Below are 222,834 nucleotides of genomic sequence, written 5' to 3'. Positions count from 1 at the left end.
TGGAAGGTTTCCTGCGCAAGACCGGCCTCGCCAAGGACCAACTGACCGAGCGCGATGGCGTGTGGTTCGCGGTGACCGAAAAGCCCGGCCGCGCCACCGAGGACGTGCTCGCCGCCGCGATCCCGGCGATCATCCGCGCGTTCCCCTGGCCCAAGAGCCAGCGCTGGGGCGCCGCCTCGATCGCCACCGATGCCTTGCGCTGGGTGCGCCCGCTGTCGGGCATCGTCGCGATCCTCGGCGAAGACCTTGTCGAATGCGAAGTCGGCGGCATCCGCTCGGGCTACGCCACGGCGGGGCATCGCTTCCACCACCACGGCGAGATCACCATCGGCGGCGCGCACGACTATGCCGACAAGCTGCGCGCGTGCCACGTGATCGTCGATCATGCCGAGCGCGAAGGCATGGTGCGCGAACAGGCCAAGGCCGCCGCCGCCGCCGCCGGCCTCGTGCTGGTCGAGGACGAAGGCCTCGTCATCGAAAACGCCGGCCTCACCGAATGGCCCGTGCCGCTATTGGGCCGCTTCGACGAAGCCTTCCTCGACGTGCCGCCCGAAGTCATCCAGCTGACCGCGCGCGTCAACCAGAAGTACTTTATCTGCGTAGAAAGTTCCTCCCCGAGCAAGCTCGGAGAGGATCGCAAGCTCGCCAACGCCTTCGTCTGCACCGCCAACATCGCCGCCACCGATGGCGGCGCGGCCATCGTCGACGGCAACCGCAAGGTCCTCGCCGCGCGCCTGTCCGACGCACGCTTCTTCTGGGAACAGGACAAGAAGAAGCCGCTCGTCCAGCACGCCGAAAAGCTGGGGCGGATCACCTTCCACGAGAAGCTGGGCACGGTCGCACAGCGGCAGGACCGGTTCGTCGCGCTGGTCGACGCCTTCCAGGGCCAGCTCGCCGATGCCGTCCCCGCTGCGAAGCAGGCGGCGGCCATTCTCAAGGCGGACCTCGTCACGGAGATGGTGGGCGAGTTTCCCGAACTCCAGGGCCTGATGGGCGGCTACTATGCCCAGGCCGAGAACCTGCCCGACGCCGTCGTCGCCTCGGTGCGCGATCATTACAAGCCCGTCGGCCAGGCCGATGCCCTGCCTGACGAAGACGCTGCGGTGCTCGCCGCGCTCGTCGACAAGATCGACGCACTCGTCGGTTTCTTCGGGGCCGATCTAAAGCCGACCGGTTCGAAGGACCCGTTCGCGCTTCGTCGTGCGGCGCTCGGCGTGATCCGGTTGGTTACCGAGAAGGGGCTGCGCCTCTCGCTGGGCCAACTCTTCGACGCCGCGGCGCAGCTATATCGCCAGCAGGGCGTCGAGATGGAAAGTCCGTCCGCCGACCTCCTCGCCTTCTTCGCCGACCGCCTCAAGGTCCAGCAGCGCGAAGCCGGCATCCGTCACGACCTGATCGACGCCGTGTTCGCTCTGGGCGGCGAGGACGATCTCGTCCGCCTGCTCGCCCGCGTCCATGCCCTCCAGGCCTTCGTCGGCACCGAGGACGGCGCCAACCTGCTCGCGGGCTACAAGCGCGCCGCCAACATCCTCAAGAAGGAAGAGGCGAACGACCAGACCGCCGGGGCCCACGGCGAAGGCGTCGTGCCGCCCACCGGCGAGGAAGACCCGCTCGTGCTGGTCGACGATCCTGCGTATCGGGACATCGCGGCGCAATTCGCGCATCCCGAACGCACCTTGTCCTACCAGCCAGAGCCGGCCGAGGCCGCGCTGATCGCCGCGCTCGATGCCGCCGAACCGCAGGCTGAGCAGGCCGTCGCCGCCGAGGACTTCACCGCCGCCATGGCCGCGCTCGCTTCGCTGCGCGCGCCGATCGATGCGTTCTTTGATCAGGTGACGGTCAACGATGCGGATGCAAACAAGCGCGCCTCGCGCCTCGGGATCCTGTCCCGTTTCCGTGCTGCAGTGCACAAAGTTGCAGACTTCGCACGGATAGAGGGCTAATCGGGAACCAGGCCGGGCGCGGAGCGTCCGGCCGCAGAGCACATCGGGCTCGGCAGTTTGGGAGCATCGGACCACCCATGAGTGCATACGTATTCCATTTCGGCGGCGGCGCAGTTTCCAGCGATCCGCGGTCGAAGGACAAGACCATCGTGGGTGGCAAGGGCGCAAACCTTGCGGAAATGGCCAGCATCGGCCTGCCGGTCCCGCCGGGGCTGACGATCAGCACCGAGGTCTGCGCGCTCTACAATGAAAACGGCAAGACCTTCGATGCCGACCTGCGCGCCGCGGTCGCCGCTGGCGTCCAGCACATCGAATCGGTTACCGGCCGCAGCTTCGGCGATGCCGCCAATCCGCTGCTCGTCTCGGTCCGCTCGGGCGCGCGCGTCTCGATGCCGGGCATGATGGACACCGTGCTCAACCTCGGCCTCAACGACGCGACGGTCGAAGGCCTTGCGGCCGGTTCGGGCGACGCGCGCTTTGCCTGGGACAGCTACCGCCGCTTCATCCAGATGTATTCGGACGTGGTGCTCGGGCTCGACCACCACCGCTTCGAAGACGCGCTCGAAATCGCCAAGGAAGACAACGGCTTCTTCAACGATGTCGAGATGCAGGCCGAACACTGGCAGGCGCTGGTGGGCGAATACAAGGCGATCGTCGCCGAAGAGCTGGGCCGCCCGTTCCCGCAGGATGTCGAAGAACAGCTGTGGGGCGCCATCGCCGCCGTGTTCGAAAGCTGGGAGAGCGACCGCGCCAAGGTCTACCGCAAGCTCAACGACATTCCGCAGAGCTGGGGCACCGCCGTCAACGTCCAGGCGATGGTGTTCGGCAACATGGGCGATACCAGCGCCACCGGCGTTGCCTTCACCCGCGATCCGGCGACCGGCGAGAAGGCCTATTACGGCGAATGGCTGGTCAACGCGCAGGGCGAGGACGTCGTCGCCGGCATCCGCACCCCGCAGTACCTGACGCTGCGCGCGCGCGAAGCGGCGGGGGCCAAGCCGCTGTCGATGGAAGAGGCGATGCCCGCCGCCTATTCCGAGCTCGCCCATGTCTTCGAGCTGCTCGAAAAGCACTACAAGGACATGCAGGACATCGAGTTCACCGTTGAGCAGGGCAAGCTGTTCATGCTCCAGACCCGCTCGGGCAAGCGCACCGCCAAGGCCGCGCTCAAGATGGCGGTCGACATGGTGGGCGAAGGGCTGATCGACGAAGCCACCGCGATCCGCCGGATCGACCCGATGGCATTGGACCAGCTGCTCCACCCCACGCTCGATCCCAAGGCCGTGCGCGACGTGCTGACCAAGGGCCTGCCGGCATCGCCCGGCGCGGCTTCGGGCGCGGTGGTGTTCGATGCCGATACCGCGCAGACGCTCGCCGAACGCGGCGATGCGGTGATCCTCGTCCGCGTCGAGACGAGCCCGGAAGACATCCACGGCATGCACGCCGCCAAGGGCATCCTCACCGCGCGCGGCGGCATGACCAGCCACGCGGCGGTGGTGGCGCGCGGCATGGGGCGGCCTTGCGTCTCGGGCGCGTCGGCGCTGTCGATCGACATGAAGACCCGCACCGCGCGCATCGGCAACCGCGAGATTGCCGAAGGCGACGTCATCACGCTCGATGGCTCGAACGGCGATGTCATGGCGGGCAAGGTGCCGACGGTGGAGCCCGAACTGGTCGGCGATTTCGGCACGCTGATGGCCTGGGCCGACCGGCACCGCCGGATGAAGGTGCGCACCAATGCCGAAACCCCGCGCGATTGCCAGGTCGCGCGCCAGTTCGGCGCCGAAGGCATCGGCCTGTGCCGCACCGAGCACATGTTCTTCGAAGCCGGCCGCATTTCCGCCGTGCGCCAGATGATCCTCGCCGAGGACGAGGGCGGCCGCCGCGCCGCGCTCGCCAAGCTGCTGCCCGAACAGCGCAGCGACTTCCAGGCGATCTTCGAGGTCATGGCGGGCCTTCCCGTCACCATCCGCCTGCTCGATCCGCCGCTGCACGAATTCCTGCCCCACGCCGATGCCGAGTTCGAGGAACTGGCCGAAGCGACGGGACTTGGCGTCGACCACCTCAAGCGTCGCGCGGGCGAACTGCACGAATTCAACCCCATGCTCGGCCATCGCGGCTGTCGTCTGGGCATCACGTTCCCCGAAATCTACGAGATGCAGGCGCGCGCGATCTTCGAAGCGGCCTGCGACGTTGCTTCGGCCAGCGGCGATGCGCCGATCCCCGAAGTGATGATCCCGCTCGTCGCCACCAGGCGCGAACTGGAAATCCTGCGCGCGCTCGTCGATCGCGTGGCGGGCGAGGTCTTTGCCGAAAAGGGTCGCACGCTCGACTACATGGTCGGCACGATGATCGAACTGCCGCGCGCCGCGCTGATGGCGGGCGAGATCGCCGAGGAAGCCAAGTTCTTCAGCTTCGGCACCAACGACCTTACGCAGACCACGCTCGGCGTAAGCCGCGACGATGCCGCGCGCTTCCTCAACCCTTACGTCGACCAGGGCATCTACCCGCGCGATCCGTTCGTCAGCCTCGACATCGAAGGCGTCGGCCAGCTGGTCGAACTGGCAGCCGAGCGCGGCCGCAAGACCCGCCCCGGCCTCAAGCTCGGCATCTGCGGCGAACACGGCGGCGATCCCGCCTCGATCGCGTTCTGCGAAAAGACCGGGCTCGATTACGTCTCGGCCAGCCCCTACCGCGTGCCCATCGCCCGGCTCGCGGCGGCGCAGGCAGCGCTTGGTTAAGGTCCTGTTCCGTCGCAATTTTGCTTTGCGACGGAACCTTTTCGTGTTCTGCTCCTTCCTTCGCGCAAGCGGAGCAAGGTCAGGGACTTGGAAGCGGTAGGGCAGTTCGATCGATCCTTGCGCATCGCCGATGCGATGACGACGCTCGATTGGCCTGCCTCGCCGCTCGGGCCGCGCGAGCTCTGGTCGCCGGCGCTCGCCACCACCGTCGAACTGCTGCTGCGCTCCGAGGCGGAGATCGTCCTGTTCTGGGGGCCCGAGTTCGTCGCGCTCTACAACGACGCCTATGCCCCGACGATCGGCGACAAGCACCCCCGCGCGCTCGGCCGTCCGGCCCGGGAAAACTGGGCCGAACTGTGGGACGACCTCCACCCGCTGCTCGCCGGCGTGCGCGAGACCGGCCGCACCTTCTCGGCCAAGGACCGCCGCTTCTACATCGAACGGCATGGCTACGGCGAGACCGTCTACTTCGACGTGTCCTATTCCGCCGTGCCCGAAATCGACGGCTCGGTCGGCGGGGTGCTGTGCGTCGTGTCGGAGACCACCGCGCGCGTGCTCGCCGCGCGCAGCGTCGCCGAAAGCGAGCGGCGCTTCCGCGCGCTGGTCAGCGCCACCACCGACATCGTCTACCGGATGAGCGCGGACTGGTCGGAAATGACCCAACTCGACGGCAAGGACATCCTGTCGGACGTGATCAGCCCGGCGGCCAGCTGGTCGCCGCGCTTCATCCCGTCCGAGGACCGCGCGCGGGTCGAAGCCGAAGTCGCCCGCGCGCTGGACACCCGCACGCCGTTCGAATGCGAGCACCGCGTCTATCTCAAGGGCGGCGAGCTGGGCTGGGTCCATTCGCGCGCGGTGCCGATCCTCGACGAGGACGGCGCGGTGACCGAATGGTTCGGCGCGGCGAGCGAGATTACCGAGCAGCGCCGCCAGCAGGAACGGTTGCAGGTCATGGTGCACGAGCTCGACCACCGGGTGAAGAACACGCTGGCGATGGTCCAGGCGATCGCGCTGCAGACCTTTCGCGAGCCGCTCGACCTCGCCGTCGCGCAGACGGTGTTCGCGCAGCGGCTCAAGGCGATTGCCGACGCCAATGCGCTGCTCACCGGCGAGAAGGGCGCGGGCGCTGCGCTGCGCCCCGCGATCGAGCAGGCGCTGCGGCCCCATTGTCCCGACCCGGCGCGGCTGCGGCTCGACGGGCCCGATGTCGCGATCACCCCCAAGACCGCGCTCGCGATCTCGCTCGCGCTGCACGAGCTTGCCACCAATGCGGTCAAGTACGGCGCCTGGTCGGGCGGGCAGGGCGTGGTCGAGCTGCACTGGCATACCGCACAAGGCGAAGGCGACATGTTCGACCTGATGCTCGACTGGATCGAGCTGGGCGGCCCGCGCGTCGCGCCGCCCACCCGCCGCGGCTTCGGCTCGAAGCTGATCGAGCGCGGCCTTGCCAGCGAGCTCGACGGCGCGGTGCGGCTGCGCTTCGAGCCGGGCGGGGTGCATTGCTCGATCCGCGCGCGCCTGCCCGCGGACGAGGTGGCGCGGCGGTGACCGCGCCCGGCCCGGTCGCCGCGCTGCGGGTGCTGGTGGTCGAGGACGACATGCTCGTCGCCTTCATGCTCGAGGACTACCTCGAACAGCTCCGCTGCACCCTCGCCGGGATCGAGATGCGGCTCGAGCCGGCGCTTGCCGCGGCGCAGGCCGGCGGCTTCGACTTCGCGCTGCTCGACATCAACCTCAACGGCGCGATGTCGTGGCCGGTGGCCGACGTGCTGGTCGCCGCCGGCATCCCCTTCGCCTTCGCCACCGGCTACCGCGCGACGGTGCTGCCCGAGCGCTTCGCCGGCCTCTCGGTGCTGGCCAAGCCGTTCGGCATCGACGAGCTGGCGGCGGTGCTCGGCGCGACGGGGCCGCTCTAGGCCGTGAACTCATAAACGGCGCCTTCGAGGCGTCAAAATGGCGAACAGCGCGGGCCAAGGCGCCCGCCGGGAGGGCTGGTTGCCCTTCCAAGGGCGGCTTGGTTCGCGATGGAAGCCATTTTGACGTCCCTTCGGGATTTGACCAGAAGGGCCATCTGCCGCGTCGGGAAGGCTTGAAATATCGACATATTCCTGCGCCTTCCCTCCTTGCACCTGGCCCTTCTGCCTCAAACCTCGAAGGCGCCGTTCATGAGTTCACGGCCTAGAACTTCGGCGCGCGCAGCGGCCGAGCCCAGCCGCTCAGGGTCAGGATCTCGAACGTCTCGACCAGCCGGCCGTCGACCGCGCGCGCGGCGAAGGCGGCGCGGGCGCGGTCGGCGGCGGCGCGCGACAGCGGCGCGCGGGCCTGGAGCACCGAGCAGAGCCCTTGCGCGCGCAGGTCGCCCACCAGCCTGTCGAGCGCGCGATAGCCGACGCGCAGCGTGCGGCTGTCGATCACCGGGTCGGCAAACCCCGCGCGCTGCAGCAATTGCCCGCCCGCGCGCACGTCGACCTGCGGGTGGAGCCGCGCCGCCGGGCGCTCGCGCTCGGCCTCGAGCAGGATCGCGCGCAAGGCGGGAAGGCTGCCCGCGCCGGGGAAGCTGATCGTCGCGAGGCCGCCCTCGCGCAGCGCGCGGCGCACATGGACCAGCGCGCCGGGCAGGTCGTTGACCGTGTCGAGCGTGCCGAGGCTGGCGATCAGGTCGAAGCCTTCGGCAAAGGGCAGGGGCTGTTCCTCGTCGATCGCGGCCGCGCTCGCCCACGGCGCGGGGTCGGCCTCGATCACCTCGCAGCCTTGCGCGCGCAAGCCTTGCGCGATCGCTCCGGTGAGGTCGCCAATGACCAGCGCGCGGGCCGGCGCGTGGCGCAGGAAGGCGAGCCGCTCGAGCACGTCCTCGGCCATGTCCTCGGCAAGGAAGCGGGGCGCGTCGGCGCGTTGCTGGAGCGCGTGCATCCGCGCGCGCACCGCCCGGCGGCGCGCGGGCGAGAAGATCGTCGGCGGCGCCGGCGGGGCAGGGGGGGACGCGGTGGAGGAGGGGGGCGAGCCGGAAGCCATCGCGCGCTGCCTGCCCGCTCGCGGCTTTCTTGCCAAGTGCAAAGCGGCGGCCGATGCTGCCCCGATGGCCAGACTCGCCACGCTCGAACCGGTGCTCGACATCCTGTTCCCGCCGCGCTGCCCGCTATGCGGCGCGGCGCTGGCGCAGCAGGGCGGCCTGTGCAGCGCGTGCTGGAGCGAGCTGGTCCATCCCACCGAGCCGTGCTGCAGCCGGTGCCAGCGGCCGCTCGCCGCAACGATCGCGGACAGCGCCGCGCAGGACGGGGCCGAGGACGGGGGCGAGGACGGGGGCGGGCCGGTCTGCGCGCCGTGCCTTGCCCGGCCGCCGCTCCACGACGGGATCTGCGCGGCGACGCTCTACACCGCGCCATCGCGCAAGCTGGTGCTGGCGTTCAAGCACGGCCGGCGGGTCGCGCTCGGGCGGCTGCTGGCGCGGATGATGGCGGCGCGCATCCCGCCGCTTGCGGGCGAATGGCTGGTCGTGCCGGTGCCGCTGCATCGCTGGCGGCTGTGGCAGCGCGGCTACAACCAGTCCGCGGTGCTCGCCGAGCACATCGCGCGGGCGCTGGGCCAGCCGCTGGTGGTCGACGCCTTGCAGCGCACCGTGCGCACGCCCTCGCTCGGCGGGCTCGATCGCGCCGCGCGCGCACAGGTCCTTGCCGGCGCGATCCGGGCGCACCCGGCGCGCGTGGCGCGGCTGGCGGGCGCGCGCGTGCTGCTGGTCGACGACGTGCTGACCAGCGGCGCAACCAGCGATGCCTGCATCCGCGCGCTGCGCCGGGCGGGGGTGGCGCAGGTGCGGATCGTCTGCTTTGCCCGCGTGCTCGAGCTGGGCATCGACGATCCGCGCGTCATGGTGCGGTGACTCGGGGCCAAGGAACCTTGCCCGGGAACAGCGCGGGGGCCTCGACCTGCTACGGCGAGGAGGGGGAGAGGCGCCAAGCGCGCCGCAACGAGAAACGCCCGGAACCGAAGTCCCGGGCGTCCTCGTGACGAAATCCTGGCGTCGCTTTCGCGCCGGGACGGTCCCCCCGAACCATCCGTCGCCATATCCCTCATTCGTCCGATGCCGGCCGCCCGGTGTCACCGCGGGATCGGCTGGAGCATCGGCCCCTCGTTCTTTCCCTGAACATTGGCGCCATCGCGCCGCCTTAGGGCGGTTCAGTCGCGGTTCCCTCAAACCGCAGGCTCTCCATCGACGATCCCGTGCGGGTGTGAAAGGCCGTTGTGAACGCGACATGGATTTTCGAGACCATCTGTGGTTATCCTGCAACAAACCATTACATGCGTGACGTAACTTTCCGAAAGGCTGTCCCATTTCCGCGACCCCTGCCGAACACTCTGCCGATACCGACCTGCGCGAACAGGGCGCGGTGTTCCTGCCGAAGTTCGATGCTGCCGGACTCGTCACCGCGGTGGCGGTCGACCATGCCAGCGGCGCGCTGTTGATGCTGGCGCACATGGATGCGCAAGCGATCGCGAAAACGCGCGAGACCGGCTTTGCCCACTTCCACTCGCGCTCGCGCGGGCGGCTGTGGATGAAGGGGGAGAGCAGCGGCCACGTGCTCAAGGTGATCGAGATCCGCGTCGATTGCGACCAGGACGCGCTCGAGCTGCGGGTCGAGCCGGCGGGCCCGGCCTGCCACACGCTCGCGCCCTCTTGCTTCTACCGCCGCATCGAAGCCGACGGCAGCCTCGCCCGGATCGCGGACGCCTGACGGCATTGACGCTTACGTAAAGGTTAGCTAGGTTGCGGCCATGTCGTCGCAGCCGCTCACCCAGTCCGTCCCCCAAAGCGCCGATCACACCGGCCACCTTGACCAGCCCGATGCGCTGGCGCGCGAGAACTTCACCATTTCCGATCTCTCCGCCGAGTTCGGGGTGACCGCGCGCGCGCTGCGCTTCTACGAGGACGAGGGGCTGATCTCGCCCACCCGCGTCGGGCTGTCGCGGATCTATTCCAAGCGCGACCGGGCGCGGCTCGCCTGGATCATGCGCGCGAAGAACGTCGGCTTCAGCCTGTCCGAAATCCGCGACATGATCGACCTCTACGACCTCGACGACGGCCGCGCAGAACAGCGCCGCGTGACCATCGCCAAGTGCCGCGAACGGATCGACATGCTGCAGAAGCAGCAGGCGGACATTGCCGCCACCATCGATGAACTCACCAGCTTCGTCGATCTGGTCGTCGCGCGCGAGCGCGCGGCCGGTCGCGACGTCGACTGACGAACCCCTTTTCAACAGCACAAAGGCACGCCCTCATGCCCGTTTACAAGGCGCCCACGCGCGATACCCGTTTCGTGCTCAACGAACTCGTCCGCCTCGAAGCCTATGCGAACCTGCCCGGCTTCGAAGGCGCCACCCGCGACATGACCGACGCGGTGATCGAGGAAGCCGGCCGCTTCACCTCCGAAGTGCTCGCGCCGCTCAACCAGGTCGGCGATCGCGAAGGCTGCACGCGCCATGCCGACGGCACCGTGACGACGCCCACCGGCTTCAAGCAGGCCTACGCGCAGTTCCGCGAAGCGGGCTGGGGCACGCTGACCGCGCCGCAGGAATTCGGCGGGCAGGGCCTGCCGCACGCGCTGGGCTTCGCCTTCGAAGAATACATGGGCGAGGCGAACCAGGCCTTCGCGATGTACCCTGGCCTGTCGGCCGGCGCGATCTCGGCGATCCTCGCCAAGGGGTCGGACGAACAGAAGGCCAAGTACCTGCCGCGCATGATCTCGGGCGAATGGACGGGCACGATGAACCTGACCGAGCCGCAGTGCGGCACCGACCTCGGCCTGATCCGCACCCGCGCCGAGCCGCAGGCCGATGGCTCCTATGCCGTCACCGGCACCAAGATCTTCATCTCGGCGGGCGACCACGATCTTGCCGACAACATCATCCACCTCGTGCTCGCCAAGACGCCGGGCGCGCCGGATTCGACCAAGGGCATCTCGCTGTTCATCGTGCCCAAGGTGCTGGTGAACGAGGACGGCTCGCTGGGCGAGCGCAACGCCGTGTCGGTCGGCTCGATCGAGCACAAGATGGGCATCCACGGCAACGCCACCTGCGTGATGAACTACGATGGCGCCAAGGGCTGGCTCGTGGGCGAGGAGAACAAGGGCCTCGCCGCGATGTTCATCATGATGAACGCGGCGCGCCTCGGCGTCGGCATCCAGGGCCTCGCCCAGGCCGAAGTCGCCTACCAGAACGCGGTCGCCTATGCCGGCGATCGCCGCCAGGGCCGCGCGCTGACCGGGCCCAAGGACCCCGCCGCCAAGGCCGATCCGCTGTTCGTCCACCCCGACGTGCGGCGGATGCTGATGGACGCCAAGACCTTCATCGAAGGCATGCGCGCGCTGTGCCTGTGGGGCGGCCTGCTGGTCGACCTTTCGCACAAGGCGGCGACCGAGGCCGAACGGCAGGAAGCCGACGACCTGATCGGCCTGCTCACCCCGGTGATCAAGGGCTACGGCACCGACATGGGCTACAAGGTCGCCACCGACATGCAGCAGGTCTGGGGCGGCCACGGCTACATCGTCGAAAACGGCATGGACCAGTTCGTGCGCGATGCCCGCATCGCGATGATCTACGAAGGCGCCAACGGCGTTCAGGCGATGGACCTTGCCGGGCGCAAGTTGGCGCTCAACGGCGGCCGCGCGATCCAGGCGTTCTTCAAGCTCGTCGACGACGAATGCGCGGAAAGCAGCGACAACGAGGCGGTCAAGCTGGTTGCCGAACGCCTTGCCAAGGTGAATGGCGAGCTGAAGGCATCGACCATGTGGTTCATGTCCAACGCGATGGCCAACCCCGACAACCTTGGTGCCGGAGCCTATGCCTACATGACGCTGCTGGGCATTGCCGCCACCGGCCTGATGTGGCTGCGCATGGCCAAGATCGCCGCGCGCGCCGACGGGGGCGAGGAGCCTTCGTTCTATGCCGCCAAGCTCGTCTGCGCAAAGCACTGGGCGCTGCGCTCGGCCCCGCACGCGGGCGCGCTGCGCCGCGAGATCGAGGCCGGGGCGGACACCATCATGGCGCTGCCGCCCGAAGCTTTCGTGGCCTGAGCGAATAGTCGTCCTTGACCAACTCTCTCCCGGCGGCTTAACCACGCGGTTAAGAAACGCCGGGAGAGAGTGATGACCAAGCGCAGCCCCAGGGAGCTGATCGAGCTTTACTGGACCGAGGTCTGGAACAACCGCAAGGTCGAGATGATCGCCGAGCTGTGCGCCGATCCGATCATCCGCCACGATCCCGGCAGCGTCACCGCGCTCAGCCTCGAAGACCAGATGGCGCGCGTGCGCCAGCAGTCCGAGCGCGCCGAGCCTTACTTCACCCACGAAGTGCTCTGCGCCGACGATACTTACGTCACGTCGGTGTGGAACATGCACACGCGCAAGGGCGAGCGGATCGACTTGTGCGGGATCGAGGTGTTCAAGGCGGTCGACGGCAAGTTCACCGACTGCTGGAATTCAAGCTACACCCCCGGCCGCTGGGGCGTCGAGGGCGACAGCTCGGTGCCGCAGGACCTGCCCGAACCGGCGCTGATCGCCACCGTCGACCAGATCACGCCGAACTGGATCCAGGCCATGCTGCAGCACGCGGGCGTTGCTTCGCCGCGTGTCAGCCTGCTCGCCAACAAGGCGATCGGCCATGGCAACATGTCGCAGACCATCCGCACCCAGATCACCTACAACGCCAACGCCGCCGACGCGGTGGGCGCGGTGGTATGCAAGATCACCTCGGCCATCCCGCAGGCGATCGAGATGGCGGGCGCGGCGCAAGTCTATGCCCGCGAATGCGCGGTCTACGAATTCCTTGGCGAAAACCCGCCGCTCGCCACTCCGCGCGCCTTCTGGCGCAAGGTCAGCGACGATGGGCGGGCGATCAACCTCGTGATGGAAGACTTGTCCGAACGGACCCGCGCGGGCGACCAGATTGCCGGCTGCTCGGTGGCCGAGGCCCATGCCGTGGCGGCCGAACTGTCGAAGCTCCACGCCGCGAGCTGGGGCGATCCGCGTCTCGAGGGTGCAACCTGGCTGCAGGATCGCGCGGGCGGGGCTGCCGAATCGGCGCAGGGCTATGCCGCCGCCGCCGCCGAATTCCGCAACCGCTTCACCGGCCGCCTTGCTCCCTCCGTGCTCGACGCGATCGACGGCTTCGTGCCCCGCATGGAGGCCGCGATCCGCACCGCGGCGCAAGGCGAAACCCTGGTTCACGGCGAACCGCGCGTCGACAACGTGATGTTCGAAGATACCGCGGACGGCCCGCGCGCCTGGCTGATCGACTGGCAATTCGCCACCAAGGCCAGCCCGATGCTCGATCTCGCCTACTTCCTTGCGGGATCGCTCTCCCCCGATGATCGCCGGCTTTGCGAAAACGCGCTGATCGAAGCGAGCGTGGCGACCGTTGGCAAGGTCGCGCCGGAATGGACGCTGGAACGCGCCCGCGCCGACTATGCCGCCGCGCTGCCCATCGCGCTGCAGTTCACGGTCGGCGCGATCATGGCCATGCCTTCCACCGAGCACAACGATCGCCTGCTGATGACGCTGGCGGAGCGCAACGTCGCCGCGCTGAAGGACTGGGGGCTGGTCTAACCCAGCACTTCATCGAGCAGCGACATCAGCGCCGCCCACGATTGGCGGTCGGCGCTGGCGTCGTAGCCGATCGCCGGCACCCCGCGCGCATCGCTGCCGGGATCGGTGAAACCGTGGCGGACGCCCGCATAGCTGTGGAAGTGCCACTTCGCCCCGACCGCGTCCATTTCCTCCCAGAAGGCAAGGACATGGTCGCGCGGGGCGAGCGGGTCGGCATCGCCGTGGCAGACGAGGATGCGCGGGCCGATCGCCTTGTCGGCCTTGCGGTCGGTGGTGAGGAGCCCGTGGAAGCTCGCCACCGCCACCAGATCCTGCCCGTCGCGCGCCGCTTCGAGCACCGCTTGGCCGCCCATGCAGTAGCCGATCGCGGCGAGCGGCAGGCCCGCCGCCGCCGGGTGCGCGCGCAGCGCAGCGATGCCGGCGGCAATCCGCGCGCGGTAGGCGCCAACGTCGGCCCGCAGCGCCGTCGATAGCGCCTGCGACGCGGGAAAGTCCGCCGGGGTCTCGCCGTAGAAGTCCGCGATCAGCGCGACGTAGCCGGCATCGGCCAGCATCTGCGCGCGCCGGTCCATCGGCGCGTTGCGGTTCATGATCGTGGGGAAGATCACGATGCCCGCGCGCGCCGCGCCCTGGGGCAGCGCGAGCCACCCGGTGAGCGCGACGTCGCCGTCGAGGTAGTCGACCTGCTGGAGCGCCATGCGGCTTACTCCGGCAGGAAGTCGGGCACCGACAGGTAGCGCTCGCCGGTGTCGTAGTTGAAGCCGAGCACGCGGCTGCCGGCGGGCAGTTCCTTCAGCTTCTGCGAAATCGCGGCGAGCGTCGCCCCCGAGCTGATGCCGACGAGCATCCCTTCGACCGAGGCCGAGCGGCGCGCCCATTCCTTGGCGTCGGCCGGATCGACCTGGATCGCCCCGTCGATCGACTGGGTGTGCAGGTTGCCGGGGATGAAGCCGGCGCCGATGCCCTGGATCGGGTGCGGCGCGGGCTGCCCGCCCGAGATCACCGGCGACAGCGTCGGCTCGACCGCCCAGGCCTTGAGGTCGGGCCAGACACCCTTGAGCACTTCGGCGCAACCGGTCAGGTGCCCGCCGGTGCCGACGCCGGTGATCAGCGCGTCGATCGGGGTGTCGGCGAAGTCCTTGAGGATTTCCTGCGCGGTGGTGCGGACGTGTACGGCGATGTTGGCGCCGTTTTCGAACTGCTGCGGCATCCATGCGCCCGGCGTCGTCTCGACGATCTCCTGTGCGCGGGCGATCGCGCCCTTCATGCCCTTTTCGCGCGGGGTCAGGTCGAAGCTCGCGCCATAGGCGAGCATCAGCCGGCGCCGCTCGAGCGACATCGATTCGGGCATGACCAGGACCAGCTTGTAGCCCTTGACCGCCGCGACCATGGCAAGGCCGATGCCGGTGTTGCCGCTGGTCGGCTCGACGATGGTGCCGCCGGGCTTGAGGCTGCCGTCGGCCTCGGCGGCCTCGATCATCGCAAGCGCGATCCGGTCCTTGATCGAGCCACCGGGATTGGTGCGCTCGCTCTTCACCCATACCTCGTGGTCGGGAAACAGGCGGGACAGGCGCACGTGCGGGGTGTTGCCGATGGTGGCGAGAACGGATTCCGCTTTCATGTCGCTATGCTCCCAAGGTGTTGAGCTGGAACTTCAGGTATACTTGGCGGCGAAGGTCCGGGCCCGGCGCAGTTCCGGGAACCAGATGGCCCAGGCCACGGTAACGACTATCGCACCCACGCCGCCGAATACAACCGCCCCGGTTGCGCCGAGCAGCGCGGCGGCCACGCCCGACTGCATTTCGCCCAGCTCGTTCGAGGCCGAGATGGCGAGGCCCGAGATCGACGAGACCCGCCCGCGCACCGCATCGGGGGTGTGGAGCTGGACCAGCGTGTTGCGGATGAACACCGAGACCATGTCGCTGGCGCCGATCAGCGCAAGGAACACCAGCGACAGCGCGAAGTTGCGCGACAGCGCGAAGGCCACCGTCGCTGCGCCGAACGCGATCACCGCAAGCAGCATCTTGGCGCCGACCTCGCGTTCGATCGGCCGCCTTGCCAGCACCGCGGCGACCAGCGCCGCGCCGAGCCCGGGCATCGCGCGCATGAAGCCGAGACCATAGGAGCCGACCGCATGGCCGTCGATCGTCAGGATGTCGCGCGCGAACACCGGCAGCAGCGCGGTCGCCCCGCCGAGCAGCACCGCGAACAGGTCGAGCGTGATGCACCCCAGCAGGAACCGCTCGTTCCACACGAACGAAAGTCCTTCGCGGATCTGGGTGATCGGGTGGATGTTGCGGGTGTCGGTCCTGGGCGGAAGCGGGCGGATGCCGAAGATGCGCACCGCGCCGAACCCGAGCAGCAGCGTCGAGACGGCGTAGGGAAGGGGCGCACTTGCCGCGAACAGCAGCCCCGCCACCGCCGGGCCGCCGAGCGAGCCGATCTGCCAGGCCATCGCGTTGATCGCGACGGCGCGCGGCAGCAGCGCCGGCGGCACGACATTGGGCGCGATCGACGACAGCGCCGGCCCCATGAACACCCGCGCCACGCCGTGCAGCGCGCCCAGCGTGAACAGCAACGGCAGCGTCAGCGCCTGGCCCAGCGTCGCCAGCGTCAGCGCCAGCGCGACGAGCATGTCGAGCAGCATCGAGCAGGTCACCACCAGCCGCCGGTCGAAGCGGTCGGCGACGACACCGGCAACCGGGGTCAGCAGGAACAGCGGCAGGAACTGGACGAGCCCGAGCAGGCCCAGCTGGAACGAGGCCTCGCCGATGCCCATGCCATAGCGCCCGCGCGCCACGTCGTAGAGCTGGTAGCCGAGAATCACGACCATGCCGGTGGTGGCAAAGGCCGAGGCGAGCCGCGCGGTCCAGAACCGGCGATAATCCGGGATCTGCAGCGGCGAGGTTGGCTGGGGCCGGTCGGAGTCGGGCAGGATGGGAGCGTCTGTCACCCTGCCCAAGTGGCAGCGCGCGGCGGCGTTGCCAAGCAACGAAAACTTGAGCGCGAGCAGGCGTGCCGGTTGGCGCGTCGCGCTTTGGACGCCCGCGCGCGCAAAACCATCCAGCGGCGAACCCGGACCTTTGCGCCTTGGGGAAACCATACGGACCTGCGCGACCGGCGCGGGCGCCATTGCCTGGCGCTGCGCGAAGGAGGGCGGTGAACGCTCTGGCGAGTGGCCGGCGGGGCGTTGCTTCCCGCACGGCTCGGCCTTCATCGGACGGGGGGCTCGTATCCCTTGCGACGGCTCGCGTGCCGCATCGGGTCCGTAGCGAGTCCCTAAGGATAAGTTCCGGGATAAGCAGGGCCGCACGAGGGGGCCAGGCCGGACCGGAACCGGACTTCATGGGAGCGCTGCCACGCGGCTGGACCGCCGCACCACATCCGCCCGTCCGTTGCACTGGCTGGGTGTGCCCTGAGGGACTTGGGGCTTTACGCCCTCGCTCGCCGTTTCCGTTTGAAGGGAACCGGCTTCCCGCAGCGCCGACCCGCGCCGGTCGCGTTGGGGCTTTGCCGCATGGGCGCAACCCCGAAGGAGCGAAGAGCAAGCCGGCCATGCCGCTCCCGGTCCGTGGGGTGGCGTATAACCTATATGGTTAGTCATGTCAAGATGGGTTGGGGAGGGTTGAGAGAGAAGAGTTGAGGGAGAAGAGAAGGGGCGAGGGGCAGGGCCCCTCGCGCTCCCGGGACGTCTTCCGGCTTTGGCCTTGCGGATGCGGCGCGGGGTGCGGGGGGCTTCGGGGGTTGTGCTGAAGGAAGGGCGGCCCTTCGACAGGCTCAGGGCTGCGGAGCGCGGACCTCTTTCCCGTCCATCCTGAGCTTGTCGAAGGATCGTTCTTTTCTTCTAGGGCTGGCGCGGGGCCGATACCCCTCCACCACCCTGCGGGTGGTCCCCCTCCCCTTGCAGGGGAGGATGGGGCGGCAGGCCTCTCTGCGTGAACTCTGCGAGCTCTGCGAGAACCTCTTTCCCACGCGACCCCTTTCACCTCCGACTCTTGTCCTTATTCCCCCATCCCGGCGAAGGTCTGCGACAGGTGCCAGGGGGCGAGTTCTTCGGCGAGCGCGTGGGCGCGGGGGTCGTCGACATCCATCCACCAGGCGTCGTCGATGTCCATCATCGCGGCGCGGCCACGGTCGGCAAGGACCTGCATGCCGTCGGACAGCGAGCCCGGCTTGCCCGCGGCGATGGCCTGGCGGATCGCCTCGGCGAGCTCGGGCGTGGCGAGGAAGGCGCCGCAATCGACCGCATCGTAGGGCGTGATGGTCTTGCCGATGGCGAGGATGCGTCCCTGCTCGTCCATGCGCACCCAGGTCGCGTCGTCGGGATCGACCAGCGGATTGTCGAGCCGGCGGTCGATCGCCAGCGTGACCCCGCGGTCGGGCGCGCCTTCGGCGAGCAGGCGGGCGAGGATGTCGGCCTCGAACATGTGGTCGGCCATCATCAGCAGGTAGTCGCCCTCGCAGCGCGTGGCCCCGGCCATGACCGAATGGCCGTTGGGCGTCGACCAGTCGGCAAGGCGCACCGGCACGATCTCCACGCCGAGGCGCACCGCCATTTCGGCGAGCGCCATTTCGACCAGTTCGGCGCGGTGGCCGGTGACGACGACGACGCGGGTGACGCCGGCGATCATTGCCTGGCGGATGCCGATCTCGATCAGCGGCACCCCGCAGACCGGAGTCAGCGGCTTGGAAGCGGAGATGTCGGCAAGGCGGCTGCCATAGCCGGCGGCAATGATCAGGGCGTCCATCGAAGCCTGTCCCTCAACGCGAAGCGGCGCCGGTCGGGAAACCGGCGCCGCCTGCGGGTTATGGTGTCGGGCGCGCCTTATTCGGCGGCCAGCGCGGTCTCGGCGATGTATTCCTCGACCATCTGCGCGGCGGTGTCGTCGTTGAACTGCTGCGGCGGGTGCTTGCAGAAGTAGGCCGACGGGCCGATCAGCGCGCCGCCCTCGCCGCGCTCGAGCGCGACCTTGCAGCAGCGGATCGCGTCCATCACGCAGGCCGCCGAATTCGGGCTGTCCTCGACCGAGAGGCGCAGTTCGAGGTTCATCGGCACGTTGCCCCACTGCGACCCTTCGAGGCGCAGGAAGCACAGCTTGTTGTCCTTCTGCCAGGGCACGTAGTCCGACGGGCCGACGTGGATGTTCTCGTCTTCCAGGCGCTGGGCGAGCATCGCCTGCACCGCCTCGGTCTTCGATTCCTTCTTGCTGCCCAGACGCTGGCGGTCGAGCATGTTCATGAAGTCGGTGTTGCCGCCGGTGTTGAGCTGGTAGGTCTTCTCGACCTGCACGCCGCGCGCGCCGAACAGGCTGGAGAGCACGCGGTGGACGATCGTCGCGCCGACCTGCGCCTTGATGTCGTCGCCGACGATCGGCACGCGCTTGGCGCGGAAGCGGGCTTCCCATTCCGGGGTCGAGGCGATGAACACCGGCATGCAGTTGACCACCGCGACGCCCGCTTCGAGCGCGCATTCCATGTAGAATTCGGTGGCGGTCTGAGAGCCGACCGGCAGGAAGTTCAGGAGCACTTCGGCGCCCGATTCCCTGAGCGCGGCGACGATGCCTTCCTGCGTGGCTTCGGGCTCGTCGGCGACGATGAAGCCGCGCTCGCCCATCCCGGTCATGTGGTCGGCGACGCCGTCGAGGATCTTGCCCATGATGACCTTGCCGCCGGTCGCGGGAACGTCGGCATGGAACACCGCGGTGCAGTTGGGTGCGGCGAAGATCGCTTCGGATATGTCCTTGCCGACCTTGCGCGCATCGACATCGACGCCGAGCACGAACTCGACGTCGCCGGCGCCGTAGCCGCCGATGCGATCGTGGATCAGGCCGTTGGTGGAGTTGTTGTTGCGATAGAAGTAGACGCCTTGGACGAGCGAGCTGGCGCAGTTGCCGACCCCGATCACCGCGACCTTAATTGGCTTCATGAACTCTTGTCCCTTCACGCAGGCGTCGCACCCCGCTGGGCCGCGCGCTGTCACTAAATTGCCTCAATCCGGAAATTGCAGGGGGATTGCAAGCAGATTTCAGGCTCGTCACGGTTCTGGCCGCTTCGCGCGCCGTCGGGCGTCGGCGCCAGCCATGCTGCAGACGCGAGAATAACCCGCAAAGGTGCAGGCCCGATCGCGGCCAAGCGGCGGAAATCGGCGACAGGCCCTGGCTCGCGCAGTGCGGCGGGCGGGGGTGCGGTGCGGAACGACAAGGACCGCCGGGCACCGCGCGGCGCGGCCCTGCCGGTGTCGACCGACCGTCAAGAATGCCCGCTGCGCCCGGTGCTCCGCCCCGTGCCGGTTCCGCCGGCGCGGCGAGGGCGGCGGCCGCGCCCTTGCGAAGCGGCGCGATGCGGCTATGCGCGCCCTTTGCAAAGCATCGCCGTGCGCCGATAAGGCCCTGCGCGGGCGATGGCGAGGACGGACCGGGACACGATGGACAGCGCAGGCGGGATCGGAGCGGCGAGCGGCGGAACCGGGCGGCCCACGGCGATCGAGCGGCCGCGGCGCCCGCGCGAGATGCAGGATGCGCTCAACCACTTTCTCTACCACCCGCTCGCCTGGCAGCTGGCGAAGCGGCTCGCCCGAACGCCGATCACCCCGAACATGGTGAGCGTGCTCGGCGGGCTCTGCGTGGTCGCCGCCGGCCTGTGCTACTGGGGGCAGAGCCGCCTGGGACCCTGGCCGGTCGGCGCGGTGCTGGGCATGGCGCTGCACATGACCTGGCACGTGGTCGATGGCGCCGACGGCGACCTTGCCCGGATCACCGGCAAGACGAGCCCGCTGGGCGAGCTGGTCGACGGGATCTGCGACTATGCCAGCCATATCGTGCTTTACGTGCTGCTGGCCTTCGTGCTGACCCGCGCGATCGGTCCGGGCTGGGCCTGGTTCTGGACGCTGGCGGCAGGCGCCAGCCACATCGTCCAGTCCAATTTCGTCGAGGTCCAGCGGCGGTTCTACCAGTACTGGACCTATGGCGTGCCTTGGCTCAACAACGCGACGAAGGACGACGGCGCGCTGTTCAAGGACAAGCGCGGGGTTTCGTGGATCCTGCGCGGTTTCGTGCTCGGCTACCTGCGGCTCGCCTCGGGGATGAGCCCGTGGGCGCTGCAGGTCGACGCGGCGGTGACCGCGGCGATGAAGGACGATGCAGGAACCGGGCCTGCCCGCCTCGCGCGGATCAGGGCCGAAGTGCAGAAGGAGCAACGCCCGCTGCTGCTGCTGCTCAAGTTCCTGGGGCCCAACCCGCGCGCGATCGTGCTCGGGCTGGCGATGATCGCCGGCAGCCCTCTGTACTACTTCCTCTACCAGACGATCGTGCTCAACCTGCTGCTGATGGTCGCGGTGCGGTTGCACAATGCCGCCGCGCGGCGCGTCGCGCTGCGGATCGGCGCCGCCTGAGCCGGGATCAGCGGCGGCGCATGGGTTCGGGCCCGTCGCGGGCGACCCCGGTCAGGCCGATCACCAGCACGCCGAGCGCCAGCGCCTCGACCAGCGCCCAGGCGAGCCAGGCCGAGTGGTTGTAGAGGAACACCCCGATCGCCGGGGTGACGATGTAGGCCGAGCCGTTGACCGCTGCGACGATGCCGGCCGATTGCCCTTGTTCGGCGCGGGTCACGGCAAGGCTGGCGCCCGAAGTGAAGCCGGGGCGGAACAGGCCGAAGCCCAGCGAGCAGATGGCAAAGCCGGTGGCGATGGTGTGCAGGTCGCGGCCCAGCGCCATCGGCACCACGCCCGCGCAGCACAGGCCCATGCCCCACAGCGTCGAGGTGCGGGGGCCCAGCGCCAGCGTCGGGATCAGGCCCCACTGCGCGAGCAGGGTGGCGACGGCGCCGCACATCAGCACGAGGCCGATCGAGCCCGCCGCGACGTCGGGCTGGTGGCGCAGGCCGAGCCGGTCGAGCAGCAGGAAGCCGATCAGGCCGAGCAGGATCGACTGCGCCTGACCGCCGAGCGTGCCGATCAGCAGCCAGGCGCGGATGCGCGGATCGCTCCAGCGCAGGCGGGTGGCATCGGTGTGCTGCGGCTCGGCCTCGGGGAGCGAATCGGGCGAGCCGTCGGGATCGTCGTCGACGCGGCGCGGGTTGGACGAGGGACTGAACGGCTCCTCCATGATCTCGCCGCGGCCCGCGTAGGACGGCGCATCGTCTGGCAGGCGCAGCCGCAGCAGCACGAGCACCGCGACCGCGAACAGCGCGAACAGCGCGAAGGGACCGACGAGGCCGAGGCCGGGAAGGATCAGCAGCGGCGCCACCGCCGGGCCGAGCACGGTGCCGAGGCCGAAGCTCGAGGACACGAGGCTGAGCGCCTTGGTCCGCTCCTCGCGGCTGGTGCGGCTCGCGACATAGGCCTGGACCGCGGGCGGCGCGGCCGAGCCGAAGCTGCCGTAGAGCGAGCGGGCGAGCGCGAACAGCAGGATCGTCGCGAGCCCGGAGAAGGCGCCGTGCAGCCCGAAATAGAGCACCGTGCCGCACAGCGCGAAGGACAGGGCGAAGGCGCCCATGCCCAGGCTCATCATCGCTTTGCGCCCGCGGCGGTCCGAGCGCCGCGCCCAGACCGGCGCGAGCACCATCCACAGCAGCGCCGACCACGAATAGGCAAGGCTGACCCAGACGTCGGCGATGCCGAGGTGTGCGCCGATCGAGGGCATGACCGACTGCATCGCGGTATTGCCGGCAGCGGTCGTGAGCATCACCGCGAAGAGCAGCGCCATGCGCCCCGTGGGCAACTGCTGGTGCGCGCCCGCCGGAAGATCGCGCGCCGCGTCGTGCGCAGGTCCGGCTGCCGGTGGAATTTCGCGCACGGCTCGATCTCTCCCGCTCGGGGCGCGCGGACCTTCGGGTCCGTCACGCCCGGTTCATTGCTTCTTCGTTAGGAGTCCCGCGCCGCGCTTGCAATGCGATGACAAATTTGCGACGCGCTCGTGTCTCGTCGAATTGAAGGGTGTTCCGCCACGATGACTTCCACGCAAGCTGCGCGTCCCCCCCTGTTGCACCGGGCGAAGCGCAAGGCGGAACAGATGCTCGGTCCCGCGGGCATCTTCTTCAAGGGCTTCATCAGGCATCCGGTGATGGTCGGCGCGATCGTGCCGTCGTCGCGACGCACGATCGAGCGCGTGCTCTCGCGCGTCGACTGGGACGAATGCCGCCTTTTCGTCGAATACGGCCCCGGCGTCGGCACGTTCTGCCGCCCGGTGCTGGAAAAGCTGCGCCGCGACGGCCGGCTGATCGTGATCGACACCAATCCCGACTTCATCGCCTACCTGTCCAGGACGATCGGCGACAGCCGCTTCGTCGCGGTCCACGGCTCGGCGGCGGACGTCGAGGAGATCGTCCGCGCGCACGGCTTCGAGCATGCCGACTACGTGCTTTCGGGCCTGCCCTTCTCGACCCTGCCCGAAGGCGTCGGCCCCGCGATCATGGCCGCGACGCACCGCGTGCTGCGCCCGGGCGGGGCGTTCCTCGTCTACCAGTACACCGCCCGCGCCCGTGCGCTGATGGGCAACTACTTCCGCCATATCGACAAGGGCTTCGAGCCGGTGAACGTGCCCCCTTGCGTGATCAGCTGGGGCTGGAAGGAGTAATCCTTCAGTCGAAGATCGGCGCGGGCGCCCGGTCGCGCCCGCCGAGCTGTTCGTGGATCGCGGCGAGGATCGCGACGAAATAGGTGTAGGCGGCCGAGGTCAGCAGGCCCGAGATCGCCTCGGCGATGACCCGCTGCGGCTCACCCCCGCTGACCAGCACCAGCACCACCCCGACGACCATCATGACGAGGCCGTAGACCACCAGGAAAAGCAGCCCGGCGAGGCCGACGAAGCCGAGCATGCGGCCGCTGTTGCCGCGCGTGAGGCGCAGGCTTTCGCGGATCGCGGCGAGCGGCGAGCGGCGGCCGCCGGTGGCGATGACCGGGCCGATCAGCATCGTGCGCATCACCGGCCAGAGCAGCGCGGCCATCGTCATCGCCACCGCCAGCGTCGCCGGGAGGATGGCGCCGAGCAGCCCGACGAGGAGCAGCACGAGCGGCGTCAGCGCCAGCGCAACGAGCAGCTGCGCCGCGAAATAGGACGGCAGCGCGCCGATGCTGCGGCGGATCGCTTCGCCGATCGTCGGGCGGCCGGGATCGAGCATGGCGACCAGCATCGTCAGCATCCCCGCCATCGGGATCAGCGAGAGCAGCACCAGCAGCGGCAGCGACGAAGCGTAGTAGGACTGCATCGCGTCCATCATCTGCGCCTGGGTCATGCCGCTCTGCACCTGCGGCGCGGGCACGAAGATCGCCGAGGCGAGGCCGGGCAGGAAGAAGAACACGCCGGCGATGGGAGCCAGCACCTCGCGGTTGGCCGCCACCATGCGCGTGGCGCTGGACCATGCGGCGCTGCTGTCGAGGGTGGTCACGGGTCGTCTGGATCCTTCGCTTCGATCCGTCCCTAGCAGGCTCGATCGCGCTGCGCACCCCCTTGCACTTTGTCGTGCGAGGCACCATCGCAGCCGGCATGGACATGTTGCGGGACATCGAGATCCGGCGCGAAGCGCGCGCCGTGCCCTATCGCGAGGCGCTCGATGCGATGACGCAGCGCAATGCCGCGATCGCCGAGGGCCGCGCGGAGGAGCTGATCTGGCTGCTCGAGCATCCGCCGGTCTATACGGCGGGCACGAGCGCCGCGGCCGCCGAGCTGCTCGACCCGCGCTTCGAGGTGGTCGAGGCCGGGCGGGGCGGGCGCTATACCTACCATGGCCCCGGCCAGCGTGTCGGCTATGTCCTGATCGACCTGCGCAAGCGCGCGCGCGACGTGCGCGGCTTCGTCCATGCGCTCGAGGGCTGGGTGATCGACACGCTCGGCGACTTCGGCGTCGAGAGCTGGCGCGCCGAGGGCCGGATCGGCATCTGGACGAAGGGGCGCGACGGGCGCGAGGCCAAGATCGGCGCGATCGGCGTGCGCATCCGCCGCTGGGTGACGATGCACGGCTTTTCGGTCAACCTTTCGCCCGACCTTGCGCACTTCGGCGGCATCGTTCCCTGCGGGATCGAGGAATTCGGCGTGACCAGCCTCGCCGACCTCGGCCTGTCGGTTGCGCCCGAGGCATTCGATGCGGCATTGCTGGCGCGCGCCGGGGCCTTCCTCGACAAGCTCGACGTCGCCTGCCCGCCGCCATGATCACAGGAAACCGCGCGATGCCCATTGCCAAGACCACCCGCCTGGTTGTCCTCGCCCCGCTGGCGGCGCTCGCGCTTGCCGGCTGCGGAAAGCAGGACGCGGACAAGGGTGCGCCCGCGGCGGGCGGCGAGGTGCTGCCGGGCACGGTCAGCGATGCGATGATCGACCTCGACACATCGACCGCGCAACCGCCGCTCCAGCCGGTCGCGCCGAGCGGCGCGGCAAGGGCTGCGCGCGCGCCCGACGATGCGGCCAGCGGCGCGGCCGAAGACCAGCCCGCGGCCGAAGCCGGGGTGGGGGTCGGGGAAAAGGCCGCCGCGCCGGCCGCTGCGGCGCCAACTGCGCCGGCAGCGCCCACGCCCTGACGCGGTTCAGGCGATCCCGAGCAGCGCCTTCGCCTGCTTGAGGTGGGGCTGGTCGATCATCCGGCCATCGAGCTGCAGGGTTCCGGCATCGGGCGCGGCGGCGAAGGCCGCGACGATCGCCTGCGCTTCGGCGAGCTCGGCCTCGCTCGGCGCGAAGGCGGCGTTGATCACCGGCACTTGCGCGGGATGGATCGCCAGCATGCCGGCGAACCCGTCGCCCTTGGCCGCGAGCGCGGCGCGGCGCAGGCCGTCCTCGTCGCGGAAATCGGCATGGAGGGTGTCGATCGCCCAGACGCCCGCGGCATGGGCGACGAGCAGCGTCTGCGCGCGGACGTAACGGAAGGCGTCGGTCCACAGCCCGTTCTCGTCGCGCTTGCGCGCGGCGCCGAGTTCGGCGCCGAGGTCCTCGGCGCCCCAGGTGAGGCCCGCCAGCCGCGGCATCGGCGCCTCGGCATAGGCGGCGATGGTCAAGGCGGCGCGCGGGGTCTCGCTGACCAGCGGCAGGATCCTGGTTTGGCCGTTGGGGATGCCGTGGCGCTGTTCGAGTTCGTAGATCTCGGCGGCGATCATCCGCACCTGGTCGGGGCCCTGCGCCTTGGGCACCATGATCCCTTCGGGCGCGCCTGGCATCACCGCGGCGAGATCGTCGCGCCACAGCCCTGTGTCGACCGCATTGATGCGCACCCAGTGGACCTGCTTGCGCAAGGTGACCTGGCGCTTGTGCGCTTCGAGCCATTCTCCCGTGACGCGGCGCGCCTCGGCCTTGGCCGAAGGCGCGACCGCGTCTTCAAGATCGACGATCAGCGCGTGCGCACCGGTTTCCGGACCCTTGGCCAGCTTCTTCTCGCTGTCGCCCGGCACGAACAGCCAGGACCGTGGAATGCGCACGTGCAAATCTCCCTGCCGGACCGATCAGGCGACCGCGCCGGCGGCTTCCTGTTCGAGCGTCGGGTAGTCGGTATAGCCTTCCTCGCTCGGATAGTACCATGTCTTGGGCGCGCCCCGGTTGGGAGCGAGCGGCGCGCCCTTGCGGATGCGCGTGGCGAGGTCGGGATTGGACAGGTAGAGCCGGCCCCAGCTGACCGCATCGCAACGGCCTGAGGCGACGTCCTGCGCGGCGTCTTCGGCGGTGTAGTCGCTGTTGAGGACCAGCGGACCCTTGTAGATCGCGCGGATGACGGCGTCCTGCTTGGGCACGGTGGTCGAACCGTAGGTGCCGTCGGGCCCCGGCTGACGCAGTTCGAGGAACGCGGCGCCCGCGTCCTGCACCACTTGCGCCGCGTGCGCGAACAGCGTCGCCGGATCGGGATCGTCGGCGCCCTGGCTGTCGCCGTTGGGCGAGAGGCGCACCGAGACGTGCGGCGCATCCCAGGCCGAGACGATGCCCTCGAGCACTTCGCGCAGCAGCCGCACGCGGTTTTCGGCGGAGCCGCCGTAGTCGTCATCGCGCAGGTTGGTGCTCGAGCGCAGGAACTGGTCGATCAGGTAGCCATTGGCGGCGTGGAGCTGCACCCCGTCGAAACCGGCTTCGCGCGCGTTGCGGGTGGCGAGCGCATAGTCCTCGACGATCCGCGGCATTTCGTCGATGCGCAGCGGGCGCGCGGTCTCGTAGGGGAAGCGCCCGGCGGGGGTGTGCGCCTTGCCTTCCTCGAGCCGGGTGGCCGAGGCCGAGACCGGGGGTTCGCCGCCGAGGAACCAGGGGTGGACGATGCGGCCCATGTGCCAGAGCTGGCAGACGATGCGCCCGCCGGCCTTGTGCACCGCCTCGGTGATCGGCTTCCAGCCTTCGACCTGCGCCTTGCTCCAGATTCCCGGCGCGCGCGCGGTGCCGAGCCCTTCCTGGCTGATCCCGGTGGCCTCGCTGATGATCAGCCCGGCATCGGCGCGCTGCGCGTAATAGGTCGCCATGATCGCGCTGGGTACGAAGTCGTCCTGCGCGCGGGTGCGGGTGCAGGGGGCCATGAGAACGCGGTTGGGCGCGGCGATGGCGCCGAGCTGGATCGGCTGGAACAGGGAATCGTGCATGGACAAGACCTTTGCAGGATGAAATGACGGTTGCAGGACACGAGACTTCCCGTTTCCTTTTGCAACCTGTCTAGCGGGAACACCGTCCCCCATGTCAACCCTCAGCACGCGCCAGAGCGCCGCGACGGCGTCCCCCGACCAACCCACCGCCCGCCATTTTGCGGCGCTGCTCGCCGGCAACGTCGCGCTGGCGCTGGGCCCGTGGTCGGTGCGCCTTGCCGATACGGGGCCGGTCGCGTCGGGCTTCTGGCGGCTTGCCCTGGCGCTGCCGCTGCTTGCATTGCTGGCGAACCGCAACCGCCAGCCGCTCTCGGGCATGGGCCGCGGCGCGTGGGCTGCGGTGGCCGCCGCCGGCGTGCTGTTCGCCGCCGACCTCGCCAGCTGGCACATCGGCATTGCGCGGACGCGGCTCGGCAACGCCTCGCTGTTCGGCAATTCGGGCAGCCTGATCCTGATGGCCTGGGGGGTGATCGCCGCGCGCCGGGCGCCGCGCGGAATGGAAGTGCTGGCGATCCTGGCGGCGCTGGCGGGCTCGGCGATCCTGCTCGGCCGCTCGCTCGAGATCGACCACGCGACGCTGGTCGGCGACCTCTTCTGCATTCTCGCCGGCCTGTTCTACACCTTCTACATCCTGCTGCTGCAACGCGGGCGCGCCCGCTTCGGCAGCTGGGCGCTGCTGTTCCATTCGAGCCTGACCGGAGCGCCGGTGCTGCTCGCCATCGCGCTGGCGCTGGGCGAGACGATCCTGCCGCACAACTGGTGGCCGCTGATCGCGCTGACGCTGGGCAGCCAGGTCGTCGGGCAGGGGCTGCTGGTCTATGCCCTGCGCCATTTCCCGCCGCTGGTGATCGGGCTGACGCTGCTGACCCAGCCGGCGGTTTCGGTGCTCGCCGGCTGGTTCGCGTTCGGCGAGACGCTGGGCGCGCTCGACGGCTTCGGGATGGTGCTGGTGGCGGCCGCGCTGTTCCTCGCGCGGCTGGGCGAGGCGCCGCCGAAAGCGGACTAGCCCGCCTGGGGTGCGGCTGGTAGCAGGTGCAACCAGTCTGGTTGCCGGAGAGCCATGCCGATGAAGTCTGCCGTTTCCGCCGCCGCGCTCGTCGCGCTTGCCGTTCCTGCCCTGGTCGCTCCTGCCCTGCCCGTTCCCGCACTGGCGCAGACCCACCCGACCCATGCAGCGATGGCGCAAAGCGCGGATGACGCCGCGTTCCGCGCGCTCGCCGACCGCACCATCGAGACGCTGGTCCGGCTCGAGCCGGTGACCGCGACCGCGCTGGGCGACCATCGCTACGACGATCGCCTGTCCGACATCAGCGCGCAGGGCCGGGCGGCTGCGACCGCGCAATGGCGCACGCTGCTCGCCGCGGCGCGGGCAAGCGACCCGGCGAAGTTGTCGCGCGACAACCAGCTCGACCGGCTGCTGCTGATCAACGATCTCGAATACCGGCTGTGGCGGCTGGAAACGCTGCAGAGCTGGGCGTGGAATGCGCAAGGTTACAACGAGGAGGCGGCCAATGCGCTCTACACGCTCGCCGCGCGCGATTTCGCGCCATGGCCGCAGCGGCTCGCCTCGGCCGCCGCGCGGATGGAGGCGCTGCCCGCCTATCTCGCCGAGAGCCGCCGCCAGCTCCAGCTCGCGCGCGTGCCCAAGGTCTATGCGGAAACGGTCTCGAAGCAGAACGCCGGCATCGTCGAGGTCGCCGAGACGATGCTCGCTCCCCATGCCGGCGAGCTCGACCCGGTTGCCCGCGCGCGCTTCGACAGGGCGCTCGCCGGGGTGAAGGCGGCGGTGGCCGAGCAGCAGACCTGGCTCGACACCGTACTGGTGCCGCAGGCCAACGGCGACTTCCGGCTGGGCGCCGCGCTCTACGACCGGCAGATGGCGTTCGAGCTGCAGTCGACGATGACCCGGCCCGAGCTCAAGGCCAAGGCCGAGAAGGCCAAGGCCGACATCCGCGCCGAGATGTATGCGCTGGCGCGGCAGGTGCTCAAGGACCGGACGCTGCCGGCCGCGCCGACGGCCGAGCAGCAGCAGGCGGCGATCGAGGCCGCGCTGCAGCTGAGCTATGCCCAGCGCCCGCCGCGCGACGGGCTCGAGCAGGCGAGCCGCGACGCGCTGGCGCAGGCCACCGCGTTCGTGAAGGAGAAGGGCTTCGTCGGGATGCCCGACGGGCCGGTGAGGATCGTGACGATGCCCAAGTTCCGCCAGGGCAACGCGGTCGCCTACGACGATGCGCCGGGGCCGCTCGAGCGCGACGGCGCCAACTTCTTCGCGGTCTCGCCGATCCCCGACGACTGGACCGACGCGCAGGCGACCTCGTTCCTGTCGGAATACAACCGCTACATGATCCACGAGCTGGCGATCCACGAGGCGATGCCGGGACACTACCTGCAGCTCGATCACGCGATCAAGGATCCGTCGGTGCTGCGTGCCGTGCTCGGCTCCGGCCCGTTCGTCGAGGGTTGGGCGGTCTATGCCGAAGGGCTGATGAAGGAGCAGGGCTACCTGGGCGGCGACCCGTTGTTCCAGCTGACCGTGCTCAAGATGCGGCTGCGCTCGGTGACCAACACGCTGCTCGACATCGGCATCCACACCGAGGGCATGACCCGCGACCAGGCCATGGACCTGATGATGAAGGGCGCCTTCCAGCAGGAGCGCGAGGCGGCAGGCAAGTGGGTGCGCGCCAACCTCTCGTCGGTCCAGCTGCTCAGCTACTTCACCGGCTACGAGGAGCACCGCGCGCTGCGCGAGGAGGCGATGGCCCGCTTCGGCGACAAGTTCGACCTGCGCGCCTACAACGACGCCGTGCTGGGCCACGGCATGCCGCCAGTGAAGTACGTGCGCCAGCTGATGTTCGGCCTGCCGATCGAGTAGGCCGGAGTCATATTTCGTTAATATGAATTTTCTGTAGGCATCCGGAAACACACGGTTATACCTGTCCTCTGGTTACAGTTGAAATGAGTCTCCGGTCGCTTCCGGGCATTTTCGACCCCGCGGCGCCGGCGGCCCAGCTGCTGGCCTGTCCTGCGCCGCACCTGGCGCGGGGGTAGACCCATATCCGGGGGACCGTGATGCCAACCAATACCCAGAAGGCCGCCGCCCTGCTGTCGGCCCATCCCGAAGCCGATCCGTTCGAGCTGCTCGGCAATCCCGTCGAGCTCGGGCTCGCCAGTCTTACCGTCTCGACTCCGAGCGGCTTCAACCTCGACGACTATGTCGGCTTCAGCTGGAGCGGAAAGCCGGTCATCGATCTCGACGGCGTGAAGGCGCATATCGATTCGGGCACCACGCTCAAGGCGCCCAATGGCGTCATCACCTATTCGTTCACCGACCTGTCGCACCTCACCGGGGTCTACAACAACCCCAACTTCGGCTTTACCGCAGGCTACGGCTTCTCGCCGTTCAGCGCCCAGCAGCGCACCGAAGCGCGCGCCTCGATCCAGCTGTGGGACGACCTTATCCCGCAGAAGTTCGTCGAGAAAAACGGCATCGGCGCCGACATCCAGTTCGCCAACTCCTACGATCCGGCCCAGGCCTATGCCTATTATCCGGGCAAGCAGGGCTACAAGTTCCAGTCCGACGTGTTCGTCGCCGATCCCGCGGTGAACTGGACCAACGCGTGGTTCGGCTTCGGCGGCTATGGCAAGACCACGCTGGTGCACGAGCTTGGCCATACGCTCGGCCTGTCGCACCCGGGCAACTACAACTACGACCCGAACCTGCCGCTGACCTACGCCAACTACGCGGAATATGCGCAGGACAGCACCCAGTACACGATCATGTCCTACTGGGATGCTGCCGAAACCGGTGCCAACATCATCGACTGGTCGACGGTGTTCTACGGCTATGCCCAGACGCCGCTGCTGCACGACATCCTGACGATCCAGTCGAAGTACGGCGCGGACACCACGACTCGTGCCGGCAACACCACCTACGGCTTCAACAGCAACGCCGGCAACGTGGTCTACGACTTCTCGAAGAACGCCTATCCCTACCTGTCGATCTACGACGCCGGCGGCATCGACACGCTCGACCTGTCGGGCTTCACCGCCTCGCAGCAGATCGACCTGCATGCCGGCTCGTTCAGCTCGGTCGGGCAGGCGGCGGCCGACGTCGCCACGGTCAACGCCAACCGCGCCGCGCTCAACGCGCTGGCCGGGGGAACCGTGGCCAATCCGGCGTCCCAGGCCGGAATCGACAACGTCGCCAACAGGTTCATGACCGCCAACGCCGACAACATCTTCTACGACACCGGCGTGTCGGGCGTGCGCGCCACCGAATACATGAACCTGTCGATCGCCTATGGCACGACGATCGAGAACGCGATCGGCGGCTCGGCGCGCGACGTGATCTGGGGCAACCAGGTCGCCAACGTGCTCAAGGGGCTGGGCGGCGACGACGTGCTCAACGGCTTCGAAGGCAAGGACACGCTCTATGGCGGGGCCGGCGCCGACCTGTTCCAGTTCCACGTCGTGGAGAAGGGGGACACCATCGCCGATTTCGTCTCGGGCACCGACCGGATCGACCTGCGCCACCTCGGCAGCACCGTCGACGGCGCGGGCGCGGACCTCACCTGGATCGGCAGCGCGGGCTTCAGCGGCGCGGCGGGCGAGCTGCGCTTTGCCGGCGGGCACCTGATGGCCGATCTCAATGGCGACAAGGTGGCCGACTTCGACGTCACCGTCAGCAGCACCGTGCTGCAGAGCGACGTCCTGTTCCTCTGACCCCGCGCTGACAAAGGAAAGGGGCGACCTCTCGCGAGGCCGCCCCTTTTTTCGTGCGTTGCGCTGGCGTCAGGCGCCGAACGGCCGCGCACCCAGATCGCCGAGGCCGACCGTACCGCTTGCCATGTCGAGCATGCGGTCGAGGCTCTTCTTGGCGGCAAGGCGCAGGTCCTCGTCCATCTCGATGCGGGGCTGCAGGTCGCGCAGCGCGAGATACAGCTTCTCCAGCGTGTTGAGCGCCATGTAGGGGCAGATGTTGCAGTTGCAGTTGCCGTCCGCCCCCGGCGCACCGATGAAGGTTTTCTCCGGCATCGCCAGCTCCATCTGGTGGATGATGTGCGGCTCGGTGGCGACGATCAGCGTATCGCCGGGCATGGTCTTGGCAAATTGCAGGATGCCGCTGGTCGAGCCGACGTAATCGGCGTGGTCGACGATGTGCGGCGGGCATTCGGGGTGCGCGGCGATCGGCGCATCGGGGTGCTGCGCCTTGAGCTTGAGCAGCTCGGTCTCCGAAAAGGCTTCGTGCACGATGCACACGCCCGGCCAGAGCAGCATGTCGCGCCCGAACTTGCGGTTGAGATAGCCGCCAAGGTGCCGGTCAGGCCCGAAGATGATCTTCTGGCTTTCCGGGATCTGGGCGAGGATCGTTTCGGCGCTCGACGAGGTGACGATGACGTCGCTGAGCGCCTTCACCTCGGTCGAGCAGTTGATGTAAGTGAGCGCGATGTGGTCGGGATGCGCCTCGCGGAAGGCCTTGAACTTGTCGGGCGGGCACGAGTCCTCGAGGCTGCACCCGGCGTCGAGGTCGGGCAGCACCACGATCTTCTCGGGGCTCAGGATCTTGGCGGTGTCGGCCATGAACTTGACGCCGCAAAACGCGATGACGTCGGCGTCGGTCGCCGCCGCCTTGCGCGAAAGCTCGAGCGAATCGCCGACGAAATCGGCGAGGTCCTGGATTTCCGGGCGCTGGTAGTAGTGCGCTAGGATGACCGCGTTGCGCTCCTTGCGGAGGCGGTCGATCTCGGCCCGCAGGTCGAGGCCCGAAAGATTGGTCGGCTGCGCGGTCATCGAAGGTTCCCCGCCGGGACGGGCAAGACGGAAGGGGCCGCCCCGGGCTGGGAGGGACTTAGGGAGCCGATCAGGCTGCGGCAATAGCCTGCACGTGCGCGACGAACGGCGGGAAGGCGGCGAGGGCGAGAATTGCCGCCTGTTCCGCCACCACCACCGCCGGACCGACGAGCGTCGCCGGATGGACCCGGCTGATCGTGCGCAGGTCGTGGCGCAGCGGGAAGGCAAAGACCGCGATCTGGCAGGCGCGCTCGACCCACGGCCCCGCCGCGCCCAGCAGCGGCAGCGGCACCAGCCGGCCGAACGCCGGCTCGAGCACGAGGATCACCGAGGCGAGCATCAGCCGCCGGTGCCAGGGCGCATGCCTGCGCAGCGCCACGGCGGCGGCGAACACGCCGACGAAACCCGCGATATCGGCAAAGGTCAGCGCGACGAAATAGGGCTGCGTGAAGAACGGCGGGACTCGGCCCAGTTCGACGGCGCGATAGGCGGCATTGACCCCGGCCACGGCGATCGCCGCCACGAGCAGGCACGAGGCCCAGCCGAGCGCGCGGTGGAGCTCCATCGAGCGGGCCTTGTTCGTCTGCGCCCGCCCCAGCCGGGTCTGCACGATGAACAGCCCCATCCAGCCGAGCATCAGCAACCCGTGGGCGTGGACCCACCACGGCGCGGTCGCCGGATTGCTGAGCCCGCGCAGCGCGAACTGGCCGAAGGCGAAGATCACGAAGATCGCGAGGCCCGTCGCCATGCGGACGTGGAAGTCGCGGTCCCGCGCGGAGAAGCTATTGATATCGGGCGGTATTGATGCGGCAGTCGCCATTGGTGTTCTCCCTGCAGTCCCGCCGCGCGATTACGCTGGCGGGATGCCGGTTCCAATGACGCCCGTCACATCGGAGTCGGCTCTCCGTCGAATGCTACCACGACTTTGACATCGCCATAGCCCGCAACCTGCAGCGGGATCGCGAGATTCTGGCGGATCGCATCCTTTGCCGCCCCGCGTGCGAGGTTCATCAGCACCGGATTGGCGGCCTGCTCGACCGCCAGCCGTTCGGCGAGGCGGGTGTTGTCGCGGGTCAGCTTGTCCTGCGCCTCGCGCCCGATCCACACGCCTTCGCGCAGGTACTGCGCGCGGGCCTCGTCGAGGTTGGGGCGACTGACCGCGAGCGGCGGAAGGCGCACCGCCAGTGTCTTGGTCTCGCTATTCCAGCGCATCCGCTCGCGCCCGATGCCGGAAAGATCGAGCGTATAGTCGACCCGGGCCGGGATCACCGCGACCTGCTTTGCCTTGACCAGCCCGAACAGGCGGGCATCGTCGCTCGATACCACCGGCGCCAGCTGCGCGCTGAACACGGTGAGGGTGTTCTGCTTTTCGAAGGCAACGAGGCTGGTCGCGAGCGGATCGCCGATATCGGCCGGACGCCATAGCTTCCACGCAAGAAACGCGGCGATCGCAAGGGCGCCGACGAACAGCAGCCAGGGCAGCGCCGAGGCGCGCGCCGGGGCCGGTGCGGCGGCCGGGGCTGCGGGACGGGAAGGGGTCAGGTCAGGCTCCATGTCTCCCCCGCAACCGCGACGCGGCCCTGTCGTTCCATGTCGACCAGATGCGCCAGCACCGAGCGGCCGGCAGCGCCGGTCAGGCGCGGATCGAGCCCCTTGTACATCGCGGCGACCATCGCCGGAATCTCGTGCGGGCCTTCGCCCAGGAGGTTCAGGATCTGGCGTTCTCGCTGGCGGCGGTGGCCCATCATGCCCCGCACGAACTGGCGCGGATTGTCGATCTGCGGGCCGTGCGCGGGGTAATAGACCTTGTCCTCGCGCTCCTGCAGTTTCTGCAGCGAGGCCATGTAGGCGCCCATGTCGCCATCGGGCGGCGAGACCACGCTGGTCGACCAGCCCATCACGTGGTCGCCGGTGAACAATGCCCCCGATTCCACGATCGAATAGCAAAGATGGTTGCTGGTATGCCCCGGCGTCGCCACCGCCTCGATCGTCCAGCCATCCCCGCTCAGCCGCTCGCCGTCCGCCAGTGCGCGGTCGGGGCGGTAGGTCGGGTCGAACGCCGCGTCGGCGCGGGGGCCGTCGTCGGCGAGGACGAGCGGAGCGCAACCGATGATCGGCGCGCCGGTGGCCGCCTTCAGCGGCAGCGCCGCCGGGCTGTGGTCGCGGTGGGTGTGGGTGCAGACGATCGCGACGATCGTCGCATCGCCCACGGCCTCGAGAATCGCTTCGACATGGCCTTCGCCATTGGTGTCGGCATGACCCGCCACGCCCGTTCCGTGCGGGCCGGGGTCGATCACCGCCACCTCTGCGCCCCGCCCGACCAGATAGGTCTGCGTCCCGGTAAAGGTGTAGGGCGAAGGATTGGGCGCGAGCACGCGCCGCACCAGCGGTTCGAGCTCGACCGCGCGTCCCGTGTTCCACGTGGAACTGTCTTCGAGCGAAAATTCGGTGCTGGCCATGGCAAGGGTATGGGGATGCGCGGGCCGGTAAGCAATATTGCATGGGCGGCGATTGCAGCGCAGGATGGCGCACATGGAGCCGCCCTTCCTCTACGACCTTGCCGTGATCGGAGGCGGGGTGAACGGCGCGGCCATCGCGCGCGACGCGGCGGGGCGCGGTCTTTCGGTCCTCTTGCTCGAGCGCGGCGACCTTGCGCAGGGCACCTCCTCGGCTTCGACCAAGCTGATCCACGGCGGCTTGCGTTATCTCGAGCATGGCGAATTCTCGCTGGTGCGCGAGGCGCTGCGCGAGCGCGAGGTGCTGTGGCGCATCGCGCCGCACGTTGTCTGGCCGATGCGCTTCGTCCTGCCGTTGGTGAAGGAGGGGCGCCCTGCCTGGATGCTGCGCGCGGGGCTTTGGCTCTACGATCACATCGGGGGGCGCGAAGCGCTGCCACCTGCCGCGCGCATCGACCTGGCCGGCGAGATGGGCCTGCGCGAGAAGATCCGCGCAGGGTTCGAATATTCCGACTGCTGGGTCGACGATGCCCGCCTCGTCGTCCTGCTCGCGCGCGATGCCGCCGATCGGGGCGCCGAAGTGGTCACGCGCTGCGAGGTCACCCGGCTTGCGCGCGAAGGCAGCGTCTGGCGCATCGACACCGCCGGCTGCAACGGTGGCGAGCCGTTCCGCGCGGCGATGGTGGTCAATGCCGCCGGGCCGCAGGTCGGCCAGGTCATGGATCGCGCGCAGGAAACCCGCTCGAAGCTGCTGCGCCGGGTGCGCGGTTCGCACATCGTCGTGCCGCGGCTACACGACGATCCGCGCGCACTGTTCCTGCAACTGCCCGATGGCCGGATCTGTTTCGCGATCCCCTACGAACACCGCTACACCCTGATCGGCACGACCGATTCCGAGGAGGGCGCCGATGCGGATCCGCCGCGCGCCAGCGAGGCCGAGATCGCCTACTTGTGCGACGCTGCCGCGCGCTATTTCCGGCGCGCGCCGACGCCGGCCGACGTGATCTGGTCTTTCGCGGGCGTGCGCCTGCTCGCCGACGACGGCAGCGGGCGCCCCGAAGCGGCGACGCGCGGCTACCAGTTCGAGCTGGACCGCGGCGCCGATGCGCACTCGGCGCCGCTGCTGACGGTGCTGGGAGGCAAGATCACCACGCACCGCACGCTGGCCGAGGCGGCGCTCGAACGGCTGGGAATCGATGCGAATGCCGGCTGGACCGCGCGCGCGCCGCTCCCCGGGGGCGATTTCGAACCCGACGGCCGCGACGAGGCGGACAACCTGCTGCCTCTCGAGCAGGAAGTCGCAGCGATCGCGCGCGGCCTGCCGCCGGGGACGGTGCACCGGCTGGCGCGGGCCTATGGCACCGACGCACTGCGCTTCGCGCGCGCCGACATGGGGCGCGACCTCGGCCATGGCCTGACCGAGGCCGAGCTCGACCACCTCGTCACACGCGAATGGGCGATGACGGCTCAGGACGTGCTCTGGCGCCGCTCGAAGCTGGGGCTGCGATTCGACGCGGCGCAAGTCGAAGCGCTCGAGCGGCGCATGACCTCGCCCGGCTGATGCCCTTTCCCGAAAGACGGGCCTTGCCAAGTCTTCATCCAGCCCCGAAAGCCCCCATCTGACGGGGGCCAGCGGAACACCAACCGGACGGGTCCAAATGCAGGTGCTGTCGATGCTCTATCTCTGGCTCAAGGCCGGCCATGTCATCTTCGTGATCTTCTGGATGGCGGGCCTGTTCATGCTGCCGCGCTACTTCGTCTACCATCAGGAAGACGCGATGACGGACGGCCGCCTTTCCGGGCCGATGCACGCGACCTGGTCGGATCGCGAGCGCAAGCTGCTCAAGATCATCATGTGGCCGGCCTTGACCGTGGTCTGGGTGCTCGGCCTTGCGCTCGCAGTGACGATCGGGGCGCTGCAACAGCCGTGGTTCCATGCCAAGCTGGCGCTGGTGCTGGTGTTGACGGCCTACCATATGTGGCTGGCGGGGTACGCGAAGTCGCTCTGGCAAGGGCAGGCCCGGCTCACCGGGCGGCGGCTGCGCCTGCTCAACGAGATTCCCGGGGTCACCGCTGCCTTGATCGTGATTCTGGTAATCCTCAAGCCGTTCTGAGCGGCGCTAGCCGCGCAGCCAGTGCAGCCCGTCGCGCATCGTCCTGCGGACGAGCAGGCGCGGGCCGGCGCGAAGATGCTTCCAATATGTCGCCCAGGCGTTGGCCGGGACCGGGCGCGGCTCCGGCCTGGGGAAAGGAGCCGCGCGGGCGGGCAGGTGGATGCTCATCGGGGCCTCTCTCTCCGGGCAGCTTGCTGACACTGCGCCGACGTCGTCGGGCGTCGGGCGCGCGACCGGTCAACGCCCATGCCGAACGCCCGGTTCCGCCGCCGCTGCCGATTGACCTGCCGACCGGGCATCCCTATGACGGAGGCGCTTTCCGGCAGTGGCGCTTTTCATTCGCGCCCTCCCACAGGTCCGCTTTCTCCAAGCCCCATGACCTTGCCGGTTCGGCCCATCCTTGTTTCGGAAACGATGAAATGCACCTGAAAGAACTGAAGAAGAAGACTCCGGCCGAACTGGTCGAGATGGCCGAGGAACTCGGCGTCGAAGGCGCCAGCACGCTGCGTCGCCAGGACCTGATGTTCGCCATCCTCAAGGAAGTGGCCGAAGACGGGGAGGAAATTCTCGGCATCGGCACGATCGAGGTCCTGCCCGACGGCTTCGGCTTCCTGCGCAGCCCCGAGGCGAACTACCTTGCAGGCCCCGACGACATCTATGTCTCGCCCAACCAGGTCCGCAAATGGGGCCTGCGCACCGGCGACACCGTCGAAGGCGAAGTCCGGGCGCCCAAGGACGGTGAGCGCTATTTTGCGATCACCCGGCTGATCAAGGTCAACTTCGACGAGCCAGAAGCGGTCCGCCACCGGGTCAACTTCGACAACCTCACGCCGCTCTATCCCAACGAGCGGCTCAAGCTCGATACGCTCGACCCGACGGTCAAGGACAAGTCGGCCCGCGTGATCGACCTCGTCTCGCCGCAGGGCAAAGGCCAGCGCGCGCTGATCGTCGCCCCGCCGCGCACCGGCAAGACCGTGCTGCTGCAGAACATGGCCAAGGCGATCACCGACAACCACCCCGAGGTCTTCCTGATCGTCCTCCTCGTCGACGAACGTCCCGAGGAAGTCACGGACATGCAGCGCAGCGTTAAGGGCGAGGTGATCTCCTCGACCTTCGACGAGCCCGCGACGCGCCACGTGCAGGTGGCCGAAATGGTCATCGAGAAGGCCAAGCGCCTCGTCGAGCACAAACGCGACGTGGTCATCCTGCTCGATTCGATCACCCGCCTCGGCCGCGCCTACAACACCGTCGTGCCCTCGTCGGGCAAGGTGCTGACCGGCGGTGTCGACGCCAACGCCCTGCAGCGCCCCAAGCGCTTCTTCGGCGCGGCGCGCAACATCGAGGAAGGCGGTTCGCTTTCGATCATCGCGACCGCGCTGATCGATACCGGCAGCCGCATGGACGAAGTGATCTTCGAAGAGTTCAAGGGCACCGGCAACAGCGAAATCGTGCTCGATCGCAAGGTGGCCGACAAGCGCATCTTCCCCGCGCTCGACGTGGGCAAGAGCGGCACCCGCAAGGAAGAACTGCTGGTCGAGAAGAACAACCTCACCAAGATGTGGGTTCTGCGGCGAATCCTGATGCAGATGGGCACGGTCGACGCGATGGAATTCCTTCTCGACAAGATGAAGGACTCCAAGACCAACGAAGATTTCTTCGCTACGATGAACCAGTAAAAGAGAAGGGGGCCGATTGGCCCCCTTTTTTGTTTGGGGCTGGCACCGTCACATCTTCTGGAGCTGGGCGCCCATCTGTTCCCAGACCTTGTTGATCGCCTTGAGCGGGCGGACCATCACCTTGAAGTCGGCGATCCGCCCTTCGAGATCGAAGCGGATCATGTCGATGCCGTTGATCTTGATCCCGTCGAGCTCGTTGACGAATTCCAGCACCACGTTCTCGCCGTCGACGATTTCGCGCACGTAGGCGAAGCTGTCGTTGCCAAGCACCTCGCCGGCGGCGAGCAGGTACTTCATCACGATGTCGCGCCCGACCTGCGGGGTGTGGACCACCGGCGAGTGGAATACCGCGTCGGGATGAATCAGCTCTTCGAGCAGGGCAGGATCGCCGCTCTGCATGTAGCGGTGCCAAGCACCGAGGCCCAGTTGCATCGTCTTCGTCTCCCGATCGTCGGCATTGCGCCACCTTTGCCGCGAACCGTGGCAGCGGCATTGATCGCGCGCAACCATTGATCATCGGCGTTGATCGTCAGCCGTGGCAGGCTATGCCCAGGAACGTGACTTCCGACGACCCCATCGACGAGGGCCTCGCAGCCCTGCGCAATCGCGATTTCGCGCGCGCCGCGACGCTCCTGGCCGAGGGGGCGCAGGCCGATCCCGAGCGGACGCCCTGGGCCGCGCTGGCCCAGGCCGAACTCGCGCTCGGCCGTCTCGATGCGGCCGAACAGGCGCTCGACCGACAGCTTGCCCGGCAGGCCCGCGACGTGGGCGCGCTGCTGGTCAAGGGCCAGCTGCGCGACCGCTTCGGCGATGCGCGCGGCGCGGTGAGCTTTTTTCGCACTGCATTGGCGCAGGCCGGGCTGTCCGGCGTGCCTCGCGGGCTCGAGCCGCTGGCGGCGCAGGCCGAAGCCTATGTCGCGGCGAGCAACAAGGCGTTTGCCGAGCACCTGCTGGCGCAAGTTGGTCCGGTCTCGCCGGTGGTCGGCGAAGCGATTGGCCTGCTCACCGGCGAGCGCCAGCTCTATCTCCAGCAGCCGAGCCTGTTCTACTACCCCGGGCTCGCGCAGAAGCGCTTTTTCGATCCCGTCGAGTTCGCCTGGCTGGAGCCGATGCTCGACCTGCTGCCCGAGATGGAGCGCGAACTCACTGCGGTGCTCGAGGTCGAGCAGGCCGATACGTTCGCGCCCTATGTCACCGCCCCGCCCAATCGGCCGGCGCCCAACAATCCGCTGCTGGGCAAGGCGGACTGGGGCGCCTACTATTTCTGGAAGGACGGAGCGCCGGTCGCGTCGGCCGCGCAAGCCTGCCCGGCCACGATGGCCGCGCTCGCGCACGCGCCGATGCCGCGGATCCCTGGCCGTGCGCCGATGGCGCTGTGGTCGCGGCTGAAGCCCGGGACGCACATCGCGCCGCACCACGGCATGTTGAACACGCGGCTGATCTGCCACATCCCGATTCGGCCGGCGCCCGGCTGCAGCCTGCGCGTCGGCAGCGACGTCCGCCAGTGGGAGCGCGGCGTGCCATTGATCTTCGACGATTCGATCGAGCACGAGGCGCGCAACGACGGTCCGGAGGAGCGGGTCGTGCTGCTGTTCGAGATCTGGCGCCCGGAAATTCCGCCGGAAGATCGTGACGCCATCGCCACGATCTTCCGCGCCATCGACGGCTACGACGCCGGCGCCATCTGAAGGCTGCGGGTCTTCCCGATCAGCGCAGGTGCTCGGCGAAGAACGTGCGCGTCCGCTCGTCGGCGAGTGCGGCGCCGGCTTCGTCGCGACGGTTGCCGATCTCGGCGGCGAAGCCGTGGTCCAGCCCTTCGTAGTCGTGCAGCGTCACCTTGGGGTGCTGGCCCAGGCCGTCGTGGATCGCCTTCTGCGCCTCCGGCCCGACGAAATGGTCGGCGGTAGGAATGTGCAGCATCAGCGGATTGGCGATGGCATGTGCTTCGCCGAGCATCTGGTCGATCATTACGCCGTAATACCCCACCGCGGCGTCGATGTCGGTGCGCGTTGCCGCCATGTAGGCAAGCCGGCCGCCGAGGCAGAAGCCGACGAGGCCGACTTTGTCGACGGCCTGGCTATGGCGCAGCCAGCGGATCGCGGCTTCGATGTCCTTTACCCCGTCGTCGGCATCGTATTGCTGGAAGTAGCCGAAGGCCTCCTGCATCTGCTCGGGTACGTCGGGGTTGAGTTCGACGCCCGGAGCGAAGCGCCAGAAGATATCGGGCGCCAGTGCAACGTAACCGAGTTCGGCCCAGGCCTCGCACTTGCGCCGGATGCCCTCGTTGACGCCGAAGATTTCGGGGACGACGATGATCGCGGCCTCGCTCTGCCCTTCGGGCCGAGCGACGTAGACGGGAATTTCGCCGTCGCCGTGGAATTCGGGAATGTTCGTGGTCTCGCCCATGGTATTCATCCTGACTGCGTGATGCGTTGGTCGATGCCCAGCTTGGCCGCGCCGGTGGACTTTGCCAAGCGCAAGTGACAATCTTGCAAATGCCTGAAAGGCCGGAAGGAACGCGCGCGATGAAGGTGTCGTCATGAAAGTGAATGTCGAGATCGACTGCTCTCCCGAAGAGGCGCGCCGTTTCCTCGGCCTGCCCGACGTATCCAAGGCCAACGACGTCTATGTCGACGCGATCGCCAACGCGATGAAGGGGGTGACCTCGATGGACCAGCTTTCCGGCATGGCCAGGCAGATCGCACCGATGGGCGAACTCGGCATGAACCTGTTCAAGCAATTCGTCGAGCAGGGCGCGGGCGCGGCGATGGCGGGCTTCAAGGCGGGCACGCCGAAGAAGGATTGAGCCGATGCGCCGGCGCCCGTAGGACCGCGAGCGACATGGCCATCGACACCATTTTCGCACTGTCTTCGGGCGCGCCGCCCGCTGCGATCGCGGTTATCCGCATCAGCGGGCCCGAGGCCGGCGCCGCCCTTCGCGCGCTTGCCGGGCGCCTTCCGCCACCACGGCGCGCCAGCTTCGCCTCGCTGGTCGATCCGGCGAGCGGCGATCTGCTAGATCGCACGCTGGTGCTCTGGCTTCCCGGACCGGCAACAGCGACCGGCGAAGACAGCGTCGAGCTCCATCTGCATGGCGGGCGCGCCGTGGTCGCGGCGGTCGAGGCGGCGCTGCAGCGGTTGCCGGGATTGCGCCGCGCAGGCCCGGGGGAGTTCACCCGCCGCGCCTTCGCCAATGGACGGATCGACCTGGCGGAAGCCGAGGGCCTCGCCGACCTGCTGACGGCCGAGACCGAGTTGCAGCGGCGCGCGGCGCAGGCGATGGCGTCGGGTGCCTTGTCGCGCGTGGTCGAAACCTGGAGATTGCGCCTGCTGGGCCTTTCGGCGCAGCTCGAGGCGGCGCTTGACTTCAGCGACGAGGACGACGTCGGCGACACCGGCGGTCCCCCCGGGTTCGGCGACGGGTGCGCGGCGCTCGCGGGTGAAATTAAGGGCTGGCTTGCCCGCCCGCGGGCAGAGCCCTTGCGCGAGGGATTCCGGGTGGTGCTGGCGGGGCCGCCCAATGCCGGCAAGTCGACCCTGTTCAACGCGCTGGTGGAGGCCGAAGCGGCAATCACCGCACCCGAGGCCGGCACCACCCGTGACGTGCTGACCCGCAGCGTGGCGCTCGACGGTGTGCCGTTCACGTTTGCCGACACCGCAGGCTTGCGCGACGAGGGCGCCGGGGCGGTCGAGCGCATCGGCATTGCGCGGGCCTTGGCCGAGGCATCCCGCGCGGACCTGGTGCTCTGGCTAGGACCGGAGGGCGAGGGGCCGCGTGATGCGCCGCTGTGGGAAATAGAAGCGCAGGCGGATCGCGCCGACCCTGCTTGTCGCAAGGTGGCGCCGGTCTGCAGGGTCTCGGCTGTCACCGGCGAGGGCCTTGCAGACCTACGGGCGGCGCTGGTCGAGCATGCCCGCGCCGCGCTCCCCAAAGCCGGTGACGCGGCGCTCAACGCCCGCCAGCACCACCTGCTATCGGAGGTCGCGGCGTCACTGGCGCTTGCACCCGATCATCACGACCTTCTGCTCGGGGCGGAGGAACTGCGGTCGGCGCGCGGGGCGCTGGACCGCCTCGTCGGCCGGACCGGTGTGGAGGACATGCTCGACGCACTGTTCGGGCGGTTCTGCATCGGCAAGTGACCGACAGACGGATTGCGGCGTGTTCCACGTGGAACACGCCTTCGATCACGGGCGAGGCTTGACCAGGTCAGAGCTTTCATTGGGTCTCGCCATGTACTTCACCCCCGCCTCGGCTTCGGGCGGGAGCGTCCGTGACGGGATCGGCGCAATGGCTGCGGCAGGCGCGGCGCCGGGAGCGGTCACGCGCCAGATCACGCCCCCGGTGTCATCGCTGACGAGCAGTGCGCCGTCCTTGGCGAATGCGACCCAAGTCGGTCGCCCATGGGCGTTGCCGTCGCGCGTCAGGAAGCCTGTGAGCACCGGCACCGGCTGCGATGGCAGGACATTGCCGCGATCGTCGAAGCGGACGAAGACGACATCGTATCCCGACAGCGGCTTGCGGTTCCACGAGCCGTGGCGCGCGACGAAGGCGCCGCTCGCGAACTGCGCGCCCATGCGATTGCCGCCACGCGCGAACACGAGGCCCAGCGGCGCGGTGTGGGCACCGAGGCCGTAATCGGGCTTGCGCACGTATTCGAGCATATACTCGGGCATCGGCTCCTTCACCCGCCAGTCGATGTTCTTCTTCCAGTAGGCCCAGGGCCAGCCAAAGCTCGCACCCAGCGGCACGCTGGCGAGGTAATCCGGAACGAGGTCGGAGCCGAGCATGTCGCGCTCGTTGACAACGGCCCACAGCTCCCCGGTGCGCGGGTTGAAGTCGACGCCGTTGGGATTGCGCATGCCCGACGCGAATTCGCGTTCACTCTTCTTGGCGAAGTCGTACTCGTGGATCGCCGCGCGACCGCGCTCCGCCTCGATGCCGTTGTCCGCAATGTTGGTGGAGGACCCCACCGTGGCATAGAGCCTCTGGCCGTCGGGGCTGAGCGCGAGGTTGCGCGCCCAGTGCATTCCTGCTGCGGGAAGATCCATGAGCTTTTCGGGCTTGCCGGTAAGTGCCGTCTGCCCGGGCGCGAACGGCCACGAGACCACCGCGTTATGGTTGGCGATGTAGAGTCGGCCCTCGCGCACGACCATGCCGAACGGCGAATCGATGGCCGGGTTGGTAATCACGAATTTCTGATCGGCCTTGCCGTCGGCGTTGGTGTCGCGCAGCAGAACGAGCTTGTTGGGGGAGGGGTCGCCCGCGCCGACCGTCTTCATCAAGTATTTCATCACGATCCCGGTAATTCCTCCAGGACCGTTGGACGGCGGTGCATTGGTTTCTGCGACCAGCACGTCGCCATTGTCCAGCACCAGCATCGTGCGCGGATGATCGAGGCCATCGGCAAAGCGGGTGACGACGAGACCCTTGCCTGCCTGTGGCGTTTCGTTGGCACCCCAGCCGACTGGCTTGGCAAGCCCGAGAGTCGGGAAGGTTTGCGGATCCGGCTCGGCGAGCTTCGGGCGTGGCCCGGTCGTGTCGGCCAGCGTATACTGTGCGGGCGAACCGCGCAGCACCCAGACGACGACGAGGCCGAGCGCGACGAGGACGGCAAGAATGCCGATGATGATTTTGCGGGAGCGTGTCATGAGGCAAGCCTACGACTGCTTGCCGGGCATTTCCAGATGGATGTCCGGTTCCTGCTGATGCACGATCGGGAGGAGGTCGCCATCGCGTATGTTCCACGTGGAACACCGGCGACCTTTGACGACTCCGCGTGGTTGGCGTATCCGCGCTCGATGCATCGGTTCGACATCATCGTGGTCGGCGGCGGACACGCCGGCGTCGAAGCGGCCGCCGTCGCGGCCCGGATGGGCGCGACAACGGCCCTGGTCAGCTTCGATCCTGCCACCATCGGTGCAATGAGCTGCAATCCTGCGATCGGTGGACTGGGCAAAGGGCACCTGGTGCGCGAGGTCGACGCATTCGACGGGTTGATCGCGCGCGCGGCGGATGCCGCTGCCATCCACTACCGGATGCTCAACCGCAGCAAGGGCAGCGCGGTGCAGGGGCCGCGGGTCCAGGCCGACCGAAAGCTGTTTCGTGCAGCCATCCAGCGAATGATCACGGTACAGCCGGGGCTCGTCATCGTTCCCGGTGAAGCGGCGTCGCTGCGCTTTGAAGGTGGCCAGGTCTCGGGCATCGAGTTGGCTGATGGCACGCCGCTTGCGGCCGCCGCCGTCGTGCTGTGCACCGGAACCTTCCTCGGCGGGCGCCTGTTCCGCGGGGAGGAGCGCATGGTGGGCGGCCGGATCGGCGAGAACGCAGCTCACCGTCTTGCGGACCAGCTACGCAGTGCAGGGCTGCCGATGGCCCGGCTCAAGACCGGAACGCCGCCGCGCCTCGATGGACGCACGATCGATTGGTCGCGCCTGCCCGAGCAGCCGAGCGATATCGAGCCGTGGACGATGTCGCCGTTGACGCCAGCGCGGAGCGTCCCGCAGGTGTTCTGCGCGATCGCGCGGACCAACGAACGGACTCACGACATTATCCGCGCGGGGCTCGACCGATCGCCACTGTTCACCGGCGCGATCGGTGCGCAGGGGCCACGCTATTGCCCCTCGATCGAGGATAAGATCCACCGCTTCGGCGACCGCGACGGGCACCAGGTCTTCCTCGAACCCGAGGGGCTGAATGACGCCACGGTCTATCCGAACGGCGTTTCGACCTCGTTGCCGAGCGATGTCCAGCTGGCGATGATGCGCAGTATCGAGGGGCTCGAGCAGGTCGAGATCACCGTGCCGGGCTATGCCGTCGAGTACGACCACATCGACCCGCGTGCGCTCGACCGCGGCTTGCAGGTCAAGGCGCTGCCCGGCCTCTATTGCGCGGGACAGATCAACGGCACGACCGGCTATGAGGAGGCTGCCGCGCAAGGGCTGGTCGCCGGGATCAGCGCGGCGTCGGCCGTGCTCGGGAAGCAGCCGCCGCAATTGGACCGAGCGAACGCCTACATGGCGGTGATGATCGACGACCTGACCCTCCATGGCGTCAGCGAGCCCTATCGCATGCTGACTGCGCGGGCCGAGTATCGCCTTCGCTTGCGCGCCAACAATGCCTGCGCGCGGCTGACGCCTCTGGCGAGCGAGGCGGGCTGCATCGGGGCGGAACGGCGCGAATGGTGGGAACGCCGCGAGGTAGCGCGCGCCCGGCTGGAGCGCGCGCTCGCACAGACAGCAACGCCGGCGGAACTGGCGCGGGAGGGTCTGTCGGTCCGTGCCGACGGCGCGCGTCGATCGCTCGCGGAATGGCTTCGTTTTCCCGAAGTCACGCTCGATCGCCTCGGTTCCTGGCTCGGTAACTGCGCGTCCGATCCGGGGCTTGTCGAAGAGGTCGAGGAAGATGCGGCCTATGCGCCCTACCTGGCGCGCCAGGAGGCCGAGTTGCGCGATCTGCGGGCAAGCGATGCGGTGCCGCTGGGCGAGGGGTTCCCCTATGATGCAGTGCCGGGTTTGTCGCGCGAGATGGTCGAGCGGCTGGAGCGTGCCCAGCCAGACACCTTGGCAACGGCGGGCCGGTTGCCCGGCATCACCCCTGCAGCGCTCGCCAGCCTGCTCGTCCACGCGCGTCGGCGGCAGGCCGCATGACGGCGATCCGGAGCGAGGCGCAGGCCAAGGCGTGGTTGGCCGATGCGCTTGCTGTCGAACCGTTCGTGATGGAGCGGCTCGAGCGACTGGCGGCGCTGTTGCTTGCCGAGAACGAGCGACAGAACCTGGTGGCCCGCGGCACATTGCCCCATGTCTGGCAGCGGCACATTGTCGATAGTGCGCAGCTGCTGGCGTGTGTTCCACGTGGAACATTGCCAGAGGGCCCCTGGCTCGACCTTGGGACCGGCGCCGGCTTTCCGGGCCTCGTTGTCGCAGCGCTCGAGCCGCACCGTGCGGTCACCCTGGTAGATTCGCGCCGGTTGCGGACCGACTGGCTGACGCGTGCGGCCGCGGCGCTCGGCCTCAACAATGTGTCGGTGGTGCTGTCGCGTGTCGAAGACCTGCCGGACGGGGCTTATGCGGTCATTTCCGCGCGGGCCTTTGCCCCGCTCGACAAGCTGCTGCGTCTGTCCGCCCGCTTTTCCACACCGGATACGCTTTGGCTGTTGCCCAAGGGCGCCAAGGCCGCGCATGAAGTGAGCGAACTTCCGCACACGTGGAATCATCTGTTCCACGTGGAACAATCGCTCACCGATGCTGAAGCCGGCATCATTGTCGGACGGCTCCGCGGGCATGCTTCATCCTCTCCCGTCACGCGCCAGATGCGTGACGTTTGAGCTTTTCGAAGGCGCGATGCGATGATCACGATTGCCGTTGCCAATCAGAAAGGCGGAGTGGGCAAGACCACCACCGCCATCAACATCGCCACTGCGCTCGCCGCCACCGGCTGGAAGGTGCTGATGATCGACCTCGATCCGCAGGGCAATGCCTCGACCGGAATCGGGGTGGCGGCGTCGGAGCGGGAGCGTTCTTCGTACGATCTGCTGATCGACCAGGCGAACCTTGTCGATTGTGCTGTGCCGACGCGGATCCCGGGGCTCGACGTCGTTCCGGCAACGGTCGACCTGTCGGGCGCGGAAGTCGAACTGGTCAGCGTCGACGATCGCACCGGAAGGCTTCGCTCGGCGCTGGCGCGCGACGCCGGACACGATATCTGCCTGATCGATTGCCCGCCCTCGCTCGGCCTGCTTACGCTCAATGCGCTGACTGCGGCGGATGCGCTGTTGGTGCCGCTGCAGTGCGAATTCTTCGCGCTCGAAGGTCTGAGCCAGCTGCTCCAGACGGTGGAGCGGGTGCAGGAGCGGTTCAACCCCGATCTCGGCATCCTCGGGATCGTGCTGACCATGTACGACCGGCGCAACCGCCTGACCGATCAGGTGGCCGAAGACGTCCGTTCGTGCCTGCACGATCTGGTGTTCGAAGCGGTGATACCGCGCAACGTCCGGCTTTCCGAGGCGCCGAGCCACGGCCTGCCGGCCTTGATCTACGACCATGCCTGCGCGGGATCGCAGGCTTATATGAAGCTGGCGCGCGAGCTGATCGGTCGCCTGCCCGAACGGAGGAAGGCTGCATGAGCGGCGAGGAGAGCAGCGTGAAGCCGGCAGCCCCGAAGCGCGCTGCGCTGGGACGGGGCCTCGGCGCACTGCTCGGTGAAACCCGGCGCGAAGAAGCACTCGTCCGGCCTTCGGGCACCGCGCCGGGTGCAGGCGGCACCGCCGCCGCGCCGACGACTGGGGTCGCTCTCCTGCCGGTCGCGCAGATCGAGCCGCATCCCGATCAACCGCGTCGGCACTTCGACGAGGAAGCGCTCGAGGACCTCGCGCGGTCGATAGCGGCGCGCGGGGTGATCCAGCCGGTGATCGTCCGGCCGCTCGGCGCCAATCGTTACCAGCTGGTGGCCGGCGAACGCCGCTGGCGCGCTTCGCAGCGGGCGCGGGTGCACGAGATACCGGCGATCGTTCGCCAACTCGACGAGCGCGATGTCACTGCGCTGGCCTTGATCGAAAACCTCCAGCGCGAGGATCTCAACCCCGTCGAGGAAGCGCGGGCTTACCAGCGGCTGTCCGAAAACGAAGGGCTGACGCAGCAGGAGATCGCGACGTTCGTCGACAAGTCGCGCAGTCATGTGGCGAACCTGATGCGGCTGCTGGCGCTCCCCGACGAAGTCCTGGAGCTCGTCGAGCGGGATCAGTTGTCGATGGGCCACGCCAAGGCGCTTGCCGCGCTGCCCGATCCCCTGCCGCTTGCGCGTGAGGTTGTCGCCAAGGGCCTGTCGGTTCGCGATGCCGAAAGGCTTGCCAAGCGCGCCGGACGTCCCGAAGCGTCGCCCCGCAAGGCGCGCGCCACGCGCGATCCTTCGTTCTCGGCGGACATCGCTGCCGTCGAGCAGCACCTGCAGGAAATTTTGGGGCTCAAGGTCAGCATCCAGGCCGATGCCGATCCGAGTTCGGGGGCGGTGACGGTGCGCTACAAGACGCTCGACCAGCTCGATCTCGTCTGCCAGCGCCTGTCGGGCGGGGCCATCTGACCGGGCCTGCTTCCCGAAAAGGCACTTAATCGCGTGATTAAATTGCGTTGACCGGGCTCCGGCTGCGGCGTAATCCGGCTATCAGACCAGATAACCGGAGAGCCCGTCCATGTCGCTCGACCTGATTCCGCGTACCGCCTACAACGAGGACCACGAAGCGTTCCGCCAGACCGTGCGCCGCTTCATGGAAACAGAAATCGCGCCCAATGCCGCCAAATGGGCCGAAGACGGCCTCGTTCCGAAGTCAGTCTGGCCCAAGGCCGGCGAGCTCGGGCTGCTGTGCCCGACGGTGCCCGAAGCTTACGGCGGACTCGGCCTCGACTTCGGCTACAACGCGATCATCGACGAGGAGGGCGCGTACAACGGAGGCGCCTCGACTGGCTTTTCGCTGCAATCGGACATCGTCGCCAACTACCTGGTGTCCTACGGATCGGAAGAGCAGAAGCAGAAGTGGCTGCCGAAGATGGTGTCGGGGGAGGTCGTGACCGCCATCGCCATGACTGAGCCGGGCACCGGTTCCGACCTGCAGGGCATGCGCACGACCGCCCGCAAGGATGGCAACCACTACGTCATCAACGGATCGAAGACCTACATCACCAACGGTCAGAACGCCGACCTCATCCTGGTGTGCTGCAAGACCGACACCGAGATCGAGCCCAAGTGGAAGGGCGTGTCGATCGTCCTCGTCGAGTCCGATCGCGAGGGCTTCGAACGCGGGCGCAACCTCGACAAGATCGGCCAAGACGAAGCCGATACCTCCGAGCTGTTCTTCAACGACGTGCGCGTGCCGATCACCAACTGCCTCGGTGAAGAAGGCAAGGGTTTCATCTACCTGATGAGCGAGCTGCCGCAGGAACGCCTGTCGATCGCGGTAAGCGCACAGGCGGCAGCGCAGAAGGCGTTCGACGATACCGTCGCCTTCACCCGCGACCGCAAGGCGTTCGGCAAGCCGATCCTGGACTTCCAGAACACCCGCTTCACGCTCGCCGACCTGAAGGCAAAGCTGCAGGTCGGCTGGGCGCATCTCGACTGGGCGCTGTCGCGCCACCTCAAGCGCGAACTGACCCCCGAGGAAGGCGCCGCGGCCAAGCTGTGGCACACCGAATTGCAGTGGGAGGTCATGGACAAGTGTCTCCAGCTCCACGGCGGTGCCGGCTACATGAACGAATATGCGATCGCCCGCAGCTGGCGCGCCGCGCGCGTCACCCGCATTTTCGGCGGCACCAATGAAATCATGAAGGAGCTGATCGGTCGCAAGCTCTGACCCGATGCAGGATCAGGTAGGAAGGGCTCCCCGGCGTGGGAGCCCTTTTTCGTTGGGGCCTGCGGAATATGCGTGCGCGAGGTCAGTCGTGGTCGACGGCATCCGCCGGGGCCGGCCCGGCGTCGACATAACCCTCCGGCACCGGATCGCTCGCGTCGATGACGATCTCCGACACCGTCACGACCTCGCAGCACGGTGCAGGGCCGGCGCGCGTGCCTGTCGGCACGGTCACCAGCTGGTAGCCGGCGACGCGGTATCCGGGTGGGACGGGGTAGCTCTGGGGAAAGGGATGCAGCGCTGTGCCGGGAAAGGCGGAGCAGTCCTCGCGAATTGCGCGAGAATCCCGGCGCGACGCGGTGGCGCCGCACTGTTCCATCCAGCGCTGCAGACGGGCTTCATCCGGTCGCGCGACCTCGACCTGCCGGGGCGTGGCAGGTGCGGACAGCGCGCCGAGTTCGGTCGCCGAAACCGGGTACGACAAGCCGGCAGCGGCGGCGGCCACGGCCAATCCGATCTGCTTCAAACGCGTTGCGCGTGCCACTACTCTTGCCCCGGTTTGCCGGCTGACGCCAACGGTTCTCTTACGGAAAACCGCCGGTTCGCGCCAGTGACGCCAGCCGGAGTTGTACCTATTTCATGCCTCGGCCGGGTCGCCACGTCGGATCGTCAGATGCGGTCCGCCAGCAGCGCTGCAAGCTGCTCGATGCCGCGTGCATCGTCTTGGTCGAATCGCGCCGGCAGCGGGCTGTCGAGGTCGATGACGCCAATCACCGCGCCTTCGCGGACGATGGGGACGACGAGTTCAGACCGGCTGGCGGCGTCGCAGGCTATGTGCCCGGGGAAGGCGTGGACGTCTTCGACCAGCTGGGTCTGGCCCGTGGCCGCAGCCGTTCCGCAAACGCCCTTGCCAAGCGGGATGCGAATGCAGGCCGGCCTGCCGATGAACGGTCCGAGAACGAGTTCGCCTTCGACCATCCTATAGAAGCCGGACCAGTTGAGGTCGGGGAGGAATTCGGCGAGCAGGGCCGCCACGTTGGCCATGTTGGCGACGCCGTCGCTCTCGCCCCCGGTCAACGCCCCGGCGGCGGCGAGCAGCTCGGCGTAGAGGTCCTGCCTGGATTGGCCCGCAACGGGTTTGAAATCGTACATTGTCATGCTCTCCGGCGATGGCGCCCCCGCAAGGTTGCGCGACCGCGTCGCTTCAGATGGACCGGCCGGATCGACCGGCAAGTTCGGTGACATAGTGCCAGGCGATCCGGCCCGAGCGGCCGCCGCGCCGCTTCGACCATTCGAGCGCGTCGCCCTCGCTCCAGGCTAGGCCATGCCGTTCTGCGTATCCTGCCACGATCGCGAGATAATCGTCCTGCGAACAGGTATGGAAGCCGAGGCTCAGGCCGAAACGGTCGGCCAGCGCCAGCCGGTCGTCGACGGCGTCGCGCGGGTTGATCGGGTCGTCCTGCTCGCCTGCCTGCCGCTCGACGATGGCGCGGCGGTTGGAGGTTACCGCAAGGCGCACGTTCGCCGGCCGGGCCTCTACGCCGCCTTCGAGCCACGATCGCAGCTTGCGCGAATCCGCGGCATCGGCCGAATCGAAGCCGAGATCGTCGAGGAACACGAGGAACCGGCGCGGGATCGGACCAAGCGTAGCGAACAACCTAGAAAGGCCGTGATCGGGGACCGCCTGGACGAGCGCCAGCGATCCCGGGAGCGCCTGTTGCGCCGACACGACCGCGGCGCGGAGCAAAGCCGACTTGCCCATCCCGCGTGCCCCCCACAGCAGCATGTCGTGCGCCGCGCTTCCCCCTGCAAGGCGGCGTACGTTCTCGACCACCGCCGATTTCTGGCGGTCGATCCCGCGCATCAGGTCGAGCGGGGGCGCTTCGAGCGATGCCACCGCGCGCGCGGCGGCCCCGTCCCAGACATAGGCGGGGTGGGCAAGCCAGTCGGCCGTTGCCGGGTTCGCGGGCGCAAGCCGCTCGAGCGCGTCGGCGATGCGCGCGAGCAGGGCGTTCGCTTCGTTCATCAGCCGACCAGCGCCGCCGAGTCCAGCTCGTAGAGCAGTTCCTCGCCCGCCATCGCGGCAGCGCCGAGGCCGCGTGCCTCGGGTGCGATGGTGCGATTGAAGAACTTGGTCACCGCTGTCTTGGCCGGGTCGGCGCTCGCGCGCGCCTGACGGGCGAGCTGCCATCCCGCCACCGCCACCGCGCACATCGTCAGGAACGGCACGGAGCCGCCGAGCTTGTCGTCGAGCGAGGCGCTGGTGGACATCCATTGACCGATCGCGGCGGCATCGCGCGCCAGCGCGGCGACCTCGGGCACGTCTTCCATTTCGCCGGCGATGTCGGCCAGCAGGGCCTGCAGCACGCCGCCGTTGTCGAAGCCGAGCTTGCGCGTGACGAGGTCCGCGGCCTGGATGCCGTTGGTGCCTTCGTAGATCGGCGCGATGCGTGCATCGCGGTAATGCTGGGCCGCGCCGGTCTCCTCAACGAAGCCCATTCCGCCGTGCACCTGGATGCCGAGGCTGGCGACCTCGCAGCCGACATCGGTGCCCCACGCCTTGAGCAGGGGCACCAGCAGTTCGGCGCGCTTGCCGGCTGCCTCGTCGCCAAGCGCGCCGCGGTCCACCTGGCCCGCGGTGTAATAAAGCAGCGCGCGCGCGCCTTCGGTGAGGGCGCGCATGCGCAGGATCATGCGGCGCACGTCCGGGTGTTCGATGATCGGGACCGGGGTCTTGTCGACGCTGCTCGCCCGCGCGGACTGCACGCGATCGCGCGCATAGGCAGCGGCCTGCTGCAACGCCCGCTCGGCGATCTGCACGCCCTGGCTGCCGACGTTGATGCGCGCGGAGTTCATCATCGTGAACATCGCGGCAAGGCCGCCGTTTTCTCGCCCCACCATCTCGCCGATGCATTCCCCGTTGTCGCCATAGGACATGACGCAGGTGGGCGAGACATTGATGCCGAGCTTGTGCTCGATCGAAACGCAGCGGACGTCGTTGGGCTGGCCCAGCGAACCATCGGTCTCGACATGCACCTTGGGCACGATGAACAGCGAGATGCCGCGCGAGCCTGCGGGCGCGCCAGGCGTGCGCGCGAGCACGAGGTGGATGATGTTCTCGGCAGCGTCGTGTTCGCCGAAGGTGATGTAGATCTTGGTGCCGGCGATGCGGTACTTGCCCGCATGGGGGCCTTCGGTAATCGGCGTGGCGGTCGTGCGCAGCGCGCCCACGTCGGAACCGGCCTGCGGTTCGGTCAGGTTCATCGTGCCCGACCATTCGCCCGACACCAGCTTGGGCAGGTAGAGCGCCCGCTGGGCCTCGTTGCCGTGGTGGTGCAGGGCTTCGATCGCCCCGACCGTCAGCATCGGCAGCAGCGTGAAGCCCATGTTGGCGGCGCCGAGCGTTTCGAGCACGCATGTCGCGAGGGTGAAGGGGAGCCCCTGGCCACCGAATTCGGTTGGGCCGGCAATTGCGTTCCAGCCCTGCTCGACGAAGGCCCGGTATGCCGCGCGATAGCCTTCGGGCAGCGTCACCGCGCCGTCCGCCCAGCGAGCACCGACGGTATCACCGATTCGATTGAGCGGCGCCCATTCGCCGGCGGCAAAGGCGCCGATGCCTTCGACGATGGCTTCGACGGTATCGGCGCTGGCCGCGCCGTAGCGTTCGTGAGCGGCGAGCTGGTCGATCCCGGCACAGACCTTGATCGCGAGGAGCTGGTCGGCGGTGGGCGGGGTGAAATCCATGCTTGTTTTCCTTGGCAGCGCTGCTGGCGCGCTATAGCGCCAAGCCATGGATGCGACAAAGCCTCCCGTTCGGGTCCGAGCCGATCAAAGCGGCATCTCGGCCGCCGCCGCGATCATCGCGCAAGGTGGTACGGTCGCGGTCCCGACGGAAACGGTCTACGGCCTTGCCGCGCGCGCCGACAGTGCCGAAGCCGTCGCCGGGATCTACCGCGCCAAGGGACGACCGGACTTCAACCCGCTGATCGTCCATGTGCCCGACGTCGAAGCTGCCGAGCGTCTGGCGCGGTTCGACGATCGCGCGCATGCGTTGGCGGCGGCCTTCTGGCCGGGCGCACTGACGATCGTGGCGCCGCGTCGCCCGGAAGCTCCGCTGGCGGCCGCGGTCAGCGCGGGACTTCCGACAGTGGCGCTGCGGTGCCCGGCCCATCCCGCGATGCAGGCGCTGCTGCGGGCTTGCGGCCTCCCGTTGGCAGCCCCCTCCGCCAATCGTAGCGGTGGCGTCAGCCCGACGACGGCCGAGCATGTGATGCGTTCACTGGGCGCCCGGGTCGACCTGATCCTCGACGCCGGCGCTACGCAACAGGGGCTGGAATCGACCATTGTCGGCCTAAGGGCGGACGGAACATGGGCCCTGCTGCGACCGGGGCCGATCACTCTTGCAGCGATCGCCGGCGTACTCGGCGAAGGCGCAGGCAGGCTGACCAGCGATGCCCGGGGGATCGAGGCTCCCGGACAGCTCGAGAGCCACTACGCGCCAGGCAAGCCGGTGAGGCTTGAAGCAACGGACGCAGCGCCCGACGAATTCCATATCGGTTTCGGAGCGATCGTCGGCGATCTCACGCTGTCGTCCGGGGGCGATCTCGCCGAAGCGGCATCGCGGCTCTACGCCTGCCTACACGCGGCGGCGGAAGCGCCCCAGGCCCGCATCGCGGTCGCGCCGGTACCGCAGACGGGCATCGGCACGGCAATCAACGACCGGCTTCGTCGGGCCGCGGCTTAGCCCCTATCGCTCCTCGTAGGGAACGCTGGCGCGCATCGCGTCCATCCGGTCGTAGAGCAGGCGCGCCGCGTCGCATGCATCTGCATCACCACGCGTGCAATCGCGGCGGGCGCGATCGTAGTCGCGCGACAACCGGCCGTATTGCTCTTCGCGCCGGCGAATTTCGCGGCCCCGCTTCTCGTCGCGCTCCGACTGGCTGACGGTGAGCTTGTCGTAGACGTCGGCGGTGGTGTCCACCGCCCGTGCGCCTGCCCGCACCGGTGCGGTGGCAAGGTCGAAGGCGCTCTTGGCGACACATCCAGACAGGCCGGTGGCCAGGAAGCCCGACAAGAGCAAGGGCGCCAGTTTCGACGCGGCAGCGAGCGACGGACGGGCACGTCCCGGTTGGCGCATGGCAATCTCCCCAAGGGTCAGCGTTCCATGCATTCCCGACCTTGGCAACCCTCGCTCTCCACCGCGATGGCGAACCTGTCAGGGCTCGCAGACCAGGCGGCCGGAACCCATTGCCGAAACCTTGCAGGTCGCACGACCCTTAACGCGCACCTCGCCCGAGCCCATGATGTTCGCCTTGACCTCGCCATCGGACGCGAAGCGGGCATTGCCCGAACCCGCCACGTCGATCTTGGCCGACCGGGCGACGAGTCCCTCGAGATCGGCGCTGCCGCTGCCGGCGATGGTCATGGCGAGATTGCCGGCAGAGCCGGCGCCGCGCAGCTTGCCCGATCCGACGACGTCGACCTTGAGCTCCTTGGCGTCAATGCCATTGGCATCGATCGTTCCCGAACCGGCGATGGTGAGCTTGGCGGTGTCTGCTGCGATCCCGTCGATGGCGATCCTCCCCGATCCGGCGAGCACCAGGTCGCGTGCAGTCGGGACGGTGACGCGGACGGTGGCGATGCTGTCTTCGCGGTCGTCACTCTTCCAGCTGTCGCGCGCGATGCCGAGTTTGCCATCCTTGAGCGTGAAGCGCAGCTTGTCCTTGACCTGGGGGGCGCCCTCCACGGTGATGGCCAGCCGTTCGCCTCGCGTGATCTGGACCTGGTCGGGGCCGAGCAACGTGATTTCCTCGGGCGCCGTGCCCGACAGGTCCAGTTCGGAGAGCGGCACGCCGCGCGCGCCGTCGATCGTGACGCTGGCCGCATCGCAGCCCGAGAGTGCGGCGGCGAAGCCGACGACGGCGACGCCGACGAGTGTCCTGGCGAAGGTCCTGAACATGGCGAAATCTCCCTCTGGTGTGTTGCCGGTGTAACGCACCACCGGCATTTGCGCCATGTCGTTCGGCGTTCAGCTTCTGCCGTCGGTGGAAACGAAAAGGGCCGCCGGTTACGAACCGGCGGCCCCCTTGCGTCGCAGGCGAGGCGGCTCAGACCGCTTCGTAATACTTCGGAGCATGCTCGTTGAGGATCGCGAGGATCTTCTTGAGCGCCGCCGGTTCGTCGGTCTTTTCCATCGCCGCCAGTTCGCGCGCAAGGCGCGAGGACGCCGCTTCGAAGATCTGGCGTTCGGAATAGGATTGCTCCGGCTGGTCATCGGCGCGGAACAGGTCGCGGGTCACTTCGGCAATCGACACGAGGTCGCCCGAATTGATCTTGGCTTCGTACTCCTGGGCGCGGCGCGACCACATCGTGCGCTTGACCTTGGGCTTGCCCTTGAGCGTATCGAGCGCCTCGCGCAGGGTCTTGTCCGAAGACAGCTTGCGCATGCCGATGGCTTCGACCTTGTTCACCGGAACGCGCAGGGTCATGCGCTCCTTTTCGAAGCGGAGCACGTAGAGCTCCAGCTTCATGCCCGCGATCTCTTCTTGCTGCAGTTCGACCACCCGGCCGACACCATGCTTCGGATAGACGACGTAATCCCCAACATCGAAGGCAAGAGCCTTGGCTGCCATTGCTTATCCTTTCGACGCAGGCAGGGTACAGAACGGCCTCGGATGGAAGAACCATCCTTCCTGCACAAGGTCCGGGCCCTTAGGGGAGAGGTCCGGCAAACGACCGTCTGCGATTCGGTCGGCGATCCCTTTGCGATGCGTTTGCCGCTTGTCCTGCCTTCTCGTGTTGAAAAGGCGCCGGAACAGAGACAAGTCTGCCCGGCGCGTGCAACCTATATAGCAGCACTGTAATAAAATTGCCAGACCCGGACGCGTTAAATCGCGGTCATCCTGGGGCAAAAGCCAAGGCAACCGGCGGGATAACAGCTCTGTGGCTCGCGACGGACGGGATACCCTGTGGTCGGACCCGGCGCTTCGACCGGAGGAGCGAATCGTCGGGCGATCCGCTCGAACCGGCGGCGAAGGGTCAGTCTCCCTCGCCGGGCTCGGGCGAGAAGTACTTGTCGAACTTGCCTTCTTCACCCTTGTGTTCGTCGGCGTCGGCGGGCGCGTCCTTCTTGGCGGTGATGTTGGGCCACTCGGCCGAGTACTTGGCGTTGAGCTCGAGCCACTGCTCGAGACCCGACTCGGTGTCGGGCAGGATCGCCTCGGCCGGGCATTCGGGTTCGCACACGCCGCAGTCGATGCATTCGCTGGGGTTGATCACCAGCATGTTCTCGCCCTCGTAGAAGCAGTCGACGGGGCAGACTTCGACACAATCCATGAACTTGCAGCGGATGCAGGCGTCGGTGACGACATAAGTCATGGCGGTGGTGTTCCCTCAGGCGTTGATCGTTTGCCGTCGTGCTAGAAGCGTTTGGCGGCAGGCGTCAAGCATCCGTTGGGACGCTTGCGGCGATCGCCGGTTCGATCTGGCGATAGCAGGCCTGCGCCTCGGGCGCGGGACCGCGCCTGGTGGGGATCGCGACGACCTCGATGACCCGCACGCCGCGCAGGGTCGGCAGCACCAGTACGTCCCCGGGGCGAACGGTTGCGCTTGGTCGCTCGATCCGTCGGCCGTTGAGCCGGATATGCCCTTCGAGCGCCCAGTCGTGGGCATGGCTACGGGTTGCGGCGAGCCGCAGGAACCAGAGAAGCTTGTCGATGCGCATCAGCGGATGAGCTCCGCAAGAACGGCGAACGCGCCGTTCGCGGGTGGCGGTGCGACGGGCGGATCGGTCGCTGGCCGGGTGCTCGGCGGTCGCCAGTTCCACAACGGCGGCGTCGGCGGCCCAAAAGCTCCATCCGCCAGTGGGCGGCCCGTCGCCACGCGAAACCCTGCAACGCGCAGGAGGTTGGCATAGCTGGCCGTCGAGAGGCCCATCGACCGGGCAAGCGCCGGGTCGAGATAATAACGCCGCGCTCGTGCCCCGACCCGCGCGCGGTGCGCGACCTGGATGAGCTTTTCCGCCATGTCGACGCGAAGCGACTGGGCGCCTACGCGGCGATAACCGAGCGGCGGCTGGCGCCCTTCGACCACCGGCGGCATGGGGTTGGCGAGCGGTGGGTGGTCGATGCCGCGCAGTCGGGCGAGCGTGGTCCAGATCGCGAGCGCTGCCGGCTTCAATGCCGCGGGAACGAACAGGTCGACCGAGCCGACCCGCACCCCCAGCCGGCGCAGGCTTTCGCGTTGCGCAGCATCGAGTCGCTCGAGCTTCGCCTCGGCGCGCGGGAGAACACCGCCTGCTTCGACCAGCTGGAGCAGGAGTGCGCGCAGGGCCGGACCGGATTCGGCTGCGGCGCCTGCGCTTTCGAGCTTGCGCAGCGGCACCAGTGCGCGAGCGAGGTGCCGCGACAGCCATGCTGCGAGCGACTTCTCGAGCGCATCGCGCGCTTCGGGTGCAAGCGATGCAAGAGCGGGCTCCAGCGCGAGACGGGGGGCGAGCATTGTCTTGCCCCGAACCAGCCGGGCGACGGCCTCGCCCTGCCAGACGATCCGGTCGCCTTCGATCCGGATCGGTCGCGATGCATTCTCTTCGTGACCAGCGTCGCGCGCATCGCGCCCGAGCGCCTCGACCCGCTGGCGCAGCAAGCCGGGCAGGTGTCGTTCGGCGGCGGCGAGCAGGAGCTTGCGGTCCGATGCGCGCGCGAGCGGATCGACGATGAAGCGAAACCCTTCGAGGTGGCCGATCGGTTCGTCATCCACCAGCACGGCGCCGGCCTCGGACAGCCGCACCGGCAAAAGCCCGGCGTCGGCGCCGACCTTGCGCATGAGCACGGTGGTCCGCCGATTGACGAACCGTTCGGTCAGCCGTCCATGGAGCGCATCGGAAAGGCGCGTCTCGACCGCGCGGGCGCGAGCGGCCATTTCGTCGCGCGCCAACACCCAATCGGGGCGCTGGGCGATGTACGACCACGAGCGAATCGCGGCGATGCGGCCCTGCAGCGTGTCGATGTCGCCTGCCGGATTGTCGAGCTGGGCAATGGCCTGGGCGACGTAGTCCGCGCCGAGGTAGCCGTGGCGCAGGTCCTGCCACAGCCGGGCGACGAAGCGGGCGTGGGTCTCCGCGCCCTGCTGGCGGAAATCGGGCAGCGAACAGGCCTGCCAGAAGCGGTAGACGGAGCTGCGGCCACGCACGCTGGCGGCAATCTCGTCGTCTTCGGCGAGACGCTTGAGCACGGCGAGGTCGATGGCCTGCGGCGGGGTTGCGAGCTCGGGGCGGAACGGCGGAGCTTCGAGGTCTTCGATCAGGAGCTTGAGCGAATCGAACCGGGGTTCGGCCTCGCGCCAGAACAGCCGGGTGAGGGGCGGGAAGCGATGCTCCTCGATCGCATAGACCTCTTCCGGCGCGAATTCGGGGTCGTGGCTGCCCATCCCCGCCAACGCACCGAAGGTGCCGTCCTTGTGGTGGCGTCCTGCCCGTCCGGCGATCTGCGCCATTTCTGCCGTGGTCAGCCGGCGGTGGCGGTGACCATCGTACTTGGACAGTCCGGCAAAGGCGACATGCGCGACGTCGAGGTTGAGGCCCATGCCGATCGCGTCGGTGGCGACGAGGTAATCGACTTCGCCCGCCTGGTACATCGCCACCTGGGCGTTGCGGGTCTGCGGAGAAAGCGCGCCCATCACCACGGCGGCCCCGCCGCGGAAGCGGCGCAGCATTTCCGCCATCGCATAGACCTGTTCGGCGCTGAAGGCGACGATCGCGCTGCGCGGCGGGATGCGGGAAAGCTTCTTGGGCTCGGTGTGGGTCAGCGTCGAAAAGCGGGGTCTGGTGATGATCTCCGCCTCGGGCACCAGCGCTTTGACCATCGGCTCGAGCGTGGCCGAGCCGAGCAGCATCGTCTCTTCGCGGCCGCGGGTATTGAGGAGGCGGTCGGTGAAGACGTGGCCGCGCTCAGGGTCTGCCGAAAGCTGGGCCTCGTCGAGCGCGACGAAGGCGAGGTCGGGCCGGCTGGGCATCGCTTCCACGGTGCACAGGTGCCAGCGCGCGCCCTTGGGTTCTATCCGCTCCTCGCCGGTGATCAGCGCAACGTTCTGTGCACCCTTGATCGCGCAGACGCGGTCGTAGACTTCGCGGGCGAGAAGACGCAGCGGAAAGCCGATGGCGCCGGAGGAATGGGCGCAAAGTCGCTCGATGGCGAGATGCGTCTTGCCGGTATTGGTGGGCCCAAGGACGGCCTTGACCGTCTTGCGGTCGCCTCGCGCATGCGGATGCTGGGGGCCGGCCATGGAGGAAATGTGGCGAGCGCGCAGCGCGCACGCAAGAACGTGCCGGAATTTTATCCCCGGCGCCTTTCGATGCCATTCCGCCAGACGGCGGCCGTGGCGTCAGCCGTCGTAGTCGGCGCCCAGCGAGGTGTTGCGCACCGGCGCGGCAGCGGTGATCCGCAGCGCTTCGGCCGACTGCGACAGCGAGCCGATCTCGTCGACCTCGTCGTCGTCCTCGGGAAGGACGCGCTGCAGCGACTGGATCAGGTTTTCCTTCAGCACAGCGGGGCGCACGGTTTCGTCGGCGATTTCGCGTAGCGCCACCACCGGGTTCTTGTCACGGTCGCGATCGACGGTGAGCTCCGCGCCGCCCGAAATCGCGCGGGCGCGCTCGGCCGCGAGCAGGACCAGATCGAAACGGTTGGGAACCTTGTCGACGCAATCTTCGACGGTAACGCGCGCCATCGGGGGCACTCCGATCATAACCAGGAAGGATGGAAAGCGCAGCAGGTAGAGCGATGGGGCCGCAAAGTCAAGGAAACGGCGGTTTGCGGTCGGCTTTCCGTTACTCGTCGTTGCCGTAGGCGGCGCGCAGGTCGTCGGACGCGAGGTCGCTGAAGCGCGTGATCCGCGATTCGAAGCGCAGGCGGACCTTGCCGGTCGAGCCATGGCGCTGCTTCGCCACGATCAGCTCGGCAAGCCCATAGACCCGCTCCATCTCGGCCTGCCAGGCGGCATGTGCTTCCTGCACCTTGGGATCGTCGTTGCCCTGCGGGACCTTCGGCTCCTTCGCTGCGACATAGTAGTCCTCGCGGAAGACGAACCAGACCATGTCGGCGTCCTGTTCGATCGAGCCCGATTCGCGCAGGTCCGAGAGCATCGGGCGCTTGTCGTCGCGTTGCTCGACCGCGCGGCTCAGCTGCGAGAGCGCGATCACCGGGACCGAAAGCTCCTTTGCAAGGGTCTTGAGCCCGCGGGAGATTTCCGAAATTTCGTTGACGCGGTTGTCGCTCCGGCCAGATCCCTGCAGCAGTTGCAGGTAGTCGACGATGATCAGGCCGATGTCGTGCCGTCGCTTCAGGCGCCGCGCGCGGGCGCGCAAGCTGCCGATCGTGAGCGCGGGCGTATCGTCGATGTAGAGCGGCAACTCCGCCAGGCGCTGGCTCGCGAATGAGAGCTGCTGGAATTCGTCGCGGCTGATCCGGCCCATGCGCAGGGCTTCGGAGCTGATTCCCGATTGCTCCGCGAGGATGCGCGTGGCGAGCTGGTCCGCGCTCATTTCGAGGCTGAAGAAGGCGACCGCGGCGCCAACCGAGTCCTTGAGGGCGATGCCGTCTGCCAGGTCGCGACGCAGCCTGTCGGCGGCGTTGAAGGCGATGTTGGTGACCAGCGAGGTCTTGCCCATGCCGGGACGGCCGGCGAGGATGATGAGGTCGGAATCGTGCAGGCCGCCGATCTTCTCGTTGACCGAGGTGAGGCCGGTCGTCTTGCCCGAGATATGACCGCCCGAAAGCAGCGCTTTCTCGATCATTTCGAGCGAGACGCGCGTCGCCTGGCCGAACGATTGCGCTTCGCTGCCGGTCTGCGCGCCTTCGGCAACCTTGTAGAGCGAGGCTTCGGCGAGTTCGATCTGCTGGAGCGGCGCGACCGATTCGCTGGTGTCCATCGCCTGCTCGACGAGCGTGCGACCGACAGTGATCAGCTCGCGCAGCAGCGCAAGGTCGTAGATCTGTTCGGCCAGCTCGCGGGGGTTGAGCAGGCCCTGGCCATCGGCGGTGAGCCGGGCGAGATAGGCGGTGCCGCCGAGTTCCCTGAGTCCCTCGTCGCTTTCGAAGTAGGGTTTCAGCGTGACAGGAGTGACCACTGCCTTGCGGTCGATCAGCGCCTGGATGCGCTCGAACACGCGGCCGTGCACCGCGGCGTGGAAGTGCTCTGCCTTGAGCGGGCTGGTCAGTTCCTCGAGGATACGGTTGTCGATCAGCACCGCGCCGAGGAAGGCAGCCTCGGCTTCGACGTTGGAGGGAAGGGCGCGCGTCTGGTCGGGTTCGCGCATGAGGATTGCTTCGCTGGCTGCCATCGCTCCTTTGTGCCCGAGCGGCACGGGTAAGCGCAAGGCGCGCAGCCTGTGGATAGCGGGGAGGGCTTGCGGGCGGCGGTTGCGTCTGCGAAACACACTGCCCCATGGCGGACCCGCGCATTTCGCATATCGAACTCGATGAGGCGACGATCATCTGGCGCAATGCCGATATCGAGCAGGAGCGGCGGATCGCGATCTTCGACCTGATCGAGGAAAATACCTTCAAGCCGCTGCGCCCGTTCGAGGCCGGACATACCGGCCCCTACCGTCTGCGGCTTTCGGTCGAAGACGGCAGGCTGGCGCTCGCGGTTTCGGACGAGGATGCGACCCTTCTCGAGACGATCATCCTCGGCCTCGGCCGGTTTCGGCGGCCGATCAAGGACTACTTCGCGATCTGCGATTCCTACTACCAGGCGATCCGCCGCGCGACCGCCCAGGAAATCGAGACGATCGACATGGCGCGCAGGGGAGTCCACAACGGCGCCGCCGAATTGTTGCTCGAACGCTTCGAAGGCAAGATCGAAACCGACTTCGCCACCGCGCGCCGGCTCTTTACCCTGATCTGCGTGCTGCATATCAGGGGCTGAAACAGACCGGATTCGGGGCGCATCTTCACGTCATGACGACCAAGCGAACCAAGGTGCAAAAGCGCCTGCTCCTTGCATTGCTGGTGATCGCGCTCGCCTGTGCCGGCGCGCTCTGGTGGCAGGCGCGCATCTGGCGACCCGACCGCGCGCGGTTCCCGGTCCAGGGCCTGTGGCTCGACGAGCACGACGGGCCGGCGGAGTGGCGCACGATCAAGGGTGACGGCGCAGACTTCGTTTACCTGACCGCGAGCGAGGGCCGCGACCGGCGCGATCCCATGTTCGGCGAGGGCATCGACGCGGTTCGATCCGCGGGAATGCAGGCCGGCGCGGTTCACGTCTATGACCTGTGCGCGCCCGCCGATGCGCAGGCCGCGAACTTCGTGACCACGGTCCCGCGCGAGAAGGATCTCCTGCCGCCGGCGGTCGCGCTCGATATCGATTCGCGCTCGTGCCCCGAGCCGCCGGGTGAAGCGGCCCTCCAGAGCGAGCTGACCACCTTCCTCAACCAGGTTGAGAAGCACGTGGGCAAGGCGGCAATCCTGATGCCGACGCGCGCGATCGAGGCGCGTTACCATCTCGCGGCGCTGCTGGACCGTAACCTGTGGCTGGTGCAGGACTATCTCGCCCCGGGCTATGCGGGACGGCCTTTCGTCATGTGGACCGCTTCGCGCCGCGCCCGCGTCGCGGGGCTCGATGCACCGGTGCGATGGGTGGTCGCTGCGCCATGACAATATCCGGCACATCGCGCGATGCATTGATCGCTGCCGCCCGCACGGCGATGGACAGCGCCTATGCACCCTATTCCGGGTTCCACGTCGGCGCGGCGCTGCTGTTCGAGGACGGCGCGATCATAACGGGCGCCAACGTCGAGAATGCGAGCTATGGCCTTTCGCTCTGCGCTGAAACGGTTGCCTGCGCGATCGCGGCGCATGCCGGGCGCCGCGGCGGCCTTGTCGCCGTGGCGGTTCTCGGTGGCCCTGCAGGCCGGATCGATTCCGCGATTACGCCGTGCGGCCGGTGCCGCCAGGTGCTTCACGAAATCGCCGCTCTCGGCGGGACCGACCCGGTCGTCCTGTGCATCGGTCCCAAGGAAGTGTTGGAAACACGACTTTCGGTGCTATTGCCCGATGCGTTCGGCCCAACGCAACTGGGCTGACGAGATCAGTTCCGGGGGCAGGGTTGGCCATTCTTTCCGACAAGTGGATCCGCGACAAGGCGATCGGCGAAGGCATGATCGAGCCATTCGTCGAGCGCCAGCAACGCGACGGCTGCATCAGCTACGGACTATCGTCCTATGGCTACGATGCCCGCGTTGCCGACGAATTCAAGATCTTCACCAATGTCGATTCGGCGGTGGTCGATCCCAAGGACTTCGCTTCGAATTCGTTCGTCGATCGCAAGACCGACGTCTGCGTCATCCCGCCCAATTCCTTCGCGCTGGCGCGGACGGTCGAATACTTCCGCGTGCCGCGCGACGTGCTCGTCATCTGCCTCGGCAAGAGCACCTATGCCCGGTGTGGTATCATCGTGAACGTCACCCCGCTCGAGCCGGGCTGGGAAGGGCACGTAACCCTCGAATTTTCGAATACCACGCCCTTGCCCGCAAAGATCTACGCCAACGAGGGTGCCTGTCAGTTCCTGTTCCTGCAGGGCAACGAGCCCTGCGAGGTCAGCTACGCCGACCGCGCGGGCAAGTACATGGGCCAGCGCGGCGTGACACTGCCCCGGCTCTGACGCCAGGGAGCGTCAGGCCGCCTGACGTTCGCGCTCCTCGGTCAGGATCTCCCAGCCGCACAGGAACAGTGCGGCGACGATCGGTCCGGCAACCACGCCGCTGATGCCCATCAGAGCAATGCCACCCAGGGTCGAGAGCAGGACCAGCCAGTCGGGAATTCCCGTATCGCGACCGACCAGCAGCGGGCGCAGCAGGTTGTCGACCATGCCGACCACGGCAACGCCCGAGAAGATCACCACCATCGCCTGCCAGACCTGGCCGGTCGCTAGCTGATAGATCGCCACGGGAATCCATACGATCGCCGGGCCGATTGCCGGCAGCAGCGCGGCGAAGGCCATGATCAGTCCCCAGAGCATTGCGGCGGGCACACCGACGAGCGCGAAGGTCGCTGCTCCGAGCGCGCCCTGCGCCATCGCGACGAGCACCGAGCCCTTCACCGTCGCGCGCGTCACGGTGACGAAGCGGTCCGCCAGCCGCTCCGCGACTTCGCGTTCGAGCGGGGCCGCGCGGACCAGCGCCCGACCGATGTCGGTTCCGTCGCGCAGGATGAAGTAGGTCACATAAAGTCCGACGCTGAACACCAGCAGGAACTGAGCGGCGTTGCGCCCGAACGACAGCGCTTCGTTGGCGAGGACGCTGACACTGCCGCCGAGCGCCGCCGACACCTGCCGGCGCATCCGCTCGAAGCTGCCAAGACCCTGCCGATCGGCGAGGTCCTGCAACCGCCGCGGCAGCGCATCGTGAATCTGGTCGAAATAGCGAGCGAAGTCGATCTGCCCATCGCGAACCGAAGCGTAAACTCCCGCCGCCTGGTCGAGGATCATGCTGCCAATCAGCAACAGCGGCAGGATGACGGCGACGGTGATCACCAGAAGCGTGACCGCTGCACCAAGACTGCGACGTCCGCCGAGCGTTCCGGTCACGCGCTGGAACAGCGGCTGGAACATGATCCCGGCAACGGCCGCCCAGAACATGGCGCCAAGGAAATCGCCAACGACGGCAATGAATCCGGCTGTCACCAGCCCGACGAAAGCGACCAGGCCGCCTGCTTCAAGTCTCGTGCGTTCGATCATGAATTCGATGCCCCCACGTTGCCGGGCTTCACCCAGTCCATCAGGTCCGGTTACATAAAGTCTGTGGCGCGTGTCGCCGCCGCGCTCAACCGGCAAAGCAGCGTTTTGCTCCCGGCGGAGGTTGCGAGGGTTGTGCTCAGCATTAATCGCTCGATTGACTAAGCAGGGGTGGGTCGCGATACCTCCGGCAACGAGACGGGGCAGGACCCGCCGCATGGAGGATCCCAGATGGCCCATCTGTTCGACGAGTGGCGGAGCCGCTCGCCCCACTACGACGATACTCACGAGGCCGTCTGCGACAGCGTCCGCGCCTTCGTCTCGCGTGAGATCATGCCAAACGTCGATGCCTGGGAGCGCGCCGGAGAGTTGCCCCGCGAGCTTCATCGCAAGGCGGCCCGAGCAGGCATCCTGGGCTTCGGCTATCCCGAGGAGTTCGGCGGTACGGCGCAGGGCTGCACGATCTTCCATTCCTTCGTGCAGAGCGAGGAGCTGTGCCGCCCCGGCGCGGGCGGGATCGTCGCTTCGCTGATGACTCACGGGATCGGCCTGCCGCCGATTCTCGCGGGGGGCAGCGATGCGATGAAGCAGGCAATCGCGCCGGCCGTGCTGGCGGGTGAGAAGATCATTGCGCTCGGCATCACGGAGCCTTCGGGCGGGTCGGATGTCGCCAACCTGCGCACGCGCGCCGAGCGCAAGGGTGCCCATTATGTCGTCAACGGCCAGAAAACCTACATCACTTCGGGGATGCGCGCGGATTGGATCACGCTGGCCGTGCGCACCGGCGGCCCCGGCATCGGCGGCGTGTCGCTGCTGCTGGTCGACATGGCGAGCCCCGGCGTGTCGCGCACGGCGCTCGAAAAGATGGGCTGGCATTCATCAGACACCGCGACGATCCATTTCGACGACGTCGAAGTTCCCGCTGAGAACCTGATCGGGCCGGAGAACGCCGGGTTCGGTGCAATCATGCGCAGTTTCAACGGCGAGCGCATCGGCATGGCGCAGCAGGCCGCGGCGAACGCGCGGCTGTGCTTCGAGGACGCGCTTGACTGGGCGCGCGAGCGGCAGACGTTCGGCAAGCCGCTCGTCGCCAACCAGGTGATCCGCCACAAGCTGGCCGACATGCTGCGCCGCATCCAGGCGACGCAGGCGTGGATCGACCATTGCGCGTGGACGCTGATGAACGACAAGGCCGCCCCGGGCGAATTCGCATTGCTGAAGGTGCAGGCGACCCAGACCATGGAATTCTGCGCGCGCGAGGCGTGCCAGATCCTCGGTGGCGCCAGCTTCATTCGCGGCAGTCGCGTCGAGCGGATCTATCGCGAGGTCCGCGTGATGGCGATCGGCGGCGGGTCCGAGGAGATCATGTTCGATCTCGCCAGCCGCCAGTACGGGTTCTGACTTCAACGGGAAGGGAGTGACTTCCAATGCCGACCGACCGCGCCGCGCGCCCCTATGACATCGTCATCTACGGGGCGACCGGTTACACCGGGCGCCTCGTCGCCGAATACCTCAACAGCCACTACGGCCAGAGCGGACCGAAGTGGGCAATGGCGGGTCGAAGCGCCGCCAAGCTTGCGGAGATCCGCGACCTGATCGGTGCCCCCGCCGACACGCCACTGATCGTTGCGGACATCGCCGATCCGGCAAGCGTCAGGGCGATGGCCGAATCGACCCGGTCGATCGTCACCACCGTCGGGCCATACCAGCTTTATGGCGAGCCGGTGGTTGCCGCCTGCGTCGAAGCCGGGACCGACTATGCAGACTTGTGCGGCGAGCCGGTGTGGATGCGCCAGATGATCGACAAGTACGATGCCGCGGCCAAGGCCAGCGGCGCACGCATCTGCTTTTCGTGCGGGTTCGACTCGATCCCGTTCGATCTTGGCGTGCTGATGCTGCAAAAGGAAGCGGTCGCCCGCTTCGGCAAGCCCGCGCCGAGAGTGAAGGGCCGCGTGCGCGATACCAAGGGCGGCGTTTCGGGCGGCACTGCAGCGAGCCTCAAGGCGACGCTGGCGGCGATCGCGAAGGAGCCGGCGCTGGGCCAGATCATGGCGAGCCCGTTCGGCCTGACACCGGGCTTCGAGGGCCCGCCCCAGCCGCCCGCCGACAAGCCGCTCTACGACGAGAGCCTGGGATCGTGGCAGGCACCGTTCGTGATGGCGGTGATCAACGTCAAGAACGTCCACCGCACCAACCAGCTGCTCGGTTTCCCGTTCGGCGAGGACTTCGTCTACGACGAGATGATCCTGACGGGCCCCGGGGAGCAGGGCGAACAGATCGCCAACTACGTCGCCTCGACGCCGATGATCGGCACTCCCAACGACCCGCTGCCGGGCGAAGGGCCGAGCAAGGACGTGCGCGACAACGGCAGCTACGATCTGCTGTTCGTCGGCGAGATGCCCGACGGTCAGGCCATCCACTACGGGGTCAAGGGCCGCTACGATCCGGGCTATGGCTCGACCAGCCGGATGCTGACCGAAACCGGGCTGGGGCTGGTCGAATCGGATGTGGCGGGCGGGGTCGGCACGCCGGGCGCGTTCCTGGGCGAAGCGCTGGTCAAGCGCCTGCGCGAACATGCCGAGATCACCTTCGAGGTGGAGAACTGATCCTCAGGCAGCAGGCGGGTGGAGGCGAAAATCCTCCACCGGCACGCCGCCGATGATATGCTCCTGCAGGATGCGTTCGAGGACCTGCGGCGAGCAGGAATGGTACCAGACCTCGTCGGGGTAGACGACCGCGATCGGCCCGGCGAGGCACACGCGCAGGCAGCCGACCTTGTTGCGCAGCACGCCTTGCGCCCCGCCGAGCTTGAGCTCGCCCAGACGCTTCTTGAGATAGGCCCAGCTTTCCTCGCCCTTCTCGCGCGGGGCACACTTGTCCTTTTCCGGCCCGGCGCAAAGCAGGATGTGGCGCTGCATGGCAAAGCCGCCCAGCTTGGCGAGCGCTTCCTCGGCAGCGCGGACTTCGGCGGCTGACGTCATTTCAGCAGCCAGGGCTGGAGCAGCGCGCGGAAAGCGTCGGGGATCGGCACAGCCTTGTGCCCGTCGGTACTGACCACCACCGTGCGGCAGGTCGCGACCGGGCGGCCTTCCTGCACCAGCAGCTGCTGCATCTGCCAGCTAGACCGGCCGACGTCGCAGGCGGCGACATGGCAGGTCATGCTTTGCGGGAAGTGCGCCTGGTCGAGGTATTCGATGGCGACGCTCGCCACCATCGGGCGGAAGGTTTCGGTCCGCACCATGCCCGCGCCGACGTTGAAGCGCACGCGCCCGTCCTCGAACACCGCCGCCATGGCCACGTTGTTGATGTGGTCGTTGGGGTCGAGGTCGGCGAAGCGCGTGGTCACCTCGTGCGCAAAAGGATAGCGCGCCGGATCGAGCAGCGCGGGGTCGGGCTTGGCCATGGATTCTCCCTTTTCGCGGAGGGGCCTAGCCCTCCTTCCCGCCCTTCCTCAACCACCGATCGAGCCAGCGGAACACGGTCTGGTGCCATTGCAGCGAATTCTTCGGCTTGAGCACCCAGTGGTTCTCGTCGGGGAAGACGAGCAGTTCGCCCGGCACCTTCATCGTCTGCAGCGCCGTGAATGCAGCGAGCCCCTGCGTATAGGGGATGCGGAAGTCCTTCTCGCTGGTGATCACCAGCATCGGCGTCTTCCACTGGGCGACATGGTTGACCGGGTTCGCCTTCTCGTAGGCTGCGGGGTCCTGCATGTATGTCTTCTGGCCGTGTTCCCATTCGTCGAACCACAGCTCCTCGGTCTCGAAGGCCATGGCGCGGGCGTCGAACACGCCGTCGTGCTGGACGATGCAGCGGAACTTGTCGGGCCAGTTCCCCTCGATCCAGTTCATCATGTAGCCGCCATAGGATGCGCCCATCGCGCAGGCGTTGGCGTCATCGACCTGAGGATCGAGCGCCGCCGCGGCGGCAAAGCCCTTCTGCAGGTCCTCGAGCGGCTTGCCGCCCCAGTCGTTGCTGATCGCATCGGTGAAGGCCTGGCCGTAGCCGGTCGATCCGTGGAAATCGACCGAGACCACGGCATAGCCCTGCGACGCGACGACGCGCGGGTTCCAGCGGTTCGACCAGGCGTCGTTGAACGAGCCCTGCGGTCCGCCGTGGACATAGAGGATGCCGGGGAGCTTGCCTGCAGCCCAGGCGGGCTTGGTGATTTGGCCCCAGACGGTATCGCCGTTCGCGCCCTTGAAGCTGAAGCGGCGGGCGGTGACAGGCGCGCGGTCGGCGAGGGCCGAGGTGGCGAGATCGGTCAGCGCCACGGCCTTTCCGCCGGGCTTGCCCACAAAGATCTCGGCCGGCGCCTCGATCGAATCGCGGGAGAAGACGAAGCGTCCGTCCTTGAGCGGGGTTACGTTGGCGATGTGGCCCTCGCGGCCCCTGACCGGTGAGAGCGCCAGGCGCGTAACCCTGCCGGTGGCGACATCGATGCGGAAGGCGGGGGTGTCGAGCACGTCCTCGGCCGAGGCGAGCAGCGCCTTGCCGTCGGCGGTCCATTGCAGAGCGCCCGCCGAGCGATCCCAGCTCTGGGTCAGCGCGCGGGTCTGGCCGGTCTCGAGGTCCATCAGCTGGACGACGAGACGATCGGCTTCAAACGTCGGTCGCGCCATCGCGACATAGGCGAGCCAGCGCCCGTCGGGCGAGACTGCGGGGCCAGCGTCGGTCGCCTTGTTCGCGGCGGTGAGGTTGCGCGGCGGTGCGCCGTCGACCGGCGCCCACCACAAGTCGAGATTGGTCGAGCGCGGCTCGTCGCGATCGGCCCGGCGCGCGGCGTAGATCACCGCCTTGCTGTCCGCACTCCACGTCACGTCGCCGCCATCGCCGAACGGCTTGTTGGGCGCATCGCCGACGAGGCCGCCTTTGGCCGCATTGCCATCGAGCGCGTGGCCGGTGGCCGGGTCGACACGGCCATCCGCACCCACCGCGAAGGCGAAGATGCGACTGTAGTTGCCCGGCGTCTCCCAGGAATCCCAATGGCGCACGAAGCCGACCCCGTCCTTGTAGAGGCGGCCCGTTCCGGGACCGGGCAGGGTGGTGTTCCCGTCGCCGTCACACCCGCCGAACGTCGCGCAGCTGCGGGCGATGTCGCCCCAGACGGCGATGCGCTTGCCATCGGGGGAAAGCTTGAAGCCGTTGACGTCGGCTTTGAAAGCGGTGACCGCTGCGAGCGCGGGGGCTGGCGATGCCGGGCTTGCGATCTTCCAGACTTGCGAGCTCGCCCCTTCACCGTCCTGCTTGCGGTCTGACAGTAGGTAGAGGCAGCCGTCGGGCGCAAAGGCGGGGTCGCTGGCCGAGCCGCCGACCGCGATCTGCCGCGCGGGAGTCTTGCCATCGAGCGCGCGGATCCAGAGCTGGGTGGTGCGCACATAGCTCGACGGGTCGGTGACGGTCACGGTGTAGGCAACGAGCTTGCCATCGGGCGAGACCGCGACGCCGCCAAGACGATTGAGCGATACGAGATCCTGCGCCGAGAAGGGCGTGGGTGCAGGAGCGGCCGAGACGGAGGCAGGGACGGCAAGGGCGAGGGCAGCGGCAAGCGTGGGCGCGGCGCTGAAAAGCAAACTGGTTTTCATCGCAACCGGATAAGCGGTTGGGCGCCGGAATTCCAGCCTGCAGGACAACCGGCAAGCAGGGGAACTGTCAGCCCTTCTTGCCGACGATCCGGGCGATCTCGCTCGCCACCATCTTTTCCACCATCGGCGGCAGGTTCTTGTCGAGCCATTCGGCCAGCATCGGGCGCAGCATTTCGCGCACGAGGCTTTCGAGCGAGGTTTCGCCCGAGCGCACGATCTGCGGCTGGGCTCCGGGTTCGGACAGCATGGCGAGCGCCGCGAGCGAATCGCGCATCGAAGCGGCGGTGGTTTCGGGCAGCAACGGCGATTCGTCCCGATCGGCCGATACCGGCAGATCGTGATCTTCGGCCAGGACCTGCGCTGCAATCTCGGTAAGGTCGAGCACTTCATGGACGCGGTTGGGCAGCGCATCGGCGGCGCCGGCGCGGGATGCGCGGGACTGCGCTGCTTCCACGCGATTGTCGCGAGCGATCACCTTCTTGATCGATTCGAGGATTTCCTCGACCGACGGTTCTCCAGCCTGGCGCATTATCCTGATCCCGTGCCCCATAAACAGCGCCTGCCCGAATCCCCCCTCAGGGAGCAGGTTGCGCCGGAATTGTCGCATCCTGCGCCGGAGAGTCAACGGTACGGGTTGCTACGGGCTTGGGCGCCGGGTCGCTGGCCCAGTCCCAGATCTTGCCCTTCACCCGGTCGTAGTTCACCTGGGGATCGTAAAGCACCGCACTTTCGGGCCCGGCGTCGAGCGCAAGGTCCTTGGCCTGTGCCTTGCCCATCGCCGCCAGCAGGTTGAAGCCGGCGACATAGGCATTGCGGCGCGCGGCGACGAGCTGGACCTGTGCCCTCAGCAGTTCCTGCTCGGCATCGAGGATGTTGAGGATGGTGCGATTGCCCACGGTGTTCTCTGCCCGAACACCCTCGAGGCTCAGCGCCGCGGCCTCGACCGCGGTCTGGTTCATCGCGATGATGTCGTTGGCCGCCTTCCAAGAGGTGAAGGCGGAGCGGACCGTGGCGATGACCTCGCGCTCGGTCGAAATCTCCTGCTCCATGGTCGCGCCTTCCACCGCCTGCGCCTGGCGTTCGCGCGCTGCGGGCAGCCCGCCCTGGAACAGCGGAATGGACGCCTGGACCCCGGCTTGCGCCGTCGTCTGTCCCTGCGTCGCACCGGCGCTGCCGACACTTCCGAGAGTTCCAAGGTAATTGGTGTAGTTGCCCCCGGTGAAGACCGAAACCCGCGGCAGCCGTCCTGCGCCGGCAACCTTCACGTCATAACCAGCAGCCTTGCTGCGCTGGCGCGCGGCCAGCAGATCGGGGTTGTTGGCGAGCGCGATGTCCACCGCGTCATCGGGCGACGCCGGCAGGCCGGCGAGCGGCGGCGGTGGCTGGAGGTCGACCGGCGCCTTGCCCACCACCTGCACGTAGCGCTCGCGGCTGGCGACAAGATTTGCTTCGGCGGTGCGCAGGTCCCCGCGTGCCAGGGCGAGGCGCGAATTCGACTGGGCAACGTCGGTACGGGTCACGTCGCCGATCTCGTAGCGGTCGGTCGTCGCCTTGAGGTTGACCTCGAGGACCTGCACGTTGCTACGGTTGAGCCCGACGATCGCCTGGTCGCGGATCACGTCCATGTACGCCGCCACGGTCTGGGCGAACACGCCGCTTTCGACACCCTGGAGATCGGCCTGGCCGGCGAGCACGCGCGTCTTGGCGGCCCGGACCGAGTTCTTGATCGCCCCGCCGGCGAAGACCGGCACGGAAAGCGACAGGTCGTTCGACGTCTGGCGGCTCGGTGCAAGGAAGCTGTTCGAGGTCTGCTTGACGAACTCGGTGTAGCTGGCCGTCGCCGCGAGCGAAGGCAGGCCGGAAGCACGCGCGATCGGCACGCTCTCGTCGGTAGCCCGCTGGTTGGCGCGCGCGGCCTGGAGACTGGGATTCGTCTGATAGGCAGCGACCAGCGCGCCGCGCAGATCGTCGGCGAACGCCGGGGCAGTCAAGGCAGAAACCGACGCTACCAGCAAGCCGACCCGCAGAGTGCGGGCGTTCATGGGTTTCAGAAGCTCCACTTGGCAGGCTCGGCATATTCAGGGAGCAGCGCGAAATCGGCTTCGGCAAGGCTGGTGAGCACGATCTCTCCGCCCACCTTGCGGCCGAGGGCGAGCCGGGTAACGCCGCGTTCGAGCAGGCCGGTGACGATTCGGCCGTCATCGACGAGCGCGGCGCCGAACGCCGACGGAAGCGCCTCGATCGCACCGTCGACGAGGATCAGCGAGTAATGGGGCTCGGCGAAATCGGTGCTTCCGGCAGCGGCAGTGACTACGGACGCGCCCATCGCCCGGACCAGCGCGGCGAGGTAATCGCCCGGCTTGCCGACAACGAGCACACGGTCGCGTGCCTGAACTTGAGCCGCGGTCAGCATCTGGCCGTGGCTTAGCGCCGGGGCAAGTACTGCGCCGTCGGCGAGCGGAACCGCGCGGTCGACATAGGCCACGGCGGCGCGCGCCGGGGGCACGAAATCTTCGCGTGCCACGCTGTCGAAGGCGGCAAGCACGGCCGGATCGTTGACGCCGCTGACGCGCAACTGGCTGTCGATCATCGCACGCCTGGCCTGCGCCATCGCGCCCGAGGCGTTGCGTTCTTCCACCAGGGTCATGAAACCATCCCTCACTGCCGCCGGTCGGCGCTGCCACGCGGGTGGCCATGCGGTGCAACCGGTTCAATCCTTGTTGCATAGGCCTCTAGATTAACACGCATGCCGCGCCAAGCGCTTTGCATGTCGCCGGTCGGCGCGTAAGGGGCCTCCATCGAAGGGCAACGAGGGAGTCTCCCGCGATGGGCGAGATGGTGACGATCCGCGAAGCGGACCTGATCGAAAGCGTGGCCGACGCGCTGCAGTACATCAGCTATTTCCACCCGATGGACTATATCCGGGCGCTGGGCGAAGCCTACAAGGCCGAGCAGGGACCCGCCGCGAAGGACGCCATCGCGCAAATCCTGACCAACAGCCGGATGTGCGCAGAAGGTCATCGCCCGATCTGCCAGGATACCGGCATCGTCAACGTGTTCATCGAATGGGGCCAGGACTGCCGGCTCGAGTCCGACCTGTCGCTGCAGGATGTGGTCGATGAAGGCGTGCGCCGCGCCTACAACCACCCCGACAACAAGCTGCGCGCATCGGTGCTCGCGGACCCTGCCTTCACGCGCCGCAACACCCGCGACAACACGCCGTGCGTGCTGCATGTCGAGATGGTCCGGGGCAACAAGGTTACGGTCGATGTCGCGGCCAAGGGCGGCGGCAGCGAGAACAAGTCCAAGTTCAAGATGATGAACCCGTCCGAGAACATCGTCGACTGGGTGATCGAGATGCTGCCGCAGATGGGGGCTGGCTGGTGTCCGCCGGGCATGCTCGGCATCGGCATCGGCGGCACGGCGGAGCACTGCGTGCTGCTTGCCAAGAAGGCGCTGATGGAGCCGATCGACATGGCCCAGCTGAAGCAGCGCGGACCGCAGACGGACATCGAGCGCATGCGCATCGAGATTTTCGACAAGGTCAACGCGCTCGGCATCGGCGCGCAGGGGCTTGGCGGCCTCTCGACCATTCTCGACGTCAAGATCATGGACGCGCCGTGCCATGCTGCGGGCAAGCCCGTGGCGATGATCCCCAATTGCGCCGCCACCCGCCATGCGCACTTCACGCTCGACGGCTCGGGCCCTGCCTATCTCGAACGGCCCAAGTTCGACGAGTGGCCGCAAGTGCACTGGGCGCCCGATTCTGCGGCAAAGCGCGTCGACCTCGACACGCTGACCCAGGAAGAGGTGCAGAGCTGGAAGGCGGGGGATCGCCTGCTGCTCAACGGCAAGATGCTGACCGGCCGTGACGCCGCGCACAAGCGCATCAAGGACATGCTCGCCAAGGGCGAGGAACTGCCGGTCGATTTCCGGGGCCGCGTGATCTACTACGTCGGCCCGGTCGACCCGGTGCGCGACGAAGTGGTCGGCCCTGCCGGCCCCACGACCGCCACGCGCATGGACAGCTTCTCGGACCAGATGCTCGACCTCGGCCTTCTCGCCAGCGTGGGCAAGGCCGAACGCGGTCCTGCCGCGACGCAGTCGATCGCCAACCACAAGTCGGCCTACCTGATGGCCGTGGGCGGCGCGGCCTACCTCGTCGCGCGGGCGATCAAGGAAGCCAAGGTGGTGGGCTTCGAGGACCTCGGCATGGAGGCGATCTACGAGTTCACCGTGGCCGACATGCCGGTGACCGTGGCCGTCGACAGCGACGGCCAGAACGTACACCAGCTTGCCCCGCTGGTGTGGAAGAAGAAGATAGCCGAAGAGCACTTGCTCGACGCCTGATTTCGGGAAGACCGGCGTCCGATTGCGGGCGCCGGTCCCATCAACGACCGATGCCGTCCGACCAGCCGCGCTGGCGCTGGTCCCCCGCGGCGGTGTACAAGGTCTGCAAATGGCCTCGGTTCCACTGCAAGACCTCGACGACCTCCCGCCTTCCAGCACGCGTCCGCACGTGCCCGCGCGCCAGGTCGTGATGTCCGCCATCGCGCTCTGGCTCTGCTACTTCGTGCTGATCACCGTGCGCGGTCTCGTTGTCGAGCTCGGCGAGTTCCAGGAGTTGCTCTGGCGTCGCGGGCTGGTCACGCTGGCCGGCATCGCGGTGACCCTGCTGGTCTGGCCGCTCCTGCGGCGCTTCGACGGGCGCAGCATCAGTGTGCGGGTTGCAGCATCCCTCGTGCTGATGTTGCCCGCCGCACTGGCGCTTGCGGTCATCAATCAGAAGGCGTTCGCTCCGGTCGAGCAGCGCATCACCGAACGCATGACCTCCCACCAGGGTGCCGCGCCGCCGCAGGGGGCGCCTGCGCAGCCAGGTAGGCAGGCAGGGCAGGCGGGGGCGCCTGCAACCGAAACTACGCCCAATCCTCCGGCCGACGTCCAGATCCGGCACGATCTCTCGGGCAACGTCCTGATCGACGTGCCCGAGCCGATGCCGGTGAAGCCGCGCGTCACGCCGCCCTCGCCGCCTGCGCCTCCCGCACCGCCTGCGCCCCCCGCACCGCCCGCGCTTCCGGCGTTTCCAAAGGACTTCCCGATCACGGTGCGTGATCGTCCCGACGGTAGCTCCGAAATGGTGACCCCCGGCGGGGTGGTCATCCGGCACAATGCCGATGGCACCGCGACGCTGCGAACCGGGACTACGACCGTCCGGCTCAAGGGCGAGGAGGCCGATGACATCGCCCGCCAGATCGAGGACGCGCGACGCCAGGCGCTCGATATGCAGCGGATCGTAGCCCTGGATGCGAGGCGGCAGGCGCTGGAAGCCGGACGCGAGGCTCGTGAGGAGGCGCGACAGGCGTTGGAGGACGGGGGCGACTTCGATGTCGATGACGCGCCCGAAGACGGCGGCGGATCGGAAGGAGAAGCACCGCGGCGCGTTTCGGGCGCAGCCCGACCGTCGGCACAGGTCAAGGAGCCTCGATCGGAGCGCCATCGCGAAGCTCCGCATGGTCTAGCGAAACCTCGCGCAGCGGCCAAATCCGTGGACAAGAGCTCCGGCGCCACGGCTGCGCCTTCCGCGGTTCCTGCCGCTTCCCCTGTTGCACCCGTCGCAACTACCGCGATCGCGAATCCGGCAGCCGCGCCAGCGCAGCAACTGGCCGCAGCGGCGATCCGCAAGTCGGTGGAGAACGAGGGGTTGTGGCGTCAGCTTACCGATGTCGCCTTGGGGCGGTATTTTCTGCTGATAGCCTGGGCTGCGCTCTATCTCGCACTTGGCAACGGCGAGATGGCGCGTGCGGCGGAGCGCCGCGAGGGAGAGTATCGCCGCGCAGCGAAGGCGGCAGAGCTGCGTTCGCTGCGCTATCAGGTCAATCCGCATTTCCTCTTCAACACGCTCAACTCGCTTTCTGCGCTGGTGATGGTCGGTCGTACCGAGCAGGCCGAGAAGATGATCCAGACGATCTCGAGCTTCTATCGCCACAGCCTCGCCAGCGATCCTACATCGGACGTGCCCCTGAGCGACGAGATCGCGCTGCAGCGCCACTACCTCGAGATCGAATCGGTGCGCTTCCCCGAGCGCTTGCGCACCGAGTTCGATGTACCCGACACGCTGCTTACAGCATGCGTCCCGGGAATGATCCTGCAGCCACTCGTCGAGAATTCGATCAAGTATGCGGTCTCGGCCAGTACGCGTCCGGTAGTCGTGCGCATTTCCGCGCGCGAAGCCGAGGGATTGCTGGTGCTGACTGTCGCCGACGACGGACCGGGGAAGGTCGGTCATTCCGGCAGTACCGGCATCGGCCTCGCCAACGTCCGCCAGCGGCTCGCCGCGCGGTTCGGAAAACGCGCCAGCGTCGAAAGCGGGGCGCTGCCCGCCGGGGGCTATGCGACCGTGCTGACGCTTCCCGTCGTGCGGGCCGATTGCTGATGATTCCTGGAGAGAGGGGACCTTCGCCTTGCGCACTTTGATCGTTGATGACGAACCGCTTGCGGTCGAACGGATGCAAATCCTGGCATCGCGCATCACGACCGTGCAGGTGGTCGGTACGGCGAGTGACGGCGCACAGGCCTTGCGCCTGATCGACGCCTTGAGGCCCGATCTCGTGCTTCTCGACATGACGATGCCCGAAGTCGACGGCCTGTCGGTCGCAAGGAGTGTTGCCGGCGGACAGCACAAGCCGGCGGTAGTTTTCGTCACTGCGCACGATCATTTTGCCGTCGAGGCATTCGATCTCGACGCGGTGGACTACGTGCTCAAACCGGTAGCGCAGGAGCGGCTTGAGCGAGCGATTGAGCGCGCACAGGAGCGCCTCGCGGCGCGGCGCGCCGGCAGTGCCGCTGTACCGGCAACGAAGGATCCCTGGATCGAGGAGTTCTGGGTTCCCCACCGGAGCGAGCTGGTGCGGATCGCGGCACTCGATCTCGACCGGATCGATGCAGAACGCGACTACGTTCGCCTCCACGTCGGTGATCGATCGTATCTGTTGCTGCACACTATCCAGGGGCTCGAGGATCGGCTCGATCCAGAGCGCTTCATCCGCCTGCACCGTTCGACGATCGTCCGGCGGGACCGCATTGCCGGGCTCCGCCACGACGGGCTCGGAGTCTGGTCCGCCGAACTGGTCGACGGAACGATGCTGCGCATCGGACGCACCTATCTTGCACGGGCGAAGGCGATGGCCGGGCGCTGAACCGGGGCAGGCGGATCGATTTCCTGCACGTCCATGGGAGCATTCGACGGTGATTGACCGTGCCGCCCCGGGAAGGAATAAGGTGCAGCCGACCGTGCGCAAGGAACGAAGATGCGATTGCAGTTGCTGTTGATATCGTCCGCGATCTTCGCCGCCGCCACGCCGGCGTCCGCGGCGCCGCGCGACGAGCAGAAGGTGGACGAGCTCCCGTCGGTCTTCGAAGCGGTCCTCGGCTGTCGTTTGATCACTGCGGAAGCCGAACGCCTTGCCTGTTTCGATCGGTCCGTGGCCGCCATGGCCAACGCCCGCGAGCAGAAGGATCTGGTCGTCGCGGACCGCGCGACGCTGCGGGAGACAAAGAAGGGCCTGTTCGGCTTTACGCTGCCGAAGCTGCGCCTGTTCGGCGACACCGAGGGGGAGGACGTCGCGCAGATCGAATCGACCATCGCCGGGGTGCGGACGGGCAAGGACGGTTTCGCCGTCTTCACCTTGCCGGACGGCGCGCGCTGGAAGCAGACCGATGGCGGACAAAGCTGGGCCCGCACCGGCGACAAGATCGTGATCAAGCGTGCCGCGCTTGGCAGCTACATGGCGAGGATCGGCAATCGGGCCGCAATCAGGGTTCTGCGGCTCGCCAATTGAGCGCATGCATCGGCAGATGGCGGCGGGCGGTCAGTTGCCCTGCGACATCGCCTTTCCCTGCATCGCCTCGAAGGTGTCGCGCGCGTTCTGGTTGCCCGTCTGATCGGCGCTCGTCCACATCGCATTGGTGCGGCAGCTGTAGCGCTTGCGGGCGAGTGAGCCCGTTTCCTCTGATTTCACGCAACGAATGTAGTTGGGATCGTCACGCGAAAGGGTGGCGTTATGGGCCCGGACCTGCGCCTGGGTCATCGTCCTCGGATCGATCGCATCGCCGTCGGCCATGGCGGGAGCACTGGCTGCCAAGCTGGCCGAGGCGGCCAGCGCGAAGAAATGGATGTTTGCCATCGGTCCGTACTCTCGATCGGGATTGCTGAACAAGGCTATGCGGTATTCGCTCCTTGCACAACACCTGCCGAACGAAGGCTTGATCTACTTCAGGGCGGTTTCGCTGGCAGCGAGGTAGCACGCGACCGCTTCGCGCTCGCGCTCGCTCAAGTGCGGGTTCCACACGTCGAGAATGAGCACGGCACGGCGGCGGTTGCTTCGGTTCCAAGCTTCGTGTTCGATGGTGTCGTCGAAGGCGAAGGCCTTGCCTTCTTCCCATTCGCGCGTTTCGTTTCCGACCCTGAAGCCGCAGTTGCCCGGCACTTCCAGGGCCAGGTGGACGATCGCGCGGGTATTGGTCACGCCGGTATGGGGCGGGATGTGGCTGTTGGCTGCCAACATCGAGAAGAAGACGTTGGGGGCGCGGCCGGGAACGCGCATCAGCGGCAGCCGCTCGAGCAGCGCCGCCGTCTCAGGGCAACGGGCCAACACCGGTTCGTTTGGTCGACCGAACTCCCATAGGAAGCACACCGACCAATCGAGAGATCCGTCGAGGCCCGACCACTTGTTGTCGGGAGTGCCGGCCTCCATGCGCACGTAGGGACGCAACTCCTCCCCCGGGGCGGCAAGCAGGTCGCGCATTTCCCGGGCGATCGTAGCAGTGCTTCCCTCGAGTTCGGTCAACCACGGAAAGTGCGCGCGATCGAAATACTCGTCGGCGGGCAGGAATGGGTAGTGCAGTCCCGCACATTCGTTGTGGTAGATCCGGCGCTGGCCGAGAGCGGTCTCTACGAACGCCGAAATCCGCCGGTGATCGCGCGCTTCGCTGGTCCGGGCGATCGCCAGTGCGCCTTCGCTGGCTGCGGCAAGCCGTGCCCGCAGCGCCGCGCAATAGCGCTCGCCCTCCGCCAGTTCGGCCGCCAATGCCGGCGATACCCGAGGGAACTCGCTGGCCAGCTGGCGAACGCCCTGCCAGCACTGCAAGGCTGCCTGCTCTTCTCCGAGCCGCTGGTGAAGCTGTGCCATCCTCAGTTGTGCAATGAAATCGAGCCGGTTGATCGCGAGCGCGGACTCGAGCGCGCGGCGTTCGCCTTCATGTTCGCCGGCCAGGCGATAGGCATGGGCGAGGTTGATCCACAGCGGGCCCGCTCCCGGGTCGGCGCTCGTCGCCTGCTCGAAGGCAGCGATGGCCGTTGCGCAGTCGCTTGCCTGCAGTGCTGCGATACCCCGTGCGTTTGCCGCTTCTGCGCGTGCGAGCGCGCCGTTCGAAAAAATTTCCGACCCCATGGAACCAAGCGTAATGCGATGCGTTGTTGGTAACAAGCCGGTCTGCGTCTACCAGGCATCAAGGGTTGTGGCGTCGTGAGAGAATCGTGGGAGCTGTCTTGAACGACGCGGAATGGCTGGCGCACCGTCACGTCGAACCATCCGACGCGATACGCTTTGTTGCGGTTCCGCGTGCCGATCATGAGGGGGCGCCGTTCCTCGTGGACGAGGCATTGCAGCAAACCCCGCGCGATCATCGCGACGTGTCGATCGCCACGTGCTTGCGGGAGACCGATCGAGCGCCGTTCGGGATGATCTTTCACTCGGCCTTCTGTGGATCGACTTTGCTGACGCGCGCACTGTCGTTGCCGGGGCTGGCGATGGGCCTGTCCGAACCCGTGCTGCTCAACGACGTCGTCGGGTTCCGCCAGCGCGGCGCAAGCGGTGCGGCCGTCGCGCGCCTTGCCGACGTAGCGCTGCGCTTGCTGGCCCGGCGGTTCGCCCCCGACGAGCCGGCCATCGTCAAGCCATCGAACGTGGTCAACCCGCTGGCCGAGTTGTTTCTCTCTCTGCACCCGCAAGCGCAGGCGCTTTTCCTCTACGCACCACTGGAGACGTTCCTTGTCTCGGTGGCGCGCAAGGGGCTGGCCTGCCGTCTCTGGGCCCGCGAACTGGCTGCGCGCTTTGCGCCCGAAGGGATGTTTGCACCGCTGGGGATCTCGTTCGAGGACCTTTTCGCGCAGGTCGACCTTCAGGTCGCCGCCGCCGGCTGGCTGGCCCAGCACCGCCTCTTCCAGCGGCTTGCCGACAAGCTGGGTCCGCACCGGTTGAAGTTGGTGGACGCCGATCAATTGATCGCGCACCCCGCGACGACATTGCCCGGGATCGTGGCGCACCTCGGGCTCCGCAACGACGACGCCTTGCTCGCCGACGTCATTGCGAGTCCGGCGCTTGCCCGCCATTCGAAGTCTGGTGAGGCCTTCACCGCACAGGATCGCAGCAACGCCTATCGCGAGGCACGCGCAGCCTATGCCAGCGAGATCGACGGCGTTCTGGACTGGTCACGCAAGGTGGCGGACAACGCGGGGATCCTGCTTGATCCCACTTGATCGCGGCTGGTCTAGCGGTCGTAGCCCAGTCGCTCCACCCAAGGTGCAAGGATCGGCTCGACCGTTGCGAGGAACGCGGCATGCCGCTCCCACTGGCGCGTACCGTCGAACAGGCCCCGGCGAACCTGACGCGCGCTGGCGGTGGCGACGCCGCGCGTTTTTGCGGTACGGTCGAACCGGCGCAGGTTCTCGCTCCACGGCTGGCCGATGAATGCGCAGATGGCGCGGGTCTGGGCATCGAAATCCTGCACCAGGCAATGGTAGGGTACTTCGAGCAATTTGAGCGGCAGCCGCTCGCGCGCACGTTCGATCAGCGTCATCAAGGCGGCGTAATGGCGCGCCGTCCCTTCGAGCGTGGTAAAGTCCATCGCCGCGTTGGTGAGGGCGAAGTTGGTGCGAAAGCAGCTCCAGACCACGTCGCGCGGATCACGTCGTACCAGCAAAATGTGTGCATCGGGGAAAAGCCGGGCAATCAGCGGGAGCCGGATGCTTTTGAGCGGGTCCATGTCGACGAAGCATCGCCCCGCGACGGCCAGCCCGGCAGAAGCGACGTGACGCCAGTAGGATTCGCGGAAGGGCATGAGGCCAGACTCGTCGAGTGCATCGAGACCCGCGAGGCCGCCTTCGACGAGAAAGGCTTGGTCCGCCTCACGGAGCGTCGGACGTTCCTCGAGGGCGAGAGTGTCTGTCAGCGAGGCAAGAATGTTCTCGAGCAGGGTGTTGCCGCTGCGGGGATAGCCGAGCACGAATACGTGGGTTTGTGCTGCTCCCCGGGCAGTGTGGGGCTGCGGTGATGGCCCGGGTCGCATCTGCGCGATCTGGTCGGAGATGCTCTCGATGAAGGCGCGGTGGCTTGTGCGACCTGCGAACAGCGGCGCATGGACCGCGGCGAAATCCGCATTGGCCTGCGCGTAGGCGGCTTCCGCCCCGACCGGATCGTCGCAACGATCGCGGGCGTCGCCGACCAGCGACAACAGGTGGGCACGTTCGGCCGAGGCGCCGGGCAAAGCGGCAGCGGCATTTTCGGCAATGGCACGCGCTCGAGCCGCGTCGCCGGTCTCCAGCTCGATCGCGGCAAGTGCAGCACTGGCCATCGGATCGTGGGGGTCCTGCGCCAGTGCGGCCTGTGCATGGATTCGGACTGCCGGCTCGTCCCCATCGCGCGCGGCAAGCGAGGCGAGTCCGGCGTGAGCGGCGCCGTGGTCGGGCACCAGCGCGACAACCTCGCGATAGCAGCGGGCGGCTTCCTCCATCGCGCCACCGGAGGCCATGACGCGGGCGCGTTCGAGCCATGCTTCGGGGTAACTGGGCGCCGCCGCGATTGCCACGTCGCAATGAAGCGCCGCGTCGCGCAACCGCCCGGCATCACGCAGCAGGCCGGCGAGGCCGATCAACGCCTCGGGGTCGCGCGGCGCAATCTCCAGCGCCTGCCTGAACCATTGCGCAGCACCGCCGGCATCGCCCCGCAGCGCGTGAAACCAGCCGAGCGTATTGCAGTGGACTGCGCTTAGATCACCGGTCGCCAGTACCTTTCGGGCCTCGGCCGCAGCCTCTTCGAGTGTCACGGTCATCCGCCGACCATGGCGCGCAGTCGCACGGCGCGTCAATCGGGCGCTGCCGGGCAAAGAAAAGGGGCGGACATTGCTGCCCGCCCCCGTTCTTGTGGCTCTGCGCCGAAGTTCGATCAGAACTTCATGCGGGCGCTCACCGCGAAGCGACGGCCCAGCGCGTCGTAGGTCGACGGGTAGGTGTTGCCGCTGTTGTAGGTGGTCGAACCGATGGTGTTGCCGACCACCGGGGGCTTCTTGTTGAACAGGTTCTGCACCGCGACGGTGAAGGTCAGCCGGTCCATGTTGAAGCGGGTGGTCAGGTCGAAGATGTCATAGGCGTTGATCTTGCCGAAGTTGACCGTCTTGCCGCTGAGGGCGCCGCTGCCGTCGGGGATCGTGCCTTCGAACGCCGGACCGGTAGCCAGCACGTCTGCAGGCTCCTGGCGGACGCCCGAGATGTGGCGCCACAGGAACGACACGTCCGCACGGCCGATGCCGAAGGTGTTACGCACCGACCACTGGTACTTCGGCTGGATCGACCCGGTGAACGAGCAGTTCACCGAATAGTAGCCGACGCATTCGCGATAGAGGCTGGTCGGGGTGGCCTTGTACTTCGAGTGAGCGGTGTAGTTGCCGTTCGCCGTCAGGTTCCACTTCACCGCACCGAAATCGTACGAGTAGCTGAGGATGACGTCGATACCCGAGGTCGACAGGCGACCGAGGTTGCTGAGCGGGGCGAAGAGGCCCGCGGTGGTTGCCGGATCGCCGTCGAGACCGCCGGTAACGGGGTTGCGGCGGATCACGGTGCAGGCCGGATCGGTGGCGCTCGAAGCCGAAACGTTGTTGAAGCAAGCATCAACAAGGTCGCCCGGCAAGGGAGCGCCGATCACGTCGGTGACCGAGATGTTGTAGTAGTCGACCGAGAGGGCGAAGCCACGGATCGCCGCCGGCTGGATGACGGCGCCGATGGTCCAGGTGTTCGCCTTTTCAGGCTGCAGGTTGAGGTTGCCGCCCGAGGTGACGTTGGCCTGGGCCGCGGTCGGATTCTCGATCGAGCCGATCACGCCGGCCGGAGCGCCCTGCGCAAGGCAGACCGCGCGCAGGTTGGCGTTCGAGACCGGAGCCGATCCGGCGCAGGGGTCGGTGGCGAGGTTGGTGAGGCCCGTGGTCAGCGGCGTGAACAGTTCGCCGATGTTGGGCGCACGCACGGCGTGGGCGTAGTTGCCGCGGATCTTCAGGTCCGCGATCGGTTCCCAGCTGCCGCCAGCCTTGTAGGTCCAGGTGTCGGTCGAGCCGCCGCCACGAACCTTGTACTTCGAGTAGCGCGCACCGCCTTCAACGGTCAGGCTCTTGAAGAAGGGCTTGTCGGTGACCAGCGGGGCGATCAATTCGCCGTACGCTTCCCACACGTCGTAGGCGCCGTCGATGTCCGGAGCCGCGCCACCGGCGCCGCCCAGTTCGCCCGGGGTCTTCGACAGCAGGTCCGACGCCTGCTTGGCGGTGTACTTGCGATATTCGGTGCCGAGCGCGAAACCGACCGGTTCCGAAGCCGAGGGCACGCTCCAGCCGAAATCACCCGACAGCAGGCCGCGGGCCTGCAGCAGCGAGGTGCGAACGGTGGTGGTGCTGTTCTGGCTGATGTACGAAGCAGCGGCCTTGCTGATACCGCCGGCGGTGAACACGTCAGCCGGGACGCAACCGTCGGTGCTGTCTTCGCAGACCGGGTTCGCAGCGGTGCCGTTGACCAGCAGGGCGTTGCGGATGCGCGACTGCAGCGTGTAGTTCTGGATCGTCTGGACCTTGTCCGATTCACCGTACGAACCGCTCACGTCCCAGTCGACCGTCGAGGTCAGCGCGCCGCGGAAGCCGAGGCGGTAGTCGAAGACCTGGCTGGTGTAGTCGCTGATGCGCGGGCCGACTTCGACCGCGCGGCGGTTGAGGTTCACCGTCACCGTGCGGTAGTTCGGATCGCTCGAATCCGTTGCCGTGGCGGCAGCGGCGCATTCGGCCTGGCTGAAGCGCGGGGTGTATGCGATCTGGCCCGAGACGGCGTTGCCATCGGCGTCGACGCCGTTGACCACCGGAGCGACGTTGAACGCGCAGAACTGGTTGCGCAGCGCGGCCGGCAGGAACGGGTTGTTGAGGTTGACCGTGACGCTGCCACCGAACGAACCCGAAGGCGCGATGATCGTCTTGATCGTGTTCTTCACGAACATGCCGCGGGTGTAGACTTCAACCGCGTCGGACAGCTGGTAGTTGGCCTGTGCGAAGATGTTGAAGCGACGGAACGGCGTCTGGAAGATGTTGTACGGGTTGAAGTTGAACCGCGCGTAGGTGCCGACGGCCTGCCCAAGGTCGTTGAGCTGGCGCGAACCGCCGTTGGCGGCGCCGCCTTCGACTTCGGCCAGGATCGGCGTGCCGTCTGCCAGCGTGCCGGTCTGGGTGAGCGCGGGTGTGGTGTTGATCAGGCCGGTGCCGGAGATCAGTGGGCGCGTGCCGGTGAAGCGCGACGGGATCGAGGTGCCCGAACCGCCAGCCGTGCCCGAGAAGCTGTCGAGCTGGTAGTACGAGAAGTCGCGGTCGCCCTGGTAGATCGGGTTCGAGTTCTGGTAGCCCAGGCTCAGCACCGCGTTGCCGCGGCCGTCGTCGAAGTTGACGCCGGTGGTGATGTCGGCGCGGAAGTAGTTGCCGTCACCCTTCTGCGTGATCTGGTCCGACACCGAGATGTCGACGCCCGAGAAGTCCTTCTTGGTGACAAAGTTGACCACGCCGGTGATCGCGTCCGCACCATAGGTGGTCACGGCGGCGCCGGTCAGCGCGTCGACGCGGTTGATCAGCGCGAGCGGGATGTTGTTGAGGTCGACGCGGCCCGAAAGGTCGGCCGGCACGATGCGCTGGCCGTCGATCAGGACGATGTTGCGGTTCGAGCCGAGGCCGCGAAGGTCGACGTAAGAGGAACCGCCGTTGCCGTTGTTGACCGCCGAGCCGATGTTGGCGACGATGCCGGGAACTTCACGCAGAACTTCTTCCGCGGTGTTCGACTGCTTCAGCTCGATCTGGTCCGACGTGGTGACGTTGACCGGGGTCGCCTGAACGAGGTTGGGGTTGCGGATCAGCGAACCGGTGACGACGATTTGCTGCTGCGGCTCTGCGTCATCGGACGCCTGCGGCGGCGTAGCCGCTTCCTGCGCGAACGCCGTCTGCGCCACCATGGCGAGGCAGAGCGCTGCAGGCGCGACACCAGCCTTCAGTTTCGAGAAATTCTTCATGATCGTTCCAGCCCCTATGAGGATGGCCGCCGGATCGACGGCCATTGTCTAGGCCCGAAAGCATGATGTCGTGCCCACGCACGTGAGCCCCTCGATCCTGCCCCCGGATCGCGAACTGGTGGCAGAGCGGCGTACCTTTAGTAAAGATTCACGAAGGACGGTGTGCGCTATTCCGTACCGATTGTAACCATAATGCCACACCGGGCGCGTTGCCGCGCGCGAAGCGTACGATAAAGATGCTGCATCTTTGCGACCGGGTGGCAAATTTGCGTGCGGCAGCAGCAAATTATTCGCCCCTTGCGTGGCGCGGCCGAATTCCCGCCGATGGGGCGTCGGGGGCGCAGCTCAGCGCTCCAGCATGCGTTTGGTCGCGATCGCAGCAGTTGCGTAGGCTTCCTGGCGCTCGGCGCTCCAATAGCGGAGCATATCGAGCGGGATCGCCGCTCCGCTGATTGCGCAAAGAACATGGTCGCCTGCCGAAAGCTGGCGGAAGGTGCCGGGCAGGTAATGGAGCCGTGCGAGACGGCCGGCAGGAGGCATCAACATGGCGCCTCCTTACCGACGCGTCGGCATCAAAGCAATTTGGGTTGCACTCCGCCCTCGAGTGGCTTCGGCCTCGTCGGGCGGAGCGGCGGGGCTGCGCCGGTCGCAACGTCGAGCGCACCATCGGCGAACTTGAGCGTCAGCGCAGAGCGAGCAGCCGCGCTCGCTCGATCCTTGATCACCATGCCGTCACGATCGGTGACAAGCACGTAGCCACGTTGCAGCGGCGCTTCCGGATCGAGCGAGCGGCGCAGCCGGTCGAGCGCCTCGACCTTGCCGCGGGCGTGGTCGATCCGGTGCAGGACGAGTTGCGCGCGCAGTCGGTGTCCGGCCAGCCGCTCACGTTCGCGATCGAGGCGGGTCGACAGCAGGGCGGGTCGTAGCGCCCCTGCCGAGCGGGCGAGCGCGCCGCCGGCGATCTCAGTCCGATGCAGCAGCGCGCGGCGCAGCCGATCGGCAAGGTCGTCGAGCCGCTGCGCCTGGGCGTCCAGCAGTCCCAACGGCTCGGGCAAGCGGTCGCCGCGCGCCGCGAGGCGTTCGCGGGCAAGCGACAGCAGGCGGACCACCGCGCGTTGCTTGCGCGCGTGAAGGTCGCTGATCGCGGCCGAAAGCTCGCCCCGCACGGGCACTGCGATTTCGGCCGCGGCGGTCGGCGTCGGCGCGCGGCGGTCGGCGGCAAAGTCGGCGAGCGTGGTGTCGGTCTCGTGCCCGACCGCACTGATCACCGGGATCGAGCATTCGGCGATCGCACGAACCACCGCTTCCTCGTTGAAGCCCCAGAGATCCTCGATCGATCCGCCGCCCCGTGCGACGATCACGAGGTCGGGACGCGGGACCGCGCCGCCCGGCGCCAACTCGCTGAACCCGCGCACCGCCGCCGCAACCTGCTCTGCCGAGCCTTGTCCCTGGACCAGCACCGGCCAGACGACGACGCGGCTGGGGAAGCGATCGCGCAGGCGGTGCAGGATGTCGCGGATGACTGCGCCCGTAGGGGACGTAACCACCCCGATCACCTGCGGCAGGAACGGCAGCGCGCGCTTTCGCTCTGCAGCGAACAGGCCTTCGGCCTCGAGTCTGGCCTTCGTCTTCGCCAGGAGCGCGAGGAGGGCGCCTTCACCCGCAATCTCGAGGCGGTCGATGATGATCTGGTAGTTCGACCGGCCCGGGTACGTCGTCAGCTTGCCGGTTGCGATCACTTCGATGCCGTCCTCGGCGCGAAACGACAAGCGTTGCGCACCGGTGCGCCACATCACCCCGTCAAGGCGTGCATTCTCGTCCTTGAGGCAAAGGTAGAGGTGGCCCGATGCGGCGCGCTTCACCCCTGACAACTCGCCGCGAACGCGAACGAAGCCGAAGCGATCCTCGACCGTGCGCTTGAGCAGCGCGGAAATCTCCGAAATCGACAGGGCGGGGGCGTTGTCGCGATCGCGTTCGCTCGCTAGGAGCCCGCCTGCCGCAAGGTCATCGTCGGGCGAGGAAGGAAAAGCCATGAATATCCTGCTGATCGGGTCGGGTGGGCGCGAACATGCCCTTGCCTGGAAACTGGCCCAATCGCCGCTACTCGACAAGCTCTATGCGGCGCCGGGCAACCCCGGCGTGGCCGAGCACGCGGAGTTGGTCGCATTGGACCTTGCCGACCATGCGGGCGTCGTCACCTTCTGTGAGGCGCACCGTATCGGCCTTGTCGTCATCGGACCCGAAGCACCGCTCGTCGACGGCCTCGCCGATTCATTGCGGGCGGGCGGATTTTCCGTCTTCGGGCCCGGTCGCCTCGCGGCGCAGCTCGAGGGGTCGAAGGGGTTCACCAAGGATCTCTGCGCTAGGGCCGACATTCCCACCGCAGGATATGTGCGCGCGAAGACCGCCGCCGAAGCCCACGCGGCGCTCGACCGGTTTGGTGCTCCGGTCGTGATCAAGGCGGACGGCCTGGCGGCGGGCAAGGGCGTGGTCGTCGCGATGACGCTGCCCGAAGCGCAAGCGGCGGTCGACGAAATGTTCGACGGTGCGTTCGGCGCTGCCGGTGCTGAAGTGGTGGTCGAGGAGTTCCTGTCGGGCGAGGAAGCGAGCTTCTTTGCCTTGACCGACGGAGCGACAATCGTTCCGCTGGCCTCGGCGCAGGATCACAAGCGCGTGGGCGACGGCGATACCGGCCCCAACACGGGCGGGATGGGCGCCTACAGCCCGGCGCGCGTGCTGACGCCGGAACTCGAAGCCCAGACCATTTCCCGGATCATCGCGCCTACGGTGAAGGCGATGGCCGATGACGGCATGCCGTTTTCAGGCGTGCTCTACGCCGGATTGATGCTGACCGACGAGGGGCCCAAGCTGATCGAATACAATGCGCGCTTCGGCGATCCGGAGTGCCAGGTCCTGATGATGCGTCTCGAGAGCGACCTCGTGGAGCTGCTGCAGGCTTGCGCCGACAGCAAGCTCTCCTCGATCGAGCCGCCGCGGTTTTCCGCAGAACCGGCGCTGACGGTGGTGCTGGCTGCGAAGGGGTATCCCGAGGCGCCGGCCAAGGGCGGTCGGATCGACGGCATCCGCGCAGCAGAAGCGGCGGGCGCCAAGGTATTCCACGCTGGAACCACGCTGGGAATGCATGGCGCGCTGACTGCAAGCGGCGGCCGGGTGCTCAACGTCACCGCACGCGGTCAAAGCGTCGGCGCTGCGCGCGACGCTGCTTATGCCGCGGTCGACGCAATCGTGTTCCCTGACGGGTTCTGCCGTCGCGACATCGGCTGGCGCGAGGTCGAGCGGGAGGGCTGACGGTCGAGGGCGGCCGAGGCCGCCGGCGTAGACCTCAGACCATCATGTTTACGCTGCCGGCGGTAATGTCGGTCGGCTGACGGGGCACCGTGACGCTCGGGTCGTAGCGGCTCGGCGGATCCTGCGTGGTGATGCACGTTGCCTTCTGCACCGTGGGCGACACGGGAGTCGCCTCGTAGCTGGTGCGGCTGGCCGGGGTGCCGGCAAGAACCGGCGAGATGGGGGAAACGCCTGCGCTCATGGTCTGTCTCTGCAATACGCGCACCTTCGCGCGCGGACGTCAGAACGGCGGCATCGGCTTGCGTTTAACCCCCACGCGCAAAAAAATTCAGGCGGTCACCGATGCGGTCAGCGTGGCGAGATCGGCTTCGGGGCGCGCGCCATAGTGCGAGATGACCTCGGCCGCACAGATCGCGCCCAACCGCAGGCAGTCCGCGAGCGGCAGATTGCGCACGTGGCCGAACAGGAAGCCGGCAGCGAACTGGTCGCCGGCACCGGTCGTGTCGACCACGCGGTCGACCGGCTCGGCAGGTACGTGCGCTTCCTCGCCACGCGCAACCGCATGCGCGCCCTTTTCGCTACGCGTCACGACAAGCGTCGGTACTTTCGCGCCGAGCGCTGCGATACCTTCATGGAAGTCGTCGAAGCCCGTCAGTGCGGCGAGCTCGTGCTCGTTTGCAAACAGGATGTCGATCTCGCCGTCCTCGATGAGCTTGCGGAAATCGTCGCCGTGCCGGGCGATGACAAACGAGTCCGACAGCGTGAACGCCACCTGTCGCCCTGCTGCCCGCGCCGCTGCGATCGCCTTTCGCATCGCCCGGCGCGGTTCCTCCGGGTCCCACAGATATCCTTCGAGATAGAGCACACTGGCCGAGGCGATGGCGGTTTCGTCGAGCGCCTCGGCGGGCAGGAACTGCGATGCCCCGAGGAAAGTGTTCATCGTGCGCTGCCCGTCCGGGGTGACGAAGATCAGGCACTGGGCGGTGGGCGGTTCGGCCGGGCGTGCCGGCGTATCGAATGCGATCCCGCCGGCGCGGATGTCGTGGGCAAAGACGCGGCCGAACTGGTCGTCCGCAACCTGACCGATGAACGCGCAGCGCGCACCGAGCGCGGCGAGCCCGGCGAGGGTGTTGGCGGCCGACCCCCCGGAGATCTCGCGCGCCGGACCCATCGCCGCATAAAGTTCACCCGCCCGGCGAGCGTCGACGAGGGACATGCCGCCCTTTGCCAATCCCAACGATTCGATCTGCGCGTCGTCGGCGGGCGCCATCACATCGACGATGGCATTGCCGATCGCGATGACGTCGATAGATGCGGCGGTCATGTATTCTCCATCCTTGGGAACCGGGCGCGGAGGGGGTAGCGGTCAAGCCCGGGCGCCGCAAGCGGGCTACTGTCTAGCGCGCGCTGCGTTGACAGGAGCCTGTCGGGCGCTTCATGCGGCTCGTATGTTCTGTCGAGCCCTCAGCATCGTTGCCTTCTGCACCCTTGTCGCAGGGTGCGGGGGCGGTTCAACGGGGGTCGCGACCAGCGCAACGGGCAAGTCGACGACCATCGCCAGCACCGGCCGGACGCCGACCCGCCCTGTCCTCAAGGTGCCGGCACGGCCGACAGCGACGGTCCTCAATCTGCCGGGCCTCGAAGGCGTCGTCGGCGCCGATGCCGACCAGCTCGTTCGTCAGTTCGGCACGCCCCGACTGGACGTTCGCGAGGAAGATGCACGCAAGTTGCAGTGGTCAGGCAGCGCCTGCATCCTCGACGCGTTCCTCTATCCTGTCGCGCCGGGAGCAAGGGCGACAGCGACCTACGTGGAAGCGCGGCGCGGCGATGGCCGCGACGTCGATCGGGCAGCCTGCGTCGCGGCGCTACGCCGGCACTGATCGCTCACCCAAGCGACCACCATTTGCGCTTCCGGCGATCGGGAAGTCCGTCGCCGTCAAGATCGGGTGTTGTTACGTAGGTCGTCTCGCTCGCGGCGACCGGCTGGCCTTGGGCGAGCGCCGACGCGTGACCCTCTGCGCGTGCCGCGCGAAGTTCCGCCTCGCGGGCGCGCTGCTCGGCCTCGCGCGTGGCGATTTCGCCGCGGCGCGCGATCTGCATGGAATCATAGCTCCAGCGCATCTGGCTGTGTGCGAACAGGCAGAGGAAGCCGCCCGCGATCGACAGGTTCTTGAGCGCCATGCTTGCCTGGATCGGATCAGCGAGGTTGCGATGGAACAGCAGTGTGGCGAGCAAGCAGAAGCCGGCGAACAGGATCGCAAAGAGGCGGGTCATGAAGCCGAGTGCGATCGCGAGCCCGCCGATCAGCTCGAACAATGCCACCGGCACGGCGAGTCCGGCCGGCAGGCCGGCGGCGGTGATCATCGCATTGGTACCGTCGAGATCGAACAGCTTGCCGGCGCCGGATACGACAAACAGGATGGCCAGCAGGATACGGCCAGCGAATGCAGCGATACTGTTCATGGCGGTCTTCTCCCGCAGGCCCGGCGCGGGAGGCGCAGAGCCCTCTTTCGCCCGGTTCAATCGCCCGGCGCGGCGCAGGTTCCTCGCGACACGTTCGCGGCCAGCGGTGGCAAAAGCGTCCAAGGCGCAAAAGCAGGGGTGCCCGCGCACGCCGCGTCCGCCAGCGAGTAGCGGTCCAGGACAGTCACGAATGCCTCTAGCGCCTCGGCGAGGATGCTCGAGAGACGGCAATCGCAGCGCAATGTTCTACGTCCGCATTCTGCGAACTTCATGCCTCGCACGAGCAAGCGAACGACCGCGCCGATTTGGATTTCGGGCGCATCGCGGGCAAGCACCACGCCGCCGTTGCGGCCGCATTAGTGATTCAGATTTCGGGCCCGCCCCATTCGATACCGTCGTCGAGAGGATCGTCGATGGTTTCGTCGTGTCCAGTTCCGCTGGAAAGGAAGACGAGGCCCATCAGCGCTGCCATCAGCATCATCGTGAGGCCGATCCCAAGGAACGTCGCGATGTAGAGGTGGATCGAGACAAGTCCGAACTGGTTCCACAAGTAGACCCAGACCCCGAATATGGTTGCGAGCGTTGCCGCAGCCATCCCCCGCAGGAGACTGCGGTATCGACTCCAGGCGTGCGCCGCATTGCGCGGATCGTCGAGCGGCGAGGGGCGGGGGGCGGGTGATCTGGGCATCGGGGGGGAACATGGGCCTTTGCAAGGGGATGGGCAATGCTTTGACACCGCCGGTAATCTTGGCATCATCGTGGCGGCCCGAGGTGCGAAAAGCATCCAGGCGAACAACGAAAGCAGGAGGATGCCATGACGATTGCCAGGCTCATAGCCGGTCGTTCGGGCGACGTATGGAGCACCCGCGCGGATGAGACTGTCGCTGCAGCCATTGCCTTGCTCGCCGAGAAGCGAATCGGCGCGCTGCCGGTCGCGGACGAAGGCGTTCCGGTCGCCGGGATCTTTTCCGAACGCGACGTGATCCATTGCCTCAAGGCGCACGGGGCGCGAGCGCTCGAAATGAAAGTCCGCGACGTGATGACCGCCCCGGTGATCAGCGTGGCCCCGTCCGACAGCGTGCTCCACGCGCTTGGCCTGATGACCCGGCGGCGCATCCGCCACCTGCCGGTCATCGAAGGCGGAGCGATGGTGGCGTTCATTTCTATCGGTGACCTGGTCAAGCACAGGCTTGATGCGATCGAGGCCGAAGCACACGCCATGCGGAGCTATATCCAGTCGGCCTGAACGGCCCTTGCGGGCTGCCGTGCGGGAACTCTGCACCGCTACCGCTTGAGCAACGGCCTCTGCGCGCCTATCTCGCTCTCATGAGCGAACCCGTCGTGACCCTCGCGCCGAGCGCCGCAGCGCGCGTTGCCGCCATTGCCGCAAAGCAGGCGAAGCCCGCCATACTCCGCCTTTCGGTCGAAGGCGGCGGGTGTTCTGGTTTCCAGTACCGCTTCGCTCTCGCCGACGCGCCGGAAGCCGACGATGCGATCTCCGAGACCAATGGCGTGAGGCTCGTGGTCGACGCGACGAGCCTCGATCTCGTCAGCGGTGCGACCGTCGAATACATTGAATCGCTGGGCGGCGCCGCGTTCCGTGTGACCAATCCGCAAGCTGCTTCGGGTTGCGGCTGCGGCGCGAGTTTCAGCGTGTGACGATCAAGGTCGCAAGCTTCAACATCAACGGCATCAAGGCGCGCCTGCCGCGGCTCTTGGAATGGCTCGAGGAGACCCGGCCGGCGGTCGCCTGCCTCCAGGAGATCAAGACGCAGGACGAGGGCTTTCCTGCCGCCGAGTTCGAGAAGATCGGCTACCGTGCGATCTGGCATGGACAGAAGGGCTTCAACGGGGTGGCGATCCTCGCCGATGGCGAGGCGCCGCGCGAAGCCCACCGCGGTTTGCCCGGCGACCCGGAGGACGAACACGCCCGCTATCTCGAGGCGGACGTGTTCGGCTTGCGCGTCGTATGCATCTACCTGCCGAACGGAAATCCGCAGCCCGGCCCCAAGTTCGACTACAAGTTGCGCTGGATGGAGCGCCTGCGCATCCGGATGCGCGAGCTCCTCGCCGAGGAATTGCCGGTCGTGGTGATCGGCGACTACAACGTGATCCCCGAGGACAAGGACACGTTTTCAGTGCGGGCGATGGCGGGCGATGCACTGATGCAGCCCGAATCGCGCGATGCCTACCGCCGCTTGCTCAACGACGGCTGGACTGACGCGATAGATCTGCACAACCCGCAAGGAGGCGTGTGGACGTTCTGGGACTACCAGGCCGGCGCCTGGCAGCGCGATCACGGTTTTCGCATCGATCACGCGCTGCTGTCGCCTGCGCTTGCCGACCGGCTCGAAGCGGCCGGTGTCGACAAGGCCTATCGCGGCCGCGAGAAGGCCAGCGATCACGCGCCTATCTGGGTCGCCCTGCGCAGCTGACGTAACCTTGTAGGCAGCGAATACGAATATCTCCGCATTCTGTGCGGCCGTTCACAGCGGCGTCAGCTTGCGCACGGCAATGCCACCCCGTTTCCAACTCGTGGACAACTTCTCATGCGACTGTTCGCCAAGGATTTCTACCGCTCTCTCCTGCTCGGATTCGCCATTGGCTCGCTCGGGATGGGCGTGTCGATTGCTGCCCGCGTCCATGTCGCCGAGGCGGCAGAGGTTTCTGTCGCGGTTGCAGCCGGGCAGGGCCGATGAGCGCGCCGCTGCGTGCGCTGACGGCAGCGGCGGCGGTGCTCGTGGCCGCGACTGCCTGCCAGCAGCCCGCGCTTGCCGAGCAGGCCTATCGCGCGCCGGAAGCGGCTGTCCGCGCGGTCGAGCCCGCGGGCCGGCGCACCGCGGTGTTCGCCGGGGGTTGCTTCTGGGGCATGGAGGCGGTTTTCAGCCACCTCAATGGCGTCACCAGCGTGGTTTCGGGGTATGCGGGCGGCAGCCGCGCTCAGGCGGATTACGAAACGGTGAGCAGCGGGACGACACGCCACGCCGAGGCAATCCGGGTGACCTACGATCCCACGGTCATCCGCTACGACCAGTTGCTCCAGGTTTTCTTCGGTGTCGCCAGCGACCCGACCCAGCTCAACCGGCAGGAACCCGACGTCGGCACGCAGTATCGCAATGCGCTGTTCCCGCTCGATCGCGAACAGGCACGTGTCGCTGCAGGCTACATTGCGCAGCTGCGCCGGCTCGATCCGTGGAAGCGCCCGATCGTGACTCGGGTGGAGCCCGGCCAGGCTTTCTTCCCTGCCGAATCCTATCATCAGGACTTTGCCTTGAAGAACCCGGACCACGGCTACATCCGGCGCTGGGATGCGCCCAAGGTGGCCGCGCTCCAGCGGACATTCCCGCAGTTCTGGAAGAGCAGCTTCACCCCCGGGTGACCATCAAATTGCGATTCCCTGTGCCAAGGCCTATCTTAGACCGATGGGCGGCCATCAACACCATCACCACCACGCCGGCGAAACGCTCGTCGAGGCCGCGCGCGACGTCCTCGTGACCGCGGGCGAGCAATGGACCGACATGCGCGCCGACGTGTTCGAAGCGCTGGCGGCGCAGGACAAGCCGGCCTCGGCCTACGACATCGCCGAAAGCGTCGGAATTCGCCGCGGCAAGCGCGTTGCGGCCAACAGCGTCTATCGCATCCTCGACCTCTTCGTCCGGACCAACCTCGCCCGGCGCGTCGAAAGCGCCAACGCTTATCTCGCCAACACCCACCCAGGCTGCCGCCACGATTGCATCTTCCTGATCTGCGACGCCTGCGGGCAGGCGACGCACCTCGACGACGACCGCCTCACCGGCCAGCTTCGCGACGCGGCGCGTGGCGCAGGCTTTGCGGACGTACGCCCGGTGGTAGAATTGCGTGGCGTCTGCAGCCACTGCGCCTGACCCGGTATCTCAGAGGCGCTTGCCCATGCGCTTGAGCGGAACCGGCGTCCCCCCGCGCGCATCCTCGATCTCCTCGAGCACTTCATAACCCGCCATTGCATAGAGCGGCACCCCGGAAAGGGTGCCCATCAGCTCGCAGCGGGCGAACCCTTCGGCCTTCGCCGCGGCCTCGCAATGAGCCAGCAGCGCCCGTCCGACGCCCATGCGGGCAAATGCGGGAAGGGTGTACATCGCCCTGATCCGCGCGGCCTCGCAGGCTGGATCGAGCAGCCGCGGCTCCCGCAACCCGGCGCTGTGATCGCCGCCGTACAGCGTTGCACGACGGCTCCACCCTCCGCAGCCCACGATCGCGTCTGCGATTTCGGCGACGAAATAGGTCCCATCCTCGATCAGCTGTCGGTCGAGACCCATCACCGCCCGGCTCGATTGGACCTGCTCGGGCGTGAGGAAGCCGCGCTGCAGTTCGCCGATGGCTGCATCCATCACGCCGCGAAGCGTGTCGAGGTCGTCGCTTTTGGCAAGGCGAATGGCGATCTGTGGCATCGTCGTTGCCATGACGTGCCCCGGCCCGCATGTGCAAACGCTTTGTTGTGGTTGGACGCGGCGTAACAAGGGTGTAAGGAAACGCGATGTCCGCAACTCCGGCCACGCCGCTCCTCGACACCGTCGATACGCCCGACGATCTGCGCAAGCTCCAGCCCTCGCAATTGCGGCAGTTGGCCGACGAACTGCGTGCCGAAATGATCAGCGCGGTGGGGCAGACCGGCGGGCACCTCGGCTCGGGCCTAGGCGTGGTCGAGTTGACTGTGGCGATCCATTACGTGTTCAATACCCCCGACGACCGTCTCGTCTGGGACGTCGGGCACCAGGCGTACCCGCACAAGATCCTGACCGGCCGGCGCAGCCGCATCCGCACCTTGCGCCAAGGCGGCGGGCTTTCGGGCTTCACCAAGCGCAGCGAAAGCGAATACGACCCGTTCGGGACCGCGCATTCGTCGACCTCGATCTCGGCGGCGCTCGGCTTCGCGGTCGCCAACAAGCTTGCCAACAAGCCGGGCAAGGGCATCGCCGTCATCGGTGACGGCGCGATGAGCGCGGGCATGGCCTACGAGGCGATGAACAACGCCGAAGCCGCGGGCAACCGGCTGATCGTGATCCTCAACGACAACGACATGTCGATCGCCCCGCCGGTGGGCGGCCTCTCGGCCTATCTGGCGCGGCTTGTGTCGTCGGGCCCGTTCCTCGGCCTGCGCGACACGCTGCGCAAGCTTTCGCGCCGCTTGCCCGAGCCACTGCACAAGGCGGCGCGGAAGACCGACGAGTTCGCGCGTGGGCTGGCGATGGGCGGCACCCTGTTCGAAGAACTGGGCTTCTACTACGTCGGCCCGATCGACGGGCACAACCTCGACCAATTGATCCCCGTGCTCGAGAACGTGCGCGACGCCGCCGAGGGGCCGTGCCTGATCCATGTCGTGACGCAGAAGGGCAAGGGCTATGCGCCCGCCGAGAACGCCGCAGACAAATATCACGGCGTCCAGAAGTTCAACGTGATCACCGGTGAGCAGGCCAAGAGCGCGAGTGGGCCGCCGAGCTATACCAGCGTCTTTGCCGGGGCGCTGGTGGCGGAGGCCGAGCGCGATACCACGATCTGCGCGATCACCGCGGCGATGCCTTCCGGCACCGGGCTCGACAAGTTTGCCGCCGCTTATCCCGATCGCAGCTTCGACGTCGGGATTGCGGAACAGCATGCGGTTACCTTCGCCGCGGGCTTGGCGGCGCAGGGCATGCGCCCGTTCTGTGCGATCTATTCGACGTTCCTTCAGCGCGCCTACGATCAGGTGGTCCACGACGTGGCGATCCAGAACCTGCCGGTGCGCTTCGCCATCGACCGCGCCGGACTGGTCGGCGCCGATGGCGCGACGCACGCCGGCTCGTTCGACGTGACCTATCTGGCGACCCTGCCCAACATGGTGGTCATGGCTGCCGCCGACGAGGCGGAGCTTGTTCATATGACCCACACCGCGGCGCTCTACGACGCGGGCCCTATCGCATTCCGCTACCCGCGCGGCAACGGGGTCGGTGTCGAGCTGCCGGCCGTGCCGCAACAGCTTCCGATCGGCAAGGGTCGGGTGGTGCGCGAGGGGAGCAAGGTCGCCCTGCTCTCGCTCGGCACGCGCCTGGCAGAGGCGCTCAAGGCAGCAGACCAGCTGGAGGCCAGGGGCCTGTCGACAACGGTTGCAGACCTGCGCTTTGCGAAGCCGCTCGACAGTGAGCTGATCCGCCGCCTGATGGGCACGCACGAGGTGATCGTCACCATCGAGGAAGGCGCGATCGGTGGGCTCGGAGCCCATGTGCTGACGCTCGCCAGCGACGAGGGCCTGACCGACGCCGGCCTGAAGATCCGCACGATGCGGCTGCCCGACTTGTTCCAGGACCAGGACAGTCCGGAGAAGCAGTATGACGAGGCCGGCCTGAACGCAGCGCAGATCGTCGATACCGTGCTCAAGGCGCTGCGGCACAACAGCGCCGGGGTCAGCGAAGCGCGCGCCTGATCAGAGGATGTGGGCCGGCAGCAAGCCCCATAGGCCCGCAGGCACTTGCGCGAGCGGCACGTGCAACCAGGTGATCGCGAGCCAGGGAAGAACCGCCGCACCGAGCCAGACGCCGAGCGCGCTCGCATGGGCGAGGTTGGGCCAGAACGAAGTGCGCTTCATCCACGAGCGCCACTCGGTGCCGTAAAGTGCCTTCTTCTTGCGATCCTGGAGATGCGAGCCGTAGAGCGCGAGCAGGATCAAACCGCCCATCAGCACCAGCACGCGAGGTGAGGGCGAAACCAGGATGTGCGATGCGGCCCAGAGCGCGAACCCCATCATCATCGGGTGGCGCGTGATCTTGAAGACGCCACGCGGCATCTGCGCCGAAAGGCCATGAACCTTCGCGCCCGGCAAGGCCGGGTTGCCGGCGAGCGAGGCCATGAACAGCGCCAGCGCGATCAGGGTAAGTACGCTGGAGATAATCCAGGGCATGCTCGCCATGCCGTCCCAGAGCAGCGGATCGCGGGGCGCGCGGCCGAAGGCGACGATCGTCCATGCAAAAGTGGAGAGCGCGACGAGCGAGTAGGCTGCGGGAAAAGCCTTGTTGCCGATCGCCTTGACCAATGGAGCGCGCAGCGGGTGGGACAAGAGGTAATGGGTGCCAAGAAAACTCGCCATTGCGGCGATCAACCATCCCATCGTCCCATCTCCCGCTCAATTCTGACGCGCCTGTCGCGCAATAATCAGCCGATCACTGGTAAGCTTTAGGCAGCGGGCCTTCCTGCGGATGCCGGTAGCGGTCACGCAACCGCGTTTGATGATTTACCATGTTCTGTTTGACGCCGTCGATATAGATTGCAACCGGTCCGGAAGTGACTTCGAGCGGATCGCCATCCCAGATCACGACGTCGCCGGCGAGGCCCGGCTTCAAGCTACCGAACCTGCCGCCCTCGCCAATGATCTCGGCCGGCACCGACGTGATCGAGGCCAGCGCCTGGCCCCAGGTCAGCCCGGTTGCGCCCGGGATTTGCGCAACCGCCACGAGGTTGCCAGCGTATTGCGGGGCATAGCGGGGCTGGTCGTTGTCGTAGAAGCCGCCAAGCGCCACCTTGACACCCGCCTGCGCCATTCGTCCGACGTTGGATTGTGTCGCGGCGAGCGTCTCGAAGCGGCCGGGCAGATCGGTGATCGCACTGGCCAGCACGGGAACGCGCGCCGCCGCGATGCGGGATGCGACACGCCACCCTTCGGCGGCGCCGACGATGACCAGCTTCAGTGCAGGAAACTCGTCCTTCAGCCGTAGCACCTGGAGGATGTCGGCGGCCCGTTCGACGTGGACGTAGAGCGGCTGTCTTCCGTTGACGACAGGGATCAGGGCTGCGGCATCGAAGCGCGTCAGCAATCCGTCGTCGGCGCGACCTTGTGTCGTCTGCGCCATGCGCGGATCGAGCGGAATGTCGTCGCCCGTCGAAGCAGGCACGCCTTTGGCCCCGCCGATCTTGGAGATCCCGGATCGGCGGTCGAAGTCCGCCGCTTCGCGCAGGGCGTTGCGCAGCACTGCCTGCGCTGCGACGCGGCTGCCCCCGGCGAGGGCGGCACCGCGCTCGCCCAACTCGACGAACTGAAATGCGCGCGGACGACTGACCGGATCGATATCTGCCGCGAGATCGATGATTGCGCCTTGGCCGGCGAAGATCGCATTGGCCGCGACCGGCGCGACGGCGGCGCGGGTCACGCCACCCGCGCGGCTCACTCCGATCGGGGTCGCATCGGGATCGATCGCGGCGGAAACGTCGAGGGCCGCGTTGAAGCCCGCCTTCTCGGCATAATCGTCGTTGCTCTCGTCGACAGCGCCGACGTCCACCAGCCCGAGGTCGGTCACTGCGCTGACGATGCCGGGGGTAACCCACTTGCCGGTCCCATCGATCACCTCGACGCCGGCGGGAACGGCGATGCCGGCCCCTGCGGCGACGACTTTGCCGCCGCGCACGACCACGGTGCCACCATGGATCGGAGCACTGCCATCGCCGATCGCGATTGTGGCATTGGTGATGGCGAAGCCTTCGGCGCCCTGCGGTGACGATTGCGCGAGCGCTGGCAGCGAAACCGATGCGGCAAGCAGTGCGAGACCGTCACGGACGAGGGTGCGCGCCATCATTTCACGTCTCCTTCGCCGGGCTGGCCAAGTTCGAAGTCGGATACCGGTCGGCGATTGCGGTCCATCGCGTCGTAGAGTAGTGCCCCGTCGATCCAGACCTTTTCGGGCCGCGAATAGACCGACAGCGGATTGCCGTTCCACAGGACGACGTCACCCATCTTGCCCGGGGCGAGGCTGCCCGTCCTGCCATCGATGCCGAGCGCGCGGGCCGGGTTGAGCGTGAACCACGAGATGACCTGTTCATCGGGGATTGAGATGCCGATGCGCCTGCCGTCGCCTTGGGCCTTTGCAGCTTCCTGGTTGAGGCGCTGGATCCCGTTCTCGTCGTCCGAGTGGATGATCACGCAGGCGCCATGATCAGCGAGAAGCGGCGCGTTCTCGGGAATGCCATCGTAGGCCTCCATCTTGAAGCCCCACCAGTCGGCCCAGATTGCCGAGCAGATGTCGTTTTCCTTGAGCAGGTCGGCGATCTTGTAGGCTTCGACAGCGTGGTGGAATGCGCTCACCTTGTAGCCGAATTCCTTCGCCATATCGATCACTTGCGCCATCTCGTCGGCGCGGTAGCAATGGTTCTGGACGAGGATCTTGCCGGCGAGCACGTCGGCCAGCGTCTCCATCGCGAGATCGCGGGAATCGAGTTTTCCGGCATCGCGCTTCTTCTTGTACTCGGCGGCCTTGATCCAGGTCTGGCGGTCGACCGCGAAGTTGCCCATGCGGGTGGACGGCATCTGGTTGCGGTCGCCGTAGACGCGCTTGGGGTTTTCGCCGCAGGCCATCTTGAGGCCGTAAGGCGCATCGGGGAACTTCATCCCCTGAACCGTGCGGCTGGGCACATTCTTGAGGACGACCGAACGACCGCCCATCAGATTGGCCGAGCCCGGCAGGATCTGCAGCGAGGTCACACCGCCATTGGCGAGCGCGCGGGTGAAACCGGGATCTTGCGGCCAGACCGAATGCTCCGCCCAGACTTCGGGAGTGGTCGGACTGGTCGCCTCGTTGCCGTCCGAATGGGCCTGCACGCCGGGGCTGGGGTAAACTCCAAGGTGGCTGTGGATGTCGATGACGCCCGGGGTCACGAACTTGCCCGCGCCATCGATGCGAGCATATCGCTGCGGTACCGATAGGTCGGCCCCCCCGATCGCCTCGACCTTTCCGCCCGACAGGAGCACCGTGCCGTTGTCGATGCGGCCGCCTGCTCCATCGTAAACAGTTGCGCCCACGATCGCCACGGCCTCGCCGGGATAGGGCTTGTAGGTCGAAGGGTAGGGTTTGTCCTTGAGCTGGAAGCTCTGGTCGTCCTGCTTGGGCTTGGCAAAGCCGGCGCCAGACGAGGCGGCGAGAGCAAGCCCGGCAAGCGCGTGGCCGGCGAGCCGTCCGAGATGTCTTAGCTTCACTGTCCGGGCTCCCTTACTTTACGCCGTGCATAAGCTTGCGCAGCGGCGCCGCCAGAAGCAGCAGGACGACGCCGATGGCGACGGCAGCCCAGCCGATCGTCGAAAACACTGCAGTGTAGGTGTCGAGGCTGACCTTGAGGTTTGTCACCTGGCCGCCGACAGTCTCGACGCTTGCCACCTGCGCGACGATCCCGGCGACGTATTGCGCGACCGAGATCGACAGGAACCACACGCCCATCATCATGCCCACGATGCGGGCGAGGCTGAGCTTGGTGATCATCGACAGGCCCACCGGCGAAATGCACAGTTCGGCGATCGAGTGGATCAGGTAGAGCCCGGCGAGCCACCAGATCGAGACCTTGAAGTCGGGTCCGGCGAACTGCGCGCCCCAGACAAGGAACAGGAAACCCGCGCCGACGCCGGCCAGCGCCACGCCGAATTTCACCGGGATGGTCGGCTCGATGCCGCGCTTGCCCATCGTTGCCCACAGCACCGACATGACCGGCGCGAGCATGACGATGAAGATCGCGTTGAAGAACTGGGTCTGCCCGGCCGAAATGGAAAACAGGCCGAAGATCGACAGGTCGGTGTTGCGGTCGGCGAACAGCGTCAGCGACGAGCCGGCCTGTTCGAACAGGGTCCAGAAGACGGTGTTGAAGACGATCAGCACCATCGCTGCGACCATCATCTGGAATTCGACCTTGCTGCCTTCCCTCCAGGCGTAGAACAGGATCGCCGGGACACCGAGAATGAAGGTGCCGAACAAGAGCTTGCCCATCAGCGGCAACGCCATGATGTAGCCGGCGAAGCCTGCGCCCTCGGCGGCCGGGGCGGCGCTCATCAGGTTCTGGAACAGGAACAGCACGACCGGGACGGCAATGGCGGCGCCGAGGTAGATCAGCAGGCTGCGGTCCTTGCCCTGGTCGGCCGGAGGCTCTCCGTACCCGGCAAGGCGACCGCCATCGAACTGGATGAGGCTCCACGAAAACACCATCCCGATTGCTGCGAGGCCGAAGCCTGCCCACCAGCCGACCGTGTCTGCCAGCAACGGGCAGAGCAGCTGCGAGAACAGCGATCCCAGGTTGATGCCCATGTAGAAGATGGTGAACCCGGCATCCTTGCGCGTATCGCCCTTCGGGTAGAGCTCGCCGACCATCGTCGAGATGTTTGGCTTGAAGAAGCCGTTGCCGACCGTGATCAGCGACAGTCCTACGAGCAGCAGCAGTGTGAGCAGCGCCGAGCGCTCGCCGGCGGACTCGAAGCTGCCCTTCGGCACCGATCGCGCGACGCTGCCATCGGGGGCGAGAAGCGACACGGTGCCGTCCTCGTTACCCTTGATGAGCAGCTTTTGCGGGCCATCGACAACATAGCGTCGTTCCTGCCCGGTGGCGGTCGGGCGGTCGATGGTGTTCTCCTCGACGACCTCGTAGCGTTGCCCGTCGATCACCGCGTGCGGCTTTGCCGTCTCGCCTCCGAAGCAAAGGATGAAATAGCCCGCGGCCATCATCAGCGCGCCGAATTTCACCGATCGCTTCGAACCGAGGTAGCGATCGGCCAGCAGCCCACCAACGAGGGGAGTGAGGTAGACCAGGGCGGTGAACCCGCCGTAGAGCCCGGTCGTGGTGCTGTCGCTGAACAGGAAATGCTTGGTCAGGTACAGCGTCAGCAGCGCCCGCATGCCGTAGTAGCCGAACCGTTCCCACATCTCGGTCGTGAACAGGCGCGCGAGTTGCCGCGGGTGGCCGAACCAGCTGCTGTCGGTCGTCTCGCCCGCAGCGGGCTGGTCGCTGGAAGAAATCATGTCTGGAAGCGCTCCCCGTCCTTCTGTGGCCGCCCGTTCGCTGCCGCGGATCCTGTCTGGACGCGCGAGACTAGCGGGATTGCCGCTTTTTGGAAGAATCTAATTGCATTCGCAACGAGGTGCGACGGTTTGCTGCATCATCGCGGGCCGCTGCTGCACCGATCTTTCGCGCATGAAGAGTTTTTGAAATTTTATTTCAATTTATTTGCGTTTTCGGGTGTGTTGGTCTAGCAAGTCACCGATGTCCGACACCGCCTTGCCCGTGCACTTGCGCCTGCGCGCGATGATTGCTGACGGCATCGTCGATGGGACCTATCGCGAAGGCACGATGCTTCCTTCGGTGCGCAGCCTTGCGCAGCGCGAGAAGGCCAATCCGCTGACCGTGGCCAAGGCGTATCAGTACTTCCAGGACGAAGGCCTCGTGACGGTCCAGCGCGGTATCGGGCTGTTTGTCGCGGACGGCGCCGCCGAAAGGCTTCGCGCGACGATGCGCCGGCGCTTTATCGAGGACGAATGGCCGCGAATCGCACGGCGACTTAACCTGTTGGGGCTGCGCGTCGAAGACCTGTCCATGACGGTCCATCGAAACTGATGCCACGAATTCGGTAAATCTTCTGCCGATGCGTACCGTTTTGAACATTCTCTATGCCATAAGTTAAGTTGTGCCAGCGCAAGTGATCTGGCAATCTTTTGCTAGGCCTGCCCGGACGGGGGTCGGGGGCATGCGCTCATACTTGGATCGTGGCGCCAAGCGCGTCATCGGAGGGACATAGGCGGATGATCAGGTCCGAATTGCTGCAGGCGCTTGCCAAAGACAGCCCGGGCATGCGCGCAGAGGAAATCGAACGGGTCGTCGATGTCTTCTTCGACGAGATCGCCAAGCGCCTGGCCGAAGGAGGCCGGGTCGAACTGCGCGGTTTCGGTGCTTTCTCGACCCGCGAACGCGAAGCGCGCAAAGGGCGCAACCCGCGCACCGGCGAGACGGTCGAGGTCCCGGGCAAAAGGGTCCCTTACTTCAAGCCTGGCAAGGAAATGCGCCAGCGGCTGAACGCCGAATAACCGCATCGGTCCGCAACGGGCCGCGGATCAAGAAGCCTTGCCCGCGAACCGCCGCTGTGCAATCGCCGGCGCGCAGCGCTGCCTTGCGGACGTGGCGGAATGGTAGACGCCGGGGACTTAAAATCCCTTGAGCTTTGCTCGTGCGGGTTCGAGTCCCGCCGTCCGTACCAGCGCCGCCCCATTCCAGATCCTGAGGCTCGCGGCTAGGCGCGCGGCGCGATGCGCCGGTAGCTCAGCGCTTCGGCAACGTGGGGGCGTCCGGTCTGGTCTGCCCCAGCCATGTCGGCGATCGTCCGCGCCACGCGCAGGATGCGGGTATAGCTGCGCGCGGAGAGCCGCATAACCTCGGCTGCCTGTGCCAGGAGCTTGCGCCCGCCATCGTCGGGCGTTGCGAAGCGATCGAGCAAGTCTCCGTCGAGCTCGGCATTGTTGCGCCGGCCAGTCCCTTCGAGCCGCTCCGTTTGAACCCGCCGTACGGCTGCGACGCGCGCCGCGACTTCCGCCGACCCCTCGGACGGGGGCGGCAACGAGAGATCGGCGGCCGATACCGGATCAACCTCGACGTGCAGGTCGATTCGGTCGAGCAGCGGCCCGGACACCTTCGACTGGTAGTCTGCCGCACAGCGCGGGGCCCTGCTGCATCCCAGCGCCGGGTCGCCGAGATGACCGCAGCGGCAGGGATTCATCGCGGCGACGAGCTGGACGCGGGCCGGGAAGGTGACGTGCGCATTCGCGCGAGCAACGGTAATCTCGCCGCTCTCGAGCGGTTGGCGCAGCGAATCCAGGACAGCGCGCTGGAACTCCGGCAGCTCGTCGAGAAACAGCACGCCGAGGTGGGCCAGGCTGACTTCGCCGGGCCTCACTCGAAGCCCGCCTCCGGTGAGCGCCGCCATCGAAGCCGAATGGTGCGGACTGCGGAACGGCCGGGCGCGGCTGATCCTGCCGTCCTCGAGCAAGCCCGCAACCGATGCGACCATCGAGGTCTCGAGGGCTTCGGCCGGCGTGAGATCGGGGAGAATTCCAGGAAGGCACGAAGCGAGCAGCGACTTGCCGGCGCCGGGCGGTCCCACCATCAGCAGGTTGTGCCCTCCGGCCGCAGCGATCTCGAGTGCGCGACGCGCAACCTCCTGGCCCTTCACCTGGCGCAGATCGGCCAGCCTGGCGGGCGGTTCCGCTTCGCCCGGCACCGGGTCCGGCAGCCGCTGCTGGCCCCTGAGATGATTGAGAAGGCCGAGCAAGTGCGGCGCGGCGACGACATCGATCCCGCTCGCCCAACTCGCCTCGGACCCTTGCTCGGCCGGGCAGATCAAGCCCTTGTCCTGGCTGCCGGCATGCAGCGCTGCCAGCAGCACGCCTGGACTGGAGATGACCCGGCCGTCGAGCGCCAGCTCGCCCACCGCTACATAGTCTCCGATCGTCTCGCGATCGACCACGCCCATCGCCGCGAGCAGCGCCAACGCGATCGGCAGGTCGTAGTGCGACCCCTCCTTGGGCAGGTCCGCAGGCGACAGGTTCACCGTAATCCGCTTCGGCGGCAGCGAAAGGCCGAGCGCGGCGAGCGCGGCATGGACGCGCTCACGGCTTTCGCCGACGGCCTTGTCCGGAAGCCCGACCAGGCGGAAGGCGGCCAGGCCCGGGGCGATCTGGCATTGCACCTCGACCGCGCGCGCCTCGAGACCGAGATAGGCAACCGTCGATACCAGAGCAACCATCGCGGCCTTCCGTAATTCGTGCCGAGCAGGGCCGAGGCAAATCCCTGAGTGTTCATACGGAGAGGGCGCGCGGTGTGAAGCGGATGCCGCCAAAACGGTGGCGTTCGCAGGGTTAACCGCGCGCAAAGACCGTGCGGTAAGCCCGAATAAACTATGTTTTTTCGATATTTAAAAGGCGCTCGGGGCGCGTTGTGCGGTCATGCCCAAGCCGCTCCGCACACTCGCGATCGCGCTCTGCCTGCACGCGGCGGTCGCTCCTGCATTGGCGCGCGACATTTCCACCCGAACCTGGATCGACGGTCATGGCGTGCGCTGGACCGAGACGGTCGAGGCCTGGAGCGACGAACAGCCGGGCATCGGCGCAGGTATCGACGAGGACGATCCGGGCGCGACGCGCGATTGGCCTGCTGCGGAGGCGGGGGATGGCGGCGACCGTCTGGTCGCCTCGAGCCCCGCTGCGGCAGGGCGCAACGATGCCGTGCAGCCCGGAACCCGCTTCCTCGCGAAGTTTGGCCCGTTCGTGGTGCTCGACCCTGCGCGGGCGCTGCTCGCGCGCGAAACCGATACGGATGCACCGCGCCAGTTCGCGAGGATGCTCGCCGCATACCCGCGCATCCGCGTGCTCGAACTGCGCGACTGTCCCGGAACGGTCGACGACAACGCCAACCTCGTGCTCGGCCGCATGATCCATCAGCGCGGTCTCGAAACGGTCGTGCCGCCCGGCGGATCGGTCCGCTCGGGCGCGGTCGACCTCTTTCTGGCGGGCGTGCAGCGCACCGCTGCGGCAGATTCCGAGTTCGCGGTCCATGCCTGGCTCGACGACGACGGCATGCGCCCCGGCAGCTTTGCGCCGAGCTCGCCGGTCAATCGCAAGTACGTCGTGTTCTACCACGAGGCTGGAGGAATGCCGCTTGCCACCGCGAGCGCATTCTACGCCCTGACCAACTCGGTCCCGAACGAGCAGGCGCTGTGGCTGACGCCGCGAGACCTCGCCCGCTACGCCCGGATCGCGGTGCGCTGATCCCCCGGCGCTCGGGGCAACCTCAATGCGCGGCGCCCCACGACGGTCCCGTGCCGATCTCGACGCCGAGCGGCACGGTCAGCTTCACTGCAGGCTCGGCGGCGCGCGCCATGACGGCTTCGATCACCGGTCTTGCCGCTTCGACATCCGTGGCAGGCAACTCGAACACCAGTTCGTCGTGGACCTGCAGCAGCATGCGCACGTGCCCCAGGCCCGCCGCTTCGAGCGCGGGCGTCATGCGGACCATGGCGCGCTTGATGATGTCGGCGCAGGTACCCTGGATCGGCGCGTTGATCGCTGCCCGCTCGCTGCCCTGACGTTCGGCCTGGTTCTTCGAATTGATCCGCGGAAACCAGGTCTTGCGACCGAACAGCGTCTCGGAATAGCCGCGCTCGCGCACCTGCTCGAGTGTTTCGAGAATGTAGCGCTGAATGCCCGGAAAGCGCTCGAAATAGCGGTCGATCATCGCCTGCGCCTCGTCGGCGCCGGTGCCGAGCCGACCGGCCAGACCCCACCGGCTGATGCCGTAGAGGATGGCGAAGTTTATCGTCTTGGCCCGACCGCGCGTATCGCGATCGACCGTGCCGAACATCTCCATCGCGGTGCGCGCGTGAATGTCCTCCCCGGCGGCAAAAGCCTCCTTCAGCGCAGGTACGTCGGCCATGTGCGCGGCAAGGCGCAGTTCGATCTGGCTGTAGTCGGCCGCCAGCAGAACGTTGCCGGGCTCGGCGACGAAGGCGTCGCGGATCTGGCGGCCGATCTCGGTGCGGATCGGGATGTTCTGAAGGTTGGGCTCGTTCGACGAGAGCCGCCCGGTCTGCGCGCCGACCAGGCTATAGCTGGTGTGGACGCGGCCCGTCGCAGGATTGATCGCAGCCTGCAGCGCGTCGGTATAGGTGGACTTGAGCTTCGACAGCTGGCGCCATTCGAGCACCAGCGTGGCTACTTCGGCGCCTTGCGAAGCCAGCGTTTCGAGAACCGACTGGTCGGTCGAATACTGGCCGCTCTTGCCCTTCTTGCCGCCCTTGTGGCCGAGCTTGTCGAACAGCACGTCGCCCAATTGCTTTGGGCTGCCGATGGTGAAGGGACCGCCGCATTTGTCGTAGATCACCGTTTCGAGCTCGGCGATCTTGGACGCGAACTCGGTGGAAAGCCCGGCGAGCCGTTCGCGGTCGACGCGGATGCCGTGGCGCTCCATCTGCGCGACGACGGGGACCAGCGGACGATCGACGGTCTGGTAGATCCGCGTGCCGCCTTCGTCGGACAGGCGCGGGGCGAACAGGCGATGCAGCCGCCAGGTGACGTCGGCGTCTTCGGCGGCGTAGCGCGTCGCATCGGCCAGCGGCACTTCGGCAAAAGTGATCGCCTTCTTGCCCGTGCCGCACAGGTCCTTGAATTTCATCGTGGTGTGGCCGAGGTGCCTTTCGGCCAGCTCATCCATGCCGTGTCCGGCGAGCCCTGTCTCGCTCCGGCCAGCGTCCAGGCAGAAGCTCATCACCATCGTGTCGTCGACCGGGCCGACGGCGATTCCGCCGATCGCCTCTCCGGCGCGGGCGAGGATGGTGATGTCGTACTTCACGTTCTGGCCGACCTTGAGCACCGCATCGCTCTCCAGCAGCGGCTTGAGCGCGGTTAGCGCCGCGGTGCAATCGATCTGGAGCGGCCTTTCGGCGAACATGTCGCTGCCGCCGTGCGCCAACGGAATATAGCAGGCATCGTTGGGGCCGAGCGCGAGACTTATCCCGACAAGTTCGGCGCGCATCGAATCGAGCGCGCTGGTCTCGGTGTCGATGGCAACGAGGCGCGCCTCGAAAGCGCGGGCGATCCATTGCTCCAGCTCGCCGATCGACTGCACGCAGGCATAGCTGCCGAGTTCGATCGCCGGCCATTCGGGCAACGGCTGGCGGTTCGCGCCCTCAGCGGCGACCGGTGAAGGGGCGCCCGAAGCGGCAGGCGTGACAGGTGTTGCCCCTCCGACCTTGCGCAGCAGGCTGGTGAAGCCGTGCTCGGTCAGGAAGGCGGCAAGCGGTTCGGGCGGAATCGCCCGCAGCTCGAAATCCTCGAGCGGGATGGGCAGGTCGCAGTCTTCCTTGAGCGCGACGAGGACGCGCGAGAGGCGGGCCATGTCGGCCTGCTCGATCAGGCTGTCGCGCAGCTTGCCGGGCTTCATCGCCGGCGCGGCGGCGAGCGCGGACTCGAGGTCGCCGTGCTCCTGGATCAGCTTGGTCGCGGTCTTGGGGCCGATGCCGCGGATGCCCGGGACATTGTCGACCGCATCGCCCATGAGCGCGAGCACGTCGCCGACCTTTTCGGGGGGGACGCCGAACTTCTCGATCACTTCGGGAATGTCGATGCGCTGGTTCTTCATCGTGTCGAGCATGTCGACACAACCGCCGCCTTCGGCGCATCTGCCAACGAGCTGCATCAGGTCCTTGTCGGACGAGACGATGGTCACGTCCCAGCCTTTTGCGGTGGCGGCCCGGGCGTAGGAGGCAATGAGGTCGTCCGCCTCGAGATCGTCCTCCTCGATGCAGGCCAGGCTGAATGCGCGCGTTGCATCGCGGATCAGCGGGAACTGCGGCACCAGATCTTCGGGCGGCGGCGGACGATTGGCCTTGTACTGGTCGTAGAGCGCGTTGCGGAACGTGGTCGAGCCCTTGTCCAGGATCACCGCGAGGTGGGTCGGGCCGTCGGCCTGGTGAAGGTCTTCGGCCAACTTCCATAGCATCGTGGTATAGCCGTAGACCGCGCCGACCGGGACGCCCTTGGGATTGGTCAGCGGTGGCAGCCGATGGTACGCCCGGAAGATATACGCAGAACCGTCGACGAGATAGAGGTGGCGGTGTGCTCCGGTCTCTACGGTGGCTGCGGGCGCGGTATCGGCGGCGGTGTCCATGCCTCGCGATGTAGCCCTTCGATGGCCTCGGCGAAAGCGTTTCGGGCGTTCGTGCCGCGCATCGTGGATAAGTCTCGAAGGTTGCACTATCGCACGGTTCGTCGTCCTTGGCGGGCACTTGAACGCAACTCCGACACCTCCAAAGCGCGTGCAAAAAAGCGTTCCGGTTTCGAAACATGGAATTGACCGCCCGGCGCGGATACGTTGAACGCTTGCAAGCCGATGAATTGCCGATTAATTGGGGCGGGAAGTCTACCGCCAGAGTAGGCTTTGCGGCGGGCTGCTTGCCCGGCGCGGTTCACTTCAATCCAGGGATTGTAACGCATGCGCAAGCTCATCCTCGCCGCTGTCGCCGGCACCGCCTTCGCCCTCGCCGGCTGCTCGGAAAAGGCTCCGGAAGCCACCGAAGCTGCCACTGAAGCTGCTGCCGACGCTTCGGAAGCCGCTGCTGACGCCTCGGGCGCCGCTGCCGACGCCAGCGCCTCGGCTTCGGAAGCCGCTGCTGACGCGAGCGAAGCCGCGAAGATGTAATCCCCGCCCGCAAGGGCAGGTTACGGATAGAGGGGCACGGATGCGCGCGCATCCGTGCCCTTTTCCGTTTGGCCCCTCCACCGACGCCAGCGCCGGGATGTCGAACTACAGGCACGCCCGGAGGTACAAAAAAAGGGCGCCGCGCAGGGCGCCTTTGCTCAAAGCTACGAGTTGAATGCCGAGCCGGTCAGCGGCGGCGGACGATTTCCTGCATCCCGCTCGCAGCCGGCATGCTGTAGCCATCGTAGATGGTGCGCGCGATCTGGGCGATCAATCCTGCATGCACGGTGTGCCCCTCCGGGCCTGTCACGAAAATCACCAGCGCCAGATGGCGACCGTCAGGGAGCCGCACGATGCCGACGTCGTCGGTCACGCCGGCAAGCGTTCCGGTCTTGTGCGCGAACAGCGTGCCTTCGGGCAAGCCGGCGCGGATACGGTTGCGGCCGGTGCTGGTCCGGGTCATCGTGTCGAGCAGGACGGCGCGGCTTTGCGGGCTGAGGGCATTGCCACGGTCGATTGCGGCGAGCAGCGCCAGCATGGCGCGCGGCGTGCTGCTGGTCCGCGTGGTGATCGTCGTGGCTGGGTTAACCCGGCCGTCGTCGCGCACGAGCGTCGCCATCGTATGATCGAGCCGCTGGCCGACGATGCCCTTGCTCGTAAGCCAGGCATTGACCGCCTGGATGCCCCCGACCGCCTTGATCAGGCCATCGGTGGCCTCGTTGTTGCTGCGCGTGATCGACAGTTCCATCAAGCCCTGCGCCGTCAGCATCTGCCCGGCGCGCAGCGGCGCCTCGGCGCTCCGCGACGAAAGCGGCTGGGCCACGGGAAGCATCATCGGCAGCGGCTGGTCGAGCCGCATAAGGCCCTGCTCCACCTTGTCGAGCATCGTGCAGGCAACCGCGATCTTGGCCGTGCTTGCCATCGGGAACGGCATGTCGCCGTTGACAAGGATCTGCCCCCCGTTGTCGAGGTCCATCGCCGCGACGCCGATCCGGCCACGCCCCTGCGCTACGAGCGCGGCGACGCGATTCTGGATTTCGAGGTCTCGCGCATCCTGCATTGCTACCGGCGGGCGGCTCTGCACGGCTTGCGGAGTCGCCGCGAGCGCCGGAACGGCGAGCAGCGCGGCAGCGATGAGCTTGTAGATGCGACGTGCCATGGTGGCTGACTTCTAACCCCGACCCGAATTTCCCGTCATTGTCATTTGTAACGCACGGAGAATCCCCTGAAAAGTGCTGCGGGACACGGTCGGTCGCCGAGCGCGCCCGCCTTGTCGGTTGCGGCGGAACGAATCGCGCCGCGATGAAAACAGCGCTGGACTTTAATTGAGCGGTTAAGTTAACCCGGCGCGACAGACCGGAGGACCATCTCCGGCCCCGAGAGGATCACCGGAGGCTGCCTTGGCGCTGGACACGCAAGTCGATTTTTCTGCCGGTCTGACCACGGTGATGGCGAAGGCCGGGATTGCCGGGCCGGTGACCAACCCGCGCCGGCTGTCCGGGGGGGCAAACCTCGAATCCTGGCTGTTCGATTGCGGAGGCGAGGCTTTCGTGCTCCGCCGGGCGCCGTCGGAGGAATGGCTGGCCAATCGTCCGATCGACATGACCCAGGAAGCCGCCATCGTTCGGCACGCCTTCGCAGGCGGCGTGCCTGCACCCGAAGTCGTCGCCGAGCTGGCGCCCGAGGACGGGATCGGGCGCGGGTTCGTGATGCGCTGCCTTGCCGGGACCGCCGACCCGGAGGTCACGCTGTCGAGCCCCGCGTCGCTGGGCGAGGAGCTGGCCGTGGCCATGGCCCGCATTCATGCGCTGGATCCGGCAGGACTGCCGTTCCTCAAGATTCTGGAGCCGGCCGCCGGAGTCGAAGGGCTCCACCAGCAATTCCTCGATGCGGGTGGCGACCGGCCGATCATTGCGCTGGGCATAGCGTGGCTGCGGGCAAACCTGCCGCCGGCCGCCGAACCCAAAGTGGTGCACGGCGACCTGCGCATCGGCAACGTGATGAGCCATGAAGGCCACCTTTCGGGCGTGCTCGACTGGGAACTGACCCACCTCGGGGATGGGCACGAGGATTTCGCCTATGGCTGCATGACGGTCTGGCGCTTCGGCCGGCTCGACAAGCTGGGCTTCGGCCTGACCGACATCGACACGCTGGCGCGCGCGTACGAAGCGGCCGGCGGCGAAAGGTTCGACCCGGTGCGCTTCCGCTTCTGGCTCGTCTACCGCACGGTGTGGTGGGCGCTCGGCACGCTGGGCATGGGCAAGACCTGGCGCAGCGGGGTCGATCGCCAGATCGAGCGCGTGGTTGTCGGCCGCCGCACCTCGGAGCAGGAGCTCGACCTTCTGCGCCTGCTCGAAGGCGACGCGCCCGAGGCGGAGCGCGCGCGCAGGCTGGCCGCGGCGCCAGCGCCTCCCGATCCCGGTGAGGGCGAGCCGACAGCCATCGAGATGCTGACGGCGGTGTCCGAATGGCTTGCTGCAACGGTCAAGGAGCGCCTTTCCGGGCGTGAACGGTGGGAGCTGGCGGTGACGCAGAACGCACTTGGCATCGTCCGTCGCCAGCTTGCCGGGCGGCCCGGCACCTCGGACCGGGCGCTGACCGACGATATTCTCGCCGGCCGCAAGACCCTCGCGACGCCCGGCCTGCTTGCCGACCTGCGCCGGCGCGCGCTCGACACGCTTTCCGCCGACATGCCGAAATATCCCGCGCTCGCCCAGGCGCGCGGCCTTTGGGAGTGAGTGAACCATGGACTTCGATCTGCCGCAGGACCTGCTCGACTACCTCGACGAACTCGACGCCTTCATCGCCGCCGAGATCAAGCCGCTCGAGGAGCAGGACGACAACATCCGCTTCTTCGACCACCGCCGCGAATGGGCGCGCACCGATTTCGAAAACGGCGGCCTGCCCCGCCACGAATGGGAGCAACTGCTGGTCGAGGCGAGCAAGCGCGCCGACAAGGCCGGGCACTGGCGGTTCTCCGCACCCAAGAAGTATGGCGGCAAGGACGGCTCGAACCTGTGGATGGCGGTGATCCGCGATCGCTTCGCCGCAAAGGGCCTCGGCCTGCACAACGATCTGCAGAACGAGCACTCGATCGTCGGCAATTTCCCGTTCGTCGCGATGTTCGAGCATTTCGGCACCGAGGAGCAGCAGAAGGAGTTCATCGTCGGCGGCTTCGAGCGCACCCGCCGCACTGCGTTCGGCCTCACCGAGCCGGAGCATGGCTCCGACGCGACGCACATGGAGACGCGCGCCGTGCGGCAGAGCCGCGACGGCGTCGACGGCTGGCTGATCAACGGCGAGAAGATGTGGACGACCGGCATGCACGTCGCCACGCACGTCGCCACGTTCTGCCGCACCTCGGGTGAAGACGGCGCCGCGCGCGGGATCACCTGTCTGCTGGTGCCGGCCGATGCGCCCGGGCTCAAGGTCGAGGAATACCTGTGGACCTTCAACATGCCGACCGATCACCCGCGGGTGTCGTTCACCGACGTGTGGGTGCCGGAGAGCGCGGCTCTGGGGCCGGTCGACGGCGGGCTCGCCATCGCGCAGTCGTTCGTTCACCAGAACCGCATCCGCCAGGCGGCATCCTCGCTGGGCGCGGCGACCTACTGCATCGAGCAATCGGTCGACTATGCCCGCGCGCGCAAGCCGTTCGGCGAGGATCTCGCGCGCAACCAGGCCATCCAGTTCCCGCTGGTCGAACTCGCGACGCAATGCGAGATGCTGCGCGCGCTGATCTACAAGACCGCGTGGCAGATGGACAAGATGGAGCATGTCCAGATCGAGCGCGAACTGTCGGACAAGATCTCGATGTGCAACTACTGGGCGAACCGGCTGTGCTGCGAGGCCGCCGATCGGGCGATCCAGGTCCATGGCGGCATCGGCTACTCGCGCCACAAGCCGTTCGAGCACATCTATCGCCATCACCGCCGCTATCGCATCACCGAGGGCGCGGAGGAGATCCAGATGCGCAAGGTGGCCGGTTACCTGTTCGGCTACATGGGGCCGAAGCGGGCGAAATACGCAAAGTAACCACGTCTGGCGGCACGAATGAAAAGGGGGCGGCAGCCGCGCGGCTGCCGCCCCCTTTCTTTGTCCGTCGCGGGGCGATCAGGCCGCGAGCGCAGCCTTGAGGTCGTCGACCAGGTCGGTCCGCTCCCACGGGAACAGATCGCCCTCGGGCTTGCGGCCGAAGTGGCCATAGGCCGCCGTCCTGGCGTAGATCGGCTTGTTGAGGCCGAGATGCGTGCGGATGCTGCGCGGAGTCAGGCCGCCGAGGCGCGCGATGCCGAGGATCGCCTGCTCGATCTTGTCGTCGGCCACGGTGCCGGTCTCGTGCGTGTCGACGTAGAGCGACAGCGGTTCGGACACGCCGATGGCATAGGCGATCTGGATCGTGCAGCGCGTGGCGAGGCCTGCGGCGACCACGTTCTTGGCGAGGTAGCGCGTGATGTAGGCAGCCGAACGGTCGACCTTGGTCGGATCCTTGCCCGAAAACGCGCCGCCACCGTGAGGCGAGGCGCCGCCGTAGGTGTCGACGATGATCTTGCGGCCGGTCAGCCCTGCGTCACCGTCGGGGCCGCCGATCTCGAACGCACCGGTCGGGTTGATGTAGTACTTCGTCTCGCGAAGCAGCACCGGCGGGATGACCTCGGCGACGACCTTCTTCACGTAGGCTTCGAGTTCGGCGTACTTGGCCGCATCGGCATGGTCGCCGGTGAGGCAGTAGCCAGGCTTGTGCTGGGTCGACACGACGACGGCCGTCGCTGCGACCGGCAGCGACCCCTCGTAGCGCAGCGTGACCTGGCTCTTGGCGTCGGGCTCGAGGAACGGCGCCGCGCCCGAGTGGCGGTCGGCGGCCATGCGCTCGAGGATCTTGTGGCTGTAGTAGAGCGTCGCCGGCATCAGGTCGGGCGTCTCGTCGGTGGCATAGCCGAACATGATGCCCTGGTCGCCCGCGCCTTCGTCCTTGTTGTCGCCGGCATCCACGCCCTGCGCAATGTGCGCCGACTGGCCATGGAGGTTGTTCTCGAAGCGGAACGTCTGCCAGTGGAAGCCGTCCTGCTCGTAGCCGATGCGCTTGACCGTTTCGCGCACGGTCTTCTCGATCTCGTCCTTCGCCCCGGGCGCCCACTCGTCGTTCTCGTAGACGCCCTTGCAACGGATTTCGCCGGCAAGCACCACCAGCTGCGTGGTTGTCAGCGTTTCGCAGGCGATGCGCGCTTCGGGGTCCTTCGACAGGAACAGGTCGACGATCGCGTCGCTGATCTGGTCGGCAACCTTGTCCGGGTGGCCTTCGGAAACGCTTTCGGAAGTGAACAGGTAGTCGGTGCGCATGGGGCCGGGTCCATATAAAGAAAGCTTTATGTCGCCCCTCTAGCCGACGCCCCGGCGCCTTGCAACCACCGCGATGACCAGCAGCACCGCCGCCCAGCCAAGCGCCAGTCCATTGCCTGCGCGCGCAAATGGCGTTGCGGCATGCGCGCGCGGCACGATCCCCTCCAGCCTGCCCGCGACGTTTCGCCCGACATGCTGGCGCACCACGCCGTTGGAGTCGATCACAGCGCTGATCCCCGTCGTCGTCGCGCGCAGCACGGGCAGGCCTTCCTCGATCGCGCGCAGCCGCGCCTGAGCAAGGTGTTGCGGTGGGCCCGAACTGCCGAACCAGCCATCGTTCGAGGGGTTGAAGATGTAGTCGGGACGATGGCGGCGATCGACCACCTCGCCCGAGAAGATGATCTCGTAGCAGATCTGGAACCCGGTCTTGCCGTAAGGCCCGAAGTCGATCGTCCGCGGTCCGGGGCCGGCAAAGTAGTCGAGCTCGCCGGCCACCAGCCGCGACAGGCCGAGCGGCGTGAGCCAGGCCCGCATCGGCAGGTATTCGCCGTAGGGCACCAGGTGCGCCTTGGCGTAGGATCCGCGGATCGCGCCGGCCGGGTCCACCGCAGTCACTACGTTCCACGCGCCGTTGACCGTTCCCCGGCGGTCCTGTGCAAGATCGACAGCGCCGGTCAGCAGAAGGCTGCCGGGCCCGATCACCCGCCCGATGCGGGCGCGGGCAAGAGCCGGATCGCCGGCATAGGTCGTGCCCGCATACCAGAACGGCGCGTAGCCTTCGCGCAGATAGTCGGGAATTCCGCTCTCCGGCCAGAGCACGAGCCGGGGCTGTCCCGGCGCCCGGGGCAGCGAAAGGCGGGCGATGCGCTGGAACTGGCTTTCGAACTGGCGGGGATCGTTGATCTCGTCCTGCGGCAGATCGGGCTGGACCAGCGTGTAGCGAAGCGTGCCCGGTTCCTCCTGCGGCGCCAGCGGCAGAAGGAACAGCACCACCGGCAGCGTTGCATGGACCGCGCCCGCCCGGCGCTTTCCCTGCGCCAGGCAGCGCCATGCGAACAGGCACTGGCCCGCAAGCAGTACGACCAGTCCCGACAGAGCGTAGGTTCCGGTCCACGCTGCCACGCTGGCGAGACCCGGGCGGTCAAACCCGCCGAGCGCTGCGGCGCCCAACGGGTTCCAGGCAAAGCCGGTAAAGACCCAGGCCCGCATCCACTCCGTCACGATCCAGCAGCCCGCGAAGGCCGGCACGATCGCAGCCCGCAGCCTGTGCGACAGCAACCACGCGGCGAGCGCGGCCATGGCGGGAAAGACCGCGAGATAAAGCGCCAGCAATACCACCGCGACCCATCCCAGCCACGCAGGCATCTGTGCCTGGTAGGTGAAGGCCGTCGCGATCCAGCTGTTGCCGACCGTGAAGAGGCCGACACCGAACAGCCAGCCGCGAAGAAACCCGTACCCCGGTCCGCGGGCGCGCTCCACCAGCGCCATCACCGCCGCCAGCGCCGCCAGCGTTGCCGGCCACAGCGCCAGCGGCTGGAATCCGGTGGCGGCCAGTCCGCCCAGCCCAAGCGGAAGCAGCATAGCGCCGAGGCTGGCGGCAGCGCGGGCGCGAACGGGCGTTGTCCGGATGCGGGTCATGGGTCCTTCGACGATGCTCCCGGCGCTATGTACGGCAAGGGGGCCGACCGCAAGCGATCGACCCCCTCCGATTGCCAGGCATCTGGTGCTCTCAGCCTTCCGCCGGCGCTGCCTCGGCCGCGGTGCTCTTGCGCGGTCGACCGCGACGCTTGGGCGCGGGCGCTTCTTCGGCGGCGGCGGAATCCGCGGCGGGCGAGGCTTCGGTTACGGCCACCGGAGCCTCCGCGGACGTGTCCTCCACTTCGGCCTTGCGCGCCCCGAAAGCAGGCGGAAGGCTTGCCGGATCGAGCGCCGGTGCGGGGCCGGTGTCCTGGTCCGACTTGCGCTTGCGCTCCGTCCGCGGCTTCAGCCCCCGCGAGGGGCGCGTGTCGCGCACGAAGGGATTGTCGCTGACGTCGCCGATCGGTTCGCCTTCTGCGGCGCGGACGCCTTCGCCGGGCAGCGGCGTTTCGGCAGTCGGTGCGAGCGACCGGGCGCTCTCGTCAAGACCCGCTTCGGGCGCACCGGCGCGGTCACGCCGCGGCTCGTCGGAGCGGGTTTCGTCGCGGCGGCGCTCGTCCCGCCGGCCGTCGTCGCGCCGGCTGTCGCTGCGGTCGCGGCGTCCGTCCTCGCGCCGATGTTCGTCGCGACGGCCATCTTCGCGTTGCCCTTCATCCCGGCGGCTATCGTCCCGGAGATTATCGTCTCGACGGCTGTCTTCACGGCGCCCTCCATCGCGGCGCTGTTCTTCGCGGCGGGACTGGGGCCGGTCGAAAGCGGGGAAGTCGTTCTCCATCGAGAACTCGCCGCTGTCGTCCTCGCTTTCGGCATCCTGCCAGCGGTCGCCGGAGACGCCACCGTTCTGGCGCGCCCGCTGCTCCTCCTGGCGAAGCCGGGTGTCCGCCATCACGCGGAAGTAGTGGTCGGCGAACTGGAGATAGTACTCGGCCTGGACGCGGTCGCCGTTGAGGTGGGCGTCCTGCGCAAGCTTGCGATACTTTTCGAGCAGTTGCGGCGCATTGCCCCTGGCACGGCTGTCGATGCGGTTGAGCTGCTGGCCGCTGCCACCATTGCTGCCGCCGCCCTGCGGACGATTGTTGCCGCGGCTGCGCCGACGGTTGTTGTTGCCACGATTGTTGTTCAACTCAGGCACTTCCTTGTCTGGGGCGGCCAGTCCGGTTCCAATGCACCCTGCTGCCGCGCAACCCTCCGCCACGGCGCCGCACCTGCAGCCCGTGCTATCCAGCACCTGCCTGCCTCCGGTCCGTCTTGACCGGCGATCGTGAGCAAATGGTGGAGCCGGCCGGGACGGGAAGCCTTCATCCGTCACCCTGCCTGACCCCTAATTAGGCAAGCGGCACGGCCTTGCCAAGAGCTATTTGGCTGCCGGGGCGCATTTCCACGGCTCTTTCGCGTCCGCCGAGATCGCGATGCAGCCGCGCCTCGAGCCCGGCGGCTTCGGCCATGGCCAGCACCGCCGCGCCCTGGGTCCAGCCGATCTCGAACAGCGCGATCCCGCCTTCGGACAGCAGTCCGGGCACGCAAGGGACGAGCCGGCGGTAATCGTCGAGACCGTCTTCCCCGGCAAACAGCGCGCTGGCGGGCTCGAACGCGCGGACCGAAGCGGCGAGCGGCTCGCCCGCCTCGATGTAGGGCGGATTGGCGAGGACCAGATCGAAGCGGCCGAGCCCGGCAGTCCAGTCCGGCTGCGTCCAGTCGCCTGCGCGCATCGATGCGCGCTCGCCTATCCCGAGCGCTGCTGCGTTGCGCGTGGCGACCGCCAACGCGCCTGCCGACCGCTCGATCCCGAGGCCCGTCGCTTCGGGCCAGAGCGAGAGCGCAGCGAGCAGGAGAGCGCCCGATCCGGTGCCGAGGTCTAGCACGCGGGGAGCGCTTGCCGCAGGCAGGGCAGTCCGCGCCGCGTCGATCAGCGTCTCGCTGTCGGCCCGCGGAATCAGCACGTCGGGTCCGACTTCGAAGTCGAGCCCGTAGAACTCCTGATGACCGGTGATGTAGGCGACCGGCTCGGCAAGCAACCGTCGCTCGACCAGCGCTGCGAAGCCGTCCGGCGCTGCGCCGGCCATATGCCGCAGCAGCATCTCGCTCCGCGTGCATCCCAGCGTGTGCGCCATCAGCACTTCGGCATCGAGCCGCGCCGTGTCGGAGGCGGCGGTGAGCCGCGCCGCAGCCGCACGCAGCGCCTCTGCGACCGTCACGCGTCCATCGCCGCAAGCCGCTTCGACTGGTCCTCCGCGATCAGCGCATCGACCAGTTCGCCAAGGCCCGGCCCTTCCAGCACCTCGGGCAGGCGATGCAGCGTCAGGTTGATGCGGTGGTCGGTGACGCGCCCCTGCGGGAAGTTGTAGGTGCGAATGCGCTCGGAACGGTCGCCGCTGCCGACCATCGCCTTGCGCGCCTCGGCTTCGGCGCCTTGCGCTTCGTCGCGCATCTTCTCGTAGAGCCGGCTGCGCAGGACCTGCATCGCCTTCGCCTTGTTCTTGTGCTGGCTGCGCTCGTCCTGGCAGATCACGACCAACCCGGTGGGCAGGTGGGTGATGCGCACGGCCGAATCCGTCGTGTTGACGTGCTGACCACCCGCACCGCTCGCGCGGTAGATGTCGATCTTGAGGTCCTTGTCTTCGATCTGCACGTCGACCTCGTCCGGCTCGGGCAGCACGGCCACGGTCGCTGCGCTGGTGTGGATGCGTCCGCCGCTTTCGGTCACTGGCACGCGCTGCACCCGGTGCACGCCGCTTTCGAACTTGAGCCGGGCGAATACGCCCTGTCCCGCCACATTGGCGACCACTTCCTTGAAGCCGCCCAGCTCGTTGGCGTTGGCGCTGATGACTTCCACCCGCCATCCCTGCTCGGCAGCGAAGCGCTCGTACATGCGGAACAGGTCGGCGGCGAACAGCGCCGCCTCGTCGCCACCGGTCCCCGCGCGGATCTCGAGCATCGCCGGCCGCGCATCGGCGCTGTCGCGCGGCAGCATGGCGATCGCCAGCCGGTGCTCGGCATCCGGCAGCGCGGTCTTGAGCCGCGCGATCTCCTCCTCGGCGAGATCGCGCATTTCCGGGTCGTCCAGTGCGGCAAGGCTTTCGAGCTCGCCACGCATCGCGCGGACTTGCTCGGCCACCCGGGCGACCGGTTCGAGTTCGGCATAGTCGCGGCTCGCCGCGATGAACTCGCCGCCTTCGAGGGTGCCCGAAGCAAGCCGCGCTTCCAGCTCGGCAAAACGCGCGATGATCTGCGACAGGCGCTGGTCGGAAACGCTCATCAGGCGGAGATATGCGCCGGGATCGCATGGAGCGGCAGGCGCGCCTGTTCGCCGGTGCCAAGGTTCTTGACGGTCGCCTCGCCCGCGGCCAGTTCGTCGTCGCCGACGATCAGCGCAAACCGCGCGCCGCTGTCGTTGGCGCGGCTCATGCGCTTCTTCATGTTGCCGCGGAAGCCCATCTCGACGACCAGCCCGCTGCGACGCAGCGTCGCCGCAAGGCCCATGCAGGCAGCCTCGGCTGCGGCGCCCATCGGTACGATCGCGACGTCCGCCGTGGGCTCCTTAACCTCGCGCGCATCGGCAACCAGCATCGCCAGCCGTTCGATCCCTGCCGCCCAGCCGACCGCCGGCGTCGCCGGGCCGCCCAGCGCCTCCATCAGACCGTCGTAGCGACCGCCACCGAGGACGGTGCCCTGCGCGCCCAGGCGGTCGGTGACGAATTCGAACGCGGTGTGGCGGTAGTAGTCGAGCCCGCGCACCAACGCCGGCGCGCGCGTCCAGGCGACACCCGCCGCGTCGAGTCCCTGTGTCACCTGCGCGAAGAAGTCCTGCGCCTCGGGCGAAAGGAATTGGTCGATCCTGGGGGCTTCTGCGGTGAAGACCTTGTCGCGCGGATCCTTGGAATCGAGGATGCGCAAGGGGTTGCGCTCGAGGCGGTCCTGCGAATCCTCCGATAGCTCGCCCTTCACGGCGCGGAAGTAGTCGATCAGCCCGGCGCGCCAGGCCTCGCGGCTGGCGGCGTCGCCCAGCGTGTTGAGCTGGAGCGTGACGCCATCTGCAATGCCCAGGTCCTGGAGCAGCTGGTCGGCCATCACCAGCAGTTCCACGTCCGCCTGCGGCTCGCCTGCGCCGATCACCTCGGCGTCGATCTGGTGAAACTGGCGGTAGCGGCCCTTTTGCGGCCGCTCGTAGCGAAACAGGGGCCCGTGCGTCGCGATCTTGAGCGGAGCGTGCTGCTGCCAGCCGTTGGTGAGATAGGCGCGCGCGAGGCCCGCGGTGAATTCGGGCCGCAACGTCAGCGATTCTCCGCCGCGGTCCTCGAAGGAGTACATTTCCTTCGAGACGACGTCGGTGGTCTCGCCCAACGAGCGCGAGAACACCGCCGTCTTTTCGAACACCGGCATCTCGACACGGCGGAACCGGTACAGCCTGCGCACGCGTTCGAACGTCTCGACCACGAAGCCGAAGGCCTCGGCATCGGCGCCGAAGATGTCCTGCGTGCCGCGGATCGCCTGGGGCGTGCTGGCGGAAGTTTCCTTGCTCATCGCGCGCGCCGATAGCGCCAAAGCACCGCTGTTGAAAGAGCGCGGCTGCACCGCTTGCCCGGTGGTTCTTCTCAGCCGCCGCGGGCATCCCCGTGGGCGCGGACGGGCCGCTGCCGCACCGCCGGCTTGCGCGGACGGTCGCATCGGGCCAAGCTGGCGCGATGCAAAAAACGTTCGGGTTCGCGCTTTTCCCTCTGCTTCTTGCCGCTGCTCCGGCCATCGCCCAAGTCCAGCCGGCTGCCAATTCCCGCCCGGTGGCCGCGCCGCTGCCGCCGCCGCTGCCCGAGCCGCAGGATACGCCCTATCCCGGGACGATCCTTCTCGATGTCGATGCAAGTGACGTCGCGAGCGGCGCGATGCGCGTTACCGAGACCATTCCGGTCGCGCCCGATACGACCCGGCTCACCCTGCTTCAGCCCCGTTGGCTCCCGGGCAAGCACGCCCCCCGCGGGCCGCTGGCGGAACTCGGCGGCCTCTCGTTCTCGACTCCCGACGGCGTGCGGCTGCGCTGGCGGCGCGATCCGGTCGCGGTCGAAGCCTTTCACCTCGAGCTCCCGCGCGGCACCCGCGAGATCGTCGCGAAGTTCGTCTACACCTCGCCGCTCCGCGATGCCGAGGGCCGCGTTGCCGTTACCCGCGAGATGAGCAATCTGCAGTGGGAGACGGTCAGCCTGTACCCTGCCGGGCACTATGTGCGCCAGGTCCGGCTGCGCCCCACCGTGCGCTTTCCCGCCGGCTGGAGCGTGTTCACCGCGCTCGACGGGGCAAAGCCGAGTGGCGGTCGCATGGGCTTTGCCGAAACCGACTACGAGACGCTCGTCGATTCCCCGATCTTCGCCGGCGCCTATGCCCAGCGCTTCGACCTCGGCCGCAATGTCTGGCTCGATGTCGTCGCCGACAAGCCGTCGCTGCTCGCGATCCGGCCGGAAAACCTCAGGACGTACCGCAACATGGTCGAGCAGGCACAGGCGCTGTTCGGCGCGCAGCATTTCGATCACTACGATTTCCTGCTCGCCCTTACCGACCGGATGGGCGGGATCGGGCTCGAGCACCACCGCTCGAGCGAGAACCAGATGGAGCCGCGGACCTGGGTCGACTGGACGGCAGGCGACTGGGATCGCAACGTCATCCCGCACGAGTTCGTACATTCGTGGAACGGCAAGTACCGTCGGCCGGCGCGCTTGTGGACGCCCGACTACTCGCAGCCGATGCAGAACGACCTGCTGTGGGTCTACGAAGGCCAGACTCAGTTCTGGGGCAATGTCCTGGCCGCGCGGTCCGGCGTGCAGAGCAAGGACACGGTTCTCGGCATGATCGCCAGCACCGCCGGGCTCTACACGCAGTACCCCGGGCGGACCTGGCGCTCGGTCGAGGACACGACCTTCGACCCGGTCTTCGCCGCGCGCAAGCCCAAGCCGTTCTCCTCGCTGGCGCGTGGCGAGGAGTATTACGGCGAGGGCATGCTGGTCTGGCTCGAAGCGGACCAGATCATCCGCGCCGGGACCGGCGGCGCGAAGGGCCTCGACGATTTCGCGCGCACTTTCTTCGGCATGCGCCAGGGGGACTGGGGGGTGCTGCCCTACGAACTCGACGACGTCATCGCCGCGCTGCAGGCAATCCATCCGTTCGACTGGGCGGGCTTCTTCGACAGCCGTATCCGCACTCCCGGCCAGCCGGCGCCGCTGGGGGGAATCGAACAAGGCGGCTATCGCCTCGTCTGGCGCGACGCGCCCAATGCCTACGACAAGGCGCGGATGGACGAGAGCAAGACGCTCAACCTCAACCATTCGCTCGGCCTCGCGCTCGACAAGGACGGCAAGGTCACCGCCAGTCGCTGGGACGGCCCGGCGATGCGCGCTGGGCTGGTCACCGGGATCCAGATCGTCTCGGTCAACGGCGTTGCCTACGATCCCGAAGGGCTCAAGGCTGCGGTCACTGCGGCGAAGGGCGCCGCAGCCCCGATCGCGCTCGTGGTCAAGCGCGACGACCAGGTCTTCCCGGTCGCGCTCGACTACCATGACGGACTGCGCTGGCCCTGGCTCGAGCGGACCGGGGACGTCGCGCCGAACGGCCTCGACCGGTTGCTCGCTCCCCGGCCGACGACCGGGCGCAAGGGCGCGTGAGGGGGCGGCTGCGCCTCGGCAAGCGCGTCGCCCCGCCGCGCTTCATCCTGTTCCTCGTCCTGCTCGTGGTGGGCGCGCTCGGCTGGCGCCTCGTCGTGCGGCCCGATGGCTGGGCGGAGCCGCTGGCGATGGGGTTCGATCTTGCCGCGCTGGCCTTCGTCGGTTCGCTCTGGCCGCTGGTGCGCGAAAGCGACGCCGGCGCGATGCGCCGCCATTCGGCCGAGAACGATGCCAACCGCATCTGGGTGCTGGGCATAACCACCGTGCTGACGGTGGTCGTCATGGCCGCGATCGCGGGCGAGCTGCCCCAGGCGAGCGCCGGCAGCACCCTCGCCATGGTGCGGCTGATCGGCACGCTCGCGCTGACATGGACATTCGCCAACAGCGTCTATGCGCTGCACTATGCGCACTTCTACTACAGCACCGGCGGCGAAGACGGCGCTGATGCGGGCGGGCTGGACTTTCCCGGCACGAAGACCCCCGACTACCTCGATTTCGCCTATTTCGCCTTCACCCTGGGGATGACGTTCCAGACATCCGACGTCGAGATCACCGCGCGTCCGGTGCGGCGGGTCGCGACGCTGCATTCGTTTGCCGCCTTCGTCTTCAACATCGGAGTCATCGCCTTCACGATCAACGCGTTGGGCGGAAGCTGAGGCGCGCCGCCGCACCCACGACATAAGTATTGTTGCGGCGCACAACCCGCTTCGCTAGAGCCCGCGCCAACTCGTGCGAAACCGGCCGGCGATCGGCCCAGCAGCAAAGGCAGACCATGCGCATCGACATGATTCCGACCGGCGACAATCCGCCCGAATGCCTGAATGTGATCATCGAGGTTCCGGTCGGCGGCGAGCCGGTCAAGTACGAGTTCGACAAGGCTTCGGGCGCGCTGTTCGTCGACCGCATCCTGCACACGCCGATGCGCTACCCCGCCAACTACGGCTTCGTGCCGCATACGCTGTCGCCCGACGGCGACCCGCTCGACGCGCTGGTCATCGCCCGCTCGCCTTTCGTCCCCGGCTCGGTGGTCCGCGCCCGGCCGATCGCGGTGCTCAATCTCGAGGACGAGCACGGCGGTGATGAAAAGCTGGTCTGTGTCCCCGACGACAAGACCTTCCCCTACTACCGCGACGTTGCCGAAAAGGCCGACCTGCCCGAGATCGTGCTCCAGCAGATCGAGCACTTCTTCACACACTACAAGGACCTCGAGAAGGAAAAGTGGGTCCGCGTCGGCACCTGGGGCGGCGCCGAGGACGCCAAGCGCATCACGCTCGAAGCGATCGAGCGCTACCACGCCGACAAGGCTGCCTGACCGGGATCGATGCGCCGACCCCGCTCGGCGGCGCGGCGCGTCATTCCACCGGGCGGCCGGTATCGAGCAGATCCTGGCCGTCGTCCTTCACGGCGCGCTCGCGCTCGGCCATCTGTGCGATGTGGCGCTCGGGCGCCACGTCCGCAGACGCCGGCGGGTGCTCCGATCCGTCCGCCTCGACGTCCGCCCTGCGCTCGATCCGCACGCGGGTCCCGGCAAGCGCAGCGGGCAACCCGGCCTCGCGCAGTGCATGGCGCACGCGTTCCATCGCGCTGGTGCGGGCCTTGCCGAAGTCGGTCCTGGTCTGGTCGACCCAGGCCCCGAACCGCAGCACTTGCGTCGCGCCGGCCATGTCGACCAGCTCGGCTCCAGGCTCGGGCCGGGTCAGCACGAAGTCGAGCCCGCGCAGCACGTCGAGCCCGACGCCGCGGGCGCGACACGGGTCGGCATCGGGCGGCAGCGGATAGTCGAAGCTGAACTTGCGCTGCGGGTTGGCGGTGAAGTTCAGTATCACCGCCTTGAACACCGTGCTGTTCGGGATGCGCAAGTGGTTGCCGTCGCCGGTGATCAGGATCGTCGCCCTGCTGGTCAGGCGGACCACGGTGCCCTCGTGATCGTCGATCCGAACCGAATCGTTGGCGCGAAACGGTTGGCGAACCGACAGCATCAGCGAGGAGACGTAGTTGTCGATCGAATCGCGCACGGCAAAGCCCACTGCGATTCCGATCACGCCCGCACCGCCAAGCACGGCGCCGAGCAGCGCCGTCGCCCCCACGATCTCGAGCGCCAGCACGACGCCGCCGACCACGAACACGAAGCGGATTGCGGTGGCGATCAGTTCTGCCAGGAACGGGTTGGGCGCGAGCTTGGCCCAGAGCCGCCTGCGCGCCGCGATCGCATAGCCCAGCATTCCGACGAGTATCGCCGCAAGCAGCGCCACGCCGATCAGCGGCAGCGCCCGCCACAGCTCGCGCGCCTTGCCGGTCACGCCTTCGACCGCCGGGTCGAGATTGGTGCCGACCTCGAGGTCTCGCTTCAGCCGGCTCTGCACGGTGACCACGCCCCCGACCCGCCCGGCGATAGCGCCAGCCTGGTCGATCGCGGCCTGGTCCGCGACCGTCCCCGCAAGCGTGACCACGCCCGCCGAAACCCGAACCGTCACGGACCGGAGCGCCGGGATTTCGGCGAAGATCGCGCGGATGCGCCGCGCGATGCGGACGTCGTCGGTCACGCTGCCGTCAGGCGCGATCGCTCCAGCGGGCGCAGGGGCGCTCGGGCTCGCACTCGCCACGGGCAGCACCGAGGGGGCCGCGGTTGCCGGGGAAAGGGACGAGGCAGGGGCCAGCAGGAGGGCGGCGGCAAGACCTTTCGGGGAAACGCGCATGACCAGCCAAGCGGCTCGCCCCGCGCGATGTTCCCCGGACCGGCGCGTCAGTCTCCCGCCACGCTCATTCCGTCGATGCGGATCGTCGGGACATCGATTCCGCGTTCGATCAACAGGTCGTCGGCCACGCGCATTGCGGGGAACATTTCGATCAGGTTTCCGGCCACGGTAAACTCGGCGATCGGCCCGGCGATCGCCCCGTCGACGATGCGGAAGCCCGAGGCGCCGCGACTGTAGTCGCCGGTGACGCCATTGACTCCCTGCCCGATCAGTTCGGTGACATAGACGCCTTCGGCAATGTCGGCGATCAGGTCCGCGGGGCCGACTGCACCGGGTTGGATCACCAGGTTGCTCGGCGTCACGTGCGGCGCCCCCGACCCACCCCGCCCGGCGTGGCCGGTCGGTTCGCCGCCCAGCTGGCGCGCTGCGGCGCTGTCCATCATCCAGCCGGTGAGGCGGCCGTCCTCGATCAGCTTGCGCGGCGCGGTCGGCAGCCCCTCGCCGTCGAACGGGCGCGACCGCAGCCCGCGCAGCCGGTGCGGCTCGTCGAGCAGGGTGATCGAGCGGTCGAACAGCTGCGCGCCGTCCCTGCCCAGCAGGAAGCTCGCGCGCCGGGCAATCGCTGCGCCCGACATCGCGCCGAGCAGGTGGCCGACCAGCGAGCCGCCGACGCGCGGATCGAACACCACTGTCGCCGGGCCGCTCCTGACCCGGCCCGGCGCCAGCCGGCGCAAGGTGCGTTCGGCGGCGAGGCGGCCGATCACGTCGGGCGAGGGGAGGTCCGCGAAGTGCCGGGCGCTGCGCCAGGCGCTGTCGCGCTGCATCTCGCTGCCCTCGCCGCCGAGCACGCTCGCCGACAGGCTGTAGCTAGTGGCGCCGTAGGAGCCGGCAAAGCCGTGGCTGGTGGCGAGCGCGAAGATTCCCGCGCCCGCACTTGCGCTCGCGCCTTCGCTGTTGGTGATGCCGTCGACCGAGCGCGCGGCGTCTTCGGCCTCCTCGGCCAAGCGGCGCAGCTGCGCGGGGTCGACCGCGCCGGCGTCCTCGAGGTCGAGCTCGGGGGCAGGAGCGCGCAGCAGCAGATCCTCGCGCGCCAGGCCGGCGTAAGGATCGACGGGAGCGAGCCGCGCCATCGCGACCGCGCGTTCGGCCAGCTCGTCGAGGGCGGCGTCACCCAGATCGCTCGATCCGATCGACGCCGAAGCGCCGCCGACGAAGACGCGCAACGAGATCTGTTCGCTTTCCGAGCGCTCGACGTCCTCGAGCTTGCCCAGCCGCACCTGCACCGATTCGGCCGAGCTGCCGTGGTAGGTGGCATCGCCTGACTCGGCGCCGAGACGGCGCGCCCGTTCGATCAGCGCGTGGCAGCGCTCCTCGGCCTGTTGCGGCGAAAGCATGGCGGATGCACCTCTGGCTGGCGGGAAGACGCGCGGCCTTAGCGCGTCGAAAGTGCCGCGGCAATCGGCGCGGGGCGCCTCAGGCGATCGCGGACAAGGCCTTGAATAGACCCGTCAGCAGGAACGGAAGGCCCACGGCGCAGGCCCAGACGAGCGCCTGGTCCCGGCGAAATGCCGGGCGCAGCGCGGGATCGTGCGCGGCCTCGTCTCCCAGGCGCTCCCATCGCCGTTCGAAGTGGCGGAACAGCGGGATGATCGCCGCGACGAGCACGACGAGCGCGAGCATCGGCAGCATCGATGCGGATTTGCCAGTTTCGAGCGCCTGCATCGTCACGAAGATCTGCAGGCCGGTGTATACCAGCAATCCATAGGCGACCGTGTCGCTCATGCGCTTGCGCCAGTCGACGTTACGCGTCGAAAAGGCCGATGTCCGTTCCATCTGCCACCCCGTGCTGTTTGCTCTCCCACCGGGAGTAGAACACCACTCGCGGTTTGTTTCAAGCATGTCATTTTGCGAGGTTGGAACGCGGGGTTGATCGCCGTGTTCCATGCACAAATCCTGCCAGATGCGCGTGGCGGGCTTTGCCGGCGCGAGGTTGGCCGCTATGGCAGCGCCTAACGCATCGATTCAACAGCCTTGGGGTCCTACCGATCCGATGATTGCCGATCCCTCAACCGAAACGGCCCCCTCGTCACCGCCTTCCGCAGTCGGCCCCATCGTGGGCGGGCTCGAAGTCGTCTCGATCGCCAAGAGCTACGACAAGCGCGCGGTGCTTACCGACATTTCGCTGTCGGTGGGCAAGGGGGAGGTGCTCGGCCTGCTCGGCCCCAACGGTGCGGGCAAGACCACCTGCTTCTACTCGATCATGGGGCTGGTACGGCCCGATTCGGGCCGCATCCTGCTCGATGGGGTCGATATCACCAAGCTGCCGATGTACCGCCGTGCGATCCTGGGGCTCGGCTACCTGCCGCAGGAAACCTCGATCTTCCGCGGCATGACGGTCGAACAGAACATCGCCACGGTGCTCGAGCTGATCGAGCCCGACAAGGACGTGCGCGCCGCCGAACTCGATCGCCTGCTCGATGAATTCGGCCTTACCCGCCTGCGCGCAAGCCCGGCCATGGCGCTCTCGGGCGGCGAGCGGCGCCGCTGCGAAATTGCCCGCGCGTTGGCAGCCAAGCCCTCGATCATCCTGCTCGACGAACCCTTCGCCGGGATCGACCCGCTGTCGATCAGCGACATCCGCCATCTGGTGAAGGACCTCAAGCGCCGCGGCATCGGCGTGCTCATCACCGATCACAACGTGCGCGAAACGCTCGACATCGTCGATCGCGCCTGCATCATCTACGGCGGGCAGGTGCTGTTCGCGGGCAGCCCCGAAGCGCTCGTCGCCGATCCCAACGTCCGCCGCCTGTACCTCGGCGAAGGCTTCACGCTCTAGCACGCGGGCGGAGCGGGGAGGGACAACGATGGCGCTCGGACCACGGCTGGATCTCCGCCAGAGCCAGTCGCTCGTGATGACGCCGCAGCTCCAGCAGGCGATCAAGCTGCTGGCGCTGTCCAACCTCGAGATCGAGACCTTCATCGGCGAGGCGCTCGATTCCAATCCGCTGCTCGAACTGGGCGATGCGGCTCCGCCCGAAGCGCCCGAAGGCCCGGAGGAGCTGCGCCGCACGCATCTCGAAAGCTCGCCTGTCGACCAGCTCGTCGGCGAAGGCCGCGCCGACGAGGATCGCCCGCTCGACATCGATCCGACGGCGCTCGATCGCGACCGCGATACCGGCGACGGGGGCGACGGCGTCGCGGGGTTCGAGGGTGGGCAGCGGCTGGCCGGCGGCGGCGAGGGCCCCGAGATCGACGAGCGCGGCAGCCCGGAAACCACGCTCGCCGAACATCTTCATGCGCAGGTCGGGGCAGCCGCGCGCGACCCGCAGCAACTGTTCGTCGCGCGCTGGCTGATCGACCAGCTCGACGAGGCGGGCTACCTCTCGCTGCCCCTGTCGGAAGCGGCGCAGGCGCTCGGCCTGCCGCTCGCGACGGTCGAAGCGGCGCTCGAACTCGTCCAGACGCTCGATCCCACGGGGGTCGGCGCACGCAGCCTGTCCGAATGCCTCGCGCTGCAGGCCCGCGAGGCCGATCGCTACGATCCATGCATGGCGCGCCTGATCGACAACCTCGATCTCGTCGCGCGCGGTGAACTCTCCAGGCTCAAGCGGATGTGCGGGGTCGACGACGAAGACTTCGCCGACATGCTCGCCGAACTGCGCGGCTACGATCCCAAGCCGGGCCTGCGCTTCGGCGGGGGTGTTGCGGAGGCGGTCGTGCCCGACATCCTCGTCCGCGCGACGAAGGATGGTTGGGACATCGCGCTCAATCAGGCGACGCTGCCACGCTTGGTGGTCAATCGGCGCTATTATGTCGAGATGCGCGGCGCCTGCGTCGGCAAGGAGGCCAGGGCCTGGCTCGGCGAGAAGCTCGCTGACGCCAACTGGCTGCTGAAGGCGCTCGACCAGCGCCAGAAGACGATCCTCAAGGTTGCCGCCGAGATCGTGAAGCAGCAGGACGGCTTCTTCCGCCACGGTGTCGCGCACTTGCGCCCGTTGACGCTGCGCACCGTGGCCGAGGCGATCGAGATGCACGAATCGACCGTCAGCCGCGTCACCTCGAACAAATATCTGCACTGCGAGCGCGGCACGTTCGAGCTGAAGTACTTCTTCACCTCGGGCGTCGCCTCGACCGACGGCGAAGGCGCGGTTTCGGCCGAGGCGGTCAAGGCCGCGATCCGCCAGTTGATCGACGCCGAAGATCCCAAGGCGATCCTCTCGGACGATGCGCTGGTCGATCTGCTCAAGGCGCGCGGGTTCGATCTCGCCCGTCGCACGGTCGCGAAGTATCGCGAGGCGATCGGGCTCGGCAGCTCGGTCCAGCGCCGCCGCCAGAAGGCGCTGGACCGCGTGCGCTGAGCGCGATCTGCGACGAAGCGTTTCGTCGCGTCGCTCCATCCTGTCTTGGAACACATTGAAAAACCCTCCGTTTCCCTGCCGCGACCGGTAGGGTCCGGGGCATTCCCGCAATCCTTCCGGCCACCAAAAGCGGGGCTGGCTTGGGGCCTTTCCATCCGGGGGTTGGTTGAAGGAGTGCTACGATGAAAGGGACCCTCGTTATCCTCGCAAGCGCCGCCTCGCTCTCGCTGGGCGCCTGCGCTTCCACCCCGGGCAGCAATACCATGGCCTATACCGCCGGCGGCGCGGCGGCCGGCGCCGCGGCTGGAGCGGGCCTCGGCGCAGTGGCCGGCTTCGATCCGATCGCCGGCGCGGTCGTCGGCGGCGCGATCGGCGGCGTCGCGGGTGCGGTCTGGGCGGATCGCAACGGCGATGGCCAGGCTGACGGCTACTACACCAACGGACAATATTACGCCGGGACTCCCAGCGGCTACACGCCCGGCGCCAAGACCTGCCAATCGGTCGGCAACACCGCATTGACCGGCGGCGCCGGCGGGGCGGCACTCGGCGCAGGCGTGGGCGCGCTGACCGGGGGCAGCATCCTCGGCGGAGCGGTGATCGGCGCAGCGGTCGGCGGCCTTGCCGGCGCGGTCTGGGCCGATGCCAACAACGACGGCTGCGTCGACGGCTACCAGACCGAAGGGCGCTATTACCCGGGCGCGCCGATGACCCAGACGCCTTCCGCCAATACCCGCGCCGGCGAGCGCGGCTGAACGGGCGTGCGTCCGATGCGGCGGATCGTGGGGGCGATTCCGGACCGTCTGGTCCGCCGCCTCGCGCTTGCACTCTGGCTTGCCGGTCCGCTCGCTCTGGGCCCGCTCGCCGCGCAGGCACAGGTCGCGCCCTCCGCCCTCGCCGCCGAAATGGGCGAGGGCGGCGACGCGTCGGGCTTGCGTGCGTTCTACGCAGCGCGCGGCTTCCGCCCGCTGTGGATCGAGCAGGGCGGGGCGGCCCCCGCCGCCCGCGCCCTGCTCGACCTGATCCGCGATGGCGCGCTTGATGGTGTCAAGTCGCGCAAGGCGCGCGAGGGCGACCTGCGCCGCGCGCTCGATCGTGCCCAGGCGCCGACTGCCGAAAACCTGCTGCGGCTCGAGGTTGCGGCGAGCCGGGCGCTGGCGGCCTATGTCCAGCAGATGCGCAAGGCCCCGCGGGCCGAGGTGATCGCCGAATCGCCCGCACTGCTGCCCGGCGTGCCGACAACCGCCGCGGTGCTCCAGATGGCCGCGGCGGCGCCCTCGCTCGCGCAATTCGTCCAGGCGATGGGCTGGATGCACCCTGCCTATGCCCCGCTTCGCCGCGCCCTGGCCGCTGCGCACGGCAATGCCGCAGCGCGACAGGTGCTCGAGGCCAATCTCGCCCGGGTCCGCGCGCTGCCCGCGCCCGGTCCCGGGCGCTACGTGCTGGTCGACGCCGCTGCTGCGCGGCTGACGATGATCGAGGACGGCAAGCCCGTGGGCGCGATGCGCGTGGTCGTCGGCAAGCCCGACATGCCCACCCCGATGATGGCGGGCTTCCTGCGCTATGCCCGGCTCAACCCCTACTGGAACATTCCGCCGGACCTCGTCCGCGCCCGCATCGCGCCCCAGGTCGTCGCCAGGGGCCCCGGCTACCTGCGGGCCAAACGCTACCAGGTGCTGTCGGGTTGGGAGGACGATGCCAAGGTCGTCGACCCTGCGCAAATCGATTGGCCGGCGATCGCCGCAGGCTTCGGCGAAGTCCGCGTCCGCCAACTGCCGGGGGGCGACAATTTCATGGGCCGGGTCAAGTTCATGTTCCCCAACGACCAGGGCATCTATCTGCACGACACGCCGGAAAAGGCGTTGATGAAGGAGGACGAGCGGCAGTTCAGTTCGGGCTGCGTGCGGCTCGAGGATGCGCCGCGGCTGGGGCGCTGGCTGCTCGGTCGGCCCCTGCCTCGCGCGGGCAAGGCGATCGACCAGCGCATCGACCTGCCCGAGCCGGTTCCGGTCTACATCACCTACCTCACCGCTGCGCCCGATGCTGCAGGACGGATCGCCTTCCTTCCGGATCCTTACGATCGCGACGGCCGTGGCGCGGGTGGCTCGGGCAACGCCAACGCGCGCTGATCATTCCGCGGCGGCGCGTCCCGGGCGCTCGGCCATCATGTGCCGGACCATGCCCTGAAGCCGCGCATCGAAGCGCGCCAGCACGTCCTTTTCGCCCGCGCTGTCCCAGTGGGTGATCAGCTCGCGCCCGTTCCACCAGTGCAGCGCATAGCCCGGCGCGTCGGCGACGATCAGCGCGCGATCGTCGGGGTGGTCGGGATCGAGCGGGCGCAAGTCGAGCCCCACCTGCGGCGCGGTCGACGGGCAGGTGGCGACGAGGTGCCCCTCCCACCGCGCGGTGATCGCACGATGGATGTGCCCGCAGATCAGGCCGACCACGTTGTCCCGGCCCGCCAGCTCCTCGGCGAGGCGCGATACCCACGGTTCGGCGGGGTCGGTGTTCATCCAGGCGATGCCGACTTCCATCGGCGGGTGGTGCAGCACGATCAGCGTGGGATGCCCCGGCGCTTCGTCCAGTCGCGCCGCCAGCCAACGGGCGCGCGCGTCGCAGAACGCGCCACCGTGGCGGCCTTCCTCGAGCGTGTCGAGCACCAGCAGCCGCAGTGCCTCGCCCTCGATCGCGTATTGCAGGAAGCCATCGGCAAAGGCGACTTCGGGGAACACCGCGCGGAAGGTCGCCCGCTCGTCGTGGTTGCCCAAGGCGAAGTGGACGGGGAAGGGCAGCCCCTCGAGCGCCTCGCGCAGGCGTTGGTAGCTCGCGATGTCGCCCCGGTCGGCAAGGTCGCCGGTCAGCACCAGCAGGTCGGGACGCGGCGACAGGGCGGCGAGCTCGGCCAGCACCCGGTCGAGCCGCTGGCGGTTGAACTCGTCGGGCGTGTCGGGTTCGAAACCGAGGTGAATGTCGGTGATCTGGGCAATCAGCATGGCGTCCGCCTTACCGCGCCAGCGCCACGCGGCGCGGTCGATTTGCTTCCGCGGTGGCGACAATCCCCTGGCTCTTGCGCTGCTCGGCCGGCTTCCACGGTTTCCCCCCTGTCGGACCATCGGCGTCCATGTGATAGGCATGGCACATCGCGCAATCCGACTTGACCGGATCGGTGACATGCGCGCTGGTCAGTTTCGCACCGTTCTCGCCGACGTGGCACGAGCGGCACCCGCCGGGGCCGTCGAGCCCGGGCACGAGCAGGTCGCGCGCGTCGTTCGAACTTTTCGCGGCGGTGTGACAGGTGGCGCAGTCGGACTTGCGGTGGTCCGCATGGTCGAACCAGCCGACGTGGTAGTAGCGCGTGTTCTGCGCTACCGGTTGGACGGCAAACCCGTTCGTCGCGGCGCCGCCGCCGCGCGTGATGACGTGGCAGTCGGCGCACATCCCGCCCTGGCCGAAGACCTCGGCCACCGCCTGGTCGCCGCGCACCGGATAGAAGTGCACCGCCCGGGCATAGTCGGCGGCGCTCGCCGCGCGCGCCGCGTCGCCGGGAATGCGGCGGCCGAGGCCCGAAAGCGTGGCCGGCCGCGCGGGCGCGCCGCCGCGATAGAACGCGCGCAAGTCGGCCACGACCTGCTCGGGCTCGCCGTGGCGCAATGTGCGGAAGGTGCCGCCGACCTCGTCGAAGGTCAGCGAATGGCAGCTCTCGCAGGCCTCTTCCATCACCACCGGCTTGAACCGCGCGCCGCCCGCCTCGGCCTTGTGGCAATCTTGGCAGCCGAGCGCGTCATCCGCGGCAAAGCGGCCGGGACGGCGGCGGACCATCTGCGCCACGCCGTTGCTGTGCGAGAGGTGCTGCGCGTGCGTGAACTTGAGCCCGTTCGCTTCCTTGAGCCCCGGCGCCCAGCGCACTTGCGCGAACACCGGCTTGCCGCCGGGCGCCACCGCCGCGATCAGGCTCGGGCGGAACTGGGGGTGGGCCGTGCCGAAGTCGGCGGCGTCGTCGAGTTTGCTGTCGGGCAAGCGCGTCCTCAATCCGTCGTGGCAATCGGTGCAGAATTGCTGCCGGGTCGCCGGCATAGCACCGGCCCCCTCGTGCTCGGTGTGACATCCGGCACACCTGCCCTGCGGACGGTTGAACGCGGTCGCCACCGCCTGGGTGAACCGCGCCACGCCCTGCGGCTCGCCCCGCGCGCGCAGCAGCCGCGCGCCGTCGGGGATGTGGCTGTGCGCATCTTCCTTGTGGCAGGTGAGGCAGGCATTGTCGGTCACCGCGACGAAGGCCTTGGTGTGGCAGGCCTGGCAGTCGTTCTCGAGATTGTGGTGGGCGAGGCTGAGCTTGCCCGATGACCAGGCCGTATCGCCGTGGACGCCCGCCGGCCGGCGGGCATCCTTCTGCATCGCCAGCGGCTGATATGTGGCGTAGGACCAGATCGGCGCGACGAGAAATGCCAGCAGCATCAGCGCGGCGAAGGCCCAGGCCGAGCTGCGCTTGCCCGGCAGCAGGCCCTTCAGGGTGAAGGCGGTGCCGAGGTCGATGTCCTCGGCGCTTTCCGAAACCGCTTCGACCCGGCGCACGGTCAGGACCGCCGCGCCGCTTTCGCCGTCGCGGGAAACCGCGATCCGGTGGCCGCCGAAGCCGAGTTCGGCGCCGACTGCGAGGTCGACGGTCCTGCGCGTCGTGCTGCGCCCGTCGGCCTCGAACGGCTGCTCGCCCAGCGATTCGACCAGCAAGGTGCCGTCGCCCCGCAGCATGGCGCGGGCGTGGCGCGGATCGACCGCGAGGTCGGGCAGGTGGACCGCGCAGGCCGAATCGCGGCCGATCAGCAGTTCGTCGCCCTCGACCGTGGTCGGGCGGACGATCTCCTCGCCGTTGGACTTGAGCGCGATCTGGCGGACCTGGAACGTCATCGGGCGGCCCTCACCAGTAGAAGAACACGGCGACCACGTGCGCGGACAGCGCGGCGATCAGGGCGAAGGTCACCGGCACGTGGACATGGAGCCAGGCCTGCAACCAGGTCTTGAGCTTGAGATGCCGCCGCATGCGCGAGAGCATCGCCTCCTTGCGGGTGAGCAAGGCATCGACCTTGTCGAGCGGATCGTCGGCGCGGCGCGGCAGGAAGGCGCGGCGCTGGCGCAGCTCGGCCGCCGCGGTCCGGGTGGCGTCGCGCGGATAACGCCCGGTGAGGCGGTTCCAGAACGTGCCGGCGAAGGGATCTTCCTCGAGGCTGCGGTTGACCAGCGCCGCGCTTTCGGCGTCGAGCGGCTGCGCGGCATCGTGAATCTGCCGGTCGAGCGAGCGGATCGCCTCGACCATCTGCTTCTCGGTGATCGCGCCTTCGGCGTCGTAACGGTTTTCCGACAGCGCGCGCGGCAGCGAGGCATAGACCCAGATGCCGAACATGCCCGAAACGATCACCAGCATCATCAGCGCCCAGGCCAGCGTGTGCACGTTCCAGCCGAACGCGAAGCCCGAATGCAGCGTGCCGACCACGATCAGCAGCATCCCCAGATAGACATGGGCGCTGGTCCACGCCTTCAGGCTCCAGCGCCCCGGCGTGATCGCCCGCTTGCGCACCCCCAGCATGGTCAGCCACAGGATCAGCAGCGCGCCGATCGTGCCCAGCGTATAGCCCAGCCAGCTCGAACCGAAGTGCCCGGCGGGCAGCGGCACCCAGATGTAGAGCGCTATCAGGAGCACCGCGAGCGCGGCGGAGATCTTCAGCCAGCGGAAGTCGCGGTGGGCCAGGAAGCCCTCGTGCGTGCTCGTGCGTTCGCGGCTGGCGCCGGTGCGGCGGCGCGGTGCGATGCTCGCCATCCCGTCAGGCCCCCTCGTTCTCGAGCCGCGCGACGGTCAGGAACTCGTCGGGCGAGACGCGGATGGCAGCTCCCGTCGGGCAGGCGCGGACACAGCTCGGGCCGCCTTCGATCCCGGCGCACATGTCGCACTTGATCGCCTTCTTGCGGTCGAGCGCCTCGTCCACCGCGGGATCGCCGGTATAGTGCGTGTTCTTCTTCGACCACCTGGCCGGCGGTTCGCCCGGTCCCGGACCCTTGCCGAAAAACAGCCAGCTCAGCAGCGAAGGCTTCTTCGGCGGCACCTTGTCCATGCGGATGACGCCATAGGGGCAGTTGCGCTGGCAATTGCCGCAGCCGATGCAGGTGTCGTTGATCCGCACTTCGCCGTCGGGGCCGCGCTGGATCGCGTTGGGCGGGCAATCGGCCATGCAGTGCGGGTGCTCGCAGTGGCGGCAGCTGGTCGGCACGTGGAGGTGGGCGAAGCTCTTGCCCGCCTCGCGGTCGAGGCGCGACAGGCCGTCGTGGCTGTCGGCGCAGGCCTTCTCGCAATTGTCGCAGCCCACGCACAGCCGCTCGTCGATCAGCAGCACGTCGGTCGCTTCGCCGAGGCCCTGGCTGACGAGGAACTTGGCCTGTTCGGAATAGAGATCGACGATGCCCGAAAAGCTGTCCTTCTTCGATTCGACGAAGGCGTTGGTGCGCCGGCGCACCTCCATGTCCTTGCGAGCGCGCTCCAGCAGGGCAGGCTTCGCCGCCAGCACTCGGCCGAAGGCTTCGCCATCGACCCTGATCACTTCGCTCTTGATCGCGGCGCGCACCGTTGCCGTGCGCTGCCCGCCATCGATCAGCGCCATCTCGCCGACATAGGAGCCGGCGGGAAGGTAGGAAAGGAACACCGGCTTGCCGCCGACTTCCTTCTCGACGATCATCGAGCCGACCCGGATGACATAGATGTCCTTGTCGTCGTCGCCTTCCCTGATGATCGCGTCGCCTGCGCGGACCGACAGGATCTTCGCCGTCTCGACCACTTCGACGACATCGCCGCTGGTCAGGCCCGAGCCGAACATCTGCAGCAGCTGGCGCTCGATCGAGATGCGCTCGATGGCGCGGCGGGCCGAAGGCACCTGGCTCTGCAGCTTCAATGCGGCGTTGCGGCTGATCTCTACGCAGATGCAGTCTTGCGCGGCCACGATGGTCGCCCCGCGCCGGCGGCCCGAGATCAGGCCGACTTCGCCGAAGATCGATCCTTGCGGGATCGGCACCACCTTGCTCGCATCGTTGGGGTCGAGCCGCACGTGGACCGAACCGTCAGCGATCGCGAACAGCGACGAGCCGGGATCGTTCTTCTCGAACACCGTCGCGCCGGAGGGATAGAACCGGGCGTCCGAATCGAGCATGAACTCGCGCAGCTGCAGCGTGGTCATCCCTTCGAGGATGCTGACCCGTTCGCGCAGGAATTCGAGCCAGTCGTTGACGCTTCTCGAGCCCGGAAGGCTGGCGAACTTGGCTTCGAGCAACGGCTCGTCGGCGGGCTTCAGCGCCGTATTGCCGGCAATGAACTCGACCACGTCGTAGCCCTGGTTCATGCAGTGCTTGATCAGCGGGTAGCCCGCCAGCGCGCCGATCACGAAGATCCCCGGCGCGCTCGATTCGAACTGGGGGGACAGCGTCGGGAAGGCGAGCCGGTCGTTGCTCGCGAACTCGATGCCGCACGCCTCGACGAAGCCGCGCGGGGGGGCCGAGCCGATCCGCGCGATCACCCGGTCGCAGCGGATTCGCTCCTCGCCGTCGCGCGTGTTGAGCGTGATCCAGCCGGGCTCGATCGCCTTGGTCTCGGTTTCGTAGCGGATGGTCAGCTTGCCGGCGGCGTCGTCCTCGGCCAGAGCCTTGGCGTTGGGTTCCTTGGCGGTGGCGAAGCTTTCACGCACGTTGGCCGACTTGGGGCTGCGGTTGAGGATGGTGACGACGTTGCCCTGCGCCGGGTCCTCGGCAAGCCCGCGCGCATTCTCGATCCCGGCGTCGCCGGTGCCGACCACGACGATGTGTTCGTCGAGGATCGCGGTGGGGTCGTCGAGCTGGTAGGTCACGTGCGGCAGGTCGGCGCCGGGGCAGCGCATCAGGTTGGGATTGCCCTGCGTGCCGATGGCAAGCACGACCGTCTCGGCCATGATCGTCTCGCCATTGGCCAGCTCGATCGCATAGGGCGGGGCGTGGCGCTGGACCTCGGTGGTGGTGGTCGACCCATCGCGGGCGCGGGTGACGATCTTCTGGATCGAGCCTTCGATAGCCGGGCCGGTGCCGCGGATCGCCTTCACCTCGGCGTTGTACTTCACATTGACGCCGAGCGCTGCGGTGCGGGCGTTCCAGCGCTCGAGGATGTCCTCGCGCTTGCCGGCGTCGAACTCCTGGTCGGACCGCAGGATGAGCTGCGATGGCGTCGCCATCACGTGCTTGCCCTTCTGGTACTTGAAGATCGTGTCGGACAGGTGGTCGGTCTTTTCGAGCAGGACATGATCCAGCCCGAGCTGCGCGGCGCGGCTGGCCGCGCTCATCCCGGCCGGGCCCGACCCGACGATCGCCACCTTGTAGAGCTCGCTCACAGGTCCCGTTTCCCCCGCCCGCAAGGAGACCCGCGCCCGTGCGCGCGACTGCCCCCAGTCTGCTTTCCCGTTTGGCGCGAACCCGTGTGGGACTGGACCTTAGCGCATGACGTTCACTTTTCCAGCAGCAAATTGTCCCGTATTTGCGCCTATTTAGGTTCGCCGGCCGACGGTAATGCGACCATCGCTTGCGCGAGCCCGCGCGGGCGCGATATGCGCCGCGCAGGATAAGGCGTTGCGCGCATCGGGCGCGCAGGGCAGGAGCAAGCGATGACCGAGGCCGATCCCCGAACGCGCGCCGCCGCCACCGATCTGCCTGCCGCAGGATCGGCCCGCACCGGCAAGGTCGTGCTCGGCCTCGCCGCGGCCGTGGCGCTCGCTGCGGGCGGTCTCGCCGCCTTGCGCCACCCGCGCGAGGACGCCGCCCGGGTCCAGCCGCAACCGCCGGCTCCCGCCGAAAGCCAGACTCCGTCGGTCGACGACGTGATCGCGAAGCTCGAAAAGCGCCTCGCCGACAATCCCGACGATGCCGAGGGCTGGCGCATGCTCGGCTGGTCCTACTTCCAGACCGAACGCTACGCCGAAGCGGCGACCGCGCTGAAGAAGGCGACCAAGCTCGATCCGGAGCATGCCGAGACCTTCTCCTTCCTCGGCGAGGCGCTGGTGCTGGCGAGCAATACCGAAGGGCGTATCCCGCGCGATGCCCGCGCGGCCTTCGACAAGGCGCTCAAGCTCGATCCCAAGGACGCCCGCGCCCGCTACTTCGAGGCCGTGGCGATGGATCTTGCCGGCAACCATCGCCGCGCGATCAACGCCTGGTTCGCGCTGCTCGCCGATACCCCGTCCGATGCGCCCTACGCCGAAGACATCCGCAAGGTGATTCGCGACGTCGCCGACAAGCACAAGATCGACGTCGAGAAGCGGCTGGCCGAAGCGCAGTTCGCTGCACCCGCCGGCGGTCTCGCGACCGATGGCGCCAAGCTCGCCTCGGGCGCGATTCCGGGTCCCAGTTCGGCGGAAATGCGCGCCGCGGCGAATCTCCCCAAGGGCCAGCAGGAAGCCATGGTCCGCGCGATGGTCGACGGGCTCGAGCAGAAGCTCAGGGTGCAGCCGGAAAATCCGGAGGGCTGGATCATGCTGATGCGCAGCTGCATGCAGCTCGGCCAGCCGGCGCGTGCGGCGCGCGCGCTCCAGGAAGGCCTCGCGGCGCTGCGCAACGACCAGGACAATTCGCGGCGCCTGCGCGAAGCCGCGGCAACGCTCGGAGTCGCCGGAGTCTGAACGGCGCGGGCGCAACCTGCTTGCGCAGGTGCTCTGCGAGCTACCCGTAAAACCACGTAGATGCGCGGAATATATCGGAAACGATCTTCCTCGCCTCGTCGCGGTTACGATAAATTAACCTTTAACGTTCATTCACCCTATGGTTAATGAAGCACCGGGTCCGGTTCGAAGGGAATTGGAAGGATCCGCGCCAGGACTGGCTTTAGGGGGCACTATTATGCGCGTGCTGCTGATCGAGGACGAGCCGACCACCGCCAAGGCGATCGAGCTCATGCTGAGCGCCGAGGGATTCAACGTCTACTCCACCGACCTCGGTGAAGAAGGCCTCGATCTGGGCAAGCTCTACGACTACGACATCATCCTGCTCGACCTCAACCTGCCCGACATGCACGGGTACGACGTGCTCAAGAAGCTGCGCGTCGCCAAGGTGCAGACCCCGGTGCTGATCCTGTCGGGCATTTCGGAAATGGACAGCAAGGTCCGCTCGTTCGGCTTCGGCGCCGACGACTACGTGACCAAGCCGTTCCACCGCGAGGAGCTGATCGCCCGCATCCACGCCGTGGTGCGCCGCTCGAAGGGCCACTCGCAGTCGGTCATCCGCACCGGCAAGCTCTCGGTCAACCTCGACGCCAAGACGGTCGAGGTCGATGCCGCCCGCGTCCATCTGACCGGCAAGGAATACGCGATGCTCGAGCTGCTGAGCTTGCGCAAGGGCACCACGCTGACCAAGGAAATGTTCCTCAACCACCTCTACGGCGGCATGGACGAGCCCGAGCTCAAGATCATCGACGTGTTCATCTGCAAGCTGCGCAAGAAGCTGGCGCATGCCTGCGGCGGCGAAAACTACATCGAGACGGTCTGGGGCCGCGGCTACGTGCTGCGCGATCCCGACGACATGAGCGAGATCGAGGCCGCCTGACGCGCCGCTGCACACCGCATTACCCCTGACGCCCCGCGCCCGAAAGCGCGGGGCGTTTTTCGTGCGGCAAGCGGCGTCGCGTCAGTCGATCCTGGTGAATACCGTTGTCTCGAGGCGCGGCAGCGCCTGGCCTGCCCAGACGATCGTTTCGGTCATCGTCCGGCGGTCCGGCGCAACGGCGTAGACGCGGGTCGAGACGGGCCGGCCGTCCTTGCCCAGCGTCATCACCAGCGTGTCCGGGGCGGGCTGGCGGAGCGAGGCGCTGTCGATCGCCGCGAAGGTTCCCCGCACCGGAACCGGGACGCCATCGGTCCGCGCGACCGACCGCGCCGTCCGGACCGAGCCGTCGGGCGCGACGAATTCGACCTCGGTGGTCCAGCTTCGGTCGGCGGCGGTGGCGAAGCTGATCGTCACGTGTTGCGGCCGCTCCTCGGCCGGGATGCGGGCGACGTCGAGCGACCAGCGCCCCGCGAGCGGCGAGGGACCGCCGGCCGCTGCGCCGACCGTCGCCGGTTCGGGCGTTGCGGCGTGCCAAGGCTGTCCGGCAAGCGTGAGCAGGCCGCCGAACGCGGCGACGGGCAGGAGGACGAACATGGCGATGCTTCCTTTCGATCTGCGCCGCCGCGGCGAGGGCGGCCTGCACCGTTCATCCACGGAATCGCCGTGCCTTGGCAGATCGATTTTCTCGTCCCGATTTTTCTGTGCCGCGCAGCGCGCCTCGAGCAGGCGGGCGAGTTCGCGGCTGCTGCCGACCCCGGTTTTGCGGCGGGCATCGCGCAGCCGCTCGTTGATAGAGGCTTCCGACCGTCCGAGTTCGGCGGCGATCGACTTGACCGTGTGCCCGCCGGCGAGCAGGCGCAGGATCTCCCGTTCGCGCTCGGTCAGCGCGTCCAGCGATGCGTCGAGCGCCGGCGCGGCCGGGTCCGGTATCGTCATGACGGGTGATCAACACAGCGCCCGGTCGGCGTCCATCCCAATTTTTTCGTGGAACCGCCTCCGTCCGCGAACCGCTCGGCGGGCGCGGCGTGGCGCGGTTGTTGCCAAATCGCGCCCTGCCTGCCATCGGCGCGCTCCATGACCGCCTACAAGCCCGGTGACCCGACCACGATCAACCGCCTCTACGGCCGCGCCAAGGGCAAGCCCCTGCGCGCCGGCCAGCAGGCGCTGGTCGACAACCTGCTGCCGCAGATCGCCGTGCCCGCAGAAGGGCCGGTCACGGCCCGCGCGCTGTTCGGCCACGATTGCCCGCTGCACTTCGAGATCGGCTTCGGTGGGGGCGAGCACATGGCCGCGCGCGCCGACATGCTTCCCGATCACGGCTTCATCGGCGCCGAACCGTTCCTCAACGGCGTGGCCCAGGCGCTCACCCACCTCGACGGCGACGGTGGCGCGCACCCGCCGATTCGCAACGTGCGCATCCATCATGGCGATGCGCTCGAGGTGCTGCGCCGGATCCCCGACGGCAGCCTCTCGTTCCTCTACCTGCTGCACCCCGATCCCTGGCCCAAGGCGCGCCACGCCAAGCGGCGGATGATGAACGACGGGCCGGTGGCGCTGTTCGCCGCCAAGCTCAGGCCCGGCGGCGAATTCCGCTTCGGCACCGACCACGCAGTCTACCTGCGCCATGCGCTGATGGTGATGCAGCGCCACGTCGATGCGTTCGAATGGCTGGCGCAGGCGCCGCGCGATTTCCAGGTGCGCCCCGGCGGCTGGCCCGAGACGCGCTACGAACACAAGGCGCGCACCGTCTACGGGCACGAGGTCTGGTACTTCCGCTACCGGCGGCGCTGATCGCGGCGCGCCGGCCGGACGCGCGCGCTCAGTTCATCACCGTGACCGAAAGCTGGAACGGCACCGCCTGTTTGGTCCGGCTGACCGCGCCCATCGTGTAGACGCGGATGCGGTACTGGCCGCTCTTGGGCAGCACCACGCCGGTCGCGTCGTTGCCGTCCATCGAGCTGTTGTAGATCGCCTCGCCGGTGCTGCCCGGCGGCAGGATGTTGAAATAGGCGATCTTGGTGATCAGCGAGACGCCCATCTTCTGCCCGGCATGCGCGGTGATCAGGTAGTCCTTGTAGGTGTCGCCGACGATCGTGCCCTTGACCGAGGCATTGTCGTTGCCCCTGGCGAAGGCGATGACCTGGCTCGCCTGGGCGAAAGCGGGCGCGGCGAACGGCAGGGCGACGAGAAGCGCCGCGGCGATCAGCGCGGGCCGGGCGGGAGGGTTGGTCATGGAACGGGCGACTCCGTGCGCGAAGGGTGCCGGGCAGGGGCTTGGACGCGACGTGGCCGCCTACCCGACCTCCAGAGGATTGGCCCGGTGCGCGCCGGCTCGCCATTGGCAAATGGTGCCAGCAGGTGGGCAATCGGCGCAGGCTTGCGGCGCCTTGCGGATCGGTGCAGTCATGCCTGACCAGAAAATGTCGAAAGAGGATGCTTGTCCATGCAGCACAAGGACCCGGCGCGCAGCGTCGCCGGCTTGACCGCCATCGTCACCGGAGCCGGCAGCGGCATGGGCCGCGCGACGGCCGAAGTCTTTGCGCGCGATGGCGCCCGGGTCGCGCTGTGCGACATCAACGGCGATGCGGTCGAGCAGGTGGCGCAAGCGATCCGCGATGCCGGAGGATCGGCGCGCGCATGGCCGCTCGACATCACCGATCGCGCCGCGCTCGAAGCCTTTGTGGGCGAGGTCGCGGATGCGTTCGGCGGCATCGACATCGTCGTCAACAACGCCGGGATCGCCGCGGCGACCCCGCTCGAGGACCCGGCCTACGACGCGGTGTGGGACCGGACCATCGCGGTGCTGCTGACCTCGCACCAGCGCATGATCCGCGCCGCGCTGCCCTGGCTGCGCAAGTCGGCTTCGCCCCGGATCGTCAACATCGCCTCGACCGAGGCGCTGGGCGCCACGCTCCACCAGAGCGCCTACAGCGCCGCCAAGGCGGGCGTCACCGGGCTCACCCGCAGCCTCGCGGTCGAATTCGGCAAGGACGGCATCACCGTCAACTGCATCTGCCCGGGTCCAATCCTGACCGGCATGACCGCGGCGATCCCGGACGAGCACAAGGAACTCTACGCCAAGCGCCGCACCGCGCTTCGCCGCTACGGCGCGCCCGAGGAGGTCGCGCACATGACGCTCAGCCTGTGCCTGCCGGCGGCCTCGTTCCTCACCGGCGCGACGATCCCGGTGGACGGCGGGCTGATGGCGCGCAATGCCTGAGGCAGGGCGCCGGCAAGCGTTACCGCGCAGGCCCCGCCCCTACGCGCCAAGTCCTTGGTTACGCTGCGGATTGCGCGCTTAACGGCGTTCTAACCACGCACGCGCTAGATCATCCTCGGTCGCCGACAGTCCCCGCTCGCGCGCCACGGAGTCCCGGCGATGTGCGAGCCTGTGCGATGAGCGAATCGATCCACGGCGGCAGCGCGATGCAGATCTTCGCCGAGATGCGGGAGTTCGCAGGCTTCACGGCCGGCGCCCAGCGCTACATCCGCCGCAGCCTCGACATCGGCCTGCTGCGCCAGGACGCGTTCCGGGTCTGGGCGCGCGACGCCGCCGAGGCCGCGTCGATCCGCACCCAGTACATCGTCTACCAGGAACTCGACGTCGTGCGCGCGATGCTGCCCGAAGGGCCGGGCGCCGCGGGCCTCGAATGCTTCGTCGGCAAGCTCGTCCGCCTCGCCGCGTTCGATCTCGGCCAGGACTATCTCTGCGGCTTTCCTGCCTTCCGCTTCCTCTACGAGCGCCTCCTCGGCGCTGAGGTGCGCCCCTGGCTCCCTGCCGCCTTCTGTGGCGCCGCGGCGCTGCCGCAGATCGCCCCGCAGCGCCGCCGCGGCCTGCTCCAGACGATCAGCGAAGCCGCCGCCACCGCACCCGGCTGGTCGACGCGCCCGCCGCGCTTCTTCCCCGAATTCGTCGAGGTCGAGGCGGCTTGAGCCGCTTGCCCACGGGGCCGTAGTGGGCCACCCTCTTCCACAAAACACCGGGAAGAGGATCCTCCATGCTCAAGATGGTCTACTGCATCCGTCGCCACCCCGATCTCTCGGTCAAGGAGTTCCAGCGCTACTGGCTCGAACAGCACGGACCCAAGGTCCGCTCGGTGGCCGAGGCAATCGGCGCGCGGCGCTATGTCCAGAGCCACACGCGCCTGCCCGACTACAACGAATCGTTCCGCCCCACCCGCGGGCTCAAGGAAGGCTACGACGGCATCACCGAAATCTGGTGGGACGACATCGAAGCCTTCGCTCGGGGCAACTCCGAGGCCGGGCGCGAGGCGGCGCAGATGCTGCTCGACGACGAGCGCGGCTTCATCGACTTCGCCAATTCCTGCGTGTTCATGACCGAGGAATTCGAGATCTTCGACTTGCCCTGACCGCGCGACTGCGCCGCGATCAGCTCTTGTAAAGCGCGTCGAGCCGGGCGCCGTAGCGCTCCTTGATCTTGTGGCGGCGGATCTTCATCGACGGGGTCATTTCCTCGTTGTCGATGGTGAAGGCCTCGTCGGCGAAGGCGAACTGGCGCACCTTCTCGATCACCGAGAGATCCTTGTTCACCCGGTCGACCGCGGCGCGCACCGCGTTGCGGAAGGCGGGCAGGTCCTGCAACTCGCGGAAGTCGAAGTGCTCGCCCTGCGCGCGGGCCCATTCGAGCGCCCACTCCGGGTCGGGCACGATCAGCCCGACCACGTAGGGCCGCTTGTCGCCCGAGACCATCGCCTGCGCGATCTCGGGCTGCAGCGTCAGCATGCCCTCGATCTTCTGCGGCGAGACATTGTCGCCCTTGTCGTTGACGATCATGTCCTTCTTGCGGTCGGTGATCTTGATCCGCCCGCGCTCGTCGATGTGGCCGATGTCGCCGGTGTGCAGCCAGCCCTCGATCAGCGTCCGCGCCGTCTCGGCCGGGTTCTGCCAATAGCCGTGCATCACCAGCTCGCCCCGCACGAGGATCTCGCCGTCCTCGGCGATCTTCACTTCGACGCCCTTCAGCGGCGGCCCGACGGTGTCCATCTTGAGCCCGGCGCGCGGGCGGTTGCACGAAATCACCGGCCCGGCCTCGGTCTGGCCATAGCCCTGCAGCAGCGTCAGCCCCATCGAATCGAAGAACACCCCGACCTCGGGGTTGAGCGGCGCGCCGCCCGACACCATCGCCTTGATCCGCCCGCCGAAACGCGCACGGATCTTCGGCCGCAGCGCCGCGTCGAGCACCGCGTTCATCGGCGCATCGACCAGCCGTTTGCGCCCCTCGGCCTTGCGCGTGCCGATCGCCAGCGCGCGCTCCATCAGGTAGTTCGCGAGCTTCCCCTGCTTTTCGACCTGCTTCATGATCCGCGCGCGCAGCACTTCGAACAGGCGCGGCACCACCACCATGATCGTCGGCCGGGTCTCCTCGATGTTGCTGGCGAGCTTTTCCAGCCCCTCGGCATAGTAGATCTGCGCGCCGATGCCGATCGGGAGATATTGCCCGCCGGTGTGTTCGTAGGCGTGGCTCAGCGGCAGGAACGACAGGAACACTTCCTCCTCGATCCCGAAGTCCTCGGCCAGGATCGTTGCCGCCCCCTCGACATTGGCCAGGATCGCGCCGTGGTGCTGCATCACCCCGCGCGGCGCGCCGCCGGTGCCGCTGGTGTAGATCAGGCAGGCGGTATCGCTGCGCTTCAACCCGGCGACCCGCGCATCGACCGCCTTGCGCGCCGCCGCGCCATCGCCGCTCGTCAGGCTGTCCCAGTCATGGAAGGCCAGGACACCCGCCTGCATCCGCTTCAACGGCTCGATGCCGATCACGTGCTCGACCCGCGGCGCACGCAGCGCGGCGGCGAGCAGCGGCGCCGCCAGCTTGGGGCTCGACACGATCACCGCCCGCGCGCCCGAATTCTCGAGGATGTGGTGATGGTCGCGCTCGGTGTTGGTGGTGTAGGTCGGAACCGTGACCAGCCCCGCCGCCATGATCGCCAGGTCCGCGATGCACCATTCGGGCCGGTTCTCCGACACGATCACCACCCGGTCACCGTCCTCCAGCCCCAGCCCGCGCAGGCTTTGCGCCAGCAGGCAGACCGTATCGGCAACCTCGGCCCAACTGCGCGCCTGCCACTGGCCCTGGCGCTTGGCCCACAGGAACGGCGCCGCGCCCCTCGCATCGGCGCGCGCCAGGAACATCGCCACCAGGCTCGAAAAGCCGCCGAAATCCGAAAAGTCTGCCAAAACTGCGATCCTCGCCCCTCTTATGGAGCCAAGCCTAGAGTCCCTCTACCGTAACGGCAAGCCGCGTCACGCGCGTGACCGTCGGGCGATATCGGCGAGGATCGCATGCTTTTGCGCCGCACTGGCGGTGAACCAGGCGGCGATCTCGTCGAGCGTTCGGCGGCACCCGCCGCAGGTCCGCGTCGCCGGATCGACGGTGCAGACCCCGATGCATGGGCTCGGCGGGTGGGCCGCCTCACGGGACGGCGCGCTCACCGCTTCTCCGCCGCGAGCCGGCTCATCAGCAGCGCCGCGCGCTTGGCCTGGAGCCAGATCGAAGGCACGTCGACCGTCTCGGCCGGGGTATGGTCGCCGCTCGATGCGGGGCCAAGGCCGGCAAGGCCCGGCACGTCGGCGGCAACGAAGCTGATGTCGCCCGCCCCGCGCTTGGCGGGATCCAGCGCGGGCATCGCCGGCAGCCCCAGCGTCGCGTTGACGGCGTTGAGCTTGCCGAGCAGCGCCTTGTTGGCTTGCGTAGGCGCCATCGGCGGATAGCCGTCCTCGAACGCCAGCTTGGCGGTGGCGCCGGGATAGGGTCGCGCCACGATAGCCTGCATCTTGGCCACCGCCGCCGCATGCTGCTCGGGCGAAAGCGTGCGCAGGTCGCCGCGCGCCAGCGCCTTGGCCGGGATGATGTTGGTCTTGCCGCTCGCGCTCACCCGCGCCTGGTCGGCATCGAGCGCAGCCAGCGCGCCGCCACCGACCAGCCCGACGTTGAGCGTCAGGTTGGGCTCGGGCACTTCGGCGCGGAAGGCGGCAATCATGCGGGCGAGGGCATAGATCGCACCATCGCCATCGGCGCCGAACACCCCGCTGGAATGGCCCGACTTCGCTTCCACCGTCAGCGTCCACGAAAAGGCCGAACGCCTTGCGATCGAGCCCATGTCCGCTGGCTTGCCATCGGCGCCCGCGATCCGCACCAGCCCCTCGAAATCGAGCGCTGCATCGGCGCGCTTGCCTGCCGCGATCAGGTCGGCGCGCGCCACGCTCTGCGGATCGCCCGCGTCTTCCTCGTCGCCGGTCAGGAACACCTCGATGTTGGCGCCCTTCAGCGTTCCCGCCGCCTGCATCGCGCGCAGCGCGGCCAGGATCGTCACGACCCCGCCCTTGTCGTCGGCCACGCCCGGCCCCATCGCCTTGTCGCCATCGCGGGTGAACGTCTGGAACGGCGAATCCGGCTCGAACACCGTGTCGGTATGCCCGATCAGCAGCAGCCGCTTGGCCCCCTTGGTCCCGGCGTGCGTCGCCAGCAGATGCCCGGCGCGGCCGGTCTGCTCCATCGGCAGGACCGTGACCCTGAAGCCCAGCGCCTCGAACTCGGGCGTCAGCATGGCGATCACCGCCTTGTTCCCGGCGATGTTCCGGCTGCCCGAATTCTGGTTCACCAGCTTTTCGAGCAGGCCCAGCGTGCGGGACTGCTCCTTGTCCACCGTTGTGATCATCGTCCGCTCCTGCGGCGATGGCGCGGCCAGAGCCGGGGCGGAAACGGCGCTCAGGAACAGCGGGGCGACAAGCAGGCGGGATAGGCGCATGCGCCGACCATAGCCGCTGGGCCGCGCGATGCCAGCAGGACGTGGCGGGACCTGCGCGCAATTTCCTTGCTTTTGGACGCAATGCGTTTATATGCAACGCAGCAAGACCGGCGGCGGACACCCGCTGCAGGCCGGATGCAAGCGTGAGATCTGCCGCTTGATGCGCGTGATCCGCTCCGGTCGAACGGGCCTTGCCCCACCTGCTTCCCCTTTCACGCACGGGTCGCGCGAACGACGACCTGTCGCGCGCCGCCCTCCCGTTGGCGCGCCAACGAAAGACACTGTTTCGATGTCCTATTTCTCCGATCTCGGCCTCGCCGAGCCCATCCTGCGCGCGCTCGAGAGCAAGGGCTACAACGATCCCACCCCGATCCAGCGCCAGTCGATCCCGGCATTGCTCGAAGGACGCGACCTGCTCGGTATCGCGCAGACCGGCACCGGCAAGACCGCCGCGTTCTCGCTGCCTTCGCTTCACCGCCTCGCCGCCGATCCCAAGCCCCGCAAGCCCGCCTCGTGCCGCATGCTGGTGCTCTCGCCCACCCGCGAACTCGCCGCGCAGATCGCCGACAACATCAAGGGCTATGCCAAGAACCTCAAGCTCTCGGTCGATTGCGTGTTCGGCGGCGTGCCGATCGGCAAGCAGGCCCGCCGGCTGGTGCAGGGCGTCGACATCCTCGTCGCCACCCCCGGCCGCCTGCTCGACCTGATCGACAATCGCGCGCTGACCATCGGCCGCACCGAGATCTTCGTGCTCGACGAAGCCGACCAGATGATGGACCTCGGCTTCATCCATGCGTTGAAGCGCGTCGCCAACCTGCTGCCCAAGAACCGCCAGTCGCTGTTCTTCTCGGCCACCATGCCCAAGTCGATCGAAGACCTCGGCAAGCAGTTCATCCAGAACCCGGTCCGCGTCGAGGTTGCTCCGCAGTCGACCACGGCCGAGCGCGTCGACCAGTACGTCACCTTCCTCAACCAGGCCGAGAAGCAGGCGCTGCTCAGCTTGCGCATCCGCGCCTTGCTGGCCGACAAGTCGCTCGACCGCGCGCTGGTGTTCACCCGCACCAAGCACGGCGCCGATCGCGTCGTGCGCAACCTCAACGCCGCCGGCATCGATGCCCGCGCCATCCACGGCAACAAGACCCAGGCGCAGCGCACCGCCGCGCTCGAGGCCTTCCGCCAAGGCTCGTGCCCGGTGCTCGTCGCTACCGACATCGCCGCCCGCGGCATCGACGTCTCGGGCGTGTCCCACGTGTTCAACTTCGAACTGCCCAACGTGCCGGAACAGTACGTCCACCGCATTGGCCGCACCGCGCGCGCGGGCGCCGACGGCGTGGCGATCAGCTTCTGCGCGCCCGATGAAAAGCCCTACCTGCGCGACATCGAGAAGCTGACCAAGGTCAAGCTCGACCAGGTGCCGCTGCCCGAGAACTTCCTTGCTGAAGCGGCCAAGCTGCCTTCGGCCAAGCGCACCCCCGAACAGCAGGCGCAGGACGCCCGCCGCGACGAGCGCGACGAACGCGGCCGCTTCGGCGATCGCAACGAGCGCCGCGGGGGCGCGGGCGGGCGCGATGGTGGCCGCGATGGCGGACGGGGTCGACCCCAGGGCCAGAAGCCGGCGCAGGGCGGCGGCCAGCGCCCTGCCGGTGACGGGCAGCGCAGCGCCGGCGAAGGCGAACGCGACGGCAACAAGCCCCGCCGCTTCCGCCCCCGCGGCGCCCCCGGCGTCGGCGCCCACCGCAACAAGGTCCGCCGCGCGGGCTGACCGGAAGCGGCCTAGGCCGAGAGCCGCGCGAGCAGGCGGACGAGCTCGCTCTGCCGGCCGATCTCGAGCTTGCGGAAAGCGGATTTGAGGTGCGTTGCGCCCGGGCGCGCGCCGCTCATGCACCGTCCAGCCCTTCGGACAGGATGTCGTCCTTGTCGTAGTCGCGCGCGGCGAGGGCGAAGATGTCGGCGAACTGGCGCAGGCTGCGGATGAACAGCCGCCGGTCGAGCCCGTCGCGGCAGCCCAGCACGTATTGCCTGTAGAAGCGGCGGGTCGGCGCGTCGAACCACCCGCAGGGTGGTGGAGGGGTACCGCGCAACGCCGGCCCTCGAAGAAAAGAACGATCCTTCGACAAGCTCAGGATGGACGGAGCTGGCGGGCCAGCCCTTGCCCCGCGCCCCGCGGATGGACCGGCCAGGAGACCAACGCCAGCCCCAAACCCGCCCGCCCTGAGCCTGTTGAAGGGCTGTCCTTCTTCCTGGCGCAACACCCCGCACCCCGCACCCCAACCGCAAGGCCAGCGCCGGAAGACCTCCCGGGAGCGCGAGGGGCCGTGCCCCTCGCACCTCTCTTCTCTTCCTTCTCCGCGCCTCTGCGCCTCTGCGCGACCAAATCCTTCCCCAACCCATCTTGACACGACTAACCATATAGGTTATACGCCACCCCACGGACCGGGAGCGGCATGGCCGGCTTGCTCTTCGCTCCTTCGGGGTTGCGCCCATGCGGCAAAGCCCCAACGCGACCGGCGCGGGTCGGCGCTGCGGGAAGCCGGTTCCCTTCAAACGGAAACGGCGAGCGAGGGCGTAAAGCCCCAAGTCCCTCAGGGCAAACCCAGCCAGTGCAACGGACGGGCGGATGTGGTGCGGCGGTCCAGCCGCGTGGCAGCGCTCCCATGAAGTCCGGTTCCGGTCCGGCCTGGCCCCCTCGTGCGGCCCTGCTTATCCCGGAACTTATCCTTAGGGACTCGCTACGGACCCGATGCGGCACGCGAGCCGTCGCAAGGGATACGAGCCCCCGTCCGAACAAGGCCGAGCCGTGCGGGATCCAACGCCCCGCCGGCCACTCGCCACAGCGTTCACCGCCCTCCTTCGCGCAGCGCCACGCAATGGCGCCCGCGCCGGTCGCGCAGGTCCGTGCCGTTTCCCCAAGGCATTAGGTCCGGGTTCGCCGCCGGATGGCTTCGTGTGTGCCAACGCAAAAGGGCTCCGCCGCGGCGGAGCCCTTCGCGTTTTTCCGAGCTGTCAGGCGCGGGTCACAGCTTGCCGGTCAGTTCCGGAACCAGCGTGAACAGGTCGCCGACCAGGCCGATGTCCGCGACCTGGAAGATCGGCGCGTCCTCGTCCTTGTTGATGGCGATGATGGTCTTGCTATCCTTCATGCCGGCGAGGTGCTGGATCGCACCCGAGATGCCGACCGCGAGGTAGACTTCGGGCGCGACGATCTTGCCGGTTTGGCCGACCTGGTAGTCGTTGGGCACGAAGCCTGCGTCGACCGCGGCGCGGCTGGCGCCGATCGCCGCGCCGAGCTTGTCGGCGAGCGGGGTGATCGTCGCTTCGAAGGTCGCCGCGTCCTTGAGCGCGCGACCGCCCGAGACGATGATCTTGGCGCTGGTCAGTTCGGGGCGCTCGCTCTTGGCGATTTCCGAGCCGACGAAGCTCGACAGGCCCGATTCGGCTGCGCCCGAAACGGCTTCGACCGCAGCCGAACCGCCGGTGGCGTTCGCCTTGGCGAAGGCGGTGCCGCGCACGGTCACAACCAGCTTGGCGTCGCTCGATTCGACGGTGGCGATGGCGTTGCCGGCGTAGATCGGGCGGGTGAAGGTCTTGGGGCCTTCGACCGAGAGGATCTCCGAGACCTGCGCGACGTCGAGCAGCGCGGCGACGCGCGGCGCGACGTTCTTGGCGGTGGTCGTGGCGGCGGCGACGAAGGCGTCGTAGCCCGCCATCACGCTCGCGATCAGCGGCGCGACGTTTTCGGCAAGGCCGTTGGCGAGGCTGGCGTCGTCGGCCTTGAGGACCTTCGACACGCCTTCGATCTGCGCGGCGGCGGCGGCGACGCCGTCGACGCCCGAGCCGGCGACCAGAGCGGTGACGTCACCCAGCTTGGCAGCGGCGGTGACGGCGGCGAGGGTGGCGTCCTTGACGGCGCTGCCGTCGTGTTCGACCCAGACGAGTACGTTGGCCATCAGGCGACTCCCAGTTCCTTGAGCTTGGCGACCAGCGCGTCGACGTCGGCCACCTTGATGCCGGCCGAACGCACCGGCGGTTCGCTGACCTTGAGCGTCTTGAGACGCGGGGCGGTGTCCACGCCGTAGTCGGCGGGCGCCTTGGTGGCGAGCGGCTTGCTCTTGGCCTTCATGATGTTCGGCAGCGAGGCGTAGCGCGGCTCGTTCAGGCGCAGGTCGGTGGTGACCACGGCCGGCAGCGCCAGCTTCACGGTTTCGAGACCGCCGTCGATCTCGCGCTTCACCACGACCGAATCGCCTTCGACGGTGATCTCGTTGGCGAAGGTGCCCTGCGGGCGGCCGAGCAGCGCGGCGACCATCTGGCCGACCTGGTTGCTGTCGTCGTCGATCGCCTGCTTGCCGGTGATGATCAGGCCGGGCTGTTCTTCGTCGGCGACGCCCTTGACGATCTTGGCGACCGCGAGCGGCTCGACCTCGTCATCGGTCTGCACCAGGATCGCGCGATCGGCCCCCATGGCGAGCGCGGTGCGCAGCGTTTCCTGCGCCTTGGCCGGGCCGACCGACACCGCCACGATCTCGGTCACCACGCCCTTTTCCTTCAGGCGAATGGCTTCCTCGACGGCGATTTCGTCGAACGGGTTCATGCTCATCTTGACGTTGGCGAGATCGACGCCCGTGCCATCCGCCTTCACGCGCGGCTTCACGTTGTAGTCGATCACGCGCTTCACCGTGACCAGGGCTTTCATGCTGTCAGGCCTTTCTCGTGTTCCACTGGGGAGCGCATATGTTGCGCTTACGTAAACGTCAACCTGTCCCGAGGGCCGGGCGCGGAAAATTCAACCGTCCGGTTAAGCGATCGCGCGCCTGCCCCTGGGCATCGGCTTACTCCATTTCGAGGATCACCGCATCCACGGCGAGGCTCTCGCCGGCCTTGGCGTTGACCGCCTTGACCTTGCCCGCCTTCTCGGCGCGCAGGATGTTTTCCATCTTCATCGCCTCGACCACCGCGAGCGGCTGGCCGGCTTCGACCGTATCGCCCTCGCCGACATGCAGCGCGACGAGCAGGCCCGGCATGGGGCAGATCAGGAACTTCGAAAGATCCGGCGGGACCTTTTCGATCATGTGGCGGGTGAGGTGGGCGACGCTGGCCGGCAGCACCTGCACCTGGTGGATCGCACCGCGCGTGGTCAGCTTGAAGCCGGCGCGAAACGGTTCGACCTTCACCGTCAGCGGCTTGCCGTCGACTTCGCAGGCCACCATGCGCTGGCCCGGCGTGTATTCGAGCGCGATGTCCACCGCCTCGCCATCGACGAGCACGTCGTCCTCGGTCAGTTCGACCGCGAAGGTCGACCCGGCGATCGTCACCGACCACTGCGCCGGGGGATCGAGCTCGTCACCCAGCTGCTGGTCGACCTGGCGCGCGCGGTCGGCCCGAGCCGTCGCCAGGAAGCCGGCGATCGCCGCGAGCGTGCGCTTGGTGCCCTCGTCGGTCGCCGCGCCGTGGAAGCCTTCGGGATATTCCTCGGCGATGAAGCCGGTGGTCAGTTCGCCCGAGCGGAAGCGCGGGTGCTGCATGATCGCGTTGACGAAGTCGATGTTGTGGCCAAGCCCTTCGATCTCGAATGCGTCCAGCGCGGCAATCTGCTTGTCCGCCGCTTCGTCGCGCGTCTTGCCCCAGGTGACCAGCTTGGCGATCATGGGATCGTAGAACATCGAGACTTCGCCGCCTTCGTAGACGCCATCGTCCACGCGCACGCCGTCCACGCCGCGACGGCCATTTTCCGCACCGTCATCGGTCCAGCCGGGCACCGGCGGGTTGTAGCGGATCAGGCGGCCGGTCGAAGGCAGGAAGCCGCGATAGGGATCTTCGGCATAGACGCGGTTCTCGATGGCCCAGCCGTCGATCTTCACGTCGTCCTGCGTCATCGCCAGCTTTTCGCCGGCGGCCACGCGGATCATCTGCTCGACGAGGTCGACGCCGGTGATCGCTTCGGTGACGGGGTGTTCCACCTGCAGGCGGGTGTTCATTTCGAGGAAGTAGAACGATTCGCCGGTCGGGTCCGCGCCCGAGACGATCAGCTCGACGGTCCCTGCGCTGTAGTAGCCGACCGCGCGGGCGAGCGCGACGCACTGTTCGCCCATCGCCTTGCGCATCTTCGGGGTGACGAAGGGCGAGGGCGCCTCTTCGACCACCTTCTGGTGGCGACGCTGGATCGAGCACTCGCGCTCGTTCAGGTAGAGGATGTTGCCGTGCTTGTCGCCGAGGATCTGGATCTCGATGTGGCGCGGGTTGAGGATGAACTTCTCGATGAACACGCGGTCGTCGCCGAACGAGTTCAGGCCCTCGCGCTTCACCGACTCGAAGCCCTCGCGCACGTCCTTTTCGTTGTAGGCAAGGCGCATGCCCTTGCCGCCGCCGCCGGCCGAAGCCTTCATCATCACCGGGTAGCCGATCTCGTTCGAGATGCGCACCGCGTGCTCGGTGTCCTCGATCTCGCCGACGAAGCCGGGCACGACGTTGACGCCGGCTTCCTTGGCGAGCTTCTTGGATTCGATCTTGTCACCCATCGCGGCGATCGCGCCGACAGGGGGGCCGATGAACTCGATCCCTTCCGCCGCCAGCGCCTCGGCGAACGAGGTGCGCTCGGACAGGAAGCCATAGCCCGGATGGACCGCTTCGGCCCCGGTCTGCTTGCACGCCGCGATGATCTTGTCCGCGATCAGGTAGGACTGCGCGGCGGGCGCCGGGCCGATGTGCACGGCTTCGTCCGCCATCTGCACGAACGGCGCGCGGGCGTCGGCGTCCGAATAGACGGCCACGGTCTGGATACCCATGCGACGCGCGGTCTTGATCACGCGGCAGGCGATTTCGCCACGATTGGCGATGAGGATTTTCTTGAACATCTTTAACACCTGTCCTGCTGGATCATGGGCAAGCGCTCAAATTCGCTTACGAGTTGATTTAGTCTGCGAAATGCAGGCGCACTGACGCTGCGTTGGCCGACCCAATTCGGAGGCAGCAGTTTTCGAACTGGCTCCTCCGGGCCGTTATAAACCACTTCGCCTAGGCACAGGTCGTAGTCGAAGTGGAAAAACAGGAGGTGGTCCGCATGCGTTTCGACCGGCCGGAATGGTGCACCGCGTTTAGTCCCACTGGCCTTTACCTGAACCGATCGCCCATCTGGTGCGTAACCGTCGATACCTTCGTTGCTACGCCCCGTGAGCCTGAGGCCGAAAAGGTCCGCCGCGACAGCTTCGCCAAGATCGCCGACAAGATTGCCGTCAAGCGTAAAGCGGAGGTCCACATTCTCATAGTGGGCTTTCAACTCGTTGCGAGCAGCAAGCAGCTTCAAGACCGGTTCTGGGAGCGGAAACTTCACAGCTGCACCTCTCTCACCGTCACCCCGGACTTGATCCGGGGTCCCGCTTTTCCTGCACCGCTGCGCAAGGCAGCGGGACCCCGGGTCAGGCCCGGGGTGACGGAAAGGAGGGAGGGGCGGGCGGCGGGCATGCTTACTCCGCCGCTGCCAGTTCTTCGCCCGCAGGCGGCATGTTGTGACCGAGGAGGCGCAGCATGTCGGCTGCGCATTCCACCACGTTCGAGCCGGGGCCGTAGATGCCCTGGACCCCGGCTTCGCGCAGGAAGTCGTAGTCCTGCGGCGGGATCACGCCGCCGGCGACGACCTTGATGTCGGCGCGGCCGGCAGCTTTCAGATGGCCGATCAGCTCGGGGATCAGGGTCTTATGCCCGGCGGCAAGGCTCGAGGCGCCGACCGCGTCGACGTTGTTTTCGAGCGCCAGCTTGGCCGCTTCTTCCGGCGTCTGGAACAGCGGGCCGCTGGTGACGTCGAAGCCCATGTCGCTGAAGGCGCTGGCGATCACGTTGGCGCCGCGGTCGTGGCCGTCCTGGCCCATCTTGGCGACGAGCATGCGAGGGCGGCGGCCCAGTCGGCGGGTGACGGCTTCGACGCCATCCAGCACCTGCTGGTAACGCGAGTCACCTGCATAGGCCGCGCCATAGACGCCCTTGACCGGGGTTGGGAACGTGCCGTGGCGGCCGAACACGATTTCCATCGCGTCGGAGATTTCGCCGAGCGTGGCGCGGTGGCGGGCGGCCTCGACCGCCAGTTCGAGCAGGTTGCCGCCGGTCTTGGCGCCTTCGGTCAGCGCGTTCAGTGCGGCGCGGCACTTCGTCTCGTCACGCGTTTCGCGCACGCGCTTGATCCGGGCGATCTGTGCTTCGCGGACGACGTGGTTGTCGACTTCGAGCGTTTCCAGCTGGTCTTCGTTGGCGAGGCGGTACTTGTTGACGCCGACGATCACGTCTTCGCCGCGGTCGACGCGGGCCTGGCGGCCGGCGGCGGCTTCCTCGATCATCGCCTTGGGCCAGCCCGCCGACACGGCCTTGGCCATGCCGCCTTCGGCTTCGACGCGCTCGATGATCTCCCACGCCTTGTCGACCAGTTCCTGGGTCAGCGCCTCGATGTAGTACGACCCGCCAAGCGGATCGACCACGTTGCACATGCCCGTTTCTTCCTGGATCACGATCTGCGTGTTGCGCGCGATGCGGGCCGAGAAGTCGGTCGGCAGCGCGATCGCTTCGTCGAGCGCGTTGGTGTGGAGCGACTGGGTGCCGCCCAGCATCGCGGCCATCGCCTCGATCGTGGTGCGGATGACGTTGTTGTAGGGGTCCTGCTCCTGCAAGCTGACGCCCGAGGTCTGGCAGTGGGTGCGCAGCATCTTGCTGCGTTCGTCCTTGGCGCCGAGCTTGGTCATCACGCGGTGCCACAGCACGCGCGCGGCGCGCAGCTTGGCGACTTCCATGAAGAAGTTCATGCCGATGGCGAAGAAGAACGACAGGCGCCCGGCGAACTTGTCGATGTCGAGCCCGCTGGCGACGCCGTACTTCACGTATTCCATGCCGTCGGCGATGGTGAAGGCCAGTTCCTGCACCTGCGTCGCGCCGGCTTCCTGCATGTGGTAGCCGGAGATCGAGATCGAGTTGAACTTCGGCATCTCGCGGCTGGTGTAGCCGAAGATGTCCGAGATGATCCGCATGCTGGGTTCGGGCGGGTAGATGTAGGTGTTGCGGACCATGAACTCCTTCAGAATGTCGTTCTGAATGGTTCCGTCGAGCAGCTTGCGGTCGACGCCCTGTTCCTCGCCCGCGACGATGAAGAAGGCGAGGATCGGGATCACCGCGCCGTTCATGGTCATCGAGACCGACATCTGGTCGAGCGGGATGCCGTCGAACAGGATTTTCATGTCCTCGACGCTGTCGATGGCGACGCCCGCCTTGCCCACGTCGCCCACCACGCGCGGGTGGTCGCTGTCATAGCCGCGGTGCGTGGCAAGATCGAAGGCGACCGACAGGCCCTTCTGCCCCGCCGCGAGGTTGCGGCGATAGAATGCGTTCGATTCCTCGGCAGTGGAGAATCCGGCGTACTGGCGGATGGTCCAGGGGCGGCCGGCGTACATCGAGGCGCGCACGCCGCGCGTGAAGGGGGCGAAGCCGGGCAGGCCCGGATCGGCGGTCACGTCCTCGGCCGTGTAGAGCGGCTTGACCACGATCCCTTCCGGGGTCTGCCAGTTGAGGTCCTTGCCCTTCACCTCCTTCGAGGCGGCGGCCTGCCAGTCCTGCAGCGTTTTCTCGCTCATCGCGTCCTCGTTTCCTTACCTCGTCACCCCGGACTTGATCCGGGGTCCCGCTTGTTCTGCGACCCGCATTGCCCCGCCGAAGAAGCGGGACCCCGGGTCAGGCCCGGGGTGACGGGCTTATGCAAGCTCAGTGATGCCCGTCCTTGGGCGTTTCCATGATTTCGGTCAGCTGTCCGCCCATGTCCCTGGGGTGGACGAAGAAGATCAGCGTGCCATGCGCGCCGATGCGGGGGTCGCCCAGCACGCGCTTGCCCTGGGCTTCGAACCAGGCCTTGGCTGCGTGGATATCGGGCACTTCGTAGCAAAGGTGGTGCTGGCCACCGAGCGGGTTGGCGGCGAGCCACTTGCCCACGGCGCTGTCCGGGCTGGTCGGCTGGATCAGTTCGATCTGCGTGCCATTGGTGCCGTTCTCGCCCGGCGTGTTGACGAAGCACACGCGCACCTGCTGGCTTTCCAGCACGAACGGCTCGGTGATGTCGCTCGCACCCATCACGTCGCGATAGAACGCGATCGAGGCGTCGATGTCCGGCGTTGCGACGCCGACGTGGTTCAACCGTCCCAGCTTCATTTCCGTCCTCCCCGGCACGGGGAGGGGGACCGCCGCAGGCGGTGGAGGGGGTGTTCCCCATGCACCGCGCTGGCCCGCAGGCCCCCTCCACCATGCTGCGCATGGTCCCCCTCCCCGCAGCGGGGAGGATGGAGAAAGTTCATGTTCCTCAAACCCGTTCGACCACCATGGCGATGCCCTGGCCGCCGCCGATGCACATCGTGATCAGGCCATAGCGGCCGCCGATGCGCTGCAGTTCGTAGATCGTCTTGACCGTCAGGATCGCGCCGGTGGCGCCGATCGGGTGGCCAAGGCTGATGCCCGAACCGTTGACGTTGGTCTTGGCCGGATCGAAGCCCAGTTCCTTGGCGACGCCGCAGGCCTGCGCGGCGAAGGCTTCGTTCGATTCGATCACGTCGATCTGGTCGAGCGTCAGGCGAGCGCGCTGCAGGGCAACCGGCACCGCCTTGACGGGACCGAGGCCCATGACGTTCGGCTCGACGCCCGCGTGCCCCCAGGCGAGGATCTTCGCCATGGGCTTCAAACCCTTTTCGGAGACCGCCTTGCCGCTCGCCAGCACGAGCGCGCCCGCGCCGTCGTTGAGGCCGGAGGCGTTGCCTGCGGTGACCGTGCCGTCCTTCTTGAACACCGGACGCAGCGAGGCCATCGATTCGAGGCTGGCATCGGCGCGGACATGTTCGTCGGTGTCGAACACGACCGTGCCCTTGCGGGTCTTGATCTCGACGGGGACGATCTGGTCCTTGAAATAGCCGTTGGCGACGGCATTGGCCGCACGCTTGTGGCTTTCGACGGCAAGGGCGTCCTGCTCCTCGCGGCTGATCGACAGACGCTCGGCGACGTTTTCGGCCGTCACGCCCATGTGGATGTTCTCGAACGGATCGTGCAGTGCGCCGAGCATGGCGTCCATCATCACGACGTCGCCCATGCGCTGGCCGTTGCGTGCGGTCAGCGCCATGTGCGGCGCGTTCGACATCGATTCCGCGCCCCCGGCCACGGCGATATCCTGTTCGCCCAGCGCGATGCCTTGCGCCGCCGAAACGATCGCCTGCAGGCCCGAACCGCACAGGCGGTTGACGTTCATCGCCGGCGCCTCGATTGGAATCCCTGCGTTCACCGCGGCGACGCGGCTGACATAGACGTCCTTGGGCTGGCTGGCGACGACCGTGCCGATCACCACGTTCTGCACGTCGGCGGGCGCGATCCCGGCGCGCTCGATCGCGGCCTTGATCGCGATCGTGCCAAGCTCGGCCGGGCGCAGCGAGGCAAGGCTGCCGCCGAACGAGCCGATGGCGGTGCGTGCGCCCGAAACGATGTAGATGTCGGTCATGTCTTGTCCTTCAGAGGCTGGAATGTCCGCGCCCGCATAGGCCCGGACCTTCCAGCCGTCCCCTCGCCCAAGCGAGAGGACGCCCCCGCCTCACAGCGGGATGTTGTCGTGCTTCTTCCAGGGGTTCTCGAGGCTCTTGTTGCGCAGCTTGCGCAGGCCCAGCGCGATGCGGCGGCGGGTCGAATGCGGGTGGATCACCTCGTCGACGAAGCCCTTGCTCGCCGCCACGAACGGGTTGGCGAAGCGATCCTCGTATTCCTTGGTCTTGACCGCCTGTTCTTCGGTCGAAAGGCCGCGGAAGATGATCTCGACCGCGCCCTTGGCGCCCATCACCGCGATTTCGGCGGTGGGCCAGGCGTAGTTGAGGTCGCCGCGCAGGTGCTTCGAGGCCATGACGTCGTAGGCGCCGCCATAGGCCTTGCGGGTGATCACGGTGATCTTCGGCACGGTCGCTTCGGCATAGGCAAACAGCAGCTTGGCGCCGTGCTTGATGATGCCGTTATGCTCCTGCGCGGTGCCCGGCAGGAAGCCCGGCACGTCGACGAAGGTCAGGATCGGGATCTCGAACGCATCGCAGAAGCGCACGAACCGCGCCGCCTTCTTCGAGCTGTTGATGTCGAGCACGCCAGCCAGCACCATTGGCTGGTTGGCGACGACGCCCACGGTCTTGCCTTCGATGCGGCCGAAACCGCAGATGATGTTGCCGGCGTGCTTGGGCTGGATCTCGAAGAATTCGCCCTCGTCGAGCGTCTTCCGGATCACCTCGTGCATGTCGTAGGGCTGGTTGGCGGATGCCGGGATGATCGTGTCGAGGCTGGGCTCGAGCCGGTCGTGCGGGTCCGAGGTCGGGCGCTCGGGCACGCCGCTGCGGTTCGACTGCGGCAGGTAGTCGAAGAAATCGCGCACCTGCAGCAGCGCTTCGATGTCGTTCTCGCAGGCGAGGTCGGCGACCGAGGTCTTGGTGGTGTGGGTGACCGCGCCGCCCAGCTCTTCCTGGGTCACGATCTCGTTGGTCACCGTCTTGACCACGTCGGGGCCGGTGACGAACATGTAGCTGCTGTCCTTCACCATGAAGATGAAGTCGGTCATCGCGGGGCTGTAGACCGCACCGCCCGCGCATGGGCCCATGATCAGGCTGATCTGCGGGACCACTCCGCTCGCGTTGACGTTGCGCTGGAAGATTTCGGCATAGCCGCCGAGCGAGGCCACGCCTTCCTGGATGCGCGCACCGCCCGAATCGTTGAGGCCGATCACCGGGGCGCCGACCTTCATCGCCATGTCCATGATCTTGCAGATCTTCATCGCGTGGCGTTCGGACACCGCGCCGCCGAACACGGTGAAGTCCTGGCTGAACACGAAGACGAGGCGGCCGTTGATCGTGCCCGAGCCGGTAACGACGCCGTCGCCCGGGATCACCGTGTCGGGCATGCCGAAATCGACGCAGTTGTGTTCGACGTAGGCGTCCACTTCCTCGAAGCTGCCTTCGTCGAGCAGCACTTCAAGGCGTTCGCGCGCGGTCAGCTTGCCCTTGGCGTGCTGGGCATCGATGCGCTTCTGACCGCCACCCATGCGGGCGGCTTCGCGGCGCTTTTCCATCTCGGCAATGTTCGCGGACATGTGATCCTCTGCCCTTCAAATCTCGAAAGTGCGCGCCGGACTGGCCGATTTGGTTCCCGCTGTCCAATGTAATGCTGCAAAGTTGCAAAGCGCGACTTTGCAAACTAGCGTCGGACCATGGCGGACAAGCGGATCTTTGCGGGCGAACCCTTACGCTCGCTTCGGCAAAGGCGAGGGCTGCGGCAGGCCGAAATGGCGGCCACGCTGGGGATCAGCGCGAGCTACCTCTCGCAGCTCGAAAACGACGAGCGGCACCTGACGCCGGCGCTCGCCGATGCGCTGGCCCGCGCCTTCCCGATCGACTGGGCGGACCTTGCCCCCGCCGATGCCGATGCGATTGCCGAAACCTTGCGCAGCGCGCTCGCCGATCCGCAGCTTTCGACGCAGGTGCCGGGCGAACAGGCCGAGCGGCTGGCGCGCCAGTTTCCGGCCTTCGCCCAGGCCTTCGTCGAACTGCACGGCCTGCACGCGCGCAGCCGCCAGCGGCTCGAGATGATGGACGAGACCATCGGCGCGAGCCTTGCGGCGGGCGGTCGCCTGCCGTGGGAGGAAGTGCGCGACTGGTTCCACCTCGCCAACAACTACGTCGACCGGATCGACCGCGATGCCGAACGGCTGGCGTACGAGATCGCGGGCGACGAAGCGTCCCCGCGCGTGCGCACGATGCAGCAGTGGCTGCGGCAGGCGGGCGTGGGCGTCGAATGGAAGAGCGGCGGCCCGATGCGCCGCTTCGACGAGGCGGCGCGGGCGATCCAGCTCGACAGCAACCAGCCGCTCGAATCCGGGCGCTTCCAGCTCGCCTACCAGGTCGCCGCGCTGGCGCTGTCGGACCAGATCGCGGCCATCGTCGCCGAAGCGCCGTTGCGGACGGAAGCGGCGCGGCACCTGCTGACGGTGGGCCTCGGCAACTATGCCGCGGGCGCGCTGCTGATGCCCTATGAGCGGTTCCGCAGCGCCGCGCGCACGCTTCGGCACGACGTCGACCGCCTGCGCCAGTTGTTCCACGTCAGCTTCGAACAGTGTTGCCACCGCCTGTCCACCCTGCAACGCCCGCAGGCGCGCGGCATTCCGGTGTTCTTCGCCCGCGTCGACATGGCCGGCAACATCACCAAGCGTCATTCGGCCACGCGGCTGCAGTTCGGCCGCTTCGGCGGGGCCTGCCCGCTGTGGATCGTGCACGAAGCGGTGGCGATCCCCGACCGCATCCACGTGCAGCTTGCCGAAATGCCCGACGGCATCCGCTATGTCTCGATCGCCAAGGGGCTGGTGAAGCCCAGCGGCAGCTTCTACCGCCCGCCGCGCCGCTACGCCGTGGTGCTGGGCTGCGAAGCGGCGCTGGCAGACGAGTTCATCTATGCCGACGGCCTCAACTTGCGCAGCGAAGACGCCGTCACCCGGATCGGCATATCCTGCCGCATCTGCCCTCGCGACGCCTGCGACCAGCGCGCCTTTCCGCCCAGCGACCGGGGCATCGCGGTCGACCCCAGCCAGCGCGATCTCGTACCGTACCGGGTGGTGGAGGGGTAGATTAACCCTCAGTCGACGCTCGCTCGCCAAAGCGGAAGCAGTTTCACTCGCCTGAACCGACGCGTGAGAACATCCTCCCCTGAAGGGGAGGGGGACCGCCGCAGGCGGTGGAGGGGTAAATCCATACGCGGCATCTGCGCCGTTACCCATCCACCACCCTTCGGGCGGTCCCCCTTCCCTTCCAGGGAAGGATGCGTGCGATGCTCCACGGACCGAAGCCGACTCAGCGGCGGGCAGCGCACCTGCGGCAGGCCATGTCGCTTCCCGAAGTGCTGCTGTGGCGAAAACTCCGGCTTCGTCCGCAAGGCCTCAAATTCCGGCGTCAGCATCCGGCCGGGCGCTATGTGCTCGACTTCTTCTGCGCCGAAGCGAAGCTGGCGGTCGAGGTCGATGGCCATGTGCACGACACTGGTAGCAATCCCGAGCGCGACCGGCAGCGAACGCTATGGCTGGAACATCAGGGCATCCGCCTGCTGCGGGTCGCGGCGACGCGGGTTCTGAAGGACCCGACCGGACAGCCGAAGCGATAGCGAAGTACGCGCTCCACGGCTGGCCAGACCATCCTCCCCTGCAAGGGGAGGGGGACCACCCGCAGGGTGGTGGAGGGGTATAGTCGTTGCGCCCCGCCGCTAACACTCCGTCAGCCTGCGGCTGCCACCTCCCCTGTCAGGGGAGGATGACATAGAAAAAGGCCGGAAGGTTTCCCCTCCGGCCTCTTTTCTTGTCGCAAGGTGCGAGGGGATCAGCCCTTCAGCACTTCGGCCAGCGTTTCGCCGAGCAGGCTCGGCGAGGGGCTGACGCGGATGCCGGCGGCTTCCATCGCGGCGATCTTGCTTTCGGCATCGCCCTTGCCTCCCGACACGATCGCGCCGGCGTGGCCCATGCGGCGTCCCGGAGGGGCCGAGCGGCCCGCGATGAAGCCGGCCATCGGCTTCTTGCGGCCCTTCTTGGCCTCGTCGATCAGGAACTGCGCGGCCTGTTCTTCGGCATCGCCACCGATTTCGCCGATCATGATGATCGACTTGGTGTCTTCGTCGGCCAGGAACAGTTCGAGCACGTCGATGAAGTTGGTGCCGTTGACCGGGTCGCCGCCGATGCCGACCGCCGTCGTCTGGCCAAGGCCGATGTTCGAGGTCTGGAACACCGCTTCATAGGTGAGCGTGCCCGAGCGCGAGACGACGCCGACCGAGCCCTTCTTGAAGATGCTGCCCGGCATGATGCCGATCTTGCATTCGTTCGGGGTCAGCACGCCGGGGCAGTTCGGGCCGATCAGGCGCGACTTGCTGCCCGAAAGGGCGCGCTTCACGCGCACCATGTCGAGCACCGGGATGCCTTCGGTGATGCACACGATCAGTTCCATCTGCGCATCGATCGCTTCGAGGATCGCGTCGGCGGCACCCGGAGGCGGCACGTAGATGCACGAAGCGGTGGCGCCGGTGGCGGCCTTCGCTTCGGCGACGGTGTCATACTGCGGCAGGCCGATGTGGCTGGTGCCGCCCTTGCCGGGGGTCACGCCTGCGACCATCTGCGTGCCGTAGTCGAGCGCGGCCTGGGTGTGGAACGCGCCGGTCTTGCCGGTCATCCCCTGGGTGATGACCTTGGTGTTCTTGTTGACGAGAATCGACATGGTTCAGGAAACCTTCCGGACTTCGGCCACGATCTTCTGGGCGGCATCGCCGAGGTCGTTGGCGGGAACGATTGCGAGACCCGAGTTGGCAAGGATGTCCTTGCCCTGCTGCACGTTGGTGCCTTCGAGACGGACGACGAGCGGAACCTGAAGGTTCACTTCCTTCGCCGCGGCGACGATGCCGTCGGCGATGATGTCGCACTTCATGATGCCGCCGAAGATGTTGACGAGGATGCCCTTCACCGCGGGATCGCGGAGAATGATCTTGAACGCCGCGGTCACCTTCTCGGTGGTGGCGCCGCCGCCCACGTCGAGGAAGTTGGCGGGGAATTCACCGTTCAGCTTGATGATGTCCATCGTCGCCATGGCAAGGCCGGCGCCGTTCACCATGCAGCCGATGTTGCCGTCGAGCTTGATGTAGGCGAGGTCGTACTTGCTCGCCTCGATCTCGGCCGGGTCTTCCTCGGTCTCGTCGCGCAGCGCGACGACGTCGGGGTGACGGTAGAGCGCGTTCGAATCGAAGCTCATCTTGGTGTCGAGGACGAGCAGGTTGCCGTCCTTGGTTTCGACGAGCGGGTTGATTTCGAGCATGTCGCAATCCAGCGCGTTGAACGCGGTGAACAGCTGCTTGGCGATCGTCGCGGCCTGCTTGGCAAGGTCGCCCGACAGCTTGAGCGCGGCGGCGACGGCGCGGCCGTGGTGGGGCATGAAGCCCTGCGCCGGGTCGATCACGATGGTGGCGATCTTTTCAGGGGTCGAGTGCGCGACTTCCTCGATGTCCATGCCGCCTTCGGTCGACACGATCATCGCGACGCGGCCGGTGGCGCGGTCGACGACCATCGAGAGGTAGTATTCGCGTGCGATGTCGACGCCGTCGGTCACGTAGAGGCGGTTGACCTGCTTGCCCGCTTCGCCGGTCTGCACGGTGACGAGCGTGTTGCCGAGCATTTCCTTGGCGAAGTCTTCGACTTCCTCGACCGACTTGGCGAGGCGCACGCCGCCCTTGGCGTCGGGACCGAGTTCCTTGAACTTGCCCTTGCCGCGGCCGCCGGCGTGGATCTGGGCCTTGACCACATAGAGCGGCCCCGGAAGCTGCTTTGCCGCAGCCACCGCTTCTTCGACCGTCAGCGCAGGAATGCCTGCGGGAATGCCGACGCCGAACTTGGCGAGCAGTTCCTTGGCCTGATATTCGTGGACGTTCATGCGAAGTTCCCCGCTTGGAAAAGTGTGGGAGGAAAGGGCTAGCGGGCCCATGAGTCCCGCCGCCTTAAGCACACGGTTCCCACCTTGAAAAGGGGCCTAATCGCCCGACTAAGGGAAAGGGCAGGCGCTTTGACGACAGGCTGCGCATACGAATGAGCCGATCGGCGCGCGGGGGCGGGCGTGCGGGCGGCGCTTGCGCGCGGACCGGGCTTGGCGCATCGCAGCGGGGCGATGCTCGACTACGCGGCTCTCGAACGGATCGTCCACCAGGCCGGCGCCATGGCGCTGGCGCACTGGCCCGGGCACGGCCACGCGCCGCAGGTCTGGGAGAAGCTGCCGGGCAACCCGGTGAGCGAGGCCGACATCGCCGTCGACAGCTTCTTGAAGCGCGAACTGGGCGCGCTGCTGCCCTCGGCCGGCTGGCTCTCGGAAGAGACGGTCGACCATCCCGAACGGCTCGAACGCGGCCTGTGCTGGCTGGTCGACCCGATCGACGGCACCCGCGACTTCATCCGCGGCCGCCCCGGCTGGTGCGTCTCGGTCGCGCTGGTCAGCGCCGGGCGCCCGCTGATCGGCCTGCTCAGCGCGCCCGCGCGGGCCGAGTTCTGGAGCGCCACGGCAGGGCAGGGCGCGCGCCGCAACGGCGCCGCGCTCGCCGCGAGCACGCGCGCTGCGCTGCCCGGCGCGCGTGTCCCCGCCGATGCGCTGGCCAAGGCAGACCGCGACCTCGTCCTTGTCGACAAGCCCAATTCGATCGCGCTGCGCATCGCCATGGTCGCGGCCGACGAGGCCGACCTCCTCGCCACGCTGCGCTGGGGCTTCGAATGGGACATCGCCGCCGCGACGCTGATCGCGCGCGAGGCGGGCGCGGCGGTGACCGACGCATTCGGCGCCCCGCTCGACTACAACAAGCGCGACCCCCGCGCCTTCGGCCTGCTCGTCACCGCCCCCGCGATCCACGCGGCGGCGGTGGACCGGCTGGCCGAGCGCGCGGCGCGCCTGGTCAAGGAATAGGCTTCAGGCGAAGTCCTCGGTGTCGATCGTTGCCTGCATCGCGTCCGAATAGCGGTGGCCGGCAACGGTCTGCTGGTTGACCAGCGCGTCGACCTCGGCCGCCACGTCTGCCGGGATCGCCCAGTCCCGGCGCGCGATGTTTTCCTCGAGGTGCGCGATCTTCGCGGTGCCGGGGATCGCCACGACGTGCTCGCCGCGCGACAGCACCCAGGCGAGCGAAAGCTGCGCCGCGGTGACGCCCGCGCGCGCCGCGATCTTCGCGAAGCCCTGCAGCAGCCTGCGGTTGGCCTCCCAGTTCGCGCCCTGGAAACGCGGCATGGCGCGGCGGATGTCCTTCTCCTCGAGCCCGTCGGGCTCGGGCAGCACGTCGGTCAGCGCGCCGCGGCCGACGGGCGAGAAGGCGACGAACGTGGTCCCGGCCTCGGCGCAGGCTTCCAGCACCGCGATCTCGGCCTGGCGGGTCCACGGGGAATACTCGGTCTGCATTGCTGCGATCGGGTGCACCACGCTTGCCCGGCGCAAGGTATCGGCCGACATCTCGGACAGGCCGATCGCGCCGATCTTGCCCTCCTCGACGAGCCGCGCCATTTCGCCCACCGAGTCCTCGATCGGCACGGCGAAGTCGCGCCGGTGCATGTAGTAGAGGTCGATGTGGTCGGTGCGCAGCAGGCGCAGCGATGTCTCGAGCTCGCTGCGGATCGTAGCGGGCGCGCAGTCGATCCCGCGCTTCTCGCCGCTGGCGACGATGCCCATCTTCGAGGCAAGGAACACCTTGTCGCGGCGTCCCTCGAGCGCCTGGCCGACCAGCGTCTCGTTGTGGCCGAGGCCATAGAGGCGCGCGGTGTCGAAGTGGTCGTAGCCGAGGTCGATCGCGCGGTGGAGCAGCGCGATCCCTTCGGCGTCGGACGGCCTGCCGCCATAGGCCCAGCTCAGCGACATGCAGCCGAGGCCGATCGGGTTGACGGGGCGGCCGGCGATGGGGCGGGTTTCGATCGACATGGGCGGCGTTCTCCTTCGCCCGCGCCGATGCCAGCCGGGCGACCCGAAGGTCAACCCGGCTGGAGCAAGGGGTGCTAGTGCCTCGCGGTGCGCCGGATCACTGGCCGGCGCGGGCGCGCGCGACGTCGTCCTGGCTGATCGGCACGATCTTGATCTCGACGCGGCGGTTGGCCGAGCGGCCGTCGACCGTGTCGTTCGAGGCGACCGGCTGGGTCTCGCCGAAGCCCTGGCTGCGGATGCGCGAGGCGGCGACGCCGCGGCTCGACAGGTACGAGGCGACGGCCTGGGCGCGGCGCTCCGAGAGCTGCTGGTTATAGGCGTCCGACCCGGTCGAGTCGGTGTGGCCGTAGACGTCGATCAGCGAGTTGGGGTACTCGTTCAGCGACTGGGCGACGCGGTCGAGCGTATCGCGGAAGGTCGGCTTGATCGCGGTGCTGTCGGTGTCGAACGTCACGCCGTTGGGCAGGTTGACGAGGATGGCGGTGCCGTTGTCGGTCGGCGTCACGTCGACGCCCGAACCCGCGGTCTGCTCGCGCAGCTGCTTGATCTGCTTGTCCATGTTGTAGCCGACCGCGGCGCCCGCGACGCCGCCGATGCCGGCGCCGAGGATGCGGCCGGTCTTGCCGCCGATGAGCCCGCCGAGCAGCGCGCCGCCGAGCGCACCGCCGAGGCCGCCGATCGCGGTGCGCGAAACCTTGCGCTCGCCGGTGTTGGGATCGGTGACGCAGGCCGAGAGACTGACCAGCGAGACCGCGCACAGGCTCGAGACGAATACCCGACGAAACTTCATTTCTCTTCCCCTTCGAAATAGTCGCGTCCGGTGCAATCGTACCCTGACCGGCTGCGGAACCCAAGCATTACGCCGCGGTGCGCTGAACGGTTCCCGAACGCAGCAGCGTCCGCTTCGACTTGCGCCTGGTGCAACAGAGGCCTTCGCGTGCCGATCCGAATCTGCTAGTCGCCTCGATCGTGACACCGTTTCCCTGGCCAGACGCCTTCATCATCGTTGGCCTCGTCGTGCTCAACGGCCTGTTTTCCATGTCGGAACTGGCGATCGTCTCGGCACGCCCCGCGCGGCTCAAGGTGCTCGCCGACAACGGCAGCGGGGGCGCGCGCACCGCGCTCGCGCTGGCATCCGATCCGGGCAAGTTTCTCTCCACGGTGCAGATCGGCATCACCCTCGTCGGCATCGTCGCGGGCGCCTATTCGGGCTCGAGCCTCGGCGGGCCGGTGGCCGAACGGCTCGCCGCACTCGGCGTGCCCGCGCGCTATGCCGGCAACGCGGGGTTCGTCCTGGTGATCGCCGTCACCACTTACCTCAGCCTCGTCGTCGGCGAACTGGTGCCCAAGCAGCTCGCGCTCAAGGCGGCCGAGCCGATCGCGGTGGTCGCGGCGCGGCCGATGGTGGTGATGGCGAAAGTCACGGCGCCGTTCGTCTGGGCGCTCGACCGCTCCTCGGGCCTGATCATCCGCCTGCTCGGCCTCACGCGTGGCAGCGAGCAGGAAGTCACGGCCGAGGAACTGCAGATGATCTTCGCCGAGGCGACCCGCTCGGGCGTCATCGAGGAAGACGAGCGCGCGCTGATGACCAGCGTGATGCGACTGGCCGAACGCCCGGTGCGCGAGGTGATGACCCCGCGCACCCAGCTCCACTGGATCGCCCGCGACGCGCCCGAGGCGGACTTGCGCGAGGCGATCGAGGACAGCCCGCATTCGCTGCTGCTGGTCGGCGACGGTTCGGTCGACACCATCGTCGGCGTGGTCAAGGTGCGCGACGTGCTCGCGCTGCTGCTGCGCGAGGGCCGCGTCGACCTCGCCGCGCAGATGCGGAAGCCGGCGATCGTGCCCGACCAGCTCGACACGATGGACGCCTTGCGCGTGATCCAGCAGGCCGAGGTGGCGCTGGCGCTGGTCCACGACGAATACGGCCACCTCGAAGGGATCGTCACGCCCGCCGACCTGCTCGCCGCGATCGCCGGCAACTTCGTCGCGCACGGCGACGAAGGCGACGAGCCGATGGTCACCGTGCGCGAGGACGGCTCGCTGCTGCTGTCGGGCGCGCTGCCCGCCGACGCGATGGCCGACCGGCTCGATCTCGAGCTGCCCGAGGACCGCGACTACGCCACCGCCGCCGGGTTCGTGCTCTCGGTGCTCAAGCGCCTGCCGGGCGAGGGCGACCACTTCCACGACCAGGGCTGGCGCTTCGAGGTGGTCGACATGGACGGCCGCAAGATCGACAAGCTGCTGGTCGAGCGCGAGGCCCCCGAGGAAGCGGGCGCCGACGGGTAGGGCAGCCCACAAAAAACCCCGCGGATCGCGGGGTCTTTCGTTTCGGAACGCGCGAGGGAGGCTTCAGCCCTTGCCGGGCACGCTCGCCTGCGCCGAGGCGCCGTCGCCTTCGGGCGCGGCGAGGATCGACTGCACGCTCGCGCCCTTGGCGACGGTGCGCGTCTGCGGATCGCCCACGGTCGAGCGGATGCCCACCGCCGAGGCCCCGGCCTTGCCCAGCGCGTCGGTTTCGATCGCGCTGCGCGGGGCAGGGCCGCCGAACAGGGCGTCGAGCGCCTGCTTCGAGCTGTCGACATCCTGCGGGCGCGGCGCGCCGGGGTTGGGCGGCATCAGCGCGAAGTCGGGCGGCACCACCAGCGGCGCCTGGCGCGTCACCGCGAATTCGTCGGGACGCGAACGGTTGAACAGCGAACCGCCGGCGCCGCAAGCGGACAGCGCGCCCGATCCGAGCGCGAGCAGGCAGAGGGCGGCGGCTTTACGCATCAATTCGTCTCCGTGGGCACAGGATCGCTCGGGCCTCGCTTTTCGCGCGAAAGCAGCGAGCGGGCAAGCAGGAACAGGACGCCGACGGTGATCGCCGCGTCGGCAAGGTTGAAGATCAGGAACGGACGCCATTCGCCGATGTGGAAGTCGGCATAGTCGATGACGAAGCCGCCGGTCAGGCGGTCGCGGATGTTGCCGAGCGCGCCGCCAAGCACGAGGCCGAGCCCGAACACGTCCCAGCGCGAGGTCTCGCGCAGCAGCCAGACCAGCACGCCGGCCGCGATCAACGCGGTCACCGCGATCAGCGCGAGCCGCATCTCCGCCGAATTGGCGGTGAACAGGCCGAGCGAGACGCCGAAGTTCTGCGTGTAGCGCAAGTCGAAGAACGGCAGCAGCGGGATCGCCCCGACGTTCACCAGGTCGAGCGGGCCGGTGACGTACCACTTGACCAGCTGGTCGGCGACGAACACCGCCAGCGCCGCGGCGAGCCCGAACAGGCGCAGGCCGTTGCGGCTCATGCCGCGCCCACCGGGGCGCCAGCCGCGTCGATGCCGCCGACGACCTCTTCGCAGCGCGCGCACAGGTCGCCGTCTTCCGCGACTTCGGGAAGATGGCGCCAGCAGCGGCCGCACTTGTGGTCATCGGTTCGCGTCACGCTCACGCCGTCGCCCTGCCCGCGCACGACTGTCCCGGTGATGAACAGCTCGGCCAGGTCGGCCTGCGGCGCATCCTGCGGCACGGTGACGATGGCTTCGAGACCCGAGCCCAGCACCTTTTCCCGCCGCAGCGGCTCGATCGCCTCGTTGACGGTGGTGCGCAGCGCGCGCAGCGCGGTCCAGCGATCGAGGTCGACGGTCGAGACCGGCAGCTCCGGCCAGGTCAGCAGGTGCACGCTGCCGCCCTCGGGATAGCGCGCGCGCCACACTTCCTCGGCGGTGAACACCAGCACCGGCGCGGCATAGCGCACCAGCGCGTGGAACAGCACGTCGAGCACGCTGCGATAGGCGCGCCGCTTCGGGTCTGCGGCCGCGTCGCAATAGAGGCTGTCCTTGCGGATGTCGAAGAAGAAGGCCGACAGGTCCTCGTTGCAGAACTCGGTCAGCGCGCGGACATAGGTGTTGAAGTCGAAGTCCGAGACTGCGCGGGCGAGCGTCGCATCGAGCCGTTCGAGCAGCACCAGCATGTAGCGCTCGAGCTCGGGCATCTCGGCCACGGGCAGCCGCTCGGCCTCGTCGAAGCCGTCGAGCGCGCCGAGCAGGTAGCGGAAGGTGTTGCGCAGCTTGCGGTACTGGTCGGCGACGCCCTTGAGGATCTCGTCGCCGATGCGGTGGTCCTCGGTGAAATCGACCGACAGCGCCCAGAGCCGGATGATGTCCGCGCCGTTGGTCTCCATCACCTTCAGCGGATCGATGGTGTTGCCCAGCGACTTGGACATCTTCATGCCCTTGCTGTCCATGGTGAAGCCGTGGGTCAGCACCGCCTTGTAGGGCGCATGGCCGCGCGTGGCGCAGGATTCGAGCAGCGAGGACTGGAACCAGCCGCGATGCTGGTCGCTGCCTTCGAGGTAGAGGTCGGCGCGCGGACCGGTCCAGCCCGCGGGACGCAGCAGGTCGAGCCAGCGCCCGCTTTCGAGCACGAAGGCATGCGTGCTGCCGCTGTCGAACCACACGTCGAGAATGTCGGTGACCCGCTCGTAGTCGTCGGCCTTGTAGTCCGGCCCGAGGTACTCCTGCGCGCGCTCGTCGTCCCAGGCGTCGACACCCTCGGCAAGGATCGCCGCGACGATGCGCGCGTTCACGGCCGGATCGGCGAGGTACTGCCCGGTCTTGCGGTGCACGAACAGCGTGATCGGCACGCCCCAGGCGCGCTGGCGGGACAGCACCCAGTCGGGCCGGCCTTCGACCATCGCGCCGATGCGGTTGCGGCCCTTTTCGGGCACGAAGCGGGTCTCGGCAATCGCGGCGAGCGCGGTCTCGCGCAGGGTCTTCGCCTCGCCCACTTCGCGCAGCGCGGCCTCGAGCGGATCGACGCACTCGTCGTGCGCCAGCGGCAGCGGACGGTCCATCGGCACGAACCACTGCGGGGTGCAGCGATAGATCACCTTGGCCTTCGAACGCCACGAATGCGGGTAGGAGTGCTTGTAGTCGGCGCTCGCCGCGACGAGGCCGCCCGCCGCGCGCAGGTCCTCGCAGATCGGCCCGTCGGGGGCGTTGAACTTGGGGTTGATCACGCTGCCCTGGCCGCCGAGCCAGCCCCAGTCCTCGCGGTACTTGCCATCGCCCTGCACCGCGAACACCGGCTCGATGCCGTTTTCCTTGCACAGCGCGAAGTCGTCCTCGCCATGGTCGGGCGCCATGTGGACGAAGCCCGTGCCGGATTCGACCGTGACGAACTCGCCCGCCAGCATCGGCCGCGGCCGCGCGAAGAAATCGCCCAGGTGGTGCATCGGATGGCGCAGCTTCGCGCCTTCGAAGGCCACGCCCTTGATCATGAAGTGCAGGTCGTGGCTCTCGTGGCCGAGCCGCTGCATGAAGCCCGTCACCAGCGGCTCGGCGACGAGATAGCGCCGGCCGTCGGCCTCGATCAGGTGGTAGTCGATGTGCGGGCCATAGGCGACCGCCTGGTTGACCGGGATCGTCCACGGCGTGGTCGTCCAGATCACCACGTAGGCGCCGACGAGATCGGGATCGCCCGCCTCGATCACCTCGAAGGCTACGTCGATCTGGGTCGAGACGATGTCCTCGTACTCGACTTCGGCCTCGGCCAGCGCGGTCTTTTCGACCGGCGACCACATCACCGGCTTGGCCCCGCGATAGAGCTGGCCGCTTTGCGCGAACTTGAGCAGCTCGCCCACGATCGTCGCCTCGGCCTGGAAGTCCATCGTCAGGTACGGATGATCCCAGTCGCCCAGGATGCCGAGCCGCTTCAGCTGCTCGCGCTGCACGTCGACCCACTTCTGCGCATAGGCGCGGCACTCGGCGCGGAATTCCTTCGCCGGAACCTCGTCCTTGTTCTTCTTCTTCTTGCGGTATTCCTCCTCGACCTTCCACTCGATCGGCAGGCCGTGGCAGTCCCATCCGGGAACGTAAGGGGCGTCCTTGCCCAGCAGGCTCTGCGTGCGGCAGACCATGTCCTTGAGGATATGGTTCAGCGCATGGCCGATGTGCATGTCGCCATTGGCGTAGGGCGGGCCATCGTGGAGGATGAACTTTTCCGCCCCGGCGCGCGTGTCGCGCAAGGTGCGATAGAGATCCTGCTCCTGCCAGCGCGCGAGAATCCCCGGCTCCTTCTGCGGGAGCCCCGCCTTCATCGGGAAGTCGGTCTTCGGCAGGAAGACGGTCGGGCGGTAGTCCGGCTTTTCTGGGCGCTGGTCGGTCATAACCGCCGGGCCTTAGCGCCGAGAGGAACCTTGCGCAATTTGGATCGCATCGGGTCCGGCGCGGCCGCGCCCGTCGTCGGGCCTTGCGGCAGCCGCCTATGCCAGCAGCCGGCGCGCCTCGTCGCAGTCCTTGCCGATCTGCGCGATCAGCGCCTCGAGGCTGTCGTACTTCGCCTCGCCGCGCAGGAAGTGGCGGAACGCGACTTCGATTTCCTGGTCGTACAGGTCACCCGAAAAGTCGAAGAAGTGCGGCTCGAGCAATTCCTTGGGCGGCGTGAACTGCGGGCGGATGCCGATGTTGGCCGCGCCCTTGACCTCGCGGCCGTCGGGCAGGCGCGCGGTCACTGCGTAGACGCCGTAGGCCGGGCGCAGGTAGTTGCCCATGTCGAGGTTGGCGGTGGGGAAGTTCAATTGGCGCCCGACCTTGTCGCCGTGCTGGACGATCCCGCGCACCGCGAAGGGGCGGGTGAGCAGGCGCGCGGCGGTCTCGCAGTCGCCCGCCTGCAGCGCCTCGCGGATGCGGCTCGAGGAGACGACCTCGCCGCCTTCGAGCACCGGGCCGACCGCGCGCGCGCGCACGCCGCAGGTCGCGCCGACCTCGGCCAGCACGCGGACATTGCCGCCGCGCGCCTTGCCGAAGGTGAAGTCCTCGCCGGTCACCACGCCGCCCGCGCCGATGCGCTCGGCGAGCAGCTTGCCCACGAAGTCCTGGGCGCTCGTCCCGGCAAGCTCGCCGTCGAAGGCGAAGACCAGCATCGCCGCAGCCCCCGCGGCGGTGAACAGCTCCTCGCGCTGGTCGAGCGTGGTCAGGCGGAAGGGCGCGGCGTCGGGCTGGAAATGGCGCACCGGATGGGGATCGAACGTCGCCACGATCGCCGGGCGGCCCTCGGCGCGCGCCCAGGCCACGGCCTCGCCGACCACCGCCTGGTGGCCGAGGTGGAAGCCGTCGAAATTGCCCAGCGCGACGATCGCGCCGCGCAAGGGGTCGGGAACGGGATTGCGCGCATCGAGCCTCATCGCGCGACGCCATGCAACGGCACCATGCCCTGACGCAAGACGCGCACGGCATTGCCGCCCATCAGGGCGCGGATCTCGTCGTCGGAAAAGCCCTCGTCGATCAGCGCCTGCGTCACCTGTTCGAGCTGCGCGGTGTCGAAGCGCGTGGTGGTGGCGCCGTCGAAATCGCTGCCGAGCGCGACATGCTCGATGCCGACCAGGTCGCGCACGTGGCGCATCGCGCGGGCGATCGCGCGGGGCGAGGTGCTGCACACCGCCGCGTCCCAGTAGCCGATGCCGACCAGGCCGCCGGTGCGCGCCAGCCCGCGGATCTCGTCGTCGGTGAGGTTGCGGTTGACGTTGCAGGTCGCCTGCACGCCGCCGTGGCTCGACACCACCGGGCGACGCGCCATGGCAAGGACGTCGGCGACGCCGGCGTGGCTGAGGTGCGCGATGTCGACCACCATGCCCTTGTCTTCCATGGCGCGCACGATCTGCCGCCCGAACGGGGTCAGCCCGCCCTTCTTCAGGCCGTGCATCGAGCCTGCCAGCTCGTCGTCGAAGAAGTGCGTCAGGCTCGCCATGCGGAAGCCGGCCGCATAGAGCCGGTCGAGGTTCTGCGCCTTGCCTTCGAGATCGTGCAGCCCCTCGATCGACAGCAGCGCGCCGACCGGCACGCGCCGGTTGCCGCTGCGCGCGGCGAGCAGCGCGTCGAGCGAGGCGGGGTCGGTGACCTTGCGCAGCGCGCCGTTCGACTGCGCCGCCTGGCGGTCGAGCCGGGAGGCATGCCACAGCGAACGCTCGGCGAGCGAGGTCCAGGTGCGCGGCGGCTGCGCCTGCGCCACCACCAGCGCGGTGATGTTGTCGCTGTCGGCGCCGTTGGCGTCGTAGTTCTGGCCCTTGGGCGTCTTGGTCACGCTCGAGAACACCTGCAGCGCGACGTTGCCCGCTTCGAGCCGCGGCAGGTCGACATGGCCCTGCGCGGCCTTGTCGACAAGGTTGCGCTGCCACATCAGCGTGTCGGCGTGGAGGTCGACGATCGTCAGCGAGGCGTGGAGCGCGCGGGCATGGGCGGAGACGGGCAGCAGCGGCTTGCCGTCGATGCGGTTCATGCTCCGCTCGACCAGCGCCGGGAGCAGGCCGAACACGACGTAGCCCGCCAGCACGAGAAGGAATGCGAGGCCCCACGCCACGCGCCGCCCGATCGTCATGTCCTCAGCCCCTCTCCAGCGTCACGAAGTCGAAGCCCGGCCGGCCGTCCCGCGCCGGGTGGGGCTCGCGCTTCGTCTCGCGCCATGGCGCAGCGGGATAGGGCATCGTCGTGTCGCCGGCAAACGCGGCATGGACCTCGGTCAGCTCGATGCGGGTGGTGACCGGCTCGAACTGCGCGAAGACCTGCGCCCCGCCGATCACCGCGATGTCGCCGGGGCCTGCGCACCCGATCGCGTCGGCGAGGTCGTGGACCACCTCCGCGCCCGCTGCGCGCCATTCGCGGTCGCGGGTCAGGACGATGTGGCGGCGACCGGGCAGCAGGCCGGGAAGCGATTCGAAGGTCTTGCGGCCCATGATCATCGGCAGGCCCATGGTCAGCGCCTTGAACCGCTTGAGGTCTTCCGGGATGTGCCAGGCGAGCCGGCCCCCGTCGCCGATGGTGCCGTCGACGGCACGGGCGACGATCGCGACGATCGTGCGCGCCTTGCCCGCGGGGTCGCCGGTCACAGCACCAGCCGCGTCACGTGCCCCATCTTGCGGCCGGGGCGCACCGCCGCCTTGCCGTAGAGGTGGAGATGGTTGGCTTCGTCGGACAGGATCGCCGGCCAGTCGTGGGCATCGTCGCCGATCAGGTTGTCCATCACCGCGCCCCGCGCCGCCAGCGCGGTCGAGCCGAGCGGCAGGCCGCAGATCGCGCGGACGTGGTTCTCGAACTGGCTGGCGAGCGCGCCCTCGATCGTCCAGTGGCCCGAGTTGTGGACGCGCGGCGCCATCTCGTTGAACACCGGCCCCGCCTCGGTGGCGAAGAACTCGAGCGTCAGCACGCCCACGTAATGCAGTGCATCGGCCACCTGCCGCGCCAGCGCGCGCGCCTCGTCCACCTGCGCCAGGATCACCGGCGCGGCGGGCACGGTCGAGCGGTCGAGGATGCCCGCCTTGTGCACGTTCTCGGCGCTGTCCCAGAAGCGCACGTCGCCGTCGGCGCTGCGCGCGAGGATGACCGAGAACTCGGCGGCGAAGGTCACGAACCCTTCGTAGATCAGCGGCTTGGTCGGCAGGTCGAGCGCATCGGCCTCTTCGGCCGATCCGATCCGCCACTGGCCCTTGCCGTCGTAGCCGTCGCGCCGGGTCTTGAGGATGCCGGGCGCGCCGATGCGGGCGACGGCATCGAGCAGCTCGGCCTTGCTGTCGACCTTGGCCCAGGGGGCGGGGCGGCCGCCCAGCGCTTCGACGAAGGTCTTTTCGTTGACGCGGTCCTGCGCCACTTCGAGCGCGCGCGCCGGCGGATGCAGCGGCGCATGGGCGGTGACCGTCTGAAGCGGGGCGGCGGCAACGTTCTCGAATTCGTAGGTCACGACCGCGCAGGTTTGCGCAAAGGCGGCGAGCTTTTCGGTGTCGTCGTAGTGCCCTTGCGTGAACGCGGCGCAGACGTCGGCGGCGATCGAATCCGCTTCGGGCGCATAGACGTGGCAGCGATAGCCGAGGTTGGCCGCGGCGAGCGCGATCATCCGCCCGAGCTGGCCGCCGCCGAGGATGCCGATCGTCTCGCCGGGGGGAATCATCAGGCAGGCTTCTCCGCGACCGATTCGGTCTGCGCCGTGCGGAACGCGACCAGCCGCTCGGCAAGCCCGGCATCCGCGGTGGCGAGGATCGAGGCCGCGAGAATGCCCGCGTTGGTGGCCCCCGGCGCGCCGATGGCGAGCGTCGCCACGGGCACGCCGCCGGGCATCTGGACGATCGAGAGCAGCGAATCCATGCCCTTCAACGCCTTCGATTCGACCGGCACGCCCAGCACGGGAAGGTGCGTCATCGAAGCGACCATGCCCGGCAGGTGCGCAGCGCCCCCGGCGCCCGCGATCACCACCTTGAACCCTTCGAGGTGCGCGCCCTTGGCGAAGGCGACCAGCCGGTCGGGCGTGCGGTGCGCCGAAACGATGCGGCAATCGTGCGCGACGCCGAGCTTGTCGAGCACCGCGGCGGCGTTCTTCATCGTCTCCCAGTCGGACTGGCTGCCCATGACGATGGCGACTTCAGGCCGATCGCTCATGCCCCTCTTCCCCTTGGCGGTCCGGCGCTCAGCGCTCGGACAGGTAGTAGCGTTCGACTTCGGCGAGGTTGTCGTCAAGTTCGTAGACGATAGGCTGGCCGGTCGGGATCTCGAGCCCGGTGATATCCTCGTCGGAAATGCCCGACAGGTGCTTGACCAGCGCGCGCAAGCTGTTGCCGTGGGCCGAAACGATCACCGTCTCTCCGGCCTTCAGCGCGGGCGCGATCTTTTCCTCCCAGCACGGCAGCACGCGGGCGATGGTGTCCTTGAGGCTCTCGGTCGCGGGCACCGCGATCCCGGCATAGCGCGGGTCGGTCGAGAGATCGAATTCGCTGCCGGCCTCGAGCGGCGGCGGCGGCGTGTCGAAGCTGCGGCGCCAGATCTTGACCTGGTCCTCGCCGTGCTTGGCGGCGGTCTCGGCCTTGTCGAGCCCGGTCAGCCCGCCGTAGTGCCGCTCGTTCAGGCGCCAGTCCTTGTCCTCGGGGATCCACAGGCGACCGGCCGCCTCGAGCGCGAGGTGCAGGGTCTTGATCGCGCGGGTCTGGAGCGAGGTGAAGGCCAGCGTCGGCAGCACGCCCTTGTCCTTGAGCAGCCGGCCCGCCGCGAGGGCCTCGCCCGCGCCCTTCTCGGTCACGTCCACGTCCCACCAGCCGGTGAAGCGGTTTTCGAGGTTCCACTGCGACTGGCCGTGGCGGATCAGGATCAGGCGGGGCATCGGTGCTCCTGCAAAGGACGGATGAATCTCTTCGGGGGTGCCCCTAACCGCAGGGCGGCGCTTTGGAAAGGGAGTCAGCCCTCGGCAGGGGGCGGTGGGGGCGAATCGGGTCCGGCTTCGAGCGCGCGGGCCTGCGCCTTGCGCCGACGCAGGTTCTCGCGCAGGCGCGCAGCGAGCCGTTCCTCGCGGCCGGCCTTGGGGTTTGGCTCGTTCATCGCCACTGCTTTGCCGCGTCGGCGGATTTGCTGCAAGGCCGCGCTTGACAAAGCGGGGCCTCGCCGCCAAAGCGCGCCCCTGCCCGCCGCCGGCGTGTCCGGCACGGCGCGGCAGACGGAAATGGTGTGCTGCTGTAGCTCAGTGGTAGAGCGCATCCTTGGTAAGGCTGAGGTCGGGAGTTCAATCCTCCCCAGCAGCACCATTTCCCCTCCCTCCAGCGCGATCGGGATGATTTCCCTAACGTTCGGCATATTCCGGCGCTGCTTACCCACGATTATTGTCCCGTTCCCGAAACTCTTCCACGACTTCTGGATTGGGCGTGCGGAATGCTGACGAAGGCTTCACTCAGTCCCGAAAGCCTTGCTGCCGTGATGGAGCAGAGTTCGGACTGCGTGAAACTTCTCGATCGCAACGGACGGCTGCTGTGGATGAACCCCAACGGCCAGTGCGCGATGGAGGTCGACGACTTCAGCACGATCGAGGGCCGCGACTGGGAAGCGTTGTGGCCCAGTGAGACATCGGACACGATCCGCAAGTCCTATGTTGCGGCACAGACGGGCGCCGCGCGCTTCCAGGCGTTCTGTCCCACGGCGCGGGGTACGCCGAAGTGGTGGGACGTCAGCGTCTCGATGGTCCGCGACGCAGCGGGCGAGCCGGTCGGCTACCTCTCGGTCTCGCGCGATGTGACGCAGAGCGAGACCGATCGGGAGGCGCTGCGCATCCTCAATGCCGAGATGCGCCATCGGCTGAAGAACAGCTATGCCATGGTCTGCAGCCTTCTGCAGGGCCTGGCCCGGGGCGATCAGCACCTTGGCGCGTTTGCCAGCGATATGCAGCGCCGCATCACCGCACTTTCCGCCGCGCAGTCGCTGTTCGACGGGCCCGAGGGCAACGGCGATATCGCCGGGCTGCTCGATGCGCTGGTGCGGCCATTCGTGGGAATCTGCGAAATCGCCCTTCGCATAGAACCAGGGCTCGAAGCAGATCGTCGGGCGATCGACGCAATCGCCCTGGTCGTCGGCGAGCTCGTCGTCAACTCGACCAAGCATGGCGCGATCGGGCACGGCGGCAGCTTGAAGATCGATGCCTGCCGCACTGCGCCGTCCGGCGACATCGCGATAGGCTGGCGCGAGCAGTCCCGACGCAAGGTGCAGGCGCGGGCGCGTGAAGGCGGGCAGGGGCTTTCGCTGATCGACCGCATCGTCAAGGCACGCAAGGGTACGCTCGCTATCGACTGGCGCGAGGACGGGCTCGACGCCCGCCTCGTGCTCAACCCCAGCTAGGCGCGCAGGTCCGCCCATTCGGGGTGGCGCTGGAACGCGGCGGCGACGTAGCTGCATTGCGGCGCGATCTTCCAGCCGAACTTGCGCGCATCCGCGATCAGCGCCTCGACCAGCTTGCCCGCGACCCCGCGTCCGCCGATCTCGGTCGGCACCAGCGTGTGGTCGGCGATCAGCACGTCGCCCTGCCGCTGGTAGGTCAGCCGCCCGATCGCCTCGGCGCCTTCGACCCGGGCGTGGTATTCGCCGCGCGCGCCCTGGTCGAGATGGGTGATGGTGACGTCTGCCATGGCTCGGGTTCCTTGTTGCTCGTGCATGCTTGACCGCCAACGCGGGGCGTCCCAAGCGGTATCCCATGAAATTCTTCTCCGACAACGCGGCCGCCGTCCATCCCCGCGTCTGGAAGGCGCTGCACGACGCTGATCAGGCCGATGCCGCCTATGACAACGACGCCCTCAGCCAGAAGCTCGACGAAGCCTTCGCGGCGCTGTTCGGCACCGAATGCACCGCGCTGTGGGTGGCGACCGGCACTGCCGCCAACTGCCTCGCGCTCGCCGCGATGGTCCCCCCGCACGGCGGCGTGGTCTGCCACCGCGAGGCGCACATCGAAGTCGACGAGGGCGGCGCGCCGGGCTTCTTCACCCACGGCGCCAAGCTGATGCTGGCCGATGGCGAAGGCGCGAAGCTGACCCCGCAAGCCGTGCGCGGGGTGATCGATCCGATCCGCGCCGACGTCCACCAGGTCCAGCCGCACGCCATCTCGATCACCCAGGCGAGCGAGTACGGTCGCGCCTATGCCCCGCGCGAGGTCGCGGCGCTGGGCAGCCTCGCCGCCGAACGCGGGCTCGGCCTGCACATGGACGGCGCGCGCTTCGGCAATGCCGTCGCCCACCTCGGCTGCCGGCCCGCCGAAGTGACCTGCGAGGCGGGGGTTTCGGCGCTGTCGTTCGGCTTCGTCAAGAACGGGGGCATGAACGCCGAGGCGCTGGTGTTCTTCGAGCCGGGCCTTGCCGACGTGGTGCGTTACCGCCGCAAGCGGGCCGGGCACCTGCAGTCCAAGGGGCGCTATCTGGCGGCGCAAGTCCTCGCGATGCTCGAGCGCGACCTCTGGCTCGACAATGCGCGCGCCGCCAATGCCGCGGCGCAGGAGATCGGCGCTGCGGCGGGCGACCGGCTGATCCAGCCGGTCGAGGCGAACGAGGTTTTCGTCGTGCTGTCGCCCGCCGAACAGGACGCGCTGCGCTCGCAGGGCTTCGATTTCTACGACTGGCCCGCGCCGGCCGAGGCGCCGGGCGCGGCGCGGCTGGTGACCGCGTGGAACAGCGATCCCGTGCACGTCGCCGCGCTCGCCCGCGCCATCGCCGCGCTGTGAGCGCGCCGGGCGAACACGGGTGGACTGCGCGCGCGATCGGCGGCTTTGCCTTGATCACGCTGGTCTGGGGCTCGACCTGGCTGGTGATCAAGGACCAGGTCGGCAGCGTGCCGCCGAGCTGGTCGGTGGTCTGGCGGTTTGCTCTCGCCTGCATCGGCATGTTCGCGCTCGCCCGCCTGCGCGGCGAACCGCTGAAGCTGGGCGCTGCCGGCCAGCGGCTTGCCGTGCTGGTCGGCGTGCTGCAGTTCTGCCTCAATTTCCAGTTCGTCTATCGCGCCGAGCAGTACCTGACCTCGGGGATCGTGGCGGTGCTGTTCGCGCTGCTGATGGTGCCCAACGCGCTGCTCGCGCGCCGTTTCCTGGGGCAGCGCATCACCCGCGGCTTCTTGACGGGATCGGCCATCGCGCTCTCGGGGATCGCGCTGCTGTTGCTCCACGAATACCGGCTGGCCCCGCCCGGCGCGCAAGTGCCGCTGGGCGTTGCCTTCACCCTTGTCGCGCTGCTCAGCGCCTCGGCCGCCAACGTGCTCCAGGCAGGGCCGCAAGCGCATCGCCATTCGCCGGTCTCGCTGCTCGCCTGGGCGATGCTGTGGGGCGTGCTCGCCGACCTCGTGGTCGCGCTGGCGCTCTACGGCGCGCCGCGGTTCGAGCCGCGCCCCGCCTACTTCGGCGGGATCGCCTACCTTGCGCTGATGGGCTCGGTGCTGACCTTCCCGATCTATGCACGGCTGCTGCGCGATCTCGGCCCCGGCCGCGCCGCCTATTCGAGCGTGATCATCCCGGTCGTGGCGATGCTGCTTTCCACGCTGTTCGAAGGCTACGAATGGTCGCTGCTCGCGGCCGCCGGATCGGTGCTGGTCGCGGCGGGGCTGGTCGTCGCGTTGAGGGCGCGCAGGCCTTCGCGGTAGTCGGGATAGGCGGGCCTCCAGCCGAGCAGGCGCTTGGCCTTGCCGTTCGCGACGCGCCGATTCTCCGCATAGAAGGCGAGCGCCATCGGCGAGAGTTGCGCCTCCTCCAGCGTCTGCAGCGGCGGCGGGACGCGGCCCAGCAGCCGCGCGGCTTCCTCGATCACCGCGTTCTGGCTCGACGGCGCGTCGTCGGCGAGGTTGTAGACGCCCGGCGGACCCGAAAGCGCGGCGACCACGCCCGAGACGATGTCGGCGACGTGGACCCGGCTGAACACCTGCTCGGGCAGGGCGATGCGGTGGGCGCGGCCCTCGGCCACGCGCTCGAGCGCGCTGCGCCCGGGTCCGTAGATCCCCGGCAGGCGGAACACGCGAACCCGCGGGCCCAGCGCCTGCCAGGCGCGGTCGGCCTCGACCCGCGCCGTGCGCCGGCCGCCCCCGATCGGCGCGGCCTCGTCGACCCAGGCCCCGCCGACGTCGCCATAGACCCCGGTCGAGGAGAGATAGCCGATCCACCGGCCCGGCCAGCGGCGCAGCGCGGCGCCATAGGCATCGAGCACCGGATCGCCGCCGGCGCGGTCGGGCGGCACCGAGGAGAGGACATGGCTCGCCTGCGCCAGCGCGGCCTCGACGGCCTCGGCGTCGGCAAAGTCGAGGTCGCCGTTGCGGCCGGTGCCGGTCACGCGCCAGCCTTGCGCGCGCAGGCGGGCGGCCAATGCCGCCGCCGTGTAGCCCATCCCGAAAATCAGCATGTTTTGCATGGATTTGACCTTATCGCGAATTGCCCCTTCGGCAACCGCTCCCTAAGTCGGGAAACGATGACCGATCTTTCGAACAGCCCGCCCCTCCCTGCCGCCCCCGGCGTGATCAATCGCGCCGATTATCGCCCGCCGGCCTGGCTGGTGCCCGAGATCGCGCTCGATTTCGCGCTGGCGCTCGATGCGACGCGGGTGCGCAGCACGATCCGGGTGGAGGCCAACCCCGCCGGCGAGCCGAGCTCGCTCCTGCGGCTCAACGGCGACGGCCTTGCCGCGCGCGAGGTGCTGGTCGACGGGCAGGCGCACAACGACTGGCGGATGGACGGGGGCGACCTGCTGATCGACCTGCCCGGCGCCGCCCACGAGATCACGATCGAGACGCTGATCGACCCCTCGGCCAATACCCAGCTGTCCGGCCTCTATGCGAGTGGCGGCATGCTGTGCACCCAGTGCGAGGCCGAAGGTTTCCGCCGCATCGCCTTCTTCCCCGACCGCCCCGACGTGCTCTCGGTCTATTCGGTGCGCATGGCCGGCGACAAGGCGGCGTTCCCGGTGCTGCTCGCGAACGGCAACCCGGTGGCGAGCGGCGAGAACGCTGATGGCACGCACTGGGCCGAATGGCACGATCCCTGGCCCAAGCCCTCGTACCTGTTCGCGCTGGTCGCCGGCGACCTCGTCGCCACGCGCGACCGCTTCGTCACGCGTTCGGGCCGCGCGGTCGATCTCGCGATCTGGGTGCGCCAGGGCGACGAGACGCGGACCGGCCACGCCATGCGCAGCCTGATCGCCTCGATGAAGTGGGACGAGGAGGCCTATGGCCGCGAATATGACCTCGACCTGTTCAACATCGTCGCGGTGTCCGACTTCAACGCCGGCGCGATGGAGAACAAGGGCCTCAACATCTTCAACACCCGCTACATCCTCGCCGATCCCGAGACCGCGACCGATGCGGACTACGACGCGATCGAAAGCGTGGTCGCGCACGAATATTTCCACAACTGGTCGGGCAACCGGGTGACCTGCCGGGACTGGTTCCAGCTCAGCCTCAAGGAAGGCTTCACCGTGCTGCGCGACCAGCAGTTCAGCGCGGCGATGGGCAGCGCGCCGGTCAAGCGGATCGAGGACGTGCGAATCCTGCGCGCGGCCCAGTTCCCCGAGGATTCGGGTCCGCTGGCGCATCCGATCCGGCCGGACTCCTATCAGGAAATCAGCAACTTCTACACCGCGACGGTCTACAACAAGGGCGCCGAGGTGATCCGCATGATGACCGTGCTGGCCGGGCTCGAGCGCTTCCGCAAGGGCACCGACCTCTATTTCGAGCGCCACGACGGCGAGGCCGCCACCTGCGAGGACTTCGTCCGCGCGATCGAGGATGGCGCCGGGCTCGATCTCGCCCAGTTCCGCCGCTGGTATGCGCAGGCCGGCACGCCGCGCGTCGAAGTGTCGCTCACCCACGCGGGCGGGACGGCCAGGGTGACCCTGCGCCAGACCGTGCCGCCCACGCCCGGCCAGCCCGACAAGCTGCCGATGGTGATCCCGCTGCGCGCCGCGCTGTTCGACCGCACCAGCGGCACGCATCGCGGCGAGGAACTGCTGGTGCTGACCGAAACCGAGCAGAGCTGGACCTTCGACGGCTTTGCCGAGCCGCCGGTGCTCTCGATCAACCGGGGCTTCTCGGCGCCGGTCGCGATCAGCTCGCCGGCATCGAGCGCCGACCTGCTGTTCCTTGCCAAGCACGACGACGATCCCTTCGCGCGCTACGAGGCGATGCAGCAGCTCGTCGTCCAGCACCTCGTCGCCGCGGTCGAAGGCCGGCTCGGCGAGAGCGAGCGCGACGCGGGCCGTCGCGCGATCGGCGATGCGATTGCCGCGGTGCTGGCCGATCCGGCGCTCGACGACCTGATGCGCGGCGAGCTGCTGATCCTGCCGGGCGAGGCCTATCTCGCCGAGCAGATCCCGGCGGTCGACCCGAGCCGGGTGCACGACGAGCGCGAGGCGCTGAAGGCGTGGCTCGGCGCGGCGCTCGGTGCGCAGTGGCGGGCGCTCCACGACCGTTGCAGCGCGGTCGCCTACGGACTCTCGGCCGAATCGCGCGGTGCGCGCAAGCTCAAGACGCTGGCGCTGGTGTTCCTCGCCGCGGCCGACCCCGCGGACGCCGCCGCGCGTGCCAAGCGCCAATACGATGCCGCCGACAACATGACTGACCGCCAGGGCGCGCTGATGGTGCTGTGCGGGCTCGAGGCGCCCGAGCGCGCGGCCGCGCTGGCCGACTTCCACGACCGCTTCGCCGGCAACATGCTGGTGATCGACAAGTGGTTCTCGCTCCAGGCCGGCTCGCTTCACCCCCGGGCGATCGAGCATGTCAAGGCGCTGGCCGGGCATCCCGACTTCACCCTGACCAATCCCAACCGGGTGCGGGCGCTGTACATGACCTTCGCCGCCAACGCCGGGGCGTTCCACGCGGCGGATGGCGAAGGCTACCGGTTGCTGGCCGACCTGATCGTCCGGCTCGACCCGATCAACGGCAACGTCGCGGCCCGCTGCGTGCCGCCGCTGGGGCGCTGGCGCAAGGTCGAGCCGCAGCGCGCCGCGCTGATGCGCGCGCAGCTCGAGCGGATCGCGGCGGTGCCCGACCTCTCGCGCGACGTGCGCGAGCAGGTGACGCGGAGCCTCGAGGGGTGAGCGATGCGGTCGAGGCCCTGACGCACGAATCGCTCGCCGGGGCGGCGCACGGCTTCCTCGGCCGCAGCGGGGGCGTGAGCGAAGGGCTTGCCGCCGGGCTCAACGTCAGCTTTGCCGAGGACGACCCGGCGCATACGGCGGAGAACCGCCGGCGCGTCGTCGCGGCGGTCCTGCCCGGCGCCCGGCTGGCGTGCTGCTACCAGGTCCATTCGCCCGACGTCGTCGCCGTGACCGAACCGTGGGACGACGGCGCGCGGCCGCATGCCGATGCGCTCGTCACCGATCGGCCGGGACTGCTGCTCGGCGTGCTCACCGCCGATTGCGCGCCGGTGCTGTTCCACGATGCGCGCGCCGGCGTGGTCGGCGCAGCGCATGCCGGGTGGAAGGGCGCGCTCGGCGGGGTGACGGACGCGACACTCGCCGCGATGGAAGCGCTCGGCGCGCGGCGGGCCGACGTGGCCGCGGTTGTCGGCCCGTGCATCGCCCAGCGCAGCTACGAGGTCGACGAAGGCTTCGAACGCCGCTTCGGCGAGGCAGACCCCGCCAACCAGCGCTTCTTCCGCGCCGGCCGGCCGGGCCACGCCTGGTTCGATCTCGAAGGCTATGTCGCCGAACGCCTGCGCGCGGGCGGCATCGGCCGGGTCGCGATGCTGGGGCAGGACACGTACGCGCAGGAAGAGCGGTTCTATTCGTTCCGCCGCGCGACGCACCGCGGCGAGGCGAGCTATGGCCGGCAGATCTCGGTGATCGGCTTGCGCTAAGGGGCTAGCGCAGCAGGCCGAGGCGGACCATGTCCGCCTCGAGCGCGGCGGCATCGCCGGTGAAGTGGTGCACCTGCCAGCCGAGTTCGGCAGCCGCCGCGATATTGGCGGCGTTGTCGTCGATGAACAGCATCGCCTGCGGCGGATGACCGAAGCGGCGCGCGGCGAGTTCGAAGATCGCCGGGTCCGGCTTCACCAGCTTTTCGGCGCCCGATACGACGATGTCGCCGAAGTGGTCGAGGATCGGGAAGGTCGGGCGGAACAGCGCGAAGGCCTCGGCGCCGAAGTTGGTGATAGAGAATTGCGGCACGCCTGCTGCGCTCAGTCGCTCGACCAGCGGGTGCGTGCCCTCGATCGGCCCCGGCACCGAATCGAGCCAGTGCGTCACGTAGCGTTCGATCAGCGCGGCATGCTGGGGGAATTCGGCGATTCGCTGCGCGACCATCTCGGCCCACGGCACGCCGGCGTCGTGCTGGCCGTGCCAGGCCTCGCTCACCACCTCGCGCACGAAGGCCGCCCGCTCGGCGGGGGCGGGCAGGACGTCGCGATAGATCCGGGCGAGGTCCCACTGCACCAGCACCCGGCCGATGTCCCAGACCACGGCGTCGACCTCGGCCATCCTCGTCGCTCCTTCCCGCAAACGAAAACGCCCCCGCCGGCAGGCGAGGGCCTCGTGCCTTCAAGCAAGGCGACCGCGCTGCGCCGGCTCCGCCAGGCGGAGCCGAACCGCAATCAGCCCTGGCGGGCCTTGAAGCGCTTCTGGGTCTTGTTGATGACGTAGGTGCGGCCGCGACGACGGATCACGCGGTTGTCCCGGTGACGATCCTTGAGCGACTTCAGGCTGTTGCGAATCTTCATGTCGAATCCCTTTGCCCGAAGCGACCGGGCCGAAAATTGAAGCCGCGCCATTACCGGTCAGCCCGGGCGAAGTCAACCTTGCCCGCGGATTTCGGTAAGCTTGCGCTCCCAGGCCAGCGCATGGGCGACGATCGTCTCGAGATCGGCGTAGCGCGGCACCCACGGCAGGGTCGCCTTGATCCGCCTGTTGTCCGAGATCAGCGAATCGGGATCGCCCGCGCGGCGGCCCTCCATCCGGCGCTCGATCGTGCGGTTGGTGACGCGGTCGACCGCATCGAGCACCTCGAGCACCGAGAACCCACGCCCGTAGCCGCAGTTCATCGTCAGCGAGCGCGCCGGCTGTTCGATCAGCGCCTCGAGCGCCAGCACGTGCGCGGCAGCGAGGTCGGACACGTGGATATAGTCGCGCACCCCGGTGCCGTCGGGGGTGGCGTAGTCGGTGCCGAACACGCTGACGCCGTCGCGCTTGCCGAGCGCCGCCTCCACCGCGACCTTGATCAGGTGCGTCGCGCCCGCGGTCGACTGGCCGGTGCGCGCCTGCGGATCGGCGCCGGCGACGTTGAAGTAGCGCAGCGCGCAGTAGTTGAGCGGATGCGCCCGGGCGGTATCGGCCAGCATCGTCTCGGTCATCAGCTTGGACATGCCGTAGGGGTTGATCGGCGCCTGCGGGCTGTCCTCGGTCACCGGCGAGACTTCGGGGATGCCGTAGGTCGCCGCCGTCGAGGAAAAGATGAAGTGGGCGACGCCGGCGCGCACCGCCGCCTCGATCAGCGCGCGGCTCTTGGCGGTGTTGTTGTGGTAGTACTTGAGCGGGTTCTCGACCGATTCGGGAACGATGATCGAGCCGGCGAAGTGCATGATCGCCCGGCACCCCTGCTCGGCGAAGATCCGCGCGAGGAGATCGCCGTCCTCGATGTCGCCTTCGTAGAGCGGGACGTCTTCGGGGATGGCGAAGCGGAAGCCGGTGGTCAGGTTGTCGATCACCGCCACCTGCCAGCCCGCATCCTTGAGCGCGAGCACGGCGTGGCTGCCGATATAGCCGGCCCCGCCGGTCACGAGCACTGGAACCTTCATCACGGCGAATCACCCCCGGTTGTCGCGTGCCTCTTCGCACTAGCAGCATAAAGGGCGGGTGAAAGCGGCGAAGGGACCCGCGGCCGACGCGCGTTCATGGCAATGACAGCGCGCGCGGGGCACGGGCGATGTCGGGATCGCTTCACACCAACCGGAAACCGCCAGCCATGACCAGCCGCGCAATTCTCTCCGCAGTCCTTGCCGTCTCCGCGGCCATCCCCGCGCTCGCGACGCCCGGGCTCGCCGGCGCCCAGCCCTTTCCGGGCGACGGCCCGATGGGATCGCGCTGGGACCGCGCCGACCGGCTCGGGCAGGGCGAGCGGCAGGCGGCCGAACCGGCCAAGCGCGTCGAGGTGACCGCCTTCCGCGCCGCCGATGCTGGCGATCGTCTGGGCCGCGGCCGGATCGTCGTCGCCGCGCTGTCGGGCGGTGAGGAGGCCGGCGATGCCGACTGGAAGCTGCCGGTCTACGAAGCGGCGGTCGTCGACGAACTGGCGCGCAAGGGCTACGACACCGCGACCGCGCAGGACCCGGGCCAGGTGGTGCAGGTCGGCGTCAGCCATCGCACGGTGGTCCCCGCCGAAGCGCCGCACCGGCCGATCAGCGGCGCGATGAGCACCACCATCTCGAATCGCGGCAGCGGCTACGGGCTCGCGCTCAACGTCGATCTGTCGAAGCCGCGCAAGGCGATCGTCGAGACCCGGCTCGACGTGCGCATCCGCGACAAGGCGAGCGGCGCGACGCTGTGGGAGGGTCACGCCGAGGCGCAGAACCGCGAAGGCGACGACGGCCTGGACAACGGCGCGGTGGCCGGGCGCCTCGCCTCGGCGCTGTTCGCGAAGTTTCCCGAAGGCCAGGTCGTCACCGCTAGCCAATGACATTGCAGGCGGGGCGATGAGCGCCATATCCTCCCCGATCAATTCGTGAAGGACACGACCATGCCCCGCCTGCCGTCGCCCGCCCTTGCCTTGACCCTCGCGCTGGCGTGCGCCGCCCCCGCGACCGCCGCGCCGGTCGAGGTGACGCGCTTCCACACGCCCGAGACGATCGCGCTGCTCGGCCGCGGCGCGGTCTTCGTCACCGGCGCTGCGGGGACCGACCCGCAGTCGCTCCAGGCGGCGCCGTGGATCGAGGCGGTGGCGCGCGAGCTTGGCGCGCAGGGCTGGGGCTTCGCCACCGCGGGCGCGGCGGACCGCGTGGTCGAGGTCCGGCTCGAGCAGGAGACCGTGCGGCACGACCGCGCGCGCGGACCGGTCTCGGTCGGCGTCGGCGGTTCGACCGGCGGCTGGAACAGCGGGGTGGGTCTGGGCGTCGGGTTCAACCTCGGCGGCGGACCGAAGGACATGGTCCACACCCTGCTCGGCGTGGTGATCCGCGACCGCGCCAGTGGCCGCGCGCTCTGGGAAGGCCGGGCCGAAGCCGCCGAGAAGGCCGGGGCGGCGACCGGGCGGACCGAGCTTCTCTCGCGCCGCATGGCGCATGCGCTGTTCGAAGGCTTTCCCGGGCGCTCGGGCGATACTATCAGGGTGAAATGACGCTTCACATCGACGCCGCTTTCGACAGCGGGAACATCGAGGTCCTGTCCATCGACGGCGACACCGCGACGCTGGCGATCCGCAAGGACCACCAGTCGGACTTCTTCCAGTGGTTCCACTTCCGGGTGTCGGGCGCCGAAGGCCGCGCGCTGACCTTGCGCATCACCGGGCTCGGCGCCTCGGCCTATCCCGGCGGCTGGCCCGGCTATCGCGCGGTGGTGAGCGAGGATCGCGAGTTCTGGGGCCGCGCCGAGACCGCGTACGACCCGGCCGAGGACGGCGGCACGCTGACGATCCGCCACACGCCCGTCGGCCCCGCCTGGTTCGCCTATTTCGCCCCCTATTCGCTCGAGCGCCATGCCGACCTCGTGGCGCAGGCCGCGCAAGGGGAAGGCGTGACGCACCGGGTTCTCGGCCGCAGCCTCGACGGACGCCCGATCGACTGCCTCGAACTGGGGGAGGGACCGGTGCAGGTCTGGCTCTATGCCCGCCAGCATCCGGGCGAATCGATGGCGGAATGGTGGATGGAAGGCGCGCTCGACCTGCTGACCGATCCCGCCGACCCGCACGGGCGCGCGCTGCGCCGCCGCTGCACCTTCCACGTCGTGCCCAACATGAACCCCGACGGCTCGGTGCGCGGACACTTGCGCACCAATGCTGCGGGCGTGAATCTCAACCGCGAATGGGCCGATCCGACGGCGGAGCGCTCGCCCGAAGTGCTCTGCGTGCTCGAGGCGATGAAGGCGACCGGGGTCGACTTCGCGATGGACGTCCACGGCGACGAGGCCATCCCCCACGTATTCCTCGCAGGGTTCGAGGGAATCCCGGGCTGGACCGAGACGCTGGGCGAGGGGTATCGCCGCTATCGCGCGATCCTCGCGCGGCGCACGCCCGACTTCCAGACGCGGCACGGCTATCCCGAGGCGCGGCCCGGCACGGCCAACCTCGCGATGTCGACCAATCAGCTTGCCGAGCGCTTCGGCGCGGTGTCGATGACGCTCGAGATGCCCTTCAAGGACAACGACGACCTGCCCTGCGCGGCGCAAGGGTGGAGCCCCGAACGCTCGAAGCTGCTCGCGCGCGACTGCCTCGGCGCGCTGTACGAATGGCTCGGCGAGCGCGAGTGATTTTTACGCGGCGTTAACGCGCGTGGGTGCATGCCCGCAGGCATGGTCCACGCGCTCGCCCTTCGTACCGTTCCGGCCATCGCCGTCTCCGACCGTGTGCGCAGCGCCTTCGTGCTGAGCTGCGCCGCGGCGCTGATCCTCGCGGGCAAGGCGCTTCCGTTCTGATCCCGGCGCCCTGCTTCGGCAGGTTACGGAGCGTTCGGCGGCCGATGCGGATTAACCCGTAGGGGTCGCTCCACCCGGCCTTCGCCATCTTCGTGGTTGATGCAGCCCACGCCCGCTCGGGCGCAAGGCAGTCAACCGGACGGGCGCACAAGGCAGGATGGCACGGACACCGCAAGCGGCAGGCGTGAAAGGCGAACCGTCGCGCAGGCGCAAGCCGCGGGCGGTCGAACTGCCACCGGTGCCGCCCCTCTCGGCCATGCCGGTCAAGCAGGCCATGCCCGCCGTGGCGGCGGCCGGGGAAGCCGCTGCCGATCCGGTCGACCTTTTCGCGGCAGCAACGGTCGAACCCGACCCGCCCGCGAGCAAGCCTGCAGGGTTCGACCTCGACGACCTGCTGGGCGATCTCGGGGCCGCCGAACCGCCTGCCGCCGCGCCTCCTGCCGAGGCCCCGCCTGCCGACGCCCTGCCCTCGGCGCCCGAGGTCGATCCGCTGGAGGACATCCTGGCGGAGCTTCCCGCTGCGGCGCCGGTCGAGGTCGATCCGCTGGACGATATCCTGGCGGAGCTATCCCCCGCTGCGCCGGTCGAGGTCGATCCGCTGGAGGACATTCTGGCGGAGCTTCCCGCTGCTGCACCGGTCGAGGTCGATCCGCTGGAGGACATTCTGGCGGAGCTTCCCCCTGCGGCGCCGGTCGAGACCGATCCGCTGGACGACATCCTGGCGGAGCTATCCCCTGCGGCGCCGGTCGAGACCGATCCGTTGGAGGACATCCTGGCGGAGCTTCCCACCGCTGCGCCGGTCGAGACCGATCTGCTGGACGACATCCTCGCCGAGCTTCCCTCCGCGGCGCCGGTGGAAGCCGACCCGCTCGACGATATTCTTGGCGAACTCCCCGGCCCGGGCGTCCCGCCGGCGCAGACGCCCGCGGCGGTCGATCCGCTGCAGGACATTCTCGGTGACCTGCCCGCGCCTGCCGCCGAATCCGTCGCGACCGACGACGACGATCTACTCGGCGACATCCTCGGCGAGCTGCCGCAGGCGCCGGTGGCGCAACCCGCGGTCGAGAGTTTGGGCGCCGCAGGCGCGGGCGACGATGGCGCCGCGCTCGCCGCCGACCCCGCCAGGGGAGAAGCACCCGGTCCTGCCTCGCTCGACATGGACGACCTGCTGGGCGAGATCGTCGCGCCACCCGACGACGCCGTCGGCGACGGCGAAGGTGGCAGCGGTGGCGCCGCCCCCTCGCAGGCCGGGGAAGGCGACACCGCGCCGGCGCGCAAGCGGCGCCTGCCCAGCGTGGCGCTGTCGCCCGCCGTGCGGCGGAGCGGCGCGGTCGGGCTGTGCCTGGCAGCAACCCATGCGCTGGCGTTCTGGCTGGGCACCTTGTCGCACCTCGCCGCCAATCCCGAAGGCCCGGTGGCCGGCGAAAGCGAGCGCGCCGCCGTCGAGGAAGCCGAGCCCGAGGGAATCGAGCGCTATGCCGGCAAGGAGATCGATGCCCGGGTCGACGGCAAGACACTGTTCGAGGACGAGGAATTCCGCACCGCGGTCGACGAACTGGTCGGCGGGCAGGAAGCGGGCGAAGCCATCGCCGAGCTCGCGCCGAAGATCCACGCGACGCAGCCGATCGTGCGCAAGGACGGAAAGCTCGCCGTGCGCGGGTGCAATCCCAGGAGTTGCGGTCTCGAGAACCTGACGGTCTCGTTCGCGCTGGCGAGCAAGACCGTGCAGATCTGCGCCACCCGCGGGGTCGGCGACCCGCCCGACGCGACATCGACGCTCTACGACGAGGAGGGCGCGCGCGAGGTCGAATCTTGCGAGGGCTATCCGCACCCGCCGCCGCGACGCTCCGCCGCGCGCGCGCCGGTGGACGCCGAGCCCGACGATCCCGCCGACATCACCTTCAAGGCCGGTGGCGAGGACAAGCGCTCGATCAGCGAGCGGATCCAGGAGGAGCTCGCCAAGCTGCGCGACGCCAAGCGCCGCAAGCACCCCTACGAATAAGTTCTGCGACCGATTCGCAATTATTCTTGCGATTGAGAACGACTCGCATTAACGGCCCCTGACGAAAGGGGAACTGTTGATGATCCGTACCGCCGTCCTGCTCGCAGGCACCGCACTCCTCACGCCCGCGCTCGCGCATGCCGATGAAGCCGTGGCCGGCAGCGAAGGCCGCGTCGCGATCGTCGTCACCGGCAAGGCCGATGGCTACCGTCCCGAGGACGCCAATGCCATCAAGACCCCGACGCCGCTGGTCGACGTGCCGCAGAGCGTGGCCGTGCTCACCCGCGAGCAGCTCGACGACCAGGCCGTCACCCAGCTCGGCGAGGCGCTGCGCTATGTCCCGGGCGTGGTGCTCGGTCAGGGCGAGGGCCACCGCGACCAGGTCAACCTGCGTGGCCAGAACACCACCGCCGATTTCTACCTCGACGGCCTGCGCGACGACACGCAGTACTACCGCTCGCTCTACAACATCGAGCGCGTCGAAGTGCTCAAGGGCGCCAATGCGCTGCTGTTCGGCCGCGGCGGCGGCGGCGGTGTCGTCAATCGCGTCAGCAAGACTCCGGACATCGACAAGGCGAAAGGCGCGGCCAGTGCAGGCGTCGACACCTTCGGCGCGTTTTCGATCGCAGGCGATCTCAACCAGCCGCTCGGCAGCAATCTCGGCGCGCGGCTCAACGCGACCTACGAGGAGTTCCGCAACCACCGCCAGGCCTTCGACGGCCGTTTCATCGGCGTGAACCCGACGCTCGCGTTCCAGCCCGACGCCGACACCCGCGTCGAGCTGTCGTACAACTACGATGACGACGAGCGCACCACCGATCGCGGCGTTCCTTCGATCAACGGAGGACCGCTAAAGGGCTACGACGACACCTTCTTCGGGTCCGAGGCGCTCAACATCGCCCGCGTCAAGGCGCACATCGCGCAGGCCCGGCTCGACCACCAGCTCGCCGACAACCTGACCTTCAACGTGATCGGCCAGTACAGCCACACCGACAAGTACTATGGCAACCTCTTCGCCGGGAGCGCCGTCGATCCGGTGACGAAGACCCTCACGCTGTCGGGTTACTCGAGCGCCACCGAGCGCGAGAGCTGGATCGGCCAGACCAACCTCGTCTGGGAAGGCCGTACCGGCCCGATCGGCCACACGCTGCTCGCCGGCTTTGAAGTATCGAAGCAGGACACCGCCGGACTGCGTTTCGATCCGAGCTTCGCAGGCGGGGGCACGACCGCGGTGGTGACGCTGGCGAAGGACCTCGTCGTCCCGGCGGCGACCCTCACCGCCAACCGTCGCGCGACCGAGAGCTCGGTCGACACCTGGTCGGCCTATCTCCAGGACCAGGTCGAACTGGCGCCGTTCCTCCAGATCATCGGCGGCGTGCGCTACGACCAGTTCAAGATCGCCGGGGCGGTCAATGGCGTGGGCGCGAAGCGCACCGACCGCAAGTGGTCGCCGCGCGCGGGCGTGATCCTCAAGCCGCGCAAGGAAATGTCGCTCTACGCCAGCTTCACGCGCAGCTTCCTGCCGCAATCGGGCGACCAGTTCGGCTCGCTCGATGCAACGCAGGCAACGCTCGATCCCGAGCAGTTCGAGAACATCGAGGCGGGCCTGAAGTGGGACCTCCACGCCAATCTCGCCTTCACCGCGGCGGTCTATCGCCTGACCCGCGACAACACGCGGTTCAACAACCCGGTGACCGGCCTCGCCGAGCTGTCCGGTCGGACCCGCGCCCAGGGCGTCGAACTGTCGCTCGCCGGCCGGATCCTGCCGCAGTTGCAGACGAGCCTCGGCCTCGCCTGGCAGGAAGGCGAAGTGCGCTCGGCGACGGCTTCCGCCCCCGCTGGTCGCAAGCTCGCGCAGTTGCCGAATTTCCAGGCCTCGGCCTGGACGCGCTACGACGTGACGAAGCGCTTCGGCCTCGGCCTCGGGCTGACGCACCAGTCCTCGATGTTCACCACGATCAGCAATGCGGTGCGCCTGCCCGCGTGGACCCGCGTCGACACCGCCGCGTTCTTCGACGTGAACGACCGCCTGTCGCTGCAGCTCAATGTCGAGAACCTGTTCGACACCGACTATTTCCCGTCGGCGCACACCGACAACAACATCACCACCGGCAAGCCGCTCAACGCGCGCCTGACCGTCCGGGCGAAGTTCTGATCGCCTAGAGTCCCGGCGTTGTCGCGGTCTGCGGTGCAGGCAGCGGCACGCCGGGCTCCTCGCCCCGCAGGATCCGGCCGGCGCGCTGGATCGCGCGGGTGAGGCGCGGATAAGTGCCGCAGCGGCAGATGTTGGTGATCGCGCTCGCAATGTCGCCATCGGTCGGACTGGCGTTGCGGGCGAGCAGCGCCGCGGCCGCCATCACCAGGCCCGGCGTGCAGAAGCCGCACTGGATCGCCTGCTCGGCCACCAGCGCCTGCTGCACCGGATGGCTGCGATCGGGGGACAGGCCCTCGATGGTGGTGACGCTGCGGCCCTCGGCCTCGCCCAGCGACAGCGTGCAGCTCGGCATCGCCTGTCCGTCCACGATCACCATGCAGGCCCCGCACTCGCCGGTGCCGCAACCATACTTGGCGCCGGTCAGGTTGGCCGCATCGCGCAGCGCCCAGAGCAGCGGCGTATCGGGTTCGAGCCGGATCTCGAGTGGCTGGTTGTTGACCGTGAGCTGCGCCATCGCCCCGCTCTAGCGCGACGGGTCGCCTTTGGGAATCCGGCGGCTCAGTCGCGCCAGCTGCGATCGATCCGGTCGATACGGCGTACCCAGGCGGCAAAGTCGGTCTCGCCCGGCCGGGTGCCGGGCACCTGAACCTCGCGCAAGTCGCGCTGGTGGACCGCGACGACCTCGTCGGGCACGATGATCGGCTTGGCGCCGGTCGACAGCACCGCAAGCTGGATCTCGCAGGCGCGCTGCAGGCTCCACTGCTGGATGAACATCTGCTGGAGCGTCGGCGCGAGGACGACAGGGCCGTGGTTGCGCAACATCAGGATGCGCTTGTCGCCAAGGTTGCTGAGCAGCCGCTCGCCCTCTTCGGCGCGCACGGTAACGCCTTCGAAATCGTGGTAGGCGAGCTGGCCGATGAAGTTGCAGGCGTAGAAGTTGATCGGCATCAGCCCTTCTTCCAGGCTGCACACCGCCATCGTCGCGGTGGTGTGGACATGCGCGATCGCGTGCGCCCAGGGCAGGTGGCGGTGGAAATAGGCGTGCTGGGTGAAGCCCGCCTTGTTCACCGGATACTGCGAGGCGCCGATGTTGTTTCCGTCGATGTCGATCTTGACCAGGTTCGACGCGGTCACCTCGGAATAAAGCAGGCCGAACGGATTGATCAGGAACGCGCCGTCTTCGCCCGGAACCTTGAGCGAGATGTGGTTGTAGATCGATTCGGACCAGCCGAGGTGGTCGTAGATGCGATAGCATGCGGCGAGCTCCTGCCGGGCTTGCCATTCGGCATCCGAACATTCGATGTTGGGGCGCAGGCTGGTGGCCATCGTCTCTCTCCGGCGGTCTGTTCTGAAGGGCTGGTTTCTATGTGCAACTTGTATCGCATGACCAGCAACGCGCAAGCCATCGCCGCGCTGTTCGGCGTCGCGAGCGGCGGGCGCAACCTCCCCGCGTTCCACGAGATCTACCCCGGGCACGAAGCACCGGTCCTGCTCGATGCGTCGGCGCCGCGGCTCGACGTGATGCGCTGGGGCTGGCCGCCGTTCGGCCAGGTCAAGCGGCCGATCACCAACGTGCGCAATCTCGCCTCGCCGATGTGGCGCGCGGCGATCGCCGACCCGGCGCGCCGCTGCCTGGTGCCGGTGACCGAATTCTCCGAATGGTCATCGGAGCCCGACCCGGTCACCGGACGCAAGGTCAAGCACTGGTTCGCGCTGCGCGACCACCCGCTGTTCGCCTTTGCCGGGCTGTGGCGGCCGACGCCCGAGGGTCCGCGCTTCGCCTTCCTCACCTGCGAGGCCAACCGCGTGGTGGGCGCGGTCCATCCCAAGGCGATGCCGGTGATCCTGCGGCCGGGCGAGGAGGCGCAGCGCTGGCTCGGTGCGGACGGCGAAGCGGCGGCGGCGCTGCAGTGCAGCTTTCCCGATGCGCTGATGGCCAAGGTCACCGTCGACGATCCGCCGCCGACGCAGGGGACCCTGCTCTGATTGTGAAATATGTTTGACATGAAAATGTAACAATTTGCCCGGGGACGAGCCCGCGCCTATCGTCGCGTCCCGGCGCCTTGCCGGATCGAAGCCGACGAGGATGCGATGATCCCCTTTGCCCTCCTTGCTGCAGCCGCAGCGATCCAGTCGCCGCCGGGGGTGGCCGACGCGGACATTCCCGGAATGGTGACGCTGGCGGAATATCCCGTCGAGGCGCGTGCCGCCGGGCGCTCGGCCGCCGCCACGATCGAGCTTCGTGTCGACACCGACGGCCGGCCGCAGGCCTGCCGTGTCGTCGCCGTCCTCGGAGATTCCGCGCTTGCGCGCGACATCTGCGCGATCGCCGCGGCCAAGCGCTACAACCCGGCGCGGCTGCGCGACGGCACCCCGGCCTTTGCCGTGGTGACGACGATGGTGCGGCTCTATGTCCCCGGTCCCGCAACCGCCGAAATCGCCGCGGCGCGCATGGCGCCGGCGGCGGACGTCAGGCTCGCGGGAGTGCCGGGCAACGCGGCGAGCGAGGACGTCACGCTGGTGACGGCCGTCGACGCGCGGGGCGTGGTGATCCAGTGCGGACCCAAGCGCGAGGAGCAGCGCAACCTCGCCGAGGCGATCTGCACGCAGGCCAAAGCGCTGCGCCCCGCGGTGGTGCGCGACGCCGCGGGCACGCCGATGCCCTACATCTCCGAAACGCTGGTGCGCGCCCGGGCCGGCGCGCGCTGATCGCGCGGGGTGCGGCGCAGGGTCAGCCGACCGCCATGTTGTCGATCAGCCGGGCCGTGCCGATCCGCGCCGCGACCAGCAGGCGCGCCGGCCGGCCGTCGTAGCGCTCGAGCGTTTCGAGCGTTTCGGCATCGCGCAGGTCGGCATAGTCGATCGACCGGAATCCGCTCGCCAGCACCTCGTCGCGCAACGTCGCGAGCGCGGCGGCGGCGGAATGGCTTGCAAGGATCGCGTCGATCGCCTTGCGCATCGCGCGGTTGAGGCCCGCCGCCTGGTCCCGCTCGGTCGAGGAGAGGTAGCGGTTGCGGCTGCTCATCGCCAGGCCATCGGCCTCGCGCACCGTCGGCACGCCGAGGATCCGGTCGACGTGCGGCTGGCTGAGATCGAGATCGCGCGCCATGCGGCGGATGATCGCCAGCTGCTGCCAGTCCTTCTCGCCGAACAGCGCGATGTCGGGGCGCACCTGGTTGAACAGCTTGCACACCACCGTGGCGACGCCGTCGAAGTGGCCGGGCCGGGCCGCGCCGCACAGCACGCCGTCGAGCCCGGCGACCGAGACGTTGGTGGCATAGCCCTGCGGGTACATGACATCGACCGTGGGCGCCCACAGCAGGTCGACTCCTTCGCCTTCCAGCAGCGCGGCATCGGCGGCGAGCTGGCGCGGATAGGCATCGAGGTCCTCGTTCGGGCCGAACTGGCGCGGGTTGACGAAGATCGACACCGCTACGTGGTCGGCATGGCGCCGGGCCTCGCGCACCAGGGTCAGGTGGCCTTCGTGGAGCGCGCCCATGGTGGGCACGAATCCGAGCGTTTTTCCCCCGATTCGTAGCGCGTCGACCGCCTCGCGCAGCGGTTCGAGCCGATTGATGGTTTGCACGAGCGAAGGCTCTCCTTTAATCCGTCCGGGACCTTGCGATCGGACGTCCCGGGCGCACGGTGCCATCGGCGAAAGGCCGCCCTTCGCCAATTCGCCGCCTATAGAAAAGAGAGCCGCAGCCTTGTCAAACGGACCCCACCGCATCGTTTTCGCCAACGAAAAGGGCGGAACCGGCAAGTCGACGACCGCGGTGCACGTCGCCGTGGCGCTGGCCTACCAGGGGGCCAGGGTCGCCACCATCGATCTCGACGCCCGGCAGCGGACGATGCACCGCTACTTCGAGAACCGCGCCGAGACGATGCGCCGCCGCGGCATCGCGTTGCCCAGCGCCAGCTTCGGCGTCTACGGGCACGACAGCGTCGCCGGGCTCGACGACCTGTCCGAACAGCTCGGCGCAGCGCACGACTTCATCGTGTTCGACACGCCCGGCCGCGACGATCCGCTCGCGCGCCATGTGGCGACACGGGCCGACACGCTGGTGACGCCGCTCAACGACAGCTTCGTCGATTTCGACCTGATCGGCCAGGTCGATGCCGAGACGTTCAAGGTGCGCCGCCTGTCGTTCTACGCCGAGCTGATCTGGGAAGCGCGCAAGAAGCGCGCGATGGCCACGATCCAGGATGCGCGGCGCGAGATGGACTGGGTCGTGGTGCGCAACCGCACCGGCTATACCGAAGCGCGCAACCAGCGCCGCATCGACCAGGCGCTGACCGAGCTGAGCAAGCGCGTCGGCTTCCGCATCGCCAGCGGCCTGTCCGAGCGCGTGATCTATCGCGAGCTGTTCCCGAGCGGGCTGACCCTGCTCGACAAGGGCCACCTCGGCGAGCTCGGCACCAGCCACCTCGTGGCGCGCCAGGAACTGCGCACGCTGGTCGCCGGGCTCAACCTGCCCACGCCCGCCGCGCCCGCCGCCCCGCCGGTCCCGGCGGAAGCCGACGGGGTGGCATGATCAAGCTTCTGTGGATCGCGTTCCTCGCCAGCGTCGCGGTGCGCATGCTGGCGGGCCGCTGGCCGTGGGAACTGGTCGGCGGCGGTGCTCGTTCGCCCAGCGCAAGTTCCGAAGGCGAGCAACGCGCCCGCAATCTTTTGGGGGTAGCGGCGGCGGCAAGTCGCGAAGAAATCATCGATGCCCATCGCCGGCTGATCGCGCGGGTCCATCCCGATCGCGGCGGGACGGCAGAAGCGGTGCACGAAGCCAATGCCGCGCGGGATATCCTGCTCGGCCGACTGGGAGAGCGAAGCAGCAGGTGACAAGCCCGCTGTGCCGAGACCATCATCCAGTCCCGCGCCGGCTCCTCGGCGAGGGATGCCGACCAAGAGGGGACACGTCCTTCATGACCCACAAGTTCCACCCAACCGTCCTGCGCGAATACGACATCCGCGGGATCATCGGCGAAACGCTCGGCCCGGATGACGCCCGCGCGATCGGTCGCGGCTTCGGCAGCCGCATCGTGCGCGCCGGCGGCAAGCGCGTGGCGGTCGGCTACGACGGCCGTGTCAGCTCGCCGATCCTCGAGCACGCGCTCGTCGAAGGACTCAATGCCAGTGGCGTGGATGTCGTGCGGGTCGGCATGGGGCCGACGCCGATGCTCTACTATGCAGCGGCGTCACTTGAGCAGGTAGATGGCGGCATTCAGATAACCGGCAGCCACAATCCCGCCAATTACAATGGCTTCAAGATGGTATTTGAAGGGCGTCCGTTCTTCGGCCCAGACATACTCGATCTCGGCGCGCTCGCTGAGGCGGGGGACTGGACCTCGGGCAACGGGACCCACGAGACCGTCGACATCATGGACGAGTATGTCGAACGGCTCCTCCAGGGGCTCGAAGGCATCGATCCCGCGGTCCTCGACGCCCTGTCGATCGCGTGGGATTGCGGCAACGGCGCCGCCGGCCCCGTCGTCGAGAAGCTGACCGCGCGACTGCCGGGCAAGCACACCCTGCTGTTCACCGAAGTGGATGGCAATTTTCCCAATCATCATCCCGATCCTACCGAGGAGAAGAACCTCGTCGATCTGCGGCAGGCTGTCGCGGATGGTCGGCTCGACTTCGGAGTTGCTTTCGACGGCGACGGCGACCGCATCGGCGCGATCGATGGCGAGGGCCGCATCATCTGGGGCGACCAGTTGCTGATGATCTATGCCGAGGACCTGCTCGCGATGGAGCCCGGCTCGACGATTATCGCCGACGTCAAGGCAAGCCGCGCGCTGTTCGACCGCGTCGCGGAGCTTGGCGGCAAGCCGCTGATGTGGAAGACCGGCCACTCGCTGATCAAATCCAAAATGAAGGAGACTGGCAGCCCGCTGGCCGGGGAGATGAGCGGCCACGTGTTCTTCGCGCACCGGTACTACGGCTTCGACGACGCGCTCTACGCCGCGATTCGCCTGATCGCCGCCTCTGCGCGGCTGGGCAAGTCGGTCACCGCCCTGCGCGGTGCGATGCCGGCGATGATCAACACGCCCGAGCTGCGCTTCCAGGTCGACGAGAGCCGCAAGTTCGCGGTGATCGACGAGGTCAAGGCCCGGCTCGAGGCCGAAGGCGCCGATGTCGATGCGACCGACGGCGCGCGCGTCAACACGCCCGACGGCTGGTGGCTGCTGCGCGCCTCGAACACGCAGGACGTGCTCGTCGCGCGCGCCGAAAGCTACAGCCAGGACGGCCTCGATCGGCTGATGGGGATGATCGACGCCCAGCTCGCCGCCTCGGGCCTTGCACGCGGCCCGCAAGCCGGGCACTGACCGCATCGGCAGCGCCCGGCTTGCGGGCCGGGCGCGCCATTCTCAGGCGAGGGAACGGCGCGGCGGAGCGCGCGATGCCCGCCTGCCCTTCTGGAAGCTTCAGCGCGCGGTGCGGGCCACGGGGACCAGCGCCACACCCGACAGATGCACCGCACCGCTGCCGGGGGCGAGCGCGAACGACAGCCAGGGCGCATCGCACTTGCCGTCGTGGTCGAGAACGGCGCTGCGCACGCCATTGCGGCCCGCTTCGCCCGGCTGCCAGGCGATCGGCCCGCCGCAATCGAACGCTGCCACGACCCGGTTCGAGGGCGTGCCCTGTTCGGTCCTCGCTGACCAGGTCAGGCGATAGCGGCCGGGCGTGACGAGCTGGAGCTGGCGGACGAACACGGTTGGCCGGCTGACGTTGCCGTCGACGGCGAGGCTGTGGCGTCCCGGCTGCGGGCCGGTCTCGGGGAGCACGGTGATCCCGGCATTGCCGAGGAAGGTCCAGGCCAGCGATGCGCGCGTCTGCGTGACCTGGGCGCGCGCGAAATCGCCGTCGTAGACCGCGCCGGCGCGCGCGCCCGGACAATGCGCGAGCCACACGTCCCGCGCGCCGCGCACGTCGGCGAGCGCGACCTCGCGCTGGACGAACGGCGAGATGTCCTCGCAGCCGAGGCGCACGCCGTCGGTGGCGAGATCGACCAGCACGTCGCGGCGCAGCGACAGGACCTCGGGCGCGACGTTCCAGACGTCGGCGACGTAGGGCGTCAGCCAGTCCGGCCGTTCGACCAGGCGTTCGGCCAGCGCGCTGCGCCCTTCGGGGCTCTGCTCGAGCGGATCGAGCAGCTTGCGGTTGGCGAGCAGGCCCGGCGTCTGGCGCAGCAGCGCATCGAGGCGCAGGGCGGCGTTGGGGAAATCGTCGACCGCAAGCGAGGCCTGCATCCAGTAGAGCTGCGTCAGCGGAACGCGCCAGCCCATCTTGGCTGCGGCGCGGAACACGCGTTCGGCGCCCGCTTCGTCCTCGCGGCCGAGGATCGCGGCCCCGAGCACCGCCGTGCTGGCCGGCTCGATCGGCGTGCGCGCCACCGCTTCGCGCGCCAGTTGCAGCGCGGTGTCGGTATCGCCGATCGACTGCGCGTTGGTGGCCTTGTTGCGCAGCGATTGCGCGAGCAGCGTCGAGGGCAGCATGCCCGCCAGCACCGGGTCGTTGGCGCCCAGCCGGTCGAGCCCGCTGACCACCGCAAGCGCGGCATAGACCGTGGCGGCGACGCCGATCAGCAGGCCCCGTGCCGGGCGCGATGGACCGGCGCTCGCGGCCATCAGGCTTCGGCCTTCTCCGACGAGCTGCCGTACTGATAGTAGTCGTAGCCGTAATAGTCGGAATAGTACTGGTTACCGGCCTTGGTCGCCTCGAACTTGGTCAGCACCGCGCCGAGGATGATCGGCCGCATCGTGCGCAGGCGGCGGATCGCGCCGCGCAGCGAGCCGCGCCGGTTGCGGTTGGCCTCGACCACGAAGACCACCCCGTCGACCAGCGCCGACATCAGCGGCGCGTCGGCGAGGCCGAGCACCGGCGGGGAGTCAACGATCACCGTGTCGAAGTGGCGGGCGCCTTCGGTCAGCAGTTCCTCGAGGCGGTTCGACGAGAGCAGTTCGGTCGGGCTCGGCGGGACCGGCCCCGAAGGCAGGACCGAAAGGTTGGGCACCGACGTCGCGAGCGCGATGTCGGCAAGGTCGGCGTGCGAGGTCAGCAGCGTCGACAGGCCCGCCTCGTTGGAGACGTCGACGCGGCGGTGGACCGAAGGCCGGCGCAAGTCGGCGTCGATCAGCAGCACGGTTCGTCCCATGCGCGCAAAGCCGGTGGCCATGGCGAGGCTCGTCGTCGTCTTGCCTTCGGCGGGCTGCGCGCTGGTCACCTGGATGACCTTGGGCAGGCCCTCGCTGGTCGAATACATCAGCGAGCCGCGCAACGAGTTGTATGCTTCGGTGACGGCCGACTTGGGATCGGCCAGCGCCGCGTCCGGGTCGTCGTCGCGCGCGCCGGGGATCACGCCGAGCAGCGCCATTTCGAGCTTCTGCTCGACGTCGTCGGGCACGCGGATCGAGTCGTTGAACTGCTCGCGGATGAACACGAAGATGCCGGCAAGTGCGATGCCCGCGATCATCCCGATGACGAGGTTGCGCAGCAGGCGGGGCGAAGAGGGGACTGCGGGCGCCTGCGCCTGGTCGACCACCGAGATGTTCGACAGGCTCACGCCGGCGATCGCGTTGAGCTTCTTGTAGCGCTCGAGCAGCCCTTCGTAGACCTGCCGGTTGGTGTCGGCATCGCGCGACAGCAGCCCGTACTGGACGGTGCGGTCCTGCTCGGCGAGCGTATCGCCCTTGAGCGTCGCGACCTGGCTGGTCAGGCTCTGCTCGGCCTGCTTGGCCGCCTCGTAATCCGAACGCACCGCGTTCTTGATGTTGCTCGCCGTGATCTGGATCTGGTCGTTGATCGCCTTGAGCTGCGACCGCTTGGCGAGAACGGCGGGGTAGTCGTCGAGGTGGCGGCTCTGCTCTTCCTTGAGCGAGGCTTCGATCGAGGCCTTCTGCGACAGCAGCGAATTGATCGTCGCGTTGGTCAGCACCTCGTTGCTCGAAAGCAGCGGCACCGCGCTGATCGCGCGCCAGCGGCCCTCGGCGGCGATCCGCTTGGCGGTCGCATCGTTGGCCGCGCCGTTCAGCTGGAGCAGGCTCGAGGTCGTCACCGAACTGCCGACGTTGCTGTCCTTGTCGCCGCTGCCGCCGTTGCTGCGCGGGATGATGAGGCCGTTGCCGCGGGCATAGGCGTTGAGCGCGCGCTCGGATTCCTCGACCTTCTGCTTGGCCAGCTGCAGCTGCTCGCCGAGGAAGGTGCGCGCATAGGACGAGCTGTCGAACTTGCGCTGCAGGTTCGACTGGATGAATTCGTCGACATAGGCGTTGGCGATCTTGGCCGAGAGCTCGGGATCGGTGCTGGTGAACTCGATCGAGACCACCCGCGAATCGCGCGGCAGGTTGACGTTGAGGCCGTCGAGAAGGAGCGATGCGGCGCGCGACTGGGCCTCGGCCAGCGGCGTGCCGGCCTCGGGCGCCTTGGCCTCCTGCGCCGCGAAGAAGCCGGGGCTCCCCGCAAGGTTCAGCCGCTGCGCCACCCGCATCGCCAGGCTGCGGCTCGAGATCACCTCGGTCTGGGTCTTGAGGAAGCGGTCGGTGTCCCAGCTCGCGCCGAGCGATTCGTCCTGCATGTCCTCGTCGGCGAAGACGCGGCCCGACGAATCGTTGATCTGGATCTTGGCCGTCGCGGTGTACTTGGGCGTGGTCAGCAGCGTGGCGATCACGGTCAGCGACAGCGCCACGCCTATGATTGCACCGATCGCGAAGAGATTGCGCCGCGCCACCGCCAGCATGTAGCGCAAGTCGAAGCTGGGCCGTCCGAGCAGGCCTCCACCGCCGAATAGGTCGGCCCCGTGGGCCGGATGGGCAGCGGCGAAGCCGGCATTCGCGGTGATGGTGTCGGACAAGGCTGCAGTCTTTCCGGTCAATTGAAAACGTTGCTGTTGAGCAGGATGAAGACGTTGAGCAGCGGAGCTGCGGTCAGGATGTCGCGCCAGATGCCCTTGGCGTTCGAATGCCCGACAACCACCATGTCGCCGGCCAGCACCCGCGGGTCGGGCGCATTGCCGGCGCGGATCTGCTTGATGTCGAACCGCGCGCCCATGTGCTGGCCGTTCACCGTGCGGAAGATCATGATCTCGTCGAGCTTGGCGACGTTGGTCGGGCTCTTGGCGCGGGCCATCGCGGTCAGCAGCGTGGTGTCCGGACCCACTTCGAACACGCCCGGCTCGCGCACGTCGCCTTCGACCGAATAGGTGTTGCGGGTGGTCTCGATGACGATCACCGAGACGTCGGGGTTGCGGATGTAGCGGCTCGACAGGCGCGCCACGATGTCTTCGCGCAACTGCCGCGGCGACTTGCCGGCCGCGGCGACTTCGCCCGCGAGCGGGACTTGCACGAAGCCGTTGGCGTCGACGTAGTACTGGTCTGAGGTCAGTTCGGGCTCGCCGATGACGCGGATCGAGAGCCGGTCGCCGGCCTGGAGCACTTCGTTGAGCGAGGTCCGGCCGTCCTGGTCGGCGATCGCCTGATAGGCAGCGGGGCCGACGGGCAGATTATTGACCGCACGGTCGGAACAACCGGCCACCAGGATCGTCGTCATGGCAAGGACGAAGGCATGCCGGAGATGGCGCATCTGAATGGCTTCCACGAGAGGGTTCATTCGCTCTTCCGCTCCGGGGCTGGCAGCAGCAGCGCCACCATGGCGGCTATGAGGCTGGCCATCGACATCGAGCGGAACGGATAGTCGACGATAGAGTGCAGTGCAACAATCGTCAGTGCTGCACATGCGCATGAAATTTGTGCGCGCGAAAAGGGCAGGTGCCTCGACCATTCGCGCACGGCTGTCACAGCAACGAAAAGGAACAGGCCGGCAATGACCACGAGGCCGAGGATTCCCGCTTCGAGCGAAAACTCGAGGTATTCGTTGTGAGCCCGGTTGGGCACCTTTTCGTTGACGAATTCGAGGCGCTCGGCGGCGAGCATGACGGGGACGAAGGTTCCGACGCCGGTGCCGAAGGGGAAGCTCTGCCGGATCGCGTAGCCGGTGTCGCGCCACAGTTCCGGGCGGCGGGTATCGGCTTCGGAGAAGCGCGACATCACCTTGGTCACGGCAACCGTGTTCGACCGTTCAAGCGCCACCCCGGCGCCGGCGAGCACGACCGCGATCGTCGCCAGCCCGGCCAGCAGCGGACCGCGCACCGATCCGCGGCTCGGCGACCAGGCGATCAGCAGCGCGGCAGGGATCGCCACCAGCAGCAGCGCGACCCCGGTGCGCGAGCCGGTCATTACCACCCCGGTGCCGATCAGCAGCGCGAACATCGCGGTGGCGGCGATGATCAGCAGCGGGCCGCGATGGCGCGGACGCCCCTCGTTCCACAGGCGCAGCGCGGTCGCCCCCGCGATCAGGCTGACCAGCAGAACGTCGGCGGTGGTGTTGCGGTTGGCCTGGAAGCCGGACAGCACCACGCTGTCGCTTTCGAAGAACAGCAGCAGCCCGCCACGCACCTGCAGCATGCCGACGAACAGCGTCAGCAGGCCGAGCGCCGCAGTCGTCGCGACGACCAGCGCCCGCTCGCGGCGGCGCATGCTCGCCACCATGACCAGCAGGCACAAGGGCGGGAGGCTCGCCAGCAAGGAGGCGAGGGTGCGATCGGGCGCCATCGACAGCGGGCGCCAGTCGTTCTCGCGCCCGATCAGCTGCAGCGCATCGATCTCGGGCGCGCGTCCGGGCAACTGGTGCCACAGCGCGGGCGGCAGGGGGATCAGCTGGAGCAGCGGCACGGCCACGAACGCGGCAAGGATGATCAGCGCGGGAATGGACACCGCGCGACCGCGCCGCGACATCTGCACCGCCCAGATCGCGACCAGCAGGCTCGCGACGAGTTGCAGCACGAGCTCGAGCAACGGAGCGGGAGTGCCGCCACCGCCGAGCATCGCAGCAAGGGCCAGAAGCAGAAGGACGGGAAGAGCGGCGCGATCCATGCGGCGTGAGCGGTCTTTCATGGCTGGAGCACGGCGCGGAACCTAACCCAGCGGCAGAAATAAGAAACCCCCTCCGAAGCGAAGGGGGTTTCCGAAAGTCAGCTGTTCACGACTGCTCGGGGCAGTCGATCAACCGTCGCTGTCGCCGTTGTCCGACAGGGCCACCGCGGCGATGGCCAGGGTGGTCACACCGGCAGCGGCGATCACGCCGGCGCTCAGTTCGAATTCGTTGCTCCGCTTGCCACGCAGCGCGGCGACGCTGCGCTTCGGCGCCTTCTTGGCGACCGCCGGCACGGCGTCACCCGAACGGGTCGCGGCCGCCTGGGCGGTGCCGGCCAGGCAAAGCGCGAGAGCGCCGCCCGCCACTGCAATCATGTTCAGCTTGTTCACTGCAACCTCCAGATTCGGCGTACAGGTATCTACTTAACCGAAGATGTATCCAATTTCAACCGATATTGCGGATGCGAACATTTTCCTGCGCGCTTGCAACAGCCGTCTCGTCACGTCGTTTTCGTTACTAATTCGAGACAACGCACAGGCTGTTCGCAGTTGCAACGACCGGTCGCGCCATCGCAACGATTCGGCTCAGAACGCGCGATCGTGAACCAAGACGGTTAACGTCGCCAGCATGATCCGCAGGTCGCGCCACACCGTCCAGCCGTCGAGATACTCGAGATCGGCCTGGAGCCGGTTGGTCAGGTCCTCCTCCGAATCGGTCGCGCCGCGCAGGCCGCGGATCTGGGCAAGGCCGGTCAGGCCAGGCTTGAGCGAGTGGCGCAGCAGGTAGCGCGGGTCGACTTCCCAGAACCGCTTCGAGCCGGCGAGCGAGCCGATCGCGTGCGGGCGCGGGCCGACGATGCTCATGTCGCCGCGCAGGACATTGAGCAGCTGCGGCAGCTCGTCGATGCTGGTGCTGCGGATGAAGCGCCCGATGCGGGTGATCCGGTCGTCGTCCTTGCTGGCGGAACGCGCGCCCGATGCATCGAGCTTCTCGACCCGCATCGAGCGGAACTTGTAGATCCAGAACAGGCGGTTGTTGCGACCCTGGCGTTGCTGGAGGAAGAATACCGGCCCGCGGTCCTCGAGCTTGATCATCGCCGCCACGACCAGCAGCAGCGGCGCTAGGAACAGCAACGCCGCGCCGGCGATGGCGAGGTCCATGATGCGTTTGGCGACGCGGTTGCGCAGCCCCAGCGGCCCGATCGACACGATCAGCGCGCCGAACCCATGGCCACGTCGCGCGCCGAGCACGCCGAGGCTGGTCACCTCGGGCTCGATGATCTCGCCGCAGATGTTCGAGCCCTTGAACACCAAGGCCCAGTCCATCCGCCGTTCGGGCGGGCAGCTGACCAGCACCCGGTCCATGTTGGCCATGAACATGCCCAGCCGGTCGAGCATGTGCGGATCGTGGCGATTGGGCGCAAGCCGGTGCTCGCGCGTATCGATGTGCCAAGCGTGGGGGACGCGCACCGGGGTGCCGCCGTCGTCGAACACCAGCACGTTTTCCGCGGTCGGTCCGCAGCGCAGCCGGAACAGCGGCTGCAGCAGGGCTCGCACCCACATCAGCAGCGCCGCGCTCGCGACGATGCCGACCCCGGTGTTGATGCGAGAGAAGCTCTGGCTCGACTTGGCGAAGAATGCGACGAACAGGCTCAGCGTGAACGCCGCCAGCAGCGCCAGCAGCGCCCGTTTCTGCGCCGTGCGCAGCGCGATCAGCGACCCGGTGGAATAAGCCTTCAGGCTCAGTGCGGCGGTCCAGTACACCGGCAGCATGATCGCCCACTGCGCGAGGGTCCCGTCCTCGGACAGGGAGCCGAGGTAGAGGTACGAGGTCATCATCAGCCCGGCGGTCAACGCGAGCCCGTCGAAGACGAGCAGCATCAGGTAGCTTTGCAGGCGCCGCCGCTCGAGCGAGGGCGCCAGCGGCAGCTTCAGGCGCTGCGGGCGGGCACCGTCCGGCCCTGCAGCCCTGCGGTGTTCGGCAAGATCACTTTCCAACGTCGCCATCGGTATATTGTCTCCGAGCGAGTCAACGCCGTTCGAACCGCAAAGGCTATCGAAGGACTGCAGCATACCTCCTTTTTCGGGTTTTGCTGCGCTGCAATAGGTACAACATCGTAGCGAGTTGGCAAGATACGCGGGCTCGGCTGGTCGCCCCGGCGGGGGCGGGCCGTCTCACCGGGCGGCGGCGCGCGCGATCTCGGTCAGCCCCTGGGTAAGAATCAGCGGGGCGTTGCGGCTGTCGGCGAGCAGCGCGGCGTGGAGGCCCGCCAGCCGCGCCACCAGCCGTTCGAGGCGGGCCCCGCGCCAGCGCTTGAGCTGTACCAGGATGTCGGCCTTGTCGCGGAAGAAGATCCGCCGCGCGGCGGTCTCCTCCTCGACGAAGGCGACCGTATCGGAGCGGTTGCCCAGCCGGCCGGCCAGCGCCGCCAGCTGGGCGCAGCGCCGCTCGAACGCCAGCAGCAGGCCGACCGGGTTCATCTCCTGTTCGGCGAACCGCGCCAGTTCGCCCGCCAGCCGCGCCGTGTTGCCGCCGAGTACCGCATTGACCAGCGACGACATGCCGTCGTCCTCGCTCTGCGCGCAGACCGCGTCGAGCGCGGCGGCGTCCGCGCTGCGCGGCGCCTGCGGGCTGGCGTCGAGATAGAGCGCGAGCTTCTCGATCTCGCTGCGCGCCATGCGCGTGTCGAGCGCGGTCGAGCGGGCGATCCGTTCGGCCAGTTCGCTGTTGAGCCGCACGCCCGCCGTATCGGCCCAGTCGCGGACCGCCCCGGCGATGCTGCGCAGTTCGGGCGGGTGGAACATCACCACCAGCGCATCGCCGCGATCGGCCAGCAGCTTGGCGACGCGCGACTTGTCGGTGGCGGAAGTCGCGACGATCAGCACCGGCCAGCCGTCGACCGGGCTCGCCAGCAGCGTTTCGACCGCATCGTGGACTTCGTCGCCCGCGCTGCGCACGTGGATCTGGCGCCTGTCGCCGAACAGCGAGGTCGAGCGCGCCTCGTCGGCAAGGCGGACCGGATCGCGGCGCAGGTCGGACCCGGCCAGCTCGACCTTTTCGCCTGCCGGCAGCAGGCTGGCGATCTTCGCCGCGGCATCGCTGGCGCCGGCTTCGTCGGGCCCGCAGAAGTAGAACAGCCGGCAGTCGCGCGCCGCCTTCTGCGCGAGGCCGGCGAAATTCTTCTGGGTAGCCTTCACGACCTCGCGCGCAGGCGGACGGCGACCTGCGTCACGATCTGGTCGGCAATCTCGTGGCTGAGGTTCTCGAGCGCGGTCTGCTCCGCCGCGATCACCGCGTATTCGTTCTGCACGACGTCGAGCCCGGCGTCGGCCTTGGCCGTGGCGTCGAGCAGGATCCTGCCGCTGGCGGTGTCGACCAGCTGGTAGCGAGCGCGCAGCGTGCGGCGCTCGCGGGTGATCGCGTCGTTGCCGACGAGACCGAGGCCCTGCAGTCGCTCGTCCAGTCGCACGTCGAGCCGATAGCGGGGCGCTTCGTCGCGCCCGGCGCCGAGCCGGTCGACCAGCGCGTTGCGCACCAGCCAGCCGGATTTGCCCTCGATCGAGGAAACCTCGACCGCCGAAGCGGCGCGCGCCACTTCGCCGCTGCCGCCACCGGCGTACATCGGCGAGAGGCCGCAGCCCGCCAGCGCCAGGGCGAGCGGCAAGGCGAAGGCGGCGAGCGCCTTACGCAACGACGTTGACCAGCCGGTCGGGCACCACGATCACCTTCTTCACCTCGGCTCCATCGAGCGCACGCTGCACTTTGTCCGAGGCAAGGGCAAGGCGTTCGAGCTCTTCCTTCGCCAGCCCCTTGGGCACCGTCAGGGTGTCGCGCAGCTTGCCCTTGACCTGCACCGCGACGGTCACCTCGTCGTCCACCAGCAGCGCCGGGTCGACCTCGGGCCAGGCGGCGTCGGCGATCAGACCCGCGCCGAACGCGGTCCAGGCCTCTTCGGCGAGGTGCGGCATCATCGGCGCGACCAGCAGCAGCAGGCTGCGGATCGCAGCGGAGCGGCTGGCCGAAGGCGCAGCCTTCTCGGTCGCCCCGGTCAGTTCGTAGATCCGCGCCACCGCCTTGTTGAAGCCGAGCGATTCGATGTCGGCCGCAACCGCATGGACGGTCTGGTGGACCTTGCGGTCGAGCGCCTTGTCCTCGCCCGTGGCGGAAGCGTCGTGCTGCGCGAACAGCCGCCACAGACGCTGGACGAAGCGCGCGCAGCCCTCGATCCCCGCTTCCGACCACGGCAGGTCGCGCTCGGGCGGGCTGTCCGAAAGCATGAACCAGCGGATCGCATCGGCGCCGTACTTCGCGACGATCTCGTCCGGGTCCACCACGTTCTTCTTGGACTTGGACATCTTGATCACGCGGCCGATCTCGACCGGCGCGCCATCGGCCTTGAGCGTCGCGCCCTCGCCGGTGCGGTCCACTTCGGAAGGCGAGAAGAACAGCGGCTGGCCGTTCTCGGGGTTACGGCGCTCGTAGGTCTCGTGCGTCACCATGCCTTGCGTGAACAGGCTGGCGAAAGGCTCGGTCACCTCGACCTTGCCGATGCGGGCAAGCGCGCGGGTCCAGAAGCGGGCGTAGAGCAGGTGCAGGATCGCGTGCTCGATGCCGCCGATGTACTGCTCTACCGGCAGCCAGCGCTTGATCTCCTCCGGATCGAACGGGCGGTCGGCGGGCTGGCTGGCGAAGCGCAGGAAGTACCACGAGCTGTCGACGAAAGTGTCGAGCGTGTCGGTCTCGCGGCGGGCCGGCTTGCCGCACTGGGGGCAGTCGACGTGCTTCCACGTAGGATGGCGGTCGAGCGGATTGCCCGGCACGTCGAAGCTGACGTCCTCGGGCAGGGTGACGGGCAAGTGCTTCTTGGGCACCGGCACCACGCCGCAGACCTCGCAGTGGATGAACGGGATCGGCGTGCCCCAGTAGCGCTGGCGGCTGACACCCCAGTCGCGCAGGCGCCACACCGTTTTGCCTTCGCCCCAGCCTTCGCTCTGGGCGCGGGCGATAACGGCGGCCTTTGCCTCGGCGACGCTCTTGCCGTCGAGGAAGCCCGAATTGACCAGCACCCCGTCGCCCGCTTCGGCCTCGCCGGCGAAGGGCTTGGCCGCATCGGTGGGATCGGCGGCGACCACGCGCAGGATCGGCAGCTCGTACTTGGTGGCGAAATCGAAGTCGCGCTGGTCGTGCCCGGGCACCGCCATGATCGCGCCGGTGCCGTATTCCATCAGCACGAAGTTCGCGATGTAGACCGGGAGGGCTGCGCCGGTGAACGGGTGACGCGCCGTGATGCCGGTATCGAATCCCAGCTTCTCGGCCGTTTCCAGCTCGGCCGCGGTGGTGCCGCCCTTCTTGCACAGCGCGATGAAGTCCTGTGCCGCGGGCGAAGTCGCGGCCACGGCCTGTGCGATCGGATGGTCGGCGGCGACCGCGACGAAGCTTGCGCCGAAGATCGTGTCGGGCCGCGTGGTGTAGACCTCGACGCTGCCGCCGTCCGACAGGTCGAAGCGGAACTGCAGGCCCTGGCTCTTGCCGATCCAGTTCTCCTGCATCGTGCGGACCTTCTCGGGCCACTTGTCGAGGCCCGAGAGGCCTTCGAGCAGCTCGTCGGCGAAGTCGGTGATCTTGAGGAACCACTGGTTCAGCTTGCGCTTCTCGACCAGCGCGCCCGAGCGCCAGCCGCGCCCGTCGATCACCTGCTCGTTGGCGAGCACGGTCATGTCGACCGGGTCCCAGTTGACCGTCGATTCCTTGCGATAGACGAGGCCGGCGGCATGGAGGTCGAGGAACAGCGCCTGTTCGTGGCCGTAGTATTCGGGCTCGCAGGTCGCGATCTCGCGGCTCCAGTCGAGCGCGAAGCCGAGGCGCTTCAACTGCGCCTTCATGTTGGCGATGTTGTCGCGGGTCCAGCCGCCGGGGTGGACGCCCTTTTCCATGGCGGCGTTCTCGGCGGGCATCCCGAAGGCGTCCCAGCCCATCGGGTGGAGCACTTCGTGGCCCCGCATCCGCTTGTAGCGCGCGAGCACGTCGCCCATCGTGTAGTTGCGCACGTGGCCGATGTGGATGCGCCCCGAAGGATAGGGGAACATCTCCAGCACGTAGCTGCGCGGCTTGGTCGATGCGGAATCGGCGCGGAAGGACTGGGCCTCGTCCCAGGCCTTTTGCCAGCGGATGTCGGCGACGGACGGATCGAAACGCTCTGCGGTCATGGAGCGTCCCTCTATTGACCGCAGCCGCGCGGCGCAACCACCGGCGCGCCACGCTCCGCGATGCGGCGGGCTTACCCCTTGATCGTCTGGCGGCGCAGGTCGCGCGCCTTGGTCAGGATGATGTCTTCCAGCTTCTGCACCGTCGCCGCCTGCACCGGCGCGTCGATCCAGCCGCCGGCCTGCGCCACCTGGCGGCTGGCGGCAACGCGCAGCGCATCGGCGCGCAAGTCCTGGTCGAGGATCGAGACCGTCACCTTGACGCGTTCGCCCGGGTTCTGGGGGTTGGCGTACCAGTCGGTGACGATCACGCCGCCGTTGCTGTCGGTCTGGACCAGCGGCATGAACGACAGCGTTTCGAGGCTGGCGCGCCACAGATAGGCATTGACGCCGATCGTCGTCACCTTGCTCGCGGCGAGGTCCGCGCGAGGACGTTCCTTGTGACCGCAGGCCGACAGCACCAGCGCAAGCGCGCCCACGGCAAGCAACTTCGTGGTCCTGGCGGTCATCGCGCTCATCCTATCGTCGATCCTGTCGTTCAGGGCGCCGGAAAAGCCCGCGCCCGTTGTGCCACAACCCGTCATGGCCGAATGGCCCTGCGCCTCTATCACCCCGGCAAGCCGCGCGGCAAGCGTTGAAGCGCGTGCCGTTCAAGGGCCTTTTCCCCGTGAATGACCGCTGAACGCCTCAATTGGTCTCGCGTGCCAGCCGTGCGGCCAGCTCGGCGATCTCGGGCGGATCGAGCAGCCAGGTCCGCGTCTTGCGGCCCTCGCGGTGGACCGGCACGGTCAGCAGCACGCGCGCGTTGTCCCTCGCGTGCGGCTTGTAGAGCGAGAAGTGCAGCGCGCAGTCACGGATCGTGCCGATGATCGGGGTGCGCCCCTCGAGGTCGATCATCGTCGCCGGCTGGTCCCAGGGAATGTCCGCGGTCGACATCACACGTCCAGGTTGGCGACGTTGAGCGCGTTTTCCTGGATGAAGTCGCGGCGCGGCTCGACCACGTCGCCCATCAGGCGCGTCAGGATCTCGTCGGTGACGTCGGCGTCCTCGATCTTGACCTGCAGCAGCGAGCGGTTGTTGGGATCGAGCGTGGTTTCCCACAGCTGCTCGGCGTTCATTTCGCCCAGGCCCTTGTAGCGCTGGATCGACAGGCCCTTGCGCCCGCCGGCGAAGACCGCCTCGATCAGCTGCGAGGGACGGGTGATGTCCCCCTCCTTGGCCGCCGCGCGCGGGGCGGAGAGCGAGGCTTCCTCGGCTTCGCCTTCGGCCGCCTGCGGCGCCTCGACCGGCTCGGCTTCGACTTGCGCGGTCAGGCGAACGAGCCGTGCGGTCTGGGCGTAGACCTCGGCGTTCTCGGCGGCGAGCTTCGCCAGCTTGCGCGCTTCGGCGCTGGTGAGGAACCCGGCCTCGATCATGTGGTGGTCGGTCACCCCGCGCCACAGGCGCTGGATGTGATAGCCGCCTTCCTCGCCGAGGTCGGCCTGCCACTTCGCTTCGGGATCGCCGCGGTCGAGCCAGGCTGCGGTCCGCGCCAGCGCGGCTGCGCGGCCGGCGGCGTCGAGATCGGGATCGAGCGCGCCGGCGAGCGCCAGCGCCTCGATGATGTCGCTGTTGTAGCGGCGCGGCACGAAGCCCATCAGGTTGCGCAGGCGCAGCGCGTGCTCGACGAGGTCCTCGAGATCCTTGCCGCTGCGCGCGCCGCCCGAGGATTCGAGCATCCGCCCGGCGATCCCGGCCTCGACCAGGTAGCGGTCGAGCGCGGCGTTGTCCTTCAGGTAGACCTCGCTGCGGCCCTTGGCGACCTTGTAGAGCGGCGGCTGGGCGATGAACAGGTGGCCGTTCTTGATCAGGTCGGGCAGCTGGCGGTGGAAGAAGGTCAGCAGCAGCGTGCGGATGTGCGCGCCGTCGACGTCGGCGTCGGTCATGATGACGATCTTGTGGTAGCGCAGCTTGTCGAGGTTGAACTCGTCGCGGATGCCGGTGCCCATCGCCTGGATCAGCGTGCCGACTTCCTTGGACGAAATGATCCGGTCGAAGCGCGCGCGCTCGACGTTGAGGATCTTGCCCTTGAGCGGCAGGATCGCCTGGTAGTGCCGGTCGCGGCCCTGCTTGGCGCTGCCGCCTGCCGAATCACCCTCGACCAGGAACAGCTCGCACTTCGAAGGATCGCGCTCCTGGCAGTCGGCGAGCTTGCCGGGCAGGCTGGCGATGTCCATTGCGCCCTTGCGGCGGGTCAGTTCGCGCGCGCGCTTGGCCGCCTCGCGCGCGGCGGCGGCGTCGATGATCTTCTGGATCACCGCCTTGGCATGCGCGGGGTTTTCCTCGAGCCACTCGGTCATCTTGTCGCCCATCAGGCTCTCGAGCGGCTGGCGCACTTCGGAGCTGACCAGCTTGTCCTTGGTCTGCGAGGAGAACTTGGGGTCGGGCAGCTTTACCGAGACGATCGCGGTCAGGCCCTCGCGCATGTCGTCGCCGGTAAGGCTGACCTTCTCCTTCTTGAGCATGCCCGACTTCTCGGCATAGCCGTTGAGCGTGCGCGTCAGCGCGGCGCGGAACGCGGCGAGGTGCGTGCCGCCGTCACGCTGCGGGATGTTGTTGGTGAAGCACAGGACGTTTTCGTAGTAGCTGTCGTTCCATTCGAGCGCGACGTCGATGCCGATGCCGTCGCGCTGCGCCGAAATGGCGATCGGATCGGGCAGCAGCGCCACCTTGTTGCGGTCGAGGTACTTCACGAAGGCGGCGATCCCGCCCTCGTAGAACAGGTCGTGCTCCTTGACTTCCTCGCCCCGCTTGTCGCGCAGCAGGATGCGCACGCCCGAATTGAGGAAGGCGAGCTCGCGGTAGCGGTGCTCGAGCTTGTCGAAATCGTAGACGGTGACGTTCTTGAACGTCTCGTCCGAAGCGAGGAAGGTCACGCGCGTGCCCTTCTTGCCGTCCGGCGCCGGGCCCCGCACCGCGAGCGGCGCCACGGCGTCGCCGTGGGCGAACTTCATCCAGTGCTCCTGCCCGTCGCGCCAGATCGTCAGCTCCAGCCATTCGGACAGGGCGTTGACCACCGAGACGCCCACGCCATGCAGGCCGCCCGAAACCTTGTAGGCATTGTCGTCGCTGGTGTTCTCGAACTTTCCGCCGGCGTGGAGCTGGGTCATGATGACCTCGGCCGCCGAAACGCCTTCCTCGGGGTGGATGCCGGTGGGAATGCCGCGGCCGTTGTCCTCGACCGAGACCGATCCGTCGGGGTTCAGTTCGATCAGCACAAGGTCGCAGTGCCCCGCCAAAGCCTCGTCGATCGCGTTGTCCGAGACCTCGAACACCATGTGGTGCAGGCCCGAGCCGTCGTCGGTGTCGCCGATGTACATGCCCGGGCGCTTGCGCACCGCGTCGAGACCCTTGAGGACCTTGATCGCGTCCGCGCCATAGGAGTTGGTGTTGGGGGTGTTTTCGTTGGTGCTGGCCATGCATCGCACATAGGCATTCGGGCGCGAAATCCCAAGCAAATCCGGCCCGTTTTGCACAGCGTGGGCAGCTTTCGGAAGGTCGCCTGCGCGCGCCGCGCAAAGAAGCCCTTCCCCTCGTTCGCGAAAGGTGGTGGAAAGATTCATCCGAAACCGGAAGCAGCCGGGAAAACAGGGGGTATCGCCTTGATCCGCAAACTTTTGTCCGCAACCGCCGGCGCCATCGTGGCGCTCTGCGCCGCCGCGCCCGCCATCGCCATCCCGCCGCCGCCGCCCGGCGTCGACACCGGCGAGCAGGCCTTCCGCGCCACCTACAAGGAACTGGTCGAGACCAACACCACGCTCTCGTCGGGCAGCTGCACGCTCGCGGCCGAGCGGATGGCGGCGCGGCTGCGCGCAGCGGGCTTTGCCGACAGCCAGCTGACCCTGTTCGCGACGCCCGAGCATCCCAAGGAAGGCGGGCTCGTCGCGGTCCTGCCCGGCACGTCGAAGTCGCTCAAGCCGATGCTGTTGCTGGCGCACGTCGACGTGGTCGAGGCGCGGCGTGAGGACTGGACCCGCGATCCGTTCACGCTGATCGAGGAAGACGGCTACTTCTACGGCCGCGGCACCGTCGACGACAAGGCGCAGGCCGCGATCTGGACCGACATCATGGCCCGGTTCGCCAAGGAAGGGTTCAAGCCCAAGCGTACGATCAAGCTCGCGCTGACCTGCGGCGAGGAAACCTCGGGCGCGTTCAACGGCGCCGAATGGCTCGCCAAGAACCGCCGCGAACTGATCGACGCGGCCTTCGCCCTCAACGAAGGCGGCGGCGGGCGCACCAACGGCACGCCGGTCTCGAAGGGTGGCAAGCTCGAGGGGCTGTCGTTCCAGGTCGGCGAAAAGGCCTACCAGGACTTCACCCTGACCGCGACCAACCCCGGCGGCCACAGCTCGCAACCGGTGCGCGAAAACGCGATCTACGACCTGTCCGAAGGCCTGCTCAAGATCCGCGACTACCAGTTCCCGGTCGAATTCAACGACACCACCCGCGCTTTCTTCACCCGGATCGGTGCGTTGCGCGGCGATGCGGTGGGCAAGGCGATGATCGCGCTGGCGGCCAATCCGGCCGATACGGCGGCGCTCGCGATCGTCCAGCAGGACAAGATGCTCGCCTCGATGCTGCACACCTCGTGCGTGGCGACGCTGGTCGACGCCGGCCACGCGCTCAACGCACTGCCGCAGCGCGCCACCGCCAACGTCAATTGCCGCATGTTCCCCGGCCGCACGGCCGACGAGACGCAGGCCGCGCTCGCCAAGGCGATCGGCAACCCGGCGATCACCATCGAACAGCGCGTCAAGGACAAGCCGATCGCCAAGTCGCCGCCGCTCGACCCGGCAATCGTCGGCCCGGTCGAAAAGATCGCGGCGAAGTACTTCCCCGGGGTCACGGTCGTCCCGACGATGCTCACCGGCGCGACCGACGGCGTCTACATGGGCGCGGTCGGCATCCCGACCTACGGCGTTCCCGGCGTCTGGCTCGATCCCGACGGCAATGGCCTGCACGGCCTCAACGAACGGGTCGAGGTGAAGTCGCTGCTCACCGGCCGCGCCTACCTGACCGAACTGGTGCGCACGCTGGCGCAGTGACCCGGTGTGGCGGCGCGCGGCTGTGGATAGCTGCGCGCCGCCTCGTCGCAGCGGGCTTGACGCCGGAGTCGCAAGCGTGTTCCTTCCATCGCATGCGTCACGAAGCGGTCACGCAAGGTCCCCATTTCCTCCGCGTCAGGAGGCAATTGGCGATGCGTAAGGGCCGGACCGGAGCATGCTTCATAAGGCGCTGATCGAGCGGGCGGCTTCGGCCAGGCCCCACAGCGGCGATGCCGCCGCCCATCTGTTTTCCGGCCGGAATTCGCGTCATCTCGACGATTGCCCGGCGCTCGTGCTCAACGCCGACTACACCCCGCTGAGCTACTATCCGCTCAGCCTGTGGCCGTGGCAGACCGCGATCAAGGCGGTGTTCCTCGAACGGGTCGACATCATCGCGACCTACGACCAGGCGGTGCACAGCCCGTCGCTCGACATGAAGATCCCCTCGGTCATCGCGCTGCGCCAGTACGTGCGGCCGAACGAGTTTCCCGCCTTCACCCGCTTCAACCTTTTCCTGCGCGACAAGTTCTCGTGCCAGTACTGCGGCAGCACCGAACTGCTGACCTTCGACCACGTCGTCCCGCGCCGCCTCGGCGGGCGCACCACCTGGGAGAACGTGACCACGGCCTGCGCGCCGTGCAACCTCAAGAAGGGCGGCCGCACGCCCGCGCAGGCGCACATGCACCTGTTCGAGGAGCCGATCCGCCCGACCACCTGGCAATTGCAGGAGAAGGGCCGGGCCTTCCCGCCCAATCACCTCCACGAAAGCTGGCGCGACTGGCTCTACTGGGACGTCGAGCTGGAAAGCTGAGGCTCGCGCGCCAGCACGCCCGCGCCCTTCAGGAACAACGCGAGCGCGACCAGCGAAATCGCCGCCGAGATCAGCAGCGGCATTCCCGGCAGGTGCACGATCGCATCGGGACCGCTGAACCGCGCCAGCGCCTGGGTATAGAGCACGGGGCCGAAGATCGCCGCGATCGAGCCGATCGACTGCACCGCGCCCTGCAGCTCGCCCTGGCTGCGCGCGTCGATCGCGCGGCTGTTGAGGCCTGCGATCGACGGCTGGATGAAGCCCTGCAAGGCCCCCACCGCGATCGCCAGCCAGACCTGCCAGTGCCGCGTCGCGGTCGAATACATCACCGCCGCCGCGCAGACCCCGGCGATGCCGAGCACCACCGCGCGCCGCTCGCCCAGCTTCGGCAGCAGCAGGCGCAGGCCCACGCCCTGAACCAGCGCGCTCGAGAATCCGACGAGGGCGAGCCCGATCCCGACCTGCTGCGTGGTGAAGCCGTAGGCGGCGATGGCGAAGTACGACCAGGTCGAGGGATAGACGATATGCGCCAGCTGCCACACCCCCAGCGCCGCGACGAACCACAGCACCGCGCCGTTCTGCTTGCGCAGCGCCTGGAGCGAGGCGAGCGCGTTGGCCTTGCGCCAGTCGAACGGTCGGCGGTTCTCGGGCACGAGGGATTCCC

General features: G+C 68.1%; 208 protein-coding genes, 2 tRNA genes and 1 pseudogene (2 of these 211 running past the window's edge). 92 read left to right on the top strand and 119 right to left on the bottom strand.

Annotation, left to right across the window (positions count from 1 at the left end; genetic code table 11):
- The 4 genes from glyS to K3A85_RS14040 all read left to right on the top strand — a co-directional run.
- Positions 1-1,943 carry the 3' portion of a glycine--tRNA ligase subunit beta gene (gene glyS / locus K3A85_RS14055; RefSeq protein WP_225207139.1) on the top strand. Its footprint begins 250 nt before the window's first position, so the window shows 1,943 of its 2,193 coding nt (coding positions 251-2,193); its start codon lies beyond the left edge, outside the window; the stop codon is at positions 1,941-1,943.
- A 77-nt stretch (positions 1,944-2,020) separates the two neighbouring features.
- Positions 2,021-4,684: a pyruvate, phosphate dikinase gene (gene ppdK / locus K3A85_RS14050; RefSeq protein WP_225207138.1), complete on the top strand. Its 2,664-nt coding sequence runs from the start codon at positions 2,021-2,023 to the stop codon at positions 4,682-4,684.
- A gap of 135 nt (positions 4,685-4,819) precedes the next feature.
- A complete protein-coding gene (locus tag K3A85_RS14045; protein ID WP_225207137.1) occupies positions 4,820-6,232 on the top strand; it encodes a sensor histidine kinase in 1,413 nt (470 codons plus the stop codon).
- Positions 6,229-6,600 (top strand): response regulator, encoded by a 372-nt coding sequence (locus K3A85_RS14040; RefSeq protein WP_225207136.1) that lies wholly within the window; start codon positions 6,229-6,231, stop codon positions 6,598-6,600. The genes K3A85_RS14045 and K3A85_RS14040 overlap by 4 nt, the downstream gene beginning before the upstream one ends.
- A 262-nt stretch (positions 6,601-6,862) precedes the next feature.
- On the opposite strand, the gene K3A85_RS14035 is transcribed toward K3A85_RS14040, so the two are convergent.
- Positions 6,863-7,696, bottom strand: coding sequence for a class I SAM-dependent methyltransferase (locus K3A85_RS14035; protein WP_225207135.1), 834 nt, complete (start codon positions 7,694-7,696; stop codon positions 6,863-6,865).
- Positions 7,697-7,760: 64 nt separating this feature from the next.
- On the opposite strand from K3A85_RS14035, the gene K3A85_RS14030 reads away from it, so the two are divergent.
- From K3A85_RS14030 to K3A85_RS14010, 5 genes are all read left to right on the top strand, one after another.
- Positions 7,761-8,561 carry a ComF family protein gene (locus K3A85_RS14030; RefSeq protein WP_225207134.1) on the top strand — a complete coding sequence of 267 codons (801 nt, stop codon included), beginning with the start codon at positions 7,761-7,763 and terminating at the stop codon, positions 8,559-8,561.
- Between the two features lie 508 nt (positions 8,562-9,069).
- Positions 9,070-9,414, top strand: coding sequence for a phosphoribosyl-AMP cyclohydrolase (gene hisI / locus K3A85_RS14025; RefSeq protein ID WP_318248090.1), 345 nt, complete (start codon positions 9,070-9,072; stop codon positions 9,412-9,414).
- 40 nt (positions 9,415-9,454) lie between these two features.
- On the top strand, positions 9,455-9,922 hold the full coding sequence (locus K3A85_RS14020) for a MerR family transcriptional regulator (RefSeq protein ID WP_225207133.1): 468 nt from the start codon (positions 9,455-9,457) through the stop codon (positions 9,920-9,922).
- Positions 9,923-9,957: 35 nt separating this feature from the next.
- Complete coding sequence (locus K3A85_RS14015; protein ID WP_225207132.1) at positions 9,958-11,751, top strand: acyl-CoA dehydrogenase C-terminal domain-containing protein; 1,794 nt, start codon at positions 9,958-9,960, stop codon at positions 11,749-11,751.
- 72 nt (positions 11,752-11,823) lie between these two features.
- Positions 11,824-13,281 (top strand): phosphotransferase, encoded by a 1,458-nt coding sequence (locus tag K3A85_RS14010; protein WP_225207131.1) that lies wholly within the window; start codon positions 11,824-11,826, stop codon positions 13,279-13,281.
- Here the strand turns inward: K3A85_RS14010 and K3A85_RS14005 are convergent.
- The 5 genes from K3A85_RS14005 to K3A85_RS13985 form a co-directional block, all read right to left on the bottom strand.
- The gene (locus K3A85_RS14005; RefSeq protein WP_225207130.1) at positions 13,278-13,979 is read right to left on the bottom strand and encodes a dienelactone hydrolase family protein; all 702 of its coding nucleotides are present in this window, start codon (positions 13,977-13,979) and stop codon (positions 13,278-13,280) included. The two genes, K3A85_RS14010 and K3A85_RS14005, sit on opposite strands and share 4 nt — an antisense overlap.
- Positions 13,980-13,984: 5 nt before the next feature.
- Positions 13,985-14,902 carry a cysteine synthase A gene (cysK, locus tag K3A85_RS14000; protein WP_225207129.1) on the bottom strand — a complete coding sequence of 306 codons (918 nt, stop codon included), beginning with the start codon at positions 14,900-14,902 and terminating at the stop codon, positions 13,985-13,987.
- A 33-nt stretch (positions 14,903-14,935) separates the two neighbouring features.
- Entirely contained in the window at positions 14,936-16,234 is a 1,299-nt protein-coding gene (locus tag K3A85_RS13995) for an MFS transporter (RefSeq protein WP_225207128.1), read from the bottom strand.
- Positions 16,235-17,282: 1,048 nt separating this feature from the next.
- On the bottom strand, positions 17,283-18,029 hold the full coding sequence (locus K3A85_RS13990; RefSeq protein WP_225207127.1) for a phosphocholine cytidylyltransferase family protein: 747 nt from the start codon (positions 18,027-18,029) through the stop codon (positions 17,283-17,285).
- Positions 18,030-18,106: 77 nt separating this feature from the next.
- The gene (locus K3A85_RS13985) at positions 18,107-19,207 is read right to left on the bottom strand and encodes an inositol-3-phosphate synthase (protein WP_225207126.1); all 1,101 of its coding nucleotides are present in this window, start codon (positions 19,205-19,207) and stop codon (positions 18,107-18,109) included.
- A gap of 498 nt (positions 19,208-19,705) precedes the next feature.
- Here K3A85_RS13985 and K3A85_RS13980 point away from each other — a divergent pair, with 498 nt between their 5' ends.
- Positions 19,706-20,671 (top strand): CDP-alcohol phosphatidyltransferase family protein, encoded by a 966-nt coding sequence (locus K3A85_RS13980; RefSeq protein WP_225207125.1) that lies wholly within the window; start codon positions 19,706-19,708, stop codon positions 20,669-20,671.
- Positions 20,672-20,678: 7 nt separating this feature from the next.
- Here K3A85_RS13980 and K3A85_RS13975 read toward each other — a convergent pair whose 3' ends face one another.
- Complete coding sequence (locus tag K3A85_RS13975; RefSeq protein ID WP_225207368.1) at positions 20,679-21,983, bottom strand: MFS transporter; 1,305 nt, start codon at positions 21,981-21,983, stop codon at positions 20,679-20,681.
- A 243-nt stretch (positions 21,984-22,226) separates the two neighbouring features.
- On the opposite strand from K3A85_RS13975, the gene K3A85_RS13970 reads away from it, so the two are divergent.
- Entirely contained in the window at positions 22,227-22,853 is a 627-nt protein-coding gene (locus K3A85_RS13970) for a class I SAM-dependent methyltransferase (protein WP_225207124.1), read from the top strand.
- A gap of 4 nt (positions 22,854-22,857) precedes the next feature.
- On the opposite strand, the gene K3A85_RS13965 is transcribed toward K3A85_RS13970, so the two are convergent.
- Positions 22,858-23,664: a hypothetical protein gene (locus tag K3A85_RS13965; RefSeq protein ID WP_225207123.1), complete on the bottom strand. Its 807-nt coding sequence runs from the start codon at positions 23,662-23,664 to the stop codon at positions 22,858-22,860.
- A gap of 98 nt (positions 23,665-23,762) precedes the next feature.
- On the opposite strand from K3A85_RS13965, the gene lipB reads away from it, so the two are divergent.
- Both lipB and K3A85_RS13955 read left to right on the top strand, forming a co-directional pair.
- Positions 23,763-24,425, top strand: a complete 663-nt coding sequence (gene lipB, locus K3A85_RS13960) for a lipoyl(octanoyl) transferase LipB (protein WP_225207122.1) — start codon at positions 23,763-23,765, stop codon at positions 24,423-24,425.
- A gap of 17 nt (positions 24,426-24,442) precedes the next feature.
- Positions 24,443-24,790: a hypothetical protein gene (locus K3A85_RS13955; protein WP_225207121.1), complete on the top strand. Its 348-nt coding sequence runs from the start codon at positions 24,443-24,445 to the stop codon at positions 24,788-24,790.
- A gap of 6 nt (positions 24,791-24,796) precedes the next feature.
- On the opposite strand, the gene K3A85_RS13950 is transcribed toward K3A85_RS13955, so the two are convergent.
- Positions 24,797-25,678 carry an HpcH/HpaI aldolase/citrate lyase family protein gene (locus tag K3A85_RS13950; protein WP_225207120.1) on the bottom strand — a complete coding sequence of 294 codons (882 nt, stop codon included), beginning with the start codon at positions 25,676-25,678 and terminating at the stop codon, positions 24,797-24,799.
- A gap of 24 nt (positions 25,679-25,702) precedes the next feature.
- Positions 25,703-26,815: an alkene reductase gene (locus K3A85_RS13945; protein WP_225207119.1), complete on the bottom strand. Its 1,113-nt coding sequence runs from the start codon at positions 26,813-26,815 to the stop codon at positions 25,703-25,705.
- A gap of 91 nt (positions 26,816-26,906) precedes the next feature.
- Between K3A85_RS13945 and K3A85_RS13940 the strand changes: the two genes are divergently transcribed.
- From K3A85_RS13940 to K3A85_RS13930, 3 genes are all read left to right on the top strand, one after another.
- Positions 26,907-27,821: a DMT family transporter gene (locus tag K3A85_RS13940; RefSeq protein WP_225207118.1), complete on the top strand. Its 915-nt coding sequence runs from the start codon at positions 26,907-26,909 to the stop codon at positions 27,819-27,821.
- Positions 27,822-27,881: 60 nt separating this feature from the next.
- A complete protein-coding gene (locus K3A85_RS13935) occupies positions 27,882-29,687 on the top strand; it encodes a DUF885 domain-containing protein (RefSeq protein WP_225207117.1) in 1,806 nt (601 codons plus the stop codon).
- Positions 29,688-29,884: 197 nt separating this feature from the next.
- Positions 29,885-31,537, top strand: a complete 1,653-nt coding sequence (locus K3A85_RS13930; protein ID WP_225207116.1) for a M10 family metallopeptidase C-terminal domain-containing protein — start codon at positions 29,885-29,887, stop codon at positions 31,535-31,537.
- Positions 31,538-31,606: 69 nt separating this feature from the next.
- On the opposite strand, the gene nadA is transcribed toward K3A85_RS13930, so the two are convergent.
- From nadA to K3A85_RS13910, 4 genes are all read right to left on the bottom strand, one after another.
- A complete protein-coding gene (gene nadA, locus K3A85_RS13925) occupies positions 31,607-32,605 on the bottom strand; it encodes a quinolinate synthase NadA (RefSeq protein ID WP_225207115.1) in 999 nt (332 codons plus the stop codon).
- A 70-nt stretch (positions 32,606-32,675) separates the two neighbouring features.
- Complete coding sequence (locus tag K3A85_RS13920; protein ID WP_225207114.1) at positions 32,676-33,353, bottom strand: adenylate cyclase; 678 nt, start codon at positions 33,351-33,353, stop codon at positions 32,676-32,678.
- Between the two features lie 137 nt (positions 33,354-33,490).
- Entirely contained in the window at positions 33,491-34,159 is a 669-nt protein-coding gene (locus K3A85_RS13915) for a DUF4230 domain-containing protein (protein ID WP_225207113.1), read from the bottom strand.
- Positions 34,144-35,064 (bottom strand): MBL fold metallo-hydrolase, encoded by a 921-nt coding sequence (locus tag K3A85_RS13910; RefSeq protein ID WP_225207112.1) that lies wholly within the window; start codon positions 35,062-35,064, stop codon positions 34,144-34,146. The genes K3A85_RS13915 and K3A85_RS13910 overlap by 16 nt, the downstream gene beginning before the upstream one ends.
- Before the next feature lie 64 nt (positions 35,065-35,128).
- On the opposite strand from K3A85_RS13910, the gene K3A85_RS13905 reads away from it, so the two are divergent.
- Both K3A85_RS13905 and K3A85_RS13900 read left to right on the top strand, forming a co-directional pair.
- Positions 35,129-36,622: a glycerol-3-phosphate dehydrogenase gene (locus K3A85_RS13905; RefSeq protein ID WP_404822958.1), complete on the top strand. Its 1,494-nt coding sequence runs from the start codon at positions 35,129-35,131 to the stop codon at positions 36,620-36,622.
- Positions 36,623-36,719: 97 nt separating this feature from the next.
- The gene (locus tag K3A85_RS13900; RefSeq protein WP_225207110.1) at positions 36,720-37,175 is read left to right on the top strand and encodes a CopD family protein; all 456 of its coding nucleotides are present in this window, start codon (positions 36,720-36,722) and stop codon (positions 37,173-37,175) included.
- A 6-nt stretch (positions 37,176-37,181) separates the two neighbouring features.
- Here K3A85_RS13900 and K3A85_RS13895 read toward each other — a convergent pair whose 3' ends face one another.
- On the bottom strand, positions 37,182-37,343 hold the full coding sequence (locus K3A85_RS13895) for a hypothetical protein (protein ID WP_225207109.1): 162 nt from the start codon (positions 37,341-37,343) through the stop codon (positions 37,182-37,184).
- A gap of 251 nt (positions 37,344-37,594) precedes the next feature.
- Between K3A85_RS13895 and rho the strand changes: the two genes are divergently transcribed.
- The gene (gene rho / locus K3A85_RS13890) at positions 37,595-38,851 is read left to right on the top strand and encodes a transcription termination factor Rho (protein ID WP_169493880.1); all 1,257 of its coding nucleotides are present in this window, start codon (positions 37,595-37,597) and stop codon (positions 38,849-38,851) included.
- Between the two features lie 48 nt (positions 38,852-38,899).
- On the opposite strand, the gene K3A85_RS13885 is transcribed toward rho, so the two are convergent.
- On the bottom strand, positions 38,900-39,283 hold the full coding sequence (locus K3A85_RS13885; RefSeq protein WP_225207108.1) for a nuclear transport factor 2 family protein: 384 nt from the start codon (positions 39,281-39,283) through the stop codon (positions 38,900-38,902).
- Positions 39,284-39,408: 125 nt separating this feature from the next.
- Here K3A85_RS13885 and K3A85_RS13880 point away from each other — a divergent pair, with 125 nt between their 5' ends.
- The gene (locus K3A85_RS13880; RefSeq protein WP_225207107.1) at positions 39,409-40,539 is read left to right on the top strand and encodes an aspartyl/asparaginyl beta-hydroxylase domain-containing protein; all 1,131 of its coding nucleotides are present in this window, start codon (positions 39,409-39,411) and stop codon (positions 40,537-40,539) included.
- Between the two features lie 19 nt (positions 40,540-40,558).
- Here the strand turns inward: K3A85_RS13880 and K3A85_RS13875 are convergent, their stop codons facing one another.
- Entirely contained in the window at positions 40,559-41,257 is a 699-nt protein-coding gene (locus tag K3A85_RS13875) for a dienelactone hydrolase family protein (RefSeq protein ID WP_225207106.1), read from the bottom strand.
- Positions 41,258-41,390: 133 nt separating this feature from the next.
- On the opposite strand from K3A85_RS13875, the gene K3A85_RS13870 reads away from it, so the two are divergent.
- On the top strand, positions 41,391-41,657 hold the full coding sequence (locus K3A85_RS13870) for a DUF6489 family protein (protein ID WP_225207105.1): 267 nt from the start codon (positions 41,391-41,393) through the stop codon (positions 41,655-41,657).
- Between the two features lie 35 nt (positions 41,658-41,692).
- Positions 41,693-42,991 (top strand): tRNA uridine-5-carboxymethylaminomethyl(34) synthesis GTPase MnmE, encoded by a 1,299-nt coding sequence (mnmE, locus tag K3A85_RS13865; RefSeq protein WP_225207104.1) that lies wholly within the window; start codon positions 41,693-41,695, stop codon positions 42,989-42,991.
- A gap of 45 nt (positions 42,992-43,036) precedes the next feature.
- Here the strand turns inward: mnmE and K3A85_RS13860 are convergent, their stop codons facing one another.
- Positions 43,037-44,500 carry a PQQ-dependent sugar dehydrogenase gene (locus K3A85_RS13860; RefSeq protein WP_225207103.1) on the bottom strand — a complete coding sequence of 488 codons (1,464 nt, stop codon included), beginning with the start codon at positions 44,498-44,500 and terminating at the stop codon, positions 43,037-43,039.
- A 150-nt stretch (positions 44,501-44,650) separates the two neighbouring features.
- Between K3A85_RS13860 and mnmG the strand changes: the two genes are divergently transcribed.
- The 5 genes from mnmG (at position 44,651) to K3A85_RS13835 (ending at position 50,190) form a co-directional block, all read left to right on the top strand.
- On the top strand, positions 44,651-46,498 hold the full coding sequence (gene mnmG / locus K3A85_RS13855) for a tRNA uridine-5-carboxymethylaminomethyl(34) synthesis enzyme MnmG (protein WP_225207367.1): 1,848 nt from the start codon (positions 44,651-44,653) through the stop codon (positions 46,496-46,498).
- Positions 46,495-47,175 (top strand): 16S rRNA (guanine(527)-N(7))-methyltransferase RsmG, encoded by a 681-nt coding sequence (rsmG, locus tag K3A85_RS13850; protein WP_225207102.1) that lies wholly within the window; start codon positions 46,495-46,497, stop codon positions 47,173-47,175. The genes mnmG and rsmG overlap by 4 nt, the downstream gene beginning before the upstream one ends.
- A 21-nt stretch (positions 47,176-47,196) precedes the next feature.
- Positions 47,197-47,973, top strand: coding sequence for a ParA family protein (locus tag K3A85_RS13845; RefSeq protein WP_225207101.1), 777 nt, complete (start codon positions 47,197-47,199; stop codon positions 47,971-47,973).
- Positions 47,970-48,926 carry a ParB/RepB/Spo0J family partition protein gene (locus K3A85_RS13840; protein WP_225207100.1) on the top strand — a complete coding sequence of 319 codons (957 nt, stop codon included), beginning with the start codon at positions 47,970-47,972 and terminating at the stop codon, positions 48,924-48,926. Before K3A85_RS13845 ends, K3A85_RS13840 begins: the two co-directional genes overlap by 4 nt.
- 109 nt (positions 48,927-49,035) lie before the next feature.
- A complete protein-coding gene (locus tag K3A85_RS13835; RefSeq protein ID WP_225207099.1) occupies positions 49,036-50,190 on the top strand; it encodes an acyl-CoA dehydrogenase family protein in 1,155 nt (384 codons plus the stop codon).
- Positions 50,191-50,272: 82 nt separating this feature from the next.
- On the opposite strand, the gene K3A85_RS13830 is transcribed toward K3A85_RS13835, so the two are convergent.
- From K3A85_RS13830 to K3A85_RS13815, 4 genes are all read right to left on the bottom strand, one after another.
- The gene (locus K3A85_RS13830; RefSeq protein WP_225207098.1) at positions 50,273-50,713 is read right to left on the bottom strand and encodes a hypothetical protein; all 441 of its coding nucleotides are present in this window, start codon (positions 50,711-50,713) and stop codon (positions 50,273-50,275) included.
- Between the two features lie 143 nt (positions 50,714-50,856).
- Entirely contained in the window at positions 50,857-51,339 is a 483-nt protein-coding gene (locus tag K3A85_RS13825; protein WP_225207366.1) for a GAF domain-containing protein, read from the bottom strand.
- 52 nt (positions 51,340-51,391) lie between these two features.
- A complete protein-coding gene (locus K3A85_RS13820; RefSeq protein WP_225207097.1) occupies positions 51,392-52,213 on the bottom strand; it encodes an ATP-binding protein in 822 nt (273 codons plus the stop codon).
- Positions 52,213-53,931, bottom strand: coding sequence for an acyl-CoA dehydrogenase (locus K3A85_RS13815; protein WP_225207096.1), 1,719 nt, complete (start codon positions 53,929-53,931; stop codon positions 52,213-52,215). Before K3A85_RS13815 ends, K3A85_RS13820 begins: the two co-directional genes overlap by 1 nt.
- Positions 53,932-53,977: 46 nt before the next feature.
- Here K3A85_RS13815 and K3A85_RS13810 point away from each other — a divergent pair, with 46 nt between their 5' ends.
- A complete protein-coding gene (locus K3A85_RS13810; RefSeq protein ID WP_225207095.1) occupies positions 53,978-54,931 on the top strand; it encodes an L-threonylcarbamoyladenylate synthase in 954 nt (317 codons plus the stop codon).
- A gap of 3 nt (positions 54,932-54,934) precedes the next feature.
- Here the strand turns inward: K3A85_RS13810 and K3A85_RS13805 are convergent, their stop codons facing one another.
- The 8 genes from K3A85_RS13805 to K3A85_RS13770 all read right to left on the bottom strand — a co-directional run bounded on the left by K3A85_RS13805 (position 54,935) and on the right by K3A85_RS13770 (position 62,524).
- A complete protein-coding gene (locus K3A85_RS13805) occupies positions 54,935-55,324 on the bottom strand; it encodes a hypothetical protein (protein WP_225207094.1) in 390 nt (129 codons plus the stop codon).
- 78 nt (positions 55,325-55,402) lie between these two features.
- Positions 55,403-56,203, bottom strand: coding sequence for a head GIN domain-containing protein (locus K3A85_RS13800; RefSeq protein ID WP_225207093.1), 801 nt, complete (start codon positions 56,201-56,203; stop codon positions 55,403-55,405).
- Positions 56,204-56,294: 91 nt separating this feature from the next.
- Positions 56,295-56,819 (bottom strand): CarD family transcriptional regulator, encoded by a 525-nt coding sequence (locus K3A85_RS13795; protein ID WP_169493864.1) that lies wholly within the window; start codon positions 56,817-56,819, stop codon positions 56,295-56,297.
- 406 nt (positions 56,820-57,225) lie between these two features.
- Positions 57,226-57,564, bottom strand: coding sequence for a ferredoxin FdxA (gene fdxA / locus K3A85_RS13790; RefSeq protein ID WP_225207092.1), 339 nt, complete (start codon positions 57,562-57,564; stop codon positions 57,226-57,228).
- A gap of 64 nt (positions 57,565-57,628) precedes the next feature.
- Entirely contained in the window at positions 57,629-57,910 is a 282-nt protein-coding gene (locus K3A85_RS13785; RefSeq protein WP_225207091.1) for an RNA-binding S4 domain-containing protein, read from the bottom strand.
- Positions 57,910-60,468, bottom strand: coding sequence for a helicase-related protein (locus tag K3A85_RS13780; RefSeq protein ID WP_225207090.1), 2,559 nt, complete (start codon positions 60,466-60,468; stop codon positions 57,910-57,912). Before K3A85_RS13780 ends, K3A85_RS13785 begins: the two co-directional genes overlap by 1 nt.
- A 99-nt stretch (positions 60,469-60,567) precedes the next feature.
- On the bottom strand, positions 60,568-60,912 hold the full coding sequence (gene rpoZ, locus K3A85_RS13775) for a DNA-directed RNA polymerase subunit omega (RefSeq protein ID WP_225207089.1): 345 nt from the start codon (positions 60,910-60,912) through the stop codon (positions 60,568-60,570).
- Positions 60,913-61,012: 100 nt separating this feature from the next.
- The gene (locus K3A85_RS13770; protein WP_225207088.1) at positions 61,013-62,524 is read right to left on the bottom strand and encodes a replicative DNA helicase; all 1,512 of its coding nucleotides are present in this window, start codon (positions 62,522-62,524) and stop codon (positions 61,013-61,015) included.
- 104 nt (positions 62,525-62,628) lie between these two features.
- On the opposite strand from K3A85_RS13770, the gene K3A85_RS13765 reads away from it, so the two are divergent.
- Genes K3A85_RS13765 through dcd form a run of 4 tightly spaced genes read left to right on the top strand, consistent with a single transcriptional unit; the run spans position 62,629 to position 64,845 of the window.
- Positions 62,629-63,111, top strand: coding sequence for a UPF0262 family protein (locus K3A85_RS13765; protein WP_225207087.1), 483 nt, complete (start codon positions 62,629-62,631; stop codon positions 63,109-63,111).
- A 32-nt stretch (positions 63,112-63,143) separates the two neighbouring features.
- The gene (locus K3A85_RS13760) at positions 63,144-63,839 is read left to right on the top strand and encodes a glycoside hydrolase family 25 protein (protein WP_225207086.1); all 696 of its coding nucleotides are present in this window, start codon (positions 63,144-63,146) and stop codon (positions 63,837-63,839) included.
- The gene (locus tag K3A85_RS13755) at positions 63,836-64,267 is read left to right on the top strand and encodes a cytidine deaminase (RefSeq protein WP_225207085.1); all 432 of its coding nucleotides are present in this window, start codon (positions 63,836-63,838) and stop codon (positions 64,265-64,267) included. Before K3A85_RS13760 ends, K3A85_RS13755 begins: the two co-directional genes overlap by 4 nt.
- 23 nt (positions 64,268-64,290) lie before the next feature.
- Positions 64,291-64,845, top strand: a complete 555-nt coding sequence (gene dcd, locus K3A85_RS13750) for a dCTP deaminase (RefSeq protein WP_225207084.1) — start codon at positions 64,291-64,293, stop codon at positions 64,843-64,845.
- 12 nt (positions 64,846-64,857) lie between these two features.
- Here dcd and K3A85_RS13745 read toward each other — a convergent pair whose 3' ends face one another.
- On the bottom strand, positions 64,858-66,135 hold the full coding sequence (locus K3A85_RS13745; RefSeq protein ID WP_318248088.1) for an AI-2E family transporter: 1,278 nt from the start codon (positions 66,133-66,135) through the stop codon (positions 64,858-64,860).
- 12 nt (positions 66,136-66,147) lie between these two features.
- On the opposite strand from K3A85_RS13745, the gene K3A85_RS13740 reads away from it, so the two are divergent.
- Together K3A85_RS13740 and K3A85_RS13735 are read left to right on the top strand one after the other, a co-directional pair.
- On the top strand, positions 66,148-67,317 hold the full coding sequence (locus K3A85_RS13740; RefSeq protein ID WP_225207083.1) for an acyl-CoA dehydrogenase family protein: 1,170 nt from the start codon (positions 66,148-66,150) through the stop codon (positions 67,315-67,317).
- A gap of 26 nt (positions 67,318-67,343) precedes the next feature.
- Positions 67,344-68,522, top strand: coding sequence for a saccharopine dehydrogenase family protein (locus K3A85_RS13735; RefSeq protein WP_225207082.1), 1,179 nt, complete (start codon positions 67,344-67,346; stop codon positions 68,520-68,522).
- A 3-nt stretch (positions 68,523-68,525) separates the two neighbouring features.
- Here K3A85_RS13735 and K3A85_RS13730 read toward each other — a convergent pair whose 3' ends face one another.
- From K3A85_RS13730 to K3A85_RS13705, 6 genes are all read right to left on the bottom strand, one after another.
- The gene (locus tag K3A85_RS13730) at positions 68,526-68,897 is read right to left on the bottom strand and encodes a (2Fe-2S) ferredoxin domain-containing protein (RefSeq protein WP_225207081.1); all 372 of its coding nucleotides are present in this window, start codon (positions 68,895-68,897) and stop codon (positions 68,526-68,528) included.
- On the bottom strand, positions 68,894-69,319 hold the full coding sequence (locus K3A85_RS13725) for an acyl-CoA thioesterase (RefSeq protein WP_225207080.1): 426 nt from the start codon (positions 69,317-69,319) through the stop codon (positions 68,894-68,896). The genes K3A85_RS13730 and K3A85_RS13725 overlap by 4 nt, the downstream gene beginning before the upstream one ends.
- 25 nt (positions 69,320-69,344) lie before the next feature.
- Positions 69,345-71,498 carry an alpha/beta hydrolase family protein gene (locus K3A85_RS13720; protein WP_225207079.1) on the bottom strand — a complete coding sequence of 718 codons (2,154 nt, stop codon included), beginning with the start codon at positions 71,496-71,498 and terminating at the stop codon, positions 69,345-69,347.
- Between the two features lie 67 nt (positions 71,499-71,565).
- A complete protein-coding gene (locus tag K3A85_RS13715) occupies positions 71,566-72,027 on the bottom strand; it encodes a DUF2497 domain-containing protein (protein WP_225207078.1) in 462 nt (153 codons plus the stop codon).
- Positions 72,028-72,073: 46 nt separating this feature from the next.
- On the bottom strand, positions 72,074-73,540 hold the full coding sequence (locus K3A85_RS13710; protein WP_225207077.1) for a TolC family outer membrane protein: 1,467 nt from the start codon (positions 73,538-73,540) through the stop codon (positions 72,074-72,076).
- Positions 73,541-73,545: 5 nt separating this feature from the next.
- Positions 73,546-74,145, bottom strand: a complete 600-nt coding sequence (locus K3A85_RS13705; protein WP_225207076.1) for a protein-L-isoaspartate O-methyltransferase family protein — start codon at positions 74,143-74,145, stop codon at positions 73,546-73,548.
- A gap of 179 nt (positions 74,146-74,324) precedes the next feature.
- Here K3A85_RS13705 and K3A85_RS13700 point away from each other — a divergent pair, with 179 nt between their 5' ends.
- The 4 genes from K3A85_RS13700 to K3A85_RS13685 all read left to right on the top strand — a co-directional run bounded on the left by K3A85_RS13700 (position 74,325) and on the right by K3A85_RS13685 (position 79,336).
- A complete protein-coding gene (locus K3A85_RS13700; protein WP_225207075.1) occupies positions 74,325-75,848 on the top strand; it encodes a fumarate hydratase in 1,524 nt (507 codons plus the stop codon).
- A gap of 109 nt (positions 75,849-75,957) precedes the next feature.
- On the top strand, positions 75,958-77,931 hold the full coding sequence (locus K3A85_RS18200) for a sensor histidine kinase (protein WP_404822941.1): 1,974 nt from the start codon (positions 75,958-75,960) through the stop codon (positions 77,929-77,931).
- Positions 77,932-78,004: 73 nt separating this feature from the next.
- Positions 78,005-78,694, top strand: coding sequence for a LytR/AlgR family response regulator transcription factor (locus tag K3A85_RS13690; protein ID WP_404822957.1), 690 nt, complete (start codon positions 78,005-78,007; stop codon positions 78,692-78,694).
- A gap of 111 nt (positions 78,695-78,805) precedes the next feature.
- A complete protein-coding gene (locus tag K3A85_RS13685) occupies positions 78,806-79,336 on the top strand; it encodes a hypothetical protein (protein WP_225207073.1) in 531 nt (176 codons plus the stop codon).
- Between the two features lie 30 nt (positions 79,337-79,366).
- Here the strand turns inward: K3A85_RS13685 and K3A85_RS13680 are convergent, their stop codons facing one another.
- Positions 79,367-79,714: a hypothetical protein gene (locus K3A85_RS13680; protein ID WP_225207072.1), complete on the bottom strand. Its 348-nt coding sequence runs from the start codon at positions 79,712-79,714 to the stop codon at positions 79,367-79,369.
- A gap of 51 nt (positions 79,715-79,765) precedes the next feature.
- Positions 79,766-80,947, bottom strand: a complete 1,182-nt coding sequence (locus K3A85_RS13675) for an aspartyl/asparaginyl beta-hydroxylase domain-containing protein (RefSeq protein ID WP_225207071.1) — start codon at positions 80,945-80,947, stop codon at positions 79,766-79,768.
- A 98-nt stretch (positions 80,948-81,045) separates the two neighbouring features.
- Between K3A85_RS13675 and K3A85_RS13670 the strand changes: the two genes are divergently transcribed.
- The gene (locus tag K3A85_RS13670; protein WP_225207070.1) at positions 81,046-82,035 is read left to right on the top strand and encodes a sulfotransferase family protein; all 990 of its coding nucleotides are present in this window, start codon (positions 81,046-81,048) and stop codon (positions 82,033-82,035) included.
- Positions 82,036-82,046: 11 nt separating this feature from the next.
- Here K3A85_RS13670 and K3A85_RS13665 read toward each other — a convergent pair whose 3' ends face one another.
- The 4 genes from K3A85_RS13665 to xseA form a co-directional block, all read right to left on the bottom strand.
- On the bottom strand, positions 82,047-83,606 hold the full coding sequence (locus K3A85_RS13665) for a tetratricopeptide repeat-containing sulfotransferase family protein (RefSeq protein WP_225207069.1): 1,560 nt from the start codon (positions 83,604-83,606) through the stop codon (positions 82,047-82,049).
- Positions 83,607-83,719: 113 nt separating this feature from the next.
- Entirely contained in the window at positions 83,720-86,854 is a 3,135-nt protein-coding gene (locus K3A85_RS13660; RefSeq protein WP_225207364.1) for a TonB-dependent receptor domain-containing protein, read from the bottom strand.
- 345 nt (positions 86,855-87,199) lie between these two features.
- Positions 87,200-87,400, bottom strand: a complete 201-nt coding sequence (locus tag K3A85_RS13655; RefSeq protein ID WP_225207068.1) for a DUF2093 domain-containing protein — start codon at positions 87,398-87,400, stop codon at positions 87,200-87,202.
- Positions 87,401-87,426: 26 nt separating this feature from the next.
- Entirely contained in the window at positions 87,427-88,887 is a 1,461-nt protein-coding gene (xseA, locus tag K3A85_RS13650; RefSeq protein ID WP_225207067.1) for an exodeoxyribonuclease VII large subunit, read from the bottom strand.
- Here xseA and purD point away from each other — a divergent pair.
- On the top strand, positions 88,886-90,163 hold the full coding sequence (purD, locus tag K3A85_RS13645) for a phosphoribosylamine--glycine ligase (protein ID WP_225207066.1): 1,278 nt from the start codon (positions 88,886-88,888) through the stop codon (positions 90,161-90,163). The genes xseA and purD overlap by 2 nt on opposite strands.
- 34 nt (positions 90,164-90,197) lie before the next feature.
- On the opposite strand, the gene K3A85_RS13640 is transcribed toward purD, so the two are convergent.
- Both K3A85_RS13640 and K3A85_RS13635 read right to left on the bottom strand, forming a co-directional pair.
- Positions 90,198-90,419 carry a hypothetical protein gene (locus tag K3A85_RS13640; RefSeq protein ID WP_225207065.1) on the bottom strand — a complete coding sequence of 74 codons (222 nt, stop codon included), beginning with the start codon at positions 90,417-90,419 and terminating at the stop codon, positions 90,198-90,200.
- Between the two features lie 72 nt (positions 90,420-90,491).
- Positions 90,492-91,487 (bottom strand): adenosine kinase, encoded by a 996-nt coding sequence (locus tag K3A85_RS13635; protein WP_225207064.1) that lies wholly within the window; start codon positions 91,485-91,487, stop codon positions 90,492-90,494.
- A 124-nt stretch (positions 91,488-91,611) separates the two neighbouring features.
- Here K3A85_RS13635 and K3A85_RS13630 point away from each other — a divergent pair, with 124 nt between their 5' ends.
- Positions 91,612-92,043: a hypothetical protein gene (locus K3A85_RS13630; RefSeq protein ID WP_225207063.1), complete on the top strand. Its 432-nt coding sequence runs from the start codon at positions 91,612-91,614 to the stop codon at positions 92,041-92,043.
- Positions 92,044-92,047: 4 nt separating this feature from the next.
- Here the strand turns inward: K3A85_RS13630 and K3A85_RS13625 are convergent, their stop codons facing one another.
- The 3 genes and pseudogenes from K3A85_RS13625 to K3A85_RS13615 all read right to left on the bottom strand — a co-directional run bounded on the left by K3A85_RS13625 (position 92,048) and on the right by K3A85_RS13615 (position 93,314).
- Positions 92,048-92,626 carry a DoxX family protein gene (locus K3A85_RS13625; RefSeq protein ID WP_225207062.1) on the bottom strand — a complete coding sequence of 193 codons (579 nt, stop codon included), beginning with the start codon at positions 92,624-92,626 and terminating at the stop codon, positions 92,048-92,050.
- A gap of 56 nt (positions 92,627-92,682) precedes the next feature.
- Positions 92,683-92,967 (bottom strand): annotated as a pseudogene (locus K3A85_RS13620) (Rrf2 family transcriptional regulator); the annotation flags it as partial.
- A gap of 23 nt (positions 92,968-92,990) precedes the next feature.
- Positions 92,991-93,314, bottom strand: coding sequence for a hypothetical protein (locus K3A85_RS13615; RefSeq protein ID WP_225207060.1), 324 nt, complete (start codon positions 93,312-93,314; stop codon positions 92,991-92,993).
- 126 nt (positions 93,315-93,440) lie between these two features.
- Here K3A85_RS13615 and K3A85_RS13610 point away from each other — a divergent pair, with 126 nt between their 5' ends.
- From K3A85_RS13610 to K3A85_RS13585, 6 genes are all read left to right on the top strand, one after another.
- On the top strand, positions 93,441-93,872 hold the full coding sequence (locus tag K3A85_RS13610) for a CBS domain-containing protein (protein WP_225207059.1): 432 nt from the start codon (positions 93,441-93,443) through the stop codon (positions 93,870-93,872).
- 80 nt (positions 93,873-93,952) lie between these two features.
- The gene (locus K3A85_RS13605; protein ID WP_225207058.1) at positions 93,953-94,285 is read left to right on the top strand and encodes a HesB/IscA family protein; all 333 of its coding nucleotides are present in this window, start codon (positions 93,953-93,955) and stop codon (positions 94,283-94,285) included.
- Positions 94,282-95,061 carry an exodeoxyribonuclease III gene (xth, locus tag K3A85_RS13600; RefSeq protein ID WP_404822939.1) on the top strand — a complete coding sequence of 260 codons (780 nt, stop codon included), beginning with the start codon at positions 94,282-94,284 and terminating at the stop codon, positions 95,059-95,061. The genes K3A85_RS13605 and xth overlap by 4 nt, the downstream gene beginning before the upstream one ends.
- Before the next feature lie 114 nt (positions 95,062-95,175).
- Complete coding sequence (locus K3A85_RS13595; RefSeq protein WP_225207057.1) at positions 95,176-95,325, top strand: hypothetical protein; 150 nt, start codon at positions 95,176-95,178, stop codon at positions 95,323-95,325.
- Complete coding sequence (gene msrA, locus K3A85_RS13590; protein WP_225207056.1) at positions 95,322-96,005, top strand: peptide-methionine (S)-S-oxide reductase MsrA; 684 nt, start codon at positions 95,322-95,324, stop codon at positions 96,003-96,005. The genes K3A85_RS13595 and msrA overlap by 4 nt, the downstream gene beginning before the upstream one ends.
- 43 nt (positions 96,006-96,048) lie before the next feature.
- Positions 96,049-96,510, top strand: coding sequence for a Fur family transcriptional regulator (locus K3A85_RS13585; RefSeq protein ID WP_225207055.1), 462 nt, complete (start codon positions 96,049-96,051; stop codon positions 96,508-96,510).
- A gap of 9 nt (positions 96,511-96,519) precedes the next feature.
- On the opposite strand, the gene K3A85_RS13580 is transcribed toward K3A85_RS13585, so the two are convergent.
- Complete coding sequence (locus K3A85_RS13580; protein WP_225207054.1) at positions 96,520-97,053, bottom strand: GNAT family N-acetyltransferase; 534 nt, start codon at positions 97,051-97,053, stop codon at positions 96,520-96,522.
- 86 nt (positions 97,054-97,139) lie between these two features.
- Between K3A85_RS13580 and dxs the strand changes: the two genes are divergently transcribed.
- Positions 97,140-99,062 (top strand): 1-deoxy-D-xylulose-5-phosphate synthase, encoded by a 1,923-nt coding sequence (dxs, locus tag K3A85_RS13575; RefSeq protein ID WP_225207053.1) that lies wholly within the window; start codon positions 97,140-97,142, stop codon positions 99,060-99,062.
- Here the strand turns inward: dxs and K3A85_RS13570 are convergent, their stop codons facing one another.
- From K3A85_RS13570 to K3A85_RS13555, 4 genes are read right to left on the bottom strand one after another with little or no spacing between them, the layout of a single operon-like run.
- Positions 99,063-99,743: an NnrU family protein gene (locus K3A85_RS13570; protein ID WP_225207052.1), complete on the bottom strand. Its 681-nt coding sequence runs from the start codon at positions 99,741-99,743 to the stop codon at positions 99,063-99,065.
- A 52-nt stretch (positions 99,744-99,795) separates the two neighbouring features.
- A complete protein-coding gene (locus K3A85_RS13565) occupies positions 99,796-101,202 on the bottom strand; it encodes an amidohydrolase family protein (RefSeq protein ID WP_225207051.1) in 1,407 nt (468 codons plus the stop codon).
- Complete coding sequence (locus K3A85_RS13560; RefSeq protein WP_225207050.1) at positions 101,199-102,596, bottom strand: amidohydrolase; 1,398 nt, start codon at positions 102,594-102,596, stop codon at positions 101,199-101,201. Before K3A85_RS13560 ends, K3A85_RS13565 begins: the two co-directional genes overlap by 4 nt.
- Before the next feature lie 13 nt (positions 102,597-102,609).
- The gene (locus K3A85_RS13555; RefSeq protein ID WP_225207049.1) at positions 102,610-104,397 is read right to left on the bottom strand and encodes a peptide MFS transporter; all 1,788 of its coding nucleotides are present in this window, start codon (positions 104,395-104,397) and stop codon (positions 102,610-102,612) included.
- Between the two features lie 241 nt (positions 104,398-104,638).
- Here K3A85_RS13555 and K3A85_RS13550 point away from each other — a divergent pair, with 241 nt between their 5' ends.
- The 3 genes from K3A85_RS13550 to K3A85_RS13540 all read left to right on the top strand — a co-directional run bounded on the left by K3A85_RS13550 (position 104,639) and on the right by K3A85_RS13540 (position 105,626).
- Positions 104,639-104,989, top strand: coding sequence for a GntR family transcriptional regulator (locus K3A85_RS13550; protein WP_225207048.1), 351 nt, complete (start codon positions 104,639-104,641; stop codon positions 104,987-104,989).
- Between the two features lie 185 nt (positions 104,990-105,174).
- Positions 105,175-105,456, top strand: a complete 282-nt coding sequence (locus K3A85_RS13545) for an integration host factor subunit beta (RefSeq protein WP_225207362.1) — start codon at positions 105,175-105,177, stop codon at positions 105,454-105,456.
- A gap of 85 nt (positions 105,457-105,541) precedes the next feature.
- A tRNA-Leu gene (locus K3A85_RS13540) sits at positions 105,542-105,626 on the top strand.
- Positions 105,627-105,659: 33 nt separating this feature from the next.
- Here the strand turns inward: K3A85_RS13540 and K3A85_RS13535 are convergent.
- Positions 105,660-107,168 (bottom strand): YifB family Mg chelatase-like AAA ATPase, encoded by a 1,509-nt coding sequence (locus K3A85_RS13535; RefSeq protein ID WP_225207047.1) that lies wholly within the window; start codon positions 107,166-107,168, stop codon positions 105,660-105,662.
- Between the two features lie 199 nt (positions 107,169-107,367).
- On the opposite strand from K3A85_RS13535, the gene K3A85_RS13530 reads away from it, so the two are divergent.
- Positions 107,368-108,189, top strand: coding sequence for a hypothetical protein (locus K3A85_RS13530; RefSeq protein WP_225207046.1), 822 nt, complete (start codon positions 107,368-107,370; stop codon positions 108,187-108,189).
- A 22-nt stretch (positions 108,190-108,211) separates the two neighbouring features.
- On the opposite strand, the gene polA is transcribed toward K3A85_RS13530, so the two are convergent.
- Together polA and K3A85_RS13520 are read right to left on the bottom strand one after the other, a co-directional pair.
- Complete coding sequence (gene polA, locus K3A85_RS13525; protein ID WP_225207045.1) at positions 108,212-111,085, bottom strand: DNA polymerase I; 2,874 nt, start codon at positions 111,083-111,085, stop codon at positions 108,212-108,214.
- An 86-nt stretch (positions 111,086-111,171) separates the two neighbouring features.
- Complete coding sequence (locus K3A85_RS13520) at positions 111,172-111,411, bottom strand: hypothetical protein (RefSeq protein WP_225207044.1); 240 nt, start codon at positions 111,409-111,411, stop codon at positions 111,172-111,174.
- On the opposite strand from K3A85_RS13520, the gene K3A85_RS13515 reads away from it, so the two are divergent.
- Positions 111,410-111,616 (top strand): hypothetical protein, encoded by a 207-nt coding sequence (locus K3A85_RS13515; RefSeq protein WP_169493816.1) that lies wholly within the window; start codon positions 111,410-111,412, stop codon positions 111,614-111,616. The genes K3A85_RS13520 and K3A85_RS13515 overlap by 2 nt on opposite strands.
- Positions 111,617-111,803: 187 nt before the next feature.
- Here K3A85_RS13515 and K3A85_RS13510 read toward each other — a convergent pair whose 3' ends face one another.
- Positions 111,804-112,775 carry a serine hydrolase gene (locus K3A85_RS13510; RefSeq protein ID WP_225207043.1) on the bottom strand — a complete coding sequence of 324 codons (972 nt, stop codon included), beginning with the start codon at positions 112,773-112,775 and terminating at the stop codon, positions 111,804-111,806.
- Between the two features lie 241 nt (positions 112,776-113,016).
- On the opposite strand from K3A85_RS13510, the gene K3A85_RS13505 reads away from it, so the two are divergent.
- Positions 113,017-114,354, top strand: a complete 1,338-nt coding sequence (locus tag K3A85_RS13505) for a phosphotransferase (RefSeq protein ID WP_225207042.1) — start codon at positions 113,017-113,019, stop codon at positions 114,352-114,354.
- Between the two features lie 7 nt (positions 114,355-114,361).
- The gene (locus K3A85_RS13500) at positions 114,362-115,651 is read left to right on the top strand and encodes an acyl-CoA dehydrogenase family protein (protein WP_225207041.1); all 1,290 of its coding nucleotides are present in this window, start codon (positions 114,362-114,364) and stop codon (positions 115,649-115,651) included.
- Positions 115,652-115,729: 78 nt separating this feature from the next.
- On the opposite strand, the gene metK is transcribed toward K3A85_RS13500, so the two are convergent.
- From metK to hisS, 6 genes are all read right to left on the bottom strand, one after another.
- Positions 115,730-116,956, bottom strand: coding sequence for a methionine adenosyltransferase (gene metK / locus K3A85_RS13495; protein WP_225207040.1), 1,227 nt, complete (start codon positions 116,954-116,956; stop codon positions 115,730-115,732).
- Between the two features lie 39 nt (positions 116,957-116,995).
- On the bottom strand, positions 116,996-118,594 hold the full coding sequence (gene lnt / locus K3A85_RS13490) for an apolipoprotein N-acyltransferase (RefSeq protein ID WP_404822938.1): 1,599 nt from the start codon (positions 118,592-118,594) through the stop codon (positions 116,996-116,998).
- 91 nt (positions 118,595-118,685) lie between these two features.
- On the bottom strand, positions 118,686-119,717 hold the full coding sequence (locus K3A85_RS13485) for a DUF4167 domain-containing protein (protein ID WP_263624856.1): 1,032 nt from the start codon (positions 119,715-119,717) through the stop codon (positions 118,686-118,688).
- 202 nt (positions 119,718-119,919) lie between these two features.
- On the bottom strand, positions 119,920-120,789 hold the full coding sequence (gene prmC / locus K3A85_RS13480) for a peptide chain release factor N(5)-glutamine methyltransferase (RefSeq protein WP_225207039.1): 870 nt from the start codon (positions 120,787-120,789) through the stop codon (positions 119,920-119,922).
- Positions 120,786-121,850 carry a peptide chain release factor 1 gene (gene prfA / locus K3A85_RS13475; protein ID WP_225207038.1) on the bottom strand — a complete coding sequence of 355 codons (1,065 nt, stop codon included), beginning with the start codon at positions 121,848-121,850 and terminating at the stop codon, positions 120,786-120,788. Before prfA ends, prmC begins: the two co-directional genes overlap by 4 nt.
- Positions 121,850-123,115: a histidine--tRNA ligase gene (gene hisS / locus K3A85_RS13470; RefSeq protein ID WP_225207037.1), complete on the bottom strand. Its 1,266-nt coding sequence runs from the start codon at positions 123,113-123,115 to the stop codon at positions 121,850-121,852. Before hisS ends, prfA begins: the two co-directional genes overlap by 1 nt.
- Before the next feature lie 161 nt (positions 123,116-123,276).
- On the opposite strand from hisS, the gene K3A85_RS13465 reads away from it, so the two are divergent.
- From K3A85_RS13465 to ppa, 3 genes are all read left to right on the top strand, one after another.
- The gene (locus K3A85_RS13465) at positions 123,277-125,238 is read left to right on the top strand and encodes a M61 family metallopeptidase (protein ID WP_225207036.1); all 1,962 of its coding nucleotides are present in this window, start codon (positions 123,277-123,279) and stop codon (positions 125,236-125,238) included.
- Positions 125,235-125,894 carry a DUF1345 domain-containing protein gene (locus K3A85_RS13460; protein WP_225207035.1) on the top strand — a complete coding sequence of 220 codons (660 nt, stop codon included), beginning with the start codon at positions 125,235-125,237 and terminating at the stop codon, positions 125,892-125,894. The genes K3A85_RS13465 and K3A85_RS13460 overlap by 4 nt, the downstream gene beginning before the upstream one ends.
- A gap of 116 nt (positions 125,895-126,010) precedes the next feature.
- Complete coding sequence (gene ppa, locus K3A85_RS13455) at positions 126,011-126,550, top strand: inorganic diphosphatase (protein WP_225207034.1); 540 nt, start codon at positions 126,011-126,013, stop codon at positions 126,548-126,550.
- 40 nt (positions 126,551-126,590) lie between these two features.
- On the opposite strand, the gene K3A85_RS13450 is transcribed toward ppa, so the two are convergent.
- The 3 genes from K3A85_RS13450 to K3A85_RS13440 all read right to left on the bottom strand — a co-directional run bounded on the left by K3A85_RS13450 (position 126,591) and on the right by K3A85_RS13440 (position 129,878).
- Entirely contained in the window at positions 126,591-127,781 is a 1,191-nt protein-coding gene (locus K3A85_RS13450) for a mechanosensitive ion channel domain-containing protein (protein WP_225207033.1), read from the bottom strand.
- A gap of 200 nt (positions 127,782-127,981) precedes the next feature.
- Entirely contained in the window at positions 127,982-129,328 is a 1,347-nt protein-coding gene (locus K3A85_RS13445) for a TldD/PmbA family protein (RefSeq protein WP_225207032.1), read from the bottom strand.
- A 79-nt stretch (positions 129,329-129,407) separates the two neighbouring features.
- Positions 129,408-129,878 carry a hypothetical protein gene (locus K3A85_RS13440; protein ID WP_318248086.1) on the bottom strand — a complete coding sequence of 157 codons (471 nt, stop codon included), beginning with the start codon at positions 129,876-129,878 and terminating at the stop codon, positions 129,408-129,410.
- Positions 129,879-129,984: 106 nt separating this feature from the next.
- On the opposite strand from K3A85_RS13440, the gene lptB reads away from it, so the two are divergent.
- From lptB to K3A85_RS13420, 4 genes are all read left to right on the top strand, one after another.
- Positions 129,985-130,770, top strand: coding sequence for an LPS export ABC transporter ATP-binding protein (gene lptB, locus K3A85_RS13435; protein ID WP_225207031.1), 786 nt, complete (start codon positions 129,985-129,987; stop codon positions 130,768-130,770).
- Positions 130,771-130,798: 28 nt separating this feature from the next.
- The gene (gene rpoN / locus K3A85_RS13430; RefSeq protein ID WP_225207030.1) at positions 130,799-132,292 is read left to right on the top strand and encodes an RNA polymerase factor sigma-54; all 1,494 of its coding nucleotides are present in this window, start codon (positions 130,799-130,801) and stop codon (positions 132,290-132,292) included.
- A gap of 182 nt (positions 132,293-132,474) precedes the next feature.
- Positions 132,475-133,044, top strand: a complete 570-nt coding sequence (locus K3A85_RS13425) for a hypothetical protein (protein ID WP_225207029.1) — start codon at positions 132,475-132,477, stop codon at positions 133,042-133,044.
- Positions 133,045-133,059: 15 nt separating this feature from the next.
- Positions 133,060-134,418, top strand: a complete 1,359-nt coding sequence (locus tag K3A85_RS13420; protein ID WP_225207028.1) for a L,D-transpeptidase scaffold domain-containing protein — start codon at positions 133,060-133,062, stop codon at positions 134,416-134,418.
- On the opposite strand, the gene K3A85_RS13415 is transcribed toward K3A85_RS13420, so the two are convergent.
- The 4 genes from K3A85_RS13415 to K3A85_RS13400 are packed head-to-tail and all read right to left on the bottom strand — an operon-like array spanning position 134,419 to position 140,682.
- Positions 134,419-135,282, bottom strand: coding sequence for a phosphodiesterase (locus tag K3A85_RS13415; protein WP_225207027.1), 864 nt, complete (start codon positions 135,280-135,282; stop codon positions 134,419-134,421). It lies immediately after the preceding gene.
- A 10-nt stretch (positions 135,283-135,292) separates the two neighbouring features.
- Positions 135,293-137,194 (bottom strand): cytochrome c3 family protein, encoded by a 1,902-nt coding sequence (locus K3A85_RS13410; protein WP_225207026.1) that lies wholly within the window; start codon positions 137,192-137,194, stop codon positions 135,293-135,295.
- A gap of 10 nt (positions 137,195-137,204) precedes the next feature.
- Positions 137,205-138,101 (bottom strand): hypothetical protein, encoded by an 897-nt coding sequence (locus K3A85_RS13405; protein ID WP_225207025.1) that lies wholly within the window; start codon positions 138,099-138,101, stop codon positions 137,205-137,207.
- 4 nt (positions 138,102-138,105) lie between these two features.
- Positions 138,106-140,682, bottom strand: coding sequence for a cyclic nucleotide-binding domain-containing protein (locus tag K3A85_RS13400; RefSeq protein ID WP_225207024.1), 2,577 nt, complete (start codon positions 140,680-140,682; stop codon positions 138,106-138,108).
- 270 nt (positions 140,683-140,952) lie between these two features.
- On the opposite strand from K3A85_RS13400, the gene K3A85_RS13395 reads away from it, so the two are divergent.
- Together K3A85_RS13395 and ctrA are read left to right on the top strand one after the other, a co-directional pair.
- Positions 140,953-141,963, top strand: coding sequence for a tetratricopeptide repeat protein (locus K3A85_RS13395; RefSeq protein WP_225207023.1), 1,011 nt, complete (start codon positions 140,953-140,955; stop codon positions 141,961-141,963).
- Positions 141,964-142,180: 217 nt separating this feature from the next.
- Positions 142,181-142,882 (top strand): response regulator transcription factor CtrA, encoded by a 702-nt coding sequence (ctrA, locus tag K3A85_RS13390; protein ID WP_225207022.1) that lies wholly within the window; start codon positions 142,181-142,183, stop codon positions 142,880-142,882.
- Between the two features lie 81 nt (positions 142,883-142,963).
- Here ctrA and K3A85_RS13385 read toward each other — a convergent pair whose 3' ends face one another.
- Positions 142,964-143,818, bottom strand: a complete 855-nt coding sequence (locus tag K3A85_RS13385) for a helix-turn-helix domain-containing protein (protein ID WP_225207021.1) — start codon at positions 143,816-143,818, stop codon at positions 142,964-142,966.
- 138 nt (positions 143,819-143,956) lie between these two features.
- Here K3A85_RS13385 and trmB point away from each other — a divergent pair, with 138 nt between their 5' ends.
- A complete protein-coding gene (trmB, locus tag K3A85_RS13380) occupies positions 143,957-144,673 on the top strand; it encodes a tRNA (guanine(46)-N(7))-methyltransferase TrmB (protein WP_225207020.1) in 717 nt (238 codons plus the stop codon).
- Positions 144,674-144,701: 28 nt separating this feature from the next.
- Here trmB and K3A85_RS13375 read toward each other — a convergent pair whose 3' ends face one another.
- A complete protein-coding gene (locus K3A85_RS13375; RefSeq protein ID WP_225207019.1) occupies positions 144,702-145,115 on the bottom strand; it encodes a hypothetical protein in 414 nt (137 codons plus the stop codon).
- A gap of 210 nt (positions 145,116-145,325) precedes the next feature.
- Between K3A85_RS13375 and K3A85_RS13370 the strand changes: the two genes are divergently transcribed.
- From K3A85_RS13370 to K3A85_RS13360, 3 genes are all read left to right on the top strand, one after another.
- Positions 145,326-146,102, top strand: a complete 777-nt coding sequence (locus tag K3A85_RS13370; RefSeq protein WP_225207018.1) for an SDR family NAD(P)-dependent oxidoreductase — start codon at positions 145,326-145,328, stop codon at positions 146,100-146,102.
- Positions 146,103-146,278: 176 nt separating this feature from the next.
- On the top strand, positions 146,279-146,815 hold the full coding sequence (locus K3A85_RS13365) for a hypothetical protein (protein ID WP_225207017.1): 537 nt from the start codon (positions 146,279-146,281) through the stop codon (positions 146,813-146,815).
- Between the two features lie 65 nt (positions 146,816-146,880).
- Complete coding sequence (locus K3A85_RS13360; RefSeq protein WP_225207016.1) at positions 146,881-147,252, top strand: EthD domain-containing protein; 372 nt, start codon at positions 146,881-146,883, stop codon at positions 147,250-147,252.
- A 19-nt stretch (positions 147,253-147,271) separates the two neighbouring features.
- Here the strand turns inward: K3A85_RS13360 and K3A85_RS13355 are convergent, their stop codons facing one another.
- From K3A85_RS13355 to K3A85_RS13345, 3 genes are all read right to left on the bottom strand, one after another.
- The gene (locus K3A85_RS13355; RefSeq protein ID WP_225207358.1) at positions 147,272-149,032 is read right to left on the bottom strand and encodes an AMP-dependent synthetase/ligase; all 1,761 of its coding nucleotides are present in this window, start codon (positions 149,030-149,032) and stop codon (positions 147,272-147,274) included.
- Between the two features lie 111 nt (positions 149,033-149,143).
- Positions 149,144-149,332 (bottom strand): DUF1289 domain-containing protein, encoded by a 189-nt coding sequence (locus tag K3A85_RS13350; RefSeq protein ID WP_225207015.1) that lies wholly within the window; start codon positions 149,330-149,332, stop codon positions 149,144-149,146.
- The gene (locus K3A85_RS13345; protein ID WP_225207014.1) at positions 149,329-150,648 is read right to left on the bottom strand and encodes a M20/M25/M40 family metallo-hydrolase; all 1,320 of its coding nucleotides are present in this window, start codon (positions 150,646-150,648) and stop codon (positions 149,329-149,331) included. Before K3A85_RS13345 ends, K3A85_RS13350 begins: the two co-directional genes overlap by 4 nt.
- Positions 150,649-150,937: 289 nt before the next feature.
- On the opposite strand from K3A85_RS13345, the gene K3A85_RS13340 reads away from it, so the two are divergent.
- Positions 150,938-152,410: a DEAD/DEAH box helicase gene (locus tag K3A85_RS13340; protein ID WP_225207013.1), complete on the top strand. Its 1,473-nt coding sequence runs from the start codon at positions 150,938-150,940 to the stop codon at positions 152,408-152,410.
- A gap of 115 nt (positions 152,411-152,525) precedes the next feature.
- On the opposite strand, the gene K3A85_RS13335 is transcribed toward K3A85_RS13340, so the two are convergent.
- From K3A85_RS13335 to K3A85_RS13295, 9 genes are all read right to left on the bottom strand, one after another.
- On the bottom strand, positions 152,526-152,729 hold the full coding sequence (locus K3A85_RS13335) for a hypothetical protein (RefSeq protein WP_225207012.1): 204 nt from the start codon (positions 152,727-152,729) through the stop codon (positions 152,526-152,528).
- 933 nt (positions 152,730-153,662) lie between these two features.
- A complete protein-coding gene (locus tag K3A85_RS13330; protein WP_225207011.1) occupies positions 153,663-154,595 on the bottom strand; it encodes an electron transfer flavoprotein subunit alpha/FixB family protein in 933 nt (310 codons plus the stop codon).
- Positions 154,595-155,341, bottom strand: coding sequence for an electron transfer flavoprotein subunit beta/FixA family protein (locus tag K3A85_RS13325; RefSeq protein ID WP_225207010.1), 747 nt, complete (start codon positions 155,339-155,341; stop codon positions 154,595-154,597). Before K3A85_RS13325 ends, K3A85_RS13330 begins: the two co-directional genes overlap by 1 nt.
- 136 nt (positions 155,342-155,477) lie before the next feature.
- Positions 155,478-157,499: an acetyl-CoA carboxylase biotin carboxylase subunit gene (locus tag K3A85_RS13320; protein WP_225207009.1), complete on the bottom strand. Its 2,022-nt coding sequence runs from the start codon at positions 157,497-157,499 to the stop codon at positions 155,478-155,480.
- 2 nt (positions 157,500-157,501) lie between these two features.
- Positions 157,502-157,975, bottom strand: a complete 474-nt coding sequence (locus tag K3A85_RS13315; RefSeq protein WP_225207008.1) for a DUF6998 domain-containing protein — start codon at positions 157,973-157,975, stop codon at positions 157,502-157,504.
- A 133-nt stretch (positions 157,976-158,108) separates the two neighbouring features.
- On the bottom strand, positions 158,109-160,253 hold the full coding sequence (gene scpA / locus K3A85_RS13310) for a methylmalonyl-CoA mutase (RefSeq protein ID WP_225207007.1): 2,145 nt from the start codon (positions 160,251-160,253) through the stop codon (positions 158,109-158,111).
- Positions 160,254-160,380: 127 nt separating this feature from the next.
- A complete protein-coding gene (locus K3A85_RS13305; RefSeq protein WP_225207006.1) occupies positions 160,381-160,821 on the bottom strand; it encodes a VOC family protein in 441 nt (146 codons plus the stop codon).
- Between the two features lie 148 nt (positions 160,822-160,969).
- Complete coding sequence (locus tag K3A85_RS13300) at positions 160,970-162,148, bottom strand: acetyl-CoA C-acyltransferase family protein (RefSeq protein WP_225207005.1); 1,179 nt, start codon at positions 162,146-162,148, stop codon at positions 160,970-160,972.
- 90 nt (positions 162,149-162,238) lie between these two features.
- Positions 162,239-163,765: an acyl-CoA carboxylase subunit beta gene (locus K3A85_RS13295; RefSeq protein WP_225207004.1), complete on the bottom strand. Its 1,527-nt coding sequence runs from the start codon at positions 163,763-163,765 to the stop codon at positions 162,239-162,241.
- 117 nt (positions 163,766-163,882) lie between these two features.
- On the opposite strand from K3A85_RS13295, the gene K3A85_RS13290 reads away from it, so the two are divergent.
- Positions 163,883-165,292, top strand: coding sequence for a helix-turn-helix domain-containing protein (locus tag K3A85_RS13290; protein ID WP_225207003.1), 1,410 nt, complete (start codon positions 163,883-163,885; stop codon positions 165,290-165,292).
- 200 nt (positions 165,293-165,492) lie between these two features.
- Positions 165,493-165,822 carry an endonuclease domain-containing protein gene (locus K3A85_RS13285; protein ID WP_225207002.1) on the top strand — a complete coding sequence of 110 codons (330 nt, stop codon included), beginning with the start codon at positions 165,493-165,495 and terminating at the stop codon, positions 165,820-165,822.
- A gap of 212 nt (positions 165,823-166,034) precedes the next feature.
- Here the strand turns inward: K3A85_RS13285 and sucD are convergent, their stop codons facing one another.
- Positions 166,035-166,919 (bottom strand): succinate--CoA ligase subunit alpha, encoded by an 885-nt coding sequence (gene sucD, locus K3A85_RS13280; RefSeq protein ID WP_169493746.1) that lies wholly within the window; start codon positions 166,917-166,919, stop codon positions 166,035-166,037.
- Between the two features lie 3 nt (positions 166,920-166,922).
- A complete protein-coding gene (sucC, locus tag K3A85_RS13275; protein ID WP_225207001.1) occupies positions 166,923-168,122 on the bottom strand; it encodes an ADP-forming succinate--CoA ligase subunit beta in 1,200 nt (399 codons plus the stop codon).
- A 231-nt stretch (positions 168,123-168,353) separates the two neighbouring features.
- Between sucC and K3A85_RS13270 the strand changes: the two genes are divergently transcribed.
- Positions 168,354-169,136 (top strand): 3'(2'),5'-bisphosphate nucleotidase CysQ, encoded by a 783-nt coding sequence (locus K3A85_RS13270; protein WP_225207357.1) that lies wholly within the window; start codon positions 168,354-168,356, stop codon positions 169,134-169,136.
- A 3-nt stretch (positions 169,137-169,139) separates the two neighbouring features.
- Here K3A85_RS13270 and K3A85_RS13265 read toward each other — a convergent pair whose 3' ends face one another.
- Both K3A85_RS13265 and K3A85_RS13260 read right to left on the bottom strand, forming a co-directional pair.
- The gene (locus K3A85_RS13265) at positions 169,140-170,135 is read right to left on the bottom strand and encodes an aldo/keto reductase (protein WP_225207000.1); all 996 of its coding nucleotides are present in this window, start codon (positions 170,133-170,135) and stop codon (positions 169,140-169,142) included.
- 97 nt (positions 170,136-170,232) lie between these two features.
- The gene (locus K3A85_RS13260) at positions 170,233-170,925 is read right to left on the bottom strand and encodes an OmpA family protein (protein WP_225206999.1); all 693 of its coding nucleotides are present in this window, start codon (positions 170,923-170,925) and stop codon (positions 170,233-170,235) included.
- A 179-nt stretch (positions 170,926-171,104) separates the two neighbouring features.
- On the opposite strand from K3A85_RS13260, the gene K3A85_RS13255 reads away from it, so the two are divergent.
- On the top strand, positions 171,105-172,424 hold the full coding sequence (locus tag K3A85_RS13255) for a hemolysin family protein (RefSeq protein ID WP_225206998.1): 1,320 nt from the start codon (positions 171,105-171,107) through the stop codon (positions 172,422-172,424).
- 63 nt (positions 172,425-172,487) lie between these two features.
- Here the strand turns inward: K3A85_RS13255 and K3A85_RS13250 are convergent, their stop codons facing one another.
- From K3A85_RS13250 to K3A85_RS13205, 10 genes are all read right to left on the bottom strand, one after another.
- On the bottom strand, positions 172,488-172,907 hold the full coding sequence (locus K3A85_RS13250) for a DUF3035 domain-containing protein (RefSeq protein ID WP_225206997.1): 420 nt from the start codon (positions 172,905-172,907) through the stop codon (positions 172,488-172,490).
- Positions 172,907-173,425, bottom strand: a complete 519-nt coding sequence (gene lspA / locus K3A85_RS13245) for a signal peptidase II (RefSeq protein ID WP_225206996.1) — start codon at positions 173,423-173,425, stop codon at positions 172,907-172,909. The genes K3A85_RS13250 and lspA overlap by 1 nt, the downstream gene beginning before the upstream one ends.
- Positions 173,422-176,286 (bottom strand): isoleucine--tRNA ligase, encoded by a 2,865-nt coding sequence (gene ileS / locus K3A85_RS13240; RefSeq protein ID WP_225206995.1) that lies wholly within the window; start codon positions 176,284-176,286, stop codon positions 173,422-173,424. Before ileS ends, lspA begins: the two co-directional genes overlap by 4 nt.
- A gap of 96 nt (positions 176,287-176,382) precedes the next feature.
- On the bottom strand, positions 176,383-177,303 hold the full coding sequence (locus K3A85_RS13235; RefSeq protein WP_225206994.1) for a bifunctional riboflavin kinase/FAD synthetase: 921 nt from the start codon (positions 177,301-177,303) through the stop codon (positions 176,383-176,385).
- Positions 177,300-178,493: a dipeptidase gene (locus K3A85_RS13230; RefSeq protein ID WP_225206993.1), complete on the bottom strand. Its 1,194-nt coding sequence runs from the start codon at positions 178,491-178,493 to the stop codon at positions 177,300-177,302. The genes K3A85_RS13235 and K3A85_RS13230 overlap by 4 nt, the downstream gene beginning before the upstream one ends.
- A gap of 4 nt (positions 178,494-178,497) precedes the next feature.
- Positions 178,498-179,001, bottom strand: a complete 504-nt coding sequence (locus tag K3A85_RS13225) for a dihydrofolate reductase (protein WP_225206992.1) — start codon at positions 178,999-179,001, stop codon at positions 178,498-178,500.
- Complete coding sequence (locus K3A85_RS13220; protein ID WP_225206991.1) at positions 178,998-180,056, bottom strand: 5-(carboxyamino)imidazole ribonucleotide synthase; 1,059 nt, start codon at positions 180,054-180,056, stop codon at positions 178,998-179,000. Before K3A85_RS13220 ends, K3A85_RS13225 begins: the two co-directional genes overlap by 4 nt.
- Positions 180,056-180,541 carry a 5-(carboxyamino)imidazole ribonucleotide mutase gene (gene purE, locus K3A85_RS13215; RefSeq protein WP_225206990.1) on the bottom strand — a complete coding sequence of 162 codons (486 nt, stop codon included), beginning with the start codon at positions 180,539-180,541 and terminating at the stop codon, positions 180,056-180,058. The genes K3A85_RS13220 and purE overlap by 1 nt, the downstream gene beginning before the upstream one ends.
- A gap of 28 nt (positions 180,542-180,569) precedes the next feature.
- Entirely contained in the window at positions 180,570-181,256 is a 687-nt protein-coding gene (gpmA, locus tag K3A85_RS13210; RefSeq protein ID WP_225206989.1) for a 2,3-diphosphoglycerate-dependent phosphoglycerate mutase, read from the bottom strand.
- Between the two features lie 74 nt (positions 181,257-181,330).
- Positions 181,331-181,471, bottom strand: coding sequence for a hypothetical protein (locus tag K3A85_RS13205; RefSeq protein ID WP_225206988.1), 141 nt, complete (start codon positions 181,469-181,471; stop codon positions 181,331-181,333).
- 128 nt (positions 181,472-181,599) lie between these two features.
- Here K3A85_RS13205 and K3A85_RS13200 point away from each other — a divergent pair.
- Positions 181,600-181,674: transfer RNA gene (locus K3A85_RS13200), tRNA-Thr, on the top strand.
- Positions 181,675-181,798: 124 nt separating this feature from the next.
- Positions 181,799-182,755: a PAS domain-containing protein gene (locus tag K3A85_RS13195; protein ID WP_225206987.1), complete on the top strand. Its 957-nt coding sequence runs from the start codon at positions 181,799-181,801 to the stop codon at positions 182,753-182,755.
- Here the strand turns inward: K3A85_RS13195 and K3A85_RS13190 are convergent.
- On the bottom strand, positions 182,752-183,042 hold the full coding sequence (locus K3A85_RS13190) for a GNAT family N-acetyltransferase (protein WP_225206986.1): 291 nt from the start codon (positions 183,040-183,042) through the stop codon (positions 182,752-182,754). The genes K3A85_RS13195 and K3A85_RS13190 overlap by 4 nt on opposite strands.
- A 65-nt stretch (positions 183,043-183,107) precedes the next feature.
- Here K3A85_RS13190 and K3A85_RS13185 point away from each other — a divergent pair, with 65 nt between their 5' ends.
- Together K3A85_RS13185 and K3A85_RS13180 are read left to right on the top strand one after the other, a co-directional pair.
- On the top strand, positions 183,108-184,124 hold the full coding sequence (locus K3A85_RS13185; RefSeq protein ID WP_225206985.1) for a threonine aldolase family protein: 1,017 nt from the start codon (positions 183,108-183,110) through the stop codon (positions 184,122-184,124).
- Entirely contained in the window at positions 184,121-185,032 is a 912-nt protein-coding gene (locus K3A85_RS13180) for a DMT family transporter (protein ID WP_225206984.1), read from the top strand. The genes K3A85_RS13185 and K3A85_RS13180 overlap by 4 nt, the downstream gene beginning before the upstream one ends.
- Here K3A85_RS13180 and K3A85_RS13175 read toward each other — a convergent pair.
- Positions 184,942-185,790: a Rossmann-fold NAD(P)-binding domain-containing protein gene (locus tag K3A85_RS13175; RefSeq protein WP_225206983.1), complete on the bottom strand. Its 849-nt coding sequence runs from the start codon at positions 185,788-185,790 to the stop codon at positions 184,942-184,944. The two genes, K3A85_RS13180 and K3A85_RS13175, sit on opposite strands and share 91 nt — an antisense overlap.
- Positions 185,791-185,847: 57 nt before the next feature.
- On the opposite strand from K3A85_RS13175, the gene pepN reads away from it, so the two are divergent.
- Both pepN and pgeF read left to right on the top strand, forming a co-directional pair.
- Positions 185,848-188,469 carry an aminopeptidase N gene (gene pepN, locus K3A85_RS13170; RefSeq protein WP_225206982.1) on the top strand — a complete coding sequence of 874 codons (2,622 nt, stop codon included), beginning with the start codon at positions 185,848-185,850 and terminating at the stop codon, positions 188,467-188,469.
- Positions 188,466-189,230 carry a peptidoglycan editing factor PgeF gene (gene pgeF / locus K3A85_RS13165; protein ID WP_225206981.1) on the top strand — a complete coding sequence of 255 codons (765 nt, stop codon included), beginning with the start codon at positions 188,466-188,468 and terminating at the stop codon, positions 189,228-189,230. Before pepN ends, pgeF begins: the two co-directional genes overlap by 4 nt.
- Positions 189,231-189,234: 4 nt before the next feature.
- Here the strand turns inward: pgeF and K3A85_RS13160 are convergent, their stop codons facing one another.
- The 3 genes from K3A85_RS13160 to galE all read right to left on the bottom strand — a co-directional run bounded on the left by K3A85_RS13160 (position 189,235) and on the right by galE (position 191,162).
- A complete protein-coding gene (locus K3A85_RS13160; RefSeq protein ID WP_225206980.1) occupies positions 189,235-189,849 on the bottom strand; it encodes an HAD family hydrolase in 615 nt (204 codons plus the stop codon).
- 113 nt (positions 189,850-189,962) lie between these two features.
- Entirely contained in the window at positions 189,963-190,088 is a 126-nt protein-coding gene (gene ykgO / locus K3A85_RS13155; protein WP_054122357.1) for a type B 50S ribosomal protein L36, read from the bottom strand.
- A 72-nt stretch (positions 190,089-190,160) separates the two neighbouring features.
- Positions 190,161-191,162, bottom strand: a complete 1,002-nt coding sequence (gene galE, locus K3A85_RS13150; protein ID WP_225207356.1) for a UDP-glucose 4-epimerase GalE — start codon at positions 191,160-191,162, stop codon at positions 190,161-190,163.
- A 167-nt stretch (positions 191,163-191,329) separates the two neighbouring features.
- Here galE and K3A85_RS13145 point away from each other — a divergent pair, with 167 nt between their 5' ends.
- The 6 genes from K3A85_RS13145 (at position 191,330) to K3A85_RS13125 (ending at position 198,146) form a co-directional block, all read left to right on the top strand.
- On the top strand, positions 191,330-192,040 hold the full coding sequence (locus K3A85_RS13145) for a DUF4136 domain-containing protein (RefSeq protein ID WP_225206979.1): 711 nt from the start codon (positions 191,330-191,332) through the stop codon (positions 192,038-192,040).
- Positions 192,041-192,100: 60 nt separating this feature from the next.
- Positions 192,101-192,697 (top strand): DUF4136 domain-containing protein, encoded by a 597-nt coding sequence (locus tag K3A85_RS13140; RefSeq protein ID WP_225206978.1) that lies wholly within the window; start codon positions 192,101-192,103, stop codon positions 192,695-192,697.
- Positions 192,694-193,824, top strand: a complete 1,131-nt coding sequence (locus K3A85_RS13135) for a M14 family metallopeptidase (protein WP_225206977.1) — start codon at positions 192,694-192,696, stop codon at positions 193,822-193,824. Before K3A85_RS13140 ends, K3A85_RS13135 begins: the two co-directional genes overlap by 4 nt.
- A 30-nt stretch (positions 193,825-193,854) precedes the next feature.
- Positions 193,855-193,989 (top strand): hypothetical protein, encoded by a 135-nt coding sequence (locus K3A85_RS18055; RefSeq protein WP_263624853.1) that lies wholly within the window; start codon positions 193,855-193,857, stop codon positions 193,987-193,989.
- 184 nt (positions 193,990-194,173) lie between these two features.
- Positions 194,174-195,991, top strand: coding sequence for a hypothetical protein (locus K3A85_RS13130; RefSeq protein WP_225206976.1), 1,818 nt, complete (start codon positions 194,174-194,176; stop codon positions 195,989-195,991).
- Positions 195,992-196,070: 79 nt separating this feature from the next.
- Complete coding sequence (locus K3A85_RS13125; protein WP_225206975.1) at positions 196,071-198,146, top strand: TonB-dependent receptor; 2,076 nt, start codon at positions 196,071-196,073, stop codon at positions 198,144-198,146.
- Between the two features lie 4 nt (positions 198,147-198,150).
- Here K3A85_RS13125 and K3A85_RS13120 read toward each other — a convergent pair whose 3' ends face one another.
- Both K3A85_RS13120 and K3A85_RS13115 read right to left on the bottom strand, forming a co-directional pair.
- A complete protein-coding gene (locus K3A85_RS13120; protein WP_225206974.1) occupies positions 198,151-198,660 on the bottom strand; it encodes a (2Fe-2S)-binding protein in 510 nt (169 codons plus the stop codon).
- Between the two features lie 44 nt (positions 198,661-198,704).
- Positions 198,705-199,472: a class II aldolase/adducin family protein gene (locus K3A85_RS13115; RefSeq protein ID WP_225206973.1), complete on the bottom strand. Its 768-nt coding sequence runs from the start codon at positions 199,470-199,472 to the stop codon at positions 198,705-198,707.
- Positions 199,473-199,511: 39 nt separating this feature from the next.
- Between K3A85_RS13115 and K3A85_RS13110 the strand changes: the two genes are divergently transcribed.
- The gene (locus K3A85_RS13110) at positions 199,512-200,132 is read left to right on the top strand and encodes an SOS response-associated peptidase (RefSeq protein WP_225206972.1); all 621 of its coding nucleotides are present in this window, start codon (positions 199,512-199,514) and stop codon (positions 200,130-200,132) included.
- A gap of 105 nt (positions 200,133-200,237) precedes the next feature.
- The gene (locus K3A85_RS13105) at positions 200,238-200,855 is read left to right on the top strand and encodes an energy transducer TonB (RefSeq protein ID WP_225206971.1); all 618 of its coding nucleotides are present in this window, start codon (positions 200,238-200,240) and stop codon (positions 200,853-200,855) included.
- Between the two features lie 22 nt (positions 200,856-200,877).
- Here K3A85_RS13105 and panC read toward each other — a convergent pair whose 3' ends face one another.
- Entirely contained in the window at positions 200,878-201,732 is an 855-nt protein-coding gene (gene panC / locus K3A85_RS13100) for a pantoate--beta-alanine ligase (RefSeq protein ID WP_225206970.1), read from the bottom strand.
- 121 nt (positions 201,733-201,853) lie between these two features.
- Between panC and K3A85_RS13095 the strand changes: the two genes are divergently transcribed.
- From K3A85_RS13095 to pgmG, 3 genes are all read left to right on the top strand, one after another.
- Positions 201,854-202,681, top strand: coding sequence for a division plane positioning ATPase MipZ (locus K3A85_RS13095; protein ID WP_225206969.1), 828 nt, complete (start codon positions 201,854-201,856; stop codon positions 202,679-202,681).
- Positions 202,678-202,983 carry a J domain-containing protein gene (locus tag K3A85_RS13090; RefSeq protein WP_225206968.1) on the top strand — a complete coding sequence of 102 codons (306 nt, stop codon included), beginning with the start codon at positions 202,678-202,680 and terminating at the stop codon, positions 202,981-202,983. The genes K3A85_RS13095 and K3A85_RS13090 overlap by 4 nt, the downstream gene beginning before the upstream one ends.
- Positions 202,984-203,066: 83 nt before the next feature.
- On the top strand, positions 203,067-204,470 hold the full coding sequence (gene pgmG, locus K3A85_RS13085) for a phosphoglucomutase/phosphomannomutase PgmG (RefSeq protein ID WP_225206967.1): 1,404 nt from the start codon (positions 203,067-203,069) through the stop codon (positions 204,468-204,470).
- A 99-nt stretch (positions 204,471-204,569) separates the two neighbouring features.
- Here pgmG and K3A85_RS13080 read toward each other — a convergent pair whose 3' ends face one another.
- The 12 genes from K3A85_RS13080 to gyrB all read right to left on the bottom strand — a co-directional run bounded on the left by K3A85_RS13080 (position 204,570) and on the right by gyrB (position 219,733).
- Positions 204,570-205,772 (bottom strand): tetratricopeptide repeat protein, encoded by a 1,203-nt coding sequence (locus K3A85_RS13080; protein WP_225206966.1) that lies wholly within the window; start codon positions 205,770-205,772, stop codon positions 204,570-204,572.
- Entirely contained in the window at positions 205,772-207,994 is a 2,223-nt protein-coding gene (locus K3A85_RS13075) for a GumC family protein (RefSeq protein WP_225206965.1), read from the bottom strand. Before K3A85_RS13075 ends, K3A85_RS13080 begins: the two co-directional genes overlap by 1 nt.
- 17 nt (positions 207,995-208,011) lie before the next feature.
- A complete protein-coding gene (locus tag K3A85_RS13070; RefSeq protein ID WP_225206964.1) occupies positions 208,012-208,689 on the bottom strand; it encodes a polysaccharide biosynthesis/export family protein in 678 nt (225 codons plus the stop codon).
- Between the two features lie 56 nt (positions 208,690-208,745).
- Positions 208,746-210,092: an O-antigen ligase family protein gene (locus K3A85_RS13065; RefSeq protein ID WP_225206963.1), complete on the bottom strand. Its 1,347-nt coding sequence runs from the start codon at positions 210,090-210,092 to the stop codon at positions 208,746-208,748.
- 108 nt (positions 210,093-210,200) lie between these two features.
- Positions 210,201-210,461, bottom strand: coding sequence for a hypothetical protein (locus K3A85_RS13060; protein WP_225206962.1), 261 nt, complete (start codon positions 210,459-210,461; stop codon positions 210,201-210,203).
- Between the two features lie 195 nt (positions 210,462-210,656).
- A complete protein-coding gene (locus tag K3A85_RS13055; RefSeq protein ID WP_225206961.1) occupies positions 210,657-212,078 on the bottom strand; it encodes a sugar transferase in 1,422 nt (473 codons plus the stop codon).
- 168 nt (positions 212,079-212,246) lie between these two features.
- A complete protein-coding gene (gene holA / locus K3A85_RS13050; protein WP_225206960.1) occupies positions 212,247-213,269 on the bottom strand; it encodes a DNA polymerase III subunit delta in 1,023 nt (340 codons plus the stop codon).
- Positions 213,266-213,694: an LPS assembly lipoprotein LptE gene (gene lptE, locus K3A85_RS13045; protein ID WP_404822956.1), complete on the bottom strand. Its 429-nt coding sequence runs from the start codon at positions 213,692-213,694 to the stop codon at positions 213,266-213,268. The genes holA and lptE overlap by 4 nt, the downstream gene beginning before the upstream one ends.
- A 61-nt stretch (positions 213,695-213,755) precedes the next feature.
- Entirely contained in the window at positions 213,756-216,278 is a 2,523-nt protein-coding gene (gene leuS / locus K3A85_RS13040; protein WP_225206958.1) for a leucine--tRNA ligase, read from the bottom strand.
- 71 nt (positions 216,279-216,349) lie between these two features.
- Entirely contained in the window at positions 216,350-216,784 is a 435-nt protein-coding gene (locus K3A85_RS13035; RefSeq protein ID WP_225207355.1) for a DUF3576 domain-containing protein, read from the bottom strand.
- A 178-nt stretch (positions 216,785-216,962) separates the two neighbouring features.
- Entirely contained in the window at positions 216,963-217,211 is a 249-nt protein-coding gene (locus K3A85_RS13030) for a hypothetical protein (RefSeq protein ID WP_225206957.1), read from the bottom strand.
- Positions 217,211-219,733 carry a DNA topoisomerase (ATP-hydrolyzing) subunit B gene (gene gyrB / locus K3A85_RS13025; protein WP_225206956.1) on the bottom strand — a complete coding sequence of 841 codons (2,523 nt, stop codon included), beginning with the start codon at positions 219,731-219,733 and terminating at the stop codon, positions 217,211-217,213. The genes K3A85_RS13030 and gyrB overlap by 1 nt, the downstream gene beginning before the upstream one ends.
- 198 nt (positions 219,734-219,931) lie before the next feature.
- Between gyrB and K3A85_RS13020 the strand changes: the two genes are divergently transcribed.
- Complete coding sequence (locus tag K3A85_RS13020) at positions 219,932-221,359, top strand: M20/M25/M40 family metallo-hydrolase (RefSeq protein ID WP_225206955.1); 1,428 nt, start codon at positions 219,932-219,934, stop codon at positions 221,357-221,359.
- 175 nt (positions 221,360-221,534) lie between these two features.
- Entirely contained in the window at positions 221,535-222,170 is a 636-nt protein-coding gene (locus tag K3A85_RS13015) for an HNH endonuclease (RefSeq protein WP_225206954.1), read from the top strand.
- Here the strand turns inward: K3A85_RS13015 and K3A85_RS13010 are convergent.
- On the bottom strand, positions 222,143-222,834 hold the 3' portion of the coding sequence (locus K3A85_RS13010; RefSeq protein ID WP_225206953.1) for a TCR/Tet family MFS transporter. Its footprint extends 550 nt past the window's final position; the window shows 692 of its 1,242 coding nt (coding positions 551-1,242); its start codon lies beyond the right edge, outside the window — the gene reads right to left on this strand; its stop codon occupies positions 222,143-222,145. The genes K3A85_RS13015 and K3A85_RS13010 overlap by 28 nt on opposite strands.

The organism is Novosphingobium huizhouense (assembly GCF_020179475.1).
In the GTDB taxonomy this organism is placed as follows: domain Bacteria; phylum Pseudomonadota; class Alphaproteobacteria; order Sphingomonadales; family Sphingomonadaceae; genus Novosphingobium; species Novosphingobium huizhouense.
The sequence above is the reverse complement of the archived record's forward strand: the minus strand, read 5'-3'. Positions and strand labels throughout refer to the sequence as shown.

What these genes read in the sequence shown, in the direction of transcription:
- ppdK (WP_225207138.1), top strand. Translation starts at nt 2,021, where the DNA reads ATGAGTGCATACGTATTCCATTTCGGCGGCGGCGCAGTTTCCAGCGAT.
- K3A85_RS14045 (WP_225207137.1), top strand. Translation starts at nt 4,820, where the DNA reads ATGACGACGCTCGATTGGCCTGCCTCGCCGCTCGGGCCGCGCGAGCTC.
- K3A85_RS14035 (WP_225207135.1), bottom strand. Translation starts at nt 7,696, where the DNA reads ATGGCTTCCGGCTCGCCCCCCTCCTCCACCGCGTCCCCCCCTGCCCCG.
- K3A85_RS14030 (WP_225207134.1), top strand. Translation starts at nt 7,761, where the DNA reads ATGGCCAGACTCGCCACGCTCGAACCGGTGCTCGACATCCTGTTCCCG.
- K3A85_RS14020 (WP_225207133.1), top strand. Translation starts at nt 9,455, where the DNA reads ATGTCGTCGCAGCCGCTCACCCAGTCCGTCCCCCAAAGCGCCGATCAC.
- K3A85_RS14015 (WP_225207132.1), top strand. Translation starts at nt 9,958, where the DNA reads ATGCCCGTTTACAAGGCGCCCACGCGCGATACCCGTTTCGTGCTCAAC.
- K3A85_RS14010 (WP_225207131.1), top strand. Translation starts at nt 11,824, where the DNA reads ATGACCAAGCGCAGCCCCAGGGAGCTGATCGAGCTTTACTGGACCGAG.
- K3A85_RS14005 (WP_225207130.1), bottom strand. Translation starts at nt 13,979, where the DNA reads ATGGCGCTCCAGCAGGTCGACTACCTCGACGGCGACGTCGCGCTCACC.
- cysK (WP_225207129.1), bottom strand. Translation starts at nt 14,902, where the DNA reads ATGAAAGCGGAATCCGTTCTCGCCACCATCGGCAACACCCCGCACGTG.
- K3A85_RS13990 (WP_225207127.1), bottom strand. Translation starts at nt 18,029, where the DNA reads ATGGACGCCCTGATCATTGCCGCCGGCTATGGCAGCCGCCTTGCCGAC.
- K3A85_RS13985 (WP_225207126.1), bottom strand. Translation starts at nt 19,207, where the DNA reads ATGAAGCCAATTAAGGTCGCGGTGATCGGGGTCGGCAACTGCGCCAGC.
- K3A85_RS13980 (WP_225207125.1), top strand. Translation starts at nt 19,706, where the DNA reads ATGGACAGCGCAGGCGGGATCGGAGCGGCGAGCGGCGGAACCGGGCGG.
- K3A85_RS13975 (WP_225207368.1), bottom strand. Translation starts at nt 21,983, where the DNA reads ATGGCGCTGCTCTTCGCGGTGATGCTCACGACCGCTGCCGGCAATACC.
- K3A85_RS13970 (WP_225207124.1), top strand. Translation starts at nt 22,227, where the DNA reads ATGACTTCCACGCAAGCTGCGCGTCCCCCCCTGTTGCACCGGGCGAAG.
- lipB (WP_225207122.1), top strand. Translation starts at nt 23,763, where the DNA reads ATGGACATGTTGCGGGACATCGAGATCCGGCGCGAAGCGCGCGCCGTG.
- K3A85_RS13955 (WP_225207121.1), top strand. Translation starts at nt 24,443, where the DNA reads ATGCCCATTGCCAAGACCACCCGCCTGGTTGTCCTCGCCCCGCTGGCG.
- K3A85_RS13945 (WP_225207119.1), bottom strand. Translation starts at nt 26,815, where the DNA reads ATGCACGATTCCCTGTTCCAGCCGATCCAGCTCGGCGCCATCGCCGCG.
- K3A85_RS13940 (WP_225207118.1), top strand. Translation starts at nt 26,907, where the DNA reads ATGTCAACCCTCAGCACGCGCCAGAGCGCCGCGACGGCGTCCCCCGAC.
- K3A85_RS13935 (WP_225207117.1), top strand. Translation starts at nt 27,882, where the DNA reads ATGAAGTCTGCCGTTTCCGCCGCCGCGCTCGTCGCGCTTGCCGTTCCT.
- K3A85_RS13930 (WP_225207116.1), top strand. Translation starts at nt 29,885, where the DNA reads ATGCCAACCAATACCCAGAAGGCCGCCGCCCTGCTGTCGGCCCATCCC.
- nadA (WP_225207115.1), bottom strand. Translation starts at nt 32,605, where the DNA reads ATGACCGCGCAGCCGACCAATCTTTCGGGCCTCGACCTGCGGGCCGAG.
- K3A85_RS13920 (WP_225207114.1), bottom strand. Translation starts at nt 33,353, where the DNA reads ATGGCGACGGGCCTCGCGATCTTCGTGATCTTCGCCTTCGGCCAGTTC.
- K3A85_RS13915 (WP_225207113.1), bottom strand. Translation starts at nt 34,159, where the DNA reads ATGGAGCCTGACCTGACCCCTTCCCGTCCCGCAGCCCCGGCCGCCGCA.
- K3A85_RS13910 (WP_225207112.1), bottom strand. Translation starts at nt 35,064, where the DNA reads ATGGCCAGCACCGAATTTTCGCTCGAAGACAGTTCCACGTGGAACACG.
- K3A85_RS13905 (WP_404822958.1), top strand. Translation starts at nt 35,129, where the DNA reads ATGGCGCACATGGAGCCGCCCTTCCTCTACGACCTTGCCGTGATCGGA.
- K3A85_RS13900 (WP_225207110.1), top strand. Translation starts at nt 36,720, where the DNA reads ATGCAGGTGCTGTCGATGCTCTATCTCTGGCTCAAGGCCGGCCATGTC.
- K3A85_RS13895 (WP_225207109.1), bottom strand. Translation starts at nt 37,343, where the DNA reads ATGAGCATCCACCTGCCCGCCCGCGCGGCTCCTTTCCCCAGGCCGGAG.
- rho (WP_169493880.1), top strand. Translation starts at nt 37,595, where the DNA reads ATGCACCTGAAAGAACTGAAGAAGAAGACTCCGGCCGAACTGGTCGAG.
- K3A85_RS13885 (WP_225207108.1), bottom strand. Translation starts at nt 39,283, where the DNA reads ATGCAACTGGGCCTCGGTGCTTGGCACCGCTACATGCAGAGCGGCGAT.
- K3A85_RS13875 (WP_225207106.1), bottom strand. Translation starts at nt 41,257, where the DNA reads ATGGGCGAGACCACGAACATTCCCGAATTCCACGGCGACGGCGAAATT.
- K3A85_RS13870 (WP_225207105.1), top strand. Translation starts at nt 41,391, where the DNA reads ATGAAAGTGAATGTCGAGATCGACTGCTCTCCCGAAGAGGCGCGCCGT.
- mnmE (WP_225207104.1), top strand. Translation starts at nt 41,693, where the DNA reads ATGGCCATCGACACCATTTTCGCACTGTCTTCGGGCGCGCCGCCCGCT.
- K3A85_RS13860 (WP_225207103.1), bottom strand. Translation starts at nt 44,500, where the DNA reads ATGACACGCTCCCGCAAAATCATCATCGGCATTCTTGCCGTCCTCGTC.
- mnmG (WP_225207367.1), top strand. Translation starts at nt 44,651, where the DNA reads ATGCATCGGTTCGACATCATCGTGGTCGGCGGCGGACACGCCGGCGTC.
- rsmG (WP_225207102.1), top strand. Translation starts at nt 46,495, where the DNA reads ATGACGGCGATCCGGAGCGAGGCGCAGGCCAAGGCGTGGTTGGCCGAT.
- K3A85_RS13845 (WP_225207101.1), top strand. Translation starts at nt 47,197, where the DNA reads ATGATCACGATTGCCGTTGCCAATCAGAAAGGCGGAGTGGGCAAGACC.
- K3A85_RS13840 (WP_225207100.1), top strand. Translation starts at nt 47,970, where the DNA reads ATGAGCGGCGAGGAGAGCAGCGTGAAGCCGGCAGCCCCGAAGCGCGCT.
- K3A85_RS13835 (WP_225207099.1), top strand. Translation starts at nt 49,036, where the DNA reads ATGTCGCTCGACCTGATTCCGCGTACCGCCTACAACGAGGACCACGAA.
- K3A85_RS13825 (WP_225207366.1), bottom strand. Translation starts at nt 51,339, where the DNA reads ATGTACGATTTCAAACCCGTTGCGGGCCAATCCAGGCAGGACCTCTAC.
- K3A85_RS13820 (WP_225207097.1), bottom strand. Translation starts at nt 52,213, where the DNA reads ATGAACGAAGCGAACGCCCTGCTCGCGCGCATCGCCGACGCGCTCGAG.
- K3A85_RS13815 (WP_225207096.1), bottom strand. Translation starts at nt 53,931, where the DNA reads ATGGATTTCACCCCGCCCACCGCCGACCAGCTCCTCGCGATCAAGGTC.
- K3A85_RS13810 (WP_225207095.1), top strand. Translation starts at nt 53,978, where the DNA reads ATGGATGCGACAAAGCCTCCCGTTCGGGTCCGAGCCGATCAAAGCGGC.
- K3A85_RS13805 (WP_225207094.1), bottom strand. Translation starts at nt 55,324, where the DNA reads ATGCGCCAACCGGGACGTGCCCGTCCGTCGCTCGCTGCCGCGTCGAAA.
- K3A85_RS13800 (WP_225207093.1), bottom strand. Translation starts at nt 56,203, where the DNA reads ATGGCGCAAATGCCGGTGGTGCGTTACACCGGCAACACACCAGAGGGA.
- K3A85_RS13795 (WP_169493864.1), bottom strand. Translation starts at nt 56,819, where the DNA reads ATGGCAGCCAAGGCTCTTGCCTTCGATGTTGGGGATTACGTCGTCTAT.
- fdxA (WP_225207092.1), bottom strand. Translation starts at nt 57,564, where the DNA reads ATGACTTATGTCGTCACCGACGCCTGCATCCGCTGCAAGTTCATGGAT.
- K3A85_RS13785 (WP_225207091.1), bottom strand. Translation starts at nt 57,910, where the DNA reads ATGCGCATCGACAAGCTTCTCTGGTTCCTGCGGCTCGCCGCAACCCGT.
- K3A85_RS13780 (WP_225207090.1), bottom strand. Translation starts at nt 60,468, where the DNA reads ATGGCCGGCCCCCAGCATCCGCATGCGCGAGGCGACCGCAAGACGGTC.
- rpoZ (WP_225207089.1), bottom strand. Translation starts at nt 60,912, where the DNA reads ATGGCGCGCGTTACCGTCGAAGATTGCGTCGACAAGGTTCCCAACCGT.
- K3A85_RS13770 (WP_225207088.1), bottom strand. Translation starts at nt 62,524, where the DNA reads ATGGCAGCCAGCGAAGCAATCCTCATGCGCGAACCCGACCAGACGCGC.
- K3A85_RS13765 (WP_225207087.1), top strand. Translation starts at nt 62,629, where the DNA reads ATGGCGGACCCGCGCATTTCGCATATCGAACTCGATGAGGCGACGATC.
- K3A85_RS13760 (WP_225207086.1), top strand. Translation starts at nt 63,144, where the DNA reads ATGACGACCAAGCGAACCAAGGTGCAAAAGCGCCTGCTCCTTGCATTG.
- K3A85_RS13755 (WP_225207085.1), top strand. Translation starts at nt 63,836, where the DNA reads ATGACAATATCCGGCACATCGCGCGATGCATTGATCGCTGCCGCCCGC.
- K3A85_RS13745 (WP_318248088.1), bottom strand. Translation starts at nt 66,135, where the DNA reads ATGCGGCGGGTCCTGCCCCGTCTCGTTGCCGGAGGTATCGCGACCCAC.
- K3A85_RS13740 (WP_225207083.1), top strand. Translation starts at nt 66,148, where the DNA reads ATGGCCCATCTGTTCGACGAGTGGCGGAGCCGCTCGCCCCACTACGAC.
- K3A85_RS13735 (WP_225207082.1), top strand. Translation starts at nt 67,344, where the DNA reads ATGCCGACCGACCGCGCCGCGCGCCCCTATGACATCGTCATCTACGGG.
- K3A85_RS13730 (WP_225207081.1), bottom strand. Translation starts at nt 68,897, where the DNA reads ATGACGTCAGCCGCCGAAGTCCGCGCTGCCGAGGAAGCGCTCGCCAAG.
- K3A85_RS13725 (WP_225207080.1), bottom strand. Translation starts at nt 69,319, where the DNA reads ATGGCCAAGCCCGACCCCGCGCTGCTCGATCCGGCGCGCTATCCTTTT.
- K3A85_RS13720 (WP_225207079.1), bottom strand. Translation starts at nt 71,498, where the DNA reads ATGAAAACCAGTTTGCTTTTCAGCGCCGCGCCCACGCTTGCCGCTGCC.
- K3A85_RS13715 (WP_225207078.1), bottom strand. Translation starts at nt 72,027, where the DNA reads ATGCGCCAGGCTGGAGAACCGTCGGTCGAGGAAATCCTCGAATCGATC.
- K3A85_RS13710 (WP_225207077.1), bottom strand. Translation starts at nt 73,540, where the DNA reads ATGAACGCCCGCACTCTGCGGGTCGGCTTGCTGGTAGCGTCGGTTTCT.
- K3A85_RS13705 (WP_225207076.1), bottom strand. Translation starts at nt 74,145, where the DNA reads ATGACCCTGGTGGAAGAACGCAACGCCTCGGGCGCGATGGCGCAGGCC.
- K3A85_RS13700 (WP_225207075.1), top strand. Translation starts at nt 74,325, where the DNA reads ATGGGCGAGATGGTGACGATCCGCGAAGCGGACCTGATCGAAAGCGTG.
- K3A85_RS18200 (WP_404822941.1), top strand. Translation starts at nt 75,958, where the DNA reads ATGGCCTCGGTTCCACTGCAAGACCTCGACGACCTCCCGCCTTCCAGC.
- K3A85_RS13690 (WP_404822957.1), top strand. Translation starts at nt 78,005, where the DNA reads ATGCAAATCCTGGCATCGCGCATCACGACCGTGCAGGTGGTCGGTACG.
- K3A85_RS13685 (WP_225207073.1), top strand. Translation starts at nt 78,806, where the DNA reads ATGCGATTGCAGTTGCTGTTGATATCGTCCGCGATCTTCGCCGCCGCC.
- K3A85_RS13675 (WP_225207071.1), bottom strand. Translation starts at nt 80,947, where the DNA reads ATGGGGTCGGAAATTTTTTCGAACGGCGCGCTCGCACGCGCAGAAGCG.
- K3A85_RS13665 (WP_225207069.1), bottom strand. Translation starts at nt 83,606, where the DNA reads ATGACCGTGACACTCGAAGAGGCTGCGGCCGAGGCCCGAAAGGTACTG.
- K3A85_RS13660 (WP_225207364.1), bottom strand. Translation starts at nt 86,854, where the DNA reads ATGAAGAATTTCTCGAAACTGAAGGCTGGTGTCGCGCCTGCAGCGCTC.
- K3A85_RS13655 (WP_225207068.1), bottom strand. Translation starts at nt 87,400, where the DNA reads ATGTTGATGCCTCCTGCCGGCCGTCTCGCACGGCTCCATTACCTGCCC.
- purD (WP_225207066.1), top strand. Translation starts at nt 88,886, where the DNA reads ATGAATATCCTGCTGATCGGGTCGGGTGGGCGCGAACATGCCCTTGCC.
- xseA (WP_225207067.1), bottom strand. Translation starts at nt 88,887, where the DNA reads ATGGCTTTTCCTTCCTCGCCCGACGATGACCTTGCGGCAGGCGGGCTC.
- K3A85_RS13635 (WP_225207064.1), bottom strand. Translation starts at nt 91,487, where the DNA reads ATGACCGCCGCATCTATCGACGTCATCGCGATCGGCAATGCCATCGTC.
- K3A85_RS13630 (WP_225207063.1), top strand. Translation starts at nt 91,612, where the DNA reads ATGTTCTGTCGAGCCCTCAGCATCGTTGCCTTCTGCACCCTTGTCGCA.
- K3A85_RS13625 (WP_225207062.1), bottom strand. Translation starts at nt 92,626, where the DNA reads ATGAACAGTATCGCTGCATTCGCTGGCCGTATCCTGCTGGCCATCCTG.
- K3A85_RS13615 (WP_225207060.1), bottom strand. Translation starts at nt 93,314, where the DNA reads ATGCCCAGATCACCCGCCCCCCGCCCCTCGCCGCTCGACGATCCGCGC.
- K3A85_RS13610 (WP_225207059.1), top strand. Translation starts at nt 93,441, where the DNA reads ATGACGATTGCCAGGCTCATAGCCGGTCGTTCGGGCGACGTATGGAGC.
- K3A85_RS13605 (WP_225207058.1), top strand. Translation starts at nt 93,953, where the DNA reads ATGAGCGAACCCGTCGTGACCCTCGCGCCGAGCGCCGCAGCGCGCGTT.
- K3A85_RS13595 (WP_225207057.1), top strand. Translation starts at nt 95,176, where the DNA reads ATGCGACTGTTCGCCAAGGATTTCTACCGCTCTCTCCTGCTCGGATTC.
- msrA (WP_225207056.1), top strand. Translation starts at nt 95,322, where the DNA reads ATGAGCGCGCCGCTGCGTGCGCTGACGGCAGCGGCGGCGGTGCTCGTG.
- K3A85_RS13585 (WP_225207055.1), top strand. Translation starts at nt 96,049, where the DNA reads ATGGGCGGCCATCAACACCATCACCACCACGCCGGCGAAACGCTCGTC.
- K3A85_RS13580 (WP_225207054.1), bottom strand. Translation starts at nt 97,053, where the DNA reads ATGCCACAGATCGCCATTCGCCTTGCCAAAAGCGACGACCTCGACACG.
- dxs (WP_225207053.1), top strand. Translation starts at nt 97,140, where the DNA reads ATGTCCGCAACTCCGGCCACGCCGCTCCTCGACACCGTCGATACGCCC.
- K3A85_RS13570 (WP_225207052.1), bottom strand. Translation starts at nt 99,743, where the DNA reads ATGGGATGGTTGATCGCCGCAATGGCGAGTTTTCTTGGCACCCATTAC.
- K3A85_RS13565 (WP_225207051.1), bottom strand. Translation starts at nt 101,202, where the DNA reads ATGATGGCGCGCACCCTCGTCCGTGACGGTCTCGCACTGCTTGCCGCA.
- K3A85_RS13555 (WP_225207049.1), bottom strand. Translation starts at nt 104,397, where the DNA reads ATGATTTCTTCCAGCGACCAGCCCGCTGCGGGCGAGACGACCGACAGC.
- K3A85_RS13550 (WP_225207048.1), top strand. Translation starts at nt 104,639, where the DNA reads ATGTCCGACACCGCCTTGCCCGTGCACTTGCGCCTGCGCGCGATGATT.
- K3A85_RS13545 (WP_225207362.1), top strand. Translation starts at nt 105,175, where the DNA reads ATGATCAGGTCCGAATTGCTGCAGGCGCTTGCCAAAGACAGCCCGGGC.
- K3A85_RS13535 (WP_225207047.1), bottom strand. Translation starts at nt 107,168, where the DNA reads ATGGTTGCTCTGGTATCGACGGTTGCCTATCTCGGTCTCGAGGCGCGC.
- K3A85_RS13530 (WP_225207046.1), top strand. Translation starts at nt 107,368, where the DNA reads ATGCCCAAGCCGCTCCGCACACTCGCGATCGCGCTCTGCCTGCACGCG.
- polA (WP_225207045.1), bottom strand. Translation starts at nt 111,085, where the DNA reads ATGGACACCGCCGCCGATACCGCGCCCGCAGCCACCGTAGAGACCGGA.
- K3A85_RS13515 (WP_169493816.1), top strand. Translation starts at nt 111,410, where the DNA reads ATGCGCAAGCTCATCCTCGCCGCTGTCGCCGGCACCGCCTTCGCCCTC.
- K3A85_RS13520 (WP_225207044.1), bottom strand. Translation starts at nt 111,411, where the DNA reads ATGCGTTACAATCCCTGGATTGAAGTGAACCGCGCCGGGCAAGCAGCC.
- K3A85_RS13510 (WP_225207043.1), bottom strand. Translation starts at nt 112,775, where the DNA reads ATGGCACGTCGCATCTACAAGCTCATCGCTGCCGCGCTGCTCGCCGTT.
- K3A85_RS13500 (WP_225207041.1), top strand. Translation starts at nt 114,362, where the DNA reads ATGGACTTCGATCTGCCGCAGGACCTGCTCGACTACCTCGACGAACTC.
- metK (WP_225207040.1), bottom strand. Translation starts at nt 116,956, where the DNA reads ATGCGCACCGACTACCTGTTCACTTCCGAAAGCGTTTCCGAAGGCCAC.
- lnt (WP_404822938.1), bottom strand. Translation starts at nt 118,594, where the DNA reads ATGACCCGCATCCGGACAACGCCCGTTCGCGCCCGCGCTGCCGCCAGC.
- prfA (WP_225207038.1), bottom strand. Translation starts at nt 121,850, where the DNA reads ATGAGCGTTTCCGACCAGCGCCTGTCGCAGATCATCGCGCGTTTTGCC.
- hisS (WP_225207037.1), bottom strand. Translation starts at nt 123,115, where the DNA reads ATGAGCAAGGAAACTTCCGCCAGCACGCCCCAGGCGATCCGCGGCACG.
- K3A85_RS13465 (WP_225207036.1), top strand. Translation starts at nt 123,277, where the DNA reads ATGCAAAAAACGTTCGGGTTCGCGCTTTTCCCTCTGCTTCTTGCCGCT.
- ppa (WP_225207034.1), top strand. Translation starts at nt 126,011, where the DNA reads ATGCGCATCGACATGATTCCGACCGGCGACAATCCGCCCGAATGCCTG.
- K3A85_RS13445 (WP_225207032.1), bottom strand. Translation starts at nt 129,328, where the DNA reads ATGCTTTCGCCGCAACAGGCCGAGGAGCGCTGCCACGCGCTGATCGAA.
- K3A85_RS13440 (WP_318248086.1), bottom strand. Translation starts at nt 129,878, where the DNA reads ATGGAACACGGCGATCAACCCCGCGTTCCAACCTCGCAAAATGACATG.
- lptB (WP_225207031.1), top strand. Translation starts at nt 129,985, where the DNA reads ATGATTGCCGATCCCTCAACCGAAACGGCCCCCTCGTCACCGCCTTCC.
- rpoN (WP_225207030.1), top strand. Translation starts at nt 130,799, where the DNA reads ATGGCGCTCGGACCACGGCTGGATCTCCGCCAGAGCCAGTCGCTCGTG.
- K3A85_RS13425 (WP_225207029.1), top strand. Translation starts at nt 132,475, where the DNA reads ATGAAAGGGACCCTCGTTATCCTCGCAAGCGCCGCCTCGCTCTCGCTG.
- K3A85_RS13420 (WP_225207028.1), top strand. Translation starts at nt 133,060, where the DNA reads ATGCGGCGGATCGTGGGGGCGATTCCGGACCGTCTGGTCCGCCGCCTC.
- K3A85_RS13415 (WP_225207027.1), bottom strand. Translation starts at nt 135,282, where the DNA reads ATGCTGATTGCCCAGATCACCGACATTCACCTCGGTTTCGAACCCGAC.
- K3A85_RS13410 (WP_225207026.1), bottom strand. Translation starts at nt 137,194, where the DNA reads ATGACGTTCCAGGTCCGCCAGATCGCGCTCAAGTCCAACGGCGAGGAG.
- K3A85_RS13405 (WP_225207025.1), bottom strand. Translation starts at nt 138,101, where the DNA reads ATGGCGAGCATCGCACCGCGCCGCCGCACCGGCGCCAGCCGCGAACGC.
- K3A85_RS13395 (WP_225207023.1), top strand. Translation starts at nt 140,953, where the DNA reads ATGACCGAGGCCGATCCCCGAACGCGCGCCGCCGCCACCGATCTGCCT.
- ctrA (WP_225207022.1), top strand. Translation starts at nt 142,181, where the DNA reads ATGCGCGTGCTGCTGATCGAGGACGAGCCGACCACCGCCAAGGCGATC.
- K3A85_RS13385 (WP_225207021.1), bottom strand. Translation starts at nt 143,818, where the DNA reads ATGACGATACCGGACCCGGCCGCGCCGGCGCTCGACGCATCGCTGGAC.
- trmB (WP_225207020.1), top strand. Translation starts at nt 143,957, where the DNA reads ATGACCGCCTACAAGCCCGGTGACCCGACCACGATCAACCGCCTCTAC.
- K3A85_RS13375 (WP_225207019.1), bottom strand. Translation starts at nt 145,115, where the DNA reads ATGACCAACCCTCCCGCCCGGCCCGCGCTGATCGCCGCGGCGCTTCTC.
- K3A85_RS13370 (WP_225207018.1), top strand. Translation starts at nt 145,326, where the DNA reads ATGCAGCACAAGGACCCGGCGCGCAGCGTCGCCGGCTTGACCGCCATC.
- K3A85_RS13365 (WP_225207017.1), top strand. Translation starts at nt 146,279, where the DNA reads ATGAGCGAATCGATCCACGGCGGCAGCGCGATGCAGATCTTCGCCGAG.
- K3A85_RS13360 (WP_225207016.1), top strand. Translation starts at nt 146,881, where the DNA reads ATGCTCAAGATGGTCTACTGCATCCGTCGCCACCCCGATCTCTCGGTC.
- K3A85_RS13355 (WP_225207358.1), bottom strand. Translation starts at nt 149,032, where the DNA reads ATGTTCCTGGCGCGCGCCGATGCGAGGGGCGCGGCGCCGTTCCTGTGG.
- K3A85_RS13345 (WP_225207014.1), bottom strand. Translation starts at nt 150,648, where the DNA reads ATGCGCCTATCCCGCCTGCTTGTCGCCCCGCTGTTCCTGAGCGCCGTT.
- K3A85_RS13340 (WP_225207013.1), top strand. Translation starts at nt 150,938, where the DNA reads ATGTCCTATTTCTCCGATCTCGGCCTCGCCGAGCCCATCCTGCGCGCG.
- K3A85_RS13330 (WP_225207011.1), bottom strand. Translation starts at nt 154,595, where the DNA reads ATGGCCAACGTACTCGTCTGGGTCGAACACGACGGCAGCGCCGTCAAG.
- K3A85_RS13325 (WP_225207010.1), bottom strand. Translation starts at nt 155,341, where the DNA reads ATGAAAGCCCTGGTCACGGTGAAGCGCGTGATCGACTACAACGTGAAG.
- K3A85_RS13320 (WP_225207009.1), bottom strand. Translation starts at nt 157,499, where the DNA reads ATGTTCAAGAAAATCCTCATCGCCAATCGTGGCGAAATCGCCTGCCGC.
- scpA (WP_225207007.1), bottom strand. Translation starts at nt 160,253, where the DNA reads ATGAGCGAGAAAACGCTGCAGGACTGGCAGGCCGCCGCCTCGAAGGAG.
- K3A85_RS13305 (WP_225207006.1), bottom strand. Translation starts at nt 160,821, where the DNA reads ATGAAGCTGGGACGGTTGAACCACGTCGGCGTCGCAACGCCGGACATC.
- K3A85_RS13300 (WP_225207005.1), bottom strand. Translation starts at nt 162,148, where the DNA reads ATGACCGACATCTACATCGTTTCGGGCGCACGCACCGCCATCGGCTCG.
- K3A85_RS13295 (WP_225207004.1), bottom strand. Translation starts at nt 163,765, where the DNA reads ATGTCCGCGAACATTGCCGAGATGGAAAAGCGCCGCGAAGCCGCCCGC.
- K3A85_RS13290 (WP_225207003.1), top strand. Translation starts at nt 163,883, where the DNA reads ATGGCGGACAAGCGGATCTTTGCGGGCGAACCCTTACGCTCGCTTCGG.
- K3A85_RS13285 (WP_225207002.1), top strand. Translation starts at nt 165,493, where the DNA reads ATGCTCCACGGACCGAAGCCGACTCAGCGGCGGGCAGCGCACCTGCGG.
- sucD (WP_169493746.1), bottom strand. Translation starts at nt 166,919, where the DNA reads ATGTCGATTCTCGTCAACAAGAACACCAAGGTCATCACCCAGGGGATG.
- sucC (WP_225207001.1), bottom strand. Translation starts at nt 168,122, where the DNA reads ATGAACGTCCACGAATATCAGGCCAAGGAACTGCTCGCCAAGTTCGGC.
- K3A85_RS13270 (WP_225207357.1), top strand. Translation starts at nt 168,354, where the DNA reads ATGCTCGACTACGCGGCTCTCGAACGGATCGTCCACCAGGCCGGCGCC.
- K3A85_RS13265 (WP_225207000.1), bottom strand. Translation starts at nt 170,135, where the DNA reads ATGTCGATCGAAACCCGCCCCATCGCCGGCCGCCCCGTCAACCCGATC.
- K3A85_RS13260 (WP_225206999.1), bottom strand. Translation starts at nt 170,925, where the DNA reads ATGAAGTTTCGTCGGGTATTCGTCTCGAGCCTGTGCGCGGTCTCGCTG.
- K3A85_RS13250 (WP_225206997.1), bottom strand. Translation starts at nt 172,907, where the DNA reads ATGCGTAAAGCCGCCGCCCTCTGCCTGCTCGCGCTCGGATCGGGCGCG.
- lspA (WP_225206996.1), bottom strand. Translation starts at nt 173,425, where the DNA reads ATGAGCCGCAACGGCCTGCGCCTGTTCGGGCTCGCCGCGGCGCTGGCG.
- ileS (WP_225206995.1), bottom strand. Translation starts at nt 176,286, where the DNA reads ATGACCGACCAGCGCCCAGAAAAGCCGGACTACCGCCCGACCGTCTTC.
- K3A85_RS13235 (WP_225206994.1), bottom strand. Translation starts at nt 177,303, where the DNA reads ATGAGGCTCGATGCGCGCAATCCCGTTCCCGACCCCTTGCGCGGCGCG.
- K3A85_RS13230 (WP_225206993.1), bottom strand. Translation starts at nt 178,493, where the DNA reads ATGACGATCGGGCGGCGCGTGGCGTGGGGCCTCGCATTCCTTCTCGTG.
- K3A85_RS13220 (WP_225206991.1), bottom strand. Translation starts at nt 180,056, where the DNA reads ATGATTCCCCCCGGCGAGACGATCGGCATCCTCGGCGGCGGCCAGCTC.
- purE (WP_225206990.1), bottom strand. Translation starts at nt 180,541, where the DNA reads ATGAGCGATCGGCCTGAAGTCGCCATCGTCATGGGCAGCCAGTCCGAC.
- gpmA (WP_225206989.1), bottom strand. Translation starts at nt 181,256, where the DNA reads ATGCCCCGCCTGATCCTGATCCGCCACGGCCAGTCGCAGTGGAACCTC.
- K3A85_RS13205 (WP_225206988.1), bottom strand. Translation starts at nt 181,471, where the DNA reads ATGAACGAGCCAAACCCCAAGGCCGGCCGCGAGGAACGGCTCGCTGCG.
- K3A85_RS13195 (WP_225206987.1), top strand. Translation starts at nt 181,799, where the DNA reads ATGCTGACGAAGGCTTCACTCAGTCCCGAAAGCCTTGCTGCCGTGATG.
- K3A85_RS13190 (WP_225206986.1), bottom strand. Translation starts at nt 183,042, where the DNA reads ATGGCAGACGTCACCATCACCCATCTCGACCAGGGCGCGCGCGGCGAA.
- K3A85_RS13185 (WP_225206985.1), top strand. Translation starts at nt 183,108, where the DNA reads ATGAAATTCTTCTCCGACAACGCGGCCGCCGTCCATCCCCGCGTCTGG.
- K3A85_RS13175 (WP_225206983.1), bottom strand. Translation starts at nt 185,790, where the DNA reads ATGCAAAACATGCTGATTTTCGGGATGGGCTACACGGCGGCGGCATTG.
- pepN (WP_225206982.1), top strand. Translation starts at nt 185,848, where the DNA reads ATGACCGATCTTTCGAACAGCCCGCCCCTCCCTGCCGCCCCCGGCGTG.
- K3A85_RS13160 (WP_225206980.1), bottom strand. Translation starts at nt 189,849, where the DNA reads ATGGCCGAGGTCGACGCCGTGGTCTGGGACATCGGCCGGGTGCTGGTG.
- ykgO (WP_054122357.1), bottom strand. Translation starts at nt 190,088, where the DNA reads ATGAAGATTCGCAACAGCCTGAAGTCGCTCAAGGATCGTCACCGGGAC.
- galE (WP_225207356.1), bottom strand. Translation starts at nt 191,162, where the DNA reads ATGAAGGTTCCAGTGCTCGTGACCGGCGGGGCCGGCTATATCGGCAGC.
- K3A85_RS13145 (WP_225206979.1), top strand. Translation starts at nt 191,330, where the DNA reads ATGACCAGCCGCGCAATTCTCTCCGCAGTCCTTGCCGTCTCCGCGGCC.
- K3A85_RS13140 (WP_225206978.1), top strand. Translation starts at nt 192,101, where the DNA reads ATGCCCCGCCTGCCGTCGCCCGCCCTTGCCTTGACCCTCGCGCTGGCG.
- K3A85_RS13135 (WP_225206977.1), top strand. Translation starts at nt 192,694, where the DNA reads ATGACGCTTCACATCGACGCCGCTTTCGACAGCGGGAACATCGAGGTC.
- K3A85_RS18055 (WP_263624853.1), top strand. Translation starts at nt 193,855, where the DNA reads ATGCCCGCAGGCATGGTCCACGCGCTCGCCCTTCGTACCGTTCCGGCC.
- K3A85_RS13125 (WP_225206975.1), top strand. Translation starts at nt 196,071, where the DNA reads ATGATCCGTACCGCCGTCCTGCTCGCAGGCACCGCACTCCTCACGCCC.
- K3A85_RS13120 (WP_225206974.1), bottom strand. Translation starts at nt 198,660, where the DNA reads ATGGCGCAGCTCACGGTCAACAACCAGCCACTCGAGATCCGGCTCGAA.
- K3A85_RS13115 (WP_225206973.1), bottom strand. Translation starts at nt 199,472, where the DNA reads ATGGCCACCAGCCTGCGCCCCAACATCGAATGTTCGGATGCCGAATGG.
- K3A85_RS13110 (WP_225206972.1), top strand. Translation starts at nt 199,512, where the DNA reads ATGTGCAACTTGTATCGCATGACCAGCAACGCGCAAGCCATCGCCGCG.
- K3A85_RS13105 (WP_225206971.1), top strand. Translation starts at nt 200,238, where the DNA reads ATGATCCCCTTTGCCCTCCTTGCTGCAGCCGCAGCGATCCAGTCGCCG.
- K3A85_RS13090 (WP_225206968.1), top strand. Translation starts at nt 202,678, where the DNA reads ATGATCAAGCTTCTGTGGATCGCGTTCCTCGCCAGCGTCGCGGTGCGC.
- pgmG (WP_225206967.1), top strand. Translation starts at nt 203,067, where the DNA reads ATGACCCACAAGTTCCACCCAACCGTCCTGCGCGAATACGACATCCGC.
- K3A85_RS13080 (WP_225206966.1), bottom strand. Translation starts at nt 205,772, where the DNA reads ATGGCCGCGAGCGCCGGTCCATCGCGCCCGGCACGGGGCCTGCTGATC.
- K3A85_RS13070 (WP_225206964.1), bottom strand. Translation starts at nt 208,689, where the DNA reads ATGACGACGATCCTGGTGGCCGGTTGTTCCGACCGTGCGGTCAATAAT.
- K3A85_RS13065 (WP_225206963.1), bottom strand. Translation starts at nt 210,092, where the DNA reads ATGAAAGACCGCTCACGCCGCATGGATCGCGCCGCTCTTCCCGTCCTT.
- K3A85_RS13055 (WP_225206961.1), bottom strand. Translation starts at nt 212,078, where the DNA reads ATGGCGACGTTGGAAAGTGATCTTGCCGAACACCGCAGGGCTGCAGGG.
- lptE (WP_404822956.1), bottom strand. Translation starts at nt 213,694, where the DNA reads ATGTACGCCGGTGGCGGCAGCGGCGAAGTGGCGCGCGCCGCTTCGGCG.
- leuS (WP_225206958.1), bottom strand. Translation starts at nt 216,278, where the DNA reads ATGACCGCAGAGCGTTTCGATCCGTCCGTCGCCGACATCCGCTGGCAA.
- K3A85_RS13035 (WP_225207355.1), bottom strand. Translation starts at nt 216,784, where the DNA reads ATGACCGCCAGGACCACGAAGTTGCTTGCCGTGGGCGCGCTTGCGCTG.
- K3A85_RS13030 (WP_225206957.1), bottom strand. Translation starts at nt 217,211, where the DNA reads ATGTCGACCGCGGACATTCCCTGGGACCAGCCGGCGACGATGATCGAC.
- gyrB (WP_225206956.1), bottom strand. Translation starts at nt 219,733, where the DNA reads ATGGCCAGCACCAACGAAAACACCCCCAACACCAACTCCTATGGCGCG.
- K3A85_RS13015 (WP_225206954.1), top strand. Translation starts at nt 221,535, where the DNA reads ATGCTTCATAAGGCGCTGATCGAGCGGGCGGCTTCGGCCAGGCCCCAC.